Below are 217,687 nucleotides of genomic sequence, written 5' to 3'. Positions count from 1 at the left end.
GGTCTTCCTCCTGCTGATCGCCATCGAGTTCGCGTACGGCCTCGCGAAAGGCCGCAACACCTACCGGCTGGACGACGCGATCTCGAGCATCGCGCTCGGCATGCTGAGCGAAGTGACCAAGGTGTTCACGCTGCTCCTGCGCGTGGGCATCTACGCCGCCGTGTTCGAGACGCTCGCCCTGTGGCGCAACGACGGCTTCTGGATGGCGTGGTACGGCTGGGTGCTGGCGCTGGTCTTCTACGACTTCTGCTACTACTGGCTGCACCGCCTGGGGCACGAGAGCGCGGTCCTGTGGGCGGCGCACGTGGTGCATCACCAGAGCCAGGACTACAACCTGTCCACTGCGCTGCGGCAGACGAGTTCCGGCGCGCTGCTCGGGTGGGTCTTCTACGTGCCGATGGCGCTCGCCGGCGTGCCGCCGCTGGTGTTCGGCATCGTCGCGATGGTCGACCTGCTGTACCAGTTCTGGGTGCACACCGAGCACGTGCCCAAGCTCGGGTGGTTCGACCGCGTGTTCGTCTCGCCCTCGAACCACCGCGTGCACCACGCCGTGAACGACCGCTACCTCGACCGCAACTATGGCGGCATCCTGATCGTGTGGGATCGCATCTTCGGCAGCTTCGAGGAGGAAAGCGAGAAGTGCATCTACGGCACGCGCTCCCCGCTGCAAAGCTGGGACCCGCTGTGGGCCAACGCCGAGGTCTATTGGGCGCTGATGAAAGACAGCTGGCATGCGAAGAGCTGGGCCGACAAGCTGCGTGTGTGGATCAAGCCGCCGGGCTGGCGGCCCGCCGACGTCGCCGAGCGCTTCCCGAAGCCGGCCTTCGACATCGCAAAGGTGACGCGCTACGAACCCCAGATGACGAAGCAGATGGCGGGATTCGCGGCGATCCAGTTCACCGCCATGCTGTTCGGCGCCACGGCCTTCCTGTGGAATGCCGAGGGCATGCCCCTGCCTCATGCCGCCGTGTGGGTGGGCGTGTTCGCGCTGTCGCTGTGGGCGCTGGCCGCGGCCATGCAGGGCCGCATCGCGATGGTCGAGGTGCTGCTCCTGGAGGCCGCAGCGCTGGCGACGGCGACCGCTGCGGTCGGCATGACGGACCTGCACCGCTGGCTCAAGCCGCTGGTGATGGTGATCGCCATCGGCTTCGTGCTGCATCGTGGGCGCGTGCAGTGGCTGCTGGTGGGCGCGCTGGTGTTCTCGCTCGTCGGCGACGTGCTGCTGCCGGGGCGTTTCATCCCCGGGCTCGTAGCCTTCCTCATCGCGCACCTTTGCTACATCGCCCTGTTCCGCCGGGATGCACCGTGGTTCGCGAGCCGCAAGGCGCTTGCGGGGACGCTGGCCGCGGCGGTCGTGATGTACGCGATCCTCTTCCCGCACCTGCCGCCGGTGCTGAAGGTCGCCGTCGCGGCCTATGCGCTCGTCATCGCATCCATGGCCGCACAGGCCATCGGCCGCGCCTCGGTTCTGCGGGACCAGCACGCAGCCGGCGTCGCCATCGGCGCGGTCGTGTTCATGCTCAGCGACTCGATCCTCGCGATCAACAAGTTCGCGGTGCGCATCCCGATGCAGGAGTTCTGGGTGCTGGCGACCTACTACGCGGCGCAAGTGCTGATCGTGCACAACGCGCGCGCCCACGCGCCGGTGGCTCAGTCGCCGAACAGCTCGCCGGCGCTTTTCGGGGGCGCCACCCCCAGGTGACGGAACGCCGCCAGCGTGGCCACGCGGCCGCGCGGCGTGCGCTGGAGGTAGCCTTGCTGGATCAGGTAGGGCTCGATCACGTCCTCGATGGTATCGCGCTCCTCGCCGATGGAAGCCGCGATGTTGTCCAGCCCCACCGGCCCGCCGTCGAAGCGATGGATCACCGCCTCGAGCAGCTTGCGGTCCATCACGTCGAAGCCTTGCGGGTCCACGTCGAGCATGGCCAGCGCCTTGTGCGCGATGTCCTTGTCGATCTTGCCGCTCCCCTTGACGTCGGCGTAGTCCCGCACGCGGCGCAGCAGGCGGTTGGCGATGCGCGGCGTGCCGCGTGAGCGCTGCGCGATTTCGGTGCTGCCCTGGTCATCGATCGGCGCGTCGAGCAGCTTGGCGCTGCGCCGGACGATGCGCGTCAGCTCCTCGGGCGTGTAGAACTCCAGCCGCGCCACGATGCCGAAGCGGTCGCGCAGCGGGTTGGTGAGCATGCCCGCACGCGTGGTCGCGCCGACCAGCGTGAAAGGCTGCAGGTCGAGCTTGATCGAGCGCGCCGCGGGGCCCTCGCCGATCATGATGTCGATCTGGTAGTCCTCCAGCGCGGGGTAGAGGATTTCCTCGACGACCGGCGACAGGCGGTGGATCTCGTCGATGAAGAGGACGTCGTTCTTCTCGAGGTTGGTGAGCAGCGCCGCCAGGTCCTTCGGCTTTTCGAGCACCGGGCCCGAGGTCTGGCGCAGGTTCACGCCGAGCTCGTGCGCAATGATGTGCGACAGCGTCGTCTTGCCCAGGCCCGGCGGGCCGAAGAGCAGCACGTGGTCCAGCGCCTCGCCGCGCTTCTTCGCGGCGCCGATGAAGATTTCCAGCTGCTCGCGCGTCTTGGCCTGGCCGACGTATTCGGCCAGCAGCTTGGGACGCAGCGCGCGCTCGATCGCCTCCTCGTTCGGCGAGGCGGGCGCGGCCGACACGACACGCTTGTCCGGCGCGGGCGCGAAGTCGTCGGTCTGGATGGTCATTTGGTCAGCGCCTTCAGCGCCTGCTTGATGCCTTCGCTCACGCCCACGTCCTTGGGCAGCGACTTGAGCGATGCGGCCGCTTCCTTGTCGCTGTAGCCGAGCGCGACCAATGCCTGCAGGATGTCCGCCTGCGCGTCGCTGGTCGCCACGGCGTTCGCGGCCCCGAGGTCCGCGCCGATCTTGCCCTTGAGCTCGAGCAGCAGGCGCTCCGCGGTCTTCTTGCCGATGCCCGGCACCTTGACCAGCCGCGCGGAGTCCTGCGCCGTCACCGCCTGCGCGATGTCGGCCACGCTCAGGCCCGACAGCACCGCCAGCGCCGTGCGCGGGCCGACGCCCGAGATCTTGATCAGCTGGCGGAAGGCTTCGCGCTCGCCGCCGGAGGCAAAGCCGTAGAGGATCTGCGCGTCCTCGCGCACGACGAAGTGGGTGAGCAGCGACACCTTCTCGCCGACGCCGGGCAGGTTGTAGAAGGTGCTCATCGGCACGTCGACTTCGTAGCCGACGCCGTTGCAGTCCACCAGCACCTGCGGCGGGTTCTTGTCCGTGAGCAGCCCCGTCAATTTGCCTATCATGCGGCTTCCAGCTTCCTCTTCGCAGGATTATCACCGCTTGATCCTCAAACACCAGTTCTCGCCCGCCAGCAACACGCGCCTGGCCAACCTCTGCGGGCCTACCGACGAACACCTGCGCACGATCGAGGAGGCACTGGCCGTGCGCATCCAGCACCGCGCCGACCAGTTCCGCATCGAAGGCGCCAAGCCCAAGGCGCAGCGCGCGCTCGAAATCCTGGAGGCGATGTACGAGATGGCGGGCCGGCCCATCGCCGCCGACAAGGTGCAATTGATGGTGGCCAGCGAGATGCCGCTGGACGAGGACGCCGAAGGCGCGCAGGTGCTGCACACGCGCCGCACCGACCTGAAGGCGCGCACGCCCAACCAGAGCGTGTACCTGGACAACATCGCCAACCACGACATCACCTTCGGCATCGGCCCGGCGGGTACCGGCAAGACTTACCTCGCGGTTGCGTGCGCGGTCGACGCGCTGGAGCGCAGCAGCGTGCAGCGCATCGTCCTCACGCGCCCGGCGGTGGAGGCGGGCGAGAAGCTCGGCTTCCTGCCGGGCGACCTGTCGCAGAAGGTCGACCCCTACCTGCGCCCGCTGTACGACGCGCTGTACGACCTGATGGGGTTCGAGCGCGTGACCAAGGCCTTCGAGCGCAGCGCGCTGGAGATCGCGCCGCTGGCCTTCATGCGGGGCCGCACGCTGAACAACGCCTTCGTGATCCTGGACGAGGCGCAGAACACCACGCCCGAGCAGATGAAGATGTTCCTGACGCGCATCGGCTTCGGCAGCAAGTGCGTGGTGACGGGCGACATCAGCCAGATCGACCTGCCCAAGGGCAGCCTGTCGGGGCTGGTCGACGCCGAGCGCGTCCTGCGCCGCGTGAAGGGCATCGCGCACACCTATTTCACCAGCGCGGACGTGGTGCGCCACCCGCTGGTCGCGCGCATCGTCGACGCCTACGACGCCGACCGGAAGAAATAGCATGCCGCAGGGCCGCTCGCTCGACTTCACGCTGCAGTTCGGGCACTTCGACGACGTGGCGGCGCACCGCCGCGTGCTCACGCCGGCCAACGTGCGCAAGTGGGTGGGGATGGCGCTGGACCATGCCGGCGAGATCGCGGTGCGCATCGTCGGCGAGGAAGAGGGCCGCGGCCTGAACAAGCAGTTTCGGCGCAAGGACTACGCCACCAACGTTCTCACGTTCGATTACGCGCGCCAGCCCATGGTGATGGCCGACATCGTGCTGTGCGGCCCGGTGGTTCAGCGAGAGGCGCTCGCACAGGGCAAGTCGCTGAAGGACCACTACGCGCACCTGCTGGTGCACGGCACGCTGCACGCGCAGGGCTACGAGCACGAAACCGGCGAGCGCGAGGCGCTGGAGATGGAAGCGCTGGAGATCCTGCTGCTGGGCGCGCTGGGCGTGCCCAACCCGTACTAGGCCACGCGCATCGGGATGGTCACCGGGCCGTCGTTGACCAGGTGCACCTTCATGTCGGCGGCGAATTCGCCCGTGGCGACGACCGGGTGCGCGGCCCGTGCCTGCTGCACGAAGTACTCGTAGAGACGGCGGCCCTCGTCGGGCGGCGCGGCGTTGGTGAAGCTCGGGCGGTTGCCGCCCGTCGTGTCCGCAGCCAGCGTGAACTGGCTGACCACCAGCAGCCCGCCGCCGGTGTCCTGCACGCTGCGGTTCATCTTGCCGGCCTCATCGCTGAAGATGCGCAGCTTCAGCACCTTGGCAAGCAACTTGTCGGCCTGGGCTTCCGCGTCGCCGCGCTCGGCGCACACCAGCACCAGCAGGCCGGCGCCGATCTCGCCGATCGTCAGTCCCGCGACGTCGACACGGGCTTGCGCCACGCGCTGGACCAGGGCGATCAAATGAGGTCCTCCTCGTCGGCGCTGTGCGTCTCGACGTTGGTCGGCAGCAGCTGGATCGTGGCGCGCAGGCCCGGCACCGCACTCATCAGTGCCTGTTCGACCGACGCGCGAACAGCCGCCGCGCGCCCGAGCGTCCAGCTCGCAGGCATGTGCATGTGCAGGTCCACGAAGCGCCGCTGCCCCGAGCGCCGGCTGGAGATGTGGTCGAAGCGGATGGTCGGGTGCTTGAACGTCTCCAGCGTGCGGGTGATCTCGTCGAGCACCTCGGGCTCGAGCGCCTCGTCCATCAGGCCCTGCGACGACTTCCACATCAGCGCCACGCCTTCGCGCAGGATGTTCAGCGCCACACCGATGGCCACCGCCGGGTCGAGCCATTGCCAGCCCGTGGCTGCGACCAACGCGACACCGACGATGACGCCGACCGAGGTCCACACGTCCGTGATGAGGTGCCGGGCGTCGCCTTCCAGCGCGATGGAGCGGTGCTGCCGCCCCGACTGCAGCATCACCCACGCGAGCACACCGTTGAGCACCGAGCTGACCACGGAAAGCGCCAGGCCCATGCCCACGGCTTCCAGCGGCTGCGGGTGGAACAGGCGCTGCACCGCCGCCCACAGGATGCCTGCGGCCGCGAGGAAGATGCACAACCCTTCGAAGCCCGACGAGAAGTACTCGGCCTTGGTGTGGCCGTAGGGATGGTCGGCATCGGCGGGGCGCCGCGCGATCGTCACCATCAACAGGCCGAACGCGGCGCTGGCCAGGTTGACGAGCGACTCCATCGCGTCGGACAGCAGGCCGACCGACTGCGTCACCCACCAGGCCAGGGTCTTGAGCGCGATGGTGACGAGCGCCACGATGATGGAGACGCGCAGCAGGAACTGCGGCGACAGCGTGCGGGCCGACGTGGCGATGGACATGGGGCGATTCTCGCGGATAGCATGCGTGGCTCAACCTCCAGGAGACAAGAAATGAGACAAGCCCTGATGCTGGCGGCCGTGGCCGCCCTCGCCGCCTGCACGACGCAGTCGCAGGCGCCCGCGCCCGCCGCCGCGCCCGCGGCGCCCGTGTCGGCGCTCAAGCGCGAGATGGTCGGCCGCGCCGACGTGTCGGTGCCCGGCCGCGAGGCGGTGATCGCGCGCGTGGAAGTCGCCCCCGGCGGCAAGGCGGGCCGCCACACCCATCCCGGCGACGAGATCAGCTACATCCTCGAAGGCGAGTCGCTGCTGCTCATCGACGGCCAGCCGCCGCGCCGCGTGAAGGCCGGCGAGTCGTTCGTGATCCCGGCGGGCGTGGTGCACGACGCGCACAACGACAGCGGCAAGCCGGTAAAGCTGGTCGGCGTGTACGTGGTGGAAAAGGGCAAGCCGCTGGCGACGCCGGCGCCCTGAGCCTCAGTGCGGGCGGCCGGGAAAGACGAGCAGCGCGGGCTCGACCTGCGCGAGGGCGAGGAAATCCCGGTCGTTGTGCACGAGCAGCGCGCCGTGCTCCAGGGCGAGCGCGGCGATGAGGCAGTCGCTGGGTTTGCGGATGGTGAGGCCCTTGCGGCGTGCGCGGCGATAGAGGTCGGCCGCGATTTCGAACGTCGAAAGCTCGCGGGGCTCCAGGATCAGCATGCCCCAGAAACGCTCGCGCCACTTCTCGAAGTCCTTGTCGCTGCCGAAGCCCTGGAGGACCTCCTGGACGATGACGCCGGTAGTCGCGAGCTCGTCGCTGTCGTTGCGGCCGGCCAGGAACCGGGTCGCGTCGCTCGCGGTGGCGCGCACGGTGTCGATCCAGACGGAAGAGTCCACCAGCAGCATCAGCGCTTCCGCCGTTTCGGCGGCACCACGGGTGCAACCTTGTAGGTGGCCGTTCCCTGTTCGACACGGTACTTGCCCGGCGGCTCGCCGGCTTCTCCCTTGGGGTCGTAGTCCGGCCAGAGGGCGTCCGGCCCGCTCAAGCCCCACATGTCGCTGAACCGTGTTCTCCTGGAGCGCGCCACCAGCTCGCGCAGCGCGCGGTCGACGACCTCACGCTTGGTCTTGGCGCCAGTGACCTGCATCGCCTGCGCGACGAGGTCTTCATCAATATCGATGTTGGTCAACATGACATGAATTATACATGTGATGTACAAGCAGCGCAAGCTCGACAATCGGGCGATGCGATCGCTCTTCCTGACCTGCCTGCTCCTGTGCGCCTCCGCCCAGGCGCAAGTTCCTCCCGCCGCATCCGAAATTGCGGCTTACGGCGGCCTCCATGCCGCGGCGCACAGGGGCGACGTCGAGGCCATTCGCCGCATTCGCGGACAAGGAGCCGACGTGAACGGGCGCGATGGGTACGGACGTACGCCGCTCCATGTCGCCACGTTCGCGAAACAGCGCGAGGCGATCCGCGCCCTCGCGCAAGCCGGCGCGAACCTCGGGCAGCTCGAGAACGATCGCTACGACGCCGTGACCATCGCCTCCGTCGCGAACGACGAAGACACGCTGCGCCTGCTGCTCTCGCTCGGCGCCAGCGCCAAGCTGGTCACCAGCCGCTACGACGGCACCGCGCTCATCGCGGCCGCGCACCTGGGCCACGCCGGCGTGGTCAAGCAATTGATCGCCGCCGGCGCGCCGCTGGACCACGTGAACAACCTGCACTGGACGGCCGTGATCGAGTCCATCGTCCTCGGCGACGGCGGCGCGCGCCACCAGGAGACGCTGAAGTCGCTGATCGACGCGAAGGCCAACCTGCAGCTCGCCGACCGCACGGGCGCGACGCCGCTGCAGCTCGCGCGCTCGCGCGGCTACACGGCGATGGTGCAGATGCTGGAGAAGGCCGGCGCGCGCTAGGCCAGCGTCACGCGCGCGAACTTGCGCTTGCCGACCTGCACGACGTAGGTGCCGGCGTTCAGCTTCAGCGCCTTGTCGCTGACGGCGCTGGAATCCACGCGCACGCCGCCGCCGTCGATCAGGCGGTTGGCCTCGCTGGTGGACGGCGCCAGGTTCGCCTGCTTCAGCAGTTGCGCAATGCCCAGCGGCGCGCCCGAAAGCTTCACGTCGGGGATGTCGTCGGGAATGCCCCCCTTGCTGCGGTTCGCGAAGTCCTGCTCCGCCGCGTCCGCCGCCTGCGCCGAATGGAAGCGCGTGGTGATTTCTTTCGCGAGCATCACCTTCGCGTCCTTCGGGTTGCGCCCGCCGCCGACTTCGGCTTTCAGCTTCGCGATCTCGGCCTCGCTGCGGAAGGACAACAGCGTGAACCACTTCCACATCAACTCGTCGGAGATCGAGAGCACCTTCGCGAACATCGTGTTCGCGTCCTCCGTGATGCCGATGTAGTTGTTCTTGCTCTTCGACATCTTCTCGACGCCGTCCAGGCCCTCGAGCAAAGGCATGGTGAGGATGCACTGCGGCTCCTGCCCGTACTCGGCCTGCAGGTGGCGGCCCATGAGCAGGTTGAACTTCTGATCGGTGCCGCCCAGCTCCAGGTCGCTCTTGAGCGCGACCGAGTCGTAGCCCTGCATCAGCGGGTAGAGGAACTCGTGGATGGAGATCGGCGTGCCGGCCTTGTAACGCTGGTCGAAGTCGTTGCGCTCCATCATGCGGGCCACCGTGTACTTGGCCGCCAGCTGGATCATCCCGCGCGCGCCGAGCGGGTCGCTCCACTCGCTGTTGTAACGAAGTTCGGTCTTCGCCGGGTCCAGCACCTTGAAGGCCTGCGCCTTGTACGTCTCCGCGTTGGCCTCGATCTGCTCGCGCGACAGCGGCGGGCGCGTGGTGTTGCGGCCCGACGGGTCGCCGATCATGGTGGTGAAGTCGCCGATCAGGAAGATCACCGTGTGCCCCAGGTCCTGCAGCTGGCGCATCTTGTTCAGGACCACGGTGTGGCCCACGTGGATGTCCGGCGCCGTGGGGTCCAGCCCCAGCTTGATGCGAAGCGGCACGCGGGTGGCCTCCGACTTCGCGAGCTTGCGTAGCCAGTCTTCCTGCGGGATCAGTTCCTCCACCCCGCGCAGGCTCACGCCCATCGCCTCGCGGACCCGGTCCGTCACCGGGAATTGTGTAACAAGCTCTTGATTCATAACGTTTTTCTGCTGGACCGGACGAGCTACGCCGGTATACTGCGCCAGCCCGAATGGATGACGTCGATTCTAGTTGTCGGCGTCCCACCCGCCCCGGCCGCACCCCGCTTGACCCGCGTGCGCGCCGCCTGCCCCGGGCCGCAGGAGAAGGCAGCCCCACACAGGACGCGATGTTGATGAACGGTTTCGCCGCCGCTTGCGAACGATTGCTGTCCCGACTGGGGCATGCGCTCGAACACCATCCCCGGCAGGCGACGGCTGCCATCGCGGCCTTCCTGCTGTGCGGCGGCGGCGCCGCATTCGGCGTCGCCACGCTGGACCCGTCCCCCGAACACATCGTCGTGCGCCAGGTGCTCGAAGAGGTCGCGCCGCTCGCGATCGACGCGCAGCTGGCCGCGCTCGAGAACCACGACCTGAACCTGTTCCGCTCCGACGCCACGCGCGCCAGCGAAAGCGTCGAGGCCCTGCTCGCGCGCCTGGGCGTCGACGATGCGGCGGCCGCTTCGTTCCTGCGCCGCGAGCCGACCTTCCGCCGCCAGCTCATGGGCCGTAGCGGCCGCTCGGTGACCGTCGAGACGAACGAGCGCCGCGAGCTGGTCAAGCTCACCGCGCGCTGGGTGCCCGATACCGGCGGCAGCTTCACGCGCCTGGTCGTCGACCGTGCGGCCGGCGGCGTCTTCGTCTCTCACGTCGAGACGGCGCCGCTGGTCGCCAGCGTGCGCCTGGGCAGCGCCGTCGTGCGCACGTCGCTCTTCGGCGCCGCCGACGACGCGCACGTGCCCGACGCCGTGGTCACGCAGATGGTGGAGATCTTCTCGAGCGAGATCGACTTCCACCGCGACCTGCGCATGGGCGACCGCTTCGACGTGGTGTACGAAACGCTGGAAGCCGACGGCGAGCCCGTGCGCACCGGCCGCATCCTGTCCGTCGAGTTCATCAACGCCGGCACCCGGTACAACGCGCTGTGGTTCCAGGCCGCGGGCCGCAAGGGCGCGTACTTCACGCTCGACGGCAAGAGCCTGACCACGTCGTACCTGGCCGCGCCGCTGGAGTTCTCGCGCGTGTCCAGCGGCTTCGCCACGCGCTTCCATCCCATCCAGCACCAGTGGAAGGCGCACCTGGGCGTCGACTACGCGGCGCGCATCGGCACCCCCGTGCGCACGGTGGGCGAAGGCACGGTCGAATTCGCCGGCGTGCAGAACGGCTTCGGCAACGTGGTGATCGTCAAGCACGGCAACCTGGACCAGACCCTCTACGCGCACCTGAGCCGCGTCGCCGTGCGCGCCGGCCAGGCCGTGACGCAGGGCCAGACCATCGGCAGCGTCGGCCAGACGGGCTGGGCCACCGGCCCGCACCTGCACTTCGAGTTCCGCGTGAACGGCGTGCACCAGAACCCCACGCTCATGGCCAAGCGCGCCGAAGCGACCACGCTCTCGGCCGAGCTGCGCCCCGACTTCGACCGGCTTGCGCGCTCCATGCGCCTGCAGCTGGCCGCCGCCGCGCGCGAAGTGCAGCTCGCCGGCAACTGATCGCGGCTAACATCCGCGGCATGACCGCGGAGCTCTACATCGGCCTCATGTCCGGCACGTCGCTCGACGGCGTCGACGGCGTGCTGGCGGATTTCGGCGACGGCAAGCTCCAGGTGCTCGCGCACGCGGGCACGCCCTTCGCGCCGGCGCTGCGTGACGAGTTGCTCGCACTGAATTCACCCGGGAGCAACGAGCTGCATCGTGGCGCGCTCGCGGCGAACGCGGTGATGCGCGCCTATGCGGACGTGGTCAAACGCCTGCTGCCGAAGTCGGGACAGGTCACCGCCATCGGCGCGCACGGGCAGACCGTGCGCCACCGCCCGCAGGAATTCGACGGCACCGGCTACACCACGCAGCTGTGCAACGGCGCGCTGCTCGCCGAGCTCACCGGCATCGACGTCGTGTGCGACTTCCGCTCGCGCGACGTCGCGGCCGGCGGCCAGGGCGCGCCGCTCGCACCTTTCTTCCACCGTGCGATGTTCGCGAAGCAAGGGGAGACCATCGGCGTTCTGAACATCGGCGGCATCTCCAACCTGAGCGTGCTCCAGGCCGACGGCACGGTGCTGGGATTCGATTGCGGGCCGGGCAATGCGCTGATGGATGCATGGGCGCAGACGCATACGCAGCAGGCTTTCGACGAAGACGGCAAGTGGGCAGCGGCCGGCCAGGTCATCGAGCCGCTGCTGGAGCGGATGCTGGCCGAGCCCTACTTCGCGAAGCAGCCGCCGAAAAGCACGGGCCGCGACCTGTTCAACACGCAGTGGTTGAGTGCGCACGTGCCTTCTTCTGCGCAGAAGGCGGTCGATGTCCAGGCCACGCTCGCCGAGCTCACGGCATCCGCCATTGCGAACGACGCCAGCCGCTACGACTTGACGCGCCTGATCGTCTGCGGCGGTGGCGCCTTGAACGGCCACCTGATGCAGCGGCTCCAGGCGAAATTGCCGGGCCTGCCAGTGGAGTCCAGCGAAGCCGCCGGCCTGCCCCCGCTGCAGGTCGAAGCCACCGCCTTCGCCTGGCTCGCCCGCCAGTGCGTGCGCCGCGAAAAGCTGGAGCTCAAAAGCACAACGGGCGCACTAGGCGCCCGCGTGTTGGGTGCGGTATATCCGGCTTAGGTCGAGAAGCTCGAGCCGCAGCCGCAGGTGCTGGTGGCGTTCGGGTTCTTGATGACGAACTGGGCGCCCTGCAGGTCTTCCTTGTAGTCGATCTCGGCGCCGACCAGGTACTGGTAGCTCATCGAATCGATCAGCAGCGACACGCCGTTCTTCTGCATCACGGTGTCGTCGTCGTTCTGGATCTCGTCGAAGGTGAAGCCGTACTGGAAGCCCGAGCAGCCGCCGCCCTGCACGAAGACGCGCAGCTTCAGCTCGGGGTTGCCTTCCTCGGCGATGAGGTCGGCCACCTTGGCCGCGGCGCTGTCGGTGAAGACCAGCGGGGCGGGCATGTCGGTTTGGGCGGATTCGGCTACTGCACTCATGGGGGCTCCGGTGTTGGCGTACGAACGCCTGCTGCCCCAATAGTACAGCAGGCTAGTCGGGATTTCAGGTCAGGCGGCGGTTGTCGCCAGCTTCAGTAAGGGCTTTTCGCCGGCCGCCGCCTCCAGCGGCTTGAGCGTGCCCGCGATCACCGCGCCCTGGTGCATCTCCAGCACGCGGTAGTGGACGTCCCCTTCGATCCGCGCGCGGGGCTGGAGTTCCAGCAGTTCGCGCGCGTGGACGGGGCCCTTCACGGTGCCGTTGATGATCACGTGGTCCGCCGAGACCTCCCCGTGCACGGAGGCCTGCTCGGAGATCACCAGCATGCTGTTGGTTTCGGTGTCGGCCGTGACGTTGCCGGCGATCTCGCCGTCCACGCGCAGGCCGTCGGTGAACTTCAGGTGGCCGTCGATGCGGGTGCCTTGCGCGATGAGGCTCTTGATGGGCGGGGGTGCCTTCTTGCCGAACATGTGTCTCTTCCTTCGCGAAAGTGGCCCTAAAGCGGGATGCTCTGCACGGCGCGGGTCACCGCGCCTTCCACCACCTTGGCGGAAACGTTTTTTACCACGGCCTGCTGAGGCAGGTCGACCATGCCTTCGACGCGGCGGTACTGGCGGAAGCGCAGGTCACCGACCGGCACGTCCATCATCCAGGGCTTGCCGCCCAGCGTGCCGGCCAGCTTGACCTCGAGCTTGCCGCGGAACTCGGCGGCGTTCTTCACCGGCTGGATGAGCAGCACCTGCCACCTCAACTGCGTGCCCGCCAGCACCTCGGCCTGCAGGCCGCGGATGGCGACGGCCTCGCTGCCGCTGGCGGGGAGGAGCTTCTCGAAGAAGCCGAGGTCGTCGCGCAGCTGGCGGTTCTCGGCTTCCAATGTCTTGATCGTGGCGGCGAGGCGGTCCTGCGCCGCCTTCTCGGCCGTGAGCAGGCTGGCCGACGTGTTCACCACCGACTGTGCCTTGTCGCGCTCGAAGCGCAGCTTCTCGGCGTCGGCACGCAGCCTCAGCAGTTCTTCCTTGGCGCCGCTGTCCAGGCCCGCGATGCTCTTGCCGAACTCGAAGGCCCACAGCGCAATGGCCGCGCAGAACCCCAGCATGATCGCGGCCACCGCCCAGCGCAGCGGCCACGGCAGGGCGCTGCGCACGGCCATGCGGGGCGCACTGATGGTGAGGCGGCGGCGGAGGAGCTTGAATCGCATCCCAACGGGTACAGCTGAGTCTTTGGCTCAACCATACCGCCAACAAAAAAGCCGCAGCAAGAGGACTTGCGCGGCTTTTTGTTGGCAGCTGTAAGCGGTTTAGCGCTTCGAGAACTGCTTGCGGCGGCGTGCGGAGTGCAGGCCGACCTTCTTGCGTTCCACTTCGCGCGCATCGCGCGTCACGAAGCCGGCTTGCGACAGCACGGGCTTGAGGGCCGCGTCCCAGTCGATCAGCGCGCGCGTGATGCCGTGGCGCACGGCGCCGGCCTGGCCGGATTCCCCGCCGCCGTGCACGTTGCACTGGATGTCGAACGTCTCGGCGTTGTTCGTCAGCATCAGCGGCTGCTTGGCGATCATGATCGACGTCTGGCGGCCGAAGAACTCGGCGATGTCCTTGCCGTTGACCGTGATCTTGCCGGAGCCCTTCTTCAGGAAGACACGGGCCACGCTCGACTTGCGGCGGCCGGTGCCGTTGTTCCATTCACCAATCATGCTGCGATCTCCAGGGGCTTCGGTTGCTGCGCGGTGTGCGGATGCTCGGCGCCGCCGTAGACCTTCAGCTTCTTGATCATGGCGTAGCCCAGCGGGCCCTTGGGGAGCATGCCCTTGACGGCCTTCTCCAGCGCGCGGCCGGGGTGCTTGGCCTGCATGTCGCGGAAGTTGGTCTCGCGGATGCCGCCCGGGTAGCCGGTGTGGCGGTAGTACTTCTTGTCGAGCTCCTTCGCGCCGGTGACGCGGAGCTTGGAAGCGTTGATGACGACGATGAAGTCGCCGGTGTCGACGTGAGGCGTGTAAATGGCCTTGTGCTTGCCGCGCAAACGGAGGGCAGCTTCGCTGGCAACCCGTCCGAGCACCTTGTCGGTGGCGTCAATCACAAACCACTCGTGCGTCACGTCAGCGGGTTTTGCGCTGAACGTAGGCATGTCAAAAAAACTCGAGTTGGTTTGCGCGTCCTTTTCCGCGGTCGGTGTCCTTCTTGTGAGGACCTCTTAGGCGGGAGTCTGGCTCCGTCGCGGGACGCAAAAAGCGCTACGGAGCCGGCGATTATACGGAAAATCAAGGACTTAGGCCTAGCCGCTACCATCCCGGGCATGTACAGCTACCGCCACGCCTTCCACGCCGGCAACCACGCCGACGTCCTGAAGCACACGATGCTGGTGGCGATCCTGCGCCACCTGGCCCTCAAGGACACCCCGCTGGTGGCCGTGGACACCCATGCCGGGGCCGGCCTGTACCGCTTGGACGGGGAGTATGCGGGCACTTCGGGCGAGGCCCAGGACGGGATTCTCAAGCTGGCGCCTGCTTTGCGCGCTCTCGAAAATGTAGCGCCGGCCCTGGCCGACTACGTCTCCGTGGTGGCCAGCTTCAACAAGAAAGGCCAATGGAAGGTCTACCCGGGCTCCCCCTTCGTGGTCCACGAACTGCTGCGGGAAGGCGGCCGCGACCGGCTGAAGCTGTTCGAGATGCACCCCACCGACGCCAAGGCCCTCGCCGGCCACGTGGCCCAGATGGAGGCCGGGCGCGAGGTGGCGGTGGCCCGCACCGACGGTTTCGAGTCGCTCAAGGCCTTCCTGCCCCCGCCGTCGCGCCGGGCCCTGGTGCTGATCGACCCCAGCTACGAGATCAAGAGCGACTACGCCAAGGTCACGGCCTGCATCCAGGACTGCCTCAAGCGCTTCCCCACCGGCGTGTACGTCGTCTGGTACCCGATCATCCCGCGGCCCGAAGCGCACGAGCTGCCGCGGCGCCTGAAGACCATCACCAACAACGCCGGCAAGCCGTGGCTGCACGCCACCTTGTCGATCGGGCACGTGGCGCACCAGCCGGGCGAAGGCAACCAGCCCCAGGGCCTCACGGCCAGCGGCATGTTCGTCGTCAACCCGCCGCACACGCTCAAGCCCGCGATGCAGGCGGCGCTGCCGCAGATGGTCGACATCCTCGGCCGCGGCCGCGGCAAGGGGCACGTGCTCGAGAGCTCGTGATGCAGCGCTGGCACCTCGCGCAGGTCAACGTCGCCTATGCGCTGGGCGACCAGGACGACCCGGTGATGGCGGAGTTCATCGCGCAGCTCGACGAGATCAACCAGCTGGCCGAGCGCAGCCCCGGGTTCGTGTGGCGCTACGTCTCCGACAGCCGCGACCCGGCCCAGCGCGAGCTCGCCGACCCGCGCGTGCTGTTCAACATGAGCGTGTGGGACAGCGTGGAATCGCTGCACGCCTACGCGTACAAGACGGCGCACGCCAAGGTGTTCGCCGCGCGCAAGAAGTGGTTCGGCGACTGGAAGCAGTACGTCGGCGGGCTGCCGGAGCTGGGCGACGGCGTGCCGTTCCTGGCGCTGTGGTGGATTGCCGCCGGCGACGTGCCCACGCCGCAGCAAGGCCTGGAGCGCTTGAAGCTACTGGGCGCGAAGGGCCCGCATCCGCAGGCCTTCACGTTCAAGCAGATGTTCACGCCGCAAGGCGAAGCGGTCGAACGTTGAAGACCTTCGTGAAGCGCGGCGACGCCGCGGTGCTGCGCGCCGAAGCCGAAGGCCTGCTCATGCTCGCCATGACCAACACGATCCGCGTCCCGCGCGTCTTCGAGCTGCACGAGGACAGGCTCGTCCTGGAATGGCTGGACTTCGCGCAGCCGGACGCCGGTTTCGGCGAGCGCTTCGGCCGTGCGCTCGCGGCGCTGCACGCGATCCCGTTCGACGAGCCCTTTGGCTGGCTCGCCGACAACTTCATCGGCGCGACGCCGCAGGTCAACACGCGCAGCGAGGACTGGCCGACGTTCTGGCGCGAATCACGCCTGCATCCGATGCTCGCGCGCCTGCGCGATCCCGAGTTGGCGAAGGCCGTGGGTGCGGCGATCGACGCGATACCGTCGCTGTTCCAAGACGGCTACGAACCGCGCGCGAGCCTGATCCACGGCGACCTCTGGTCCGGCAACTGGGGCATGCTCGCCGACGGCACACCGGTCATCTACGACCCTTGCGTGTCCTATTCGGATGCCGAGGCGGACGTCGCGATGATGGAGCTGTTCGGCTCCCCGCCGACGGGCTTCCGGCAAGGCTACGGTTCACCGCAAGCGGGCTACGCGCGCCGCAAGCACCTGTACCAGCTGTACCACCTGCTCAACCACGCCGTGCTGTTCGGCGGCGGCTACCGGCAGCAGTCACTGCGCTGTGCCGAGGCGCTTGCAGATCTCCAGCGTCGCGGCTGACTGGTTCATCGTGTAGAAGTGGAAGCAGCCGGCGCCGCCGGCGCGCAGCTTCTCGCACAGCGCCGTGACCACGTCCAGGCCGAAGGCCTTGATCGACTTCGTGTCGTCGCCGAAGCCTTCGAGCCGCAGGCGGATCCAGCGCGGAATCTCCGCGCCGCAGGCGTCGGAAAAGCGCATCAGCTGCGACGAGTTCGTGATCGGCATGATGCCCGGCACGACCGCGATCTCCAGGCCGGCTTTCTGCACCTCGTCGACGAAACGGAAATACGCGTCGGCGTTGAAGAAGTACTGCGTGATCGCCGTGTTGGCGCCCGCGCGCACCTTCGTCGCGAAGGCCTTCATGTCCGACTCGGCCGAGCGTGCCTGCGGATGCACCTCGGGATAGCACGCCACGTCGATCTTGAACTTGTCGCCCGTCTCGTTCCGGATGAAGGCGATGAGGTCGCTGGCGTAGGTGAACTCGCCGCCGGTGCCGTAGCCGCTGGGCAGGTCGCCGCGCAGCGCGACCAGGCGCTTGACGCCCATGGCATCGAGCAGGCCCAGCGCCTCGCGCACCTTTTCCTTCGTCGCGCCGATGCACGACAGGTGCGACGCCGCATCGACGCCTTCCATCAGGATTTCGGACACGGTGTCGAAGGTGCCTTGCTGCGTCGAGCCGCCCGCGCCGTAGGTGACGGAGCAGAACTCGGGCTGCAGCGCATAGAGCTGCTGGCGCGCCGCGCGCAGCTTCGCCGCGCCTTCGGGCGTCTTGGGCGGGAAGAATTCGAGGCTGAGGGGAAGGGTCATTGGCAATGGATGAAAAATTCGCGGTTGCCGTCACCGCCGGCGATGGGACTCTCGAACCAGCCTTTCACGGCGAAGCCGGCCTGGCGGCAGGCGTCGCGCAGGCGCTGTTCGACGACCGCGTAGAGCGACGGGTCCGTGACGATGCCGCCCTTGCCCAGCTGGCCCGGCTGCAACTCGAATTGCGGCTTGACGAGCATGAGCAGGTCGCCGCCCGCTTTCAGCAGCGCGCGCAGCGCGGGGATGACGAGCGTGAGCGAGATGAACGAGAGGTCGCCCACGACCACGTCGAAGTCGCCGCCGACGCGCGCTGCGGAGAGCTCGCGGGCATTGAGCTTCTCGATGGCCGTGACGCGCGGGTCCTCGCGCAGGCTCTCGTGCAACTGCCCATGGCCGACGTCCACGCCCGTCACGCGCGCCGCGCCGTGACGCAGCAGGCAGTCGGTGAAGCCGCCGGTGGACTGGCCGACGTCCAGGCACGCCTTGCCGCGCACGTCCACGCCCGATTGCGCCAGGGCGCCTTCGAGCTTGAGCCCGCCGCGCGAGACGTAGCGCGCCTCGGCGTCATCGAGCAATTCGACTTCGGCCTGCATCGGGATCTCGTCACCGTTCTTGGCGACGTCCTTCCAGCCGCCCGGCGCGCGCCAGCGCACGCCCGACGCGATCAGGCGCTGGGCCTGCGACCGCGTCGCGGCAAGGCCGCGTTCGACGAGCAACTGGTCCGCGCGCACGCAGTGCCTCAGTAGCGGTAGGTGTCGGGCTTGTACGGGCCCTGCTTTTGCACGCCGATGTAGTCGGCCTGCGCCTGCGTCAGCTCCGTGAGCTGCGCGCCCAGCTTGGACAGCTGCAGGCGTGCCACCTTCTCGTCCAGGTGCTTGGGCAGCACGTACACCTGGCCGACCTGGTAGTCGTTCGGGCGGGTGAACAGCTCGATCTGCGCCAGCGTCTGGTTGGCGAACGACGAGGACATCACGTAGCTGGGGTGGCCCGTGCCGCAGCCCAGGTTCACCAGGCGGCCCTTGGCCAGCAGGATGATGCGCTTGCCGTCCTCGAAGATCACGTGGTCGACCTGCGGCTTGATCTCGTCCCACTTGCACTTGGCTTCGAGCGACGCGACGTCGATCTCGTTGTCGAAGTGGCCGATGTTGCAGACGATGGCCTGGTCCTTCATCTTCGCCATGTGGGCGTAGGTGATGACGTCGCGGTTGCCGGTGGCGGTCACGAAGATGTCGGCCTTGTCGGCGGCGTAGTCCATGGTGACCACGCGGTAGCCTTCCATCGCGGCCTGCAGCGCGTTGATGGGGTCGATCTCGGTCACCCACACCTGCGCCGACAGCGCACGCAGCGCCTGCGCCGAGCCCTTGCCCACGTCGCCGTAGCCGCACACCAGCGCGACCTTGCCGGCGACCATCACGTCGGTGGCGCGCTTGATGCCGTCCACCAGCGACTCGCGGCAGCCGTAGAGGTTGTCGAACTTGCTCTTGGTGACCGAGTCGTTGACGTTGATGGCGCGGAACTTCAGGAGGCCCTTGTTCGCCATGTCGATCAGCCGGTGCACGCCGGTGGTCGTCTCCTCGGTGACGCCGATGATCTCCTTGGCCTTGCGCGAGTACCAGCTCGGGTCTTCCTTGAGCTTCTTGCGGATCGCGGCGTAGAGGATGCGCTCCTCCTCGCTGGAATGCGTGTCGATCAGCGACAGGTCGGACTCGCAGCGCTGGCCCAGGTGCATCAGCAGCGTGGCGTCGCCGCCGTCGTCCAGGATCATGTTCGGGCCTTCATGCTCCGAACCCTTGGCGCCGAAATCGAAGATGCGGTGCGTGTAGTCCCAGTAGTCTTCGAGCGACTCGCCCTTGATCGCGAACACCGGCGTGCCGCTGGCGGCGATGGCGGCCGCGGCGTGGTCCTGCGTCGAGAAGATGTTGCACGAGGCCCAGCGCACCTGCGCGCCCAGCGCCTGCAGCGTCTCGATCAGCACGGCCGTCTGGATGGTCATGTGCAGCGAGCCCGTGATGCGCGCGCCCTTGAGCGGCTGGCTCTTCGCGAATTCCTGGCGGATGGCCATCAGGCCGGGCATCTCCGTCTCGGCGATGCGGATTTCCTTGCGGCCCCAGTCGGCCAGCTTGGCGTCGGCGATCGCGCAATCCTGCGCGGCGTTGGTCTTGAGTACGGCGTTCATTCGTGGCTCCTGTTCGTGTCGAGGACCACTGCCGGGCTGCGCGGGAATAAAAAAACTCACCGCACCGGACAGTGGGGTGAGCGTCGTTGCGCGGCGCAAGTGCCGCTGGCCGAGCCTGACACCCGTTCGGGTGGTGCAACGCTCCTCGGATGGCCCGCATTTTATAGGATAGTCGGCCATGCCCGCCACACCCGCCACCTCGCCACCGATCGAGCCCATGCTGGCCAAGATCGCCGATGAGCTTCCGAAGGGGGAAGGGTTCCTCTTCGAGCCCAAATGGGACGGCTTCCGGGCCATCGTCTTCCGCAACGGCGACGAGTGCTTCATCCAGAGCCGCGACTCGCGGCCCCTGAACCGCTACTTCCCCGAGCTCGAGCGCGCGTGCATCGAGCGCCTGCCCAGGGGCTGCGTGATCGACGGCGAGATCGTGGTGGCCGGCCCGCAGGGCCTGGACTTCGATGCGCTCCAGCAGCGCCTGCATCCCGCGGCCTCGCGCGTCGCGCGGCTCGCGCAGGCCACGCCGGCATCTTTCGTCGCCTTCGACCTGCTCGCGGCCGGCGGGCGCTCGACGATGCAGCTGCCGCAGTCGGAGCGGCGCGCGCGCCTGGAAAGCCTGCTCAAGACCGTGAAGCCGCCGGTGCACCTGACACCGGTGACGAAGGACCGGGCCGTCGCGCAGGACTGGCTCGAACGCTTCGAAGGCGCGGGCCTCGACGGCGTGATCGCCAAGCCCGAGACGGCCACCTACCAGCCGGGCAAGCGCGCGATGTTCAAGATCAAGCACGCGCGCACCGCCGATTGCGTGGTCGCCGGCTTCCGCTGGTACCGCGACACCGACGACGCCGTCGGTTCCCTGTTGCTCGGTCTGTACAACGACGCGGGCGTGCTGCAGCACGTGGGCGTGACGTCGGCTTTCACGATGGCGATGCGCCGCGAGCTGGTCGAGGAGCTCGCGCCGTTGCGCAAGGACGCCCTGAAGGACCATCCCTGGGCCGGCTGGGCCGAGGCGACGGGCGACGACGCCAATCGCATGCCGGGCGCGCAGAGCCGCTGGAGCGCGGGCAAGGACCTGACGTGGGAGCCGCTGCGCCCCGAGCGGGTGGTGGAAGTGAAGTACGACCACCTGCAGGGCGACCGATTCCGCCATGCCGCGGTGTTCCTGCGCTGGCGGCCCGACAAGCCGCCGCAGGAGTGCCGCTACGACCAGCTGGAGGTGGTGACGCCCTTCGAGCTGGCGAAGGTGTTCAAGGGCAAGGCCTAGCTGCGGTGCCGGCGGCGCTGCGGCGTCTTCGGCGCTTCGGGCACCGGGCAGCCCTTGTCGATGTTCTCGAGCGCGCCGGACAGGCCGGTCAGTTCCAGCTCGTGGCGCATCGTGCCTTGCGCGGTGGCGGCGTCGATGCGCACCTTGTAGCTGCGCGAGAGCTTGGCGAAATCCTCGCCGGTGAAGGCGATCGCCTGCAGTTCCTTCTCGGCGGACGACAGGGGTCGCAGCGCGCCGGGCGCCTGGCCGTCGAAGCCGAAGGCGACGCCGCTCACTTCCTCGACGGTCTTGATGATCAGCGTGTCCTTGCTCAGCTGGACGTGCCGGTTGGCGCGGTAGAAGCCCGTGCATCCGACGACCTTGCCGCTGTCGCGCACCGAGCGCACCACGAACCAGGGGCCGCTGCGGAACACCGGCTGGTTGGGGCGCTCGGCCGGCTGCGCGAAGACACAGGTGGTCGCAGCGAAGGCTAGGAGGGCCAGGCCATGTCTCATGGCCGCGGATACTAGCTCCAAGCGGCGCCGCCGGCACTAGGGCAGCCACCGAGGGCAAAATAGGGGCTGTCCCACACCGGCCGCCCCGCGCGGCCCGCGGAGTTCCCCCTTGTCAGCCTCCCCGTACGCCGCCGAAGTCCGGCGCCGCCGCACCTTTGCCATCATCTCGCACCCGGATGCGGGCAAGACCACGCTCACCGAGAAGCTGCTGCTGTTCTCGGGCGCGATCCAGATCGCCGGCTCGGTCAAGGCGCGCAAGGCCTCGCGCCACGCCACCTCCGACTGGATGGAGATCGAGAAGCAGCGGGGCATCTCGGTCGCCTCGTCGGTGATGCAGATGCTCTACCGCGACCACGTGGTCAACTTGCTCGACACGCCGGGCCACAAGGACTTCTCGGAAGACACCTACCGCGTGCTCACCGCCGTCGACTCGGCCCTGATGGTGATCGACGCGGCCAACGGCGTGGAGGCGCAGACGCGGCGGCTGATCGAGGTGTGCCGCCAACGCGACACGCCCATCATCACCTTCGTCAACAAGATGGACCGCGAGGTGCGCGAGCCGCTGGACATCCTCGACGAGGTGGAGCGCGAACTGGGCATGCCCTGCGTGCCCATGACCTGGCCCGTCGGCAAGGGCAAAGGCTTCGGCGGCATCATGAACCTGCGCACGCAGGCGATGACGGTGTTCGAGTCGGGCAGCGAGCGCCGCCCGCAGGACTTCGAGACCATCGCCCTGTCGGACACGGCCCGGCTGAAGGAGCGCTTCGGCTCCGAGTACGACCACGCCGCGGAAAGCATGGAGCTGGCCGCCGGCGCCTCGCCCGAGTGGGACCACGAAGCGTTCCTGAACGCGAAGCAAACGCCGGTGTTCTTCGGCTCGGCCGTGAACAACTTCGGCGTGATGGAGGTGCTCGACGCACTGGTGGACATCGCGCCGCACCCGCGCCCGCGCCTGAGCCAGCTGGTCGTGAACAAGCAGCTGCAGGAAAAGACCATCCAGCCCGATGAAGCCAACTTCGCCGGCGTCGTCTTCAAGGTGCAGGCCAACATGGACGCCAACCACCGCGACCGCATCGCCTTTGTCCGCATGGCCTCGGGCCGGTACGCGCCCGGCATGAAGCTCAAGGTGCAGCGCACGGCCAAGGAACTGCGGCCGACCTCCGTCGTCACCTTCCTGTCGCAGCGGCGCGAGGCGGTGGACGAGGCCTACGCCGGCGACATCATCGGCTTCACCACGCACGGCGGCGTGCAGCTGGGCGACACCATCACCGACGGCGCCAACCTGCAGTTCACCGGCCTGCCCTTCTTCGCGCCCGAGCTGTTCCAGACCGTGATCCTGAAGAACCCGCTGCGCACCAAGCAGCTGCAGCAGGGCCTGGCGCAACTGGGCGAGGAAGGCGCGATCCAGGTCTTCCGTCCGCAGATCGGCGGTCCGATGCTGCTCGGTGCGGTCGGCCAGCTGCAGTTCGAAGTGGTGCAGCACCGCCTGAAGACCGAGTACGACGCCGACATCCGCCTGGAAGGCTGCCAGTACACCGGTGCGCGCTGGATCACGGCCGATAGCGACGCGGAGCTCAAGGAGTTCATGAACGCGTACCCGCAGCGCATGGCGCTCGACGCGGCCGACGCGCTGGCCTTCCTGTGCACCTCGCCCTACGACGTGCGGCTGGCGCAGGAGCGCTTCCCGAAGATCCACTTCCACCCGCTGCGCGAACACGCGGGCCTGAGCCTGCAGCGTGCGAATGGTTGAACTGCAAGCCGAGTCGTTCGCCGGCCAGCGCATAGCCGGTGTCTTCACCGACATCGACGACACGCTGACCACCGAAGGCGCGATCACCGCCGATGCGCTGCCGGCGCTGGCGCAGCTGCGCGCCGCAGGCGTCCACGTCATCCCCATCACGGGGCGGCCCGTCGGCTGGAGCGAGCCCTTCGCGCGCGACTGGCCGGTCGACGCCATCGTCGCCGAGAACGGCGCGGTGGCGGTGCTCGCCGACGGCCGCAAGATCTACCAGCAAACCGCCGCCGAGCGCGCCGCGAACTTCGCGCGCATGCAGCAGGTGGCGGCGCGCGTGCTGCGCGAGGTGCCGGGCTCGCAGCTCGCGCGGGACAGTGCCGGCCGCGAGACCGACATCGCCATCGACCACAGCGAGTTCGTGCACCTGCCGCAGGAGCGGATCGACCAGGCCGTCGCGATCATGCGCAGCGAAGGCATGCAGGCCACGGTGAGCTCCATCCATATCAACGGCTGGTACGGTGCGCACGACAAGTGGGTGGGCGCGCGCTGGATCGCGCGCGAGCTGCTGGGCGTCGACCTCGACGCTGCCATCGCGCACTGGGTCTACGTCGGCGACTCCACCAACGACGTGCTGATGTTCGAGCGCTTCCCGCTGTCGGTGGGCGTGGCCAACATCCGCCGCTTCGCCGCGCAGCTCACGCACGCGCCGCGCTGGGTCACGCCGTCGGAACGAGGTGCAGGTTTTGCGGAAGCGGCGCACGCGATCCTTCGCGCGCGTTGAACCGGCCCCAAACCGCATCGAGGAAGGCGTGCATGATGCGCCCGTACTCCGGGTGCTCGCACCAGCCCCACTCGGGATGGAACTGGAAGCCCCACGCGAACTGCGTCGGGTCGTGCCAGCGGAAGGCCTCGACGAGGCCGCATTCGGCATGCGCCTCGGGCACGAGGCCCGCGCCGAGGCGGTTGATGCCTTGCGAATGCAGGGAGCTGACGCCGAAGCGCGCCTTGCCGGCGATGCGTTCGAGCTCGCCGCCGGGAACGACATCGATGCCGTGGCGCTCGCCGTACTGCTGGTCCAGCGTCTCCTCCGCGTCCTCCCAGTGTGTCGTGCCGCCCGCGCGCTGCCGCAGCGACTGGTGCAGGCTGCCGCCGAGCGCGACGTTGAAGTCGTGCGCGCCGCGGCACACGCCGAGGAGGGGCACGCCCAGGGCCAGCGCCTGGCGCACCAGGGGCTGGGCGACGGCGTCGCGGTCGAGGTCGTAGCACGGCACGTCGGCTTCTTCCGGTTCGCCGTACAGGCTCGGGTGCACGTGCGTCGCGGAGCCGCCGAGGAACACGCCGTCCACGCCTTCCAGCAGCGCCGGGATGCGCTCGGGTGCTACCCCGGGGAAGGTGGCGGGCTGCAGGCCCATGTTGAGCAACGTGCGCGTGCCGGCCTCGTCCATCACCGTGTACATCTGCGGCTTGCCGTGCTCGTTGCCGAGCGTGCGGTGGCTCGCCACCACCCAGACCACCGGGACCCGCGCCACGCTCAACAGGCTTCCTCCCGGCGCTGGCGGTGCTCCACGCACGCCTGCGCGAAGGCTTCCAGCGTGCGGTGGTAGAAGGGGTTCTGCTCGTGGTGCCACTCGGGGTGCCATTGCACGCCGAAAGCGAAAGCGGGCGAGCCGTCGACGCGCACGCCCTCGATGAGGCCGTCGGGCGCGAAGGCCTCGGCCACCAGGTTCTGCCCCAGGCGCTTGATGCCCTGGCCGTGCAGCGAATTGACCTTGGCCTTGGTGCCGCCGGCCCACAGCGCGAACGCGCTGCCCGGCAGCAGCTCGACGTCGTGGCGCTCGGCGAACTGCACCTCGAGCGGCTCGTCGTCGGGCTCGCGGTGGTCCATCATGCCTTCCTCGGTGTGCAGCCGCTGGTACAGCGAGCCGCCGAGGGCCACGTTCATCTCCTGCAGGCCGCGGCACACGCCGAAGACCGGCACGCCGGTGGCGATCGCCGCCGGCACCAGCGCCATCGTCAGCGCATCGCGGCGGGGGTCGAGCAGGTCGGTCTCCAGCGCGGTGGCTTCGTAGCGCGTCGCGTCGACGTTCGACGGCGAACCCGTCAGCAGCACGCCGTCGACCAGCGCCAGCAGCTCGGGCACGTCGCCGGCGCCGGCCATGGGGTACAGCACCGGCTGCATGCCGATCTTGCAGACGGCTTGCGCGTAGCGGTCCGCCAGCACGGTGTAGCCACCGGGATCGTCGATGTCGAGGTTGCGGTGGCAGGCCGGCAACCAGACGAGCGGGCGTTGTGCAGCCATGTGGAAATGGTGCCCGGCCGTACCCGTGGCGGGCCGCCGGGGCCGGCGGCAATTCGCGTCGGACGCTGCTGACGGGCGTGGCTCTGCGGCGGGTGCCTCAGCCGCGCGCCTGGGCGAAGCCTTCGAGGACGTTCACGGTGTTGACGCCGACTTCCGCCACCGCGTAACCACCCTCGAAGACGAACAGCGTCGGCAGGCCCGCGGCGGCGATGTCGGCGCCGACGTGGCGGTAGTCGTCGGTTTGCAGCCGGAAGCCCGAGATCGGGTCCTGCTCGAACGTGTCCACGCCGAGCGACACGACCAGCGCCTCCGCGCCGAACTGCGCGATGCCGATCAGCGCATGCGCGAGCGCGCCGCGCCAGGGGACGAATCCCGTCCCGCGCGCCAGCGGCAGGTTGAGGTTCATGCCCAGGCCCTCGCCCTCGCCGCGTTCGTCGGCGTAGCCCAGGTAGTACGGGTATTCGGTGCGCGGGTCGCCGTGGATGCTGGCGAAGAACACGTCGCCGCGGCCGTAGAAGATCGCCTGCGTGCCGTTGCCGTGGTGGTAGTCGACGTCGAGCACCGCCACGCGCTTCGCGCCGCCGTCGATGAGCGCCTGCGCCGCCACCGCCGCGTTGTTGACGAAGCAGTAGCCGCCGAAGAAATCGACGCCCGCGTGGTGGCCCGGCGGCCGCGACAGCGCGAAGGCGGCGTGCTCGCCGCTTGCGATGCACTTGGCACCGGCGATCGCGCAAGCGGCGCCGCCGCGCGCCGCGGCCCAGCTGCCCGCCGTCAGCGGCGTGCCCGCGTCGAACGAGAACAGCCCCATGCGCGCATGGAAGCTCTCGGGCGTGACGTCGCTGCGGAAGGTGCGGATCGGCCAGTAGGACGGGATGGCGTCGCGCTGCGCGTTCGCGGGGTCCAGCGCCACCCACTCGTCCCACGCGCCCGCGAGGAAGTCGAGGTACCGCGCCGAATGCACGCGCATCAGCGCTTCGAGCGGTGCGGGCGGCGGCACCTCGAGCGGGCCGATCGCGCGCCGCTCCAGCTCGGCCCGCACGAAGTCGACGCGGTCCGGGACTTCGAAGCACGGCACCATCTCGCCGCGGAACATCTCGTGGCGGCCGCGGTGCAGCGCGTGGTCGGCGTTGAAGTAGGTGCGCATGCCCCTATTGTCGGCAGCCTCTCGTCAACGCGCCAGCACCGGCGCCAGCGCCTTGCCGGTGTGCGTGCCCTTGGCCACCAGCTGCTCCGGCGTGCCGGCCGCGACCACGCGCCCGCCGGCGCCGCCACCCTCGGGGCCCAGGTCGATCACCCAGTCGGCCTCGGCGACGATGTCCAGGTCGTGCTCGATGACGATGACGCTGTGGCCGCCGTCGACCAGCCGGTGCAGCACGCGCGCGAGCTTCTCGACGTCGGCCATGTGCAGGCCCACCGTCGGTTCGTCCAGCACGTAGAGCGTGTGCGGCGCCTTCTGGCCGCGGCGCGTGACGTCGTCACGCACCTTCGACAGCTCCGTCACCAGCTTGATGCGCTGCGCCTCGCCGCCCGACAGCGTCGGCGACGGCTGGCCGAGGGTGAGGTAGCCGAGCCCGACGTCCTTGAGCAACTGCAGCGGATGGCTGATGTTGGGCATGGACGCGAAGAACGCCACCGCCTCGTCCACCTCCATACGCAGCACGTCGCCGATGTTCTTGCCGCGCCAGGTGACGGCCAGCGTTTCGGGGTTGAAGCGCGCGCCATGGCACGACTCGCACGGCACCTTCACGTCGGGCAGGAAGCTCATGGCGATGGTGCGCATGCCCTGGCCTTCGCAGGTCGGGCAGCGGCCTTCGCCGGTGTTGAAGGAGAAGCGGCCCGGCCCGTAGCCGCGCGCCTTCGCCTCCAGCGTGTCGGCGAACAGGCGCCGGATCGTGTCCCAGAAACCGATGTAGGTCGCGGGGCAGGAGCGCGGCGTCTTGCCGATGGGTGTCTGGTCCACTTCGAGCACGCGGTCGATGGCCTGGTAGCCCTCCAGCGACTTGGCGCCGGTCCACGCAGGACGCTTGCCGCGCTCGTCGGCTTCGCGGCCGGCCTTGGTCGAGCGCTGCTGCACGGCCGCCTGCACATTGGCCAGCAGCACGTCGCGCGCCAGCGTCGACTTGCCCGAGCCCGACACGCCCGTCACCGCGACCAGGCGCTGCAGCGGCACGTCGACGTCGATGCCCTGCAGGTTGTGCATGTCGGCGCCGCCCAGCGACAGCGCGCGCTCCAGCACTGTCGCGCGCCGCGGCTTGACCGGGTGCTTCATCGCATGCAGCAGGTACTTGCCGGTGACGGACTCTTCCACTTGCGACAGGTCGTGCGCCGAGCCTTCGGCGACGACGCGGCCGCCGCGCTTGCCGGCGCTGGGCCCGATGTCGATGATGTGGTCGGCGCGGCGGATCGTGTCCTCGTCGTGTTCGACGACGACGAGCGTGTTGCCCTTGTCGCCCAGCTTGTGCAGGGCATCGAGCAGGATCTGGTTGTCGCGCGCATGCAGGCCGATGGTCGGCTCGTCGAGCACGTAGCACACGCCCTGCAGGTTGGAGCCGAGCTGCGCCGCCAGGCGGATGCGCTGCGCCTCGCCGCCCGAGAGCGTGGGTGCGCCGCGGTCCAGCGTGAGGTAGCCCAGGCCCACCTCCTCGAGGAACTCCAGCCGCGACTTGATCTCGGGGATCAGGTCGCGCGCGATGCCCTTCTCGCGCTCGGTCATCACGCCCTTCAGCTCCAGGCTCTCGATCCAGCGGCGCACGTCCACGACCGACAGCGCGGCGATCTCGGCGATGCCGGCGCGGTCGAACTTGACGTTACGCGCCTGCAGGTTCAGTCGCGAGCCGTGGCACGACGGGCAGGCTTCGTCCACCACGTCCTCCACCTCCGGCTCGGCAAAGGTCTGTTCGCGGCCCTTGTCGTCGGCGTCGGTGAGCGTGTCGTCGAAGGCCTTGCGCTGCTCGCGCGTGAGCTTCACGCCGGTGCCCACGCAATCGGGGCACCAGCCGTGCTTGCTGTTGTACGAGAACAGCCGCGGATCGAGCTCCGGGTAGCTGGTGGCGCACACCGGACAGGCGCGCTTGACCGAGTACACCTCGACCTTGCCGATGTGGTGGTGGCGCCCCAGCCCCTGCAGCATTGCGCCTTTGAGGCCGTCCAGCGGCGCCAGCACGTGCAGCACGCCCTTGCCGTGCTCGAGCGCCTCCGCCAGCTTGGCGCGCAGCAGCGGCTCATTGGCGGCCGTGATGTCCAGGTCGCACACCGGCAGCTCGATGGTGTGTTCCTTGAAGCGGTCGATGCGCGGGAAGCCCGTGGTCGGCAGGAAGTTGCCGTCCACGCGCAGGTGCGTGTAGCCGCGCGGCCGCGCCCAGTCGGCCAGCTCCGTGTACACGCCCTTGCGGTTGACCACCAGCGGCGCCATCAGGCCGATGTGCTGGCCCTTGTACTTGCGCAGGATCTGCGCGGCGATCGAATCGGCGGTCTGCGGCCGCACCTCCGCGCCCTCGTTGACGCAATGCTGCACGCCCAGCTTGACGTACAGCAGGCGCAGGAAGTGCCACACCTCGGTGGTGGTGCCGACGGTGGACTTGCGCCCGCCGCGTGACAGGCGCTGCTCGATCGCCACCGTCGGCGGGATGCCGTAGACCGCGTCGACCTCCGGCCGCCCCGCCGGCTGCACGATGCTGCGCGCGTACGCGTTGAGCGACTCCAGGTAGCGCCGCTGCCCCTCGTTGAACAGGATGTCGAACGCCAGCGTCGACTTGCCCGAACCGGACACCCCCGTGATCACGCTGAACTTGTTGTGCGGGATCGCGACCGTGAGGTTCTGGAGGTTGTGCTCCTTCGCGTTGACGATCCGGATGTTGGGGTCCGATTCCGGTTTCTTCGTCGTCACAGCGTAAGTGGCGGCGGTCTCGAACACGCCCAGCGTGCCGTCGTAGTCGCGCAGCGCCTTGGCGGTGTGCGAAGTCGCATGGGCGCGCACTTCTTCGGGCGAGCCTTCCGCAACGACCACGCCGCCGGCATCGCCGCCTTCCGGGCCGAGGTCCACCAACCAGTCGGCGGCGCGGATGACGTCGAGGTTGTGCTCGATGATCACGATGGAATTGCCCGCGTCGAGCAGCTTGCGCAACGCGCGCATGAGTTTGGCGATGTCGTCGAAATGCAGCCCGGTCGTCGGCTCGTCGAACAGGAACAGCACGCCCCGCGTCGCGGTGGGCTGGCGGCTGCCGGTGGCGGCCTTGGCCGCCTGCGCGAGGAACCCCGCGAGCTTCAGGCGCTGCGACTCGCCGCCCGACAGCGTGGGCACCGGTTGCCCGAGCTTCACGTACTCCAGGCCCACGTCGACGATGGGCTGCAGCGCGCGGATCACGTCGCGGTCGTTGGCGAACAGCGCCGCCGCCTCGCTCACCGTGAGCTCCAGCACGTCGGCCACGTTCATGACGCGCCGCCGCTCCGCCCCGGCCGCCTGGCGCTCGATGGTCACCTCGAGGATCTCGGGCCGGTAGCGCTTGCCGTCGCAATCGGGGCAGCGCAGGTACACGTCCGACAGGAACTGCATCTCGACGTGCTCGAAGCCCGAACCGCCGCAGGTGGGGCAACGCCCGTCGCCCGAGTTGAACGAGAACTTGGCCGCCGTGTAGCCGCGCTGCTTCGCCAGCGGCGCGGTGGCGAAGATCTCGCGGATCGTGTCCCAGGCGCCGACGTAGCTCACGGGATTCGAGCGCGCGGTCTTGCCGATGGGCGACTGGTCGACGAACACGACGTCGCTCAAATGGTCGGCGCCGAGCAGGCGGTCGTGCTCGCCCGGCGTTTCCGTCGCCTTGCCGAAATGGCGCATCAGCGCCGGCGCGAGGATGTCCTGGATCAGCGTCGACTTGCCCGAACCCGACACGCCCGTCACGCACACCAGGCGCTGCAGCGGGAACTCGACGCTGATGTTCTTCAGGTTGTGCTCGCGCGCGCCTTCGAGGATCAGGCGCGGCGTGGCGTCCGTCACCGCGCGCTTGAAGCCCATGCCGACGTGCTTGCGCGCACCCAGGTAGGCGCCGGTCAGCGTGTCGGCGTGGCGCAGTTCGTTCACCGTGCCGTCGAACACGATGTTGCCGCCGCGCTCGCCGGGGCCCGGCCCCATGTCGATCACGCGGTCGGCCGCGACCATCACCGCCGGGTCGTGCTCGACCACCACCAGCGTGTTGCCCGCGTCGCGCAGGCGCTTCATCGCCTCGGTGATGCGGTTCATGTCGCGCGGGTGCAGACCGATGGACGGTTCGTCCAGCACGAACAGCGTGTTCACCAGCGACGTGCCGAGCGCCGTGGTGAGGTTGATGCGCTGCACCTCGCCGCCGGACAGTGTGCGGCTCTGCCGGTCGAGCGTGAGGTAACCGATGCCCACGTCCACCAGGTAGCGCAGGCGCGTGGTGATCTCGTCGAACAGCAGCTTGAGCGCCTGCAGGTCGCCCGAGCCGGCATGCGCGGCCTCCTGCTGAGGCTCGACGCGGTCGAAGAACCGGCGCAGCCGGTCGATGGGCATGAGCATCAGGTCGTGCAGGCACAGGCCCGGCAGCGCCTCGAGCTGCTCGCGCGACCACTGCACGCCCGCCGGCATGAAACGCCGCGAGGGCTCCATCACCGCGTCCGCGTCCTCCTTGGTGCCCAGGCGCCACAGCAGCGACTCGAGCTTCAGGCGCGCGCCGCCGCAGGTGTCGCACGGCGTGTAGCTGCGGTACTTGGACAGCAGCACGCGGATGTGCATCTTGTACGCCTTGCTCTCCAGGTACTGGAAGAAGCGCCGGATGCCGTACCACTGCTTGTTCCAGTTGCCCTCCTTGTAGTTGGGCGCGCCGTCGATCACCCACTTCTTCTGTTCGGGCGTGAGCTTGTACCAGGGCGTGTCGCGCGGGATGCCGGCCGTCTCGGCGTGGCGCATCAAATCGTCCTGCGCCTCGGACCAGGCCGGCGTCTGGATCGTCTTGATCGCGCCGGCGCGCAGCGTGAGCTTGTCGTTGGGGATCACCAGGCCCCAATCCACGCCGATGACGCGGCCGAAGCCGCGGCACACCTCGCACGCGCCGACCGGCGAGTTGAACGAGAACATCGACGGGATCGGGTCGGCGTAGCGGATGTCGCTGTCGGGGCAATGCAGGCCGGTGGAGAACTTCCAGGCCTCGTATTCGTCCTCCGCCTTCTGCACGTAGACCGACAGGCGCCCCGCGCCGCGCTTGAGCGCGACCTCGATGGCCTCGATGGCGCGGATGCGCTCGGTGTCCTGGATGCGGAAGCGGTCGGCGATCACGTCCAGCACCTTGCGCGGGCCGGTGACGGTGGCCACCTCGCGCTGCGCGTGCACGCGCGTGAAGCCGCTGGCCGCGAGCCACTGCTCGACCTCCTCGGCGCTGGTGTTGCCGGGCAGTTCCACGGGAAAGGTGAAGACCAGGCGCGGGTCCTCGCCCCGGGTGCGCGCCATCAGCTCGTCGTAGATCGTGTCCGGCGAATCGTGGCGCACCGGCAGCGCGGTCTGCCGGTCGAACAGCTGCGCCGCCCGCGCGAACAAGAGCTTGAGGTGGTCGTTCAGCTCCGTCATCGTGCCGACGGTGGAGCGCGACGAGCGCACCGGATTGGTCTGGTCGATGGCGATGGCGGGCGGCACGCCCTCCACGCGGTCGACCGCGGGCTTGTCCATGCGGTCGAGGAACTGGCGCGCGTACGCCGAGAACGTCTCGACGTAGCGGCGCTGGCCTTCGGCGTACAGCGTGTCGAACACGAGGCTGGACTTGCCCGACCCGCTGGGGCCGGTGACGACCGTGAGTTCCCCCGTCTTCAGGTCGACGTCGAGGTTCTTGAGGTTGTGCTGGCGGGCGCCGCGGATGCGGATCACTCCCTGGGTCATACGTGGGGTTCTTTCTGCAGGAGGCCGAACATTCTAGGGACGTCGGTGCGCCAGCTTCTGTCATGTGGTCTTCCGCGCCGGAATTGGTTACAACGCGGGGATGCCCAGGCTTCTTGCCGCCGCCTGCTGCGCGGCCTTCCTGCACGCGCCTTCGATGGCGCAGGAAGCTTTGGCCGTGACTTCGTACACGCCCACGCAATTCAGCGACATCCTGGATGGCCGGTTCCGCCAGTCGCCCGTGGCGCTGGCCGGCAAGCTGTTCGTCCCGCCGGGGATCGCGCCGCCCCTGCCGGCCGTGGTCGTGATGCACGGTAGCGGCGGCATCCGCGCGGGCGACCACGACGTGGTGCAGGCCTTGCTGCAGGCCGGGATCGCCGCGCTGCTCCTGGACAGCTTCGGCGGCCGCGGCCTGTCGTCCACCGGCGCCGACCAGGGACGCCTGTCCACGGCGGCCACGGCGATCGACGGCTTCGCCGCCCTGCTCGCGCTGCGGGCGCGGCCCGACATCGACCCGCAGCGCATCGGCATCGCCGGTTTCTCGCGCGGCGGCATCGCCGCGATCTTCACGCAGCAGGCACCGCTGCGCGACGCGGCGCTGGGCGCGGCACCCGGCTACCGGGCGCACGCCGCGCTCTACCCGAGCTGCGCGGCGCAATGGGAGCAGGTCGTTCCCGCGGCTTCGCCCATCCTTTTCCTCCTCGGCGAGAAGGACGACCTCTCGCCCGCCGCGAAATGCGTGGCGTACGCGGATCGCATCCGGCAGGCGGGCGGCCGCGCGCAGGCCATCGTCTACCCGGGTGCGTCGCACCAGTTCCTCGAGCCCGGCCCGGAGTGGCGCGGCCGCACGCAGAACTACGCGGCCTGCGACTACGTGATCCGCCCCGGCGGCGAGATGGTCTACGCGAAGACCGGCTTGGTCGCCGGCGCCGACTGGGCCGCGTTCGCGCACCAGGTGTTTCGCGATTGCGGCAAGTGGGGCTTCACGCACGGCGGCACACGCGACAGCCGCGAGCAGGCGCTGCGCGACCTCACGGACTTCTTTCGCGCGCAGCTCGCACGCTGAACGCCATGTTGTGGGTTCCCACAACGTAGAACCCACAACGTAGAAGCCACACGCACAAGGACGAAAGCACTCCTAGACTTTCCTGACGAAATCCTGAAGGAGACAGCATGGAAGCGAAGCGTCGTTGGAAGCAGGCCCTGCTGGTTGCCGCACTCGCATGCGGCTACGCGCAGGCGCAGATCGTGGTCGGGCAGACGGCCGGATTCACGGGCCCCGTCGCGGCGGGGGTGAAGGAAACCACGGACGGCGCCCGCCTGTGGTTCGATGCGGTGAACGCGAAGGGCGGCGTCAACGGCCAGCCGGTCGAACTCGTTTCGCTCGACGACCAGTTCGACCCGAAGCTGGCCGCCGAGAACGCGCGCAAGCTCGCCGCGGACGGCCGGGTCCTCGCGCTGTTCCTCACGCGCGGCACGCCGCACACGCAGGCCGTGATGCCGGTGCTGGAGGCCAACCGCATCGCGCTGGTCGGCCCCTCGACCGGTGCCATGGCGCTGCACCAGCCCGTGCACAAATACGTGTTCAACGTGCGCTCGTCCTACCAGCGGGAAGCCGAGAAGGCGGTGGAGCACCTGCACACGCAGGGCATCCAGCGCATCGCCGTCGTGCACGCCGACGATTCCTTCGGCGCCGACGCGCTGGCCGGCGCCAGCCGCGGCTTCGAGCGCACGAAGCTCAAGGCCACCGCCGTGATCAAGGCCGATCGCAACCAGCCGGACTACGCGCAGATCGTTCCCGTGCTGGTCGGCCGCGAGACGCAGGCCGTGATCTGGGTCGGCTCGGCGAAGGCGGTGGCCGACGGCGTGCGCGCGCTGCGTGCGGCCAAGTCGGCCGCGCACGTCGTCACGCTGTCGAACAACGCGTCCTCGGGTTTCATCAAGGCGCTGGGCGACAACGCGCGCGGCGTGATCGTCACGCAGGTGTTCCCCTCGGAACGCTCCATCGCCTTCCCGATGGTCAAGGAAGCCCAGGAGCTGGCGAAGGCCAAGGGCGTGCAACTTTCTCCCGCGATGCTGGAAGGCTATGCCGCCGCGAAGGTGCTGGTGGAGGCGCTGCGCCGCAGCGGCAAGAACCCCACGCGCGAAAAGCTGGTGGCCACGCTCGATGGCATGAAGCCATACAACCTGGGCGGGCTGGAAGTCGGCTACACGGCGGGCAACCACACCGGGCTGGACTTCGCCGACCTGTCGATCATCGGGCTGGACGGGCGTTTCGTCCGTTGAACCGGAGCCGGCCGTGCCCTCCTGGACCCACTGGTTGAGCAGCCTCACCGGCACCGCCGCGCCGGTCGAGCTGGCCAGCACGCCCTGCGACGTCGCCGCGCTGCGCGAGCACATCCTCGCGCTGCTGCACGACTGCGACGGCGCGGACTGCGAACACCTGCGCACGCGCCTGCAGCGCGCCCGCACCGCCTCCGACCTGTGGAACGCGCGCTCCGACCTGTTCTCCGTGGTCGCGCACCGCCACTGCGAATGGCAAGCCGCCCAGCGCGTCAATGCCCTGGCGCCCCTGTTCGCGGGAACGGTGGCCGACCGCCTGCTGCGCCCGCTGCCCGGCTACTCGGCCGCGGAGTAACAGCCGGACACCTTCCAGCAAGAGTCGACATCTTCTGACACGCGGCGTGTCGGCGCGGCGCGAGAGTGCGTTCCTTCGCAGTCGGAAGGAGCGAGCCATGACCAACCCGTCCCGGCGCCACGCCGCCGCCCACCGCCCGGCCCTGAGGCCCGCGCCCGGCCTGCGCGCCTATGAGGTGGACCCCGCGGTGCAGGTGATCGAAGGCAACGACGAGGACGACTGGGCGCTGTGGGAGGACTCGGTGCAGCAGCTCGACAGCGGCTTCCTGCCGATCGACCCGTTCGACAGCGTCGGCCGCCGCGACGGCTGACGGCGCGCCTCAGGCCGCCTGGCGGCCTTTTTCGGACTTCGCGAGCAGGGTGCGCGCTTCCTTCTCGTGCACCTTCACTTCGTCCAGCTGCGCCTGCAGGTCCGCCATCTGGTCTTCCAGCTGCTTGCGGTGCTGCGCCAGCACCGCGAGGAACTTCTTCAGCTGCGGCCCGGTGTCGCGCGGGCTGTCGTACATGTCGATGATCTCTTTCGCCTCGGTGAGCGAAAGCCCCAGGCGCTTGGCGCGCAGCGTGAGCTTCAGGCGCGTGCGGTCGCGCGCGCTGTAGACGCGGTTGCGCCCGCCGGGGCCGGTGCGTTGCGGCTGCAGCAGCCCCATGTCCTCGTAGAAGCGCATCGCGCGCGTCGTGAGGTCGAATTCCTTCGCCAGGTCGCTGATCGTGTAGGTGGGGGTGGCCATGGGTGCTGTATGCCGCGCGACAGCTTGCGGGCCGGCGCGCCGCCTAGAATGCCTCACATCTGACGTTTACGTCAACGTCAACCTGAACGATCCCCCGATGAACGCCCTCGAAGCCCGCCTGGAGTACCCGTTTGGCGACACCCTGCCCGCGCCGGGCACGACGCTCGAGGTCGCGCCGGGCGTGCGCTGGATCCGCATGGCGCTGCCCTTCGCGCTGGACCACATCAACCTGTGGCTGCTGCGGGACGAGATCGACGGCCGCGCCGGCTGGACCGTGGTCGACTGCTGCATCAGCCGCGAGGAAGCGCAGGCGCAGTGGGAAGAGGTGTTCGCGACGCAGCTCGAAGGCCTGCCCATCCTGCGCGTGATCGTCACGCACATGCACCCCGACCACATCGGCCTGGCCTGGTGGCTGTGCGAGCGCTGGAACGCGCCGCTGTGGATCAGCGCCACCGATTTCAACGCGGCGCGCCTGGCCTCGCAGTCGACCACGGGCTTCGGCGGCGCCGCAGCCGCGGATTTCTTCGCGTCGCACGGCCTCACGGACCCGGAGTCGCTGGAGAAGATTCGCGCCCGCGCCAGCTACTACCCCGGGATGGTGCCGAAGGTGCCGCCGCGCTTTCGCCGCCTGCAGGACGGCGACCGCGTCGCCATCGGCGGGCGCACCTGGCGCTGCATCTCCGGCTACGGCCACGCGCCGGAACACATCTCGCTGTTCTGCGAGGAACTGCAGGTGCTCATCTCGGGCGACATGCTGCTGCCCCGCATCTCGACCAACGTGAGCGTGTACGACGTCGAGCCCGAGTCGGACCCGCTGCGCCTGTTCCTGGCGTCCATCGACCGCTTCGACGCACTGCCCGAAGGCACGCTGGCGCTGCCCTCGCACGGCAAGCCCTTCCGCGGCATCCACGAGCGCGTGAAGCAGCTGCACGACCACCACGACGAGCGGCTGGCCGAAGTGGTCGAGGCGTGCTCGGCCGGCGCGAAGTCGGCCGCCGATGTCCTGCCGGTGCTGTTCAAGCGCGCCCTCGACCTGCACCAGACGACCTTCGCGATGGGCGAATCGGTGGCGCACCTGCACGCGCTGTGGCACGAGGGACGCCTCGCGCGCGCCCGCGACGCCGACGGCGTCTGGCGCTTTCAGAGCGTGAAGTAGAAGGTGGTGCCCGCGCCGGGCTGCGACTGCGCCCACACGCGCCCCTGGTGCAGCGTGACGATGCGCCGCACGGTGGCCAGCCCGATGCCCGTGCCGGGGAACTCGCTTTCCTTGTGCAGGCGGTGGAAAGCGGTGAAGAGCTTGTCGGCATAGGCCATGTCGAAGCCCACGCCGTTGTCGCGCACGTAGAACGCGCCGTCGGCGCTGCGGCCCACGTCGATGCGCGGCTGCGCCACCGCCGCGGTGAACTTCCAGGCGTTGCCGACCAGGTTCTCGATCGCCGCGCGCAACAGCCGTTCGTCGCCGCGCGCGACCAGGCCGTCCTGCACGTGCAGTTCCACCTTGCGCTGCGGGTCTTGCAGCTGCAGGTTCTCCGCCGTCTCGCGCGCCAGCGCACCGAGGTCGACGTCGGCCCACTCCAGCGGCGCGCGCGTGAAGCGCGACAGCTGCAGCAGCGCTTCGATGAGCTCCTCCATCTTGCGCACCCCGGCCTGGATGCGCCCGAAGTAATGCAGCGTGCGCTCGTCGCCGCCGGGCTCCAGCTTGGCCTCCAGCGCGCGCGCGAAGCCGCCGATCGCGCCCAGCGGCGCGCGCAGGTCGTGCGACACCGAATACGAGAAGGCCTCGAGCTCCTGGTTGGCCGCGCGCAGCTGCGCCGTGCGTTCGGCGATGCGCGATTCCAGGCCGGCGTTCAGCTCGCGCACCTCGTCGAGCAGGCGCGCGTTCTCCAGCGCGATCGCCTTGCGCTCGGTCACGTCCTGCACCACGCCGCCGAACCACACGGGCTCGCCCGAGGCGTCGCGGCGGGCCTCGGCGATCTCGTGCATCCAGGCCACCGAGCCGTCCGGCCGCACGATGCGGTACTCGAGGTTCATCACCTTGCCGTCACGCAGCGCCTGGTCGCGCGCCGGCTTGAACAGCGCGCGGTCGTCGGCATGCACCAGCAGCTCGAACGCCTGCAGGTCATGGCCGAAGGACTCGGGTGCGATGCCGTACAGCGCGTACACCTCGTCGGACCACCACAGCCGGCCGGTGCGCAGGTCCAGCTCCCAGTTGCCCACGCGCCCCACGCGCTGCGAGTCGGTCAGCTTGCGCTGCGCCTCCTGCAGCCGCGCGAGGTGCGCCGCCTGCTCGGCCTCCAGCCGTTGCAGCTGCGTGACGTCGCTGAACACCACGAGCCCGCCGGGCACGTCGCCCTGCATGCGGTGCCAGGTGCACTGGACCAGCCGGCCTTCGGGCACCAGCGCATTGCGCACGAACAGCAGCGCCTGCCCTTCGCCTTCGCCCAGCGCCGCGCGCACCAGCGGCAGGTCGTCGGCGCGGTAGGGCGTGCGGTCGCCCGGGTAGTGGATGCCGAAGTGCCCGGGCCACAGCTCGGGCAGCACCGGCGCATCCGACAGCGGCAGGATGCGCCCAGCCGCGGCGTTGTGCAGCAGGAACTTGCCTTCGCGCGTCACGGCGATCAGGCCCTCCTGCATGCTGTTGAGCACCTGGTCGAGCACCGCGTAGGCGCCGCGGCTGCGGCCGAGCTCCGCTTCCAGGTCGGCCTGCCGCATCTGCAGGGAGTCGGCCATCAGGTTGAACGCCGCGCCCAGGCGCGCGAATTCGTCGCGCCGCCCGGCCAGCAGCACGGGCACGCGCGCGTCCAGGCGCCCCTGCTCGATGCGCCGCGCCGCGCCGAGGATCTGCTTGGCGGGCTTCACGATCATCCGCCCGCCGATCCACCACACCGCCAGCATCGCCAGCGCCATGACGGTGGCCAGCACGAGGAATTCCTCGCGGCCGCGCTCCCACGTCGCGCGCTTCGCAGCCTCGGCGGGAAGGCCCACCCGCACCACGAATCCCTGGTCGCCGACCCGTTTCGTGGGCGCCAGGGCGTACAGCCGCATCTCGCCGGCCCTGTCGGGGCCTTCGCCGGAAAAGGGCTGCATCGTGCGCGCCGCCTGCAGCAGCTCCTCGTGCACGGCCGCGCGCAGCAGTTCGCCGTATGCGGGGAACTGCATCAGGATGTGCCCGTGCCGGTCCGCCACCGTGACCCGCGCCCCAGCGGGGAGCTCGGCTGCGCCCAGTTCACGCGATGCCCGCGGCAGGTCGAGCGAGGCGAACACGACGCCCACGACCGCGCCCTGCTCCAGCACCGGCATCGCGAAGGGCAGCGCGGGTTGGTTGACGATGCGCCCGACGATCGGCTCGCCGATGACGAAGCGCCGATGCGCCAGCGCCTGGTTGAAATAGTCGCGGTCGCGCGCGGAAGGCGTGCCGCGCGAGCCGAGTGCGTGGCAGAGCACCTGGCCTTCGGTGTCGATCAGGCCGATGTTGCTGTACACCGGGTAGCGGTCGCGCAGCGACTCGAAATAGGCCTGGCAGCGGGCGCGGTCCAGGGCCCGCATTTCCGGCATCTGCGCGATGGCCCCGAGCAACTGCTCCACCGTGTCGACGATGCGCTCCTGGTTCGCGGCCAGCAGCGAAGCGGAAAACCGCAACTGCGAGCGCGCCAGTTCCATGGACGCCTGCGTGTCGCGCATCGCGCCCCAGAGGTGCACGCCCAGCAGCGGCAGCAGCGCCGCGGTCATGACGACCAGCAGGCGCGCGCGCAAGCTCAGTGTGACTTGCATCCTTCCTCCCCGATGCGGGCCAGTGTAGCCCGGCTCACCAGGACGGCAGCGCCTCGTCCTTCAGCTGGCCGCGCAGGTGCTCGTAGTCGGGCACCACGCTGGCCACCGTGTCCCAGAACTTCGGGCTGTGGTCCATGACGCGAAGGTGGCTCAGCTCGTGCGCCACGACGTAGTCGATCACCGGCAGGCGGAAGTGCACCAGGCGCCAGTTCAGGCGGATGGTGCCGTCCGAATGCGCGGTGCCCCAGCGCGTGCCGGCGTTCGACAGCGCGAGCTTCTTCCAGCGCACGCGCAGCAGCGGCGCGTAGTGGTCGAGCCGCTCGGTGAAGAGCGTGTGCGCCCGGCGCATCAGCCAGGCCTGCACCGCGTCGCGCACCTGCGAAGGCTCGGCCTGCTGCGGCAGCCCGACGCGCAGGCGCCGCGGTGGCAGCCCGGCGTCGCTTTCGAGCACGGCGCCGGAGGCGCGCGGGTCCAGCACCAGCTCGACCTCCTCGCCGAGGAACGGGAAGCGCGCGCCGTCGCGCCATTCGATGCGCGCCGATTCGATGCGGCGCTGGCGCTCGTGCACCTCGCCCAGCTTCTTCAGGATCCACGGCGTCTTGCTGCGCACCGCGGTGTCCACCTCGTAGAGCGGCACCCAGCGCGGCGCGCTCACCGTCAGCCCTTCGGGGCCGACCATGAAGCCGATGTTGCGGCGGCGCGAGCGCTTGAACTCGAAGGCCACGACGGAATCGCCCAGCACCGCCTCGCGGTTGGCGCGCGGGTGGCGGAACGACGCCGGGTGCAGCACTTCGTCCAGGCGCGGTTCGGGCGTGGTCGCCGCGACCAGGGGCTTGTCCTCGCGCGGCTTGCGCGGGGCCTCGCGCTTCGGCTGTGCGTCGGCCGGGGCAGCGGGAACCGCGTCGAAGAAATCCAGGGTGAGCTGCAACAGCCGGTGCATGGCGAGGGAGTTTAGCGGCGACCCGCTACGGGATCGATAGCGCGATGGGACTAACCCGACGGGGCTGATGCGTGGATGCGACTAGACGCGGACGTCTTCGGTGTAGGCCTCGGGGTCCAGCTCGCGCATCTGCCCTTCGATCCAGGCCTGCACCTCGCGGATCAGGTCGTCGGGGTCGCGGCCCTGGCTGGGAATGGGCTTGCCGATCACCACGTCGACCACGCCGGGGCGCTTGACGAAGGCCTTGCGCGGCCACACCCGGGCGGAATTGACGGCAATGGGGATGACGGGCGCGCCCGTCTCCACCGCCAGGCGCGTGCCGCCGTGCTTGTACACGCCCACCTGCCCGCGCGGGATGCGCGTGCCTTCGGGGAACATGATGATCCAGATGCCGCGCGCCAGCAGGCCCTTGCCCTGCGCCACGACCTTGGAGAAGGCCTGCGCGCGCTGGCTGCGGTCGATGTGGATCATGTCCAGCCGCGCCATCGCCCAGCCGAAGAAGGGAATGTAGAGCAGCTCGCGCTTGAAGACGTAGGCCAGCGGGTGCGGCATGAGCACCGGCATCAGGAAGGTCTCGAGCGTGGACTGGTGCTTGACGAGCAGGATGGCCGGGCTGGTCTGCCCCACCGGCAGGTTCTCGTAGCCGGTCACACGCCAGCGCACGCCGCAGATCAGCTGCAGGCCGCGCATGGCCAACCACAGCCAGCCCTGCGCCAGGCGGTACATCGTCACGCCGTCCACGAAAAGCGAGGCGGTCACCATCATGATCCCCCAGGGGATCACGGTCACCAGCATCCACACGCCGTGGACGAGGGAGCGCAGGGCGGACAGGAACAGCATCGTCAGGCCGGCTTGGCCCCCCCGTGGCGCGTGGTGATCAGCCAGTCGGCGAAGGCGGCGAGGTCCTCGTGCGTGCGCGTGCCGGCCGGGTACTCCGGCGGCAGCGGCAGGCCCTTGAGCGCCGCGCCCTTGCCGGTGAGCACCAGGTGCGGCTCGCAGCCGGCAGCCGAGCCGGCCTGCAGGTCGCGCAGGCCGTCGCCGACGACGGGCACGCCCTTGAGGTCCACGCCGAAGCGCTCGGCGATCTGCTCGAAGAGCCCCGGCTGCGGCTTGCGGCAGCGGCAGCCTTCGTCGGGCGTGTGCGGGCAGTAGAACACCGCGTCGATGCGGCCGCCCTGCGCCGACAGCATCTTGTGCATCTTGGCGTGCATGGCGTTGAGCGAGGCGACGTCGAAGAGGCCGCGGCCCAGGCCCGACTGGTTCGATGCGATCACCGCATGCCAGCCGGCGTGGTTCAGGCGCGCGATCGCTTCCAGCGCGCCGGGCAGCGGCTGCCACTCCTCCGGCGACTTGATGTACTCGTCGCTGTCGGCGTTGATGGTGCCGTCGCGGTCGAGGATGACGAGTTTCATGCGGCCAGCTTCGAGAGGTCGGCGACGCGGTTCATCGCGCCGTGCAGGGTGGCGAGCAGGCCGAGGCGGTTGGCGCGCAGCTGCGCGTCGTCCGCGTTGACCATCACGTCGTCGAAGAAGGTGTCGACCGGGGTGCGCAGCGCGGCCAGCGTCTGCAGCGACGCCTGGTGGTCGCCGGACTGGAACTGCGCGTCGGCGCGCGGCGTGATGTCCTTCATCGCGGCGAAAAGCGCCTGCTCGGCGCTTTCCTTCAGCAGCGATTCGTTCACGCGCGCCTGCACGCCGCCCTCGGCCTTCTTCAGGATGTTGCCGATGCGCTTGTTGGCCGCGGCGAGCGCGGGCGCTTCCGGCAGCGAAGCAAAGGCGCGCACGGCCGCGAGGCGCTTGGCCACGTCGCCCAGGCGCTGCGGCTGCAGCGCCAGCACCGCTTCGACTTCCTGCGCGCTGTAGCCCTGCTCGCGCAACTGGCCCGCCAGGCGTTCGTAGATGAAGGTCGTGAGCTGCTGCGCGGTCTGGTCGGTGGCTTGCGGGAACAGGCCCAGCGCTTCCTTCACGAGCGCGCCCAGGTCCAGCTTCAGGTCCCTTTCCATCAGCATGCGCACGATGCCCAGCGCGTGGCGGCGCAGCGCGAAGGGGTCCTTGTCGCCGGTGGGCAGCTGCCCGATGGCGAAGAGGCCCGCGAGCGTCTCGAGCTTGTCGGCCAGCGCGACCACGATGCCGACGTCGTTGCGCGGCAGCGTGTCGCCGGCAAAGCGCGGCTTGTAGTGGTCCTCGATCGCGTCGGCGATTTCCGCGCCCAGGCCGTCGTGCAGCGCGTAGTAGCGGCCCATGGTGCCCTGCAGCTCGGGGAACTCGCCCACCATGTCGGTGAGCAGGTCGGCCTTGGCGAGTTCGGCGGCGCGGTCGGCGTGCTGCGCCAGCGCATCGCTGCCCAGCTGCGCGCCGATCACCTTCGCGATCGCGCGCACGCGCTCGATGCGCTCGCCTTGCGTGCCGAGCTTGTTGTGGTACACGACCTTGCCCAGGCCGGCCACGCGCGCGGCGAGCGGCTTCTTGCGGTCCTGGTCGAAGAAGAACTTGGCGTCGGCCAGGCGCGGGCGCACCACGCGCTCGTTGCCGCCGGTGACGGCGCTCGCGTCCTGCGGGCGGATGTTGCTCACCACGAGGAACTTGTTCGTGAGCTTGCCCTGGGCGTCCAGCAGCGGGAAGTACTTCTGGTTGGCCTTCATCGTGAGGATGAGGCACTCCTGCGGCACGCCCAGGAACTCGCGCTCGAATTCGCAGGTGAGCACATTGGGGCGCTCGACGAGGGCGGTGACTTCGTCGAGCAGCGCGTCGTCGTCGACCGGCTTGGCGCCCCCGCCGACTTTTTGCGCGGCCGCTTCGAGCTGCTTGGCGATCTCGGCGCGGCGCTTGTCGAAGGAGGCGATGACCCGGCCCTCTTCCAGCATCTGCGACTCATAAGCGTCCGCATTGCCAATGGGAAGCGGTGCCTTGGTGCTCTCGAAGCGGTGGCCTTCGGTCTGGTTGCCGGCCTTCAGGCCGAGCGCAGTCACGGGCACGACCTGGTCGCCATGCAGCGCGACGAGCCGGTGCGCGGGGCGCACGAACTTCACGTCGCTCCAGCCGTCGGCCAGCTGGTAGGTCATCACCTTCGGGATCGGCAGCTTGGCGATCGCTTCGCCCAGCGCCTTCTGCAGCCCTTCGGCCAACGTGGCGCCCTTGGCCGTGCTTTCGTAGAAGAGTGCTTCGGCCTTGCCGTCCATCGCGCGCTTCAGGCCGGCAGCAGCGGATGCGTCCGCGCCCAGCGACTGCAGCTTCTTGACGAGCGCGGGCGTGGGCTGGCCGTTCGCGTCGAGGCCCACGCTCACCGGCATGAGTTTCTGCGACAGCGGCTTGTCGGCGCCTTGTGCAGCAACTGCCGTCACGTGCGCCCCGAGGCGTCGCGGCGAAGCGAAGGCCGTCACCTTCGATTCGGCGGTCGCGAGGCCCTGGGCCTTGAGCTGTTCGAGCAGGGTGCCCGAGAACGCCTCGCCCAGCTTCTTCAGCGCCTTGGGCGGCAACTCCTCGACGAAGAGTTCCACCAGCAGGTTTTTCTTCGTCATGCCGCTTCCTTCTTCGGCATCTGCGCCACCCACTCCTTCGGCGCCATCGGGAAGCCCAGGCGTTCGCGGCTGTCGTAATAGCTTTGCGCGACGGCCCGCGCCAGATTGCGGATGCGGCCGATGTAGGCCGCGCGTTCCGTCACGCTGATCGCGCCGCGCGCATCCAGCAGGTTGAAGCTGTGCGCCGCCTTGAGCACCTGCTCGTAGGCGGGCAGCGCGAGCTGCTGTTCCATCAGGTACTTCGCCTGCTTCTCGTGCGCCGCGAAGGCCTGGAACAGGAAGTCGGCGTCGCTGTGCTCGAAGTTGTAGGCCGACTGCTCGACCTCGTTCTGCTTGTAGACGTCGCCGTACGACATCGTGTCGGTCCACTTCAGGTCGTACACGTTCTCCACGCCCTGCAGGTACATCGCCAGGCGCTCCAGGCCGTAGGTGATCTCGCCCGTGATCGGCTTGCAGTCGAGCCCGCCCACCTGCTGGAAGTAGGTGAACTGCGTGACCTCCATGCCGTTGAGCCACACTTCCCAACCGAGACCCCACGCGCCGAGCGTCGGGTTCTCCCAATCGTCCTCGACGAAACGGATGTCGTTCTTCTTCAGGTCGAAGCCCAGCGCTGCGAGCGAGCCGAGGTAGAGCTCGAGGATGTTCGCGGGCGCGGGCTTGAGCACCACCTGGTACTGGTAGTAATGCTGCAGGCGGTTGGGGTTCTCGCCGTAGCGGCCGTCCTTGGGGCGGCGGCTGGGCTGCACGTACGCGGCCTTCCACGGCTCGGGGCCCAGCGCGCGCAGGAAGGTGGCGGTGTGCGACGTGCCCGCGCCCACCTCCATGTCGTAGGGCTGCAGGAGCGCGCAGCCCTTCCCGTCCCAGTAGGACTGGAGCTTCAGGATGATCTGCTGGAACGTCAACATCGAGGAAAGGCCGGGGGAAACCGCTGATTTTACGGGCGGGCTTCCTCGCGCCTGCGCCACACGCCCGCGGCCGCCGCCGCGAGGCCCAGCAGCCACAGCGGCAAGAGCCCGAAACGCGCGAGCCACGACACATAGGGTGTGGTCGTCGTGCGCCCCTCGACGTCGCCCGCGAGCACGCCGCGCGTGAGCCGCGGCAGCTGCTGCGTGACGGCGCCGCGGTGGTCGACGATGGCCGTGGCGCCGGTGTTGGTGGCGCGGATCACGGGCCGGTCGAATTCGATCGCGCGCATGCGGCTGATCGCGAGATGCTGGTCGATCGCGACGGAATCGCCGAACCACGCGATGTTGCTCATGTTCACGAAGATGGTCGGGGCCTGCGCCGCGTCGGCGAAGCGCGCCGCCAGCTCCTCGCCGAACAGGTCCTCGTAGCAGATGTTGGGCGCCAGGCGCTCGCCGGCCCACGCGAAGGCGGGCTGCGCCAGCGCGCCGCGGTTGAAGTCGCCCAGCGGGATGTTCATCAGGCGCGTGAACCACTTGAACAGCGGCGGGATGAACTCGCCGAAGGGCACCAGGTGGTGCTTGTCGAAGCGGTATTGCGGCGCGCCGGGTGCGAAGCCCAGCACCGAGTTGGAATAGCCTTCCTCGAAGCTGCCCAGGGGAATGCCGACCAGCGCCGCCTGCGAGCCTTGCGCGAAGCGCTTGGCCATCGCGTCGAGGTAGCCCTCGGGCAACTGTTTCGGCAACAGCGGGATCGCGGTTTCGGGCGTGACGACCAGCGGTGCGGTGGCCGCGTTGAGCTGCTCGCCATACCACTGCAGCGCGGCGGGGATGCCCTTGCCGCCCTCGAACTTCTCGTCCTGCGGGATGTTGCCCTGGAGCAGTGCGACGGCGAGCTTCTTGTTGCCCGGCGCGGTATCACCGGGGCGGGCGACGAAGTTGCAAGCCGCGAGCAAGGCGGTCGCGGCGCCGACGACGATCCACGAGCGCCACGACGTGCGGATCGAGGGCTGCACCAGCGCGGCGAGCCAGTACGCGAGGAACGCGGCAACCGCCGCGATGCCGTACACGCCAATGAAAGGCGCCAGCGCCGCAAGCGGCCCGTCGACGTGCGCATAGCCGCTGGCGCCCCACGGGAAGCCCGTGAACACCGTACCGCGCAGGAGCTCCGCCAATAGCCACGCGCCCGCGAACGCCAGGCTTTGCAGCAGCGGGTGGCGCGGGCGCGCGAGCCGCAGCACGGCGCCGGCCAGCACGTAGTCGAGCGCGAGGAAACCCGCCAGCAGCAGCACTGCGGCGGCCGCCAGCGGCGACGCGAGCCCGCCGTACACGTGCATGGAGATGAACAGCCACCAGAAAGTGCCCGAAAGCCAGGCCGTCGCGAAGATCCACGCGAGGACGGCGGCGCGGCGCCACGTCTGCGCGTGCTGCACGACGCCGGCCAGCACGGCGAGCGAGAGCAGTTGCAGCCACCACTGCGGCTGGCCGTTCCACGGCGCGGCGATGGACGCGGCTTGCGCGAGCCCCGCCAGCAGCGCGGCGATGAAGGGAACGAAGCGCACTAGCCCGAGGCGTCTTCGGTGCTGGCCGGCGACACCTTGAACCAGCGCACCGCGCCGCCCTTGGTGTGCAGCACCACGAAGTTCAGGCCCGCCAGCTCGATGTGCTCGCCGCGGCGCGGCACGTGCCCCATCTCGTGCGCGATCAGGCCGCCGATGGTGTCGAAGGCCTGCGCCTCGTCGCTGGGGTTGATGGGGACGCCGAAGGCCTCGGCCACGCGCTCGGGCGAGGTGTCGCCGCTCACGCGGTAGGTGCGGTCGGCCAGGCCGAAGATGTCGCCCTCGTCCTCGGCGATGTCGAACTCGTCCTCGATCTCGCCGACGATCTGCTCCAGCACGTCCTCGATGGTGACAAGGCCGGCCACGCGGCCGAACTCGTCGATGACGACGGCGAGGTGGTTGCGGTTGCCACGGAACTCGCGCAGCAGGTCGTTGAGGCCCTTGCTCTCGGGAATGAAGGACGCGGGGCGGAGCAGCGCGCGGATGTTGAGCTCGGGCGCGCGCTGCAGCTTGAGCAGGTCCTTGGCCAGCAGGATGCCGATGATGTTCTCGCGCTCGCCCTCGTACACGGGAAAGCGCGAGTGCGCCGTGTCGATCACTTCCTGCATCAGCACGTCCATCGGCGAGTCGATGTTGATCAGGTCCATGCGCGGCGCGGGGACCATCACGTCGCCGGCGGTGAGCTCCGCCATGCGGATCACGCCCTCGAGCATCACGCGCGACTCGGGACCGATGATGTCGTTGTCCTCGGCGTCGGCGAGCGTCTCGATCAGCTCGGCCTTGGAATCGGGTCCGGGGTGGATGAACTCCGCGATCTTCTGGAAGAAGGTGCGCTTGTCTTCCTTGCTGTCGGAAGGTCGCGCCGGATGCGGGTCGGACACAGCTGGGCGTGCAGGACGTGCGGTCGTTGGGGGACCGATAGGATAGCCCAAAGGCTTCTCCGCCCCGTGACAGGCGGTGCGGTGCCCGGCTCAGCTGCCGGACTTGTGGCGGCCGTCGCGCACGCCCTGGCGCACTTCCTGCACGCCGGACAGGAACGACCAGAAGCGCTGTGCCTGCTGCTTGAGGCGGTAGTCGGTCTGCGCGACCTGCTCCTCCACCATCTCCGCGATGCGCGTGTCGAAGGTGGCGGGCGGCAGCTTCAGGTAGGCGTCGGCTTCCGAGCCCATGTGCTGCACTTCCGCGCCGGCCTTGCGCGCGATGTGCAGCATGGCGCGGTTTTCCGACAGCGCGTGCACGAAGAGCATGTCCACGCCTTCGTTGCGCGCGTGCATGACGGCGCGTTCGAACAGCCGCTGGCCGAAGCCCTTGCCGCGCGCCTTGCGCAGCACGGACACGCCGAACTCGGCGCACGACTGCATCTCGGGGTCCTGCGAGTACGCGAGGTGCGCCATCGCGATCAGCTCCAGCTTGCGGTTGTAGATGCCGAAGATGTCGTCGCGGTCGAAGTCGATCTTGTCCACGTATGCGTCAATGTGCTCGTCGCGCGCGGCGTAGCCGAAGCGGAGGTAGCGGTCCTCCGGCTCCAGGGCTTTCAGGTGGTCTGCGATGCGTTGCCGGTGCCCGGGGCCGAGGGACCGGATGGGCACGACGACGAGGGGCGACTGGACGGTGGGTTGGTCAGTCATGCCCCCAATGTACGGGTTTCCCCTAGGGAGGCAAGTCCACAGGGTCGATTCGGCTGAGCAGCAGGTACTACTACGTAGGCGAGTGCCCACTAAAGCGGGAGCGCCGTTGTGGCCTTGACGCGGTCGAGCACGAAGCTGGTCTTGCAGTCCTGGACCGAGGGGTGGCGCAGCAGCGTTTCCATCATGAAGCGGCTGTAGTGGGCCATGTCCGTGACGACCACGCGCAACAGGTAGTCCATGTCGCCGGTGAGCGCCACGCACTCCACCACCTCGGGCCAGGTCTGTACCGCGCCGCGGAACAGGTCCATCGGGTTGCGCTTGTGCGTCTCGCTGTGCTTTTCCAGGCGCACGTTGAGGTAGGCCGTGAGCCCCAGCCCCACCGACTCGGGCGGCACCAGCGCGACGTAGCGCGCGATCACGCCGGCATCCTCCAGCCGCTTGACCCGCCGCAGCACGGCGCTGGCCGACAGGCCGACCTGCCCACCGATCACATCGTAGGTTTGCCGGCCATCGGCCTGCAGCAGGCGCAGGATCGCCTTGTCGAGCTTGTCCAATGTTTCAGCTGCGGCCATGACGCAGGATTATTGCGTTAACCCGCACCTTTGCGCCTCCGGACGACCAAAAAATGAGGGCCTGCCGTTCTACAGTGGCGCATGGAAAAGACAACCACTTGGGACAACCCCATGGGAACCGCCGGCTTCGAGTTCATCGAGTACGCCGCGCCGGACCCCAAGGCGATGGGCGAGCTCTTCGAGCGCATGGGCTTCAAGGCCATCGCGCGCCACCGGCACAAGAACGTCATCCTGTACCGCCAGGGCGGCATCAACTTCATCATCAACGCCGAGCCCGACTCGTTCGCGCAGCGCTTTGCGCGCCTGCACGGGCCGAGCATCTGCGCCATCGCCTTCCGCGTGCACGACGCCAAGGCCGCGCACGAGCGCGCGATCTCGCTCGGCGCGTGGGGCTACGCGGGCCAGGCCGGCCCGGGCGAATTGAACATCCCCGCCATCAAGGGCATCGGCGATTCCATCATCTACTTCATCGACCGCTGGCGCGGCAAGAACGGCGCGAAGGACGGCGACATCGGCAACATCGGCTTCTACGACGTCGACTTCGAGCCGCTGCCCGGCATCGACTCGCGCGAGGCGCTCAACCCGCGCGGCTACGGCCTGACCTACATCGACCACCTCACGCACAACGTGCACCGCGGCCGCATGAAGGAGTGGAGCGACTTCTACGAGCGCCTGTTCAACTTCCGCGAGGTGCGCTACTTCGACATCGAGGGCCAGGCCACCGGCGTGAAGAGCAAGGCCATGACCAGCCCCTGCGGGATGATCCGCATCCCGATCAACGAGGAAGGCAACGAGACCTCGGGGCAGATCCAGGAATACCTGGACCGCTACCACGGCGAGGGCATCCAGCACATCGCGCTGGGCTCGGACAACCTCTACGACACCGTCGATGCGCTGCAGCTAGCAGGCGTGAAGCTGCTGGACACGAGCGACACGTACTACGAGCTGCTGCCCAGGCGCATCCCGAAGCTCGCGGAAGACGTCGAGGCGCTGAAGCAGCGCAACATCCTCGTGGACGGCACGCCCGGCGAGCTGCTGCTGCAGATCTTCTCGGAGAACCAGCTGGGCCCGATCTTCTTCGAGTTCATCCAGCGCAAGGGCAACGAGGGCTTCGGCGAAGGCAACTTCAAGGCGCTGTTCGAGACGATGGAACTCGACCAGATGCGCCGCGGCGTGCTGCCCGCGAAGGCAGGCGAACCAGCAGCGTGAACTCGCGCAGGCCGTAGCCCTGCACGACCTCGACACCGGCGCCGAATTCGCCGGCGCAGAACGCGGCCCACGTCGCCGGGCGCGTGCGGTACAGGCCTTCGAGCGGCTCGACGCCGGGCCGCGGCGGCAGGATGAAGTTGACGGCGAAGGCGCGGCGGCTGGCGCGCGCCAGCTCGCGCAGCGTGTCCTTCACGTACCCGCGCCACACGCGCGGCGAAAACCCGAGCTGCACGTTGAACACGCCGCTGGCGACCGAGTAGTCCGCCACGCGCGGCAGCGTGGCCGACACATGGAATGCCGCATGGCGGTCCTGCTGGCGCGCCGCCGCGATCATGCGCGGCGAAACGTCGACGCCCAGGTAATCGACCGGCCCGGGAAGGCGGCTGCGCACGAACGGCAGCAGCGCCCCGTACCCGCACCCCAGGTCGTTGAGCGAAAACGCACCGCGAGCGCGCACCACCTTCAGCAGCTGCACGAATCGCAGCTGCTGCGTGGGCTCGCAGGTCCAATCCACGCCCCAGGGCGTGGCGCCGTGCTCGCGCACCCTCTCTTCGTAGTAGGCCGCGACGGCGCCCCACGCGGCATCGTTCCGCAACGTCATCTTCTCCACTTACACTCGTGTTTCATTTTGCAACGAGGAGCGGGACGTGGGCTATTTCATGAAGCACAACGACATCCTGATCGGCAGCATGCTCGATCAGCTGAACCTGCGGTTCGCGCCGCCGCAGGGCCGGGAGAAGACGTACGGGGGCATCGAGGAGATGGCCGCCCTGCAGAAGGAATTCGTGATCTTCAAGAAGGGCCGTCCCTTCGCCACCAGCGTGGCGGTGCTGAACCTCGCCGCGTACAACAACGACGCCAAGAACCACTGGCACGACCTGCTGGGCAACCTGGAGCGCCACAAGTCCAACCGCGGCAAGCTCAACGGCGACGAAGCCATCGTCGATGCGCTGGTGAAGAACCTCGCCGCCAAGAAGCCGATGCCCGTGTACTTCACGTCGCACGACATGCGCGCCGGCGGTGCCGACGCGAAGAAGGTGCTCATCACCGAGAAGGGGCGCCCGGTCTTCTACATCGAGCGTGACTACCTCGTCATCTCGCTGCCGATGAAGCCCTGGGACGGCGAGGAGCCGGCCCAGGCGAAGGCCGCGAAGAAGGCGGCCAAGCCCGCGAAGGCCAAGAAGAAGAAATAAGCCGCCACCGCGGCGCGAGCGCAGGGGCCCGGCGGCCTGACGCCGGGCCGGCCTGCGCTTCTTTTTTGATACCCTCGTTCCTCCACCCGCAGCATCCCCGAGGAAGGCAAGAGCATGGAAGACTGGACGTCCGGTTACGTCGCCGAGATCGGCTACACGTACGGCTACTACCGGGAACTCAATCCAGTCGCCGCGCGCTTCGCGCTGATGGTGGCGGGGCTGGTGCCGCCGAAGTTCGAGAACGCGTGCGAACTGGGCTTCGGCCAGGGCGTGAGCGTCAACATGCACGCGGCCGCCGGCCCCGCGCGCTGGTGGGGCACGGACTTCAACCCCGGCCAGGCCGCCTTCGCGCAATCGCTGGCGCAGGCCTCGGGCTCGCAGGCGGTGCTCTCCGACGACGCCTTCGAGGAGTTCTGCGTCCGCACCGACCTGCCCGACATGGACTACATCGGGCTGCACGGCATCTGGAGCTGGATCAACGACGCCAACCGGAAGGTCATCGTCGACTTCGTGCGCCGCAAGCTGAAGGTGGGCGGCGTGTTCTACGTCAGCTACAACACGCAGCCCGGCTGGTCCGCGGCGGCGCCGCTGCGCGAGCTGTTCACCGACCACGCCGAGACGCTGGGCGCGCCCGGGCAGGGCATCGTCGCGCGCGTCGATGCCGCGCTGGCCTTCACCGAGCGGCTGATGGCCACCAACCCGCGCTACCTGCAGGCCAACCCGCAGGTGACCGAGCGGCTCAAACGCATCACCTCGCAGGACCGCCACTACCTCGCGCACGAGTACTTCAACCGCGACTGGGAGCCGATGTCCTTCGCGAAGATCGCCAAGTGGCTCGCGCCGGCGAAGCTCACCTTCGCCTGCTCGGGCGATTTCCTCGACCACGTCGACTCACTGCATTTCACGCCCGAGCAGCTGGCCCTGCTCAACGAGATCCCCGACCCGCGCTTCCGCCAGTCGGTGCGCGACTTCTGCCTCAACGCGCAGTTCCGGCGCGACTACTGGGTGCGCGGCCCGCGCCCGCTCGCCGGCGCCGCCCACCGCGAGGCCATCGACGAGCAGTGGGTGGTCCTGAGCAAGAACGCGGCGGACATCTCGCTGAAGCTCGGCGAAGCGAAACTCAACGAGGCGATCTACAAGCCGCTGATCGAGGAGATGGCCGACGGCAAGCCCAAGCGGGTGGGCGACCTGGCGCGCGCGCTGGTGCCCAAGGGCGTGCAACTGCCGCACCTGATCCAGGCCCTGGTGGTCCTGGGCGGCAAGTCGGACCTGCAGCCCGCGCAGGTGCCCACGGAAGCGATCCGGCGCACGTCCACCGCGCTGAACCGGCACCTGATGAACCTGTCGCGCAACGAGGCGACGGTGCAGTTCCTCGCCAGCCCGGTGACGGGCGGCGCGTTCCCCGTGCCGCGCTTCGACCAGATCTTCCTCGCGGCGATCACCGAAGGCGTGGATTCGGTGGACGGCTGGGCGCGCCATGCGTACCAGGAAATCTCGCGCCACGGCCAGCAGCTGCTGAAGGAAGGCAAGCCGCTCACGACGGAGAAGGAAGCCGTCGCGCACCTGCGCGACATGGCCAATGAATTCGGGACCCGGCGCCTGCTGGTCTACAAGGGCCTGGGCCTGGCCTGACGCTTACTTCTTGGCGGGCTCGGGATGCGCGGTCGTTTCGACGCCGTGCTTCTCACCGCCCATGTCGATGTTGTCGGCCTTGCTGACGACGAAGATGGCGAACGCGGCGAACGCCACGAAGCCGACGGCCAGTTTCCACATGATGTTGTCTCCGGGGTGTGCTGTCCGGCGGATTCTGGGCGGCCGCCCTTGCGGGCGGCTTACGCCGGTGCTCAGCCGGGCAGCAGGACGTGGTCCACCACGTGGATGACCCCGTTGGACTGGTAGACGTCGGACGTCGTCACGACGGCGCCGTGGCCTTTCGCGTCCTCGATCACGACGTCGCTGCCGCGCAGCGTCGCGGTGAGGGTCCCGCCGCTGGCCGTCTTCAGCATGGCGCGGCCGCCGCCGGCGCGGATCTGCTGCGCGAGCGCCGCCGCGTCGATGCGCCCCGGCACGACGTGGTAGGTCAGCACCTTCACCAGCATCGGCTTGTTCTCGGGCTTCAGCAGGGTGTCCACGGTGCCGGCCGGCAGCTGCGAGAACGCGCCGTTGGTCGGCGCGAACACGGTGTACGGCCCGGGGCCCTTGAGCGTGTCGACGAGGCCCGCGGCCTTCACGGCGGCGACCAGCGTCGTGTGGTCCTTCGAGTTGACCGCGTTGTCGACGATGTCCTTCGACGGGTACATGGGCGCGCCGCCCACCATCTTGGTTTGCGTCATCGGGTCCGGCGACGACATGCCGCCGGCCATGCCCATGTGGCCGCAGGCGGAAAGCGCCAGCGCGAGGCCGGCGAGCGCGAAAGAGGTCTTGCGTTGCATGTGCTGTGTGCTCCTGGAAGGGCGAGATGGCCCTTCACCAGTACGCAGCGCGTGCGCCGCCGGATTCGGCTCAGGTGGTGGGCACGAGCGCGCCCTTGAACAGCACCGGGCCCGTGGGGCCCTTGTCGCCCGCCACCCCGCCCTTGGGCTCCAGGCTGATCGCCAGCGCGGGAACTTCGCGCACCTGGCCTTCGGCGGCCGTGAGCTTCACCGTCGCACCCTGCGGCAGCACCCCCAGCGATCGCGGCGCGCTGCCCGGCGGCAGCGCCCACAGCTGCAGCGATTTCTCCGCGCCTTCGTCGAAGCCGCCGACGCGCTTGAGCGTGAGCGTGCCGTGCTTGGGGTCGAAGGTCACGAGCATCGCCGGCGCCGCGCGCTCGTCGGCCAGCATCGCGACGTAGCGGATGTCGGGCGCGGCCTGCAAACGCAGCACCAGCGAGATGGCGACGGCGAGCGCCGCCACCGAGGCGAAGGCGCCGGCCAGCGCGAACCCGCGCCATGGCGTGGTGCGCGCGGCGCCTTGCCGCTGCGCGCGCTCGCGGTCGAGCTGCAGGCGGATGCGCTTCCACACATTGGGGCTGGGCTCCTCGCCCGGTTGCAGTTCGGTCATGGCGGCCAGTCGCTCCTGCCAGGCAATGGCGAGTGCGCGCAGCGTCGGGCTGCGGCGCGCCTGCGCTTCGAAGCGGCGGCGCGCGCCGCCGCGCAAGGTGCCCAGGCCGTAGGCGGCGGCCAGGCGGTCGGCGAGTTCGGGATGGCGCATCAGGTCCATGGCCGCCCCTTCACGCGTAGCGCGCCATGCAGCCGCGCAGCTGCTCGATGCCGCGGCGGATCCAGGTCTTGACGGTGCCCAGCGGCAGCTTCAGCTGCGCCGCGAGCTCGCCGTGCGACAGGTCGCGCAGGTAGGCAAGGCTCAGCACCTCGCGCTGGCGCGCCTCGAGCTTGCGCAGGCATTCGTGCAGCGCCCACGCCTGCTCGCTCGCCTGCGCCGTGTCCATGGGGCTTTCGCCGCCGTCGGGCAGGGTGTCGCTCAGCGCTCCCTCCAGCGGTTGCGCGGTGTCCAGCCGCTCGGCCTGGCGCCGGCGCAGGAAATCGAGCGCGCGGCTGCGCACGATCACGCCCAGCCATGCCAGCGGCGGCGACAACGACTGGCGGTAGTTCGCCGCGATGCGCCACACGTTCAGGTAGGCCTCCTGCAGGATGTCTTCGGCCCATTCGCGGTTGCCGGCCACGCGCAACGCGACGCCGTACAGGCGCCGGGAGGTCAGTTCGTAGAGGCGCCGGAAGGCATCCTCGCGCGCGGCGAGCGGGCGCGCGCCATCCGCGATGCAGGCCAGCAGCCCGATGAGCACACCGTCGAGTTCGTCGTCCATGAAGCTCCTACGCAGCAGCCGCCGAACCGGATTCAAACCGGGCCGGTGGGAGCCGGTTATTTGTTGACGCGGGCGACGGCCGCCGGGATCGCGCCCACGCCCTGCCACTGGGGCGAGTCGAACCATACGTCGCCTTCCAGCCAGGCGCGCAGCATCGGGAGCGCATCGACGCCCCAGAACACCTGGCCGTCCACGACCAGGGTGGGCACGCCGAACGCGCCGCCCGCGAGCGCATCGTCGGTGTTGGCCTTCAGCTGCGCCTTGACGTCGTCGGCGCCGGGATCGCGCTTGGGGGCCAGTTGCGCCTTCAGCGTTTCGATGCGCGCGGAATCGGCCGCATCGGCCCCGCCGCGCCACACATGGCGAAACACGGTCTCGGCCACGTAGCGGTTGATCGCGCCGCCTTCGCCGCAGGCCACCGCCAGGCGCAGCAGCGCGAGCGGGTTGAACGGGTGCGCCGCCGGCATGTCCAGCGGGATGCCGTGCGTGCGCGCGAACCACTGCACCTGCCGGTAGGTCCACTCGCGCTTGCCGCGGATCTCCGCCGGGCCCAATTGCCCATGCGCTTTCAGGAACGCGGCGAACAGCACGGGCCGGTACTCCACCTCGTACGAGCAGCCCTGCAGCGCCTGCGGCAGCCGCTCGAAGGCGAGGTACGCATACGGCGAGATGAAGTCCAGGTAGAACGTGATGCGCTTCATGCGGCTTCCTCCTCGATGCGTTTGGCCAGCAGCGCCCACACCTCGCGCTTCTCGCCGTCGCCCATGCGGCCCCAGGCCGCGACCTCGTCGAGCGTGCGCAGGCAGCCCAGGCACAGCTCGCCGCGCGCATCCATGCGGCACACCGAGATGCAGGGCGAAGGCACGTCCTCGCCGGTGCCCGCGGCCACGATGCGCGCGCGCTGGGCCAGCAGCTCGCGCGGCGACATCAGGGCGCGGGCTCCTGCACCACGTCGGCGACGGGCGCGCCGGTCAGGCGCTCGAGATCCTGCGGCCGGAGCTTGAACACGCCGTGCGGATGGCCCGCCGCCGCCCAGATCTCCTCGAAGCGGAACAGCTCGCGGTCGATGAGCGTCACCGGCGGCGACGCATGCGCGATCGGCGACACGCCGCCGATGGAGTAACCGGTCTTGGCCTTGACGAAGTCGGCGTCGGCGCGGCCGGTCTTGCCGACGATGGCATCGACTTTCTTCTCGTCGACGCGCCGGTCGCCCGACGTGATGACCAGCACTGCCGCATCGTCCGCCTTGCGGCGGAAGATGATGCTCTTGGCGATCTGCCCGACGCGGATGCCCAGCGCGTCGGCGGCCTGCTGCGCGGTGCGCGCCGCGTCGTCCAGCATCACCGGCGTGTGCGGATGGCCGTTGTCCTGCAAGGCGCGCGCCACGCGCTGCACGCTCTCCGGAAGTTGCGCGTCTCCCATCAGCCCGCCCGCTTGTTCAGGATGGCCGTGGCCGCGCGCGAGTTCGGCTTGCGCTGCAGGTGGTCGCTGATGTACTTGCCCGCGTCGATCAACTTGTCGAGGTCGATGCCGGTCTCGATACCCAGGCCGTGCAACATGTAGACCACGTCCTCGGTCGCCACGTTGCCGGTCGCGCCCTTGGCGTACGGGCAGCCGCCGAGACCCGCGCACGAGGTGTCGAACTGCCAAATGCCCATCTCGAGGCACGCCATGGTGTTGGCCAGCGCCTGGCCGTAGGTGTCGTGGAAATGGCCCGACACGTCGTCGATGGCGTAGTGCTTCAGTGCCGCTTCCATCGCGCGCTGGACCTTCAGCGGTGTCCCCACGCCGATGGTATCGGCCACGCCCACGTGCTGCACGCCGATCTCCTTCATCAGCCGGGCCACCAGTTCGACACGCTCGGGCGCAATCTCGCCTTCGTAGGGGCAGCCGACCGCGGTGGAGATCGCACCACGCACGTGGATGTTCTTCGCTCGCGCCGCCTCGACCACCGGCGCGAAGCGCTCGATCGACTCCGCGATCGAGCAATTGATGTTCTTCTGGCTGAAGGCTTCGCTCGCGGCGCCGAACACCACGATCTCGTCGGGCTTGGACTCGACGGCGGCCTCGAAGCCCTTCATGTTGGGCGTGAGCACCGAGTAGCGAACGCCGGGCTTGCGCCGGATGCCGGCCATCACCTGCGCGTTGTCGGCCATCTGCGGCACCCACTTGGGCGAGACGAAGCTGGTGACCTCGATCTCCTTCAGGCCGGCGTCCTGCAGCAGGTGCACCAGCTGCACCTTGACCTCGGTGGGCACCGGCTGCTTTTCGTTCTGCAAGCCGTCGCGCGGGCCCACGTCGACGAGCTTGGCCTTGCTGGGGAGCTTCATGGCGTCAGTATCCTCTGTTGCGGTCGACCACGCCGGCAATGGGTTCTCCGCGCTCCAGGGCGAGGATCTTGCCGGCGATCTGCGCCACGCTCTCGTCGCGCAGCGTGCGCGCCGAGGTGTGCGGGGTGATCGTCACCTTCGGGTGCTTCCAGAACGGATGGCCTTCGGGCAGCGGCTCGGTGCGGAAGACATCCAGCGTCGCGCCCGCCAGGTGGCCGTCGTCCAGCAGCGCGACGAGGTCCTCCTCGACCAGGTGCGCGCCGCGCGCCACGTTGATCACGTAGGACTGCGGCATGAGCCGGCCGAGCGTGCGGCGGTTCATGATGCCTTCAGTCTCGGGCGTCAGGGGCAGCAGGCACACCAGCACGCGCGTGCCGGCGAGGAACTCGTCGAACTGCTCCGCGCCCGCGAAGCAGCGCATGCCCGGCACCTGCCTGGGCGTGCGGCTCCAGCCGCGCAACGGGAATTCGAAATGCGCGACGGCTTCGGCGACGCGCTGCCCCAGCACGCCCAGGCCCATGATGCCGACCGGGAACTCCTCGCGCCGGCGCGGCTTGCGGAAGGACCAGGTGCCTTGCGCGACGTCGCGCTCGTACACGTCCAGCTCGCGGAAGTAGCGGATCACCGCGTGGCACACGAACTCCGCCATCTGCACGGCCATGCCGCCGTCGTCGATGCGCACGATCACCGCCTGCGGCGGCGTCCGCATCTCGAGCAGCGCGTCGACACCCGCGCCCATGTTCATGATGGCCTTCAGGCGCGGCTGCTCGTCGAAGAGCTGCTGCGGCGGGCGCCACACCACCGCGTAGTCGGCGGGCGCGGCGCCCGGCTGCCACTCCTGGACCTGCGCCTGCGGCAAGGCAACGCGAAAGGCCTCCAGCCAGGGCTGGACCTTGGTCTGCGTGGCACTGAAGACGATGCGCATGGAAGACGCTGGATCCCGGCCTACGCCGGGATGGCACTCAGTCGCAGAAGTTCTGCTCCTTCGGCCACCTGGTCCCCCGGCGCGTACAGCAATTCCTGCACTGTGCCGTCGGCCGGCGCGGCGATGGTGTGCTCCATCTTCATCGCCTCCATCACCGCCAGGGGCTGGCCCTTGCTCACCTTGTCGCCGGCTTTCACCGCAAAGGAGATCACCTTGCCCGGCATGGGCGCGGTGAGGCGGCCGACGTCGGCCGCGCCTTCGCCCGCGTGCGCGAGCAGGTCGAGCGCGAGGATCGAGGCCGCGCCGCGCGGCGTGAAGACATGGTCCATCTCGCCGCTTGCGTACACCGACGCGGTGAAGCGCTCACCGGCGAAGTGGACGTCGATCGCCTCGCCCTGCCGCTCGAACGACAGCGCGCCGGAGACATTGCCGACCGTGAGCGCCAGCGCGCCGTCGTGCAGGTAGGCCAGCGTCGCGGCGGCATGCTCGCCGCCGAACTCGAATTCGAAGCGGCGCGACGCGACGCCGTGCGAGCGCCAGCCGTCGCGGCGGCTGAACGGGTCCCGGCCCTCGCCCGCGCGCTCGGCGACGAGCGCCTGCGCGATCGCGGCGGCCGCGGCCTGCGCCAGCGAGACCGGCTGCTGGTGGAACAGCACCGCCGCCTCGCGCTGGATCAGCGCGGTGTCCAGGTCGGCCTGCGCGAACGAGCGGCTCTTCACCACGTGCCGCAGGAACTGCACGTTGGTCGCCACGCCGACGATGTGGGTGCGCGCCAATGCCTCGTCCAGCCGCGCCAGCGCCTGCTCGCGCGTGTCGCCATGCACGATCAGCTTGGCGATCATCGAGTCGTAGAACGGCGAGACCGCATCGCCTTCGCCGAAGCCGGTGTCCAGGCGCACGGCCCCGCGCTCGAAGGCGACGTGTTGCGGCCAGCGCGCGACCTCCAGCCGCCCCGTGGCCGGCAGGAAGTTGTTGTCGGGGTTCTCGGCGCAGATGCGCGCCTCGATCGCGTGGCCGCGGATCGCCAGCTGCTCCTGTTTCAGCGGCAGTGGCTGGCCGGCCGCGACGCGCAATTGCCATTCGACGAGGTCCAAGCCCGTGATCGCCTCGGTGACGGGGTGCTCGACCTGCAGGCGCGTGTTCATCTCCATGAAGAAGAAGTTCATCTCGCCCTTGCCGCGCTGCTCGACGATGAACTCCACGGTCCCCGCCCCGACGTACTTGACCGCGCGCGCCGCGGCCACGGCCGCATTGCCCATCTGCTCGCGCATCGCCTGCGTCATGCCGGGCGCGGGCGCTTCCTCCAGCACCTTCTGGTGGCGGCGCTGCACCGAGCAGTCGCGCTCGAACAGGTAGACGTAGTTGCCCTGCGTGTCGCCGAACACCTGGATCTCGATGTGGCGCGGGCGCTGCACGTACTTCTCGACCAGCACGGCGTCGTCGCCGAAGCTGTTGGTGGCCTCGCGCTTGCACGACTGCAGCGCGGCGAGGAAGTCCTCGGCCTTGTCGACCGCGCGCATGCCCTTGCCGCCGCCGCCGGCGCTGGCCTTGATCAGCACGGGGTAGCCGATGCGGTCGGCTTCCTTCTGCAGCAGCGCCGGGTCCTGCGCCGCGCCGTGGTAGCCCGGCACCAGCGGCACGCCGGCCTTTTCCATCAGCTGCTTCGATTCCGCCTTCAGGCCCATCGCCTGGATGGCGGAGGCCGGCGGGCCGATGAAGACCAGCCCCGCATTGGCGCAGGCCTGCGCGAACTCCTCGTTCTCCGACAGGAAGCCGTAGCCCGGGTGGATCGCCTGTGCGCCGGTCGCTTTCGCCGCATCGATGATGCGCTCCCAGCGCAGGTAGCTGTCCTTGGGCGCGCTGCCGCCGATGTGCACGGCTTCGTCGCAGGCGGCCACGTGCTTGGCGTTGGCGTCGGCGTCCGAGTAGACGGCGACCGTGCGGATGGCCATGCGCCGCGCCGTCGCCGCCACGCGGCACGCGATCTCGCCTCTATTTGCGATCAGGATCTTGTTGAACATACGAGAGCTTCGGCGCATGGCCGGAGAAGAAGTCGACGAGCCTGCGCGCGACCAGGCGCAGGAACTTGAACAGCAGGGCGAGCAGCAGGATCGCCAGCGCGATCGACAGCAGCAGCACGAAGGCGAAAGCGACCGGATGCGTCGCCGACAGCCACAGCATGAAGACGACGAGGCCGTCCTCCAGCAGCGACACGCCGAGGTTGGAGAAGGGCTCGGGCGAGGTATTGACCGCCGCGCGCGTGGTGAGCTTGGTCACGTGGCTGGTGGCCGCGAGGCTGCCCCCGAGGATCGCGGCGATCCATCCCATCGCGGGCCCGTCGGCGCCGAGCGCGCCCGCCGCCAGCGCCGCACCGGCCGGGATGCGGATCACCGTGTGCACCATGTCCCACAGCGTGTCGACGTAGGGGATCTTGTCGGCGAAGAACTCGATGAAGCACATGAAGCCGCTGGCCGCGAGCACGCCCGGGTGCTCCAGCACCTTCAGGCCCTGCGGCAGGTCGATGAGGCCGAAGTGGCCGGCCAGGCCGGTGAGCAGCACGACTGCGTACAGGCGGATGCCGCTGGCCCAGCCCAGCGCCGCGGCCAGTGCCAGCAGTTGCGGCGTGTCGATCAGGTGGCCCATGACGGCTTGCGCTTGCCCAGGAAGGACTGGATGCCTTCGCGGCCTTCGTCGCTCACGCGGATGTCGGCGATGCCCTTGACCGTGCGCTCGACCAGCACGTGGTCGATCTCGCGGTCGGCGACGTCGTGCACCAGCTCCTTGCACGCCTTCACCGCTGCGGGGCCGGCGGCGACGAGCGCTTGCGCGATCTCGCTCACCTTCGCGTCGAGCTCCCCGGCCTTCACGACCTCGTGCACGAAGCCGATGCGCAGCGCTTCGCCGGCGTCGAAGCGCTCGGCCGTGAGGAAGTAGCGGTGCGCCGCGCGCGGCCCCATCGCGCGGATCACGTAGGGGCTGATGGTCGCGGGTATCAGGCCCAGCTTCACCTCGCTCAGGCAGTAGTTCGCGGTGTCCACCGAGATGGCGATGTCGCACGCGGCCACCAGGCCCATGCCGCCCGCGTAGGTGTCGCCCTGCACGCGCGCGATGGTCGGCTTGGGGCACCGGTAGATCACGCGCAGCATGTTGGCCAGCGCCTTGGCGTCGTCGAGGTTCTCCTCGTAGGAGTAGCTCGCCATGCGCTTCATCCAGTTGAGGTCGGCGCCGGCGCAGAAGGCCGCGCCGTTGGCCGCGAGCACGATGCAACGCACCTCGCGCCGCTCGCCGTATTCGGCGAAGACGCCGGACAGCTCCCCGATCACCTCGTCGTTGAACGCGTTGCGCACGTCGGGGCGGTTGAGCGTGACCGTCGCCACGCCCGCGTCGAATGCCAATTGCAGGTGTTTCATTGCGCGACTTTTCCTTCCGGCCAGACGACCTTGTCGTCCACAGAGTACAGCTTGCACTCGCCCTTGTGTTGCCGCGCGCAGTTGTCCAGCGCGCGCTGCAGCGGGTCGCCGTCGCCGTTGGCCCAGCCCCAGGCGCCCTGCTCCGAGATCGCGAAGGCGCGCGGCATCTCACGGCCGAGGTAGCTCTTGTAGCCCTCGCGTCCGGACTCCTTCACGTGCGGCAGCTTCGTTTCGTCGAGCACCGACGCGAAGTTGGTGGCGGGCGGCGCCGGCGTGGCCGGCTTCGCGGCGAACTTGACGGCCACGGCCGTGGTCTCGAAGGGCAGGCCCACCTGCTGCAGGAACTTCGTCACTTCCGGTTCCCAGATCTTCGCGCCGGCCTGCGAATTGAAGAGCCCGTGCGCGTCGGTGCCGAAGCTGCCGAAGGCCACCAGCCGCATGTTGGCGCCGCCGGCCTTGTACTTGTCGGCCATCGCCTGCCAGGTCGGCACGTCCCAGTAGCTGTCGTTGTCGCCGTAGAACCAGAGCGAAGGCAGCGTCGTTTCTTTCGCGTAGTCGCCGGCGCCGTTGGCCAGTTGCTCCTTCCACTGGAAACAGCCTTCCTGCCGCAGCCCGCCCGCGAAGTTCACCAGGCCCTTCACGCCGGGATACTTCAGCGCGCCGAACGCCAGCGTGGTCCAGCCGCCGTGCGACTGGCCCACCACCAGCAGCTGGTCCTTGATGGCCCAAGGCTGCTCGCGCACCCAGTCGAGTGCGGCCTTCACGTCCTCGGCCTGCAGGCGGCCGTTGGACTCGACGTGGCAGCCCGCGATGTACGAGCCGCCGGATTTCGAGAAGCCCTGCCGCATGGGCACGACCACCGCGTAGCCGCGCTGCAGGAAGTAGCGCGCGGCGCGCCCCGGGCGGTAGCGTCCCTGGAAGCGCGGGTTGCCGTCGGCCTTGCCGTGGTTGATGACGACCACCGGGAACGGCCCGTCGCCCTCGGGCTTGTACAGCGTCGTCTCGAGATCGATGGTGAACAGGGCCCCCTTCTTGGGGATGGTCACCACCGACTCGTTCAGCAGGTTGTCCAGCTGCAACGTCTGCGCATGCAGCGGCGCGATGAACAGGGCGAGCAGCAGGGCGAACAGGGCACGCATCGTCAGGTCCTCCGTCAGTAGCGCTTGGCCACTTCCTCCAGCATCACTTCGGTCGCGCCGCCGCCGATGGCCAGGACGCGCGCATCGCGCCACAGCCGCTCGATCGCCGTTTCGCGGATGTAGCCCATGCCGCCGTGGAACTGCTGGCAGGCCTGCACGACCTCGTTCACCAGCTCGCCCGTCAGCGCCTTGAGCATGGAGACGTCCTGCACGATGTCGTGGCCCTGCGTGACGCGCCAGGCGCAGTGGTACATGAACTGGCGTGCGGCGCGCGTCTTGGCATCGAGCATGGAGATGCGCTGGCGGATCGTCTGCTGGTCCCACAGCGGCCCGCCGAAGGCCGTGCGCTGGCGCACGTAGTCCAGCGTGAGCTGCAGCGCGCGCTGGCAATGCCCCACCGCCATCGCGGCCAGCGCGATGCGCTCGGTCTGGAAGTTCTTCATCACCGAGTAGAAGCCCTTGCCCTCCTCGCCCAGCAGGTTGTCCGCCGGGATGCGCACGTTGTCGAAGACGAGTTCGGCCGTGTCGGACGACAGCCAGCCGGTCTTCTTCAGCGCGCGGCCCACGGTGAAGCCCGGCGTGCCCTTCTCGACGATGAACATCGACATCTCGCGCTTGCCCGCCCCGGTCTTCGCCGCGACGAAGTACAGGTTGGCGTGCACGCCGTTGGTGATGAACATCTTGGTGCCGTTGAGCACCCACTCGTTGCCGTCGCGCTTCGCCGTCGTGCGGATGCCGGAGACGTCGGAGCCTGCGCCCGGCTCGGTGATCGCGACCGCCGTGACCAGCTCGCCGGCGATCACCCGCTTCAGGTACTTCTCCTTCTGCGCCGCGCTGCCCGCGTGGTGCAGGTGCGGGCTCGCCATGTCGGTGTGGACCAGCACGGTGATGATGAAGCCGGCATAGGTCGATTGCGAGAGCGCCTCGGCGAAGACCAGGTTGGTCAGCGCGTCGGCCTCGGCGCCGCCGTATTGCGATTCGTACATCAGCCCGAACAGGCCCGCCTCGCCCATGCGCTTGAGCACCTCGCGCGGCACATGGCCCTGCTCTTCCCACGCGTCGGCGTGCGGCTCGACCTCGCGCGCGATGAACTTCGCGACCTGCTCGCGCAGCAGCTCGTGGTCGTGGGTGAGGTAGATGCTGTCCATCACATGCGGAACACGCCGAACTTGGGCTCGCCGATCGGCGCGTTCATGGCGGCCGACAGGCCCAGCGCCAGCACGCGGCGCGTGTCGGCCGGGTCGATCACGCCGTCGTCCCACAGGCGCGCGCTGGCGTAATAGGGATGCGACTGGAAGGCGAACTGGTCCAGCAGCGGCTGCTTGAACGCGGCTTCTTCTTCCGCGCTCCACTTGCCGCCCTTGCCTTCGATGCCGTCGCGCTTGACCGTGGCCAGCACGCTGGCCGCCTGCTCGCCGCCCATGACCGAGATGCGCGCGTTCGGCCACATCCACAGGAAGCGCGGCGAGTACGCGCGGCCGCACATGCCGTAGTTGCCGGCGCCGAAGCTGCCGCCGATGATCACGGTGAATTTCGGCACGCTGGCGGTGGCCACCGCCGTCACCATCTTCGCGCCGTGGCGCGCGATGCCTTCGTTCTCGTACTTGCGGCCCACCATGAAGCCGGTGATGTTCTGCAGGAACACCAGCGGGATCTTGCGCTGGCAGCACAGCTCGATGAAGTGCGCACCCTTCTGCGCGCTTTCGGAGAACAGGATCCCGTTGTTCGCGATGATGCCCACCGGCATGCCCTCGATGTGCGCGAAGCCGCACACCAGCGTCGTGCCGAAGCGCGCCTTGAACTCGTGCATCTCGCTGCCGTCGACCATGCGCGCGATCACCTCGCGCACGTCCCAGGGCTTGCGCGTGTCCTGCGGCACCACGCCGTAGATCTCCTTCGGGTCGTACTTCGGCGGCTTCGGCTCGCGCACGTCGGCCGGCCACTGCTTGCGCGCATCGAGCGTCGCCACGGCTTGCCGCGCCAGCGCCAGCGCGTGCATGTCGTTCTGCGCCAGGTGGTCGGCCACGCCCGACAGGCGCGTGTGCGCATCGCCGCCGCCCAGGTCCTCGGCCGAGACGATTTCGCCGGTGGCCGCCTTCACCAGCGGCGGGCCGCCCAGGAAGATGGTGCCCTGGTTCTTGACGATGATGGTCTCGTCGCTCATCGCCGGCACGTACGCGCCGCCCGCGGTGCACGAGCCCATCACCACGGCGATCTGCGCGATGCCTTGCGCGGAGAGATTCGCCTGGTTGTAGAAGATGCGGCCGAAGTGGTCGCGGTCGGGGAACACCTCGTCCTGGTTCGGCAGGTTGGCGCCGCCCGAGTCGACGAGGTAGATGCACGGCAGGCGGTTCTGCGCGGCGATCTCCTGCGCGCGCAGGTGCTTCTTCACCGTCATCGGGTAGTAGGTGCCGCCCTTCACCGTGGCGTCGTTGCACACGATCATGCATTCGACGCCCGACACGCGGCCGATGCCCGTGATCACGCCCGCCGAGGGCGCGTCGCCGTTGTACATGTCGTGCGCGGCCAGCGGCGCGATCTCCAGGAAAGGCGTGCCCGGGTCGAGCAGCATCTGCACGCGGTCGCGCGGCAAGAGCTTGCCGCGCGCGGTGTGCTTGGCGCGCGCCGCCTCGCCGCCGCCGGCCGCCGCCTTGGCCACCTGCGCCGCCAGGTCTTCCACCAGCGCCCGCATGGCCTGGGCGTTGGACTGGAATTCCGCAGACCGCGGGTTGAGCTGGCTCTCGAGGATGGGCATGGTCGTCTCCTCGCACGATGGTAGCGCCGCGGGCCGTCACCGGAGGGTATCCGGCAGGTTGCAAATCGTGCCAGCTACACTGGGGCCTGCCATGGCCACCGCCGTCCCCACCGCCGCCACCCCGATGGCCTTCGCCCGCGTGATGGCGCAGGCAATGGCTCGCGGCGGCGTGAACCCGGCCGAGGCCCTGCGGGCGGCACAGATCACGCCAGCGCAGCTGGCCAAAGCCGATGCGCGGATCACCTCCCTGCAGATGGAGCTACTGTCGGGCGCGGCGATGCAGGCGCTGGACGACGAAGCGCTGGGCGCCTTCGGCCGCAAGCTGCCCTGGGGCAGCTACGGGATGCTGGCGCGCGCCTCGCTCAGCTCGCCCAACCTCGGCGTCGCGATCAAGCGCTGGTGCCGCCACCATGGGCTCATCGCGGCGGACATCCGCATCGGCCTGCAGCAGCAGGGCGACACAGCCGTGATCGCCATCGAGGAGCTCGCCAACCTGGCGCGCCACGGCGCCGGCGCGCGGGAGTTCTGCCTGGTGCACGTGCTGCGCAACATCCATGGCCTGGCGTGCTGGTATGTCGACTCGCGCATCCCGCTGGCCGCCGCGCGCTTCCCGTTCCCGCAGCCGCCGCATGCCGACGCGTACCGCCACATGTTCCCGGGCGGGCGCATCGAGTTCGACGCGCAGCAGGCGCTGGTCGCCTTCGACGCGCGCTACCTGGCGCTGCCGCTGCGCCGCGACGAGAAGGCGCTGCGCCAGATGCTCAAGCGCGCCCTGCCGCTCACGGTGCTGCAGTACCGGCGCGACCGCCTGCTGGTCGAGCAGGTGCGGCAGGTACTCGTCTCGCACGCGGAGCAGGCGCACAGCGCGGCGCACATCGCGCGCCTGCTGCACGTGTCGCCGCGCACCTTGCATCGCCAGCTGAAAGACGAGGGCGCGAGCCTGCAGCAACTGAAGGACGAGACCCGGCGCGAGCGCGCCAGCGACCTGCTGTTCCGCACCGAAAAGCCGGTGAAGCAGGTCGCGGCGGCCGTGGGCTTCCGCAACGAAAAGAGCTTCATCCGGGCGTTCCGCCAATGGACCGGGACGTCGCCGGCGGAGTTCCGCGGCCAACGCTGAGGCACGGGCCCCGGTGCCGCGCCGCCCGCCGATAGCGCGCGGCGTGGGCCGACGACCCGGCAACCTCTCCCATTCCTACAGCCGGGGCAGGGCCCCGGACGCACCATGCCTCCAAGTGCAACGTTTGTCGGATTGCACGCCCAACGGAGTCAAATCCATGAAGTTCGCCCTTCTCTGCGCCGCGGCCCTGCTGGCCGCACCCGCCCTGGCCGACGAGCTGGTGGCCAGCAACGGGCAGGACTCGGTCCGGCTTTCGGACAAGCCCTGCACGAGCGAGCCGGTGCTGCAGCGCCTCACGCCGAAGTTCCGCGAGCTCATGCGTGACGCCAATGCGGTGGTCAACGGCCAGCCCTTCCGGGCGTGCTGGATCGTCGACGGCGACTCCGCCCACCTGCTCTACGAAGACGGGGACCAGGGCCTGATCCCCCTCACCGACTTCCGCCAGCCGAAGCGCGCCTGATCAGCGCGTGAAGAACACGTACTGCGCGGCGTAGGGCACGCGCACGGTCTCGCCGGCGTTCTGCGTCGAGCACGCCTGGGCCGGCGCCGACCCGCCGACCGTCTCCAGCCGCTGGATGCTGGTGACGTTGCCGAAGGTGCCTTGCGGCGCCGCCGGCCGCGCCTTCAGCAGCAGCCACGGGATCGAATCGGGCGACTTCGCCGGCGCGCGGCCCGCGACCTGCGCCATCACCTTGCTGCCATCCAGCGCTTCCCAGGTCGGGCCGCCGTAGTGGCGGCCGGCGCGCTGGCCGGCGCTGTCGTAGAGATCGGCCTCGGGCCCGACGAAGCCCCATTCATGCTGCACGGGGTTGTCGCGCGACTGGCGGCACTGGTACACCTGCACGCCCGCGGCGTTGAGCGTGAGCGACACGCGCTCCGCCGAGCTGGGCTGCAGGACCTGGCGCGACTCGGCGCAGGCGCCGAGGGCGAGTGCGGTGGAGGCCGCGATGACGAACGATTTCATGCGCGCTCTCCTCAATCCACGGTGACGACGACTTCGAGGTACTCGGCCGGCACCACCAGCGACGAGGGGCCGCCGACGTTGTTCTTCTCGAGCAGCTCGATGAGCGCGCGGTGCATCTTGGCCTTGCCGGCCTCGTCCAGGGCCGCGAATGCCTTGTGCGTCGGGCCGTAGTAGTCGCGGAACACTTGCACCCAGTGCTCGGCGGACTGGTAGCGGAAGTTGAAGATGCGCCGCGCCATGCGGATCGTGCCTTCGCCGCCGAACAGCTCCTCGATGCGCGCCTCGTCGCCCCATTGCATCGGCGACTTCAGGCCCGCGGGCGGGGGCACGAAGGAGCCCACCACCTTGAACAGGTCGCCCAGGAAGCCTTGCGGCGTCCAGCTGGCCAGGCCGATGCGGCCGCCGCGGCGCACGACGCGCAGGAGCTCCGCGGCGCAGCGCGGCGCGTCGGGTGCGAACATCACGCCGTAGGTGGACAGCGCCACGTCGAAGCTCGAGTCCTCGAAGGGCAATTGCTCGGCGTCGGCGGTGCGGAAGGTGACTTCCAGGCCTTCGGCGGCGGCGCGCGCGGCGCCCTTCTTCAGCAGCTCAGGCACGTAGTCGGTGGACGTGACTTGCGCGAAGCGGCGCGCGGCGGCCAGCGTGGCGTTGCCGTTGCCGGCCGCGACGTCGAGCACGCGCTCGCCGGCGCGCACGTCGGCGGCTTCGGCCAGCGTCTCGCCGACGATCTGCAGCGTCGTGCCGATGACGGCGAAGTCGCCGCTGGCCCAGGTGGCCTGCTGCTTCTGCTTGATGGCGCCGAAATCGGTGCCGGGGGCCGTGGTGGTGGTGGTGGTCATGGTGGGTGTGTCTTCAACAGTTGGGGGAAAGGGCGCGCCCCGGCAGCACCGCGGTGCGCGCGAAACGCGAGTGGGGTTTCAGGAACTGGCGGATGCGCTCGTTGACGTGGTGCGCGTGCGTGATCGGGCCCATGTGGCCCAGGCCAGGCATCTCCTCGTGCTCGGCCAGCGGCAGCGTCGCGCGCAGCAGCTGCGCGATGCGCCGCGCGACGTTGGTCGTGCGGCTGCCCGAGAGGAACAGCATCGGCATCGCCATGTGCGCGAGCGCATCACGCGCGAAGGGCTCGCCGAACAGCGCGTCGAAATGGCGCACGACGCTGGGCATGCGCAGCTCGACGACCTGCTGCTGCTTGGCCGGCATCGCGTTCCACGTGCCGGCGCCGGACCAGAAGTCGACGAACAGGCGCGCGGCGTGGCCGGGGTGGCCGGCCTCGACGCGCTCGCGCATGCCGGCGGCGACGCGCTGCACCACGAGCATGTGCTCGGGGTGGGCCGCGTCGTCGGCCAGTATGCGGAACAGCACCGGCTCGTACGCGACGACCCCGTGCACCAGGCGCGGGTGCATGCAAGCGAGCTTGAGCGCCACGGCGCCGCCGTACGAGTGGCCGATCACGTGCGCACCGCCCGTCAGCTCCAGCAGCGGCACGGCCAGCGCGGCGTCGTCCGCCAGCGTCATGCGGCGCTGGTGCGGCCAGTCCGGGCGCAGGCCGTGGCCGTGGAACTCGACCGCCAGCACGCGGAAGTCGCGCCGCAGCATCTCCACGAGGTCCGTCCACTGGCGGGGCGAACTCGCGCTGGAATGCAGCAGCACGACCGTCGGCCGGTCGGCGGCGGGCGGCAGCACGTCGCTCATTGGCCGACGTGTTCCGCGATCGGGCCGAGGGCCTTGAGCACGCGCTGCAGCTGCTCGGGCGTGGTGAGCGCCTGCAGCACCTCGCCGTAGCGCGCATCCTGCGCGCCGCTCAGGATGTACTGCCAGCGGTAGGCCTTGAGCACCGTGTCGCGGATGTCCTTCTCCTGCGCCGCGGTGAACTTGCGTCCGGCGTTGGCGATGAAGTAGTCCGCATCGGCTCCGGCCTGGGCCTGGCAGATGCCGTCGACCGCGCCCACCAGCTCGATCAGCTCGTCGACGCCGCGGTCGCGGCCGGCGGGGCTGGTCATGGCGTGCACGCGGCGCCACTCGAGCTCGTCGAGGATGGCGTGCTGCGACTCTTCCTTCCAGTGGAACAGGAACACGTCCTTCCACAGCGGCGAGAGCTCGGCGTCGGGGTCGATGCTGGAGCGGTAGTGCGACTGCGAGAAGATCTCGATGTCCAGCGTCAGGGCCATGATGGCCCAGTCGCCCTTGCCCAGCACGACCTTCGCGACTTCGTTCGGCTCGGGCAGGAAGGTGTAGCCCGCCGGCATGCCCGCGGTCATCATCGCGTCGAGGCGGCGGAACAGCTCCTGGTGCTTCAGCTCCTCGTCGGTCAGGCGCACCAGCGCCTCGAACGCGACCTGGTCGCCCAGCGAGTGGTCGCGCGACAGCTCCGCGGTCTTGGCGCCGATGAAGCGCTCGACCAGCGCGAACATGTTCGCGTAGGTGCGGCCCTGCACCTGCGACAGCAGGCGCTTCTCGGCGGGCGACAGGAACGTCAGGGCCTGCACCTTCGACAGGCCGTCGGGCAGGAACTTGCGGCCGTAGTCGAATTCGCGGCCGCGGATCACGTCGCGGTCGATGTCCCAGCGCACGCGCTTGGACGCTTCGATGGCCTTGGCATAACGGGACGCCGCGGGGGTCGCGGCGCGATCGGTAACGGTGGCTTCCATGGGGGATGTCCTCGGGTTGGGAAGTGGAAGCCGCACTGTGCGAGGGGGTGCGTTGCACGGGCGTTCCACGCCTTCCGGGTCATCCCGGGCGCAGGCCGGGATCCAGTGGCTTTGGGCCCGGCTTGCGGCGCTAGTGCGCGCGCAGCGAAGCGATCAGCGGCGCGTGCGCGAGCGGCGTTTCGACGCCGATGCGCTGGGCGAGCTCGGTGAAGCTCAGTTTCGGCTTCGGCGGCGCGAAGGGGATGCGCCAGCGGTTCACCATGGTGTCGATGCGCAGGCGGTCGAGCGCGGTCGCCACCTCGTGCGCAGCGGCGTAGCCCAAGGCCGTCACCGCTTCCTGCCCCAGGCCCTGCGCCTGCAGCAGTTCGCTGAAGCACAGGATCGCTTCGAGCTGCACCGAGGGCTGGGCGATGGCGTTGGCGATCTCGCTGCCACGCTGCAGCTCGCTGCGCGCCAGCGCGATCTCGCCGGCGCGGATCGAGATGCGCGCCCGGTGCAGCCAGATGACCGCTTCGATCCAGCGGTAGCCGCCGGCCTGCGCCAGCTCCAGCGCGATCGCCGAATTGGCTTGCGCGGCGGCGAGGTCGCCAGCGATCAGGTCGCACTCCACCAGGTTGGTCAGTGCGTACACGCGCGTGGCCACGAAGCCGTGGCGGTCGCACAGCGCCAGCGCCTCCTTCAGGTGGCCGCGCCCCGCCTGGTGGTTGCCCTGGTCGTTGAGCAGCGAGGCCAGGTTGTTCAGGCACAGCGCCTCTTCGGCGTAGGAGCCGCTGGCGCGGAACTGCTCCAGCGCCCGCAGCGACATCTCGATGGACTTGTCGAAGCGGCCGATGCGCTTTTCGACGAGGGCCAAGTGGTCCAGCATGACGGCCTGCAGGCGCGTTTCCGTCGGTGGCGTCAGGCGCAGCGCTTCGCGGTAGGCGCGGCCCGCCTCCCCGTACTGGCCCTGGCGCAGGTTCAGGCTGCCCGTGAGCTGCATGCACGCCACGCGCAGGATCCAGTCGCGGCGGCCGCGCAGCAGGCCCAGCGCCGCTTCGATCTGTGCGAACGCTTCCGCGTAGCGGTCCATGCGGTATTCGAGCTGGGCCAAGGCGATGCGCAGCGATGCCACGTTCGCGACCGGCGGGCCGGCATCCACGGCTGCGCGCAAGATGGCCGCACCGTCGCGCACCCGCGCCTTGTGTTCGCAGAAACTGCGCAGCGCCGCCACGCTTTCCTCGACGCCCTGTGCGTCGCCATGCGCCACCGACCATTGCCAGGCCACGCGGCAGTTCTCGAACTCGGCGTCGATGCGCAAGAGCGCATCGCGATCGCCCGGCTGCGCGGCGGGCTTGAGCTGGTGCAACAGGTCGTGGAAGTAGCGCGCATGCCGCGCCTCCACCTCGCCGCGCAGGCCTTCGTCCAGGCGCAGCGCCGACAGCTGCTGGATCAGCGGGTGCTGCGCCAGGCGCTGGCCGTCGCGGCGCAGCAGCGACTTGTCCACCAGCGACGCCAGCACGGGCAGCGACGCGTGCGCCACTCGCTGCGCGGCGTCGACGCTGAAACCGCCGCGGAACACCGACAAGCGCGCCAGCGCGCCGCGCTCGGCCTCGCCCAGCAGCGCCCACGAATGCTCGAACACGATCTCCATGCTGCCGTGGCGCTCGGGCCGCGCCGGGTCTTGCGTGCGCAGCAGTTGCGTGCCGTCGCGCAGCTCGCGCGCGATGGCGTCGCACGGCAGCACGCGCGCCCACGTGGCGGCCAGCTCCAGCGCCAGCGGCAGGCCTTGCACCTCCCGGCAGATGGCGATGATGGCGTCGGCGTGCGCGGCGGGCGCGAGCTCGGGGTCCATGCGCTGCGCGCTGCGCACGAACAGGCGCGCGGCGTCGAACGCCTCGAGCCGGTCGCGGTCTTCCGGGTCGGGGCAGGGCAGGCCCTCCAGCGGCAGCGACCATTCGCTCGGCAGCCCGAGCCGCACGCGCGAGGTCACGACGAACTGCACCTGCGGGCATTCGGCGATGAGCTGCTGCAGGCCCGGCGAGGCCAGCGCCACGTGCTCGAAGTTGTCCAGCACCAGCAGCATCTCGCGCCCGCGCAGGTGCTCGATGACGCGCGCCAGCGGCTCGCCGGTGGTCGCGGGCACGCCCAGCACGCGCGCGATCTCGCCCGGCACTTCGCTGGCGAAAGCGACGCGGTCCAGCGCGACGAAGGCGGTGCCGTCGGCGTAGCGCCCGCCGAACTCCTGCTGCACGCGCCGCGCCAGCCGCGTCTTGCCGACGCCGCCGGGCCCGACGATGCACAGCAGGCGGCAGTCGCCCTCGGCCAGCGTGTCGCCGATGCGGCGCAGCTCGGTGGTGCGGCCGATGAAGCTCTCGTCGGCGACAACGCGCGGCGCAGGCGCGGCCGCGCGCGGCTTGCCTTCGGCCAGCGCATCGTTCAGGGCCTGCAGGTCGGCACCGGGCACCAAGCCGTAGCCGTCCGCCAAGCGCTGCGCGAAGTCCGCGAAGGCGCGCTGCGCGGCGGCGACCTGACCCGATTCCGCGAGGCGGCGCATGTGTGCACGCACCGCGTCCTCGTCGATGGGATCGGCCTCGAGCATGCGCGCGGTGATCTCCAGCGCTTCGGCGGCGCCGATGTCCGCAGCCTCCAGGCGTGCGACGGCCGCCGCGCGCCAAGCCGAGCGCAGCCGCTCGCGCTGGAAGCCGAGCCATGCCGACCAGGCCTCGCCCTCGTCGTCGAAGCCGGCGAGGAAATCGGTGGCTCGGAAGGCCAGCGCTTCGGCCGTGCGGCCTTCGCGCAGGGCGGCCTCGAAGCGCGCGACGTCGGTGTCCACCTCCAGGCGCAAGGCGTTGCCTTCGCTTTCGAGCGGCGCGCGCCACGGCAGCGCGTCCATGCGGAACAGCGTCTTGCGCAGGTTGGCCAGCGCGAGTTTCGACGCCACGCCCGGCCAGAACAGCGCGGCCAGTTCGGCGCGGCCGACCCAGGCGCGTTTCATCGCCAGGTACACCAGCAGCTGGTGGCGGCGCTCGAAATCGAGGTCGAACGAGCGCCCCTCCGCCTCCACGCGCGGACGGCCGAACAGGTGCAGTTCGAGGGCCATGTCTGCGGCAAATTATGCGAGGGCGGCGAAAACCCTCGAATCTTTCACGGATCAAGGACCTCCGGTAACCAGCGTGCCTCAGCCTTTCATGCGGTCACGCTTGTAAGCACAGCGGTGCGGCTCAGAATGCGGGCCCTTCGAATCCATGAGGTACGCATTGACGAAGCTGTACGCGTCACTGGCCCTGGGCCTTCTCGCCGCCGCCTGCGGTGGCGGGGGCGGATCGGCCCCCATCGCCACGGAAAACGCGAGCGCGCCGGCGCCCGTCGCCGCCGCGCCCGCCGCCGCACCGCCGGCCGACAGCACGATCGATTGCCCGATGTTCCCGGCCAGCGCGATCTTCAACACGCGCATCGACGACACCGCGCGCTTTCCGGTGCACGCGGACAACGCGGCGTGGCAGGAACTCGTGGGGCGCGCGACGCCGTTCACGGCGAACTGGGGCACCAGCAGCAATCCCTCCGACCTGCAGGACTACTGGGGCATGCCGTTCAACGTCGTCGATGCCGCGGCCACGCAGTGGCCGCTGGTGTCCTTCGACTACGCGGCCTCGGGACTCGTCTTCGAGGCGAGCTATCCCGCGCAAAGCGATTGCGCGTCGTCCGCGGACGGCAGCGGTGTGGTGCGCGGCTGCACGCAGGTGCCGGCGTCGCAGCGGCGCTTTCCGTTCCCCTCGGGCACGACGCTGGCCGAAGGCGGCGACTGCGGCGGCCCCAGCGGCTGCGGCGACCGCCATGTGCTGGTCGTCGACAAGGCCGCATGCCGCCTGTGGGAAGCGTTCTATGCGCACCGCATCGCGGGCCAGTGGTACGCCGTGGCGACGGCGTCGTGGGACCTGCGATCGAACGCGATGCGGCCGGACGGCTGGGGCGCGGCCGATGCCGCCGGCCTGCCGATCACCCCGCTGCTGGCGAAGGCGAATGAAGCGGCGAGCGGCGAGATCCGCCACGCGCTGCGCGTGACCTTCCGCGACGCGGCGCTGTCGCTGCAGCACGTGTGGCCGGCGCGTTTCGCCGCGGGCTCCGACAACCCGGGTGCGATCCCCTTCGGTTCGTTGTTGCGCCTGCGCGCGGATTTCGCGATCCCCGACGCGTGGTCGCCGCAGGCGAAGGCGGTCGCGCGCGCGGCGCAGCGCTACGGCCTGTACGTCGCCGACAACGGCGCCGACCTCCATGTGCAGGGCGCGCCCGACAGCGCCTGGGACCCCGCCGTGTGGCAACAGCTGCGAAGCATCACGATGGCCGACATGGAGTTCGTCGACACGGGCGCGATCACGCGGGATGCGCGCTTCGCCAAGGATTCGCTGCAAGCGGGTTGGTGACACAACTTGCAGATGGTGACGAGCCGCTGCGGCGCGCGCGTGCAGAGAATGCGCCATGGATGAGCTTGCACTGCGACGGATCAGGCTCCTGTGTTCGATCACTGCGCTTCTCGCGCTGAACGGCTGCGGCGGCGGTGGCTCGGGCGCCGCGCCGGTGTCCCAGGCGCCGGGCCCGGCGCCCGCGCCGTCACCATCACCTCCCCCGCCTGCGCCCGCGCCCGCGCCGGCACCCGCACCTGCACCGGCGCCGTCGGCCGGCGTGCCCATGATCGGCGACTGCGCGATGTTCCCGGCGGCGGCCGTGTTCAACACGCGCATCGACGATGCCGTGCGCTTCCCGCCGCACGAGAGCAGCGCGGCGTGGGTCTCCAGCATCGGCGGCGGCACGCGCTTCCACGCCGACTGGGGACGCACCGAAGATCCCGCGCAAGCGGCGACCTACTGGGGCATCCCGTACAACAGCATCCTCGCCACGCAGACCGATTGGCCGGTGGTCGGCTTCGACTTCGCCGCATCGGGCGTGAGCAGCGACAGCGGCTGGCCCGACGAAAGCGATTGCGCGGTGGCGAGCGGCAGCGGCTTCTCGCTCACGCGCGATTGCAGCGCGGTGCCCGCGAACCAGCGGCGCTTTCCTTTCCCTTCCGTCAACGCGAAGACCGAGGGCGGCAGCTGCAACGACCCCAACAGCTGCGGCGACCACCATGTGCTGGTGGTGGAGCAAGGCAGCTGCCGCCTGTGGGAGAGCTATTTCGCCTATCGCCTGTCGGGCAACTGGTATGCGCTGTCCACATCGGCGTGGGACCTGAAGTCGCTGTCCTTGCGGCCGTCGACGTGGACTTCGGGTGACGCGGCGGGCCTGCCGATCACGCCGCTGCTGGCGCGGGCGGCCGAAGCATCGTCGGGCAGCGTGAACCACGCGCTGCGCGTCACGTTCCGCGACGGCGTGCTGGCACGCTCCTTCACCTGGCCCGCGCGCCACTCCGCCGGCGGCGACACGCCGGGCGGCATCCCTTTCGGCTCCCTGCTGCGCCTGAAGGCCGACTTCGTGATCCCGTCCACCTGGACGACGCAGGCCAAGGCCCTGGCCACCGCGATGAAGCAGTACGGCCTGTACGTCTCGGACATCGGCTCGAATTTCTACGTGCAGGGCGACCCCAGCGCGCAATGGGACGACGCCACTATCTCGCAGCTGCAGACGCTCACCATGGGCAACATGGAATTCGTCGACCTGCGCGCGATCACCAGCGACCCGCGCTGGTCGGCCGATTCGATGGCGGCGAGCTGGTGAGCTAGACCGGCTCGATCGGCGCTTCTTCCGAGGCGCGGTCCAGGAGCGCCATCGTTTCCGCATCGAGCTTGAGGTCCGCCGCGCGCGCGATCTCGTGCACCTGCTCCACGGTGCTCGCGCTGGCGATGGGCGCCGTGATGCCCGGCTGCGCCATCACCCACGCGATGGCGATGCGCGCTTGCGGCGCGCCGGTGCGCTGGGCCGCTTCGTCGAGCGCCGCGAGGATCTTCAGGCCGCGCTCGTTCAGGTACTTCTTCGTCGTGCTCGCGCCGCGCGCGCTCTTCGCCGCGTCTTCGGGCGTGCGGTACTTGCCCGAGAGGAAGCCCGCGGCCAGCGCGTAGAAGCTGAACACGCCGATTTCCTCCTTCACGCACAGCGGCTGCAGGTCGCGCTCGAACACCGCGCGGTCGTACAGGTTGTACAGCGGCTGCAGCGATTCGTAGCGCGGCACCTTCAGCTTCCTGCTCACGTCCAGCGCCTGTGCCAGCCGCGCCGCGCTGTAGTTGGACGCGCCGATGGCGCGCACCTTGCCGGCCTCGGCCAGGCGCGCAAAGGCTTCCAGCGTCTCTTCCAGCGGCGTCGCTTCGTCGTCCTTGTGGGCCTGGTACAGGTCGATGCGCTCGACCTGCAGGCGGCGCAGCGAGTCGTCGACGGCTTGCCGGATCCACTTCGCCGACAGGCCGCCCTTGCCTTCGCCCATCTCGAAGCCGACCTTGGTGGCGATGACGACGCGGTCGCGCTTGCGCGACTGCGCCAGCCACTTGCCGATCACCGTTTCCGACTCGCCGCCGCTGTGGCCCTGCGCCCAGCGCGAGTAGACGTCGGCGGTGTCGATGAAGTTGAAGCCCGCGTCGACCCAGGCGTCGAGGATCGAAAACGAGGTGCGTTCGTCGGCGGTCCAGCCGAAGACGTTGCCGCCCAGGCAGATGGGCGAGACCCAGAGGCCGGAGCGGCCGAGCATTCGAGGTGTCATCCGCGCATTCTGGCGCGCAAAAGAAAGGCCCCAGACATCGGGGCCAAACAGCGTCCGCGCGGGGCGCGCGGAGGCTCGGAGGGGGCGCCGGGGCCAGCCCGGCGTGCAGCCAGTATGCGCCAGCTCATCCGTTCGTGTGTAGGACAAAGCCTCGTCTTTCGCCGACGCCGCCTCTGGGCGGGTGCCTACGCCTGCCTCAGCGGCCCCGTGCCCCAATCGCCACATGGACCCGATGACGGCCGGTGCGCCCTGCGCCGGCCCCTGCACCCTCCTGGTCACCTTGGTCGGCTTCGACCCCGCGCCCGCCCGGCGCCTAGCCGCCCTGCTCGATGACTGCTCCGCCCTCGGCGCGCGCTGGCGCGTCGGCGGCCCGGGCACGTCGGACCTGTGGATCGTCGACGGCGAGAAGGCGCGCGGCCTCGGGCACGGCCTGGTCGAAGTCGGCGGGGCGCACCCGGTGCAACTGCGGCCCGCCGACATGCCGCACCCGGTCGCTTTCACCGAGCCGCTGCACGAGAGCATCTCCACCGGGCACCATTTCGACCCGGCGTCGATGAACGGGCTGAACGTGCTGCTCACGCAGCTGGCGCGCTGGCTGTCGCCGCGCCTCGTGCAGCAGGCCCTCGTGGCGCACCTCATCGCCAACGGCGCGAGCTTCACGCGCTCGAACGTCATCGAGGTGCGGCAGGGCCAGCGCCTGCTGGCGCTGGTGGACTTCGCGGGCGACACCGCGGTGGCGGCCGACGCGACACCGGCGGACCTGCGCGGCGCCGACTGGGTGCTGCGCGAGCGCGGCGCCGCGTTCGCCCCGCCGGGCTTCCGTTCCGCCAGCACCGAGCAGGTGCTGTGGCATTTCGCGAACCGCAGCGACGCACCGCCGCCGCTGCCCGGGCGCTACACGCGCCTGCCGATCCACTTGCGCCGCGTGCCCGCGCTGCCCGTGCGCGAGCTGAGCGACCGCCAGCTGCAGCTGGTGCGCGAGCTCGCGTACGGACCGCACACGTTCGTCGAACTCGCGCAGCGCACGGGCGCCGGCCCGAGCGCGCTGCGGCGCGACCTCGCAGCGCTGTACCTGGTCGGCGCAATCACCTGCGACCCGGGGCGCTCGCGCGCGACGCGCGACCGGCGGCGCACGGCGTCGTTCACGCAGGAAGAGCTGTCCTTCATCGGCGCGCGGCCTTCGACGCTGGATGAGCTGACGGCGCCGGGCTTTGCCCGCCCGACCGTCTCGGCGTAGGCGCGCTCCGACAGGCCGGCGAGGCCACCGGCGACACAGGCTCAGCGGTTGCCCGTGTCCCAATGCCCGCATGAGCCTGCTGTGGTCCTCGAAGCGGCTGACCGTCGTTTCGCCTTCCCAACCCGTCCTCCTCGTCGCGCTGCTGGGCTTCGACCCCGGCGAGACGCTGGCGCTGGAATCGCAATTCGCCGAGTGCACGGCGCTGTCGGCGCAGTGGCGCGTGGGCGCGCCCGAGCGCGCGGACCTGTGGATCGTCAACGGGCGCACCGTCGCCGTCGGCGAGGACGAGACGCTCGCGACCGAGGGCTTGCGCTTCCGCCCCGAAGAGGCGCGCCGCCCGGTCGCCTTCGCCGAGCCGGTGCCGGCCATGCTGGATGCGCGCTTCCGCTTCGACTTCCACGCCCCCGAGTCCCTGGCCGCCATGCTGGCTGCCCTGGCGCCGTGGCTGTCGCCGCGCGTGGTGCAGCAGGCGCTCATCGGGCACCTCATCGCGAACGCCGCGCACTTCACGCGGTCGACCGTGATCCATGTCGAGGAGCACGGGCGCCTGCTCGCGGTCGTCAATTTCAGCGGCGATACCGGCGTGGCGACCGATGCGACGCCGGCGGCGATCCGGCGCGCCGACTGGCTGCTCAGGCCGCCCAGTGCGGGCTTCGTGCCGTCGATCTTCCATGCCGCGCCCACGGAGGAGGTGCTGTGGCGCTTCGCCACGCGCGCCGAGGGTGTCGACGTGCTGCCCGCGCGCTACCGGCGGCTGCCGATCTACCTGCGGCGTGCGCCGCGCCTGCCGCCCGAGGAACTCACGCCGGACCAGGCGGCGATCGTCGACGAGATCGCGGACGAATGCCGCACCTGGCGGCAGCTGTCGGCGCGCCTGGGATGCACCGACCGCGAACTCCGACGCGACCTCGGCGCGCTGTACCTCGTCGGCGCGATCACGTGCGATCCCTCGCGGTCGCTCACGACGTCGCCCGGCCTGCTCGCGCCGCGTCACGCGGTGGCGGCCGAGCCTTCGACCAACGGCTCGTCGGCCTTCGCCGGCGCGCCGCTGCTAGCGCCCGCAGCGACCGGCGAAGCCGCGCGCCTTCCCTAGAAGATGCTTTCCTTCACGAACAGGACGTCGCCGGCCATGATCGTGTCGGTGAGCTTGGGCGAGAGCTGCTGCGTCTGCCCCTCGGCGGTTTTGCGCGTGATCTGAAGCCGGCTGTTGCTGCCGCGCGGCGTGATGCCGCCGCCGGCGGCGATGGCCTGCATCACCGTCATGCCGGGCTCGATGCGGTAGTAGCCGGGCTTCTGCGCCTCGCCGTAGATGTAGTACACGGGCGCCTTGGACACGTAGATCGTGTCGCCGGGCTGCACGAGGACGTCCTCGGCGTTCTTGCCCGCGTAGAGCGCGCGCGTGTCCACCGTCTTGCGGAACGGCTTCTTGTTGCGCACGCCGGTGACCACCACGACGTCGTCGCCTTGCGGCGTGATGCCGCCGGCGGCCGCGACCATGTCGCTGACGCGCGCGTTCATCGCCTCCAGCGGGAAACGGCCGGGCTTCTGCACCTGGCCCAGAACGGCCACCTGGCTGCCGCGCACCTGCGTGACGTTGATGTTGACCTGCGGCGCGCGCAGGATCTTGTTGGCCTTCAGCGCCGCGGCGATGCGCGACTCGGCATCGGGCACCGTCAGGCCGCCGATGTTGATGCGCCCGACCAGCGGGTAGTTGATGACGCCGCTTTCGGAGACGCGCGCCTCCAGCGTGAGGTCGGGGCTCTGGTAGACCTGGACCTTGATCGAGTCGCCGGGCCCGAGGCGGTAGTCGGCGAGGCGCTCCTGCGCGTACGAGACGGCGGATGCGGCGGTGAGCGTGGCCAGCGCGGCCAGGCGGACGAGTGTGCTCTTCATGCGTTCACTTCTCCCATGTCGGTTGAGCGTGCACGCATCGTCGCCCCGCCGGCGGGGGCCGCGCCATGGCTCCTTGGCACTACGCCGCGAGGGGCCGTTTTGTCAGCGCATCAGCCGAAATGGGGCGCGTATTTCTGGCGCAGCTCACGCTTGAGCAGCTTGCCGCTCGGGTTCTTGGGCAGCGTCTCGGTGAAGACGACAGCCTTGGGGACCTTGAAGCCCGCCATGTTCTTCGCGCAATGCGCGAGGACCTCCTCTTCCGTGAGCTGCTGCCCCTGCTTGAGCACGACCACCGCCGCGACCGCCTCGACCCACTTCGGGTGCGGCAGGCCCACCACCGCCACTTCGCTCACCGCCGGCAGGCGGTAGATCATCTCTTCCACTTCGCGGCTGGCGACGTTCTCGCCGCCGCTCTTGATCATGTCCTTCTTGCGGTCGACGACCGTGATGTAGCCCTCGTCGTCGACCGTCGCGAGGTCGCCGCTGTGGAACCAGCCGCCGGCGAACGCGGCCCTGGTCTTTTCCTCGTCGTTGTAATAGCCCAGCATGAGGTGCGGGCTGCGGTGCACGATCTCGCCGACCTCGCCGGGCTTCACGTCGTCCATCGCATCGTCGACGACGCGCGTCTGCACGTTGATGCAGGGCCGGCCGCACGAGCCGGGCTTGCGCAGCTGCTCGTGCGGCGGCAGCAGCGTGGCCAGCGGCGCGATCTCCGTCTGGCCGTACAGGTTCCAGAAGCCGACGTCGGGCAGGCGACGCGCCAGCTCCTTGAGCACTTCGACCGGCATGATGGATGCACCGTAATAGCCCTTGCGCAGCGTCGACAGGTCCGTGGTGTCGAACAGCGGCGAGCGCAGCAGCGCGATCCACACCGTCGGCGGCGCGAAGAAGCTCGAGATGCAGTGCTGCGCCATCAGCGGCAGCAGGTTGTCGGGCGTCGGCTTGGCCGTGATGACGCCGGTGGCGCCGACGAAGATCGCGGGCCCGAGGAAGACGTCCAGCTGCGCGCAGTGGTACAGCGGCAGCGCATGCAGCAGCACGTCGTCGGCGTGGATCTGCGCGTCGATGGCGCACGCGGCGTACTGCCAGATCACCGCATCGTGCGTGAGCATCGCGCCCTTCGGCATGGACTCGGTGCCGCTGGTGTAGACGATCTGCGCCAGGTCGGTGCTGGCGAGCTGCGGCGATTCCGGCGCGGGCCCGCTGGTGGCGGCGAGCTCGTCGAAGGAGATCATGCCGGCCACCGGCTGCGACGGGTCCTCCGAGGGCAGCCACACGAAGTCCTTCACCTGCGTGTCGAGCTTCGCGGCCGCGCGCGCGAGTTCGGCCAGGCCTGAATCGGTGGCGAGCATAGTCGCCTTCGCGTGCCGCAGGATGTACGCCACCTCCTCGGCCTTGAGCATGAAGTTGATCGGCACCAGCACGGCGCCCAGGCGCGCAAGCGCGAATCGCAGCGCCGCGAAGGCGTGCGAGTTGCGCGCCAGCACCGCCACCCGGCTGGCGTAGCCCACACCATGCTGCGCCAGGCCGGCGGCGACGCGGTCGACCACGGCGTCGGATTCGGCGAAGGTCCAGTGCGTGCCACCGCACACAAGCCCCGGCTTGGCGGGCAGGCGCTGCGCGGTGCGGCGCAGCAGGTCGGCGATCGTCTGGCGGCGGATGGCGTTGTCCATGGGTTCTCCTCGCGGGCAGGCAGTATCCCCGAGCCGGGCGGCGCCGCGCAATGCCGGCATGCCGCTCACAGGAATGTCCTGCACGTGGCGCAGCGGCCTCCTGCTCATCCCATGACATCCCGGCCATGCGGCCGAGGTTCGGCGGCGCGTTAATGGTCCGGCCGGTGACGCCGGACAGGAGCAACGCACATGACCACCACGATCGCCGGCAGCTCGGGCTCCGACACCCTCACCGCCCTGGCCGAAGGCAGCCGCATCAGCGCGGGCGCCGGCGACGACATCCTCGTGGGCGGCAGCGGCAGCGACACGCTCAATGGCGACGCCGGCGACGACGCCTTCATCTACAACATCAGCCAGAACGCCGGCAGCAGCGACGTGTACACCGGCGGCGCCGGCATCGACTCGCTCCTGATTCAGTTCACGCTGGCGCAGTGGCTGGACATCGTCAACCAGCAGCAGGTGGCCGCCTACCTCGCGCACCTGGCAAAGGTGACGCAAGCGCAGACGGGCCAGGTGTCCAACGGCATCGCGAGCGACTTCACGTTCCGCTTCGGCACGTCGACGCTGAAGGTGCAATCGATGGAGTCGCTGCGCATCACCGTCGACGGCGCCGTGATCGACCCCGCCAACGCGTTCGTCTTCGCAACCGCGGATTCGGCTTCGGCGGTGGAGGACGGAGGCGCAGTCGCCATCAACGTCCTCGCCAACGACTCGGTCGCCGACCTCGTCAAGGACCTCAAGGTGGTGTCGGCGCCCACGCACGGCACGGCCACGCTGGTCAAGCCCGACGCCGCAAACCCGGCCTCGTGGCGCTTCGACTACCAGGCCGACAACGCGCACTACCAGTACCTGGCCGCCGGCGAGACGGCCACGGACACGTTCACGTACCAGGTCACGGACGCCAACGACGATTTCGCCACGGCCACCGTGACCGTCACGATCACGGGGACCAACGACCAGCCGACGATCAGCGCGGCCACGGCCAGCGGCGCCGTCACCGAGGATGCCGCGAACCCGAACCTGGCGGCGAGCGGGACGGTGGCGTTCGACGACAAGGACCTGTCCGATGTGCACACCGTGAAGGTGACCGTGCGCGCCGACAACGCATGGGGCGGCATCGTGACCGCGGGCGTGACCACGGCGGCCACCGGGGCAGCGGGCGGGGTCGTGACGTGGAGCTACAGCGTGCCCAACGCCAACACGCAGGCGCTGGGCGAGGGGCAGAAGGCAACGGAATACTTCGACGTCGTCATTTCCGACGCGCACGGCGGCTCTGTCACGCAGACCCTCAGCGTCGTCGTCACCGGCGTCAACGACCCGGCCGTGCTGTCCGCGGACGTCCGCGACCTCACGGAGGGCGACACCGCGGCCGCCCTGGGGAGCTCGGGCACGCTGACCGTGGCAGACATCGACGGCGACGACACGTTCCAGGCGCAACCCGCGAGCGCGGGCAAGTACGGCACTTTCGCCATCGATGCGGGCGGGGCGTGGACGTACACGGCGAGTTCGGCGCACGACGAATTCGTGGCCGGCGCCACCTACACCGACACGTTTGCCGTGAAGTCCGCGGACGGGACTGCGACGAGCGTGACGGTCAACATGCTCGGGACGAACGACGCAGCCGTGCTGTCTTCCGATACGAAGAACCTCACCGAGGCGGACACGGCGGCGGCGCTCGGCACCAGCGGAACGCTGACAATCACCGACGTCGATAGCGCCGAAACGTTCAAGGCCCAGGCAGGCACCGCTGGTAAGTACGGCACCTTCGCGATCGACGCAGCCGGCGCATGGTCCTTCGCCTCCAGCTCGGCGCACGACGAGTTCGTCGCCGGCACGACGTACACCGACACATTCGCGGTCGAGTCGGCAGATGGGACCGCGACGAGCGTCACGGTCAACATGCTCGGCACGAACGATGCAGCCGTGCTGTCTTCCGATACGAAGAATCTGACGGAGTCCGACACGGCACTGGGCACGGGCGGCGCGTTGACGATCACGGACGTCGACAGCCCGGAGACCTTCAAGGCCCAGGCGGGCACGGCAGGCAAGTACGGAGCGTTCGCGATCGATGCAGCGGGCGCATGGACCTTCACGGCCAGCTCCGCGCATGACGAGTTCGTGGCCGGCACGACCTACACCGATACGTTCGCAGTCGAGTCAGCAGATGGGACGGCCACGAGCGTGACGGTCAACATGCTCGGCACGAACGATGCAGCCGTGCTGTCTTCCGATACGAAGAACCTCACCGAGGCGAACACGGCCGCGGCGCTCGGCGCCAGCGGGACCCTGACCATCACGGACGTCGATAGCGCCGAAACGTTCAAGGCCCAGGCGGGCACGGCAGGCAAGTACGGAGCGTTCGCGATCGATGCAGCGGGCGCATGGACCTACACGGCCAGCTCCGCGCATGACGAGTTCGTGGTCGGCACGACCTACACCGACACGTTCGCAGTCGAATCGGCAGATGGGACTGCGACAAGCATCACGATCAACATCCTGGGTACGAACGACGCCGCCGTCCTTTCGTCGGACACGAAGAACCTGACGGAGGCCGACACGGCGGCAGCCATCGGCACAAGCGGCACGCTCACCGTGACCGACGCCGACAGCGCGGCAACGTTCGCGGCGCAAGCAGGGAGCGCGGGCAAATATGGCACGTTCGCCATCGACGCCGCCGGCGCCTGGACCTACGCCGCCAGCTCGGCGCACGACGAATTCGTCGCCGGCACGACGTACAGCGACGCCTTCGCCGTCTCGTCGGCAGACGGGACCACCAGCACCGTCACCATCAACATCGCCGGCACCAACGACGCGGCGGTGCTGTCCGCCGACGTGCGCAACCTCACCGAGGGCAACACGCCGGCCGCCCTCAGCACGGCGGGCACCTTGACCATCTCGGACGTGGACAGTGCGCAGACCTTCGTGACGCAGGGCGCGAGCGCGGGCACGTACGGCACGTTCGCCGTCGACGCAGCCGGCGCGTGGACGTACACCGCCTCGACGGCCCACGACGAGTTCATCGCGGGGACGACCTACACGGACTCGTTCATCGTGGCCGCCGCAGACGGCATGGCGACGTCGGTGACGATCCACATGCTGGGAACGGCCGAGACCCCGGTCGGCCCGACTGGAGGCGCGGACCGTGTCATCACGAACGTCGGGCTGGGCACCGCCTTCACCGTGCCGGAGTGGGCGCTGCTGGCCAACGACACGCTCACCGCCGGCGGGACGCTGGACGTCGCGGGCGTGAGCGCGGCCACGGGCCTGACTGCCACGCACCTGGCCGGCACCGGCAGCAACGGCACGGTGACGGTGACGGACGCGGCGCCCGCGGGCGGCTCGTTCAGCTACACGCCGACCGACGGCACCGGCAACGGCGCGCCGACGGCGGTCGCCGTGACCCAGGGCACCTTGTCCGGCACGAGCGGCAGCGACATCCTGGTTTCCGGCAGCGGGGGATCGACGCTCAACGGCGGCGCGGGCAACGACATCCTGCTGGGCGGGTCCGGCAACGACACCTACATCTTCGGCCTGGGGGACGGCAACGACAGCATCAGCGATGGCGGCGGCGGCAACGACGCGCTGCAGGTCGCCACGACGGCGCCGACCGACAGCCTTTCTCTCGGCACGCTCGGCTTCGAACAGGTGGGAAACGACCTCGTCGTGAAGGCGGGCGGCACGGAAATCGTCATCAAGGACCACTACTCGACGGGCACCATCGAGAGCGTGACTTTCACCAACGGCGGCACGTACCAGGGTTACGCGATCGGCACCACGGCCTACCGGATCGGCACGACGCTCGGCGGCACCGGGCAGGAGGACGTCATCGCCTCGTCGGTGCTCGGCCAGGCGCTGACCGGCGGGAACGGCAACGACATGCTGTTCGGCAACGGCGGCGCCGACACGATCAACGGCGGCACCGGGGACGACCTGGTCGTGGCCGGCGACGGCGCGGACCGCCTGCTCGGCGCGGCGGGCAACGACTTCCTCGTCGGCGGCACCGGGTCGGACACCTTCGTGTTCAACACGGCGCCCGGCGCCGCGGCCAACGTCGACCGGCTGCGCGACTTCGACGCCAACGGCGCCGATCGCATCGAGCTGTCCGCGGGGACGTACGGCGGCATCGCGCTGGGCGCGGTGCTCGCGGCCGCCGATTTCGCATCGGTGGCCAGCGGCACGGGCGCCGGCGCCGCCGTGGGCGGGGCGGTGAACATCGTGTTCGATGCCAACGGGGACCTCTACTACGACAGCGACGGGGGCAGCGCCGCGAACCGCACGCTCATCGCCAAGGTCACGCTGGTGGGCGGCACTTTCGACAACGCGGACTTCGTGGTCGTGGCCTGACGCCGCCACGACTGCGAATTCGACTAGGCCGCGCGGCCTTCCCGCAAGGTCTCGCCCAGGCTTTCCAGCTGCTCGTCCATGAACTGCTCCTCGCCCTGCAGCGCGCCGCAGGCGTCCAGCGCCGCCTCCAGGCGTTTCATCGCCTCGTCGTGCGCCTCGATCGCCTTCGGGATGCCGGGCAGGCCGGTGTGGCCGGCGCGCACGGCGGCGGCCAGGTCGCCGACCTTCACGCTCCACTGCTTCTCGAAGAATTCCATCTCGGCGCGCACCTGCTCGAGCAGCGCGCTGCGGCGGTCGAGGATGGCCTGGCCGCGCACGCCGATGTCGCGCACCAGCGCGCTGATCGACTGCAGTCGCTTGAAGTCCTGCGTGTAGGCCTGCGCCTGTTCGGCGAGCGTGGCGAGCTGGCGGTCGGCGGCCCCGCCCTTGCGCTGCCCGTTGATGTCCTCGCACATCTGCTGCAGCCACGTCACGCCCTGGTCCAGTTCGGCCGCCAGCTCCTTGCATTCGAGGTCGAGCTCGACGAACACGCGCCGCGCCGCCTGGTTGTGGTCCTTGAAGCTGGCCGCGAGCGCGAGGGCCTGCGCCTTTGCGCCGCCGACGCTGCCGTCCATGCGGTCGACCGCCGCGGCGAAGCGCTGGAACGCCGGCTTGTGCCGCCCCAGCATGCGCTGCAGCCAGCCCGTGCGCAGCTCGGCGAAATGCAGTTCGCGCCCGCCCGAGTACAGCGCCTGCAGCGACCGCGCGAGTTCCGAGTTGTCCCAGGAGAAGATCTGGCCTTCCAGCCGCGCGCGCAGCTGTTCGAGCTTGCGCACCTGCGTGGACTGCACGTCGCCGAGCAGCTCGCGGATCCACGCCGCCAGGACCGGCGCGGGTTGCCGGCCCTCTGGGCCCCCGCCACCTTCGCTGTCAATCCCCTGCATCCTTGCCTTGCTCCGAGTCTTGTTGTTGTTGCGAATGCGATCAGTGTTTCGAGCCGGGCTCCAGCGGTTGCGGCACCGTGGGCATGTCGAACTGCGGCCGCCGCGGGCGCGACGGCGCCGGCGTCGTGGGCGGCTGGAACGTGCTGGTCATGCTGCTGGGCCAGTCTTCCTGCGCCGCGGCGCCTTTCGCGGGCCGCGCCGGCCCGGCCTTGGCCGGGTCGGTCGTGAGGCTGCCGCCGAAGTACAGAGCGGCCAGCGCCTGCGACACCGCGGCTTCGCTCAGGCCGGTGGTGGCCACCAGCGATTCGATCGTGTGCGGGCCGGTGGACAGCGCCGAGATGAGCAGCAGGTGCTCCTCGCGCACCATGCGCTGCGGCACGTTGGGCATGCGGCGCCAGTAGATGGTCGCGGTGCGATAGCGGGAAGGCAGCAGCTCGCCGCCATTGCGCATCACGTAGTTCCACATCACGTGCGCGATCGTCGTGCGGCGGAAGTGCGACGGCACCGTGCTGGCCGCGGGCGGGCGGGCCGCCCAGTCGGCTTCGGCGACTTCGTGCGGCGTCGCGTCGGGCGCGAAACCCAGATCGCCCGTCACGCCGACGATGGCGACCAGCTTGCCGTGCGCGTTCAGGTGGTAGTAGGGCGACGCCAGGTCGTGGCGGCGGTCGGCAATCGCTGAGGCGAGCGTGAGGTCCACGGCCGTGTCAAGCAGCTGCGCCTCGAACTGGTTGAAGACGTCGGCCACCTGGTCGACCTTGTGCGGGTCGAAGGCCAGCGGCGGCGTGAAGTAGCCGTTGTTGAACGGCAGCGTGAACGCCGTCGGCCGGTCCATCTCCTTCAGGTTCATGAGCGTCGCCGGCTTGCCCGGCTCGGCCGAGGGGATGCGGACCATGTTGCCGCGCTGGGGCTGCGCGTTCTCGCCGTTGATCCACAAGGCGTCGGCCTCCATGAACGGCCAGCGCTCCCACTGCAGGTTGAGGTTGCGCGTCTTGAGCAGGTTGCGCAGCTGCCGCTCGTCGGCGAAGCCGACGAGACCCATGCGCATGACCGGAACGCTCATCTTGTTTGTAACCTCACTGATACAGATAGTAACGAGTAGCGACGCCCTCGGACCGCTTTCGATGCGTATTGCCCGTGAACTACTGCACGAAACCACGTAAAACGGGCGCCCCGCGGGGCGCCCGTGTCGCGATCCGGTTACAAATCGGGCGCGCCGGCGTCAGCCCGCCATGCTCATCAGATAGCGCTCCATCACCTGCAGTTCCGCGTCGCTGGGCGCACCGCGGCCGGTGATCACGCCGAAGACGTTCCCGCCGAAGCCCTGCTGCGGATAGAACATGGAGAAGCCCCAGCCGATCATCATCTGGTCGAACGCGCTGCGCTCGATCAGCGTCGAGCCCGTCGCGGCGGGCGCCGAATCGACGCGCAGGCGCTGCGCACCGACGTTGCTGGCGAAGGTGAGCACCGACGGCGCGCCGGCCGCGAGCGCGTTGTTGGCGGTGAGCGTGACGGTGTTGCCCGAGTAGTCGGTCAAGGTGGCGCGCGGGCGGCCCCCGGCGATCATCAGCTGCGAGGCGGCGCGCGTGTAGGCGTTGGACGCCTGGAACACCAGGCCGTCCTGCGGCGCGTTGAGGCTCACCGCCGCCAGCACGAAGTGCGCGTCGCCCACCGTGTAAGGCACCACGTTCTTCGGGTTGGGCTGCATCACGTCGATGGGGGCGCTCTTGCGGCACCAGAAGCCCGACGTCGCCCAGCCCGTGTGGTCGGTCGCGCGCTTGCCGTTGATCACGCGCATCACGGCGGGCGGCATGTTGGCGAGCGACGCGCTGTCGGTGTTCATCCAGTTGAGCATCTCCATCGCGTTGCCGGCGCTGGAGCCCCAGCCCGAGTCGGCGATGGCGCGCACCGGCTGGCCGGCCTGCGCGAGCGAGCCGCCGCCGAGGTAGTCGGTGTAGCCGTCGGCCATCTCCCACTTGCACGCCGCGTACTTGGCGACGATGGCGCGCGCCGCTTCGGCGAGGTTGGTGGCCGAATAGGCCACCGGGTCGGCCAGCGAATACACCTTGCGCGGCGGCGGCGCATTGAGCCCGCCGGACACGGCGTACGACAGCGTGGTGATGCGGTCGGCCGCCGGCGTGAAGGTGTAGGTGGCCTGCGGGTTCGCGCCGGCCGGCAGCGTGATGCTGGAGGCGCTGAGCGTGCCGCCGTTGTTGGAGCTGATGGATACGGTCACGGGGCTCGCGACATAGCCGCGCGCATAGACGGTGATCGTCACCGGCGTGCCGGCCAGCGCGTAGCCCGGGCCGTCGTCGAACACCGTGGCGCTGCGCACGTTGGCCGTGCGCTTGAGCACGCCGGACGCCGCCGGTTCGATGGTGCGGTTCTGGTGCCAGCCGGGCACGAAGTGCATGGGGCTGTTGTGCAGCGGCCAGTGGCTGCCGCCGTTCCACGGGTAGATCTCCACGCCGTTGCTGCGTGCGTAGTCGGTGAGGCGCTGGAACATCTCCTGCCAGCGCGGGTCGTCGATCGGCATGCCCGTCTCGCCCAGCGCGAGCTTCATGCCGCGCGGCGCGGCGAAGTCCACCGCGCTCTTCAGGCGCAGCCAGCCGGTGTCGGCGTTGATCGGCACGTTGCCCACGCCCACGCTGGCGCCGCGCGACAGCTCCACGTCGTAGTCGAAGCGCTGCCCCGTGGAGAACGCGTCGAGGTACATGTGCACGTCGTAGATGATGTTCGTGCCCTGGATCGGCCACGCCGGGTTGTTGGTGCCCAGCGTGAAGGCGGCGCTCCAGTAGTTGCTGTCCAGGTAGATCGGCGTCGCCGGGTCGATGGCGCGGATCGCGTCGATCGCGGCCTTGGCGAACGTCGGCCAGATGTTCAGGTCCTGCACGCCGTCGGCGCCGCTTTCGACGGTGCTGCCCGGCGAGGGCATGTTGTACGGCTCGTTGATCAGGCCGTAGCCGCCGAAGCCCGGGTGGTCCTTCCACAGGCGCGCGGCGCGCGTCCAGAAGTCGGTGAAGTGCGCGGGGCGCAGCGTCGCGCCGGGCGCGGTGGCCATGATGCGGGTGATGACCTGCGAGGAGTCGCTGGTGTACGGGTAGATGCCGGCCACCGACGGACGCACGAGCCCGCGCACGGAGCCGTCGGCCTGGTACACGAAGTCGACGTAGCGGCAGTAGTTGTGCAGGTCGATCCAGCACTTGATGCCGGCCTGCGCATGCGCATCGAGCACGCTCGTGATGTACGACTGGTAGGTGGCGTTGAATTCGCCGGGGTTGCCGACGATGGCGCGCGTCGCCGTGTTGATGTTGGTGTCGAACAGCACCGGCTGCAGCATCTCCCACTGGATCGGCAGGCGGTTCATGTTGTAGCCGTTGGCCGCGAGCCATTGCACGTCGGCGCGGCGCGGCACGGCCCAGTCGATGTTCACCTGCGTGCCCTGGCCGTAGCGCAGGTTGCCCATCGCGGCCTGCATGCCCGCGAGGTTGGCACCCATGCGCAGCGCACCGGGCGGCGCGGGCGTGGGAGCAGGAGCCGGCGCAGGCGTGGGGGCCGGCGCGGGTGCGGGAACGGGCGCCGGTGCGGGCGCAGGGCCCGGGGCGGGTGCCGGCGCGGGAGCCGGTGCAGGTGCCGGCGCGGGCGCCGGCCCGGCCGCAACCGGCGCGGGCGCTTCGCCCCCGCCGCCGCCGCCGCCGCAACCCGTGACCGCCACCGCGATCGCGCTCGCCGTGGCCTTGTTGAAATCCCGCCGCCTCAATTTCATGCGATACCCCGTGAATGCCGCCCGAGCTGGCAGCCGCGGCAGTATCGAATGCAGAGGTTGCGCCGTGGCGTGACGCTAGCTCCAAAGAGCGGAACTCGCGGCGCGCGACTACAAGCGCCGTCGGAGCGCGACTACAACGCGCTCAATCCAGGGTTTGCCGGTAACGCTTGAGCGCTACGGCGGCGGCCACCGCCATGAAGAGCACCATGGGCCACAGCTCGGGCCACAGCTCCACCAGCGAGTTGCCCTTGAGCATGATGCCGCGCACGATGCGCAGGAAGTGCGTGAGCGGGAGCACCTCGCCCAGCGCCTGCGCCCACTCGGGCATGCCGCGGAACGGGAACATGAACCCGGACAGCAGCATGCTCGGCAGGAAGAAGAAGAACGTCATCTGCATGGCCTGCAGCTGGTTGCGCGCGAGCGTGGAGAAGGTGAAGCCAACGCCCAGGTTGGCCACGATGAACACGCCGATCATCGCCATCAGCAGCACGAAGCTGCCTTCCAGCGGCACGTGGAAGAGCAGCGCGGCCGCGCCGAGGATCACGCCCAGCTGCACGTAGCCGAGCACGACGTACGGCAGGATCTTGCCCACCATCACCTCCGACGGCCGCACCGGCGTGGCCAGCAGGTTCTCGAGCGTGCCGCGTTCGCGCTCCCGGGTCATCGCCAGGCCCGTGAGCATCACCATCGTCATGGTGAGGATGGTGCCGATCAGCCCCGGCACGATGTTGTAGCGCGACAGGCCCTCGGGGTTGTAGCGCTTGTGCACGACGACTTCGAAGGGCCCGGGCTTTTCCGCGAGGCGCTGCAGCGGGCCGGTGAGCTGGCGCTCCAGCGCGCGGTCCGTCGCCGCCGCGAGCGCGGCCAGCGCATTGCCCGACGCCGACGGGTCGGTCGCATCGACGGCCACCAGCATCTGCGGGCGCTCGCCGCGCACGATGCGGCGCGAGAACTGCGGCGGGATCACCACGAGGAACTGCACGCGCCCTTCTTCCAGCATGCGCTCCGCCTCGCCTTCGTCGACGCCCGCGTGCACGATGCGGAAGTAGCCGGTGTTCTGCAGCGTCGCGACGACGCTGGCCGCCATCGGGCCGCTGTCGGCGGCGACCAGCGCGGTGGGCAGGCCCTTGGGGTCGGTGTTGATCGCGTAGCCGAACAGCACCAGCTGCAGGATGGGCACGCCCACCGCCATGGCGAAGGTCAGGCGGTCGCGCATCATCTGCTGGAATTCCTTGAGGAACACCGCCGCCATGCGCGCGAAGGAAAAGCGCGTCACGGCGCCTCCGCCGCGAAGTTGTCGTGCGCGCGGGCGATGAGGGCGATGAAGGCGTCCTCCAGGTTGCCGTCCGTCACGCCCGCCTGCCGCAGCACTTCCTGTTCGTTGCCGCGCGCGAGCACGTGGCCGTAGGCGATGTACACCAGCTCGTCGCAGCGCTGCGCCTCGTCCATGTAGTGCGTCGACACCAGCACCGTCATGCCGTCCTCGTGCGCGAGCTGGTGGATGTGGTCCCAGAACTCACGCCGCGCCTTGGGGTCGACGCCCGCCGTGGGTTCGTCCAGCAGCAGCAGCTTTGGTGCGTGGATCAGGCAGCCCGCGAGTGCGAGGCGCTGCTTCCACCCGCCCGACAACGCGCCGGCCAGCTGGTCCTGACGCTCGACGAGGCCCAGCCGGTTGAGCGCGGCGTCGACGGCCTTCGTGCGATCCGGCACCTCGAACAGGCGCGCGATGAAGTCCAGGTTCTCGCGGATCGACAGGTCCTCGTACCAGCCGAACTTCTGCGTCATGTAGCCGGCCTGGCGCTTGATCTGCCGCGCGTCGCGGATGATGTCCAGCCCGAGGCACGTGCCCTCGCCCGCATCGGGCTTGAGCAGGCCGCACAGCATGCGGATGGTGGTCGTCTTGCCGCTGCCGTTGGGGCCGAGGAAGCCGCAGATGGTGCCGGCGCGCACCTGCAGGTCGACGTGGTCGACCACCGTGCGCGTGCCGTACTTCTTGGTCAGCCCGCGCACGTCGATCGCGAGATCGCTCATGGCAGGACGACCGACAGCGGCTGGCCGGGCCGCAGCTTTGCGGCGTCCTGCGGCGCGGGCTTCGCCTCCACCAGGAACACCAGCTTGGCGCGCTGCTCGTTCGAGTAGATCACCGGCGGCGTGAACTCGGGCTTGGTGGAGATGAACGTGATGCGCGCGGCAATGGGCGCGCCGCAGCCGTCGCAGCGCAGCCGCACCTCCTTGCCCAGCGCGACTTGCGGCAACTGCGGCTCGGGCACGTAGAAGCGCGCTTTCACGTTGGCCGCGGGCAGCAGGGACACCACGGGCTGGCCCGCGTTCACGAACTCGCCGGGGCGGAAGAAGGTATCGGCCACCTGCGCGTCGACGGGCGCGGACTGCTGCTTCTGCCGGGCGCGCCAGTCGGCCTGGCTCGCGGCCGCGCGCGCGGCATTCGCCTGCGCATCGGCGGCCAGGCGCTCGTCGCTGCGCGCGGGCAGGCGCGCCACGTCCACCACCGACGCCAGCTCCGCGACGCGCGCCTGCGCCTGCTGCAGCGCGTGCTCGGCCTCGTCGACCTGCGCGCGCGCGATGAAACCCTTGGCCATCAGCTCGCGCTTGCGCGTGACGTCGTGGCGCGCGAGCTCGGCCTGCGCCCTCGCCTGCGCAAGCTGCGCCTGGTTCACCGCCACCTCCGGCTCGCGCTTGCCCTTGTCCGTGTCGGCGGCCTGGTACTGCGCGGCGGCCACGCGCGCATTGGCTTCCTCGCGCGCGGCGCGTTCGGCCTCGTCCTCCAGCGCGAAGAGCGGCTTGCCCTTCGCCACGGCCTCGCCGGCTTTCACGTGCAGGGCCGACAGCGTGCCCGCCAGCGGCGCGGCGACGTACACGTAGTCGGCGTCGGCATAGCCGGACCACGCACCGTCGGTCTTGGCACCGCAGGCGGCGAGCAGGACTGCGCAGATCGTCAGAGCGACGCCCCTCATGGGCGGATTATGGCCGCGCGCTCAGGCTTCCTCCCGCTCCTGGGCGCGCTCGTTCTTGCGCGCGCCGCGCACGTTCATCAGCGCCAGCACCACCTGCAGGGCGATCAGCGCCCAGGCGGCGTCGTGCAAGCCCCACGCCACCCACAGCACGTTGCTGGCGAGGAACACCCAGAACCCCACCTTGCGCCGGCCCGCGTGCGTCGAGGCGACGAGCCACGCCGCGAGCACGCTCGCGACCATCGCGGGCCATTGCAGCCACGCCACCCATTCAGCTGAAAAGTCCATCCCCGGACCCTAGCGCAGTGGCGGGGGCCCGGCCGTAGGACGGCATAAGCTTCTGCCGGATCGGGAATGAGGGCGCTGGGATAATCCGGGGTTCGCCCACCGAAGCACCATGAGCGCCTTCAACGAAGAAAAAGTCCTGGACGTCCACCACTGGACGGACCGCCTGTTCACCTTCAAGACCACGCGCGACCCCGCGCTGCGGTTCTCCAACGGCCATTTCACGATGATCGGCCTGAAGGTCAACAACAAGCCGCTGCTGCGCGCCTACTCCATCGTCAGCGCCAACTACGAGGACCACCTCGAGTTCCTGTCGATCAAGGTGCCCGACGGCCCGCTGACCTCGCGCCTGCAGCACGTCAAGGCCGGCGACATGATCATCGTGGGCCGCAAGCCGACGGGCACGCTGCTCATCGACTACCTGCTGCCGGGCAAGCGCCTGTTCCTGCTGTCCACGGGCACGGGCCTGGCGCCCTTCATGAGCATCGTGCGCGACCCCGACACCTACAACAAGTTCGAGCAGATCGTGCTGGTGCACGGCGTGCGCCAGAAGGACGAGCTGGCCTACCACGACCTGCTGGTGGAACACCTGCCCTCGCACGAGTTCCTCGGCGAGATGGTGCGCAACCAGCTGATCTACTACCCGACTGTCACGCGGGAGGCGTACAAGAACATGGGCCGCGTCACCGAGCTGCTGGAGACCGGCAAGATCTTCGAAGACCTGAAGCTGCCCGGCCTGGACCCGGCCGAGGACCGCGTGATGATCTGCGGCAGCCCCGGCATGCTCAAGGACCTGAAGCACATGCTCGAGGGACGCGGCTTCAACGAGGGCAACACCTCGCGGCCGGGCGACTTCGTGATCGAACGCGCTTTCGCCGAGCAGTAAGTCAGGCGACCAGCGCCGGCAAGTCCGCCATCCGCGTGAAGACGAGCGCAGCGCCCGCGGCGCGCAGCGCATCGGGCGCGTCATGGCCCGCCTCGGGCGGGCTGTAGCCGAACACCGTGGCGCCGGCGGCAACGCCCGCGGTCACGCCCGTGATGGTGTCTTCCACGACGAGGCAACGAGCCGGATCGACGCCGACGGACTTCGCCGCCACCAGGTAGACATCGGGTGCGGGTTTCGAACGCGGCAGGTCATGCCCGCTGAACACGCGGCCTTCGAAGTAGGGCAGCAGGCCGCACTTCTCCAGCTGCATCAGCACCTTCGGCAGGTCGGCGCCCGAGCCGCAGGCAATGCGGCCGTCGAACAAGCGGTGCAGTTCCTTCACCGCGTCGAGCGCGCCGGCGATGGCCTGCACCTCGGCCATCAGGCGCACGTTGCGCCGCTCGCGGAAGCGCACCATCCACTCCTCGGTGAGCGGCTGTCCCGTCTTCGCTTCGATCAGCGCACGTTCGTCCTTCACCGCCTTGCCGACGAACAGGCGCATGCACTCCTCGGGCGACAGCTGCCAGCCGAGCTCGCCGAGCATCTCGCGCAGCGTGCCGTTGGTGATGCGCTCGCTGTCGACGAGCACGCCGTCGCAGTCGAACAGGACGGCGCCGAACCTCACCGGACGTCCCCATCGACGTAGTACCAGCGCCCGCCTTCCTTCACGAAGCGCGAGCGCTCGTGCAGGCGCTGCGCGCGGCCGCCGCCGCTGCGGAAGCGCGCGACGAATTCGACTTCGGCGTGCGTGTCGTCGACCACGCGGTGGTCCTTCACGTCCAGGCCCAGCCACTTCGTTGCGGGATCGAGTTCGAGCGCCGCCGGGCGCGTCGAGGGATGCCAGGTGTCGAGCAGCCACTGGCGGTCCAGCGCCGCGTAGGCGTCGTAGCGCGAGCGCATCAGCGCCGGCGCGTCAGCGGGCCAGGGCCGGGTCAACCGGGTGCGCCGCGGCGATGGCGCGCGCTGCGACGGGCACGAGCTGCGCGACCACCGCCTGCTCGTGGTCGGTGGGCACGCGCGGCTCGAAGAAATAGCTGCCGAAGGTGCCCAGCACGCGGCCGCGGTCGTCCTTGATCGGCATGCTCCAGGCGCCGCGGAATCCCAGTGCGATGGGCAGGTGCTTCAGCTCGGCCCAGCGGCTGTCGTCCAGGAAGTCGCGCGTGACGACGACGTTCCCCGTGGCCGCGGCCGAGGCGCAGGTGCCCAGGTCCGGGTGGGGCTTGAGCCGGTCGATCGCGTCGAGGTAATCGGCCGGCAGGTTCGGCGAGGCGCCGTTGCGCAGCAGGCCTTCGCGATCGAGCAGCAGGATGGAGGCCACGATGTTGCGGTGGCACAGCTCCTCCGCGCTGCTCGCGAGGTACGCCAGCACCCGCTGCAGGGGCACCTGCTCCTCGATCATGCGCAGGGCACGGGTGCGGGCGGCGGACAACGGCATGGCCGGATTCTAGAGCTCGTCCAGCCCATCCATTCAGAGCGCGCGCGTGATGATGATCTTCTGCACGTCCGACGTGCCTTCGTAGATCTGGCACACGCGCACGTCGCGCCAGATGCGCTCGACCGGGAAGTCGTTGACGTAGCCGTAGCCGCCCAGCGTCTGGATGGCGGCGCTGCACACCTGCTCCGCGGTTTCGCTGGCGAACAGCTTGGCCATGGCGGCTTCCTTCAGGCACGGCTTGCCGGCGTCGCGCAGCGTCGCGGCATGCCAGATCAGCTGGCGGGCGGCCTCGAGCTTCGTGGCGCACTCGGCCAGCCGAAAGCCGACGGCCTGGTGGTTGAAGATCGCGGTGCCGAAACTCTGGCGCTCCTTCGCGTAGTCGATGGCAACCTCCAGCGCGCTGCGCGCCATGCCGACCGATTGCGCGGCGATGCCGATGCGCCCGCCTTCCAGCGCCGACAGCGCGATCTTGTAGCCCTCGCCCTCCTCGCCGATCAGGTTCTCGGCGGGGATGCGGCAGTTCTCCAGCGTGATCTGCGCGGTGTCGCTCGAATGCTGGCCGATCTTCTCTTCCAGCCGCGACACGATGTAGCCGGGGGTGTCCGTCGGCACCAGGAAAGCGCTCATGCCGCGCTTGCCCGCGCCCTTGTCGGTGACGGCGATCACCACCGCCAGGTGGCCGTTCTTGCCGCTGGTGATGAACTGCTTGACGCCGTTGATCGCGTAGCCGCCGCCTTCGCGCGTGGCCGTCGTCTTCAGGCCCGACGCGTCGCTGCCCACGTGCGGCTCGGTCAGGCAGAACACGCCGAGCATCTCGCCCTGCGCCAGGCGCGTGAGCCACTTCTTCTTCTGCGCGTCGTTGCCGTAGCGCATGAGGATGGCGTTGACCGGGCAGTTGGTGACGCTGATGGCGGTGGAGGTGCCGCCGTCGCCGGCCGCGATCTCCTCCAGCACCAGCGCGAGGGTCAGGTAGTCCAGGCCCGCGCCGCCGTATTCCTCGGGCACGCAGATGCCGTAGGCGCCCAGTTGCGCAAGGCCCCGGTGCGCCTCGCGCGGGAAGGTGCGTTCACGGTCCCACGCGGGCGCGTTCGGCCACAGCTGTTCGCGCGCGAACGCGCGAACGGCGTCGCGCACCATCTCCTGGTCCTGCGACAGGAGCATCGCTTACAGCAGTTCGACCGCGACCGCGGTGCCTTCGCCGCCGCCGATGCACAGCGTGGCGATGCCGCGCTTGCCGCCGCGCGCCTTCAGCGCGTGGATCAGCGTGACCATGATGCGCGCGCCGGATGCGCCGATCGGGTGGCCCAGCGCGCAGGCGCCGCCGTTGACGTTGACGATGTCGTGCGGGAGCTTGAGTTCCTCCATCAGCGCCATCGGCACCACGGCGAAGGCCTCGTTGACTTCCCACAGGTCCACGTCGCTCGCCTTCCAGCCGATCTTGCCGAGCAGCTTCTGCGTCGCGCCCACGGGGGCCGTGGTGAACCAATTGGGCTCCTGCGCGTGCGTGGCGTGGCCGACGATGCGCGCGATGGCCTTGCCGCCCAGGCGCGACGCGGTCGATTCCTTCATCAGCACCAGCGCGGCGGCGCCGTCGTTGATCGACGAGGACGACGCGGCGGTGATCGTGCCGTCCTTCTTGAACGCGGGCTTGAGCTGCGGGATCTTGTCCAGCTTGACCTTGCCCGGGCCTTCGTCGATGGACACCACGCGCTCGCCGGCGCGGTCCTTGACGATGACGGGCGTGATCTCGGCGGCGAACGCGCCCGACTCGGTGGCCTTCTTCGCGCGCATCACCGATGCGGTGGCGAAGGCGTCCTGCGCCTCGCGCGTGAACTTGTACTTGGCGGCGCAGTCCTCGCCGAAGGTGCCCATGGCGCGGCCCGGCTCGTAAGCGTCCTCCAGGCCGTCCAGCATCATGTGGTCGAAGACCTTGTCGTGGCCCATGCGGTAGCCGCCGCGGCCCTTGAGCAGCAGGTAGGGCGCGTTGGTCATGCTCTCCATGCCGCCGGCGACCATGATCTCGTGCGTGCCGGCCAGCAGCATGTCGTGCGCGAACATCGCGGCCTTCATGCCCGAGCCGCACATCTTCGACAGCGTGACGGCGCCCGTGCTCTTGGGCAGGCCGGCCTTGAACAGCGCCTGGCGCGCGGGCGCCTGGCCCTGGCCCGCCATCAGGCAGTTGCCGAACAGCACTTCGCCGACGGCGTCGCCGGAAACGCCAGCGCGTTCGACGGCGGCCTTGATCGCGGCGCCGCCGAGGTCATGGGCGGCCAGCGCGGTGAAGTCGCCCTGGAAGGCGCCCATCGGCGTGCGTGCCGCGCCCGTGATGACGATGGAATCGGACATGGTGATCTCCTTTCAGATCGGTTCGGTCAGGGGTTCCGCGCTGCGCTGCGCCGGCGACAGCTTGCGGATGAATCGCTTGTCTCTCTCGTAGGGGAAGACGTCGTGGACATGGCCCGCGACGATGCGCTCCTTGCGCGAATTCCAGAACGCCGGGTCCAGCAGGTCGGCGTGGTGCTTCATGAACACCTCGCGCACCGCCGGGTTGCCCAGCAGGAAGGGCTCGAAGGTCTCGGGGAACACGTCGTGCCGGTTCACCGGGTACCAGACCTCGCCCGACATCTCCTCTTCTTCCGTGCGCGCCTGCGGCACCTTGCGGAAGTTGCACTCGGTGAGGTATTCGATCTCGTCGTAGTCGTAGAAGACGACCTTGCCGTTGCGCGTGACGCCGAAGTTCTTCCACAGCATGTCGCCGGGGAAGATGTTGGCCGCCACCAGGTCCTTGATGGCGTTGCCGTACTCGACCACCGCCGACTCGATCTGCTGCTGCGCCTGCACGGCGTGCGGGCTGCCCGCCTCCGCCACCTGCAGCGTGTCGAACGCCTCCTGCAGGTAGATGTTCAGCGGGATCATGCGGCGCTCGATGTACAGGTGCTTGATGATCACCTCCTCGGCGCCGTCGCCGTCGCGGTCGCCGATCTCCAGCAGCGAGGGGCAGAACTTCTTCAGCTCCTCGATCAGGTCGTCCTCGAAGCGGTCGCGCGAGAACGCCACGTCGCTGTATTCCAGCGTGTCGGCCATGCGGCCCACGCGGTCGTGCTGCTTGACCAGCAGGTACTTGCCCTTGATCTGCTCGCGCGTGGTGTCCTTGGGCGGCGGGTACCAGTCCTTGATCACCTTGAAGACGTAGGGAAACGAAGGCAGGTCGAACACGAGCATCACCATGCCCTTGATGCCGGGCGCGATGCGGAACTTGTCCGACGAATGCTTCAGGTGGTAGAGGAAGTCGCGGTAGAAGAGGGTCTTGCCCTGCTTGGCCAGGCCGAGCGCGTTGTAGATCTCGTTGCGCGGCTTGCGCGGCATGAGCGAGCGCAGGAACTGCACGTACGCCGCCGGGATCTCCATGTCCACCATGAAGTACGCGCGGGCGAAGGAGAACAGGCCCTGCAGGTCGTCCTCGCCGAACAGGCACGCGTCGATGAACAGCTTGCCCTGCTTGTTGTGCAGGATGGGCAGCGCGAACGGCACCTCGTTGAAGCCGTTGATCAGCTTGCCGACGACGTAGGCGCCCTTGTTGCGGAAGAACAGCGACGACAGCACCTGCACCTGGAAGTTGGCGCGCAACTTGACCTGCGCCAGGCGGCCGCTGAAGGCCTCGAGCACGAATTGCGCGTCGCGCGGCAGGTCGTCGAACTCCCGCAGCAACTGGAAGTTGTCGATGATGCGAACGATGGTTTCGTGCAGCGTTTCGCGCGTGGGGTAGTACGAGCGGTAGGTCGGCATCGCCGCCGGCTCGTCGTTCTCGATGAACTCGGTGCTGACCGCCGGGCGCACGAAGATGAAGTCGTTGTGAAAGTGCGTGCGGTGCAGGATCTTCGTCGTGACCGAGTTGAAGAAGGTCTCGGCGCACTCGGGCTGGTGGTGGTCGACCAGCAGGCCGATGAAGTGCAATTTGACCTGCTGCCAGACTTCCATCGGCTGCTCGCCGGCCTTGAATTCCTTCTCGAGCCGCGCCGTGGCTTCGCGCACGCGCAGGTCGTAGAACTGGATGCGCTCGCGCTGGGCGCGCTGCTGGCCGTGCCAGTCGGCCGTCTCGAAGCGGTGCTTGGCGCGCGCCGACTCCTGGCGGAACAGGCGGTAGTGGCGGTTGAAGCCGTCCAGCATGGCCTTGGCGATGTCGTAGGCCAGCGGCGAATCGAGGCGCTGGGGGAACATCGGCATGGCGCGCTTCCGGGCCCTAGCGGCGGTCGGCCGTGATGCCTTCGATGGCCGCGCGGTAGGCCGGCTCGATCGAGTCGGCGCCGTCCACCGTGATGTGCAGGTCGTGCAGCAAGCCGTCGTGCACGCCGTAGGCCCAGCCGTGCACGGTGACCTTCTGGCCCTTGGCCCAGGCGTCGGTCATCACGGTGCTGACGCACACGTTGACCACCTGCTCGATGACGTTGAGTTCGACCAGCGCGTCCAGCCGCTTGTCGGGCGCGGTGTTCTCCAGCAGGCCGCGGTGGCGGTCGCGCACGTCGGAGATGTGGCGGATCCAGTTGTCGGCCAGGCCCACGCGCCGGTTCTCCAGCGCCGCCTGCACGCCGCCGCAACCGTAGTGGCCCACCACCATGATGTGCTCGACCTTCAGCATGTCCACGGCGAACTGGATGGTGGACAGCGCGTTGAGGTCGGAGTGCACGACCACGTTGGCGACGTTGCGGTGGACGAAGACCTCGCCGGGGTCCAGCCCCGTGATCTGGTTGGCGGGCACGCGGCTGTCGGAGCAGCCGATCCACATGTACTTGGGCGCCTGCTGCTTGGTCAGCGACGCGAAGAAGCCGGGGCGTTCGCGCTCCATCTGCGCCGCCCAGGCGCGGTTGTGGGCGAAGAGGTCGGCGAGCGAAGCCATGGGCATATTGTGGAGGTTCGGTCGAATTGTCGCTGGTACGTGGGCTTACCTACATCGTCTCGGCGAACAGCTCGCGGCCGATCAGCATGCGGCGGATCTCGCTGGTGCCGGCGCCGATCTCATAGAGCTTGGCGTCGCGCCACAGGCGCCCCAGCGGGTACTCGTTGATGTAGCCGTTGCCGCCGAACACCTGGATGCCCTCGCCGGCCATCCACGTCGCCTTTTCGGCGCACCACAGGATGACCGAGGCGCAGTCCTTGCGCACCTGGCGCACGTGCTCGGCGCCCAGCATGTCGAGGTTCTTGCCGACGGTGTAGAGGAACGCGCGGCCGGCCTGCAGCACGGTGTACATGTCGGCGACCTTGCCCTGGATGAGCTGGAACTCGCCGATCGACTGGCCGAACTGCTTGCGGTCGTGGATGTAGGGCACCACGTTGTCCATCACGGCCTGCATGATCCCGACGGGCCCGGCGGCGAGCACCGCGCGCTCGTAGTCCAGGCCGGACATCAGCACCTTCGCGCCGCCGTTCAGCGTGCCCAGCACGTTTTCCGCGGGCACCTCGACGTCCTGGAACACCATCTCGCCGGTGTGCGAGCCGCGCATGCCCAGCTTGTCCAGCTTCTGCGCCGTGGAGAAACCCTTCATGCCCTTCTCGACGATGAAGGCCGTGACGCCGCGCGCACCGAGTTCCGGCTCCGTCTTCGCATAGACCACCATCGTGTCGGCATCGGGGCCGTTGGTGATCCACATCTTGGTGCCGTTCAGCACGTAGTAGCCGCCCTTGTCGACGGCCTTCAATTTCATCGAGATGACGTCGCTGCCCGCGCCGGGCTCGCTCATGGCGAGCGCGCCGACGTGCTCGCCGGAGATCAGCTTGGGCAGGTACTTCTTCTTCTGCGCCTCGTTGCCGTTGCGCTTGATCTGGTTGACGCACAGGTTGGAGTGCGCGCCGTACGACAGGCCGATGCCCGCCGATGCGCGCGAGATCTCCTCCATCGCCACCATGTGCGCCAGGTAGCCCATGCCGGCGCCGCCGTAGGCCTCGGGCACGGTGATGCCCAGCACGCCGAGCTCGCCCATCTTGGGCCACAGGTCCATGGGGAACTGGTCGCTGCGGTCGGCCTCGGCCGCGCGCGGCGCGATCTCGGCCTGCGCGAACTCGCGCACCGCGTCGCGCAAGGCGTCGATGTCCTCGCCGAGCTGGAAGTTCAGGCCGGGCAGGTCGTTCATGTTCTGTCTCCTAGTGCTTGACGTCGTCGCGGCCGAAGACGCTCATCTCGGTCGCGGTCATGGTGGCGATGAGTTTCTCGCGGCCCTCGTCGATGGCGAAGGCCCTGCCCTCGACGACGGTGATCGTACGCCCGGGCTTGGTCACCACGCCTTCCATGCGGAACAGCTGGCCCTTGCCCGGCGCGAGCAGGTTGATCTTGTATTCGATGGTCAGCACCGCCGCGTCGTGCGGCATGAGCGTGAAGGCCGCGTAGCCGCAGGCCGAGTCCAGCGCCGTGGCGATCATCCCCGCGTGCAGGAAGCCGTGCTGCTGCGTGAGCGCCTGCGCGTACGGCAGCTCGATCACCACGCGGCCGGGGTCGATCACCGACAGGAAGGCGCCGATGGTCTGCATCGCCGCCTGGCGCTCGAAGCTCGCACGCACGCGCTGCTCATACTGCGGGTCCTTCGGGGTGAACGCGGCTTCGGCCATGGCGGCTCCTGGGGAATTGACGTTTACGTAAACGTCAATTATGCCCGGGGACGGCGGGCAAGCCAAGAATTCCCGCCGGAGGCAACGAAGCGGCCGTCACGGGGGATCGCCGCTGCCCGGCAGTCGTTGTGTTGCTCTACAGTGCGGGACTTTGCCTTTCGGACCCGCCCTCATCGTGACCCGGACCTTCCGCCCGTTCATCGCCCTCGCCTGTCTCTGCGCTTCGCTGCTCGCCTGTGGTGGCGGCAGCACAGGCGAGCCTGTCGAGGCCGCCGCGCCGACGCAGCTGACGCTGCTCGCCGGCAGCACGGGCGGGCCGGGCGACCTCGATGGCGACGCATCCGTCGCGCGCCTGGGGTCGCCGTTTGAGCTTGACGTCGACGCGCAGGGCAACGTCCTCGTGCGCGACGGGGCCATGTTCCGGATGATCAGCCCCTCCGGCGCCATCTCGACGATCGGCGGGCCCGCCGAAGTGCCGCCCGGCTTCCGCGCGATCACCGACCCCCAGGGCAACACCTACGAAGCCGGCTACTGCGTCGTGTGGAAGGTCACGCCATCGTTCGAGCGCACCGCCTTCGCCGGCACGAACAGCGAATGCGGCATGGAGGACGGGCCGCGCGGGCAAGGCCGGCTGACCCAGGTCATGAGCATGGCGACGGACCGCAAGGGGACAATCTACGTCGTCGACCTGTACGTGACGCCCGGCTACTTCGAAGACATGCCGCCGCGTTCCGTGCGCGTGCGCAAGATCGCGGCGGACGGCACGATCACCACGCTGGCCGGAGGTTTCGGCTTCGACGCGGTCGACGGCCAGGGGCTGGATGCGCGCTTCTCGGGCCCCGGCACCCTGGCCGCCGACGGGTTGGGCAACCTGTACATCGTTGACTTGGGCATTCGCCGCATCGATGCGGCGCGGAACGTGACCACCTTGCACCTGGGCGGCGTGCTGCCCGAGAACGTCCTGGTCAACGACATCGCGGCGGACGCGGCGGGCAACCTGTACATCGCGGATGCGCTCGGAGGCGTCGTGAGCGTCGTTCTGCCCGGCACCGGGACGGCGGTCGTGCTGGGCGGCCAACCGACGGAGGCCGTGCGCCGCGACGGCCAGGGCGCCGCCGCGCGTTTCGAGTCGGTCGCATGGTCCGCCCTCGACAACAACGGCGACGTCCTCGTGCCCTCGTTCGGCAACGGTGGCCTGGTGATGCGCCGCGTCACGCCCGACGGCGGGGTGACGAGCGAGTTCTACCCGGCCACCGTGCCTGCCGTGAGCGGCTTCAGCTCGTCGATGGCCGGATACGCGTTCGACCGGGCTCGCGGCATCCACTACCTGGCGATCGCCCCGAAGTGGAGCTGCGACGTGTGCGTCGAAGGCGGCGGCGCGATCTGGCGTGTTGCGGCCGACGGGTCGCTGGCCGAGTTCGCGGGCGAGACGGGTGCGATCGGGAATGCGGACGGGCAAGGCACGGCGGCGCGATTCGGGCGCTCGCTGGTCGGGCCCGTGCTCGACGCCGCCGGCAACCTGTACGTGGTCGACGACAACGGGGTGAGAAAGATCACGCCCGGCGGCGTGGTTTCGACCGTCGCACCACAGGTGATCTCGGCGGAGGGCGGCTGGATCCACGCAGCAGGGATGGGGCTGGCCGCCGACGCGGCCGGCAACGTCTACATGCTCGGCATGGACCATGTGCTGCGCAAGGTGACGCCGCAAGGGCAGGTCTCGGTGCTGGCGGGTGCTCCCGGCCCCGCGGCGCACGCCGACGGCGTCGGGGCGGCCGCGCGCTTCGGCGACGCGTTCTCCGGCTACCAGATGGCGACGGATCCTGCGGGCAACATCTACGTGGGCGAACAGGGCGCATGCAACGCGCTGACCTCCACCGGCGTGGTCTGCGCAGGAGCGATCCGCAAGGTGGCTCCCGACGGGACCGTCACCACCATCGCGGGCAGCCTGGACAAGACGGCCATCGTCCTCGGCCCGCTGCCGGGGCGCCTGTACGCCCCGGCGTCGCTGCTGTGGACACCCGGCGGGCTCGTCGTCGGCAGCGGTTGGTCCTTGCTGAAGATCCGGTAGGTGCGTCAGGGCTTGCGGCGGTACAACCCGTCGAACGCCGTCTTCCACGCACCGTCGGGGACCGCGGTTTCCCAGTGCTGCCGCACCGTGCCGTCGGCGTTGGGCGTCCACGTGATGCGGTGCTTCACCGGCCGGCCTTCGTCGACACCGGCCCCCTGCAAGACCATCGCGCTTCCTTCGAGACGGCCTTCAAGCAGCAGCAGCGTTCCCGCGTTGTCCACCCACGTCTGGTGCCACACCTTGCGGTCGACGTCCCAGGCGTTGAGGCTTTCGCCCGCATAGCCGCGCTCGGTGGTGTAGCGCTCGTGCACGACGCAGCCACCGTATTCGCGCGTGATGACGTTGGTGCCGGCCACTTTGCCGGCCGGGCCGAACACGGTCCACTCGCCCAGCCAGAAGTCGAACTGGCGCCATTCGGGCGCCTCGCACGGCGCGGCCGATGCCGCACCCACGGCGAGCGAAGCAACGAGGGGAAGGAAACGGTGCATGCGGGGCACTCTAGCCACCGCCGCCGCCGGCCCGCTATCAGGAAATTGCTCGCGGCTGCGCGCGCCACTGGCTCGGCGTGAGGCCGAACTCGCGGCGGAAGGCGTAGCTGAAGTGGCTGTGGCTGCTGAAGCCATGCGCGAGTGCGACCTGTGTCAGGTCGCTGCCGCCCTCGCTCAGCGCCTCGAGCGCGGCGCGCAGCCGCAGCAGCGTGAGCTGGCGATGCAAGGTGCGCCCCATCGCGGCGCGGAACGAGCGGCACAGGTGGAAAGGCGACACACCGAGCCCGCGCGACAGCGAGTCGAGCGTGTGTGCGTCCTGCCAGGACGCCGCGAGTTCGCGCGCAGCGGCTTCGGCGACCTCGCGCGAGCCCCGCGACGGCGTCGCGCGCGCGCTGCCGGCGGCGCGCGCACCGGCCGCCACCGTGTCGTGCCATAGCGCGACGACGGCCTCTTCCGCCGCCAACGTGTCGATGGCGCCCGACCGGATTCGCAGCAGCAGCGAACGCTGCCGCGCGTACAGCGTCGCCTCGACCGGTGCGTGCGCGAAGCGCAGCGGCGCGTCGTCGTCGGTGCCGGCGTGGCGGTCCACGCTGGCCGCGATCTCGCGGGCGGTGTCGGGATCGACGGCCCACCAGTCGCAGCGGTCGCCGTCGGGATGGACCGCTTCGCGCGTGTAGCGCTGCCCGCGGTTGTAGACCGTGGCCAGCCGCGCATCGGCGACGAAGCCGCTGCGGCCCGCGTGCCGGATCACCGCCGACGTGCGCGGGAAGGCCACGAGGTGGCGCTCGATGGGCCCGCTGTCGGCGAAGAGCGGGTGCGTGCGCGGGCAGCGCCACTCGCCAACCGTCACGCGCGCCGACTGGAAGACGATGCGGTCGGGATGGAGGGGCGCGACGCTCATTTCATTCCTCGTTGCGCTTGATCGGCAGCGGCACCGCCTGCGCCGGGTCCGCCGCCCCATGCGAAAACAGGTCGACCGCCGGCAACTTCACCAGCGCCATCGCCTCGTCGATCGAGCCATTGAGCCACGTGTCCCAGTCCTTGCGCTCGATCGGGATCACGCTGCGCTTGTCCTGCTCGTCGGGCGGCAGCGCGGGGTCGGGCTTGTGCATCAGCGACAGCAGCGGGTGGTCGTCGCAGTTCTGCGTGAGCATGGTGTAGCTCACCACGATCTCGCCCGACGCCGGGTCGGTCCATTCGTTCCAGATGCCCGCGAGCGCCCACGCCTCGCCGTCCTTGCGCGCGAAGCGCCACCAGATGTTCCTGCCCGTGCCCCAGTACGGTTCGTCGTAGTCGGCGGCGGGGATCAGGCAGCGCTGGCCGCGCGCCCACGGGGCCTTGAAGCTCGGTGCCGTCGCCACCGTCTCGATGCGGCAGTTGTTGGTGCTGATCGGCTTGCCCAGCTTGCCGGTGGGCCGGCGCGTTTTCGAGAACCAGGGGATCAGCCCCCACTGGCCGATGTCCAAGCCCTGGCGGTGGATGAACGGCCCGTTCTGCCAGGGCCCGATGCCGTTGGTGTTGTACGCATCGGGCTCGCGCTCCTTGATCAGCGTGAAGCCGAACACGTCGCGCACGTAGGTGACGCTGGCGGGGCGGTAGCGGTTGCACATGGTCGTCAGTCGTCCAGGAAGCCGCCCTTGTAGAAACTCCACGCCGTGCCGTCATGCAGGTAGAAGAAGCCGTCGCCGCACGCGTCCTTGCCCGGGAAGTAATCGCGATAGGCCTTGGGCACGAGCCGGGCGAGCTGCTCGTCGTCGAGCTCGTCGAACTCCTCGGGCGTGATGGGGCGGCCTACGCGCAGGTTGCGGGAAATCATTTGAGCAGCGCCACGGCGGCGGAGAAGGTCAGGAAGGCGGCGGCGGTCGTGATCATGATGATGCGCGCGATGCGGCCCGAATCGGCGCCGAAGCGCTCGGCGAGGATGGCGACGTTGCTCGCCGAAGGCAGCGCCGCCACCAGCACCATCACCGTCAGGGCGTCGGGGCGCAGTGGCACGCCCAGCGCGATGGCGGCATGGCCCGCGCCCCACACCAGCAGCGGGTGCACCAGCAGCTTGATGAAGACGATGGGCACGTAGTCGCGCGGCGGCATCGGCGCGTGCTCGTGGAGCGCGGCGATGTACTGCGAACGCGCCAGCACCGCGCCGATCGTGAAGAGCGCGACGGGCGATGCGGCATCGCCCAGCAGGCGCACGGTGTCGTCGATCGGCTTCCACGGCACGAAGCCGGTGGCCGATGCCGCGCCGCCCAGCACGATCGCCCAGGGCATGGGGTTCATCGCCGCGCCCATCAGCGCGTTCTTGGCGGCCTTGCTCGCCCCGTGCTCGTCGGCGCCGTCCAGGCGCGACAGCGCGATGCACAGCGAGCTGGTGACGAGGATGTCGATGAGGATGGTGAGCACGGCGGGGCCCGCGGCCGTCGCGCCCAGCAGCGCGATCAAAAGCGGCACGCCCATGAAGCCGGTGTTGGGGAAGGCGGCCACCAGCGCGCCCAGCGATGCGTCGTTCCAGCCGATGCGTTCGTTGCGGCTGGTCGCGATGGTCAGCCCCACCATGACGAGCGCGCACACCAGGTACACCGACGACGCGCCCACGTCCACCAGCTGGGCGAAGGGCGTGCTCGCGCCGAAGCGGTAGAGCATGCACGGCAGCGCGAAATACAGCACGAACGTGTTCAGGCCGGGAATGGCGTCCAGCGGCAGCCAGCGCTTGCGCGCGGCGACGTAGCCGCACAGCACGAGGGCGAAGAACGGAAAGGTGACGCGCAGGATGTCAAGCACGCCCGTATTTTCTTCGCAACTGGCCCCGGGCATTGCGCATCGTGCGAATCGCGCCGCTTATCATTCGCCGCCCGCTGTCCCTTTCCACGCATTTCCCCCTCGATGTCCGGCCTGAACCTTGCCCAGCAGGAAGCTGTGAACTACCTGCACGGGCCTTGCCTGGTGCTGGCCGGCGCCGGCTCGGGCAAGACGCGCGTGATCACGCACAAGGTCGCGCGGCTGATCGCCGCGGGCCTGGAAGCCAAGCGCATCGCGGCCATCACCTTCACCAACAAGGCCGCCGCGGAGATGCGCGAGCGCGCGAAGCAGCTGGTCGGCAAGGGCGCGAGCGAGGTGATGATCTGCACCTTCCACGCGCTGGGCGTGCGCATGCTGCGCCAGGACGGCGCGGCGCTCGGCTTGAAGCCACAGTTTTCCATCCTCGATTCTGACGACGTCACCTCGATCCTGAAGGACGCGGGCGGCAGCACCGACGCCGCCACGGCGCGACAGTGGCAGTGGGCGATCTCGCTGTGGAAGAACATGGGCCTGAACGCCGCTCAAGCGGAGGCGCAGGCGGCCGACGACAACGAGCGCATCACCGCGCGCATCATGGCGCGCTACGAGGAGCGCCTCATCGCCTACCAGGGCGTGGACTTCGACGACCTGATCGGCCTGCCGCTGAAGCTGCTGCAGCAGCATGCCGACGTGCGCGAGAAGTGGCAGGCGCAGCTGGGCCACGTGCTGGTCGACGAGTACCAGGACACCAACGCAACGCAGTACGAGCTGCTCAAGCTGCTGGTCGGCGAGCGCGCGCGCTTCACCGCCGTGGGTGACGACGACCAGTCGATCTACGGCTGGCGCGGCGCCACGCTCGACAACCTGAAGAAGCTGCCGCTGGACTTCCCGCAGCTGAAGGTGATCAAGCTGGAGCAGAACTACCGCTCCACCTCGGCCATCCTGCGCGCGGCCAACAACGTGATCGGGCCGAACCCGAAGCTGTTCCCCAAGACGCTGTTCTCCGAACTCGGCGAGGGCGAGCCGGTGCGCATCGTCGATGCGGACAACGAGGCCCACGAAGCCGAGCGCGTCGTCGCGCGCATCCAGTCCATTCGCGAGAACGGCCAGGGCAAGGACTGGAAGGACTTCTCGGTGCTCTACCGCGCCAACCACATGGCCAAGGTGTTCGAGCAGGCCTTCCGCAAGGCGCAGATCCCGTACAAGGTGTCGGGCGGCCAGTCCTTCTTCGACCGCGCCGAGATCAAGGACCTGTGCGCGTGGCTGCGCCTGATCGTCAACAACGACGACGACCCGGCGTTCCTGCGCGCGGTGACTGCGCCCAAGCGCGGCATCGGCCACCAGACGCTCACCAGCCTGGGCGTGTTCGCGGGCCAGTACAAGCTGTCGCTGTTCGGCGCGCTGTTCTCGCCGTCGCTGGCTTCGGCCATCTCGTCGCGCTCGGTCGGTGGCCTGCACGAGTTCGGCCGCTACATCAACGACCTGGAGTTCCGCGCGCGCCACACGCAGGGCGCGGAGGATGCGCGCACCTTCCTCGTCGACTGGCTCAAGGACATCGATTACGAGAAGCACCTGTACGAGGGCGAGGACAGCGAGAAGCTCGCCGCCGCGCGCTGGACCAACGTGATGGAGTTCATCGACTGGATGGCGCAGCGCTGCGGCGGCCAGATCGACGACGCCGGCGGCGTCACCATGGCCAGCAGCAAAAAGTCGCTGATGGAAGTGGCGCAGACGATCTCGCTGCTGTCCACCATCAACGAGCGCGAGCAGGAGCAGAACGTGGTGACGCTCTCCACCTTGCACGCCGCCAAGGGCCTGGAGTGGCCGCACGTGATGCTGGTCGGCGTGAACGAGGGCCTGCTGCCCTTCAAGCTGGACGACGACGGCGGCGCGAAAGGCCAGGCCAACGAAGGCATCCTGCAGCGCCTGCAGGAAGAGCGGCGCCTGATGTACGTGGGCATCACGCGCGCGCAGCGCTCGCTGGCCGTGAGCTGGACGCGCAAGCGCAAGAAGGGCCGCGACACGATCGCCGCGCAGCCCAGCCGCTTCATCGCCGAGATGTCGCTGGAGAAAGCCACCACGAAGGAAGACCCGCGCGAGAAGCTGAAGGCGCTGCGCGCCGAGTTCGCACGCAAGGCGCAGGAAAGCGCGGCGGCCGCGGGCGGCGCATGAAGCCCGCGCTGGGTGCGCTGGTGCTCGCCGCGTCGGCGCGGGTGCTCGCATGCCCTGCGGCCGCGGATGTCGCGCAGGCCGATTTGCTCGGCACCTGGCACGCGCAGGTCGACGGCGGGCCGGCCGTGTCGCTCACGCTCCAGAAACATCCCGAGTTCGCGGAAACGGTGCGCGGCTTCGTCGAACGCGACGGCCGCCGCATCGCGGTGGCGGGCGACGTCGACGACGGCGAATTCACGCTGGAGGAATCCGACGACGGCCGGCGCATCAGCGCGACATGGCTCGGCGACGTCGTCGAAGGCTCGTGCGGCCGCGAGATCCGCGGCCGGTGGCAAGCCGAAGGGACACTCGTCGAGCGCCCCTTCGTGCTGCGCAAGCGCCCTTAGCGGCTGGCGCCGGCCTCGCCGGACATCGAACCCGAGGCGCTGGCCGACAGGCCCGAGTTCGCGCTCGCGCTGCCGCTGGCGTTGCCAGCCGCACTGCCGTTGGCGTTCGCGCTCGAACCGCCGGCGTTCGTGGACACCGCCTTCGTGATCGAGCTGCCGACGCCGTAGCGGCCGTCGCCGCCCGCCGCGCCGCCGAGCGGGCGCGAAGTCGTGGCAGTGGAATTCGCCTGGCCCTGGCCCTGGCCTTGTGCAGCACCGGTGACGGCGGAAGCACCCTTCGCCGCGCTGGCGGCGCCTTGCGCGGACGAAGCGGTGTTCGCCGTCGCATCGGTCGCGCCGCGCACGGTGTCGAGCGGGCGCACCACCGGCGCCGTGATGCCGCCGTTGAGCGCGCCGCCCAGGCTGCCGCCGATGTTGCCGGCAAGGCCGCCACCACCGCCGCCGAGCAGGCCGGCTTGCGCCGGGACGGCGATCAGGCACGCGGCCGAGACGGCGGCCAGCGAAACGGCCGCATGCGCGAGGTATCGACGCTGGAACTTCATCATGGAAATCTCCTGTACACGGGAGCGGACCATCCGATCCCCGTACCCCGACAACGAGCCTGGTCGGCGCTTCCATCCGCCGCGTGTGTAACGCTGCGTTGTGGATGAGTCAGTGCGCGGGCAGCCGGCCCGGTGACACGCGCGCGCCTTCGCCCACCAGGCCGAAGCCGTACACGGGATCGCGCCCGCGCTCGCCCAGGTCGATCGCGGTCGCCGCCAGGCGCGCGATCACGGCGGCCGCCGCTTGCGGGTCGGGCTCGTTCAAGGCATCGGCGAGCAGGCCCGCGACAAACGGGGCGGCAAACGACGTGCCGCGCGCGCTCGTGTAGCCCCAGCCGCGGCGCGCCGCGCCGATCTCGGCGCCGGGCGCCGCGAACATCACCTGCGGGCCCTGCGCCGCTTCGGGCAGCACGCGGCGCGCCGGCGTCACGCCGGTCACGCCGACGACACCGGGATAGCTCGCGGGATACAGCGGCGGCGCGGCGGGCCCATCGTTGCCGACCGCGGCGACGACGACATGCCCGCGCTTGACCAGCGCCGCCACCGCGCGTTCGAGCAGCCGGTTGGCGGGGCCGACGAGGCTCACGTTCACCACGGCGACGCGCTCGCGCGCCATCCATGCGAGGGCGCGTGCGACATCTTCCGCGGCGCCGCCCGCCGGTTCGCCGCAGTACACGTCGGCGGCGTGCAAGGTCGCCGCGGGCTGCACGCCGCGAAACGGCCCGTCGTTGCCCACGAGGATGGAGGCGATCGCCGTGCCGTGCTCGCTGGCGACTGTCTTGCCGTCGCAGCCCCAGCGCTGGATGCTCGCGGCGTGCAAGGCGGGATGCGCGGCGTCGACACCGGCATCGATGAGGCCGACGCGCCGCGCACCGGCGGTGCCGGCCGGCACCGCGCCCGCATCGCCGCTGGGCGTGTAGAGGTGGTTGAAGTCCACCGCCGCCTGCGCGTCGAGTGCGCGCAGCTGCTGCGCGGCGGCAGCGGTCGGCAAGCCCGGCGGCGGGCGCAGCACCACCTCCCGCACGTCGAGCTCCGCGAGGTTCTCTTCGCGCAGCACGACGAAACCTTGCGCGCGAGCCGCCTGCACCGCGGCGGCCGATGGCGACAGCCACAGCAGCTCGGCGCGGCGGATCGGCTCGCCCGCGGGATCGGCTTCGATGCGCTGCGGGTTGCGGGCGATCAGGTCGCGCGTGAGCGTGGCGCGCAGGTCCTGCAGCGGCACCAGCTGCTGCACCGGCTGCGGCAGCTGCGGGATCGTCGGCCGCGGCAGGCCCGGCACGCCGATGCCGCCGGGCAGCCGCACCTGCGCGTGCGCGGCGCTTGCCAAGACGCACGCCAGCGCGCCGGCGGCGCAACGCCGGATCCATGGATGAGCTGCACGCGCGATGTTCATGGGCCTTGGGAGGATAACGAACGGGACGTGGAAGAAAATCCCCGCGCCAGCCGTTGTCCCCATGTCGATGCCCGATTCCGCCCCGGACGTTCGCGAACAGCTCGCGGCGCTGCTGCCGCGCCTGCGCCGCTTCGGGCGGGCGCTCGCGCGCAACCGGGAGGACGGCGACGACCTGGTGCAGGTGGCGCTCGAGAAGGCGCTGGCCCGCACCGACCAGTGGACGCCTGGGACGCGTCTGGACAGCTGGATGTTCCGGATCATGCAGAACGCCTGGATCGACGAAGTGCGCGCACGGCAGCGCCGCGGCGAGACCTTCGTGGACGAGGAGGAAGCCGAACGCGCGGGCGCCGCCATCGGCGACTCGCAGGTGGACGCGGTCGCCGTGCGCAAGGCGGTCGCGCAATTGAGCGACGAACACCGCGCCGTCGTGGCCCTGGTGCTGGTCGAGGGGCTGTCTTACGAGGAAGCTGCGGCCGTGCTGGAAGTGCCGGTGGGCACGCTCACGAGCCGCCTGTCGCGTGCTCGCGAGGCGCTCAAGGCGATGCTGGGAGATGCGCCATGACGATGTCGGACGAAGACCTGCGCCGGCGCGTGGCCGCCGCGTACGACGACGTGCTGGACGAGCCGGTGCCGGGGCGCCTGTCCGCCATGTTGGCGGCGCCGAAGGTCGTGGACCTCGCCGCGCAGCGCGAGAAGCGCCGCTTCATGCGGCTCACCTGGGCGCAGCTCGGCGGCATGGCCGCGGCCGTGCTGGTCGGCATCGGCCTGGGCTGGCAGTTCGCACCGCGCGACGGCGAGGCGCTGGTGGCCGAACGCAATGGCCACCTGGTGGCGGCATCGACGCTGGCACGCGCGCTCGACACGCAACTCGCGGCCGATTCTGGCGACGTCGCCGTGCAACTCACGTTCGTCGACCAGGGCGGGCGCTTCTGCCGCACCTTCGCCGCGCGGCAGCTCGCCGGGCTGACGTGCCGCGAGGACGGGCAGTGGTCGGTGGTCGCGACGGCGCGCACCGAAGCCGCAACCGGCGCTGGCATGCGGCAAGCGGCCAGCGCGCTGCCGCGTCCCGTGCTCGACGCGGTCGACGCGCGCATCGCGGGACCCGCGCTCGACGCGGCGAAGGAAAAGCAGGCGCGCGACGCCGGCTGGTCGCGCTGATCAGGCGCGGCCGCGCGCGCCGCGGCTGGGCGTGCGGACCGTGCGGCGTGCGCCGCGCTGCGGCCCCAGCTGCGCGTGCTCCACGGCGACGACTTCCCCGGTGACGGGATCGATCGTCGCTGCCCGCGAGGCCAGCCCGCGCGCCGCCTCGGCGAGCTGCTGCGCCTCGTGCAGGAGGTCTTCGACGTGTTCGTGCTCGCGCTTGAGCAGCAGCACGCCCACGCCGATGTCCAGCCGCACCTCCAGCGGCGAGCCGTCGTGCCCGGTGACCTGCATGGGCTTGCGCAACGCCGAGGCCACGCGCAGGCCCAGGGTGCGCACCGCCGCCGGTGAGCGGATCGTCTCCATCACCGCGATGAAGCAGCGTTCCCAGTAGCGCCCCACCGGGTTCACCAGCCCCACCTGGTGCTGCATGCGCTGCGCCAGGTGGACGTACACCTCGTTCAGGCCGGACACGCCCGCCACCAGGCGCACGCGCTCCGGCTCGAACACCAGCACCGCCAGCACGGCGCCCTCGCGGCGCGTTCGGCGGCGGCGCTGCTGCGCGCGCAGCAGGCGCCGCACCAGCGGCATGCCCGCCGGCAGCTTGGTCACCGGGTCGTACTCCGAGTGCACCTCCTGCGCGTTGCGCACGCGCCGCGCATGCTGGTTGCGCTGCCACAGCGCAAAGCCCGTGACGGCGACGCAGATGGCCGAGCCCGCGGCGATCAGCGCCTGCCACACCATCGGCACCGGCGTGCCGAGCGCGATCGCGTACAGGCCGCTGACGGAGCCGATCATGAAGCCCGAACCGATGGCGATACCGAGCGCCAGCGAGTCGCCGAGCAGCCATGCGCGCAGGCCCATCCAGGTGACCAGCACGGTGTTGAAGATGACCAGGCCCGCCGCGGCCGGCAGCTGGTGCTCGCGCCGCAGCAGGAACAGCGCCGCCACCGCCAGTACCGGCACCAGCGTGCCGCTGGCCAGCAGCGCCCCGTCCATCAGGCGGTCGCGGTGGCGCGCGCCGAACCACTGGCGAATGAACAGGTCGCCGAGCAGCACGCACAGGGGGCCGACCAGGACCTTGGCCAGCCGCACCCCCGGCGCCCACGAGGCCGGCAGCAGTGCCCCGGCGATGCCGCTCATGAGGACGACGAAGGCCAGCGCCGCGGCGTTGTAGACGGTGCCGTGCAGCGCCGCCACGTGGCGCACCATCAGGTAGTCGGCCAGGCCGGTCAGCACCACCAGCGCGATGGCGCCGGACGCGGCGCTCCACAGGGCCAGTTCGGTGGGCTGCATACCTGCCGTGGACGATGACAGAAAAGCTGTTGGCGCGCTACCGGGTTGATTCTTTCAGCTGACATGCCTAGCATGCGGTCAGTCCACCGGGAGCCGCCATGAACCTTGCCCGCGCCGCCGGCGCCGCCTTGCTGGTGCTGGCACCGGCCCTGGCCGAAGCGGCCAGCCCGTTCGACGGCTTCTGGATGAAGGTCAACGCCGACAAGTCGCTCGATCCGGGCTCGCAGGTGGAATTCCGCGTCGAGAAGAACATCCTGTCCATGGCCACGCCGCAGGGCCAGGGCTACCGCGCCAAGCTCGATGGCACCGATTCACCGGTGGCCAACGACACCGCCACCACCAGCGTCTCGGTCAAGCTCGAAGGCCGCAACGTGATGGTGGAAACCGCCAAGCTCAATGGCAAGGCGTGGCTGGTGACCACGATGGAGGTCGAGGCAGACGGCAAGACCGCGAAGGTGTCGTGGAAGAACCTGCGCAACAACTCCAGCGGCAGCTACGTGATGTCGAAGCAGTAGCGCTCAGTCCAGCCCGAGCCGAGCCACCAGCGCCGCGAAGCGCGCGTCGCCGCGCACCGGGTCCCAGCGCGGGTCCACCGCCAGGTACGCCATCCACCCCGAACGCGTGCGCCACGCCGCCTCGAGCGCGGCAAACGCGGCGTCGGCTTCGCCCAGCGCCGCCAGGATCACCGCCGCCTCGTAGGCGTAGCGCTGCTGCGTATCGGCCGCCTCGCTGAATTCGCGCAGCACCGCGCGCGCCGCGCGTTTGTCGCCCGTCGCCGCGTAGACATAGCCCAGGCCGGCGCGCATCACCGCATTGCCACGGCTGCGCTGCGCCGCGCTGCGCAGTTCGTCGACCGCCTGGTCGCCGCGGCCGCACATCACGCAGGCCATGCCGCGGAAGAAGGGCGGCCACTGGTCGGTGTCGTCCAGGTGTTCGGTGCGGTCGGCCTGCTCGATCGCCGCTGCCGCATCGCGCGCGAGCCAGTGGTGCCAGGCCATGTGCACGTTGATGATCACGTCGTCCGGCTGCAGCGCAAGCGCGCGCTGCCCGGCCGCCAGGCCTTCCTGCCAGCGCCGCTGCGCCACCAGCAGGTGCGCGTGCCAGTGGTGCGCGTGCGCGTAGGCCGGGTCGAGCTCGAGCGCGCGCGTGAACTGCGCCGACGCGGCGCGCCAGTCCCAGCCGTGGTGCGCCGTGGCATAGGCGAGCGAGGTGTGCGCCGCCGCGCAGCAAGGGTCGAGTTGCAAAGCGCGCTGGGCCGCCGCCTGCGCTTTCGGGAAAGCCTCGCCGCTGGCAAGCGCGCCCGACTCCCACGACCCCAGCGTGTTGTAGACGTCGGCCAGCGCCGCGTGGCCCGGCGCGAAATCCGGCGCGAGCTGCACCGCTTCCTCGAGGCAAGTGAGTGCCTTCAGCGATTCGCGCGGCCGGCGGTTCCAGTGGAAGCGCCCGCGCAGGTAGGCGGCGCGCGCGGCCGGATCGCCCGGTGTCGACGCCGCCGCGCCGCCGGGGCCGGGCAGGTCGTCGCCGCTGCCGGCTTCGCCCGCCAGGCGCAGGCGCATCGCCGCGAGCCACGTTTCCCAGTCCTCGCCGACGTTCTGCAGGTTCAGTGCCGCCAGGAATTCGCCCGGTGACGGCGCCGAGGGCGCGTCCCGCACTTGCGCGAGCCGTTCGACCGCGTCGCAGGCCAGGTGCGCGGGCGCCACGCGCAGCGCGTGCTGGCCCACGCCTTCGACGGTGGCCTCGCCCAGTTCGCGGCGCAGGAAGGCCAGGGCCTGGCGCAGGTTGGCCGACGCCTGCGCGGGCGCCTTGTCGGGCCAGAAGGTGGCGAGCAGGCGTTCGCGCGAACACGCGCCGCGCTCGCTTTCGATCGCCAGGAAGGCCAGCAGCGCGAGCCGCCGCGGTTGCGCCAGCAGGGCGTCGATGCGCGTGCCGTCGGCGCGCCGCGCGTCGACGCCGCCCAGCAGCTGCAGCCGGATCACGCCGGGATCACGCCCGCCGGGAACCATGCGAACCCGCACCCAACCACCAAGGAGAGCATCGTGTCATCTTGCCATATGCCTGCGCTGGCCCTGGCCGCCGCACTGTCCCTCGCAACCCCCGCCTTCGCCTGGCCCGCCCAGGATGCGCCCACGCCGTCGGCGCAAGGCGCCGCGAACGTGCACCTGTGGCACGCCGCGGCGCGCGACGCGATCGCGCGCACGAAGCCGAACCAGCAGGCGGCGCTGCGCGTGCTCGCGTACCTGTCGCTCGCGCAGCACGAGACCGCGCAGCAACTCGCGGCGACGGACGAAGCCGCGTGGTCCGCAGCTTTCGACCGCGTCTCCGCCGACGTGCTGGCGGGCCTCTTGCCCTCGCAGGCCGGCGTGTGGCAAGGCCTCGCGGCATCGCTGGCCGCGGCGCGCGGCGGCGACGAGCGCCACGCCGATGCCCTCGCGGTGGCTGCCGCTTCGGCGCAACGCATCCTCTCGCGCGCCGCGTCCGATGGCTTCGACGCCGCGTGGACAGGCCGCGCGCCGGACGCCGCGACGGCGTGGAAAAGCCAGTTGCAGCCGGCGCGGCCGCCGCACCTGCCGCAATTGGGCGACATGAAGACCGTGTGGCTGGCCAACGCTGCCGCCGTGCAGTCGCCCGCGCCGCCGCAACCCGGCAGCGCTGCATTCGACGCCGCCTTGGCGGAGGTGCGCAGCCGCGCCGGTTCCGGCGCCGGCCTGGCGCGCGCCAAGCGCTGGGAGATGACCGGCGGCTCGCTGGTGGCCGGCTTCTGGGACGAGACCGCGCTCGAACTGGCGCGGCGCGAGGGCCTCCCGGGCCCGCAAATGGCGCGCGCGGCGGCGTTGTCGCTCGGCGCGACGCTGGACGCCAACATCGTGTGCCACCGCGTGAAGTACACGCACTGGGTGGCGCGGCCCTCGCAGGCCGATCCCTCCATACGGCCGCTGGTCGGGCTGCCCAACCACCCGTCCTACCCGAGCAACCATTCGTGCGATTCGACCGCAGCGGCCGCCGTGCTCGGCGCGCTCTTCCCGCGCCACCAGGCGGCGCTCGATGCGATGGCGCGCGAGGCCGGCGAATCCCGCATCGACGGCGGCATCCACTACCGCTTCGACGTCGAGGCCGGCGAAGCGATCGGGCGGGCGGCGGCACAGGCGGCCCTGCGCCGCGCTGCAAACTCGGTGGCGGGCCAATGAGCGCGGCCGACTACCCGCTGCTGCGCGACGCCGCGGAGCACGAACGGCTCGATGCGCAGGCGCGCTTCTGGTCGGCCGACGCGCACGCGCTCTTCGCCGAGGCCGGCGTCGAGCGCGGCTGGCGGGTCGCCGACCTGGGCAGCGGCACGCTGCACGTGGCCGAGGCGCTCAGCGAACACGTGGGCGCCGGCGGCCGCGTGGTGGCGCTGGACAGCGACCGCGACCTCGTGCGGCGCAACGCCGCCGCCGCCCATGCGCTGCGGCGCGCCGACGTGCGCATCGAGCACGGTGACGCCTACGCCACCGGTTGGCCCGCCGACTCGTTCGACGCCGCGCACGCGCGCTTCCTCGCCGCGCCCGCGGGCCGCCTGCCCGGGCTGGTCGCCGAGATGCGGCGCATCGTGCGTCCCGGCGGCTGCGTGATGCTGCAGGAGCCCGACGCCAACACCTGGTCGCTGCCGGGCGCGTCACGCGAATGGCTGCGCCTGCGCGAGTGGATCCGCAAGGGCTTCGCGCTGCGCCGCGGCGACTTCGATGCGGGCCGCGCGCTGCTCGGGGCGCTGGCCGACGAGGGCTTCGAGGCGCTGGGCCGCCGCTGCGTCGTGCGCACACTGCCGGCGGACCACCCTTATGCCGCCCTGCCCTTCGCCTTCGCGCGCCAGCTGGCGCCGCTGTGGCTGCGCGAAGGCATCGTCGGGGCCACCGAGCTGGAGGCGGTGCTGGCGAAAGTGCGCGCGGGGCTGGCGGCCGGCGGCATCGCGCAGACCTTCACCCTGGTGCAGGCCTGGGGCCGGCGCCCCGTCACAGGTTGAAGTCGTACTCCACCGTGATGGGCGCGTGGTCGGAGAAGCGCTCGGTCTTGTAGATCGATTCCTGCCGCGCGAGCTGAGCCACCGGCGGCGTGGCCAGGTGGTAGTCCAGGCGCCAGCCCACGTTCTTCGCATACGCCTGGCCGCGGTTGCTCCACCACGTGTAGCACTCCTCGGTGGTCTCGGGCTTGAGGTGCCGGTACACGTCCACGAGGCCCGTCTCCGACAGGATCTTCGTCATCCACGCGCGCTCCTCCGGCAGGAAGCCGCTGTTCTTGCGGTTGCCCTTCCAGTTCTTCAGGTCGCGCTCGCTGTGGGCGATGTTGACGTCGCCGCACAGGATGAAGTCGCGGCCCTGCTTCAGCCGCACGAGGTGCGGGTCGAACGCGTCGAGGAAGCGGAACTTGGCCTGCTGCCGCTCCTCGCCCGAGGAGCCGCTGGGGAAGTAGCAGCTGATCACCGAGAACTTGCGCGCCGGCGTGTCGAAGCGCAGCTCCACGTAGCGGCCCTCGGCGTCGAACTCGCCCGAGCCGAAGCCGACGATGACGTCGCTGGGCGCGTGCTTCGTGTAGACCGCCACGCCCGAATAGCCCTTCTTCTGCGCGAAATGGAAGTGGCCCTTCAGGCCCGCCATCTCCTCGAACCTGCCCTCGACGTCCTCGGCCTGCGCCTTGACCTCCTGCAGGCAAATACAATCCGGTCGGGTCTTCGCGATCCACGCTTCCACCCCCTTGGTGGCGGCCGAGCGGATGCCGTTGGCGTTGAGGCTGGTGAGTTTGAACAAGGATTTGCCCATGGCGAGTGCTGATACGGGCCGCGACGCGCTGGCCCAGGATTTCGTCCAGTTCGCCGTCGACGCAGGCGTGCTGCGCTTCGGCGAGTTCAAGACCAAGGCCGGGCGCCTCTCGCCCTATTTCTTCAACGCCGGCCTGTTCGACGACGGCGCCAAGGCGGGCCGGCTGGCGCAATTCTATGCACGCCGCATCCTGGCCTCGGGCATCGGGTTCGACATGCTGTTCGGCCCGGCCTACAAGGGCATCCCGCTGGCCACCGCGGTGGCCATCGAGATGGCCCGCCTGGGGCGCAACGTGCCCTTTGCCTACAACCGCAAGGAAGCCAAGGACCACGGCGAAGGCGGCACGCTGGTGGGCGCACCGGTCAGGGGCCGGGTGCTGATCGTGGACGACGTGATCACCGACGGCGGCGCGAAGCGCGAAGCCCGTGAAATCGTGATCGCGGCGGGAGGCACCCCCGTCGCCGTGGCGATCGCGATGGATCGCCAGGAAAAGGCCACGGAAGGTGGCAGGGATGCGGACTACAGCGGCGTGCAATACGTCGAGCGCCAGCTCGGCCTTGCGGTTTGCTCGATTGCGCGGCTGGACGATTTGCTCCAGTATCTCGCGCAGCACGCGGACGGCGCGCTGGGGTCGTACCACCAGCAGGTGCTCGCCTACCGCGAGCGCTACGGCGTCTCATAGGCAGTTCAAGCGGGGCGAGGTCGGGATGCGCGGCTGGTTGGGAAGTTTCATCGCCGCCGCCATATGGGCGGGTTCGCTGCCCGGGGCCTGGGCCCAGGGCGGCATCTACACGTGCGTCGACGCCAAGGGCCGGCGCCTGACGTCCGACCGCCCCATCATCGATTGCATCGACCGCGAGCAGAACGAGCTCAGCCCCAGCGGCAAGGTCCTGCGCAAGATCGGCCCCTCGATGACGGCCGAGGAGCGCGCCGCCGAGGAGGAAAAGCAGCGCAAGGCCCTCGAGGAGAAGGCGCGCATCGAGGAGGAAAAGCGCCGTGACCGCGCCCTGCTCTCGCGCTTCCCGGACCGCGCCGCCCACGACAAGGAACGCAACATCGCGCTGGGGGTGGTGGACGAGGTGATCAAGGCCGCCCTGCGCCGCGTGTCCGAGCTGCAGTGGCAGCGCAAGAAGCTCGACGCGGAGCTGGAGTTCTACAAGGGCGACGTCCAGCAGGCGCCGGTGAACGTGAAGCGGCAGATCGAGGGCAACGAGCAGCAGGTGGCGGCGCAAAAGCGCTTCATCGCCAACCAGGAAGAAGAGAAGAAGCGCATCAACGCGCGCTTCGACGAGGAAGCCGTGCGCCTCAAGCCCCTGTGGGCGCAGCATGCGGTGCCGACGGCCGCGCGGTCCGCTTCGGCGCCCGCGCCCGCCGCGAAGAAGTGAGAAGCGTCATCCCGGCGCAGGCCGGGATCCAGTGGCTTACCCGAGTTTGCGCTTCAGCAGCTCGTTGACCTGCTGCGGGTTGGCCTTGCCCTTGCTGGCCTTCATCACCTGGCCCACCAGCGCGTTGAAGGCCTTGTCCTTGCCCGCCTTGTACTGCGCGACGTTGTCGGCGTTGGCGGCGACCACTTCCTCGACGATCTTCTCCAGCGCGCCGGAGTCGTTCATCTGCTTGAGGCCCTTGGCTTCGATGACGGCGTCGACGTCATTGCCCTCGCCCGACCACAGCGCCTCGAACACCTGCCGGGCGGCATTGTTGGAGATCGTGCCGTCCGAAATCCGGCCGATGAGCAGGGCCAGCGTCGCGGCGCCCACCGGGCCGGACTCAATGGCCCGGTCTTCCGCATTGAGCTTGCGCGAGACCTCGCCCATCACCCAGTTGCTGGCGATCTTCGGCTGCTTCGACAGCTTCGCCGCTTCCTCGAAATACGCGGCCATGGCCTTCGACGAAGTGAGCGTCGTCGCGTCGTACTCGGGCAGGCCGTACTCGGCGACGAAGCGCGCCGCCATCGTGCGCGGCAGTTCGGCCATCTGCGACTTCACGCGCTCGACCCACTCGTTCGCCACCACCAGCGGCGGCAGGTCCGGGTCGGGGAAGTAGCGGTAGTCGGCCGCGTCTTCCTTGGTGCGCATCGCGCGCGTCTCGCCCGTGTCGGGGTCGAACAGCACCGTCGCCTGCTCGATGGCGTGGCCGTCTTCCAGCTGCTCGATCTGCCAGCGCACCTCGAAATCGATGGCCTGCTGCATGAACTTGAAGCTGTTCAGGTTCTTGATCTCGCGCCGCGTGCCGAAGGGCTGGCCGGGCTTGCGCACGGACACGTTGGCGTCGCAGCGGAAGCTGCCTTCCTGCATGTTGCCGTCGCAGATGCCGATCCAGGTGACGATCTTGTGCAGTTCCTTTGCGTACGCCACCGCTTCGGCGGACGAGCGCATGTCGGGCTCGGTCACGATCTCCAGCAGCGGCGTGCCGGCGCGGTTCAGGTCGATGCCCGACTGGCCGGCGAAGTCCTCGTGCAGCGACTTGCCGGCGTCTTCCTCGAGGTGCGCGCGCACCAGGCGCACGGACTTCTTCTCGTCGCCGAGGAAGAACTCGACCACGCCGCCTTGCACGACGGGAATCTCGTACTGCGAGATCTGGTAGCCCTTGGGCAGGTCCGGATAGAAATAGTTCTTGCGCGCGAAGATGGAGCGCGGTGCGATCTTCGCGTTGACGGCGAGGCCGAAGGCGATGGCGCGTTCCACCGCGCCCTTGTTCATCACCGGCAGCGTGCCGGGCAGCGCGACGTCCACCGGCGCCGTCTGCGTGTTGGGCTCGGCGCCGAACGCCGTGGGCGCGCGCGAGAAGATCTTCGACTGCGTCGACAGCTGCGCATGTGTCTCGAAGCCGATCACGACTTCCCAGCCGCGGACCAGGGGCGCGTTCATTGCACACCCCCCGGCTCGCGCGTGTGGAAGTCGGTCGCCTGCTGGAAGCGGTGCGCCGCGTTGAGCAACCGGCTTTCGCCGAAGTAGTTGCCCAGCAGCTGCAGCCCCACGGGCATGCCGCCCTCGCCGAAGCCGCAGGGGATGCTCATGCCGGGCAGCCCCGCGAGCGAGCCGGGCAGCGTGTAGAAGTCGGCCAGGTAATCGGCCAGCGGGTCCTTGGCGTGGTCGCCCAGGTGCCAGGCGACGGTCGGCGCCACGGGGCCCGCGATGACGTCGCACTGCTTGAACGCGTTCTGGAAGTCGTCGGCGATCATGCGCCGCACCTTCTGCGCCTGCAGGTAGTAGGCGTCGTAGTAGCCGTGCGAGAGCACGTAGGTGCCGATCATGATGCGGCGCTTGACCTCGTCGCCGAAGCCCTCAGCGCGCGTCTTCTTGTACATGTCGAGCAGGTCCGCGTACTTCGCGGCGCGGTGGCCGAACTTCACGCCGTCGAAGCGCGAGAGGTTCGACGACGCTTCGGCCGGCGCGATGATGTAGTACACGGGGATGCCCAGCTCCGCGCGCGGCAGCGAGACCTCCACCACCTTCGCCCCGAGCTTCGTGTATTCCTTCAGCGCGCCCTCGATGGCCGCGCGCACGTCGGCGGCCAGGCCTTCGCCGAAGAATTCCTTCGGCACGCCGATGCGCAGGCCTTCGATGGAGCCGTCCAGCGACTTCGTGAAGTCCTCCGCCGGCACGTCGAGCGAGGTGGAGTCGCGGTCCGGGTCGGGCCCGCAGATGGCCGACAGCAGCAGCGCGCAGTCCTCGGCCGAGCGCGCCATCGGCCCGGCCTGGTCCAGCGACGAGGCGAAGGCGATCATCCCGTAGCGCGAGGCGCGGCCGTACGTGGGCTTGATGCCGGTGATGCCGCAGAAGGACGCGGGCTGGCGGATGGAGCCGCCGGTGTCGGTGCCGGTCGCGGCTGGCGCCAGGCGCGCCGCGACCACCGCGGCGCTGCCGCCCGAGGAACCACCCGGTATGCGTGACGCATCCCATGGGTTCTTCACGGGCTGGTACGCCGAGTTCTCGTTGGACGAGCCCATGGCGAACTCGTCGCAATTGAGCTTGCCCAGCGTCACGCAGCCGGCTTCGGCCAGGCGCGCCACCACCGTCGCATCGAAGGGCGAGCGGTAGCCCTCCAGCATCTTCGAGCCGGCGGTGCTGGGGAAGTCCTTCGTGACGAAGATGTCCTTGTGGGCGATGGGCACGCCGAGCAGGCGCGCCGCGTCGCCCTTGGCGAGGCGCTCGTCCGCGGCGCGGGCCTGGGCCAATGTCACGCCTTCGTCGACCGCGAGGTACGCGCCCAGCGATTCGTATTGCCTGCCGCGCGCAAGGAAATGTTTCGCCGCCTCGGTGGCCGAGACCTTCTTTTCGCGCAGGTGCGCCGCGAGCTGCGCGACGCCGAGCTCGTGCAGCGCGCTCATTCGATCACCTTCGGCACCAGGAACAGCCCGCGCTCCACGGCCGGCGCGCTGCGCTGGTTGCCCTCGCGCTGGTTGCCCTCGCTGGCCACGTCCTCGCGCAGGCGCAACTGCACGTCCTGCACGGTGGCGACGGGGTGCGGCAGCGGCTCGACGCCGGCGGTGTCGACGGCCTTCATCTTCTCGACGATGTCGAAGAAGCCGTTGATCTGCGACTGCATGAGCGCAGCCTCTTCGGGCTTGAGTTCCAGGCGCGCGAGGTGGGCGATGCGGGCGATGTCTTGGGGGCTCAGCGCCATGGTGTAACGGGAAAAAATCAGGCCCTCGAAGGGCCGGTTCTCACAGGGGGATCGGGTATTATCCCGCCTTTGGAGAAACGGCCGCTCAAGCGGCCGATTTCATAGAGAAAAAGAGGATTTCTCAATGTTCGGAGCCTTCCGTCGGTACATTTCGACCGACCTCGCCATCGACCTCGGCACGGCCAACACCCTGATCTACGTCCGAGACAAGGGCATCGTGCTCGACGAACCGTCGGTGGTCGCGATCCGGCACGAAGGCGGCCCCCAGGGCAAGAAGACCATCCAGGCCGTGGGCCACGAGGCCAAGGCCATGCTGGGCAAGGTGCCCGGCAACATCGAGGCCATCCGCCCGATGAAGGACGGCGTCATCGCCGACTTCACGGTGACGGAGCAGATGCTCAAGCAGTTCATCAAGATGGTCCACCCCCGGTCCATCCTGCGCCCAAGCCCCCGCATCATCATCTGCGTGCCCTGCGGCTCCACCCAGGTGGAGCGCCGCGCCATCCGCGAGTCGGCGCTGGGCGCCGGCGCCTCGGAGGTCTACCTGATCGAGGAGCCCATGGCCGCCGCGATCGGCGCCGGCCTGCCGGTGTCGGAAGCCTCCGGCTCCATGGTCGTGGACATCGGCGGCGGTACGACCGAAGTCGGCGTCATCTCCCTGGGCGGCATGGTCTACAAGGGCAGCGTGCGCGTGGGCGGCGACAAGTTCGACGAGGCCATCATCAGCTACATCCGCCGCAACTACGGCATGCTGATCGGCGAGCCGACGGCGGAAAGCATCAAGAAGACCATCGGCTCGGCCTTCCCGGGCAGCGAGGTCAAGGAAATCGAGGTCAAGGGCCGCAACCTGTCGGAAGGCGTGCCGCGCTCGTTCACCATCTCGTCCAACGAGATCCTGGAAGCGCTGACCGACCCGCTCAACAACATCGTCTCGGCCGTGAAGAACGCGCTGGAGAGCACACCGCCCGAGCTGGGGGCCGACATCGCCGAGCGCGGGATGATGCTGACCGGCGGCGGCGCCCTGCTGCGCGACCTGGACCGCCTGCTGGCTGAGGAGACGGGCCTGCCCGTGCTGGTGGCCGAGGACCCGCTGACCTGCGTCGTGCGCGGCTGCGGCATCGCCCTGGAGCGCATGGAGCGCCTCGGCTCCATCTTCACCAGCGAATAGCGAGCGCCCACAATAGGGCCTGCAGCAGTTCGCAGCCCCTTCCACCATGCCACTGGGCACCCTCGACCGGACCCCGCCGCCCTTCTTCAAGCAGGGACCGTCGGCGCTGTCCAAGCTGATGGTGTTCTCGGCCATCGCCCTGTTCCTGATGGTGGCCGACACGCGGTTCAAGCTGTCGCAGCCGCTGCGCGCCGGCGTGGCCACGGTGCTCTACCCCTTGCAATGGCTGGCCCTGCGCCCCGTGCTGGCGGCGCGCTGGACCGCCGAGTACTTCGAGTCGCGCGCCAGCGCCCAGGCCAATGAAGAGCAGGCGCGCGTCAAGCTCGCCCAGCAATCGCTGCGCGCCAACCAGGTCGAGCAGCTGCTGATCGAGAACGACCGCCTGCGCAAGCTGCTGGCGCTGCGCGAGCGCGTCACCGTCGGCTCGGTGCCGGCCGAGGTGCTGTACGACGCCGCCGATCCCTACACGCGCAAGGTCATCATCGACAAGGGCTACGCGCAGGGCGTGGAGGCCGGCGCGCCGGTGATCGACGAATCCGGCGTGCTCGGCCAGGTCACGCGCGTGATGCCGCTGGTGTCCGAGGTCACGCTGGTCACCGACCGCGACCATGCGATCCCGGTTCTCAACGCCCGCACCGGCGCGCGCAGCGTCGCGTTCGGCGACCCGACCTCCAGCACCGGCCAGTTGGAGCTGCGCTTCATGGCCGGCAACGCCGACGTGCAGCCGGGCGACCTGCTCACCACCAGCGGCGTCGACGGCGTGTACCCGCCGGGCCTGCCGGTGGCGAAGGTCGCGAAGGTCGAGCGCCGCGCCGATTCGGGCTTCGCGCAGATCACGTGCGTGCCACAGGCGCTGGTGGACGGCGCGCGGCACGTGATGGTGCTGGCGAACCCCAGCCAGCAGCTGCCGGTGCGCCCGCCCGCCGACGACACGCCCCAGCTCGCGCCGAGGAAGGAAAAAGGGCCGCCCGGCCTGCGCGGCGGCCCGGCCAAGGACGCGAAAGAGAAAGGGCCCGCGCCATGATCATGCGCCCGGGCCAGCCGCTGCTGCTGCCGGCCAACCCCCTGTTCATCTGGGGCTCGCTGCTGGCCGCGCTCATGCTGAACATGCTGCCCATCGGCCGCACGCCGTGGATGCCGGACTTCCTCGCGCTGGTGGTCGTGTTCTGGGCCGTGCACCAGCCGCTGCGCGTGGGCGTCGGCGCCGCCTTCATGTTCGGCCTGGCGATGGACGTGCACCAGTCGGCGCTGCTCGGGCAGCACGCGCTCGCCTACACCGCGCTGTCGTTCTTCGCGATCACCATCCACCGCCGCCTGCTGTGGTTCACGGTGCCGTCGCAGGCCGTGCAGGTGTTCCCGCTGTTCGCGGCCGCGCACGCCATCGAGCTCACCATCCGCCTCATCGCCGGCGGCATGTTCCCCGGCTGGGCCATCGTGCTCGCGCCCTTCCTCGAAGCGATGCTGTGGCCGGTGGCCAGCGTGATGCTGCTGGCGCCGCAGCGCCGCGCGCCGGACCCCGACGAGAACCGCCCGCTGTAGCCGTGCCATGACCGAGCTCAGAAACGTCGAAGCCGACCTGTCGAAGTTCCGGCTGCGCGTGTTCGCGGCGAGCCTCGTCGTGGTCCTGTGCTTCACGCTGCTGGGCGTGCGCCTGGCGTGGCTGCAGATCTGGCGCCACGGCGAGCTGCTCGAAGCGGCGGAGGCGAACCGCACGGCCGTCGTGCCGATCGTTCCCAACCGCGGGCTGATCACCGACCGCAACGGCATCATCCTGGCGACCAACTACTCGGCCTACACGCTGGAGATCCAGCCGCAGCGCATCCGCATCCCGCTGGACAAGGTGATCGACGAACTGGCCAAGGTGATCGACGTGCAGCCGCGCGACAAGCGCCGCTTCAAGAAGCTGCTGGAAGAGAACAAGACGGTCGAGTCGCTGCCGATCCGCACCAAGCTCACCGACGAGGAAGTGGCGCGCTTCGCCGCGAACAGCTGGCGCTTCCCGGGCGTGGAGATCAAGGCGCGCCTGTTCCGCAACTACCCGTGGGGCGAACTCGCGAGCCACCTGATCGGCTACATCGGCCGCGTGAACCAGGCCGAGAAGGGCGCGATGGAGGAATGGCCCGAGGCACAGCAGGCCAACTACCGCGGCACGGAGTACATCGGCAAGCTGGGCATCGAGCAAAGCTACGAGGAGCAGCTGCACGGGCTGACGGGCGTCGAGCACGTGGAGACCTCCGCCGGCGGCCGCGCCATCCGCAAGCTGCGCAGCCATGCCGCGACGCCGGGCAGCACGGTGACGCTGTCGGTGGACATCAAGCTGCAGCGCCTGGTGGAAGACCTGTACGGCGACCGCCGCGGCGCCTTCGTCGCGCTGGACCCGAAGACCGGCGAGATCCTCGCCTTCGTGAGCAAGCCCACCTTCGACCCCAACCTCTTCGTCGACGGCATCGACACCGAGAACTGGACGGCGCTGAACGAATCGATCGACAAGCCGCTGCTCAATCGCGCGCTGCGCGGCACCTACCCGCCGGGCTCGACCTACAAGCCTTACATGGCGCTGGCGGCGCTGGAGACCGGCAAGCGCAACCCGCAGCAGGCGATCTCCGACCCGGGCTACTTCTGGTTCGGCGGCCACAAGTTCCGCGACGACAAGGAAGGCGGCCACGGCTCGGTGGACATGTACAAGTCCATCGTGCAGTCGTGCGACACCTACTACTACATCCTGGCCAACGACATGGGCGTGGACCTGATGTACGAGCAGATGCACAAGTTCGGCTTCGGCGACATCACCGGCATCGACATCCAGGGCGAATCCAAGGGCCTGCTCCCCTCCACGCGCTGGAAGCGCGCGGCGTACGCGAAGAATCCCGCCAACCAGAAGTGGTTCGCCGGCGAGACCATCTCGCTGGGCATCGGCCAGGGCTACAACAACTTCACCATCCTGCAGATGGCCTCGGCCATGGCCACCATCGCCAACGACGGCGTCAAGATGAAGCCGCACCTGGTGCAGAAGGTGGTCGACGTCGTGACCAAGCAGCAGCTGCACTCGGCCGTGCACCAGGCGATGGGCGAGCGCATCGCGAAGGCCGAGAACATCGAGACCATCAAGAAGGCGCTGGTGGGCGTGAACATCGAAGGCACGTCGGCGCGCGCCTTCCAGGGCGCGGGCTACACCAGCGGCGGCAAGACCGGCACCGCGCAGGTGGTGACGATCGCGCAGGGCGCCAAGTACAACGCCTCGCAGATGGAGGAGCGTCACCGCGACCACGCGCTGTACATCGCCTACGCGCCGGCCGAGGACCCGAAGATCGCCATCGCGATGATCGTGGAGAACGCCGGCTTCGGCGCGCAGAACGCCGCGCCCATCGCGCGCCGCGCCTTCGACTACTACCTGATGGGCCAGTACCCGGGCGAGGAAGACATCGCGCTGGTCAAGAAGGGCCAGGCCACCACGCCGGTGGGCAAGCCGCGCGCCGCCGCCGAATTCGCGTGGCCCCCGACGCAGGGCACCACGTCCGCCGCCGCGAGCGTGGGCGCCGCTTCGGCCCCGTCGTCGCCCTGAGGCCGCGCGCCTACTGCAGGCCCTGCGCGAAGCGCACGAGCTGCCACGCGCGGTACGGCTCGGGCATGTCGAGCATGGCCGAGATCGCCTCGGTGAGCATGTCGCACACGTCGGTGGCAGGCACGTCCTCGAGCTCCCCGGAGTTCAGCTCGCGCAGTTGCGCCGGCGTGAACTTCGAGCGCACGCGCTCACGGATCGTCAGGGCGTAGACCTTCGCCGCCATGCCGGCCTGCCCGGCGTCGATGCGGCGCACGTCGGGAAAGCGCGAGAGCTCCGCCTCGGCGGCTTCCTGGTACAGGCGCGTGACCGCTTCGAGCGTGGCGAGCGGCGCCTTCACCAGGTAGGCCAGCTCCATGTCGTCGATCTCGCGCGGGGCCACCTTGCCGCGCAGCACCGCCGTGCACTGCTTGGCGCCCGCGCTGCGCGCCACCGCGATGATGTGCTCCACCAGCTCGGCCTGCCGCTGCTCGGGCAGGCGCGCGACCCCCTTGGACTGGAGCATCATCATCGCCTCGGCGCCGAGGCGGCGGAAGTCGGCCTTCGGGTCGGCCTTGAGCATGGGCAGCATGATGGCCGCCATGTAGGCCGGCATCGCTTCGTGCCGCATCACGGCGCGCAGCATCGGGCGGCGGATGGCCAGCTGCTCGGCGCTCCACGGCGCGCGCTGCAGCAGCACCGCGTCCAGTTGCGCATCGGTGGCATAGCGGTCCTCGATCAGCGCGCGGAACAGGCTCGCGAGCTCGCGCTCGGTGGGGACTTGCGCGTGGACGGTCGAGACGAGGCCCAGCAGGGCGGCCAGCAGCCAGCCGAAGATCCGTGTGCGCATGGGAGTGCCCCCTCCTCTCGTCGAGAGGCCATGATACGCGTTCAGGTCGAATGCGAGAGCAGCCAGCTGCCCACTTCGTCGGGCATGCGCCGCACGTGCCCGGGCAGGTGTCCATCCGGGAAACCCACGTGCCCGCCGTGCGCGGGCTGCCACAGCGTCACGCAAGCCCCGACCTCGCCGTCACCCGGCAGGCAGGCCGCAGGCACGAACGGATCGTTGCGCGCGTTGAGCACCAGCGCCGGGATGCGGATGCGGCGCAGCTGCGGCTTGGCCGACGCGCGGGCGTAGTAGTCGTCGGCTGTGGTGAAGCCGTGCAGCGGCGCGGTGAAGACGTCGTCGAATTCGTAGAGGGTGCGCGCCGCCGCGAGCCGCTCGCGGTCGAACAGCCCCGGGTGCTGCCCCAGCTTCTCCAGCGCCTTGGGCTTCATCGTGCGCAGGAACATCGTGGTGTACACGAGGCGGTTGAAGCCTTGCCCGATGGCGACCGAACCGGCGGCGAGGTCGATCGGCGAGCACACCGACGCCACCGCCTGCGTGTACCGCGAAGCGCCCTCGCCCGCTTCGGCCGCCCAGCGCATGAGGGCGTTGCCGCCGAGCGAGATGCCCACCGCGACGATGGGCCCGGCGTGGTGCTCGCGAAAACGCGCCAGCATCCAGCCGACCTCCTCGAAGTCGCCCGAGTGGTACGCGCGCGGCGCGAGGTTCAGCTCGCCGCTGCAGCCGCGGAAGTGCGGGATGGCGAAGGCGATGCCGCGCTCGGCGCAGAAATCCGCGAAGGCCTCGGCGTAGTGGCTGCGCGAGGAGCCCTCCAGGCCGTGGAACATCACGAGCAGCGTGTCGCTGCGCGGCGGTGAGTCGAGCCAGTCGACGTCGACGAAATCGCCGTCGGGCGTGCTCCAGCGTTCACGCCGGTAGTGCGGATGCGAGCCGAAGACGCGCTTGGCGTACAGGGCCGGCCAGATCGTCTGCAGGTTGCCGCCCGGCAGCCACCACGGCGCGCGGTAGTCGCGCATCAATGCAGCACTTGCGGCGAGCCCGAGACTTCCTGGATCTCGCTGGCGGTGCCGGGGCTCGCGTGGTGCGCGACCAGCCGCCAGCCCTGCGCGGTCTTGTGGTAGACGTTGGTGGCGATCACCCACGCCTGCGCGGGGCCGTCGGGGCCGAGCACCTCGACCTTCTCGAGCACGTTGTGCACGGCGCTGGCCATGCCCTGGGTCTTGCGCAGCTGCTGCGGCCAGGCGCGGATGCTGCCATTGGCGAACATGGCCTCGAAGGTGGCGCGGATGGCGACCGGCCCGACGACGCGGGGGCCGCCCGGGTGGATGCAGATGATCTCGTCCTCGTCGGCCCAGCAGGCCATGAGCTTGTCGATGTCGCCGCTTTGCAACGCGTCGTAGAACGCCGCTTCGATCTCGTCGGCGTCGCCGTCGAGGTTCGCGGCCTGCAGCTTGCTCTTGCGGGGCATGGTCGGGTCAGGGGGTGGAGGGGATTTTGCCATCCAGCCATGCCGCGACCGCGGCGCCCACGTCGCCCTGCGCGGCCTGCCACACCGTCTCGCTGGCGGCGACGTGGATGCCGGGCGGCGCGAGCCGCAGCGCGTGGGCGACGAACTGCGCGACCTTCACGGCGCGCACGGGCTGTTCGCTGCTGGGCACCATGTACTTGCCGACGGCCAGCATGCCGTGCGCGATGCGCTGCAGGACGTTGCGGTGCGCCGCCGCCTGCGGCGCCTGCGCGGAGCGGACGATGAGCAGGCGGTCGAACGCGAGCATCGCGATGGCGTGCTCATCCAGGTCGGCCAGGCCGCGCTTGAGCGCTTCGGGCAAGCGCATCTGCGTGTGCGGCAGCACGATCGCGAGCGTCGTGACGCCGCCGGCGCGCAGCCAGCGCGCGAGCGGCAGCAGCTCGCCCGCCTGCGGCGTCCACAGCGCGCGCTCGCGCTGGTAGAACAGGCGCGGCGGCTCGAACATCACCACGGCCGCGTCCGCCGCGAGCACGGGCCAATCACCGGGCGGGCCGTCGCCGACGACGTGCGTGCCGACGCCGCGCAGCCCCGCCGTGATGGGCTCGCGGGCCAGCACCTGGACGTCGCGGTACAGCTGCAGGCCGGCCACGAGGCGCAGGACCTCGTTGCCCAGCGCCCCCGTCGCGCCGGCCACGACGAGCCGGTCTTGAAAGGAAGGGCTGCGCATCCATCTATGCTACCGTTCGCATCCCCTCCGAAAGGCACGACGTATGAAGCGCTGGCTTGCGGTCCTCCTCTCCTTCTTCGCCGCCCTGTCCCTGTCCGGCTGCGGCTACAACGACTTCCAGAAACTCGACGAGCAGACCAAGGCCGCGTGGAGCGAGGTGCTGAACCAGTACCAGCGCCGCGCCGACCTGGTGCCCAACCTCGTGGCCACGGTCAAGGGCGAGGCAAACTTCGAGCAGGAAACGCTGACCAAGGTGATCGAGGCGCGCGCGCGTGCGACGCAGGTGCAGGTTACGCCCGAGATGCTGAACAACGCCGAGGCGATGAAGAAGTTCCAGCAGGCGCAGGGCGAACTCTCCAGCGCGCTCAGCCGGCTGCTCGTCGTGTCCGAGCGCTACCCCGACCTGAAGGCCAACCAGTCCTTCCGCGACCTGCGCGTGCAGCTGGAAGGCACGGAAAACCGCATCACCGTGGCACGCAACCGGTACATCCAGGCGGTGCAGGAGTACAACGTGCTCGCGCGCAGCTTCCCGACCAACCTCACCGCGATGGTCTTCCACTACGAGCCCAAGGCGAGCTTCACCGTGGAAAACGAAGCGCAGGTGAGCAAGCCGCCGCAGGTGGACTTCGGCACCAAGAAGTAGCGCGATGCGCGTTCTCGCGCTGGTCCTCGCCTTCTTCCTCGGCAGTGCGTTCGCCCAGAACGTGCAGCCGGTGCCGCCGCTGGCGGCGCACGTCAACGACCCCGCCGGCGCGCTCGACCCGATCCAGGCCAAGGGGCTGGAAGACAAGCTCGCGGCGTTCGAGAAGGCCAAGGGCACGCAGATCGCCGTGCTCGTCGTCGCGAGCACGCTGCCCGAGGACGACGCCAGCTACGCCAACCGCGTCGCCAACGCCTGGAAGATCGGGCGCAAGGGCGTGGGCGACGGCATCCTCGTCGTCGTCGCCAAAAACGACCGCAAGGTGCGCATCGAGGTGGCGAAGGCGCTCGAGGGCGCGGTGCCCGACCTCGCGGCCAAGCGCATCATCGACGAGGCCATGGTGCCGAAATTCCGCAGCGGCGATTACGCCGGCGGGCTGCAGGCCGGCGTGGACCAGCTGATCGCACGCATCAACGGCGAGGCCCTGCCCGCGCCCAAGCCGCGCACCGAACGCTCCATCATCCCCGGCTTCCTCGACGTCAACTGGTTCGACCTCGCCATCTTCCTCTTCGTCGGCGTTCCTATCGTGGGCGGCATCCTGCGCGGGATCTTCGGCCGCCCGCTCGGCGCGATGTTCACGGGTGTCGGCGCCGGCGCGGCGGCGCTCTTCGCGACGTCCAGCATGTTCGTCGCGGCGGTCGCCGCCTTCATCGGGCTCGCCTACACCTTGCTGGGCGGCTTCGGCTTCCTGTCGTCGCCCACGCGCGGTAGCCGTGGCGGCGGGCCGTGGATCGGTGGCGGCGGTTTCGGTGGCGGCGGTGGCGGCGGCTGGAGCGGCGGTGGGGGCGGGGGCGGCTTCAGCTCCGGCGGCGGTGGCGACTTTGGGGGCGGCGGCGCCTCGGGGAACTGGTGATGGGCTGGACGCAACGCATCGCACGCCTGCTGCGCCACCGCCTGCGCGACGAGCGCGACACGCGCCGGGCCATCCCGCGGCAACTGGTCGAGCGATTGACGCAACGCGTGGCCGACAGCGAGCGGCGCCACACCGGCGAGATCCGCATCTGCGTCGAGGCGAGCCTGCCCACGAGCTACGTGCTGCGCGACGCCACGCCGCGCGAGCGCGCCGTCGCCATGTTCGGCAAGCTGCGCGTGTGGGACACCGAAGCCAACAACGGCGTGCTGGTCTACCTGCTGCTGGTCGAGCACGCCATCGAGATCGTCGCCGACCGCGGCCTGACCGCGCGCGTGCCCGAGGGTGAGTGGCAGCGCATCGTCGACGCGATGCGTGCGGCGTTCCAGGCGCGCCGCTACGAGGAAGGCCTGCAGCAGGCACTCGACGCGGTCACCGCGCTGCTCGTGCAGCACTTCCCGGCCGCGAGCGGCGCCCCCAACCCGAACGAGCTGCCCGACGAGCCGTCACTGAACTGACTGCGCGCGCAGCCAGCGCTCGAGCGTGGCGAGCACGTGCTGCTGCTCCTGCGCGTCGAGCTCATGCCCCTTGGCAATGCCATGCCACTTGGCCAGGCAGCCGCGGCAGCAGCACGCCGTGGCGTGCTGCGCGACGAACACCGGGTGGCCCTTCCACGGCGTCTGCTTGCCGTCGTTGGCGGGGTGCGCGGGCGCGAGGCGCTGCGCGATGAAATCGCGCGCATGCGCCATCACGGTGTCCAGGCCCTTGTCGCGCAGGTACTGCGCGTCGCGCGGCCCGAGTTTCTGCGACGCGCGGAAACGCGATTGCGCCAGCCGCGCGAACAGCCCGTCCAGGTCCGTCACTCGTGCGCTCCGCCGCCGGGCTCGAGCAGGACGATGTTCATGTGGCGCACGTCGAATCGATCGGGAGGTGTGCGAACCAGAATAGCTTCCGAAGCGTTGGAATGCGTCCGCGTACACTTTGTTTCCGCGAACCCCATCACACCCGATGAACATCGATGTCGAGTCCCTGGAACGCGCGACGGTGTCCGCCGTCGCGCCCCTAGCCGTTGAAGAGTGCGGCGGATGGCTGCTGGCCTTCGACGGCGGAACCGTCAACCGCGCACGCAGCGCGGTGCCGCTGTCGCACGAATCGGTGGATGCGAGCGTGGTGCCGGCAATCTTCTCGCGCTACCGCGAGCGCGGCGTGATGCCCAACTTCCGCATCGCGCAGAAGGCGGCCATGGGCGCCGTGGAGAGCGAACTCGCGCGCCTTCGGCTGCTGCCGCTGCAGCCCACGCAGGTCCTGGTCGCGCGAGCCGGCGATGTCGCCGCGTCCGCCGATGCTGCCGGCGTCGAGATCGCGGCGACGCCGGACGATGCATGGGCGCAGGTGTTCCTCGGCGAGGGCTTCGATCCCGCCGACGGCGCGAGCCGCGTCGCCACGCTCAAGCGCGCGCAGGGCTCGCGCTTCGCCTCGATCCGCGAAGATGGGCGCGTCGTCGCCGGCGGCGTGCTGGCGATGTCGCACGGCTGGGCGAGCGTGCACGGCATGCGCACGGCGCTGTCGCACCGCCGCCGCGGACTGGCGACGCGGGTGCTCGCTGCGTTCGCGCGCGAAGCGCTGGGGCATGGCTACGAGCGCATGGCGCTGCAGGTCGAAGTCGCGAACGACGCCGCCACGCGCGTGTACACGCGCTGCGGGTTCGCGCACGCGTGGACCTACGCGTACTGGCGAGAGCAATAAAAAAGCCCCGCCGAAGCGGGGCCCGAGAGCGCTGGTTTTTAGCGCGTTCTTATTTCTTGCGGATGAAGCGGCGGGCCGCGGCGATCTCCGCCGCCATGATCGCGAGCTCCGACTGGATGCGCGCGACGTCCACTTCGCTCTTGGCGTTCTTCAGGGCTTCCTCGGCCTGCTGCTTGGCCGTGGCCGCCTTCTGCTCGTCCAGGTCCTTGCCGCGGATGGCGGTGTCGGACAGCACGGTGACCTTGTTCGGCTGCACTTCCAGGATGCCGCCGGCGACGAAGATGAACTCCTCGCTGCCGTCGGCCTTCTCGATGCGCACCGAGCCGGGCTTCACGCGCGTGATCAGCGGCGTGTGGCGCGGGTAGATGCCGAGCTCGCCGGCTTCGCCGGGCAGCGCGACGAAGCGCGCCTCGCCCGAGAAGATCTGCTCCTCGGCACTCACCACGTCGACGTGGATGGTGTGCGGCGTGTCGGCCATGGCTTAGGCCGCCAGCTTCTTGGCCTTCTCGAAGGCCTCGTCGATGGTGCCGACCATGTAGAACGCCTGCTCGGGCAGGTGGTCGCACTCGCCGGCCACGATCATCTTGAAGCCGCGGATCGTCTCGGCCAGCGGCACGTACTTGCCGGGCGTGCCCGTGAACACTTCGGCCACGTGGAAGGGCTGCGACAGGAAGCGCTGGATCTTGCGCGCGCGCGCAACCGCCAGCTTGTCTTCCGGCGACAGTTCGTCCATGCCCAGGATCGCGATGATGTCGCGCAGTTCGCGGTAGCGCTGCAGCGTTTGCTGCACCGAGCGCGTCGTCGTGTAGTGGTCTTCGCCGACGACGTTGGGGTCGACCTGGCGCGACGTCGAGTCGAGCGGGTCCACCGCGGGGTAGATGCCCAGCGAAGCGATGTCACGCGAGAGCACGACCGTGGCGTCCAAGTGAGCGAAGGTCGTTGCGGGCGACGGGTCGGTCAGGTCGTCCGCAGGCACGTACACGGCCTGGATCGACGTGATCGAGCCGACCTTGGTCGACGTGATGCGCTCCTGCAGGCGGCCCATTTCCTCGGCCAGCGTCGGCTGGTAGCCCACGGCGGAAGGCATGCGGCCCAGCAGCGCGGACACTTCCGTGCCGGCGAGCGTGTAGCGGTAGATGTTGTCCACGAAGAACAGCACGTCGCGGCCTTCGTCGCGGAAGGATTCGGCGATCGTCAGGCCCGTCAGCGCCACGCGCAGGCGGTTGCCCGGGGGCTCGTTCATCTGGCCGTACACCATGGCCACTTTCGACTCGCCCAGGTTGTCGAGGTTCACGACGCCCGAGTCCGCCATCTCGTGATAGAAGTCGTTGCCCTCGCGGGTGCGCTCACCCACGCCGGCAAACACCGACAGGCCCGAGTGCGCCTTGGCGATGTTGTTGATCAGTTCCATCATGTTCACGGTCTTGCCGACGCCGGCGCCGCCGAACAGGCCGACCTTGCCGCCCTTGGAGAACGGGCACATCAGGTCGATCACCTTGATGCCGGTTTCCAGCAGCTCTTGCGACGGCGACAGCTCGTCGTACGCGGGCGCCTTGCGGTGGATGGATGCGGTGAGCGTCTGGTCGACGGGGCCGCGCTCGTCGATCGGGTTGCCGAGCACGTCCATGATGCGGCCGAGGGTCGCCTTGCCGACCGGCACGGTGATCGCAGCGCCGGTGTTGTACACGATACCGCCGCGGCGCAGGCCTTCGGACGAGCCGAGGGCAATGGTGCGGACCACGCCGTCACCGAGCTGCTGCTGCACCTCGAGGGTCAGCGCGGAGCCTTCCATCTTCAGGGCGTCGTAGACCTTCGGCATCTGGTCGCGCGCGAACTCCACGTCCACGACGGCGCCGATGCACTGAACGATTTTTCCGTTTGCTTGAGCCATTTGATTCGCTCCAATATTTAAACCGCTGCCGCCCCGCCCACGATCTCCGAAAGCTCTTTCGTGATCGCGGCCTGGCGCGTCTTGTTGTAGACCAGCTTGAGTTCGCTGATGAGATTGCCCGCGTTGTCGGTGGCGGCCTTCATGGCCACCATGCGAGCGGACTGCTCGGAAGCCATGTTCTCGGCCACCGCCTGGTACACCAGCGCCTCGACGTAGCGCACCAGCAGCTCGTCGATCACGCTTTGCGCGTCGGGCTCGTAGATGTAGTCCCAGCCGTGCTCGCCGCTCTCCTTGGTATCGGCGCGCATCTGCTCCGCCGACAGCGGCAGCAGCGGCTCGACCACCGGCTCCTGCTTCATCGTGTTGATGAATTTCGTGTAGCACAGGTAGACGGCCGACAGCTTGCCCTGCGCGTACTGGTCCAGCAGCACCTTCACCGGACCGATCAGGCGGTCCAGGTGCGGCGTGTCGCCCAGTTGCGTGACCTGCGAGACCACGGGCGCGCCGATGCGGTTGAGGAAGCCCAGGCCCTTGGAGCCGATGGCGACCATCTGGGCCTGCTTGCCCTGGCCTTGCAGTTCCTTCAGCTTCGCCGTGACGGCGCGCAACACGTTGGTGTTGAGGCCGCCGCACAGGCCCTTGTCGGTCGTCACCACGATGAAGCCGACCTGGCTCGACTCGTTCACCTTCATGAACGCGTGCGTGTACTCCGGGTTGGCCTGGCCGAGGTTGGACGCGATGTTGCGCACCTTGTCGCTGTACGGGCGCGCATGGCGCATCCGGTCCTGCGCCTTGCGCATCTTGGACGCCGCGACCATTTCCATGGCCTTGGTGATCTTCTTGGTGTTCTCCACCGACTTGATCTTCGTCCGGATTTCCTTGCCTGCAGCCATTGCGTTCCCCTGGCCTTAGGCGAAGGACTTCTTGAACGCTTCGATGGCGGCGGTCAGCTCGGCTTCCGCGTCGATGCACAGCTTCTTGAAGGACTTCTTGTCCTCCGGGTCGCTGTCCTTGGCGGGCTTGTTGTCCCACTTGGCGCCGTTCTTCTCGATCTTCTCGAGCAACGGTGCGTGCTTGTCGCGCAGGTACTGGTGCAGGCCGTGCTCGAACGGCAGGACCTTCTTGACGTCCACGTCGTCCAGGTAGCCCTTGTTCACCGCGAACAGCGTCGCGCCCATCAGCGAGATCGGCAGCGGCGAGTACTGGGGCTGCTTGAGCAGCTCGGTCACGCGCTGGCCGCGGTCCAGCTGCTTGCGCGTGGCGGCGTCCAGGTCGGAGGCGAACTGCGCGAAGGCCGCGAGTTCGCGGTACTGCGCCAGGTCGGTACGGATGCCGCCGGACAGGTTCTTGATCCAGTTGGTCTGCGCCGCCGAGCCCACGCGCGACACGGAGATACCGGCGTTGATGGCGGGGCGGATGCCGGCGTTGAAGAGTGCCGTCTCCAGGAAGATCTGGCCGTCGGTGATCGAGATCACGTTGGTCGGCACGAACGCGGACACGTCGCCGGCCTGCGTCTCGATGATCGGCAGCGCGGTGAGCGAACCGGTCTTGCCCTTGACGGCGCCCTTGGTGAACTTCTCGACGTAGTCGGCGTTCACGCGCGCGGCGCGCTCCAGCAGGCGCGAGTGGAGATAGAACACGTCGCCGGGGTAGGCTTCGCGGCCCGGCGGGCGGCGCAGCAGCAGCGAGACCTGGCGGTAGGCGACGGCCTGCTTGGACAGGTCGTCATAGATGATCAGCGCGTCCTGGCCGCGGTCGCGGAAGTACTCGCCCATCGTGCAGCCCGAGTAGGCCGAGATGTACTGCATGGCGGCCGATTCGGAAGCCGACGCGGCCACGACGATGGTGTATTCCATCGCGCCGTGCTGCTCGAGGGCGCGCACGATGTTCTTGATCGTGGACGCCTTCTGCCCGATGGCGACGTACACGCAGGTCATGTTCTGACCCTTCTGGTTGATGATCGTGTCGACCGCCACCGTCGACTTGCCGGTCTGGCGGTCGCCGATGATCAGCTCGCGCTGGCCGCGGCCGATCGGCACCATGGAGTCGATCGACTTCAGGCCGGTCTGCACCGGCTGCGACACCGACTGGCGCGCGATCACGCCGGGGGCGACCTTCTCGATCACGTCCGTCATCTTGGCGTTGATCGGGCCCTTGCCGTCGATCGGCTGGCCGAGCGCGTTCACCACGCGGCCCACCAGCTCGGGGCCGACGGGCACCGAGAGGATGTTGCCCGTGCACTTGACGGTGTCGCCTTCGGAGATGTGCTCGTACTCGCCCAGGATCACCGCGCCGACGGAGTCGCGCTCGAGGTTCAGCGCGAGGCCGAACGTGGGCGTGCCGTCCTTGGTGGCGGGGAACTCCAGCATTTCGCCGGCCATCGCCTCGGACAGGCCGTGGATGCGGCAGATGCCGTCGGTCACGGAGATGACCGTGCCCTGGTTGCGGATGTCGGTGCTGGCCGAGAGGCCTTCGATCCGGCTCTTGATCAGTTCGCTGATTTCAGCGGGATTGAGTTGCATGACTCTTTCCTTTGGTTGATTCGTTGGGCGGTGCGGCGATCAAGCCGTCAGCGCGGCTTTCATCTGTTCGAGGCGGGCCTTGACCGAGGTGTCCAGCACCTCGTCGCCGACCACCACGCGGATGCCGCCGATCAGCGACGCATCTTCCTGGACGGTGGCGTTGAGCTTGCGGCCGAAGCGCTTCTCGAGCGCGCCGGTCAGCTGCGCGAGCTGCTCGGCGGAGATCGGGAAGGCGCTGTACACGGTGGCGTCGGAGGCGCCAGACTGCGCGTTCTTCAGCTCGCGCACCTGGCGCGCGATCTCGGGCACGGCGGCGAGGCGGCCGTTGTCGATCACGGTGCGCAGGAAGTTCTGGCCCGCGGGCGGCAGCTGCACGCGCGCGACGTCGGAGACGACGTCGTACACCTGCTGCGGCGTGACCTTCGGGTTGTCGGCGAAGGACAGCAGCTGCGCGTTCGAGGCGACCGACGCCAGCGCGTCGAGCCAGTTCGAGCTGCCGGTCAGGTCCGCCTGCGCGGACTTGTACAGCGCTTCGGCGTAGGGACGGGCGATCGTGGCGAGTTCGGCCATGGCGTGCTCTTTACAGCTCGGTCTTCAGGCGGTTGAGCAGGTCGGCGTGCACGGAGGCGTTGACCTCGCGGCGCAGGATCTGCTCGGCGCCCTTGACGGCCAGCGCGGCGACCTGCTCGCGCAGCTGTTCGCGCGCGCGCACGGTCTGCTGGTCGGCTTCCACCTTCGCGGCGGCAACGATCTTGTTGCCTTCCTCGGTGGCGCGCGACTTGGCATCCTCGACGATGGACTGGGCGCGGCGTTCCGCGTCGGCCAGCATCTGCGCCGTCTCGGCACGCGACTTCGCCAGCTCCTGCTCGACGCGCTTGTCGGCGGCCTGCAGCTCGGCCTTCGCCTTGTCGGCGGCGGCCAGGCCTTCGGCGACCTTCTTCGCACGCTCGTCGAGGGCGTTCGCGATCGGCGGCCAGACGAACGTCTTCACGAAGGCCGCCAGCAGGAAGAAGACGACGATCTGGACGATGAGGGTTGCGGTGATGCTCACGGATTCATCCTTGCCCCCCGCGCACCTTGCGCCGGGGAGAACGTTGGAGAAGAGGTGATTACTTCGCGCCGGCGGCGACCGCGGCGGCGATCTGGCCCAGGAACGGGTTGGCGGTGGCGAACCACAGCGCAATACCCGTGCCGATGATGAAGGCGGCGTCGATCAGGCCGGCCAGCAGGAACATCTTGGTCTGCAGCTCGTTCATCAGCTCGGGCTGGCGGGCCGCCGACTCGAGGTACTTGCTGCCCATGATGCCGATGCCGATGCAGGCGCCGATGGCGCCGAGGCCGATGATCAGGCCGGCGGCGAGTGCGACGAAGCTGATGACTTGCATTTGAGTTCTCCTAAGGGACTGGGGTTGAAAGTGAAGGGGGAATTCTTGGGGATCAGTGGTGATCGTGCGCCTGGCCGATGTAGACGAGCGCCAGCATCATGAACACGAAGGCCTGCAGCGTGATGATCAGGATGTGGAACACCGCCCAGGCCCAGCCCGCGACGATGTGGCCGATGGCCAGGCCGACCGAGCCGCCGATGCCCAGCGAGCCCCAGGCCGCGCCCATCAGCGCGATCAGCAGGAAGATCAGCTCGCCGGCGTACATGTTGCCGAACAGCCGCATGCCGTGCGAGACCGTCTTGGCGACGAACTCGATGATCTGCATGCCGAAGTTGAAGGGGTACAGCGCCCAGTGGTTGCCGAAGGGCGCGGTGAACAGTTCGTGCACCCAGCCGCCCAGGCCCTTGATCTTGACGTTGTAGTACAGGCAGATCAGCAGGATGGAGATCGACAGGCCCATCGTCATCGATAGGTCGGCCGTGGGCACGACGCGCATGTAGGCGTGGTGCGGGTCGTGGCCGGTCCACTCGTGGGCCTTGCCCCACAGCCAGGGCAGTGCGTCCACCGGCAGCAGGTCCATCGCATTCATCAGGAAGATCCAGAGGAACACGGTGAGCGCCAGCGGGGCGACGAACTCGCGGCTCTTGGCGTTGTGCACGATGCCCTTGGCCTGCGTGTCGACCATCTCGACCAGGAACTCCACCGCGGCCTGGAAGCGGCCGGGCACGCCCGAGGTCACGCGCTTGGCGGCGCGCCAGAGCAGGAACACCATCACCACGCCGATCAGCGTCGCGAAGATGAGCGAGTCGTAGTTGAGGACGGTGAAATCGGCGACGGCCTTCGGCGGGTGGTTCTGCCAGAAGGTGAGGTGGTGCAGGATGTACTCACCTGCGGTGGGTCCGTGCGCGGCAGCGGCTTCAGCAGCGTTCTCGGCAGCCATGTGTGTTTCGTCTCTCGCCGTCTATCAAGTTTCTGTTTGCGGGCGGCGCGCCTTCGGCTTGAAGGCCAGCGCCACCCAGTACACCTTCATCGCGAGGACCAGGCCCACCAGCATCGCCGGCCAGCTCAAGTCCACCACGAGCTTCGGACCGGCTGCCAGCAGCGCGATCGTCGAAGCGATCTTGACCATCTCCCACACCATGAAACCGGCCGCGGCCGTGGCCGCGTTCCGGGAAGAAAAACGCGACGTCAGGCCCCGCGCAAAAAGGGCCGCGGGGATCACCACGGCCAGCGCACCGTAACCGGTGGACCACCCAACGTTTTGCTTCCCTGTGATGCCCCAGGCCGCCAAAGCCGCCAGGAGCCCCACGCCAGCTTGCCCCGCCACCACCCACCAGGGGGAAACCGGGGGGTGTTGTTCACGCAGCCGGCGCGCCTGGTCGGCGGTCAGCGGCGTGATCGGGGCGTTTTCCTCCGCTCCCTCGCGATCGTCAGGAGGCCAGGCGCGTGTTGTCATGTTCGGTGCGCCTGCCGGGGGTCCTGAATTTCACAAAGCCTCCCATTATAGGTAGGAACCCGACTGTTCCCTGACTATCCCGGTGCATGCGACGGGGCATGTCCGGCCGCTCCAGTGGTTCTACGTAGGACGCGAAAATGCGGCCATGCACGACCTCATGCGTTTCCTGCACGTCGCCGCCGCCATCTTCTGGATGGGCGGCATGGCCTTCATGGTGCTGGCGCTGCGCCCCGCGCTGGGCCAGGTCGAACCGCCGCTGCGCGTGCGCGTGGTGGCGGAAGTGCTGAGGCGTTTCTTCGCCGTGGTCATGATCAGCATCGCCGTGCTGCTGGTCACCGGGGGCGCGATGATGGCCGGCTCCGCCCGCATGCCGATGGGCTGGTCGGTGATGGCCGTGCTGGGGGTGGTGATGATGCTCGTGTTCGGCCACATCTGGTTCGCGCCGTGGAAGCGCCTGAAGGCGGCGGCGGCACGCGAGGAATGGCCGGTGGCCGGCGCGGCGGCCGGGCAGATCGCGCTGCTGGCCAAGGTCAACCTCGGGCTCGGCTGGTTGGCGATCGCCGCCGTGATGCTGTGGCATTGAGGCCGCTGTGCGGCCTGGCCGCGGGCTGGCTGCTGGCCGGCTGCGCCACGCACGTCAACCCGTACTACGACGCGAGCAAACCGCACCATGCGCCGGACGGTTTCCGCAACAACCACATCGCGCGCGTCAACAAGCCGTTCTCGGACCTGGTGCGCTGGCGCATCGCGGCGATCCGCGACGGCCTGCCGCCGCCCGCGAAGGAGCCCACGCCGACAGCCGCGCCGAACCTCGCGCAGCTGCAGCAGCGCCAGCCCTCGGTCACGTGGATCGGCCATGCGAGCACGCTCGTGCAGTGCGGGGGCCTCAACGTGCTCACCGACCCGGTGTTCAGCGAGCGCGCCTCGCCGCTGGATTTCGTCGGGCCGAAACGAGCCCAGCCGCCGGGCATCGCGCTGGCCGACCTGCCGCCGATCGACGTGGTCGTGATCTCGCACAACCACTACGACCACCTCGACCTGGCCAGCGTGCGCGCACTCAGCGACCGATCGGACGGCCGCACGCTCATCCTCGTGCCGCTGGGCTTGAAGCCCTTCCTCGAACGCGAAGGCGTGCGCAACGTCGCCGAGATGGACTGGTGGGACAGGCGGGTGGTGGGTGGCGTCGAGTTCCACCTGGTACCGGTGCAGCACTGGTCGGCGCGCGGGCTGGGCGACCGCAACCAGACGCTGTGGGGCGGCTGGGCCGTGTTCGCGCCCGACCTGCGCTGGTATTTCTCCGGCGACACGGGCTATTCGCGCGACTTCGCCGACACGCGCGCCCGGCTCGCGGCGAAAGCCCGGGACGGCGTGCTGTTCGACGTCGCACTGCTCGCCATCGGCGCCTACGAACCGCGCTGGTTCATGACGGAGCAGCACATGAACCCCGCCGAGGCGGTGCAGGCCCACAAGGACCTGGGCGCGCGCCGCAGCGTGGGCATCCATTGGGGCACGTTCTCGCTCACCGACGAGCCGCTGGACGCGCCGCCGCGCGACCTGGCCGCCGCTCGCCGCGCCATGGGCGTGGCGGATGAGGACTTCTTCGTGGTGAAGATCGGCGAAACAAGGACAATCGCACCATGAGCGCGCAACTCCCCGACCTGCCCTGCTACCTCAATGGCGAATTCACGACGCTGCCCAACGCCAAGGTGAGCGTGATGGACCGCGGCTTCATCTTCGGCGACGGCATCTACGAAGTCGTGCCCGCCTACAACGGCCGCCCGTTCCGCTTCGACGAGCACCTGGCGCGCCTGGAGCGCAGCCTGAAGGAGCTGCGCATCCCCAACCCGATGACGAAGGCGCAGTGGCGCGAGCTCGTCGTCGAGTTGCTGAACCGCTACGCGGCCTCGCAAGGCAAGCCCGCGGCCGAGACGACGCAGATGGTGTACCTGCAGATCTCGCGCGGCGTGGCGATGCGCGACCACGCGATGATCCCGGGCCTGGAGCCGACGGTGTTCGCGATGAGCAACCGCCTGTACATCTACACGCCCGAGGAGCGCGCGAAAGGCGCGGCCTGCATCACCGCCGACGACTTCCGCTGGAAGAAGGCGCACATCAAGAGCACCAGCCTGGCCGGCGCCGTGGTGTCGCGCCAGATGAGCGCCGACGTGGGCGCGCTGGAAACCATCATGTTCCGCGACGGGTTCCTGAGCGAAGCCTCGTCGTCGAACGTGTGGGTCGTCAAGGGCGGCAAGGTGCTGGGCGTGCCCAAGGACAACCTCGTGCTCGAAGGCATCCGCTTCGGGCTGCTGGAAACGCTGTGCCGCGACGCGGGGGTGCCGTTCGAGCTGCGCCGCATCAGCCGCGAGGAGGTGCTGGCCGCCGACGAGATCCTCCTGAGCTCCGCCACCAAGGAAGTGATGGCCGTGTCCATGCTGGACGGCCGGCCCGTTGGAAATGGCCGGCCCGGCCCTATCTACGAGAAGCTGTACGCCGGCTACCAGCGGGCGAAGCAAGCTTCCTGACGATGAAACAGCTCACCACCCCCGACAAGTCGCTCATCGAGTACCCCTCGCGCTTTCCCATCAAGGTCATGGGCGCGAAGGTGGACGGGTTCGTCCACGCCGTGACGCAGATCGCCAGGCAGTTCGACCCCTCGTTCGACGCCTCGACCATCGAGCTGCGCGACAGCAAGGCCGGCAATTACCTGGGCATCACGATCACCATCACGGCCACCAGCCGCGAGCAGCTCGACGAGCTGTACCGCACGCTCTCGACCCACCCGATGGTGAAGGTCGTGCTCTGATGCGCGGGGTCGTGCGCGGGCGCGTTGCGTACGAGCCCACGTACGAGGCCATGCGCGACTTCACCGCGGCGCGCACCGCGGACACCGACGACGAACTGTGGCTGTGCGAGCACCCGCCGGTGTTCACCCAGGGCCTGGCCGGCAAGCCGGAGCACGTGCACGACGCCGGCGGCATCCCGGTGGTCGCCACCAACCGCGGCGGCCAGGTCACGTACCACGGGCCCGGCCAGGTGGTCGCCTACCCCTTGGTCGACCTGCAGCGGGCCGGCTACTACGTCAAGGAATACGTCTTTCGCATCGAGGAGGCGGTGATCCGCACCCTGATGCATTTCGGCGTGACGGGGCACCGCGTGCGCGGCGCGCCGGGCATCTACGTGAAGCTCGACGACCCCCGGGGGCACGCGCGGATCGACCCCCAGCCCGGCCCTGACCAGTTCCAGGGCCTGGGCAAGATCGCCGCCCTGGGCATCAAGATCAGCCGCCACAGCACCTACCACGGGGTGGCCCTGAACGTGGCCATGGACCTGGAACCCTTCTCGCGGATCGACCCCTGCGGCTATGCCGGGCTGGAAACCGTCGATCTTTCTACAATCGGGGTCTCCACCACCTGGGAAGAAGCGGCGCGCGTCCTGGGCCAGCAGCTGGCCGCACGCCTCGCGCCCTGAAAGTTTCCGATGAGCAGCAAGGAAGTCGTCCGCGAAGTGCAATCGCTCGAGACCTACGACGCGTCCGCCAAGCAGAAGGCGGCCGCGAAGCTCTCGCGCATCCCGGTGAAGGTGGAGCAGCACGAGATCCTGCGCAAGCCCGACTGGATCCGCGTGCGCGCCGGCTCCGCCAACACCCGCTTCTACGAGATCAAGCAGATCCTGCGCGAGGCGAACCTGAACACCGTGTGCGAGGAAGCCTCCTGCCCCAACATCGGCGAGTGCTTCGGCAAGGGCACGGCCACGTTCATGATCATGGGCGACAAGTGCACGCGGCGCTGCCCGTTCTGCGACGTCGGCCACGGCCGTCCCGACCCGCTGGACGTGAACGAACCCGAGAACCTCGCGAAGACCATCGCCAAGCTGAAGCTGAAGTACGTGGTGATCACCAGCGTGGACCGCGACGACCTGCGCGACGGCGGCGCCGGCCATTTCGTCGAGTGCATCCGCCGCACGCGCGAGCTTTCGCCCGGAACCACCATCGAGGTGCTGGTGCCCGACTTCCGCGGCCGCGACGACCGCGCGCTGGAGATCCTGAAGGCCGCGCCGCCAGACGTGATGAACCACAACCTCGAGACGATCCCGCGCCTGTACAAGGAAGCGCGCCCCGGCTCGGACTACAAGTTCAGCCTGAACCTGCTCAAGAAGTTCAAGGCCCTCTTCCCGCACATCCCGACCAAGAGCGGCCTGATGGTGGGCCTGGGCGAAACCGACGAGGAAATCCTCGAGGTGATGCGCGACATGCGCGAGCACCACATCGACATGCTGACCATCGGCCAGTACCTCGCGCCTTCCACGTCGCACCTGCCGGTGCGCCGCTACGTGCACCCGGACCAGTTCAAGGCGTTCGAGGCGAAGGCCCGGGAGATGGGCTTCTCGCACGCCGCGGTCGGCGCGATGGTGCGCAGCTCGTACCACGCCGACCAGCAGGCTCACGCCGCCGGCGTGGCCTGACGGCTTGCACGCGAACCTCTACGCGCTGGGCGCAATCGCGCTGTGGGCGTCGCTTGCGGCGCTTGGCGTGTCGCTCGCCCATGTGCCGCCTTTCCTGCTCACCGGCCTGGCGCTGGTGATCGGCAGCGTGCCCGCGTGGGCGCACGTGCGCGACTGGCGCATCCCGCTGGCGACGCTGGCGCTGGGCATCTACGGCCTGTTCGCCTACCACTTCCTGCTGTTCATGGCGCTGCGCCACGCGCCGGCGGTCGAGGCCAACCTCGTCAACTACCTGTGGCCGCTCCTGATCGTGGTGCTGGCGCCGGTGATCCTGCGGGGCTTCACGCTGCACACGCGCCACGTGCTGGCGGCACTGGCTGGCTTCGCCGGCGCGGCCATCGCGATCCTCGGCGGCGGCACGTCGGGCGGCGGCTGGTCGTGGGGCTATGTCGCCGCGCTCGCCGCGGCCTTCATCTGGTCGACGTACTCGCTGATGACGCGCCGTGTCGCGCCGTTCTCCACCGCCGCGATCGGCCTGTTCGGGCTCGTGTCGGGCCTGCTCGCGCTGGCGTGCCACGCCTTGTTCGAGCCCTCGGTTCATTTGAATACCGGCGACTGGGTGCGCATCGTCATCGCCGGCCTCGGCCCGCTGGGCGCGGCGTTCTTCCTGTGGGACAAGGCGCTGAAGCTGGGCGACCCGCGCCAGATCGGCATCCTCAGCTACATCACGCCCTTCGCGTCGACGCTGCTGCTGATGCTGGTGACGGGCCGCACGCCCACGTGGAGCATCGCGGCGTCGGCGGCGTTGATCATCGGCGCGGCCTTCGTGGGCACGCGCGAGCCTCAGGCCGACAAGAGCGCGGCCGGGTCCTCGGCGTCGACGACCTGAGCAGCCCAGGGCGCGAGGCGCACCGCGTCGGCGCGCAGGATCTCCTGCTTCACCGCGAGGATCTGCGCCGGGTGCATGGAGAAGCTGCGCAGGCCCAGGCCCAGCAGCAGGCGCGTCATCGCCGTATCGCCCGCCATTTCGCCGCACACGCTCACGCCCTTGCCCTGCCGGTTGCACTCGGCGATCGTCTCCGCGACCAAGCGCAGCACCGCCGGGTGCAGGGGGTCGTACAGGTGCGCGACCGACTCGTCGGCGCGGTCGATGGCCAGCGTGTACTGGATCAGGTCGTTGGTGCCCAGCGAGAGGAAGTCGAAGTACTTCAGGAAGATCTTCAGCGTCAGCGCCGCCGCCGGGATCTCGATCATCGCGCCCAGCTTCACGGGCCCGTAGGGAATGCCGCGGTTGTCCAGCTCCGCTTTCGCGTAGTCGATCAGCGAGATCGTCTGGCGGATCTCGCTGGCGTGCGCCAGCATCGGGATCAGCATGTTCACCTGGCCGTGCGCGGCGGCACGCAGGATGGCGCGCAGCTGCGTGAGGAACATCGCCGGGTCGGCCAGGCTCCAGCGAATGGCGCGCAGGCCCAGCGCCGGGTTCAGGTGTGCCTCGTCGCGCACCGATTCGTCGATGGGCTTGTCGGCGCCGACGTCGATGGTGCGGATGGTGACCGGCAGGCCTTCCATGCCCTTGACCGCGCGCACGTACGCGTCGTACTGCTCGTCCTCGTCGGGCAGGTCGCCGCGCCGGCCCATGAAGAGGAACTCGCTGCGGAACAGGCCCACGCCCACGGCGCCTGCCTTCAACGCCGCCGGCGCGTCCTCGGGCAGCTCGATGTTGGCGAGCAGCTCGACCTTCTGGCCGTCCATGGTGATCGCCGGTGTGTGCCGCAGGCGCTGCAGGCGGCCGCGCTCGAGCTCGCCCTGCCGCTGCTTGAAGCCGTACTCGGCCAGGATGATCGGCGAGGGGTCGACGATCATCACGCCGGAGTCGCCGTCGATGATCACCCAGTCGTCCTGGCGCACCAGCTGCGAGGCGCTGCGCGCGCCGACCACCGCCGGGATGTCCATGCTGCGCGCGACGATGGCCGTGTGCGAGTTGCGCCCGCCCACGTCGGTGACGAAACCGGCGAACACGCTCTGCTTGAACTGCAGCATGTCGGCCGGCGACAGGTCGTGCGCCAGCAGCACCAGCGGCACGTCCATGCTGTCGTCCAGCAGCAGGTCCTGCTGCGTCTTGCGCTTCGACGGCGGCGGCGCCACGGGCGACGGCACGCCCTTCATGTAGCGCAGGATGCGTTCGGCCACCTGCTCGAGGTCGGCCTTGCGCTCGCGCAGGTACTGGTCCTCCATCTCGTCGAACTGGCGCGACAGCACCTCGAGCTGCGTCGTCAGGGCCCATTCGGCGTTGTAGGAGCGCTCGGTGATCCAGTGCTTGACGCCGGAGATCAGCTCCTCGTCCTGCAGCAGCATCAGGTGCACGTCCAGCAGGGCCGTGAGCTCGTGCGGCGCCTCCTTGGGCCCCATCTGCGCGATGGATGCCTGCAGGCGGTGGATCTCGTCGACCACCGCGTTGCGGCCGACGCGGATGCGCTCGATCTCGGCCTCGGCCTGCTGCGGCTCGATGAAGTAGTGCGCCACGTCCACGCGGCTGGAAGCCATCAGCACGGCGCGCCCGATCGCGACGCCGCGCGAGACCGCCAGGCCGTGGACCGAGAAGGTCATTCGCCTTCCCCGAACTTGTCGGCGATCAGCGCGACGATCGCTTCCATCGCCTCCTGCTCGCGCTCGCCGATCGTCTCGACCTCGACCTCGCTGCCGATGCCCGCGGCCAGCATCATCACGCCCATGATGCTCTTGGCGTTGACGCGCCGGTCTCCCCGACTGATCCAGACCTCGCAGGGGTAGCCGGCGGCCAGCTTGGTGAGCTTGGCCGACGCGCGGGCATGCAGGCCCAGCTTATTGCTGATGGTCGCGGTGGTCTTGCTCATTGCTGCGGCGGTGTTGGTTCTGCGGCGCCGTGATCGCCACCTGCATCACGCCCTGCGTGCCGCCGATGACGGCGCGCGAGACCAGGGCGTCGAGCGGCTCGCCGCGGTAGCTCACGGCGCGCAGCAGCATCGGCAGGTTCACGCCGGTGATGAGGCGCGACTTCACGCCGTCCACCAGCTTCTGCGCGACGTTGCTCGGCGTGGCCCCGAAAATGTCGGTGAGCACGAGCACGCCCTGCACGCCCGGCAGGCGCGAGAGCTGGTCCATCGCGATGCGCGCCATGGCCAGGGTCTCCTCCGGCGGCAGGTTGGGCTGCACGTCGATCGCCGACAGCTGCTGGCCGCAGTCGGGGAAGACGTGCAGCGCGCATTGCCGCAGCGCGTGCGCGAGCGGTGCGTGGGCGATGATGAGGATGGCGTTCACTCGCTTCGATTATCCCTTGCGCCGCAAAAACCAGCCGTAGCCGAAGGCGCAGGTGGCGAGGAATGCGGCCATCGCGCCACGGTAGGCGGCGACGGGGTCCCAGCCCATCGCGCCGAACGCATCGACGAGCAGGCCGATGCCCCATTGAACCGTGAACACGCCGGCGAAGATCACGAGGTTGTAGGCCGAGAGCGCCCGGCCCGCGAGCGCCGGCGGGAAGGCCATGCCGACGGCCGGCTGCGCGAGCGAAACAAAGGTGCTCGTCACGCAGAACAGCGCCCAGGCCCATGCGCCCGCGTGGGGCCCCGCGACCACGATGCCGGCCAGCATGGCGAGGCTCAGCGGCACGCCGCCGGCGATCAGGCGGTCGGTGGTGAAGCCGCGCCGCTGCAGCCAAGGGTTGGCCAGGCCCCAGCTCCAGAAGGTGGCCAGCATGCAGACGTTGACCAGGAACAGCCCGCGCGCGGCGTCCGCCGGGTCCTGCCCGACCACGCGCACCAGCCACGGCCCGGCCCACAGCGACTGGATGGCGATCATGCCGCCGTAGTTGAAGAAGCCGATGGGCACCATGCGGCGGAAGTAGGCGTGGCGCCAGACCTGCGCGTAGCTCGGCGGCGCGTCGCCCGCGTGCCCGCCCGCGTCCCAGTGCGGCGAGAGGAAGGCGATCGCGATGCTGGCCACCGCGATGCCCGCCGCGACGATCCAGAAGATCGGCCGCCAGCCCACCAGCGGCATCAGCCATTGCACCGGCAGCGTCGAGGCCACCATGCCCAGCGAGCCCGTCATCAGCATCCACGAGTTGGCGCGCAGCTGCGCCGCCGGCTCGAGCCAGTGGCGGTAGCCGGTGAGCGGCGCCATCAGGCAGGCGCTGACGCCGACGCCGCACAGGATGCGCGCGACCAGCAGGCCCGTGAAGCCGCCCGCCAGCGAGAAGGCCACGCAGCCCGCGATGGCGACCAGCATGAAGCCAAGCATCACCTTTTGCGGGCCGTGGCGATCCAGCCAGGTGCCCAGCGGCAGCTGCGTGGCGGCGAAGCCGAGGAAGAAGCCGCCGGCGAGCAGGCCGAGCTCCTGCGCGCTGAGCGAGAACTCCTGCGTGAGCGTGGGCGAGAGCGTCGCGGTGATCGCGCGCAGCACCGCCGAGAAGAAGTATGCGAAGGCGAACGCGAGGAAGACGAGGACCGCGCGCCGCGGCGTGAGCACGCTCATTCGAAGCGCAGCCCGGCGAAGAAGGGCTCGGTCATCTCGCCCTTCAGCTGCGGCGCGAACACCACGGCCTGGAACACCGCGCTGCCGCGCGCGAAGTAGGCGGACTGGCTCTGGAGCGCGCTGCCGTCGGCCCGCTGCCCCGCGGCGCGCACCTGCTGCGACTGGGGCAGGGCCAGCGCGCCGCGCGGGACGAACGCGGCTTCCGTTTCGACGCGGCCATGCGAGGTCGCGAGGCTGGCCTGCTTCCACTGCGCCATCGCACCCGCGAGATCGGCGGGCGAGCCCACGTCGGCCCACAGCACCGCGTACGAAGCGCCGCCGGCCTCGCAGCCCACGGCGTGGACGAGCAGCTCGCGCTCGCGCGTGAAGGCCATCTTGCGCTCGGCCTTGTCGGGCTTGCAGGGGAAGCTGGCGTGCAGGGCCGCCGGTTCGACCGTGATCTCGCGCCAGTTGAACGTGGGCGTGCAGGCCGCCGCGGCCAGCAGCGCCGCCGCAGGGAATACGCGGGGCATGGGGCGATTATGGTTTGGCCGAAAATGCGTGGCATGAACTCCCTCGCCGGCATCCGCGTCCTGGACCTCTCCCGCGTGCTCGCCGGGCCCTGGTGCACGCAGACGCTGGCGGACCTGGGCGCCGACGTCATCAAGATCGAACGGCCGGGCAGCGGCGACGACACGCGCGGCTGGGGCCCGCCCTTCCTGCAGGACGGCGAGGGGCGCGACACGCACGAGGCGGCGTACTACCTCGGCTGCAACCGCAACAAGCGCTCCGTCACCTGCGACATCGCGACGGGCGAAGGCCAGGCGCTGGTGCGCGAGCTGGCGCAGCATTGCGACGTGCTGGTGGAAAACTTCAAGGTCGGTGACCTCAAGCGCTACGGCCTGGGCTACGACGACATCCGCGCGCTCAACCCGCGGCTGGTCTACTGCAGCATCACCGGCTTCGGCCAGGACGGGCCCTACAGCAGCCGCGCGGGCTACGACTACATCGTGCAAGGCATGGGCGGGCTGATGAGCATCACCGGGGAGCGCGACGACCTGGGCGGTGGGCCGCAGAAAGTCGGCGTGGCCGTGGCGGACCTGTTCACCGGCATGTACGCGACGGTTGCGATCCTCGCGGCCCTGCGCCACGCGGAGAAGACGGGTGAAGGCCAGCGCGTGGACATGGCATTGCTCGACACGCAGGTGGCGATGCTCGCCAACCTCGGCGCCAACTACCTGGTCAGCGGGAACGTCCCCGGCCGCGCCGGCAATGCGCACCAGAACATCGTGCCGTACCAGGTGTTCGAGACCGCGCCGGGCGCGCATGGCCGCGACTTCCTCATCCTCGCCGTGGGCAACGACTCGCAGTTCGCGAAGTTCTGCGAAGCGGCGCGGCGGCCGGAACTCGCGGCGGACCCGCGCTTCGCGAAGAACCAGGAGCGCGTGCGCAACCGCGGCGTGCTCGTTCCCATCCTCGAGGACGTGATGCGCTCGCGCACGAAAGCCGACTGGCTGGCCACGCTCGAGGCCGCCAAGGTGCCATGCGGGCCGATCAACACGCTCGACGAAGTCTTCGCCGATCCGCAGGTGAACCACCGCGGCATGGTGGACACATGGCGGCACCCGCTGCGCGAAGGCGTGCGGCTGGTGGCCAGCCCCATCCAGATGAGTGGCACGCCCGTGCGCACCGACCGCCCGCCGCCGCTTTTGGGGCAGCACACCGCGGAGGTCCTGCGCGAGGTGCTCGGTTGGGACGACGCGCGCATCGCGGCCGCCCGCAAGCAGGGCACGGCCTGAAACGCCGCGCATGACCTTGCGCAAACGGCGGCCTTGGGGCCGCCCGTAAAATCGCGGCATGTCCCGCCCCGCGCTCATCGCAGGAGTCACCGCAGCGGCCGTCGCCGCGGGCGCCGCCTTCTACGTCGCCGGTTCGAACGAATCGGCGCCCGCGGCCACCTACGTCCTGCTCGACGGCTCGAAGAAGAGCACCCCCGACCTCAAGGGCCGCGTGACGCTGGTGAATTTCTGGGCCACCAGCTGCGTGACCTGCGTCGCCGAGATGCCGAAGATGGTGGCCACGTACGACAAGTACCACGGCAAGGGCTACGACATGCTGGCGGTGGCCATGAGCTACGACCCACCCAGCTACGTCGTCAATTACACGCAGACGCGCAAGCTGCCCTTCCAGGTGGCGATCGACAACACCGGCGCGGTCGCGAAGGCCTGGGGCGACGTGCAGCTGACGCCCACGACCTTCCTGCTGAACAAGCGCGGCGAGATCGTCAAGCGCTACGTCGGCGAGCCCAACTTCGCCGAACTGCACCAGCTGATCGAGAAGCTCCTCGCCGAGGGCTGAACGCCTTCGGGCGGTTTACTCGGGGTAGGCCTCCACGCCGATCGAGAGCTTCACCTCGTCGGAGATCGCCGGCACGCCGAATTTCAGGCCGAAGTCCGTGCGCTTGATGCTGCCTTCCAGGTCGGCGCCGCACATGGGTTTTTTCGAAAACGGGTTCGGGCCGCACTTGAACAAGGTGACCCGCAGCTTCACGGGGCGCGTCACACCCACCATCGTCAGGTTGCCCTCCACGCTTTCCAGGGCTTCGCCGCTGAAGGTCAGCTTGGTGGACTTGAAGGTGATCTCCGGGAACTCGGCGACATTGAAGAAGTCCGCCGAGCGCAGGTGCTCGTCGCGCGAACGCGGGCCGTAGTTGCGCGCCGCGAAGCTGCCCGGCTCGTGCTTGGCATCGCCCGTGTTCACCGTGGCTGCCTTGATCCGGATGTCGACGCTGCCGGTCTTCTCCGCGACGTCGAGGACGACGCGGCCGTTCATCTCCTCGAAGCGGCCGTGGATGGTGCTCATGCCGAAGTGGCCGATCGCGAAGTTCGGGAACGAGTGCACGGGGTCGACGTTGTAGGTGACGGGCGCGGCCAGCACAGGCAGCGGGGCCAGCAGCGACAGCAGGACTTTCGGCAGGGTCTTCATCAGCGGTCTCCTTGTTGGAATGGGATTACAGGGGGCGATACCAGGCCAGTGCGACGGCGGCAAGCGCCGGCACCAGCGAGAGGGGAAAGGCGAGTGATGCGCGCCAGCGCGCGCCAGCGGGCGTGGCCAGCATTGCGGCCGGCGCCACGGCAAGCAGCGGGATCAGGACGTACCAGGGCAGTTCGGCGGTCATCACGGCGGCGACTCCCACCAGCGAAGCCGCGACGGTGGCGGGCAGGGAGACGCTGCGGCCGTCGGGCGCCGGCCGCCCGCGCAATGCCTGCACGCACAGCGTGGCCGCAGCCGCGGAGCCCGCGGCGAGGCCCGAGACGCCCAGCAGGGCCGAGGCGCCCAGGATCGCCACGACGCCGGTGCCGAATCCCAGGGCCGCTGCGGCAGCAGCACCGCGCACGGGGTCGGCGGACACCCTCAGGGTCGCCGCGGCCTGCCATGCGACGTAGGCCGCGATGACAAGCCCGGCACCGGCGGCGGCTGCAAGCTCCTTCTGCGCGAGCAAGCGCCAGAGGACCCACGCGCTCGAGGCCGCGAGCACGGCGACGACCAGGATACGCGCCGAACGCGTCCGGACCTGCTCGACCAGCACGCACAGCGCCAACGATGCGACCGCCACGAGGGCGAGCCGGCGAGTCGATGGCAGGGATTCAAGCGACCAGCCGATCGCCAGCGTCGCGCACGCGGCAAAGCCCGCGACCTGGGCCAGGGCGAGCCAGCGCGTGCGGGCGAGCGGTGCCGCAACCGCGAGCGCGGCGATGAACGGCAGGATGCCGCCCTGGACCGCGGGGTGTCCCAACCAATCCTGCAAAGGCCGCCTATTGGTTCGTGTACGCGTCGTGGCAGTTCACGCAGGCCTTGTCGGCCGCGCGCCACGCGGCTTTCACCGCGTCGAGGTTGCCCGTGCGGGCCGCGGCCTGCAGCTTCAGCACCTCGGCCTGCATCTGGTCGGCGAGCTCACGGAACTTGGGCAGCTCGCTCCAGAGCACCGGCTTGGCGTCGGTGCGGCCGACGCCGTTGGTCTCGGGAGCGAACGCGATCCACGGCAGCCGCGACATGGCGACGACCACGTCCGCATGCTCCTGCGCCACCTTCGCGTCGAACGGCACGCGGTCCTTGGCCATCGCGCCCAGGCGCGTGTAAAAACTGGTGCCCATGACGTTCATGACGCTCTGGCGGTACTTCACCGCGTCCTCGGGCTTGCGGAACTGCGCATGCGCCGGCAGCGCTGCCAGCATGGCCAGGGCAATCAGTGCACACTTCATGGCAACGGGCCTCCTGGCGCAAGTCTGGCCCGCCGACCGCGATCCGGCATTGGGGAACGTCCGTACATTCGCGATGGAATAAAGCCATGGAAGCCGCAACAACCCTCCGCACCAAGGTCTGGGACCTGCCCACGCGGGTGTTCCACTGGCTGCTCGCTGCATGCGCCGTAGGCCTGCTCGTGACCGGCAAGATGAAGGGCGACGCACTGGAGTGGCATGCCCGCATCGGCTACTGCGTCGGCGCGCTGCTGCTCTTTCGCCTGGTGTGGGGCTTCGTCGGCGGACGCTGGTCGCGCTTCGCGGCCTTCGCGCCTTCGCCGGCGCGCGCATGGGCCTACCTGCGCGGCGCGCACGCCGACGCGCCGGGACACAACCCGCTTGGCGCCTTCTCGGTCTACGCCTTGCTGCTGTTCTTCGCGTTGCAGGTGGCCAGCGGCCTGTTCTCCGCCACCAAGGAGGACTTCGCGGCGCCGCTGTCGGTGCTGGTGTCGAACGACACGGTGCGTTTCATGACCGGCTACCACAAGCGCGTCGGCCAGGTCGTGCTGATCGTGCTGGTGTCGTTGCACCTGATCGCCGTCCTCTATTACCTGGCGCGCGGCCGAAACCTCGTCGCCGCCATGGTGCACGGGGAGCAGGCGGGACCGGGCGAGCCTTCGCGCGACGATGCCCGGTCGCGCTGGCTGGCGGTCGCGCTGCTGAGCTTGTGCTCACTTGTGATGTATTGTGTCGTGAAGCTTGGGGGCTGAGCGAGCTGTTGCATCTGGCTTGCACGGCCGGGCACGGACGCTACACTGAAGGGCCCAGAGTTTCCGTGGCACGCGCTTGGACACCCCGCAGATACCGCTCGCCGAGCTCATCTCCCCGACCCACCCCCAAGACCTCGACGCCGTGCGCTCGCTCATCCGCGAGTACGCGCAATCGCTGGGCGTGGACCTCTGCTTCCAGTCCCTCGACGAGGAGCTCGCCGCCCTGCCGGGCGAGTACGCCGCGCCGCGCGGAGCGCTGTACATGGCCGCGATCGACGGCAAGCCCGCCGGCTGCGTCGCGCTGCGCCCGCTGGACAGCGCGGACTACCCGAACGCCGCCGAGATGAAGCGCCTGTACGTGCGCGACCACTATCGCGGCAGCGGCTTGGGCCGCGAGCTCGCGCAGGCCGCGCTCGACGCGGCGCTGGAGGCCGGCTACAGCTGCGTGCTGCTGGATACGCTGGACGACATGGAAGCGGCGCGCGGGCTGTACGAGGACCTCGGCTTCCGCGAGATCCCGCCGTACTACCACAACCCCATCCCGGGGGCGCACTACCTCAAGGCGGACCTGGAGGCGGCGCCGCGCACGCAGCGCCGCACCGGCCGCATCTCGGGCTTCAGCCCTTTAGCTGCGACAGCATCGTCCCTGCGTCGCTGACCTCGAACTTGCCGGGCGCCTCGACGTTGAGCGAGGCGACCTTGCCGTCCTTCACCAGCATCGAATAGCGCGCGCTGCGGATGCCCATGCCGCGGCCCGTGAGGTCGAGCGTCAGGCCCGCCGCCTTGGCGAAGTCGGCGCTGCCGTCGGCCAGCATGCGCACCTTGCCCGCCGTCTTCTGGTCGCGCGCCCACGCGCCCATCACGAACGCGTCGTTCACCGACAGGCACCAGATCTCGTCGACGCCGGCCTTCTGCAGCTCGCCGGCCTTCTCGACGAAGCCGGGCACGTGCTTGGCCGAGCAAGTGGGCGTGAAAGCGCCGGGCAACGCGAACAGGGCGATGGTCTTGCCCTTGCTGGCCTCGGCCACGTTCACGGGGTTCGGGCCGATCGAGCAGCCGTTGCCTTCGACTTCGGAAAACTCCTGCAGCGTCACTGCGGGGAGCGGGTCACCGACCTTGATCATCACTTGCCTCCGGAAAAAGAGAAACGGCCCACATTGTGGGCCGTTCCGGCGATGCTTGCAGCGCCGAAACGCCAAAGGGCGTTTCGGATCGGATGCCGGGAGGGGTTTAGACCTCGGCAGCCTTCTCGACGAGGCGGGTCGCCACCCAGTTCTTCGTCTTGGAGATCGGGCGGCTTTCCTCGATCTCGACGATGTCGCCGAGGTGGAATTCACCCTTCTCGTCGTGCGCGTGGTACTTGCTCGACTTGGCGACGATCTTGCCGTAGAGCGCGTGCTTGACGCGGCGCTCGACGAGCACGGTGACGGTCTTGTTGCGCTTGTCGCTCACGACCTTGCCGACCAGGGTGCGCTTGAGGGAAGTCTTTTCAGCCATTGTTCTCATCCTTCCTTACTTCGCAGCCTTCTGCTCGCCCTGCTTCTGGGCGAGGATGGTCTTCGCACGCGCGATGTCGCGGCGGGTGTGGCGCAGCGTCGCGGTGTTCGTGAGTTGTTGCGTGGCCTTCTGCATGCGCAGGCCGAAGTGGGCCTTCTGCAGGTCCGACACTTCCTTGGCGAGCTCGGTCACGTCCTTCTGGCGCAGTTCAGCAGTTTTCATTTTTCCAATTCCTCCTGCTTACGCGCCGATCTGGCGGGCGACGAACGCGGTGCGAAGCGGCAGCTTCGCGGCGGCCAGGCGGAACGCCTCGCGCGCGAGTTCCTCGGTCACGCCGACGATCTCGAACACGACCTTGCCCGGCTGGATCTCGGCCACGTAGTACTCGGGGTTGCCCTTGCCGTTGCCCATCCGCACTTCGGCGGGCTTCTGGGAGATCGGCTTGTCGGGGAACACACGGATCCAGATGCGGCCGCCGCGCTTGACGTGGCGGGAGATCGCGCGGCGCGCGGCTTCGATCTGGCGGGCCGTCAGGCGGCCACGGTCCGTGCACTTGAGGCCGAAGTCACCGAAGGCCACCGAGTTGCCCCGGGTGGCGATGCCGGTGTTGCGGCCCTTCTGTTCCTTGCGGAACTTGCGGCGTGCGGGTTGCAGCATGTTTACTCTCCTTTACCGTCTGCCGGCGTGGCGGCAGGCGCGGCAGTCTTGCGGACGCGCTTAACGGTGGTTTTCGGCGCGTCGGGCGCGCCTCCAGTGGTTGCTTCGGCGGGCTTGTCGCTGCCGTCGCTCGGTGCGGCGGTCGTCGCGCCTGCAGTTGCCGGCGTGCGGCGGGTGGACGGGCCACGGCGATCGCCGCCGGGGCCGCCACGGCGGTCGCCGTCACGGCGCGGGCCGCGCGGGCCGCGGCGCTCTTCGCCTTCCGGACGCGGGGTGGCGTCCAGGTTCGGCGCGTCGCGCATGCCCAGCGTGTCGCCCTTGTAGACCCACACCTTGACGCCGATGACGCCGTAGGTGGTCTTGGCTTCGCTGAAACCGTAGTCGATGTCGGCGCGCAGCGTGTGGAGCGGCACGCGGCCTTCGCGGTACCACTCGGTGCGCGCGATCTCGATGCCGTTCAGGCGGCCGGCGGACATGATCTTGATGCCCTGCGCGCCCAGGCGCATCGCGTTCTGCATCGCGCGCTTCATCGCGCGGCGGAACATGATGCGCTTCTCGAGCTGCTGGGTGATCGAGTCGGCGATCAGCTGGGCATCGACTTCGGGCTTGCGCACTTCCTCGATGTTGACCGCGACCGGCACGCCCAGGCGCTTGGCGAGTTCCTTCTTCAGGTTCTCGATGTCCTCGCCCTTCTTGCCGATCACGACGCCCGGACGCGCCGAGAAGATCGTGATGCGGGCGTTCTTGGCGGGGCGCTCGATGAGCACGCGCGAGACCGCCGCGTTCTTCAGCTTGGCCTTCAGGAATTCGCGGACCTTGATGTCCTCGGCCAGCATGCCGGCGAAGTCGCGGTTGTTCGCGTACCAGCGGCTGGCCCAGTTGCGGCTGACCGCGAGGCGGAAGCCGGTCGGATGGATTTTCTGTCCCATATCTTCTGCCTTAGTTGCCGACCGTCACGTACACGTGGCACGTGGGCTTGCTGATGCGGTTGCCGCGGCCCTTGGCCCGCGCGGTGAAGCGCTTGAGCGTGGTGCCTTGCTCGACGTGGATCGTCTTGACCTTCAGCTCGTCGATGTCGGCGCCGTCGTTGTGCTCGGCGTTCGCGATCGCGGACTCCAGCACCTTGCGCACGATCAGCGCGCCCTTCTTGGGCGAGAACTGCAGGATGTTCAGGGCCTGGTCGACCTTCTTGCCGCGGACCATGTCGGCCACCAGCCGACCCTTGTCGACGGAGAGGCGGACGCCGCGGAGGACTGCACGGGTTTCCATGTTTCGTGTCCTTTACTTCTTGACGACCTTCTTGTCGGCCGGGTGACCCTTGAAGGTCCGCGTGAGCGCGAATTCGCCCAGCTTGTGGCCGACCATCTGGTCGGTGATGTAGACCGGCACGTGCTGCTTGCCGTTGTGCACGGCGATCGTCAGCCCGATGAAATCGGGCGAGATCATGGAGCGGCGCGACCAGGTCTTGATCGGCTTCTTGTCCTTCGCGGACGTGGCCTTGTCGACCTTCGCCTGCAGGTGGTGGTCGACGAAGGGACCTTTCTTGAGGGAGCGAGTCATCTCTTAATGTCCCTTCTTCACTTCTTGCGGCGCGAGACGATGAACGTCTGCGTGCGCTTGTTGTTGCGGGTGCGGTAGCCCTTCGTGAGGTTGCCCCACGGGTCCACCGGGTGGCGGCCTTCGCCGGTCTTGCCTTCGCCGCCGCCGTGCGGGTGGTCCACCGGGTTCATCACGACGCCGCGCACCGTCGGGCGGATGCCCATGTGGCGCTTGACGCCGGCCTTGCCGATCTGGCGCAGGCTGTGTTCCTCGTTCGAGACCTCGCCGATCGTGGCGCGGCACTCGATGTGGATCTTGCGCACTTCGCCCGAGCGCATGCGCACCTGGGCGTACGTGCCTTCGCGCGCCAGCAGCGTCGCCGAGGCGCCCGCGGAACGCGCGATCTGCGCGCCGCCGCCCGGCTTCAGCTCGATGCAGTGGATCGTCGAGCCGACGGGGATGTTGCGCACCGGCAGGGTGTTGCCCGCGCGGATCGGCGCCTCGGAACCGGACATCAGCGTCTGGCCGACTTCAACGCCACGCGGGGCGATGATGTAGCGGCGCTCGCCGTCGGCGTAGACCACCAGGGCCAGGTGCGCCGTGCGGTTCGGGTCGTACTCGATGCGCTCGACCTTGGCGGCGATGCCGTCCTTGTTGCGGCGGAAGTCGACGACGCGGTAGTGGTGGCGATGCCCGCCGCCCTTGTGGCGCGTCGTGATGTGGCCGTTGTTGTTGCGGCCCGACTTCTGGTGCTGCGGTTCCAGCAGCGGCGCGTAGCCTTCACCCTTGTGCAGGTGCCCGCGCGAGATCTTGACCATGCCCCGTTGGCCGGGGGTGGTCGGTTTCATCTTGATGACGGCCATGTTACGCAGCCTCCCCGGACAGGTTCAGCTCTTGACCTTCCTTCAGCGTCACGTAGGCCTTGCGAACGTGGTCGCGGCGGCCCACCGAGCGGCCGAAGCGCTTGGTCTTGCCCTTGATGTTGACGACGGAGACGCCCTTGACCTCGACCTTGAACATCAGTTCGACGGCCGCCTTGATCTCGGGCTTGGTGGCATCCTGCAGCACCTTGAAGGTGACCGAGTTGCTCTTCTCGGCGACGGACGTGGCCTTCTCGGACACGATCGGCGCGACGAGCACCTGCATCAGCCGGCCTTCGTCGAACTTGCGTTCAGCGGGAGTGGGATTGACGCGGCTCATGCGAACATCTCCTTGAGCTGGTCGATGGCGGCCTTGGTGACGAGCACCTTCTTGTAGTGCACCAGCGACAGCGGGTCGGCGTAACGCGGCTCGACGACGAGCACGTTGGCCAGGTTGCGCGACGCCAGGTACAGGTTCTCGTCGACCTCGTCGGCGATCACCAGCACGGAGTCAAGGTTCATCGCCTTGAAGCGCTGCGCGAGTTGCTTGGTCTTGGGCGAATCGACCTTGATCGAATCGACCACCGCCAGCCGGCCTTCGCGGGCCAGCTGCGAGAAGATGGACGCCATGCCGGCGCGGTACATCTTCTTGTTGATCTTCTGGGTGAAGTTCTCGTCCGGGCTGTTCGGGAAGATGCGTCCGCCGCCACGCCACAGCGGGGACGACGTCATGCCGGCGCGCGCGCGGCCGGTGCCCTTCTGCTTGAACGGCTTCTTGGTCGAGTGCTTGACCTCTTGGCGGTCCTTCTGCTTGCGCGTGCCCTGGCGGGCGTTCGCCTGGAAGGCGACGACGACCTGGTGCACCAGGTCCTCGTTGTATTCGCGGCCGAACACGGTCTCGGGAGCGTCGATCTTCGACGCGGCCTGGCCCTGCTCGTTCAGGAGTTCGAGTTGCATGGTTACTTCGCTCCCTTCGCGGCGCCGGCGGGCTTCGCCTTGACGGCGGGACGCACGGTGACGAAGCCGCCCTTCGAGCCGGGCACGGCGCCGCGGATCAGCAGCAGGCTGCGCTCGGCGTCGACGCGCACGACGTCGAGGTTCTGGGTGGTGACGGTCTCGTCGCCCATGTGGCCGGTCATGCGCTTGCCCGGGAACACGCGGCCCGGGTCCTGCGCCATGCCGATCGAGCCGGGCACGTTGTGCGAACGGCTGTTGCCGTGCGAGGCGCGCTGCGAGGACATGTTGTGGCGCTTGATCGTGCCGGCGTAGCCCTTGCCGATCGAGGTGCCTTGCACGTCGACCTTCTGGCCCGCGGCGAAGAGGTCGGCGACGGGCACGGTGGCGCCGGCGGCGTACTTCGCGGCCGTATCGGCCGTCACGCGGAATTCCTGGATGATTTCGCCGGCTTCGACGCCGGCCTTGGCGAGGTGGCCCGCCATCGGCTTGGAAACGCGCGAGGCGCGGCGCTTGCCGAACGTGACCTGCAGGGCCACGTAGCCGTCCGTGTCCTGGGACTTGACCTGGGTGACGCGGTTGCCCGACACATCCACCACCGTGACCGGGACTGCGTCCCCGTCATCGGTGAACAGGCGCATCATGCCCACCTTGCGGCCCAAGAGACCCAATTGGGTGCTCAGACTCATGTTGTTGCTCCGTTACTTGCGCCGCGGCCGCTGCAATTGGCTTCCGCGTTGGACGCTTCCTTCATCCGAAGAATCGGGAAACGGCGACAAGAAGGTTGATAAAAAACTCCACCCGTACTTCGGGCGAAGTCCGCGATTATAGCCTTCCCCGGGAAAGCCTGCAAAGGCTGGAGGCCGGGCATCTGCAAGAATCCCGGCCTGCCACAAGCAAACCGTAGGAGTACCTCCCGTGAGACCCACCCGAGCGGCCGCCGCCTGCGCCCTGTTCGCCACCCTGTCCATCCCCTTCCTCCCCGCCCTCGCCGCCCCGGCGCCCGTCGGGGCCTCCGGCGTCCTGACGGGCACGCCTGCCCAGTTCCTGGAAGGCTGCCGGGCCGACATGGCCCAGGCCAAGGCCGGGATGGCCGCCCTGAAGCTGCTCAAGGCCGCCCCGGCCGGTGTCCTGGAGGCCTACGACAAGGCCCAGTGGCACCTGTCGGCCGCTAATGCCCGCGCCAGCCTCGGCCATGAAACCCACCCGGACAAGGCCATGCGGGAAGCCGCAGAGACCTGCGACCAGGAAACCCAGGAGCTGGGCACCGAGTTCTCGCTGGACCGCGGCATCTACGACGCCCTGGCGGCGATCGACGCCAAGGCCCTGGATGCGGCCGGGCGCTACTACGTGGAGCGCACGCTGCTGGGCTTCCGCCTGGCGGGCGTGGACCGAGACGAGGCCACCCGCAACCGCGTCAAGCAGATCGAGGGCGACCTGGTGAAGCTGAGCCAGGAATTCGCGCGAAACATCCGCGAAAGCGTGCTGAGGATGGAGGTCGATCCCGCCGACCTCGAGGGCCTGCCCGAGGACTACGTGAAGGCCCATAAGCCGAACGCGGCCGGCAAGGTGGTCCTGACCACCGACAGCCCCGACTACGTGCCGTTCATGTCGTATGCCAGGCGCGGCGCGGTGCGCGAGGCCTACTGGAAGCTGTACCGCACCCGCGCCTACCCGAAGAACATCGCGGTGCTGGAGCAGATCCTGGCCAAGCGCCACGAGAAGGCCACGCTGCTGGGCTTCAGGAACTGGGCCGACTACATCACCGCCGACAAGATGATCGAGAGCGGCACCAAGGCCGGTGAGTTCATCGAGAAGATCTCCACCGCGGCGGATGCGCGCTCCAGACGCGACTACGCCGATCTGCTGGCGCGCAAGCAGAAGGACGAGCCGGCGGCCGCCGCTCTCAATCCCTGGGACACCGGCTACCTCACCGACCGCATCAAGTCGGAGAAGTTCGGCGTCGATGCGCGCGAGGTGCGCCCGTACTTCCAATACGAGAACGTCAAGAACGCGGTGCTCGCCACCACCGGCAAGCTGTTCGGCATCCGCTACCAGCGCGTGGCGAACGCCAAGGTCTGGGCGCCGGAGGTCGAGGCCTACGACGTGTTCGACGGCTCGCGCCTGCTCGGGCGCATCTACCTGGACATGCACCCGCGCGCCAACAAGTACAAGCACTATGCGCAGTTCACGCTGGTGCCCGGCAAGGCCGACGTGGCGCTGCCCGAGGGCGTGCTGGTCTGCAACTTCCCCCAGCCCAAGGACGGTGACCCGGGGCTGATGCAGCACAACGACGTCGTCACCTTCTTCCACGAATTCGGCCACCTGGTGCACCACGTCCTCGCGGGCCAGCAACGCTGGTCGGGCGCGGGCGTGGAGTGGGACTTCGTCGAAGCCCCGTCGCAGATGCTGGAGGAGTGGGCGCGCGATCCGAAGACCCTGCAGTCCTTCGCCATCCACTACCAGACGAAGCAGCCGATCCCGCTGGCGCTGGCGCAGAAGCTGAAGGACGCCGAGGAGTTCGGCAACGGCCTGTTCGTGCGGCAGCAGATGTCGCTGGCGGCCATCAGCCTGGGCCTGCACAACCGCGACCCGAAGGGCCTGGACACCACGCTGTTCACCGCGCAGCAGCAGGAGAAGTACACGCCCTTCAAGTACGTGCCCGGCACCCACTTCCAGACGGCCTTCGGCCACCTCGACGGCTATTCGGCGATCTACTACACCTACATGTGGTCGCTGGTGATCGCCAAGGACATGTACAGCGCGTTCACCGCGCAGGGCGACATCATGAAGCCCGACGCAGCGATGAAGTACCGCAAGTACGTGTTGGAAGCGACGGGCACGAAGCCGGCCGCGAACCTGGTCTCGGACTTCCTGGGGCGGCCGTACGGCTTCCAGGCGTACGAGGACTGGCTGAACGGCAAGCGCTGAAGTTTCGACGCAATGAAAAAGCCGCCCGAGGGCGGCTTTTGTTTTTCCAGCGGCAGCGCTTACTGCAGCTTGATCTCGACGTCGACGCCGGCCGGCAAGTCGAGCTTCATCAGCGCGTCCACCGTCTTGTCCGTGGGGTCGACGATGTCCATCAGGCGCTGGTGCGTGCGGATCTCGAACTGGTCGCGCGAGCTCTTGTTCACGTGCGGCGAGCGCAGGATGTCGAAGCGCTTCATGCGCGTCGGCAGGGGCACGGGGCCCTTGACGATGGCGCCGGTGCGCTTGGCCGTGTCGACGATCTCGGCGGCGGACTGGTCGATCAGCTTGTAGTCGAACGCCTTGAGGCGGATGCGGATTTTCTGTTGCGTGGCCATGTCTTACTCCATGATCTTCGCAACGACGCCGGCGCCGACGGTCTTGCCACCTTCGCGGATGGCAAAGCGCAGGCCCTCTTCCATGGCGATCGGGGCGATCAGCTTGACGGTGATCGTCACGTTGTCGCCAGGCATCACCATCTCCTTGTCCTTGGGCAGCTCGATGGCGCCCGTCACGTCCGTCGTGCGGAAGTAGAACTGGGGACGGTAGTTGTTGAAGAACGGCGTGTGGCGGCCGCCTTCGTCCTTGGAGAGCACGTAGATCTCGGCCGTGAAGTGCGTGTGCGGCTTGATGGAGCCGGGCTTGCACAGCACCTGGCCGCGCTCGACTTCCTCGCGCTTCGTGCCGCGCAGCAGGATACCGACGTTGTCGCCCGCCTGGCCCTGGTCCAGCAGCTTGCGGAACATCTCAACGCCCGTGCAGGTGGTCTTGAGCGTCGCCTTCAGGCCCACGATCTCGATTTCCTCGCCGACCTTGATCACGCCGCGCTCGACGCGGCCCGTCACCACCGTGCCGCGGCCGGAGATGGAGAAGACGTCTTCCACCGGCATCAGGAACGCACCGTCAATGGCGCGCTCGGGCGTGGGGATGTAGCTGTCCAGCGCATCGGCCAGCTTCATGATGGCTTGCTCGCCCAGCTCGCCCTTGTCGCCTTCCATGGCGAGTTTGGCCGAGCCCTTGACGATGGGCGTGTCGTCACCGGGGAACTCGTACTTGGACAGGAGTTCGCGAACTTCCATCTCCACCAGCTCCAGCAGCTCGGCGTCATCGACCATGTCGCACTTGTTCATGAACACGATGATGTAGGGCACGCCCACCTGGCGGGCCAGCAGGATGTGCTCGCGCGTCTGGGGCATGGGGCCGTCGGCGGCCGAGACCACCAGGATGGCGCCATCCATCTGGGCGGCGCCGGTGATCATGTTCTTCACATAGTCGGCGTGGCCGGGGCAGTCAACGTGCGCGTAGTGGCGCTTGGACGTCTCGTACTCCACGTGCGCCGTATTGATCGTGATGCCGCGCGCCTTTTCTTCCGGGGCCGCATCGATCTGGTCGTAGGCCTTGGCTTCGCCGCCGAACTTGGCCGCCAGCACCGAAGTGATCGCCGCCGTCAGCGTCGTCTTGCCATGGTCCACGTGGCCGATCGTGCCCACGTTCACGTGCGGCTTGGTCCGCTCAAACTTGCCTTTTGCCATTTGATATCTCCAAAAAGAGCAATGCCCGTGTATAGGTTTTAGGTCTGCATCACCTTGCTGGTTCCCCCACCGCGGGCAATGGGGGGCAGGTGATCGCAGACCGTTGGATTTACTTCGTGCGCGCCGAGATGATGGCCTCGGCCACGTTCTTCGGAGCTTCGGCGTAGTGCTTGAACTCCATCGTGTACGTGGCGCGGCCCTGCGACATCGAGCGCAGCGTCGTCGAGTAGCCGAACATCTCCGACAGCGGCACTTCGGCCTTGATGATCTTGCCGCCGCCGGGCATGTCGTCCATGCCCTGCACCATGCCGCGGCGGGACGACAGGTCGCCCATCACGTTGCCGGCGTAGTCCTCGGGCGTCTCGACTTCCACGGCCATCATCGGCTCGAGGATGACGGGGCTGGCCTTCTTGGCGGCTTCCTTAAAGCCGAAGATGGCGGCCATCTTGAACGCGTTTTCGTTCGAGTCCACCTCGTGGTAGGAGCCGAAGGTCAGCGTGACCTTCACGTCCACCACCGGGTAGCCCGCCATCACGCCGGTGTTGAGCGCTTCGTTCACGCCCTTCTCGACCGCCGGGATGAATTCGCGCGGCACCACGCCGCCCTTGATCGCGTCGACGAACTCGAAGCCCTTGCCGGACTCCTGCGGCTCGACCGTGAAGACGACGTGGCCGTACTGGCCCTTGCCGCCCGACTGGCGCACGAACTTGCCTTCGACGTCGGTGACCTTCTTGCGGATGGTCTCGCGGTACGCGACCTGCGGCTTGCCCACGTTGGCTTCCACGCCGAACTCGCGCTTCATGCGGTCGACGATGATTTCCAGGTGCAGTTCGCCCATGCCGGCGATGATGGTCTGGCCCGATTCCTCGTCGGTCTTGACGCGGAACGACGGGTCTTCGGCGGCCAGGCGCGACAGGGCCACGCCCATCTTCTCCTGGTCGGCCTTGGTCTTGGGTTCCACGGCCTGCGCGATGACGGGCTCGGGGAACACCATGCGCTCGAGCATGACGATCGAGGCCGGGTCGCACAGCGTTTCGCCGGTGGTGACGTCCTTCAGGCCCACGCAGGCGGCGATGTCACCGGCGCGGATCTCCTCGATTTCCTGGCGATTATTGGCGTGCATCTGCACGATACGGCCGATGCGCTCCTTCTTGCCGCGGATCGGGTTGTAGACGCTGTCGCCCTTGGACAGCACGCCCGAGTACACGCGCACGAACGTGAGCTGGCCGACGAACGGGTCCGTCATCAGCTTGAACGCCAGCGCCGAGAACTTCTCGTTGTCGTCGGCCTTGCGGGTGACTTCCTTCTCGTCCTCGTCCGTGCCCTTGACCGGGGGGATGTCCACCGGCGAAGGCATGAGCTCGATCACGGCGTCCAGCATGCGCTGCACGCCCTTGTTCTTGAAGGCCGTGCCGCACAGCATCGGCTGGATCTCGCCGGCGATCGTGCGCGTGCGCAGGCCCAGCGTGATCTCGGTTTCGGTCAGGTCGCCTTCCTCGAGGTACTTGTTCATCAGTTCCTCGTTGGCTTCGGCGGCCGCCTCGACCATCTTCTCGCGCCATTCCTTCGCGGACTCGACCAGGTCGGCCGGGATTTCCTCGAAGGTGAACTTCATGCCCTGGGACGCTTCGTCCCAGTAGATGGCCTTCATCTTGCGCAGGTCGACCACGCCGGTGAAGTTTTCCTCGGCGCCGATCGGGATCACGATGGGCACCGGGTTCGCCTTCAGGCGCGCCTTCATCTGCTCGTAGACCTTGAAGAAGTTCGCGCCGGTGCGGTCCATCTTGTTGACGAACGCCAGGCGCGGCACGCGGTACTTGTTGGCCTGGCGCCAGACCGTCTCGGACTGCGGCTGCACGCCGCCCACGGCGCAGTACACCATGCAGGCGCCGTCCAGCACGCGCATGGAACGCTCCACCTCGATGGTGAAGTCCACGTGGCCGGGGGTGTCGATGATGTTGATGCGATGCTCGGGAAAGGACATGTCCATGCCCTTCCAGAAGCAGGTGGTGGCAGCCGAGGTGATCGTGATGCCGCGCTCCTGCTCCTGCTCCATCCAGTCCATGGTCGCGGCGCCGTCGTGCACTTCACCGATCTTGTGGTTAACGCCGGTGTAGTAGAGGATGCGTTCCGTGGTCGTGGTCTTGCCGGCGTCGATGTGCGCCGAGATACCGATGTTCCGGTACCGTTCGATGGGCGTTTTGCGGGCCATGTTCATTCTTTCTTTTCAATGGGCAAGGGCCCGCTCTCGGCGGGCCCGCACCTCGGATATGGGGACGGGTCTTAGAAGCGGAAGTGGCTGAAGGCCTTGTTCGCCTCGGCCATGCGGTGCACTTCGTCGCGCTTCTTCATCGCGCCGCCACGGCCTTCCGTGGCTTCCATCAGTTCGTTGGCCAGGCGCAGGGCCATGGACTTCTCGCCGCGCTTCTTGGCGGCTTCCTTCAGCCAGCGCATGGACAGCGCCAGGCGGCGGATCGGGCGCACTTCCACGGGCACCTGGTAGTTCGCGCCACCGACGCGGCGCGACTTCACTTCGACCATCGGCTTCACGTTGTTGATGGCCATCGTGAAGGCCTCGACCGGGTCCTTGCCCGGGTTCTTCTTCTCGATCTGCTCGAGGGCACCGTAGACGATGCGCTCGGCGATCGCCTTCTTGCCGCCTTGCATGATGACGTTCATGAACTTGGCGAGCTCGACATTGCCGTACTTGGGATCCGGCAGGATTTCACGCTTGGGGACTTCGCGACGACGCGGCATTTCAATTCACCTTTCAAATTGCTTCAGCTGGCCCTCGAGGGGCCCAGGGAGCCAATCGGCTTCCCGCTTACTCGACCCGAAGCACTATTGCTTTTTGGGGTCACTACGCTTGGTTCGCCTGCCGAGGCGACCAGGCACCGACAAAACGAAAACTTCTTAGGCCTTCTTCGGGCGCTTGGCGCCGTACTTCGAGCGGGACTGCTTGCGGTCCTTGACGCCTTGCAGGTCAAGCGAGCCGCGCACGATGTGGTAACGCACGCCGGGCAGGTCCTTCACGCGGCCGCCGCGCACGAGCACCACCGAGTGCTCCTGCAGGTTGTGGCCTTCGCCGCCGATGTACGAGATGACCTCGAAACCGTTGGTCAGGCGCACCTTGGCGACCTTGCGAAGGGCCGAGTTCGGCTTCTTCGGCGTCGTCGTGTACACACGGGTGCACACGCCCCGACGCTGGGGGCTGTTCTGCATCGCGGGCGACTTGGATTTGGTCTTCTCGACCTCCCGCCCCTGACGCACGAGTTGGTTGATGGTTGGCATTAAAAAATGTCCCTAGACAAGCGTGAAATGGGATTCCCAATGGGAAAAGTTCCCCGCCCCAATTGCGGGAAAGCCCACGAGTATATCCGGGAAGGGCAAACCCTGCCTAGATGGCCGGGGTCATTTCACCCAAAGGCGGACCGAATCCCAGGCCCGGCTCAAGATGCCGGCCTGCTCCACCCCTTCCAGCGCCACCAGGGGCACTTCCATCAGGGGCTGGTCGCCGGAAGACACCTTGAGCACGGCCACCTGCTGGCCTTTCGCCAGGGGCGCCAGCAGCGGGTCGGGGCGGGCCACCTGGGTCTTGATCCGCGCCGAGGTGCCCGCCGGCACCGCCAGCACGATGGGCTGCGCGCGCCCCAGCTTGGCCGTCTTCTGGGTGCCCTTCCAGACCTCGGGCGTGACCACCGCCTGGTTGGCGTCGAAGAGCTTGACGCCCTCGTAGGCGGTGTAGCCCCAGTTCAGCAGCTTCTGGGCCTCATTGGCGCGGGCGGTCTCGCTGGACGCACCCAGCACGATGGCCAGCAGGCGGCGGCCTTGCAGGTTGGGGAAGTCGCGCTTGGCGGTGGCGATCAGGCAGTAGCCGGCGGCTTCCGTGTGGCCGGTCTTCAGGCCGTCCACCGTCGGGTCGCGGAACAGCAGCATGTTCCGGTTGGTGTCGTTGGCCGTCGGCGTGCCTTCGTAGCGGTATTTCCGGATGGAGTAGTAATGCAGGTACTCCGGGAAGTCCTGCAGGATGCGCGTGGCGAGGATCGACAGGTCGCGCGCCGTCGTGGTGTGCCCTGCGGTGGTCAGGCCTTCCGGGTTGCGGTACGCGGTGTTCTTCATGCCCAGTGTCTTGGCCTGCTGGTTCATGAGTTCGACGAAGTGTTCGACGGTGCCGCCCACGCCTTCGGCCAGCGCGATCGTGGCGTCGTTGCCCGACTGCACGATCATCCCCTTGATCAGGTCGTCCACCGGCACCGTCATCTTCGGGTCGATGAACATCGTCGAACCGCCGATCTTCCAGGCCCGCACGCTCACGGGCAGGCGCTGCTCCAGCGTGATCTTCCTGGCGCGCAGCGCGTCGAACACCAAGTACTGCGTCATGAGCTTGGTGAGCGACGCCGGCTCGACCGGCGAATCGATGTCGCGCCCGGCCAGCACCTGGTTGGCGCTGACGTCGACCAGGAGGTAGCTGCGCGCCGCGATCTCGGGCGGCTGGGGCGTCTGCGCCCAAGCGGCGATGCAGGCGAAAGCGAGGACGGGCGCGAGGAGCGCCTTCAGGAATCGGTTCATGGTGTTGGTTACGAACGCAGGTGGCGAACCACGAGGCTCTTCAGGAGGGGCAATTGTCCGTGAAAGAAGTGCCCGCCACCGGGCACAACGGTAACGGGGAGTTGCTGCGGCCGCGCCCAGTCCATCACCGACGCGAGCGGCACCGTGTCGTCTTCCTCGCCATGGACCACGAGCGTGCGGTCGTGCGCTTCCGCCGGGAGCGTGGCGACCGTGAAGCGCGAGGCCGCCGTGCCGACCAGCACGATCTTTTCCGGCGTGCGCTCGGCCCACAGCCGCGCGACGGCGCCCGCGGCGACGAAGGAACCGAACGAGAAGCCCGCCAGCGCCAGCGGCCCCGGCGGCGCTTCCTGCGCCACGATGTGCAGCAGGTCGTCGAGTTCGCCGCGCCCTTCGTCGTGCGCACCTTCGGACGCGCCGACGCCGCGGAAGTTGAAGCGCAGCGAGCGCCAGCCGCTTTGCACGAAGGCACGCGCGAGCGTCTGCACGACCTTGTTCTCCATCGTCCCCGCAAAGAGCGGGTGGGGATGCGCGATGACGGCGGTGCCGTGCGGCGGCGCGCCTTCGCCGGGCTCGTCGGCCAGCATCTCGATCGCGCCGGCGGGGCCTGCGATCGTGAAGCGCCGGGTGCGCAGGTTCATCGGCCCAGGTGCAGCGGCGTGAGCAGGCGCTGCACGACGCGGCCGTTCTTCAGGTGCGATTCGACGATCTCGTCGATGTCGGACTCGTCGACGTAGGTGTACCAGACCGCCTCGGGGTAGACCACCGCGATCGGGCCGCCCTGGCAGCGGTTCATGCAGCCGGCCTGGTTGACGCGCACGCCGCCCGGCCCGGCCAGGCCCGCCTCCTTCACCTTCGCCTTGCAGCGGTCCAGCGCGGCGCGCGCGCCGTGCGGCGCGCAGGAGGCTTCGCCCTTGTCTCGCTCGTTCAGGCAGAAGAAGACATGGTGCTTGTAGTAGGAAGGCGCGCTGTCGGTCATCGTTCGATTTTATTTTGCGCGTCCGATCGCGAGACGCGCACCAGCACATAGGCCAGCGTGACGTAAGGCCACACCCATCCCAGCCACTGCGCGACGCCGTGGAAGCGGATGAAGCGTCCCTGCTCCCAGGCCTGCAGCGTGTGCGTGAAGTACGCGCTGGCGGGCGCCTGGTTCAACAGGCTCAGGTGCAGCATCAGCGCCAGCAGCACCAGCGCCGCGCAGGCCCGCCGCGGCACCGGGAGGAAAGCCAGCGCCAGCAGCAGCGCCGCGGCGACGCCGATCTGCACCGGCAGGCTCAGCCAGGCCCAGGCATGCACCGGCCCCCAGCTCATCGCAGCCGAAAGCGCCGTCGCGGCCAGCCCGACGAAGATGATCCCGACGCCGAACACCGCGCGCTGCGCGATCGAGCGCATCACCGAATACGCCAGCAGGCACGGGATCAGCGCGCCGAGCGTGACGCACAGCAGCTCCGCGCCCGGCACCAGCGGCTGCAGCTCGACGTCGCGCACGGGCAGCCATTCGAGGAAAGGCGTGTCGGCCAGCCATTCGCCCAGCGCCGCTTCCAGCCGCTCCAGCACCTGGCCCAGCCCGAAGGGCACCGACGCCGGAAAGAGGAGCGCGAAAGGCCACAGGATGATGAGCACGATCGCCCCGCGCGCTTCCTCGACGAACCAGCGGCCGCGCACGCGGCCCCAGCGGTCGATCGCGCCGCTCATCACCAGCATCACGGCCACGCCGGCGCCGGCGAGCGCGCCCAGGGTGTTGAGCGCGAAGTCGACATTGGAAGGAACGCGCGAGGGCAGGTAGCTTTGCAGCGCTTCCATCGCGAAGGACAGCACGGCCGAAGAGGCGGTGGCGATGCCGACGGCCACGAGCTTGCTGGCCGGCGCGAAGCTCGGGTTGCCGCGCCTGAGGAAACTCAGCGCCAGCAGGAAACCGAGCGGCATGTAGCCGCCGCAGTTCGCCGCGAAGTCGAACGCGGTCCAGTAGCGCGGCCACGGGCTCCACAGGAAGGCCCAGGGCTCGATGCCCTGGTCGCGCCAGCCCGTGAACGGGTACAGGCTGGCATAGACGATGAGCGCGACGTAGGCCTGGGACAGTGGCCATGCGGAAGTCTTGCGCATGCCGCGGTCAGAAGGGTTTGACCACGGCCAGCACGACCGCCGCCAGCAGCAGCAGCACGGGCAGCTCGTTGAACCAGCGGAACCAGACGTGGCCGCGCGCGAACGAGCCGGCTTCGATCCCGCGCAGGATTTGCGCGCACACGGCGTGGTAGCCGACCGTCAGCGTCACCACCGCGAGCTTGGCGTGCAACCATCCGGCGCCGCGCCCGATGCCGTAGCCGAGCCAGAGCCACAGCCCGAGCGCCAGCGCCGGCACCGCCAGCATCGTCGTGAACCGCAGCAGCTTGCGCGCCATCAGCAGCAGCCGGGCGCGCTCGGCGTCCGAGCCGGCGGGCACCATGGCCAGGTTGACGAAGATGCGCGGCAGGTAGAACAGGCCCGCGAACCAGCTCGCCACGAAAACGATGTGCAGCGCCTTGACCCAGAGCATGGCGGCGAGTGTATGTGCAGGCATCCAGCCCGCGCAGGCAAAAAAAAGCCCCGGCCAAATGCCGGGGCGTGCAAGCCTTTTTGCTGTCACACATTAAGGCACCCGCTCAGGGAGGAAAAGCGGGGAGCGCCGAAGCGCCCAGCCGTAATCTACCAAAGCGGGTCCCCCCTTTCAAGCTGCACTGCGGAGCATGCTACCGATGCAGGGGGCGCATCGGTCCGTGGGGGCCGACGCATCGCCGGCACGGTCCCGACACCGCTTGGAGCACAATTTCCGCATGCAGCCCCATGCCCCCTTCCCCCAAGGCCGGCCCCGCCGCCTGCGCCGCGACGCGTTCACGCGCGACCTGGTGCGCGAAAGCCGCCTGAGCGCGCACGACCTGATCTACCCGGTGTTCGTGCTTGACGGCCGCAACGAACGCCAGGCCGTGGCCTCGATGCCCGGCGTCGAGCGGATGACGGTGGATTTGCTGCTGCCGGTCGCGGAGCAATGCCTGTCGCTCGGCATCCCGGCGCTCGCCCTGTTCCCGGTGATCGATGCGCAGCTGAAGACACCCGACGGCCGCGAGGCCCTGAATGCGAAGGGCCTGGTGCCGCGCGCGGTGCGCGAGCTGAAGTCGCGCTTCCCCGAACTCGGCGTGATGACCGACGTCGCGCTCGACCCTTTCACCAGCCACGGCCAGGACGGCCTGCTCGACGAAACCGGCTACATCGTGAACGACGACACGGTGGAGTTGCTGGTGCGGCAGGCGCTGGTGCAGGCCGAGGCCGGCGTGGACATCGTCGCGCCTTCGGACATGATGGACGGGCGCATCGGCGCGATCCGCCGCGCCCTGGAGGACAAGGGCCACATCCACACGCGCATCATGGCGTACAGCGCCAAGTACGCGAGCGCCTTCTACGGCCCCTTCCGCGACGCGGTGGGCTCGGCCGCCAACCTGGGCAAGTCCAACAAGAAGGTCTACCAGATGGACCCGGGCAACAGCGACGAGGCGTTGCGCGAAGTCGCGATGGACATCGCCGAAGGCGCCGACATGGTGATGGTCAAGCCCGGCATGCCTTACCTGGACATCGTGCGGCGCGTGAAGGACGAGTTCCGCGTGCCCACCTTCGCGTACCAGGTGAGCGGCGAGTACGCGATGCTGCAGGCGGCGGCGAAGAACGGCTGGCTCGACGGCGAGGCCGTGATGATGGAAAGCCTGCTCGCGTTCAAGCGCGCCGGCGCCGACGGCGTGCTCACCTACTTCGCGCTGGAAGCCGCGCGGGTGCTGCGCCGCTGACGCGATGCACATCGTCGAATTCACCGGCGGCACGCTGCGCTTCCTCGACCAGCCGCCGGCGCACGCGCCCGCGTCGGGGTTCGTGTGGATCTACCTCGAACGCGAGGAGCTCGAGCAGGACACGGCCGCGCTGCAGCGTGCGGCGCAGGCCCTGGGCGGCTCGCCCATCCTCGACCTGCACCTGCAGGACCTGGGCAACCGCGCGCATCCCTCCGACTACGACTACACCTCGGTTTACGACCGCGTGATCTTCCGGCGCCTCGCCACCGAAGCGGAGGTGCGCGCCGAGACCGCGAACGCGCCGCTGCCGGACCACGGCGTGCTGCACGCCTTCGCCGGCATCCGCTCGCGCGCCGTCGGCTTCGTGGTGTTCGACCGCCTGCTGATCACCGTGCACCCCGCGGGCTGCTACACGGCCGAGACCTTCATGCGCCGCTTCCTCGGCGATGCGGTGCAGACGGAGGGCATCGCCGTCACCGCCCGCACGCGCTTGCCCGCGAGCCCCTCGGACCTGATGCTGCGCATGGTCAACGTGATGGTCGACAGCTACCTGGAACTGCGCAAGCAGCTCAACGCCGAGCTCGACGCCTGGCAGGACGAGCTGCTGGCGCCGAAATCGCGCGGCACCGACTGGCGCGCGTTCATGACGGCGCGTGCGGCGCTGCACACGCTCGAGGACCTGTGCGAAGGCCAGAACGACGCCATGCAGGAGTGGCTGGACACCATGCGCGAGCAGCCCACGCCCGGCATGCCGCAGGCCGAGCGCGATTCGCTCTTGGCCCGCGCCCGCGACGTGATCGAGCACGTGCAGCGGGTGCTGCACCACGTGCGCCGCATGGAACAGGGCGCCGAGACCGCCGTGCAGATCCACTTCTCGGCGCTGTCGCATCGCACGAACGAGATCATGCGCGTGCTCACGGCGCTCACGGCGGTGTTCCTGCCACTGAACTTCATCACCGGCTTCTTCGGCATGAACTTCGAGTTCCTGCCGCTGATCCACTCGGACAAGGCGATGTGGGTCATGCTCGCGCTGATGCTGGCGATCGCCCTCACTGTGGTCGGCGTGTTCTGGCGCAAGCGCTACCTCGCGCGCACGCGCTGACGCCGGCGATGACGCCGCCCTGCTTCGTGGGCACCGCCGGCTGGAGCCTGCCGCGCGACGTGCAGGACGCCTTCCCGGATGAGGGCTCGCACCTGCAGCGCTATGCGCAGCGTTTCAGCGCCTGCGAGATCAACTCCTCCTTCCACCGCCTGCACCGCGCCGCCGTGTGGCAACGCTGGGCCGACAGCGTCCCGGACGGGTTCCGCTTCAGCGCGAAGCTGCCCAAGGCGGTCACGCACGAGAAACGTCTCGTGGATACCGACTGCGACATCGACGCCTTCCTCGAACAGGCCGCGCCGCTGGGCGGCAAGCTCGCCTGCCTGCTGGTGCAGCTGCCGCCCAGCCTCGCCTTCGACGAACGCACCGCCGCCGCTTTCCTGGGCGAGTTGCGCACGCGCTGGGACGGCAGCGTGGCGCTGGAGCCGCGCCATGCCAGCTGGTTCGGCGCCGCCGCCGATGCGCTGCTCGCCGCGCACCGCGTCGCGCGCGTGCTGGCCGACCCCGTGCGTTTCGCGGCCGCCGTGGCGCCCGGCGGCTGGCCGCAGCTCGTCTACGTGCGCCTGCACGGCTCGCCGCGCATGTACTACTCGTCCTACGAGGCGCCGGTGCTGCACGCGCTGGCGCATCGCATCGCGATGGAATTGCGCGCCGGGCGCGAGCTGTGGTGCATCTTCGACAACACGGCGGCGAGCGCCGCGGCCCATAATGCCCTCGCGCTGCAAGCCGCGCTGGCGCGGGAGTTCGCATGACCCACCACCATCCGCCGCACCGGGGCCGCGAGGCCCAGGTCAACTACCGCAAGGGCGCCACCGGCGCCGACGTCACGCGCGAGAACATCGAGGCCATGCGGCGCCTGGAGGAAGCGCAGATGGCGAGCCGCACCACCGCCGACCGCATCGCGTCGGCGATCGCACGCTTCTGCGGCAGCATGACCTTCGTCTGGATCCACGTCGTGCTGTTCGCGGCGTGGATCGGCTACAACGCGCTGCCCTGGTTCCACGCCTTCGATCCCTATCCCTTCACCTTCCTCACGCTGGTGGTGTCGCTGGAGGCGATCTTCCTGTCGACCTTCATCCTGATCAGCCAGAACTACGAGCTGCGGATCACCGAGCGGCGCAACCAGCTGGACCTGCAGATCAACCTGCTGGCCGAGCAGGAGAACACCAAGATGCTGCAGGTGCTCGAGCAGATCGCCAAGAAGGTGGGCGCCAGCGTCGACGACGACCCGCAGATCCGCGCGCTGGAGGAAGCCACGCGCCCCGAGGCGCTCGTCAAGCAGATCGAGGAAGCCTACGGCGAACGCCGCAAGGATTCCTGAGCGCGGTTCACTTCACGCCGAACAGCTGCGCGCCGTTGTCCCACGCGATGCGGCGCGCGACCTCGGGGGGCAGCTCGCCCAGCCACGCGCGGTAGCCGCGCATCAGGTCCTCGTAGCTTTCCCAGCGCCCGTTCACCCAGGTGTCCGAGCCGATCACGAAGCGGTCGGGGTACTTGAGCATCAGCGCGCGCCAGTCGGCGCACAGCTTCGCGGCGTCGCAGGTCAGGCCCGGGCGGTAGGAAAGCTCCCCCATCAGCAGCGGGTACTTTGCGAGCAGTTGCTCGACCCGCGCTGCCGCAGGCCCCGAGATGCCGGTGTGCGCCCAGATGACCCGCGCCTTCTGCCCCCTGGACGGCGTGTGCGCCATGAGCAGGTCGATCGCCGTGTCGTCCACGTGCGCGAGCACGGCCAAGTTCTTCTCCTCGGCCAGCTGCATCAGCTTCCTCGCCACCGGCCCGTTGGCGTTCGCGCTGTCGTACAGGTGGAACTCGCCGATGCCACGGAAGGGCCCTGCAGCCGTGCCACGCGCCAGTTCCGACTGGACCATCGCGTAGATCGACTCGTCGCGGAACCAGTTGTCGTAATCGGCGCGGTTGCGGTACAGGCGCACGAAGGGCACCACGGTGACGCCCGCCTGCTTCACCAGCGGCGAGGCCGCCAGCGCGTGCGTGCCGTCGTTGGGGCGCGAATTCGCGACGATGGCGCGCACGCCGCTGCGCTGCATCCGGCCCACCGCATCGGGGATGGGATGCGGTCCTTGCGCGGCCTCGACGTTGTAGTGCAGGTGCGCGTCGAAAAGCGGCCCCGCGTAGTCGGCCGCGTGCGCCGCGCACGCGAGCATGAACACCGCGGCGGCAAGCGGGCGCATCGTCAGCCCACGTGCTTGCGGAAGAACGCCAGCGTGCGCTCGCGCGCCACCTTGGCGGCCTCGGCGTTGTAGGAGCCGCGCTGGTCGCAGTTGAACCCGTGGTTCGCGTGGTACACGTGCACCTCGACTTCCGGGTGCGCCTTCTTGAACGCCTCGACGCTGTCCAGCGGGATCCAGTGGTCCTGGTCGCCGAAGTGCGCCATCACCGGGCACTTGGGTTGGCGCGCCACTTCCTCGGGTGTCGTGACGCCGCCGCCGTAGTACGGCGCCGCGGCGGCCAGGCCGTCGAGCGTGCAGGCGGAACGCCAGGTGAGCAGCCCACCCCAGCAGTAGCCCACGATGCCGACCTTGCCGGCCTGCGCCGCATGGTCGATGGCCGCCTGGATGTCGGCGAGCACGCCGGGCGCGGGCAAGGCCTCGACCGCCATCTTCAGCGCGAAACCGTTCTTCATGTCGTCCTCGCCGTACCCGAGTTCGACGCCGGGCTTGACCCGGTGGAAGGTCGAGGGCGCGACGACGAAGTAGCCGTCCTTCGCGTAGCCGTCGGCCACCGAGCGGATGTGCGAGTTGACCCCGAAGATTTCCTGCAGCACCACCACGCCGCCGCGCGCCTGGCCCGAGGGTTGGGCGACGTACGCCGGGAAAGTGAAGCCGTCGGAGGAACGCAGGTCGGTGAATGAGCCCATCGGGGTGTCTCCTGGTGATGCGGAAAAGGAAGCCGCGTAGCTTGGCGCAGGGGTGCGGGCGCCGTCAACCCGCCACTTTTGCTGTAATGGCGGTTCACACCCGAGGAGAGTAGTGGTGCAGAACATCCTGCTGGTGACCGGCGGCAGCCGCGGCATAGGCGCCGCCACCGCGAAGCTCGCGGCGCAACGCGGCTACGCCGTGGCGGTGAACTACGCGAGCCGGCGCGACGCCGCCGACGAGGTCGTGCGCGCCATCGAGGCCGGCGGCGGCCGCGCCATCGCCGTGCCCGGCGACGTCGCGAAGGAGAGCGACATCCTCGCCATGTTCGAAACGGTCGACCGCCAGCTCGGGCGCCTCACCGCGCTGGTCAACAACGCCGGTGTCGTGGACCGCGCGCAGCGCGTGGACGAGATGGACCTGGCACGCCTGAAGCGCATGTTCGACATCAACGTGCTCGGCTCCATCCTGTGCGCGCGCGAGGCCGTGAAGCGGATGAGCACGAAGCACGGCGGCGCGGGCGGCGCACTCGTCAACGTCTCCAGCGCAGCGTCGCGCCTGGGGGCGCCGGGCCAGTACGTCGATTACGCGGCGGCCAAGGGCGCGATCGATTCGTTCACGCTCGGCCTGGCGAAGGAAGTCGCCGCCGAGGGCATCCGCGTCAACGCCGTGCGCCCGGGGCTGATCGAAACCGACATCCACGCCTCGGGCGGCATCCCCGACCGCGTCAAGCAGCTGCAGCACCAGGTGCCGATGCAGCGCGGCGGCTCGGCCGAGGAAGTGGCCGAGTCCATCCTGTGGCTGCTGTCGCCCGAAGCGAGCTACGTCACCATGTCGCTGCTGGAAGTTTCCGGAGGACGCTGAAGATGAGCACGATCAAGTACTACTGGGAAGACCTCGAGCCCGGCTCGGTGCGCGAGCTGGGCAGCGTCACGGTGAGCGCCGAGGAGATCAAGGAGTTCGCCGAACAGTTCGACCCGCAGCCCTTCCATGTCGACGAGGCGGCCGGCCGACGCTCGATCTTCGGCAACCTGTGCGCGAGCGGCTGGCACACCTGCGCGCTGGCGATGAAGCTCACGGTGGAGAACTTCCTGCGCGATTCGGCCAGCATGGGTTCGCCGGGGCTGGAGAACCTGCGCTGGCTCAAGCCGGTATACCCGGGCGACACGCTGACGCTCAAGCACACGATCCTCGAATCGCGCCCGCTGCGCAAGCGCCTGGACACCGGGCTCGTGCGCTCGGCCTGGGAGATGGCCAACCAGAACGGCGAGACGGTGCTGCAGATGGAAGGCTACGGCATGTTCCGGCGCCGCCACCCCGGCACCCCCGAGGCCTGATGGACTTCATCAAGCCGCTCGTCACGCTGCTGGCGGTGGTCAACCCGCTGGCCATCGTGCCCTTCTTCATCCACTACACGCAGGGCTTCACGCGCGAGCAGCGCCGCCGCACGGTCGTCACGGCGTCTTTCACCGCCTTCCTCGTGATCGCGGTGAGCGCACTCATCGGCCTGCAGCTGCTGGACTTCTTCGGCATCTCGCTGGCGAGCTTCCAGGTGGGCGGCGGCATGCTGCTGCTCACGAGCGCCATCAACATGCTCAACGCCCAGCCGGCCGAGGCCAAGCCGCAGGCGCGCGAGATGGAGGAAGGCGCCGAGAAGGCGGCGATGGGCGCGAGCATCGCGGTGGTGCCGCTCACGATCCCGCTGCTGACGGGGCCCGCGACGATGTCCACGGTGGTGATCTACGCCGAGCGCGCCCACACCTTCTGGCAGCTGATGGCGCTGGTGAGCTACGGCGTGGTGATCGGCGTGGCGACCTTCATCTGCTTCGCGCTCGCCGAGCCCATCGCGCGCGTGCTCGGCAAGACCGGCATCCGCGTGATGACGCGGATCATGGGCCTGATGCTCGCGGCTTTGGCGGTCGAGGTGATGGCCGTCGGCCTGCTCAAGCTGTTTCCGGGCCTGGGCCGCTAGGCTTTTGCTGCTGCAGCACCTTCACCAGCTTGCTGCTGGTGTTGCGCAGGCGTTGCGCCAGCAGCTGCGTCAGCTTGACCAGCAGCTTCGCGCCCACCGCCGGGTGCTTCTCGATCAGGCGGGTCACGGCGCCGCGCGTGAGCACCGCGGCCTCGACCTCGCTCAAGGCGCGGCAGCTGGCGTAGCGCGGCTCGCCGTCGAGCATGGACATCTCGCCGATCACCGCGCCTTCCTTGATCACCGCCAGGCGCGTCACCGTGGCCTCGGCCTCCTCGGTTTCGCCGACGGGGCGCTTGCCCACGTCCACGGTGCCCGACAGCAGCATCATCATCCAGTCGCTCGCCTCGCCTTCGGCGATCAGCAGCTGGCCCGGGCGCGCGCGCACCAGCAGCATGTTGGCGCCGAGCAGGTCCGCCTCCTCCGCCGTGAAGTCGCGCAGGATGGGCGAGACCTGCAGCAGGCCTTCGCGCTGCGACAGGTGCTCGCACACGCCGATGATCTGCAGGCCGCGGCCGCGCAGGTGCGGGGCGAGGGTGGCGTCTTCGACCATGGCGTTCAGCGCGGCTGGGCCAGCCAAAGCGCGATCTCCTGCGCCGCCGCGTCGGTGGCGGCCGTGAGCGCCCGCACGCCGCCCGGCGCATCGGCGCTGGGCGCAGCCTGCCGCTGCACGAACACGCGCTGGCCGAGCAGGCGCTCGCCGGCGGACGTGTTCTCCATCAGCGTGACCCGCAGGCGCACCACGCCCCAGCTTTGCGTCGGCGAATCGAAGACATGCGAAAACTCCTCGAGGTCGACGCGCAGCGTCGGCGGCATCGCACCGCCCGAACGCGCGAGCGCGGCGCTCTCGCTCGCGTCGAGCACCGCGCGCTCGCGGCCCAGCACCTCGCGCAGGCGCTGGCGCACCAGGCGCGGCGGCGGCGCGGCCCAGCGCGCCTGCGCGTACGGCAGCAACTGGTGGCCGTTCGCATAGCCCAGGCGGTACAGGAGTGACGAGCCTTCGAGCGAACCGGCGGCTTCCAGGTCCGCCAGCACGATCGCGCTCTGGCGCGCGCCCGCCGGCGCCGGCGCGAGGCTGACGACGCCGAAGTCGTACAGGGTCGCGCGCACCGGCTTGTCCGGCGCCAGCGAGGAACACGCGGCCAACGATGCGGCGAATGCGAGGACGGCCAGGCGTGCCCTCATTTCGCACCCCCGGGCGGCGTGAAGCCGGGCTCGCCGGGCCCGGGCGGTGTCGGCCCGTTGCCGTAGATGAGCGACTGCGGGTTGTCGCCGATGTTGCCGGCGGTGCGTCCGAGCAGGCGCACGGCGCGGCCGGTCTCCTCGGTCACGCGGTTGATGCGCGGCAGCGTCGCCGAGTTGAAGGAGTCGGCCGCATGCGACAGCGCCTGCGTGCCTTCGGCCAGCCGGTCGATCGGGCCGTCGGGCGCGTTGATGCGCTTGGCCGTCCGCCCGAATTCGTCGGAGCTGGTGCGCACCGACTGCAGCGTGGTCTTGGCCTCGGCCAGTGCGGGGTCCAGCTTCGTCTGCACGGTGCTGTCCAGGCGCGTCGACAGCTGCGACAGGTTCGCCGCCGCGGTGCCGATGTTGTCCAGCGCGCTGGCCACGCGTTTCTGGTTCGGGTCGGCGAGCAGCTGGTTGACCTTGGCCAGGGCCTTGTCCGCCTGGTCCAGGAGCGCCTCGCCTTTTTCGGTGAGCTTCTGCAGCAGCCCGGGCCGCAGCGGGATGCGCGGCGCGTTCCCGCCCTCGGCCTTGAGCTTGGGCGCCGGCTGGCCCTCGTCGTCCAGTTGCACGAAGGCCAGGCCCGTCACGCCCTGGTAGCCGAGCGTCGCGAACGTGTTCTTGGTGACGGGCGCGTCGCGGTCGACCTCGAGCTTGATGAGCACGTTTCCCTGCGCCTTCGGGTCGAAGCCGATGTTGTCGACCTTGCCGACGTCCACGCCCCGGTAGCGCACGGCCGCCTGTGGCTGCAGGCCGCTGATGGATTCGCGCGTGGAGATCTCGTAGGCGTCGCGCACGCCGGTGTCGCGCGTGAGCCAGCCGGCGAGCACCAGCACGATCACCACGACCGCCACCACGAAGAGGCCGGCCGCCATCGCATGTGCCTTGTTTTCCATATCGGTTCCTTTTTACACCGCGAAGGGGTATTCGCGCAGCAGCTCCATCGCGCGCTGCCCGCGTTCGCCGAGGAAGAAGTCGTGGATGAACGGGTGCTGGAACGCGATCACCTCCTTCGGCGGGGCGGCGATGATCACGCGTTTCTCGGCCAGCACGGCGATGCGGGTGGACAGCTCGAACAGCGTGTCCAGGTCGTGCGTGACCATGATCACCGTGAGCTGCATCTCGCGGTGCATGGAGCGCAGCAGCGTCACGAAGCCATCGGAGCTTTCCGGGTCCAGCCCGGCCGTGGGCTCGTCCAGCAGCAGCAGGGGCGGGTCCATGATCAGCGCCCGCGCCAGCGCCGCGCGCTTGACCATGCCGCCCGACAGGTCGGACGGCATCTTGTCGGCGTCCTCCGGCTTCAGGCCCACCATCTGCAGCTTGACCAGCGCGGCTTCGCGCACCAGCGCCGGCGGCAGGCCCTTGAGCTCGCGCAGCGGGAAGGCGATGTTCTCCAGCACGGTGAAGGCGGAGAACAGCGCGCCATGCTGGAAGAGCATGCCGATGCGGCTGGCCGCGCCGCGCCGGCCGACGTTCTGCGCCGGCTCGCCCATCACGTGGATGTCGCCGCGCGTGGGCGTCTCCAGCCCGAGGATCTGCCGCAGCAGCACCGTCTTGCCGGTGCCCGAGCCGCCCACGATCGAGAGCACTTCGCCGCGGTGCACGGTGAGGTCCAGGTCCTGGTGCACGACGAAGCGCCGCTCGGGCGTGTCGAACTCGGTCCACAGCTTGCGGATCTCGACGACCGGCTCGTCCATCAGAACCCCACGTCCTTGAAGAGGATGGCGAAGAGGGCATCCACCAGGATCACCACCGTGATCGCGGTGACGACCGATGCAGTCGTGCCCTCGCCCAGGCTCTGCGTGTTGGGCTTCACACGCAGGCCGAAATGGCAGCCGATCAGCGCGATGAGGATGCCGAACACGACCGACTTCGACAGCGCCAGCCCTAGGTTGCCGATGTCCACTGCCTCGGGCAGGGCGTTGATGAAGAAGCGCGGCGTGATGCCCAGCGACAGGTCGGCGGCGAACATCCCGCCGATGAGGCCGCAGATCGTGGTCCACGTGCTGATGAGCGGCATCACGATGGCCAGCGCCATGGCGCGCGGCATCACCAGGCGGTAGCTGTGCGAGATGCCCATGACGCTCATCGCGTCGAGTTCGTCGGTGACGCGCATCGCGCCGATCTGCGCGGTGATCGCCGAGCCCGACCTGCCCGCGATCAGGATCGCCGCCAGCATGGGCCCCAGCTCGCGCACCAGCCCCAGGCCCATGATGTTCACGATGTAGGCGTTGGCGCCGAACTGGCGCAACTGCACCGCGGTGAGGTAGGCGAGCACCACGCCGATCAGCGAGCCGACCAGCGCCGTGATCGGCAGCGCTGTCGCGCCGATGCGGTAGATGTGGCCGGAGAGGTCGCGCCAAGGCCCCTGGTGCGGGGCGCGCGCGAGCTGCAGCAGGTTCAGCGCCAGCATGCCGAGCAGCCGCACGAACTCCTTGAAGTGGTTGCCGGCGCGCAGCAACGCGCCGCCGAACGCCAGGTACAGGTCCATCAGCGTCGCCGTGCGCCGCGGCGGGGGCTGCACCGTGAAGCGGGCGACGCGCTCGAACACCGCGCGTTGCACGGGCAGCACGTCGACGTGGTCGGGCCAGCGCTGGCCCCAGTGGTCCCACAGCAGCTGCGCACCCACATGGTCGAGCTGCGCCTCGGTCAGGCTCCAGGCGCCGCCGCCGGACGCGCCCAGGCTCGCCTGCAGGGCGCGCAGCACGTGGCGGCGCGCCAGTTGCGGCGCCGTCCAGCGCCCGAGCACGCGCACACGCGGGCCGTCGGGCGCGGCCTGCGGCTCGATCCGGGGCATCTCCTCGCGCATGAGGACGCATCCTAACGGCAGGTGCAGCGCGGCGGTATAAAGCCGGACAAGGCTTCGAGGAGGCGCCGTGGGCGAGACATCGACACCGGAGTTGGGCGTGCAGGTGCGCGCGGGCGTGCTGTGGCTCACGGTCCAGCGCGAGGAGCGGCGCAATTCGCTCAGCCATGGCGTGCTGGCGGCGATGGCCGAAGCGATCGCGCACGCCGGGGACGACCGGTCCCTACGCGCCATCGTCGTCACCGGCGCCGGCAGCAAGGCCTTTTGCGCGGGCGCCGACCTGCAGGCGGCCAAGACCTTCACGGCCGATTACTCCGAGCCCTACGGGCACCTGGCCCGTCTGCTGCGCGCCGCGCGCGCCTGCAACCTGCCGCTCATCGCGCGCGTGAACGGCGCTTGCATGGCGGGCGGCATGGGCCTGCTGGCCATGTGCGACCTGGCGGTGGCGGCGCCGCATGCGGTGTTCGGCCTGCCCGAGGTGAAGGTGGGCGTGTTCCCGGCGCAGGTTCTGTCGGTGCTGCAAAGGGTGCTGCCGCCGCGCCGCCTGGCAGAGCTGTGCATCACGGGCGAGCCCATCACGTCCCAGCAGGCGCTGGACTGGGGGCTGGTCAACCACGTCGACGAGGACCTGGACGGGCGGCTCGAATGGCTGCTCGCGCGCATCGTCGACAAGTCGCCGGCCGCGATCCGGCGCGGCCTGTACACGATGAAGCGCATCGAGGCGATGTCGTTCGAGGAATCGATGTCGTTCACCGAGAGCCAGATCGCGCTGCTCACGCTGACCGAAGACGCCAAGGAAGGGCAGCAGGCGTTCCAGCAGAAGCGGCCGCCGAACTGGAGCGGCCGGTGACGCGCACGGTGCGCATCGGCGGCGCCTCGGGCTTCTGGGGCGATAGCAGCGTGGGCGCACCGCAGCTGGTGACACGCGGCAAGGTGGACTACCTCGTCTTCGACTACCTGGCCGAGCTGACGATGTCGATCCTGGCCGCCGCGAAAGGCAAGGACCCGGCGCTGGGCTACGCCACCGATTTCGTCACGGTGACGATGAAGGCGATCTTGCGCGAGGTGGTGGCACGCGGCATCCGCGTCATCAGCAACGCCGGCGGCGTCAACCCGCGCGCGTGCGCGGAAGCCCTGGCGGCGCTGGCGCGCGAGCAAGGCGTGGACCTGCGCATCGCGGTCGTCGAAGGCGACGACGTGATGCCGCAGCTGGAAGCGCTGCGCGGCGCCGTTCCCGGCATGCCCGCGAAGGTGCTGACTGCCAACGCCTACTTGGGTGCGCTTCCGATTCGCGCGGCGCTCGACGCCGGCGCGCAGGTGGTCATCACCGGCCGCTGCGTCGACAGCGCGGTGACGCTCGGTGCGCTGATGCACGAATACCGCTGGGCAGCGGACGACTGGGACCGGCTCGCGCAAGGCAGCCTCGCCGGCCACATCCTCGAGTGCGGCTGCCAGGCCACCGGCGGCCTGCACACCGATTGGGAAGACGTGCCGGACTGGCCGCACATCGGCTACCCGGTGGTCGAGTGCAGCGAGGACGGCTCCTTCGTCGTGACCAAACCGGAAGGCACGGGCGGCCTGGTCAGCGTGGCCACGGTGGCCGAGCAGATGCTCTATGAGATCGGCGACCCGCGGCGCTACCTGCTGCCCGACGTGACCTGCGACTTCAGCGCGGTGACGATGCAGCAGCTCGGCGAGCAGCGGGTGCAGGTGCAAGGCGCGCGCGGCCTCGCGCCGGGGCCGCAGTACAAGGTGACCTCGACGTACATGGAAGGCTTCCGCTGCTCGGCGCAGCTGACGATCGTCGGCTTCGACGCGGCGCGCAAGGCACGGCGCACGGCCGAGGCGATCCTGGCGCGCACGCGCGAGATCTTCGCGCAGCACGGCCTGGCCGACTACACGCGCACGCACGTCGAGACATTGGGCTCGGAGCAGGCGAACTATGGCCCGCATGCGGCCGCCGCCGGCGTGCGCGAGGCGGTGATGCGCGTGGCCGTCATGCATCCGCAGAAGGCGGCGCTCGAGATCTTCGCGCGCGAGATCGCACCGGCGGGCACCTCGTGGTCGCCGGGCACGACCGGCGCCGACGGGCGACCCAAGCCGGCGCCCTCGATCCGGCAGTTCGCGTTCCTCGTCGACAAGCAGCGGCTGCGGCCGGTCGTGGTCATCGACGGACAGACGAAGGCAGTGGACGTGCCCGCCGGCCAGCCGCCGGTGCCGCCCGCCGCCCATCCGGCTGCGCAAAGCCACCCGCCGGCCAACGACACCGTCGAAGTCCCGCTCGTGCGCGCCGCGTGGGCGCGCAGCGGCGACAAGGGCGACACCTCCAACATCGGCGTGATCGCGCGCCGGCCGGAGTGGCTGCCGCACCTGCGCACGCAACTGACCGAGGCGCGCGTGCGCGAATGGCTGGCCCACCTGGTGCGGGGCGAAGTGACGCGCTACGAAGTGCCGGGCATCCACGCGCTGAACTTCGTCTGCACGCAGGCGCTGGACGGCGGCGGCATGGCGTCCCTGCGCGGCGACCCGCTGGGCAAGGGCATGGCGCAAATCCTCTTGGCCCTGCCGGTGCAGGTGCCTCGCGCCTGGGGCCTCGGCTGAGCCGGCCCGGACGCAGTATCCTTTTCGGTTCGACCCCCAGCATTCCAAGGCAGGCACCATGAACGCACCCGACAAGGCCGCGCAATCCGCGGGCATCGCTTCGATCGACCACTGGATCTCGGGGCGCCGCGTCGCCGGGCGCAGCGGCCGCGCCTCCGACGTCTTCAATCCCGCGACGGGCACGGTGACCGGCCGCGTCGCGCTGGGGAACGCGGCCGAGGTCGATGCGGCCGTCGCGAGCGCCCGGGCCGCCTTCCCGGCCTGGGCCGACACGCCGCCGATCCGCCGCGCGCGCGTGATGTTCAAGTTCCTCGAACTCCTGAACAAGCACCGCGACGAGCTCGCGCGCGCCATCACCGCCGAGCACGGCAAGGTCTTCACCGACGCGCAGGGCGAGGTGACGCGGGGCATCGACATCGTGGAATTCGCCTGCGGCATCCCGCAGCTGCTCAAGGGCCAGTACACCGACCAGGTCTCCACCGGCATCGACAACTGGACGATGCGCCAGCCGCTGGGCGTGGTCGCGGGCATCACGCCTTTCAACTTCCCGGTGATGGTGCCGATGTGGATGTACCCGGTGGCCATCGCCGCCGGCAACGCCTTCATCCTCAAGCCCAGCCCACTGGACCCGACGCCCTCGCTCATGATGGGCGAGTTGATGAAGGAAGCGGGCCTGCCCGACGGCATCTTCAACGTCGTGCAAGGTGACAAGGAAGCCGTCGACGCGCTGCTGGAGCATCCCGACGTGCGCGCCCTGTCCTTCGTCGGCTCCACGGCCATCGCGCAGAAGATCTACGAGACCGGCGCGCGCCACGGCAAGCGCGTGCAGGCTCTGGGCGGCGCCAAGAACCACATGGTCGTCATGCCCGACGCCGACATGGACCAGGCCGTCGACGCGCTGATCGGCTCGGCCTTCGGCTCGGCCGGCGAGCGCTGCATGGCGATCTCGGTCGGCGTGCTGGTCGGCGACGCGGCGGACAAGGTCATGGCCAAGCTCACCGAGCGCACGCGCGAGCTGAAGGTGAAGAACGGCACCGAGCTCGACGCCGAGATGGGGCCCATCGTCACCCACGTCGCGCACCAGCGCATCACCGGCTACATCGCGCAAGGCGAGACCGAGGGCGCGAAGCTGGTCGTCGACGGCCGCAAGTTCCAGGCGGCGAAGGCGGGCGCAGGCTGCGACAACGGCTTCTGGATCGGCGGCACGCTGTTCGACAACGTCAAGCCGGACATGAAGATCTACAAGGAAGAGATCTTCGGCCCGGTGCTGGGATGCGTGCGCGTGAAGGACCTGGCCGAGGCGGTGGAGCTGATCAACGCGCACGAGTACGGCAACGGCGTCTCGTGCTTCACGCGCGACGGTAACGTGGCGCGCGAGTTCTCGCGGCGCGTGCAGGTGGGCATGGTCGGCATCAACGTGCCGATCCCGGTGCCCATGGCCTGGCACGGCTTCGGCGGCTGGAAGAAGAGCCTGTTCGGCGACATGCACGCCTACGGCGAGGAAGGCGTGCGCTTCTACACCAAGCAGAAGTCGATCATGCAGCGCTGGCCCGAGTCGATCGGCAAGGGGGCCGAGTTCGTGATGCCCACCGCCAAGTGAGCGCACCCGACTTCGACTACGTCATCGTCGGCGCGGGCACCGCGGGCTGCCTGCTGGCCAACCGCCTGTCGGCCGACAAGACCAAGCGCGTGCTCCTGATCGAGGCGGGGCGGCGCGACGACTACCACTGGATCCACATCCCGGTGGGCTACCTGTACTGCATCGGCAACCCGCGCACGGACTGGCTGTACAAGACCGAGAGCGATCCGGGGCTGAATGGGCGCGCGCTGAAGTACCCGCGCGGCAAGGCGCTGGGCGGCTCGTCCAGCATCAACGGCATGATCTACATGCGCGGCCAGTCGCGCGACTACGACGGCTGGGCGCGCATGACCGGCGACGCGAGCTGGGGCTGGGACAACGCGCTGCCCTACTTCAAGAAACACGAGGACTACTACCAGGGTGCCGACGAGGTGCACGGTGCCGGCGGCGAATGGCGCGTGGAGCGGCAGCGCCTGCGCTGGGACATCCTCGATGCGTTCGCGCAAGCAGCGCAGCAGGCCGGCATCCCGCACTCGACCGACTTCAACCGCGGCAACAACGAAGGCGTCGGCTACTTCCAGGTGAACCAGAAGGACGGCTGGCGCTGGAACACCGCGAAGGCCTTCCTGCGCCCGACCTGCTACGGCCGCCCCAACTTCGAGATGTGGACGGGCGCCCACGTCGTGCGGCTGAAGACCGAGAAGAACGGCGACGGTTCGCTGCGCTGCGCCGGAGCGCTGGTGTGGGACGGGCAGCAGCTGGTCAACGTCGCGGCCAGGCACGAGATGATCCTGGCCGCCGGCAGCATCGGCTCGCCGCAGATCCTGCAGCTGTCGGGCATCGGCCCCGCCGAGCTGCTGCGCCAGCACGCGATCCCCCTCGTGCACGAGCTGCCCGGCGTCGGCGAGAACCTGCAGGACCATTTGCAGATCCGCGCGGTGTTCAAGGTGAAGGGCGTGACCACGCTCAACACGCTGGCGAACTCGTTGTGGGGCAAGTTGAAGATCGGCGCGGAGTACGCGATGTTCCGCAGCGGCCCCATGAGCATGGCGCCGTCGCAGCTGGGTGCGTTCACGCGCAGCGCACCGCAGTTCGAGTGGCCCAACATCGAGTACCACGTGCAGCCGCTGTCGCTCGACGCCTTCGGCGAGCCGCTGCACCCCTTCCCCGCGTTCACGGCGAGCGTGTGCAACCTGAACCCGACCAGCCGCGGCACGGTGCGCATCCGCAGCAACAAGTTCGAGGACGCGCCGCTGATCCGCCCCAACTACCTGTCGACGCCGGAAGACCGGCAGGTGGCCGCCGATTCGCTGCGCGTCACGCGCCGCATCTGCGCGCAGCCGGCGCTGGCGAAGTACGCGCCCGAGGAATGGCGGCCGGGCCTGCAGTACCAAAGCGACGAGGAGCTGGCCAAGCTGGCCGGCGACATCGCCACCACCATCTTCCACCCGGTGGGCACCACGAAGATGGGCGCGGACGGCGATGCGATGGCCGTGCTCGATTCGAAGCTGCGCGTGCGCGGCATCGCGAAGCTGCGCGTGGTCGATGCCGGCGCGATGCCGACGATCACCAGCGGCAACACCAACTCGCCGACGCTCATGATGGCCGAGAAGGCCGCCGAGTGGATCGCGCAGGACGCGCGCTAGAAGGTCCGCGAAAGCGTCAGCGCGACGTCGTCGATGGCCAGGCGCGGCTGGAACACCGTGCCGGCGACGGCCCCCGAGCGATGGATGGCCACGACCCCGCTGGCCGATTGCCGCGAGCGCCGCCAGTCGAGCGCGAGCGACCAGTTGGATGCCAGCGCCGCCGTCGCGCCCAGCGACAGGTCGCTGCGCCGCCCACCGCGAAACGACGAGGGGTCGAACAGCCCGCCGTAGTCGATGTGCAGGCGGTGCGCGATGCTCGTGCGCCATGCGGCGCGCGGCGCGAGCTGCCAGCCTGCGGCCTGCCACGCCGGGCCGGTCCAACCCACACCGGCCAACCACAACACGGACGTCTCGCGCAAGCCGGCGGCGGCCGTGGTGGCGGCGATGTCGCGGCGGAACCAGAGCGCATCGAGTGATACCCAGGCCTCGCCCCACGCACGCGGCTGCAGCGGCCGCCAGCGCAGGCCCGTTTCGGCTTCGGTGTGGCGCGAGGCGGTGGCGAGCAGCCCGCCGGCCTGTGTGCGCCCGTCGTAGTCGAGGCGGCCGTGCGCGAACGCTGCAGACCACTCGATGCGGCCCAGCGGCGCCGTGACGCGCAAGCGCGCGAGCGGCCCGCTTTCCTTCAACAGACGCGCGCCGGCCGCATCGCGCTCGACGAGCACACGATGCGTGGCCGTGGCTTCCCACCGCCACGCGTCGGGCGCGTCGGCCAGCACCTCAGCGCAGGCCGGACAGCTCGGCCGTCGTGGACGTGACCGTCGTCTCGAAGGTGCCGTCGCCGTTGGCGTCGACCTGGATCGCCACCGTGCCGTTGGCGGCGATCGTCGCCACGAGCTGCGAATTGTTCGCGCCCACCACCTTGACGACACCGGCAGTGGCCAGGCGCGTGCTGGCGCTCCACACCAGCGGGGTCGGCGTGGTGATCGTGTACTTGACCGTCGCGTTGCCCAGGCGGGTGCTGTCGGTCTCGATCGTGGCGGACAGCGTGCCCGTGAACGTGCTGCCATTCACCGTGAGCGTCTGCGTGTAGTTGCGCATGGTGTTAGTGCGCGTCGTGCCCGAGATCGTCTGGCGCGTCGACATCGCCGTGCCGCTGGCGCTGAGCGTTTCGGAGGTGAGGCTGTTCGCCGTCCAGTCCAGCCGCACGTCGCCGTTGGCCACCGTCGTCACGCCGCCGGCCTGCACGCTCAGGTTCGTGACGGTGACGTTCATGACCACGTGGAAAGGCAGGGCGTCGGTGATGGAGCCGCTCGCGATGGTGACGGCGAGCTGGCCGTTCACGACTTCCGTCTGGCCGCCGACGCTCTCGGCGCAGTTGCTGGCGCTGATGCTCAGCGTGTCGCCGGCACCGATGCCGTTGGGGCTGGCGACGTTGCCGCTGATGGTCATCGTGCCGCCCTGCGAGCAGGCGAGGGTTTCGCTGATCGAGATGCCCACCGGCAAGCGCGCACCGGCGGCGGAAGTCGCCGCGTGCTTCACGATGGCGGCGAGTTGCTGCAGCTGGGTGGCGCCTGCTGCGGCATCCACCTGCACGCCGATGGGCAGCGCAGCGCCGCTGGTGGCCGAGGTGTTCTGCGCGCTGTCGACCGCATTGGCGGCCACGGGCTTGGCGTTGCTTTCGGTGATGGCCACCGATTGCGGGCCGGAACCCACGCCGCCGGAGCCGCCCCCGGCACTGCCACCGCCGCCTCCGCAGGCGGCAAGGACGAAGACGCCGGCGAGGGCGAATGAACGCAAGGCGAAGGTCATGGGAATCCCCTGTGTGTGTCGACTGCACCCGTTGCGGGCGCGGGGATTTTAGCGCCTGGGGCCTAGCGGATGCCCCCGACGTAACGGGGCCCGTCCGGCTGCTCCTGCGCTCGCTCGTGCAGCGCCTGCACCAGCGGCACCTTCGGCGGCGGGCCCTTCTGCAGCACCGCCTGCTCGAGCTTGCCGGCCCATTCGTCCAGGTCGGCGTGGCCGTCTTCCGTGGCGTGCGCGCGCGCGAAGCGCACGATCTCGGCCGCGTACTCCAGGTTCGAAGCCATCCATTCGGTGTCCGTCACGCGGCCGGTCTTGCGCCTGAGCAGCACGTGCAGGTGGGCGGCGATGGCGATTTTCTGGCTGACGAGCATGGCAGGGCTCCCTTCCGTTGGCTAGGAGGTGATGCGTTCGCGGTGCTGCGAGATGTCCAGGCCCACCTGCTCGGCGTTTTCCTCCACGCGCAGGCCGACGATGAACTTCGTCACCAGGAGCAGCACGGCCGTCATGATCCCGCTGTAGAAGAGCACGGCCAGCGCGTCGATGGTCTGCACCAGCAAGTTGCCCTGCGCACCGGAGACGCCCTTGTTCGCGAGCAGGCCGGTCATCAGGCAGCCGACGATGCCGCCGACGCCATGCACGCCGAAGACGTCGAGGGAGTCGTCGGCACGCAGCAGGCGCTTGAGCGCGGTTGCACCCCAGTAGCACGCGATGCCCGCGACGCCGCCGATGAGCAGAGCCGAGGCCGGCGTGACGAAGCCCGATGCCGGCGTGATCGCAACGAGCCCGGCCACCAGGCCGGAGCACAGGCCGAGCAGCGAGGGGCGGCTGCGCACAACCCATTCGGCCAGCATCCACGCGATGGCGCCTGCGGCCGCTGCGATGTGCGTCACGGCCATCGCGAGGCCCGCGCGCCCGTCGGAGGCCACCGCGGAGCCGGCGTTGAAGCCGAACCAGCCGACCCACAGCAGGCCGGCGCCCGCCATCGTCAGGCCGAGGTTGAAGGGCTCGAAGGCCTCGCGCCCGTAGCCGCGCCGCGGGCCCAGAAAATACGCGCAGACCAGGCCGGAGACACCGGCGTTGATGTGCACGACCGAGCCGCCGGCGAAGTCGAGCGCACCAAGCTGCGCGAGCCAGCCGCCCGGCTCCCACACCCAGTGCGCGATGGGCGCGTAGACGAACAGCGACCACAGGCCGGTGAACCACAGCATGGCCGAGAACTTCATACGCTCGACGAAGGAGCCGACCACCAGCGCCGCGGTGATGATGGCGAAGGTGAGCTGGAACATCGCGTACACCGACTCGGGAATGTTGGGCGCGATGTGGCTGGCCATCACCTTGCCCTCCTTGTAGTAGTCCAGGCCCGCGAACCACAGGCGGCTGCCGTTGCCGATGAAGGGCGAGCCGGGCGTGAACGCCCACGAGTAGCCGACGGCAAACCACAGCAGGCTCACCAGCGAGGCGATGGCGACCACGCACGCCATCGTGTTGATCACGCTCTTCTTGCGCACCATGCCGGCGTAGAAGAAGGCGATGCCCGGCAGCGTCATCAGCAGCACGAGTGCCGTCGACGTCATCATCCAGGCCGTGTCGGCGGCGTTGATGGATTCATGCGGCACGAGCGAGGGCCGGGTGATGGGCGCCGGCGCGGGCGTCGCCGAAGCCGCCGCTGCGGGCGCGGGCGCGACGGCCGCGACCGTCGGCGCGGCGGGCGCCGGCAAGGGCATCGTGCCCGATGCGGCGGCGGCGATCGCGGCTTCGGGGTTCAGGGTTGCGGAAGCCGCGGCAGCCGCCGGCGACTGCGCGCCAACGGGCAGCGCGACCATCAATGCGGCCGCCGCAACGAGGGCGGCGAAAAGGCGCGGGGCGGTGTGCACTTCGGTTCCTTCGTGGATTCCCAACGCCGGTGCCGTGCATCAACCGTGCCAGATCGTACGCATACTTACGATTCGCACCATCGCGGCACGCGCATGCCGCAATCCGGGGCGGGAAAGTCCCGATGCACCCGCGCAGTGCGGCCCCTACAGTGAGGCACTCGCAGCGGGCACCGGGACGTGGCCGCGAGGGCGAGGGACCGAGGAGACAACCCCAGAACACGACGAGATCATGCAAGGCATCCCCAGGGGATGCCCTTCCACAAGGCGCCGCTCAGCGGCGCCTTTTTGTTTTTCTGCGCCGCTCGCCTGCCGCCTTTTTGTTTTGTGGCTGAGCTCGGCGCTGCCCATAATCGTGCGATGGACGACATCGTTCGCCAGGCCATTGCCAAGTGGCCCAACGTGCCGAACTGCTGGGGCTGGCTCGGGCTGGACGCGCGCGGCAACTGGTACATGCGCGACGACCGTACGCAGGCCGCCGGCCCTTTCCCTCAGGCCAAGGGGTCGGTCCTGCGGCACGAGAAGCTCATCGACTTCATTCACCGCAACTACGAGCCAGATGACCAGGGGCGCTGGTTCTTCCAGAACGGCCCGCAGCGCGTCTACGTCGAGCTCGAGGCCACGCCGCTGGTGTTCCGCATCGGCGCGGGCCGTGCCGTTGCCGCGCACACCGGGCGAAGCGCCACCGTGAAGGGCGTCATCGTCGACGAGGGCGGCCACGTGTACCTGGACACCGACATCGGCTTCGGCATCGTGCACACGCTGGACATGGAAGCCGCGGCCGACGCGATCGAGTCGGGTGCGTGGCGCACGCAGCAGGCCGCTGCCGCCGAGCTGCCGGAGCGCTTCCACTTCGTGCGCCACCCGGCCGCGGCGCGCGCGGACGCCTGAAAGCAGGAAGCCGGCACAAGGCCGGCTTCGTTGCGGGGTGCGCTGCGCTTACTTCGCCGCGTTCACCATGTACTGCACGGCCGCGCGAATGTCGGCGTCGCTGGCGCTGGCGCCGCCCTTGGGCGGCATGGCGCCCTTGCCCTTGATCGCCGCCTGCACCAGCTGGTCGAGCCCCGTCTTGATGCGCGGCGCCCACGCGGCCTTGTCGCCGAACTTCGGGGCGCCCGCGATGCCGGCCGCGTGGCAGGTGGCGCAGGTTTGCTTGTACAGCGCTTCGCCGACGTTCGCGCCGGCGCCGGCAGCAGCGGTTTGCTGTGCCGCCGGAGCGGGCGTGGCCGCAGCGGGCGCGGCGGCGGCGGTCGTTGCGGCCACGGGTGCAGCAGCGGAGGCGGCATTGGCCGTTGCGGCGGCCGGGCGCTGCGGCTCGGCGAACTTCGCGCCGGCCTGGTTGGCCATGTAGGCGACGGCGCGCGCGATCTCGGTGTCGTCGAAATCGCCGCCCGATTGCGCGGGCATGCCGCCCTTGCCCTTCAGCGCCGATTGCACCAGCGTGTCGAAGCCCTTGGCGATGCGCGGGCCCCAGGCGCCGGCATCGCCGACCTTGGGCGCGCCGGCCGCGCCGGTGGCGTGGCAGGCCGCGCACTGGGCCTTGAAGACTTCCTCGCCCGCCTTCAGGGGCCGGTTGGCGTCGCGGATTTCCACGGCGCCGACCTTGCGGATGCGCTCGGCGACGCCGCGGTCGAGGTCCTGCGCCGTCACGCCGCCCAGGGCGTGCGCCTCGGCCTGCGTGCTGCCGGACGGCTTGTTCTCGGACACCACGTACAGCACCAGGCCGATGATGATGAACACCGGGACGACGAAAGAGGCGATGACCGTGACGAGCAGCTGCTTGGGGGTCTTGATGGGGCCGGTGTGGCCCTCGAGTGCGTGTTCTTCGTTCAACGCGTTATCGGTCATGGCGTCCTCGGTGGGGCGTTTCTTCGGGATCAACATTCGATTATATCGGCCGGGGCCAGCGCCTCCTGGCGGGCGCCGGGCGTGCCCCCGGCATCGCGGATAATGTGTCCTGCACGTCCACACGCGGCTGTAGCTCAGTGGATAGAGTATTGGCCTCCGAAGCCAAGGGTCGTGGGTTCGATCCCCGCCAGCCGCGCCATCCGTCCCTCCCCGCTGCTCAAGCGCTGAAAACCGCGCGTCGTCCTACATCGGCGCGCGCGCGGCTGCGCCACAGTGCCCCGCAGGAGACACGGCACGCATGGACCTGCAGCAACCCACCTCGACCTGGGACGGCCGCGAAAGGCGACGCGCCACCGACCGCACCTTCCTCGCCCAGCAGCTGCCGCGCAAGACGGTCGCCATGGTGCTGGCGGGCGGGCGCGGCTCGCGCCTGCACGACCTGACCGACCGGCGCGCCAAGCCCGGCGTCTACTTCGGCGGCAAGTTCCGCATCATCGATTTCGTCCTGTCCAACTGCGTCAACTCGGGCATCCGGCGCATCGGCGTGCTCACGCAGTACAAGTCGCACTCGCTCTTGCGCCACCTGCAGCGCGGCTGGAACTTCCTGCGCGGCGAGGCCAACGAGTTCATCGACCTGCTGCCCGCGCAGCAGCGCGTGGACGAATCGATGTGGTACCGCGGCACGTCGGACGCGATCTACCAGAGCATCGACATCATCAAGTCCTACGAGCCCGAGTACATCCTGGTGCTGGCCGGCGACCACATCTACAAGATGGACTACTCCCTCATGCTGCTGGACCACGTGACCAGCGGCAGCCGCTGCACCGTCGGCTGCGTCGAGGTGCCGCGCATGGAAGGCACCGCGCTGGGCGTGATGGCGATCGACGACCGGCGCCGGATCACGGCCTTCCTCGAGAAGCCCCAGGACCCGCCCGGCATGCCCGGCAAGCCCGACCGCGCGCTGGGCAGCATGGGCATCTACGCCTTCGATGCCGACTACCTGTACCACCTGCTCGAGGAAGACGCGGCCGACGCGGCGTCCGAGCACGACTTCGGCAAGAACGTGATCCCGCGCGTGGTGCGCGAAGGCGGCGCGCTGGCGCACCCGCTCGCGATGTCGAGCGTGCCCTACAACCAGCCCTACGAGCCGTACTGGCGCGACGTCGGCACCATCGACGCCTTCTGGTCCGCCAACCTGGACCTCGCGTCGAACATCCCGACGCTGAACCTCTACGACCGCGACTGGCCGATCTGGACCTACCAGGAGCAGCTGCCGCCGGCGAAGTTCGTGCCGGACGAGACCGGACGCCACGGCGTGACGGCCAACGTGATCATCTCCGGCGGCTGCGTCGTCGAAGGCTCGGACATCACGGAGTCGGTGCTGTTCTCCAGCGTGCGCGTGCACTCGTGCTGCACGATCCGGCAGGCGGTGATCATGCCGGGCTGCCAGATCGGGCGCGGCGCGCGCCTGTCGAAGGTGGTGATCGACCGCGGCTGCACGATCCCCGACGGGCTGGTGGTCGGCGAGGACGGCGACGAGGACGCGCGGCGCTTCCACCGCAGCGACACCGGCGTCGTCCTGATCACCAAGGAAATGCTGGGGACGGTCTAGGGCCGGCCTACTCGCCGTCCCAGTAGTCGAGCGCCTGCGCGGGGCGCGTCAGGTGCCGCACGCGCGCGTCGCCCTCGCCGAACGCGCCGATCTTGCCCGAGTCGGGGTATTCGCAGACCTCCGCCGGCATCATGGTGCTCACGGAGATGTACGCGAGGTCTTCGCCCGAGTCGTTGACGATCTGGTGCGCCGTCTCCGGGCCGCCGGTGGGACAGCAGATGAAGTCGCCCGCGCGGATCTTGCGCGTCTCGGTGCCGTAGCGCAGCAGGCCGCTGCCGCGCACGATGAAGAACATCTCCTCCTCGGCGCGGTGGCTGTGGAAGGGGCAGCCGGCCTTGCCGGGCGGCAGCACGTCGTAGGAGTAGCCCAGGTCCTTCGCGCCGACCCTGGGGCCGATGCGCGCGGCGCGGGTTTCGAACTTGTCGCCGTGCTTCAGGACTTCCAGCTTCAGTTCGTCGATGTTGACGACGCGGTCGTTGATGGCCATGGATGTTCTCCTCGAGGCCGGATGATCGCGCAAATGAAAACGCCTCCTTGTCAGGAGGCGTTGTTTTGGCTTGCCCCAAACAAACGAGGCCCCAAAGGGCCTCGTTGAAAGTGGTTGCGCGGGCAAGATTTGAACTTGCGACCTTTGGGTTATGAGCCCAACGAGCTACCAGACTGCTCCACCGCGCGTCAGAACTGTGAATTATACGGTCAGGAAGAGGCCTGCTCGCCCGTGTTGTCATTCTCCTGCGGCTCGGGACGGTCCACGAGCTCGACGAGCGCCATCGGCGCGTTGTCGCCGACGCGGAAGCCCATCTTCAGGATGCGCGTGTAGCCGCCCGGGCGCGCCTTGTAGCGCGGGCCCAGCTCGTCGAACAGCTTCGTGACGTTGTCGCGGTTGCGCAGGCGATCGAAGGCCAGGCGCTTGTTGGCGAGCGTCGGCTCCTTGCCGAGCGTGAGCATCGGCTCGACGACACGGCGCAGTTCCTTCGCCTTCGGCACGGTGGTCTTGATCACCTCGTGCTCGATCAGCGAGTTCATCATGTTGCGCAGCATCGCGAGGCGGTGCTCGCTGGTGCGGTTCAGTTTACGGAGTCCGTGTCCGTGGCGCATGGTGTGTTCCTTTCCTTATCTAAAAGCCAGCCGTATCAGGTACTGGCAGTTCACCATCGATCGATTAACGCTTGTCCAGACCCGCGGGCGGCCACGACTCGAGCTTCATGCCGAGCGTGAGGCCGCGCGAGGCCAGGACTTCCTTGATTTCGTTGAGCGACTTGCGGCCCAGGTTCGGGGTCTTGAGCAACTCGTTCTCGGTGCGCTGGATCAGGTCACCGATGTAGTAGATGTTCTCGGCCTTCAGGCAGTTGGCCGAACGCACCGTCAGCTCGAGCTCGTCGACCGGGCGCAGCAGGATCGGGTCGAACTGCTGCGAGCTGCGCTGCACCGGCTGGTCGAAGGCGGCGAGTTCGCTGCCCTCGAGCTGCGCGAACACCGCGAGCTGTTCGACGAGGATCTTGGCGGAAGCGCGCACGGCGTCTTCGGCCGTGATCGCGCCGTTGGTTTCGATTTCGACAACCAGCTTGTCCAGGTCGGTGCGCTGCTCGACACGGGCGCTTTCGACCGTGTAGCTCACGCGCTTGACCGGCGAGAACGAGGCGTCGAGGACGATGCGGCCAATGGACTTGGTCGGCTCGTCGGCGTAGCGGCGCATCGTACCCGGCACGTAGCCGCGGCCCTTCTCGACCTTGATCTGCATGTCGATCTTGCCGCCTTGCGACAGGTGGGCGATGACATGGTCGGGGTTGATGATCTCGACGTCGTGCGGCGTCTGGATGTCGGCGGCTGTGACGACGCCTTCGCCGTCCTTGCGCAGCGACAGGGTGACCTCATCGCGGTTGTGGAGCTTGAACACCACGCCCTTGAGGTTCAGCAGGATCGACACGACGTCTTCCTGGACGCCGTCGATCGACGAGTACTCGTGCAGCACGCCAGCGATCGTCACCTCGGTGGCTGCGTAACCCACCATCGACGACAGCAGCACGCGGCGCAGCGCGTTGCCGAGCGTGTGGCCGTAGCCGCGCTCGAAGGGCTCCAGCGTGACCTTGGCGCGGTTCACGCCGAGCTGCTCGACGTTGATGGACTTGGGTTTCAGCAGGTTCGTTTGCATTCAGGACTTCCTCTCAATACCCCCGGCTCGTTACACCGGTAAGGCTGGTGAAGCGCCCCGCGCGCGGTGCCCCACGCGCAGGGAACGGGAAACTTCGAACTTGGGGCCGCTTGTGGCGGCCACAAGGCTGCGCCTTAGCGCGAATACAGTTCGACGATCAGCGATTCGTTGATGTCGGCGCCGAATTCGTCGCGGTCCGGCACCTTCTTGAACGTGCCTTCCGCCTTGTCGGCATTGACGTCCACCCAGCCGGGGATGCCGACCTGCTGGGCCAGCTGCAGCGCTTCGACCACGCGGTTCTGCTTCTTGGACTTTTCGCGCACCGCCACCACGTCGCCGGCCTTGACCTGGTACGACGGGATGTTCACGGCCTGGCCGTTCACGGTGATGGCCTTGTGCGACACCAGCTGGCGCGCTTCGGCGCGCGTGGAGGCGAAGCCCATGCGGTACACGACGTTGTCCAGGCGCGTCTCCAGGATGGTCAGCAGGTGCGTGCCCGAGTTGCCCTTGCGGCGCGAGGCTTCCTCGAAGTAGCGGCGGAACTGGCGCTCCAGCACGCCGTACATGCGCTTGACCTTCTGCTTCTCGCGCAGCTGCAGGCCGAAGTCGGACGTGCGCTGGCCGGAGGTGCGGCCGTGCTGGCCGGGCTTGGAATCGAACTTCGCCTTGTCGCTGATGGAGCGGCGGGCGCTCTTCAGGAACAGGTCGGTGCCTTCACGGCGAGAGAGTTTGGCCTTGGGGCCGAGGTAACGTGCCACTTTCTTTCCTTTGCTGTCTATCTTCCCCGGCCTTCTTGCCGGGGGAGCCGCCTAGCGCATGCACTCGGGCGGCGGTGGGCTTGGTTGAGGTCGATCTTTAGATGCGACGACGCTTCTGCGGGCGGCAGCCGTTGTGCGGGACCGGCGTCACGTCGCTGATCGACGTGATGCGGATGCCCAGCGCGGCGAGCGCACGCACCGACGACTCGCGACCCGGGCCGGGGCCCTTGATCTCGACGTCGAGGTTCTTGATGCCCTGCTCCATGGCGGCGCGGCCGGCCTGCTCCGACGCGACCTGCGCGGCGAAGGGCGTGGACTTGCGCGAACCCTTGAAGCCCTGGCCGCCGGACGAAGCCCACGAGAGGGCGTTGCCCTGGCGGTCGGTGATCGTGATGATCGTGTTGTTGAAGGACGCGTGCACGTGGCAGACGCCGTCGGACACGTTCTTGCGGACCTTCTTGCGCACACGCTGCGCGGCGTTGGAGACGGGAGGCTTGGCCATTGTCTTTAACTCACTCTCTTATTTCTTCAGCGACTGCGCGGCGCGGCGCGGGCCCTTGCGGGTGCGGGCGTTGGTGCGCGTGCGCTGGCCACGGACCGGCAGGCCGCGGCGGTGACGGAAGCCGCGGTAGCAGCCGATGTCCATCAGGCGCTTGATGGCCATCGTGTTCTCGCGGCGCAGGTCGCCCTCGATCGTGAAGCGCGCGATCGCGTCGCGGATCTTCTCGAGGTCGCTGTCCGACAGGTCCTTGACCTTCTTCGAGTAGGCGATGCCCGTCGCCTCGCAGATTTCGCGGGCGCGCGAGCGGCCAATGCCGAAGATCGCCGTCAGGCCGATTTCGGCGTGCTGGTGCGGCGGGATGTTGATACCGGCGATACGTGCCATGTCTATCTATCCTCTAAAAACTCAATCAGCCTTGGCGCTGCTTGTGGCGCGGATCCGTGCAGATCACGCGGACGATGCCCTTGCGGCGGATGATCTTGCAGTTGCGGCAGATCTTCTTGACGGAAGCCGAAACTCTCATGTTCGTTTCTCCTAACTCTCTCGTTCGCCTTACTTGGCGCGGAAAACAATTCGTGCCCGCGACAGGTCGTAGGGCGTCAATTCAACGGTGACCTTGTCACCCGGAAGGATCCGGATGTAGTGCATCCGCATCTTTCCCGAAATATGTCCGAGCACGATGTGCCCGTTTTCCAGCTTCACGCGAAACGTCGCGTTCGGCAGGTTCTCGACCACTTCACCCTGCATCTGGATGACATCGTCTTTCGCCATGTCAACCGCCCAGGGACGTCTTGAAATTTGCTTTCTTCAATAGCGATTCGTACTGCTGGCTCATCAGGTAGTTCTGCACCTGCGCCATGAAGTCCATCGTCACCACGACGATGATCAGCAGGGACGTTCCGCCGAAGTAGAAAGGCACGTTGTATTTCAGGATCAGGAACTCCGGCAGCAGGCAGACGAACGTGATGTACACGGCGCCGGCGAGCGTGAGGCGGACCAGGATCTTGTCGATGTAGCGCGCGGTCTGCTCGCCCGGGCGGATGCCCGGGATGAACGCACCGCTCTTCTTCAGGTTGTCGGCGGTCTCGCGGCTGTTGAACACGAGCGCCGTGTAGAAGAAGCAGAAGAACACGATCGCGCTGGCGTACAGCATGACGTAGATCGGCTGGCCCGGCGTCAGCGACGCCGCGATGTCCTTGAGCCAGCGCAGGCTGTCGCCCGTGGCGAACCAGCTCACCACCGTGGTGGGCAGCAGGATGATCGACGACGCGAAGATCGGCGGGATCACGCCGGCCATGTTCAGCTTCAGCGGCAGGTGCGACGACTGGCCGCCGTAGACCTTGTTGCCCACCTGGCGCCGCGCGTAGTTGACCAATATCTTGCGCTGGCCGCGCTCGACGAACACCACGAACCACGTCACCAGGGCGACCAGCGCCACGATGAAGATCGCCACCAGGATGCTCATCGCACCGGTGCGCACCAGCTCCAGCAGGCCGCCGATCGCGTTGGGCAGGCCCGCGGCGATGCCGGCGAAGATCAGGATCGAGATGCCGTTGCCCAGCCCGCGCTCGGTGATCTGCTCGCCCAGCCACATCAGGAACATCGTGCCGGCCGTCAGGCTCACCATTGCCGTCAGGCGGAAGCCGAAGCCGGGGTTGTTCACCAGGCCGGCGGAGCCTTCCAGCGCGAGGGCGATGCCCATCGACTGGAACAGCGCCAGGCCCAGCGTGCCGTAACGCGTGTACTGCGTGATCTTGCGGCGGCCGGCTTCGCCCTCTTTCTTCAGCTGCTCGAACGCAGGCACCACGTACGTGAGCAGCTGCATGATGATCGAGGCCGAGATGTAGGGCATGATGCCCAGCGCGAAGACGGTGAAGCGCGACAGCGCGCCGCCGGAGAACATGTTGAACAGCGACAGGATCCCGCCCTGCTGGCCCTTGAACAGCTGCGCGAGCTGGTCGGGGTTGATGCCGGGCACGGGAATGTGCGCGCCGATGCGGTAGACGATCAGCGCGAGCAAAAGGAAGACCAGACGGCGACGCAGGTCGCCGTACTTGCCGGTCTTCGCGATTTGTGCAGCGCTAGTTGCCACGACTTCCTTCGGTCACTTCTGTCTTGTTCGGCCGTTACTCGGCGATCGTGCCGCCGGCTGCCTCGATGGCTGCCTTGGCGCCCGCGGTGGCAAGGATGCCCTTGAGCGCGACCTTCTTGGTCAGCTCGCCGGACTTGATCACCTTGACGTTCTTCACCAGCTCGCCGACGAGGCCGGCTTGCTTGAGCGTCAGCAGGTCGACTTCCGCCGCGCCGAGGCGCTCGAGCGCCGCCAGCGTGATCTCACCGTTGAACTTGGCCGACTGCGACTTGAAGCCGCGCTTGGGCAGGCGGCGCTGCAGCGGCATCTGGCCGCCTTCGAAGCCGACCTTGTGGAAGCCGCCGGAGCGGGACTTCTGGCCCTTGTGGCCGCGACCGGCCGTCTTGCCCAGGCCCGAGCCGATGCCGCGGCCGACGCGGCGGCGGTCCTTGCGCGAGCCCTGCGCGGGCTTGAGGTTGTTCAGTTCCATGATCAGAGCACCTTCACCAGGTAATCGATCTTGTTGATCATCCCGCGCACGGCGGGGGTGTCCTGCAGCTCGCTCACGCTATTGAGCTTGCGCAGGCCGAGGCCGCGCACGGTGGCGCGGTGGTCCGCCTTGCAGCCGATCGGGCTGCGCACCAGCTGGACCTTCACGGTGGCTTGTTGTTGCTTGGTGGCCATCTCTGTTGCTCCGATCAGGCGAAGATCTCTTCGACCGACTTGCCGCGCTTGGCCGCCACTTCCGACGGGGTCGTGGAGTTCTTCAGCGCGTCGAACGTGGCGCGGACCATGTTGTAGGGGTTCGTGGAACCGTGGCTCTTGGCCACGATGTCCGTGATGCCCATGACTTCGAAGACCGCTCGCATCGGGCCGCCGGCGATGATGCCCGTGCCCTTGGGGGCGGGCGACATCATCACGCGGGCCGCGCCGTGCTGGCCGAACACCGTGTGGTGCAGCGAGCCGTTCTTGAGCGACACCTTGGTCATGTTGCGGCGGGCTTCTTCCATCGCCTTCTGCACGGCGGCGGGCACTTCCTTGGACTTGCCCTTGCCCATGCCGACGCGGCCGTCGCCGTCGCCGACCACGGTGAGCGCGGCGAAGCCGAGGATGCGGCCGCCCTTCACCACCTTGGTCACGCGGTTGACCGCGATCATCTTCTCGCGCAGGCCGTCTTCGGGACCGTCACCCTGCGTCTTGGCTTGAACTCGTGCCATGTTGCGAATCCTTTAGAACTGGAGGCCGGCGGCGCGCGCGGCATCGGCCAGCGCCTTGACGCGGCCGTGGTACGCGAAACCCGCGCGGTCGAAGGCAACCTTCTCGACGCCGGCGGCCTTGGCGCGCTCGGCGATCAGCTTGCCGACCTGCTCGGCCGCTGCCTTGTTGGCGCCCTTGCCCGCGCCGCCCAGCGACTTGCGCAGGTCGGCTTGCGAGGTGGAGGCGGAGGCCAGCACCTTCGAGCCGTCCTCGGAGATCACCTGCGCGTAGATGTGCAGGTTCGTGCGGTTGACCGTCAGGCGGGCCACACCCTGCGTCGCGATGCGGATGCGGGTCTGGCGCGCGCGGCGCTGACGTTGCTCTTTCTTGTTCAACATCGTCATCGCTCCTTATTTCTTCTTCGTTTCCTTGAGCGTGATCTTCTCGTCCGCGTAGCGGATGCCCTTGCCCTTGTAGGGCTCGGGCGGGCGCACGGCGCGGATCTCCGCGGCGAGCTGGCCGACGCGCTGGCGGTCGGCCCCCTTGATCACGATCTCGGTGGGAACCGGCGTGGCCACCGTGATGCCCTTGGGCATCTCGACGTTCACCGGGTGCGAATAGCCGACGGTGAGCGCGAGCTTCGCGCCCTGGGCCTGGGCCTTGTAGCCCACGCCGACCAGCGTCAGCTTCTTCTCGAAGCCCTTGGTCACGCCCAGCACCATGTTGTTCACCAGCTGGCGCATGGTGCCGCTCATGGCGTTGGCTTCGCGCGATTCGTTGGCCGGCTCGAACGACAGCTTGCCGTCCTTGCTCGACACCTTGACCAGCGCGTTCTGCGCGAGGGCCAGCTGGCCGCCGGCGCCCTTGACGCTGATCTGGTCGTCCTTGACCTGCACGTCGACGCCCTGGGGGACGGCGACCGGCATTTTTCCGATGCGGGACATTTCCGTTCCTTCCTTAGGCGACGTAGCAGAGGACTTCGCCGCCGACGCCGGTAGCGCGCGCCTTGCGGTCGGTCATCACACCCTGCGGCGTGGTCACGATCGCAACGCCCAGGCCGTTCTGCACCTGGGGAATGTCGTTGCGGCCCTTGTAGATGCGCAGGCCGGGACGGCTCACGCGCTCGATGCGCTCGATGACCGGGCGGCCGGCGTAGTACTTGAGCGAGATTTCGAGTTCGCTCTTGTTGCCGTCCTTCTTGACCTGGAAACCGTCGATGTAGCCCTCGTCCTTCAGGACCTGGGCGATCGCGACCTTGATGTTCGAAGCCGGCACGCTCACGGTGGCCTTGGCCACCATCTGGGCGTTGCGGATGCGGGTCAGCAGGTCGGCAATGGGATCACTCATGCTCATGGAATCTCTCCTCGCCTTACCAGCTGGCCTTGATCACGCCGGGGATGTCGCCCGAGAAGGCCATCTCGCGGATCTTGTTGCGGGCCAGCCCGAACTGGCGGAACGTGCCGCGCGGGCGGCCCGTGATGCCGCAGCGGTTGCGCTGGCGGGTGGGGTTTGCGTTGCGGGGCAGCTTCTGGAGCGCCAGGCGCGCGGCGGCGCGCTCCTCGTCGCTCTTCTTCGCATCGCCGGCAGTCGCCTTCAGGTCCGCGTATTTCTTCGCGTACTTGGCAGCGAGCTTGTCGCGCTTGAGTTCACGTTGGATCAAAGCAGTCTTAGCCACGATGCGCCCTTATTGCTTGAACGGGAAACGGAAGCCCGCGAGGAGGGCCTTGCACTCCTCGTCGTTCTTGGCCGTGGTGGTGATCGAGATGTTCAGGCCGCGGATGGCGTCGACCTTGTCGTACTCGATTTCCGGGAAGATGATCTGTTCCTTGACGCCGATGTTGTAGTTGCCACGGCCGTCGAACGCGCGGGCGGAGATGCCGCGGAAGTCGCGCACGCGCGGCAGGGCCACGGTGACGAAACGGTCCAGGAACTCCCACATGTGCTGGCCGCGCAGCGTGACCATCGTGCCGATGGCCTGGCCTTCGCGGATCTTGAAGCCGGCGATGGCCTTCTTGGCCTTGGTCACGACGGGCTTCTGGCCGGCGATCTTGGTCAGGTCGCCCACGGCGTGCTCCATGACCTTCTTGTCGGCGACGGCCTCGCTCACGCCCATGTTCAGCGTGATCTTCGTCAGGCGCGGCACCTGCATCGGCGACTTGTAGCCGAACTTCTTGGTCAGCTCGGGCACGACCTTGTCGCGGTAGTGCTGCTGCAGGCGCGCCGGGCCGGCGGGCTTGCTCGCTTGCTCTTGCGCTTGCTCTTTCTTTGCCATGGTCATGCCACCTTGATGTCGTCGCCGTTGGACTTGAACACGCGCTTGCGCGTGCCGTCCTTCTCGAGCTGGATGCCGACGCGGTCGGCCTTGCCCGTGGCGGGGTTGAAGATCGCCACGTTCGACTGGTGGATGGGCATGGCCTTCTCCACGATGCCGCCGGTGGTGCCCTTCATGGGATTCGGCTTGGTGTGCTTCTTGACGAGGTTGATGCCCTCGACGACGACGCGCTCGTCGTCCTTGCGCAGGACCACCTTGCCGCGCTTGCCCTTGTCGCGGCCCGCGATCACGATGACTTCGTCGCCCTTGCGGATCTTGTTCATGTTCCGGGCTCCTTAGAGGACTTCGGGAGCGAGCGACACGATCTTCATGAAGCGCTCGGTACGCAGTTCACGCGTCACGGGCCCGAAGATGCGGGTGCCGATGGGCTCCAGCTTGTTGTTGAGCAGGACGGCGGCGTTGCCGTCGAACTTGATCAGCGAGCCATCCGCGCGGCGGATGCCCTTGGCGGTGCGGACCACCACGGCGCTGTAGACCTCGCCCTTCTTGACGCGGCCGCGCGGCGCAGCTTCCTTGATGCTGACCTTGATGATGTCGCCGACGCTGGCGTAGCGACGCTTGGAACCACCGAGCACCTTGATGCAAAGAACGGACTTCGCACCCGTGTTGTCGGCGACTTCGAGCCGAGATTCAGTCTGGATCATTTCAAATATTCCCAACTTGCACCCGAAGCCCTTGCGGGTGGATCGGATCAGTCTTGGGCCCGCCGTCATCGCCTTTGCAGGGCGAATCCGTCTGGGGCAGAAAGCACAAAAGGCCTTACGGCCTAATGCACGGAGCCCGCGATTATTGCAGAACGCGGATGGGGTGTCAAACGGGTCCTACAAGCCGGGGAGCTCAAGGTACCCTTTGGCGAGCGCCTGGAACTCGGCCGTGCGGGGATCGGCCCCCGTTTCCTCGCGCAGGATCTCCCCGGCGGTGGGCGCCAGGGAGGCCGCCAGCCGGGCATCGAGGAACAGCAGGCGCGACCGCCGGGCCAGCACGTCCTCGACCGTCCGCGCGAACTCGTGGCGGGCCGCGAACCGCACCATGCCCTCCGTCAGGCCGGGGGCGAGCTCGCGCCGGGCGCCGGGCATTTCCAGCACCTCGCCGGCCTCGCTGCCATATGTATGCAGGCCCTGTGGCTCGCAGATCGGCGGGACGTCGGCCCCCGGCAAGGGCGCGCCGATCAATCTCAAGTTGGTGGTCACTCCCGCCGAAGTCCTTGCCAGGAGGCCCTTGCTCATGCACTTGGCCAGTACGTCCTCGGCCATGGCGCGGTAGGTGGTCCACTTGCCCCCCGTCACCGTCACCAGGCCGGCCCGGCTGACGAGCACCGTGTGTTCCCGGCTCAGGGCCTTGGTGTCCTCGCCGTCCTCCCCCTGGGGCTTGACCAGGGGACGCAGCCCGACCCAGACGCTGCGGATGTCCTCGCGCTTCGGCGGCCGGGCCAGGTAGCGGCCCGCCTCCGACAGGATGAACGCCAGTTCCTGCGCGAAGGGCTGGGGCTCGCGCGGCAGGTCGTGGCGCGGCGTGTCGGTCGTGCCCAGGATGACCTTCCCGAGCCACGGCACCCCGAACAGCACCCGCCCGTCGGCGGTCTTGGGAACCATCAGGGCGTGGCGGCCGGGCAGGAACTCGCGGTCGACGACGACGTGCACGCCCTGGCTGGGCGCGACCATGGGCCGCACCGGCCGGTGGATGGCCTCGCCGTCCTGCTGGCGGAATTCGTCGACCCACACGCCCGCAGCGTTGATCACGCAGGACGCGCGCACCGCGAAGGTCCGGCCGCTTTCCTGGTCGCGGCATTCGAAACCGGCCACCTTGCCGCCCTCGTGGTGCAGGCGCGTCGCGGCGCAGTAGTTCACCAGCAGCGCCCCGCGCGTCGCCGCGGTGCGCGCCAGCGCCACCGCCAGCCGCGCGTCGTCGAACTGGCCATCCCAGTACTTGATGCCGCCCTTGAGGCCCTGCGAGCGCGCGGTGGGCAGCAGGTGCAGGACCTCGGCGGGCCGCATCATGATTTCGGTCGCGCCCAGGCCGGCCTTGCCGGCGAGCAGGTCGTAGGCCTTCAGGCCCGCCGAATACAAGGCCATGTCGGCGTAGCTGTAAGCCGGCACGACGAAGGCCAGCGGCTGCGCGATGTGCGGCGCATTGGCCAGCAGCGTCGTGCGTTCGTGCAGGGCCTCCCGCACCAGCGCGATGTTGCCCTGCGCCAGGTAGCGCACGCCGCCGTGCACGAGCTTGGTGGCGCGCGAGGACGTGCCCTTGGCGAAATCGTGCGACTCGACCAGCACGACCGAATAGCCGCGCGCCGCGGCGTCCAGCGCCACGCCCAGGCCCGTCGCGCCGCCGCCGATGATCGCGATGTCCCACCGCCGGTCCCGGCCCAGTTCCTTCAGCAATCCGGTGCGATCCATCCGCGCATTCTGCGCGAGCCGAAGCTAGACTCGGCTCATGGGTTCCAGCAATGCGCAGCGCTGCATCGCCTTCATCGGCGGCGGCAACATGGCCGGCGCCATCATCGGCGGGCTGGTGCGCCGGGGCATGGCCGCTGCGGACATCGAGGTCGTCGAGCCTTTCGCGCAAGCGCGCGAGAAGCTGCGCGCCGACCACGGCGTCGCGGCGAAGGAAAGCGCGACCGACGCGCTGGGCCGCGCGGGCCTCGTGCTGTGGGCCGTCAAGCCGCAGACCTTCCACGACGCCGCGCTCGCGGCCGGGCCCATCACGCGTGGCGCCCTGCACCTGAGTGTCGCCGCGGGCATCCGTTCGGATTCCATCGCGAAGTGGATAGGCACCGAGCGCATCGTGCGCGCCATGCCCAACACGCCGGCGCTCGTGGGCCAGGGCATGACCGCCTTGTTCGCGCGGCCTGCCGTGGCCGCGCAGGACAAGCAGTGGGTCGAGGACGTCATCGCGACCACCGGCGAATTCCTCTGGGTCGGCGCGGAACAGGACCTCGACGCCGTCACCGCCCTTTCCGGCTCGGGGCCCGCCTATGTCTTCTTCTACCTCGAGGCCATGACGCAGGCCGGCGTCGAGATGGGCCTGCCGCGCGAGCAGGCGTACCGGCTGGCGGTGGGCACATTCGCCGGAGCTTCGGCGCTGGCCAAGGCCTCCGACGAGCCGCCCGAGGTGCTGCGCCAGCGCGTCACATCCAAGGGCGGCACCACCTACGCCGCGATCACGTCGATGGAACAGGACGACATGAAGGCGCGCTTCGTGAAGGCGCTGCACGCCGCGCGCCGGCGTGCGCAAGAGCTCGGCGACGAATTCGCCGCATAGAAACAGGGTCGCCGCGATGAACCTTCGCCCCATTGCCTACGTGCTGGCCGCCACCAACCACGGCACCATGATCGTGAACCGCAACGACCACTACGAGCCGCGGCCCGACGCCACCCTTGGCGTCGGCGCGCAGCTGCTGTGGAATTCCGCCTTCGACCCCGAGGAGGTGGAACTGGCGCTGGGGCTCCTGGGCCTTCGCAGGGCGAACTTCGGTGACGGCGTCGTGGCCATCGACGGCGGCGCCAACGTCGGCGTGCACACGATCGAGTGGGCCCGGCACATGCACGGCTGGGGCCGGGTGATCGCGTTCGAGGCGCAGGAACCTGTCTTCTACGCGCTCGCGGGCAACGTCGCCCTGAACAATTGCTGGAATGCCACGGCGCGCTGGTGCGCCCTGGGGGAGGCCGAGGGCTTCATCGACGTGCCCGAGCCGGATTACCTGCGTCCCGGCACGTTCGGCAGCCTGGAACTGCGGCGGCGCGAGCGCACGCAATTCATCGGCCAGGACGTCTCCTACGATCCCGAGGACTGCGTGAAGACGCCGATGGTCAGCATCGATTCGCTGGCGCTGGAGCGGCTGGACTTCATCAAGCTCGACGTCGAGGGCATGGAGGTGGACGTCCTGCGCGGTGCCGCCGCAACGCTGGCGCGCTGCAAGCCGATCGTGCTGGCCGAGATGATCAAGGCGGACCGCAAGGACCTCATCGCCTGCCTGGAAGATGCGGGCTACGAGGTGATCACCGAAGGCCTGGACATCAACCTCATGGCCTTCCATCGCAGCGACCCGTCACGCCGGCAGATTCACCGCGTCGAATAGCCCAGCACGACACCGGCAAACACCGTGAAGCCCAGCCAGTGGTTGAGGCGGAAGGCCTTGAAGCAGCCCTCGCGCGAGCGGTCGCGGATCAAGGTGTAGTGCCACACCGCCTGCGCGGCGGCCGCGAAGAGCGCGAGCGCCAGCGCCAGCGCAGGGATGCGGGGCGCGAGCGCGGCGCCCCACACCAGCAAGTAGAGCGCATAGGACAGCATCACCACCGCGACATCGGCGCGGCCCAGCGTGATCGCCGAGGTCTTCATGCCGATGCGCAGGTCGTCGTCGCGGTCGACCATCGCGTACTCGGTGTCGTAAGCCAGCACCCAGAACAGGTTGCCCAGGAGCAGCACCCACGCCACCAGCGGCACGCGCGACTGCACCGCCGCGAAAGCCATCGGGATGCCGAAGCTGAAGGCCACGCCCAGCACCGCCTGCGGCATGGTCACGAAGCGCTTGGCGAAAGGGTAGGCCAGCGCGATCGCCAGCGCGGCGAAGGACCACGCGATCGCGGTCTCGTTCGTCGTCAGCACCAGGCCGAATGCCAGCAACGCCAGCAACGCGCCCAGGAGCAGCGCCTCCTTCACCGACACCGCGCCGCGCGTGACCGGCCGCTGGGCCGTGCGCTTGACGTGGCGGTCGAAGTCGCGGTCGGCCACGTCGTTCACGCAGCAGCCGGCGCTGCGCATCAGGATCGTGCCCAGCGTGAACACCGCCAGCAGGTGCCAGCCCGGAAAGCCGTGCGACGCGATCCACAGCGCCGACAGCGTGGGCCATAGCAGCAGCAGCCAGCCCGCCGGGCGGTCCCAGCGGACGAGGTCCAGGTAGAGGGCGAGCTTGTCGCGGATCACAGGCCGAGCTTGCACAAGTCCAGCTTGCCGCCGCGCATCGGCGGGCACCAGTAGTACGAGCCGTTGACGGGCTTGCTGATGCGGAACATCGCATCGACGATGCCGTCGTCGTGGCCGGCCATGCGCCGCATCTGCGCCTCGAACGCGGCGAAGGACTTGCCGAAGGCGACGAACTGCAACCCCGCCTGCATGTTCATCAGCCACGGCATCGAGCGGCGCAGCACGAAGGCTTCGGGCTCGAAGCTTTCCTGCGCCGTGCGCTTCACGTGCGCCCATTCGGGGGCATCGTCCAGCTCCTCGTTGGTGGCGCGGTCGCGGCCGAAGTGGTGGTTGGCGAGCTCGTCGGTCAATTGCTCGAAGGCGTCGAGGTCGTGCAGCCACTGCTGCACGGCGACGAAGCTCGAGCCGTCTGGCGCGAAGGCCGCTTCGAGCGCGGCCTCGCCCTCCGGGTTCTCGGTTCCGTCCTCGTAGCCCGTGATGTCGCGCCCGTGCGTGCCGCTCCACGAATGGCGGAAGGCATCGACCACGTGGCGCACCGCGAACACGGGCGCCAGCGCCTTCTGGACCTTGCGCGTGGCATGCAGCAGGTCGCCGAGGTCCTCGCCACGAATCCAGCACCACAGCGTGCCCGGCGTGGCCGGGACCTTCACGCCCTCGCGCGAGAAGTCCGGGAACTCGTGCAGCCCGTCGACGCGCGCGCCCAGCGCCGCGACGAGGGAAGGCCCCAGGCCCACGACCACGTCGCTGCCGTTGGCCAGCGGCGACAAGCGGGTGAGGGCCTCCTTGATCGCGGGTGCGCTCGCGCCCCCTTCGGCGATGACGAAGTTCACGTAGCGTGCGACGGGAGGCACCGCCTCGAGGATGCCGGGTTGGAACAGCGTGTCGGTCATGGTCAGGACAGTCGTTTGACGCCGGGCAGCTCGCACGCGTAGATCGCGTTGCGCAGCGCCGCGATCGCCTCGTAGCGCGTGAAGCTGCGGCGCCAGGCGAGCACGACGCGCCGCGTGGGCGGGTCGCCATCGAAAGGGATGTACTTGACGAAGGCCTGATCGTCCTTGCGGCGCTTGGGCTTGGGGTCCAGCGCGTCCTTCGGCACCGACAGCCGCGGCACCAGCGTGACGCCCATGCCCGCGGCCACCATGTGCTTGATGGTCTCCAGGGACGAGCCTTCGAAACTCTTGCGGATGCCCTCGGCGTCGCTGGAAAAGCGCGCGAACTCCGGGCACACCTCCAGCACGTGGTCGCGGAAGCAGTGGCCCGTGCCCAACAGGAGCATGGTCTCGGCTTTCAGCTCCTCGGCCGTCACGGTGCTGCGCGCGGCCAGCGCGTGGTTGCTGGGCACCGCCGCCATGAAGGGCTCGTCGTACAGCTGCGCGATGGCCAGGCCGGTGTCGGGGAAGGGCTCGGCCATGACGGCGCAGTCGATCTCGCCGGTGCGCAGCATCTCCAGCAGCTTCACCGTGAAGTTCTCCTGCAGCATGAGCGGCATCTGCGGCGTGCGCGCGATGGCCTGGCGCACGAGGTCGGGCAGCAGGTAGGGGCCGATGGTGTAGATCACGCCCAGGCGCAGCGGGCCGGCCAGCGGGTCCTTGCCGCGCTTGGCGATCTCCTTGATCGAGGCGGCCTGCTCCAGAACGCTCTGCGCCTGGCGCACGATCTCCTCGCCCAGCGGCGTCACCGTGACCTCGTTGGCGCTGCGCTCGAACAGCTTCACTTCGAGCTCATCCTCGAGCTTCTTGATCGCCACCGACAGCGTGGGCTGCGACACGAAGCAGGCTTCGGCGGCCTTGCCGAAATGCTTTTCCCGCGCGACCGCCACGATGTATTTGAGCTCGGTCAGCGTCATGGTGTTCAGGCCTTGAGGAACTCCGATTTTCCACCCAACCAGCGCGCCGTGTGGCGCCGCGCCAATTCGGGGTGCTCGTCGAGCATGCGCGGCGCGAGTTCGCGCGCCCAATCGAGCAGCGCCGTGTCCGTCTGCAGGTCCGCGAACCGCAGCAGGGGTGCGCCCGATTGCCGCGATCCGAGGAACTCGCCGGGGCCGCGGATCTCGAGGTCGCGCCGCGCAATCTCGAAGCCATCGGCGGTGTCCATCATGGCCTTGAGGCGGGCGCGCGCCGTCTCGCCGACCTTGCCACTCTCGCCCGGGGAGTACATGAGGATGCAGGCCGAGGCCGCGGCGCCGCGCCCGACGCGGCCGCGCAACTGGTGCAGCTGCGACAGGCCGAAGCGCTCGGCGTGTTCGATCACCATCAGCGACGCGTTGGGAACGTCCACGCCGACTTCGATCACAGTGGTCGACACCAGCACGCCCATCTGCCCGCCGACGAACAACTGCATCACGGCTTTCTTCTCCGCGACCGGCATGCGCGAGTGCAGGAGGCCGACCATCACGCCGGGGAGGGCTTCGCTCAGCGCCGCGTGCGTGGCCGTGGCATTGGTGAGGTCCAGTGCCTCGCTCTCCTCGATCAGCGGGCACACCCAGTAGACCTGCCGCCCCTGCGCGACCTGCGCGCGGATGCGTTCGACCACTTCGTCGCGGCGCGAGTCGGCGATCAACTTCGTGACCACCGGCGTGCGCCCCGGGGGCAACTCGTCGATGGTCGAAACGTCGAGGTCGGCGTAATAGCTCATGGCCAACGTGCGCGGGATGGGTGTCGCCGACATCATGAGCATGTGGGGCTCCTGGCCCTCTTCGTGCATCTTCTGCCGCAGCGCGAGCCGCTGCGCGACGCCGAAGCGGTGCTGCTCGTCGATGACGGCGAGCGCGAGTTTCTGGAACTGCACGTGCTCCTGGATGACGGCGTGCGTGCCGACCACGAGCGCCGCCTCGCCGCTGGCCACCAAGGCGAGCATCTCCGTGCGTTCCTTCTTGCGCTGGCTGCCGGTGAGCCACGCGACGCGCAGGCCTTGGGGCGCGAGAAGCGGCTCAAGCCAGCCGATCAACTTGCGGAAGTGCTGCTCGGCGAGGATTTCGGTCGGCGCCATCAGCGCGCATTGGCGTCCGGCGTCGATGGCGATCGCCGCCGCCAGCGCCGCGACCACCGTCTTACCCGAGCCGACATCGCCCTGCAGCAGGCGGTGCATCGGCACCTCGCGCGCGAGGTCGGACGCGATCTCTTCGCCGACGCGGCGCTGCGCGCGCGTGAGCTGGAACGGCAAGGCCGCCAGCAATTGCTCGTGCAGGCCGCCCGCGCGCGTGGTGAGCGCCGGCGAGCGCAGCGCATCGCGTTCGCGCTTGCTTTCCTGCTGCGACAGCTGTTGCGCCAGCAACTCCTCCGCTTTCAGGCGCTGCCACGCGGGATGGCTGCGATCTTCCAGGGTCGCCAGCGACACGTCCGGCGTGGGGTGGTGCAGGAACTGCAAGGCCTCGCGCAGGGGCCACACGAGCGGCTTCAGCGCCTCCGTGATGCCCGGCGGAAAGGTGTCCGACAGGTCCGCGCGCGCCACGCCGCTTTGCACCGCCTTGCGCAGGTAGGCCTGCGGCAGGCCGGCGACCGTCGGGTACACGGGCGTCAGCGCCGTCGGCAGGTCGCCGGCCGCAGGCTTGAACGAGGGATGGACCATCTGCCAGCCGAGGAACCCGCCCTTGAGCTCGCCGCGCAGGCGCAGCTTCGTGCCCACCGCCAGCGCCTTCTGCTGGGACGGGTAGAAGGAGAAGAAGCGCAGCACGCAGGTGTCCGTGCCGTCGTCCACCGTGACCATCAACTGCCGGCGCGGACGGTAGACGACCTCGCAGGCCGTCACCACCGCCTCGATCTGCGCTGTGTCGCCCTCGCGCGCGTCGCGCAGCTGGGTGACACGTGTTTCGTCCTCGTAGCGCAATGGCAAGTGCAACGCCAGGTCGATGTCGCGCGCGAGCCCCAGCTTGGCCAGGGCTTTCTGCGGTCCGGTCGCGGCGGCGGCAGCGGGCATGGGACAATTCTGCCTCCTCAACTTCGCACGGGTCCGTCCGGCCCTGAAGACGATGCGTCAGCACACCTTGGGCGACTTCGATTTCGCCCTGCCTCCCGAACTCATCGCCCAGCACCCTGCGACCGAACGCAGCGGTTCGCGGCTGCTTGATGGCACCGGTGAAGCATTCGTCGATCGATCGTTCCGCGACCTGCCTTCCCTGCTGCGAAGCGACGACCTGATGGTCTTCAACGACACGCAGGTGGTGAAGGCGCGCCTCTTCGGCGAGAAGCCGACCGGCGGCAAGCTCGAACTGCTGGTCGAGCGTGTCACCGGGCCGCGCGAGGTCGTGGCGCACATGAAGGTGAGCAAGAAACCGCCGCCGGGCACCGTCCTCGCGATGCAGGGCGGCTACACGGCGCGCCTGGAAGGCCGCTGGCCCGATGACGACGGCGCCCTCTTCCGCTTCTCGTTCAGCGACGACCCCTCTGCGCTGATGGAGCGCCACGGCCATGTGCCGTTGCCGCCCTACATCGAACACGCCGACACCGCGGACGACGTGCAGCGTTACCAGACGGTGTTCGCGAAGAACCCGGGCGCCGTGGCCGCGCCAACGGCCGCCCTGCATTTCGACGAAGCGGTGCTGGCGGCGCTGGACGCGCGCGGCGTGCAGCGCGCGAGCGTCACATTGCACGTGGGCGCGGGCACGTTCCAGCCGGTCAAGACCGAGAACATCGCCGAGCACCGCATGCACAGCGAGTGGTACTCGATCCCACCGGAAACGATCGCGGCCATCGAAGCCACGCGTGCACGGGGCGGCCGTGTGCTGGCGGTCGGCACGACCACCGTGCGCACGCTCGAATCGTGGGCGCAGACGGGCCAGGCCGGCGGCGACACCGCGATCTTCATCACGCCGGGCTTCGCGTTCCGCGTCGTCGACCTCCTGGTCACCAATTTCCACCTGCCGAAGTCGACGCTGCTGATGCTGGTGAGCGCTTTCGCAGGCCACGAGCGCATCATGCAGCTCTATGCACACGCCGTGCAGGCGCGTTATCGTTTCTTCAGTTATGGCGACGCGATGCTGCTCGCACGATCATGTTGAACTTCGAACTGCTGAAGACCGACGGCCGCGCGCGCCGCGGCCGCCTCACGCTCAACCACGGCGTGGTCGAGACGCCGATCTTCATGCCCGTGGGCACCTACGGCACGGTCAAGGGCGTCACCCCGCGCTCGCTCGAGGAGATGGGCGCGCAGATCATCCTGGGCAACACCTTCCACCTGTGGATGCGGCCGGGCCTGGACGTCGTGAAGCACTTCGGCGGCTTGCACGAGTTCGAGCGCTGGGACAAGCCGATCCTTACGGACTCGGGCGGCTTCCAGGTGTGGTCGCTGGGCGAGATGCGCAAGATCAGCGAGGAAGGCGTGAAGTTCGCCTCGCCGGTCAACGGGGACCGGCTGTTCCTCACGCCGGAAATCTCGATGCAGATCCAGACCGTGCTGGACAGCGACATCGTCATGCAGTTCGACGAGTGCACGCCCTACGAGACCAAGGGCCACATCACGACCGAGGCAGAAGCGCGCTTCTCGATGGAACTGAGCCTGCGCTGGGCGAAGCGGTGCCAAGGCGAATTCGAAAAGCTCGGCAACCGCAACGCCCTCTTCGGCATCGTGCAGGGCGGCATGTTCGAGCACCTGCGCGAGGAATCCCTGGCTCAGCTCGTCGAGATGGATTTCCCCGGCTACGCGGTCGGTGGCGTGAGCGTCGGCGAGCCGAAGGAAGACATGTTGCGCATCCTCGCGCACACGCCGCATCGCCTGCCGGCGAACAAGCCGCGCTACCTGATGGGTGTGGGGACGCCCGAGGACATCGTCGAAGGCGTCACCAACGGCGTGGACATGTTCGACTGCGTCATGCCCACGCGCAACGCGCGCAACGGCCACCTGTTCACGCGCTTCGGCGACCTGAAGATCCGCAACGCGCGCCACCGCAGCGACGAGCGCCCCATCGACGAGACCTGCACCTGCTACGC

Annotated in this window: 237 protein-coding genes, 2 tRNA genes, 2 pseudogenes and 1 riboswitch (2 of these 242 cut by a window edge); of the genes and pseudogenes, 77 read left to right on the top strand and 164 right to left on the bottom strand. The window is 69.1% G+C overall.

Features of this window, described 5'->3' with window-relative positions:
• Positions 1–1,702: the 3' portion of a lysoplasmalogenase family protein gene (locus tag WG903_RS06030; protein WP_340073328.1), read on the top strand. The gene continues 35 nt to the left of window position 1, outside the view; only the last 1,702 of its 1,737 coding nucleotides appear in the window; its start codon lies off the left edge, out of view; the stop codon is at positions 1,700–1,702.
• Here the strand turns inward: WG903_RS06030 and ruvB are convergent.
• Together ruvB and ruvA are read right to left on the bottom strand one after the other, a co-directional pair.
• On the bottom strand, positions 1,651–2,709 hold the full coding sequence (ruvB, locus tag WG903_RS06025; protein ID WP_340073327.1) for a Holliday junction branch migration DNA helicase RuvB: 1,059 nt from the start codon (positions 2,707–2,709) through the stop codon (positions 1,651–1,653). The two genes, WG903_RS06030 and ruvB, sit on opposite strands and share 52 nt — an antisense overlap.
• A complete protein-coding gene (gene ruvA / locus WG903_RS06020; RefSeq protein WP_340073325.1) occupies positions 2,706–3,281 on the bottom strand; it encodes a Holliday junction branch migration protein RuvA in 576 nt (191 codons plus the stop codon). Before ruvA ends, ruvB begins: the two co-directional genes overlap by 4 nt.
• A 37-nt stretch (positions 3,282–3,318) precedes the next feature.
• Between ruvA and WG903_RS06015 the strand changes: the two genes are divergently transcribed.
• Both WG903_RS06015 and ybeY read left to right on the top strand, forming a co-directional pair.
• Entirely contained in the window at positions 3,319–4,254 is a 936-nt protein-coding gene (locus tag WG903_RS06015; protein WP_340073324.1) for a PhoH family protein, read from the top strand.
• A 1-nt stretch (position 4,255) separates the two neighbouring features.
• Positions 4,256–4,711: an rRNA maturation RNase YbeY gene (gene ybeY / locus WG903_RS06010; RefSeq protein WP_340073322.1), complete on the top strand. Its 456-nt coding sequence runs from the start codon at positions 4,256–4,258 to the stop codon at positions 4,709–4,711.
• Here the strand turns inward: ybeY and dtd are convergent.
• Both dtd and WG903_RS06000 read right to left on the bottom strand, forming a co-directional pair.
• Positions 4,708–5,148 (bottom strand): D-aminoacyl-tRNA deacylase, encoded by a 441-nt coding sequence (dtd, locus tag WG903_RS06005; RefSeq protein WP_340073321.1) that lies wholly within the window; start codon positions 5,146–5,148, stop codon positions 4,708–4,710. The two genes, ybeY and dtd, sit on opposite strands and share 4 nt — an antisense overlap.
• Complete coding sequence (locus tag WG903_RS06000; RefSeq protein ID WP_340073319.1) at positions 5,145–6,062, bottom strand: cation diffusion facilitator family transporter; 918 nt, start codon at positions 6,060–6,062, stop codon at positions 5,145–5,147. The genes dtd and WG903_RS06000 overlap by 4 nt, the downstream gene beginning before the upstream one ends.
• Positions 6,063–6,113: 51 nt before the next feature.
• Here WG903_RS06000 and WG903_RS05995 point away from each other — a divergent pair, with 51 nt between their 5' ends.
• Positions 6,114–6,533, top strand: coding sequence for a cupin domain-containing protein (locus WG903_RS05995; RefSeq protein ID WP_340073318.1), 420 nt, complete (start codon positions 6,114–6,116; stop codon positions 6,531–6,533).
• A 3-nt stretch (positions 6,534–6,536) separates the two neighbouring features.
• Here WG903_RS05995 and vapC read toward each other — a convergent pair whose 3' ends face one another.
• Positions 6,537–6,944 carry a type II toxin-antitoxin system VapC family toxin gene (vapC, locus tag WG903_RS05990; protein ID WP_340073317.1) on the bottom strand — a complete coding sequence of 136 codons (408 nt, stop codon included), beginning with the start codon at positions 6,942–6,944 and terminating at the stop codon, positions 6,537–6,539.
• A complete protein-coding gene (locus WG903_RS05985; RefSeq protein WP_340073316.1) occupies positions 6,944–7,231 on the bottom strand; it encodes a type II toxin-antitoxin system VapB family antitoxin in 288 nt (95 codons plus the stop codon). Before WG903_RS05985 ends, vapC begins: the two co-directional genes overlap by 1 nt.
• Positions 7,232–7,283: 52 nt before the next feature.
• Between WG903_RS05985 and WG903_RS05980 the strand changes: the two genes are divergently transcribed.
• Positions 7,284–7,958 carry an ankyrin repeat domain-containing protein gene (locus tag WG903_RS05980; protein ID WP_340073315.1) on the top strand — a complete coding sequence of 225 codons (675 nt, stop codon included), beginning with the start codon at positions 7,284–7,286 and terminating at the stop codon, positions 7,956–7,958.
• Here WG903_RS05980 and tyrS read toward each other — a convergent pair.
• Positions 7,955–9,187 (bottom strand): tyrosine--tRNA ligase, encoded by a 1,233-nt coding sequence (tyrS, locus tag WG903_RS05975; RefSeq protein ID WP_340073314.1) that lies wholly within the window; start codon positions 9,185–9,187, stop codon positions 7,955–7,957. The genes WG903_RS05980 and tyrS overlap by 4 nt on opposite strands.
• 173 nt (positions 9,188–9,360) lie before the next feature.
• Between tyrS and WG903_RS05970 the strand changes: the two genes are divergently transcribed.
• Both WG903_RS05970 and WG903_RS05965 read left to right on the top strand, forming a co-directional pair.
• A complete protein-coding gene (locus WG903_RS05970; protein WP_445263623.1) occupies positions 9,361–10,716 on the top strand; it encodes a M23 family metallopeptidase in 1,356 nt (451 codons plus the stop codon).
• Between the two features lie 20 nt (positions 10,717–10,736).
• Positions 10,737–11,828: an anhydro-N-acetylmuramic acid kinase gene (locus tag WG903_RS05965; RefSeq protein ID WP_340073312.1), complete on the top strand. Its 1,092-nt coding sequence runs from the start codon at positions 10,737–10,739 to the stop codon at positions 11,826–11,828.
• Here WG903_RS05965 and erpA read toward each other — a convergent pair.
• The 5 genes from erpA to rplM form a co-directional block, all read right to left on the bottom strand.
• A complete protein-coding gene (gene erpA, locus WG903_RS05960) occupies positions 11,825–12,190 on the bottom strand; it encodes an iron-sulfur cluster insertion protein ErpA (protein WP_340073311.1) in 366 nt (121 codons plus the stop codon). The genes WG903_RS05965 and erpA overlap by 4 nt on opposite strands.
• 69 nt (positions 12,191–12,259) lie before the next feature.
• Positions 12,260–12,658, bottom strand: coding sequence for a bactofilin family protein (locus tag WG903_RS05955; protein ID WP_340073309.1), 399 nt, complete (start codon positions 12,656–12,658; stop codon positions 12,260–12,262).
• A 26-nt stretch (positions 12,659–12,684) separates the two neighbouring features.
• Positions 12,685–13,386, bottom strand: coding sequence for a DUF6776 family protein (locus tag WG903_RS05950; protein WP_340073308.1), 702 nt, complete (start codon positions 13,384–13,386; stop codon positions 12,685–12,687).
• A gap of 99 nt (positions 13,387–13,485) precedes the next feature.
• Complete coding sequence (rpsI, locus tag WG903_RS05945; RefSeq protein ID WP_340073307.1) at positions 13,486–13,878, bottom strand: 30S ribosomal protein S9; 393 nt, start codon at positions 13,876–13,878, stop codon at positions 13,486–13,488.
• Positions 13,875–14,309 (bottom strand): 50S ribosomal protein L13, encoded by a 435-nt coding sequence (gene rplM / locus WG903_RS05940; RefSeq protein WP_340073306.1) that lies wholly within the window; start codon positions 14,307–14,309, stop codon positions 13,875–13,877. Before rplM ends, rpsI begins: the two co-directional genes overlap by 4 nt.
• Positions 14,310–14,477: 168 nt before the next feature.
• Between rplM and WG903_RS05935 the strand changes: the two genes are divergently transcribed.
• From WG903_RS05935 to WG903_RS05925, 3 genes are read left to right on the top strand one after another with little or no spacing between them, the layout of a single operon-like run.
• Positions 14,478–15,368, top strand: a complete 891-nt coding sequence (locus WG903_RS05935) for a 23S rRNA (adenine(2030)-N(6))-methyltransferase RlmJ (RefSeq protein ID WP_340073304.1) — start codon at positions 14,478–14,480, stop codon at positions 15,366–15,368.
• Positions 15,368–15,865: a DUF3291 domain-containing protein gene (locus WG903_RS05930; protein WP_340073303.1), complete on the top strand. Its 498-nt coding sequence runs from the start codon at positions 15,368–15,370 to the stop codon at positions 15,863–15,865. Before WG903_RS05935 ends, WG903_RS05930 begins: the two co-directional genes overlap by 1 nt.
• Complete coding sequence (locus WG903_RS05925; protein WP_340073301.1) at positions 15,862–16,590, top strand: fructosamine kinase family protein; 729 nt, start codon at positions 15,862–15,864, stop codon at positions 16,588–16,590. The genes WG903_RS05930 and WG903_RS05925 overlap by 4 nt, the downstream gene beginning before the upstream one ends.
• Here the strand turns inward: WG903_RS05925 and metF are convergent.
• Genes metF through ahcY form a run of 3 tightly spaced genes read right to left on the bottom strand, consistent with a single transcriptional unit; the run spans position 16,543 to position 19,549 of the window.
• Complete coding sequence (gene metF, locus WG903_RS05920) at positions 16,543–17,376, bottom strand: methylenetetrahydrofolate reductase [NAD(P)H] (protein ID WP_340073300.1); 834 nt, start codon at positions 17,374–17,376, stop codon at positions 16,543–16,545. The two genes, WG903_RS05925 and metF, sit on opposite strands and share 48 nt — an antisense overlap.
• Complete coding sequence (locus WG903_RS05915) at positions 17,373–18,104, bottom strand: TlyA family RNA methyltransferase (RefSeq protein WP_340073299.1); 732 nt, start codon at positions 18,102–18,104, stop codon at positions 17,373–17,375. The genes metF and WG903_RS05915 overlap by 4 nt, the downstream gene beginning before the upstream one ends.
• 8 nt (positions 18,105–18,112) lie before the next feature.
• Complete coding sequence (gene ahcY / locus WG903_RS05910) at positions 18,113–19,549, bottom strand: adenosylhomocysteinase (RefSeq protein ID WP_340073298.1); 1,437 nt, start codon at positions 19,547–19,549, stop codon at positions 18,113–18,115.
• 71 nt (positions 19,550–19,620) lie between these two features.
• A riboswitch (S-adenosyl-L-homocysteine riboswitch) is annotated at positions 19,621–19,702 on the bottom strand.
• Positions 19,703–19,727: 25 nt separating this feature from the next.
• Between ahcY and WG903_RS05905 the strand changes: the two genes are divergently transcribed.
• Positions 19,728–20,810 carry an ATP-dependent DNA ligase gene (locus WG903_RS05905; protein WP_340073296.1) on the top strand — a complete coding sequence of 361 codons (1,083 nt, stop codon included), beginning with the start codon at positions 19,728–19,730 and terminating at the stop codon, positions 20,808–20,810.
• On the opposite strand, the gene WG903_RS05900 is transcribed toward WG903_RS05905, so the two are convergent.
• Positions 20,807–21,304 (bottom strand): hypothetical protein, encoded by a 498-nt coding sequence (locus WG903_RS05900; protein WP_340073295.1) that lies wholly within the window; start codon positions 21,302–21,304, stop codon positions 20,807–20,809. The two genes, WG903_RS05905 and WG903_RS05900, sit on opposite strands and share 4 nt — an antisense overlap.
• A gap of 109 nt (positions 21,305–21,413) precedes the next feature.
• On the opposite strand from WG903_RS05900, the gene WG903_RS05895 reads away from it, so the two are divergent.
• Both WG903_RS05895 and WG903_RS05890 read left to right on the top strand, forming a co-directional pair.
• Positions 21,414–23,054: a peptide chain release factor 3 gene (locus tag WG903_RS05895; RefSeq protein WP_340073294.1), complete on the top strand. Its 1,641-nt coding sequence runs from the start codon at positions 21,414–21,416 to the stop codon at positions 23,052–23,054.
• Entirely contained in the window at positions 23,047–23,820 is a 774-nt protein-coding gene (locus tag WG903_RS05890) for an HAD family hydrolase (RefSeq protein WP_340073293.1), read from the top strand. Before WG903_RS05895 ends, WG903_RS05890 begins: the two co-directional genes overlap by 8 nt.
• Here the strand turns inward: WG903_RS05890 and WG903_RS05885 are convergent.
• The 4 genes from WG903_RS05885 to uvrA form a co-directional block, all read right to left on the bottom strand.
• Positions 23,756–24,568, bottom strand: coding sequence for a gamma-glutamyl-gamma-aminobutyrate hydrolase family protein (locus tag WG903_RS05885; RefSeq protein WP_340078201.1), 813 nt, complete (start codon positions 24,566–24,568; stop codon positions 23,756–23,758). The genes WG903_RS05890 and WG903_RS05885 overlap by 65 nt on opposite strands.
• 2 nt (positions 24,569–24,570) lie before the next feature.
• Positions 24,571–25,338, bottom strand: a complete 768-nt coding sequence (locus tag WG903_RS05880) for a gamma-glutamyl-gamma-aminobutyrate hydrolase family protein (protein ID WP_340073292.1) — start codon at positions 25,336–25,338, stop codon at positions 24,571–24,573.
• Between the two features lie 97 nt (positions 25,339–25,435).
• Positions 25,436–26,482: a histone deacetylase family protein gene (locus tag WG903_RS05875; RefSeq protein ID WP_340073291.1), complete on the bottom strand. Its 1,047-nt coding sequence runs from the start codon at positions 26,480–26,482 to the stop codon at positions 25,436–25,438.
• A gap of 24 nt (positions 26,483–26,506) precedes the next feature.
• Positions 26,507–32,218 (bottom strand): excinuclease ABC subunit UvrA, encoded by a 5,712-nt coding sequence (gene uvrA / locus WG903_RS05870; RefSeq protein ID WP_340073290.1) that lies wholly within the window; start codon positions 32,216–32,218, stop codon positions 26,507–26,509.
• Between the two features lie 100 nt (positions 32,219–32,318).
• On the opposite strand from uvrA, the gene WG903_RS05865 reads away from it, so the two are divergent.
• From WG903_RS05865 to WG903_RS05850, 4 genes are all read left to right on the top strand, one after another.
• Positions 32,319–33,281 carry a dienelactone hydrolase family protein gene (locus WG903_RS05865; protein ID WP_340073289.1) on the top strand — a complete coding sequence of 321 codons (963 nt, stop codon included), beginning with the start codon at positions 32,319–32,321 and terminating at the stop codon, positions 33,279–33,281.
• A 107-nt stretch (positions 33,282–33,388) separates the two neighbouring features.
• Positions 33,389–34,501: an ABC transporter substrate-binding protein gene (locus WG903_RS05860; RefSeq protein ID WP_340073288.1), complete on the top strand. Its 1,113-nt coding sequence runs from the start codon at positions 33,389–33,391 to the stop codon at positions 34,499–34,501.
• A 13-nt stretch (positions 34,502–34,514) separates the two neighbouring features.
• A complete protein-coding gene (locus tag WG903_RS05855) occupies positions 34,515–34,853 on the top strand; it encodes a hypothetical protein (RefSeq protein ID WP_340073286.1) in 339 nt (112 codons plus the stop codon).
• A gap of 97 nt (positions 34,854–34,950) precedes the next feature.
• Positions 34,951–35,163 (top strand): hypothetical protein, encoded by a 213-nt coding sequence (locus tag WG903_RS05850; RefSeq protein ID WP_340073285.1) that lies wholly within the window; start codon positions 34,951–34,953, stop codon positions 35,161–35,163.
• Between the two features lie 9 nt (positions 35,164–35,172).
• On the opposite strand, the gene WG903_RS05845 is transcribed toward WG903_RS05850, so the two are convergent.
• Positions 35,173–35,580, bottom strand: coding sequence for a MerR family transcriptional regulator (locus WG903_RS05845; RefSeq protein WP_340073284.1), 408 nt, complete (start codon positions 35,578–35,580; stop codon positions 35,173–35,175).
• A gap of 97 nt (positions 35,581–35,677) precedes the next feature.
• Between WG903_RS05845 and WG903_RS05840 the strand changes: the two genes are divergently transcribed.
• The gene (locus WG903_RS05840; RefSeq protein WP_340073283.1) at positions 35,678–36,736 is read left to right on the top strand and encodes an MBL fold metallo-hydrolase; all 1,059 of its coding nucleotides are present in this window, start codon (positions 35,678–35,680) and stop codon (positions 36,734–36,736) included.
• On the opposite strand, the gene WG903_RS05835 is transcribed toward WG903_RS05840, so the two are convergent.
• The 10 genes from WG903_RS05835 to WG903_RS05790 form a co-directional block, all read right to left on the bottom strand.
• Positions 36,721–39,351: an ATP-binding protein gene (locus WG903_RS05835; RefSeq protein WP_340073282.1), complete on the bottom strand. Its 2,631-nt coding sequence runs from the start codon at positions 39,349–39,351 to the stop codon at positions 36,721–36,723. The genes WG903_RS05840 and WG903_RS05835 overlap by 16 nt on opposite strands.
• Positions 39,352–39,385: 34 nt before the next feature.
• Positions 39,386–40,291, bottom strand: coding sequence for a M48 family metallopeptidase (locus WG903_RS05830; RefSeq protein WP_340073280.1), 906 nt, complete (start codon positions 40,289–40,291; stop codon positions 39,386–39,388).
• Between the two features lie 81 nt (positions 40,292–40,372).
• Entirely contained in the window at positions 40,373–41,122 is a 750-nt protein-coding gene (locus WG903_RS05825) for a lysophospholipid acyltransferase family protein (protein ID WP_340078200.1), read from the bottom strand.
• Between the two features lie 11 nt (positions 41,123–41,133).
• A complete protein-coding gene (gene gmhB, locus WG903_RS05820) occupies positions 41,134–41,703 on the bottom strand; it encodes a D-glycero-beta-D-manno-heptose 1,7-bisphosphate 7-phosphatase (protein ID WP_340073278.1) in 570 nt (189 codons plus the stop codon).
• Positions 41,700–43,808: a glycine--tRNA ligase subunit beta gene (gene glyS / locus WG903_RS05815; RefSeq protein ID WP_340073277.1), complete on the bottom strand. Its 2,109-nt coding sequence runs from the start codon at positions 43,806–43,808 to the stop codon at positions 41,700–41,702. Before glyS ends, gmhB begins: the two co-directional genes overlap by 4 nt.
• On the bottom strand, positions 43,805–44,713 hold the full coding sequence (gene glyQ, locus WG903_RS05810) for a glycine--tRNA ligase subunit alpha (RefSeq protein ID WP_340073276.1): 909 nt from the start codon (positions 44,711–44,713) through the stop codon (positions 43,805–43,807). The genes glyS and glyQ overlap by 4 nt, the downstream gene beginning before the upstream one ends.
• A 29-nt stretch (positions 44,714–44,742) precedes the next feature.
• Complete coding sequence (lnt, locus tag WG903_RS05805; protein ID WP_340073275.1) at positions 44,743–46,272, bottom strand: apolipoprotein N-acyltransferase; 1,530 nt, start codon at positions 46,270–46,272, stop codon at positions 44,743–44,745.
• On the bottom strand, positions 46,272–47,150 hold the full coding sequence (locus WG903_RS05800) for an HlyC/CorC family transporter (protein WP_340073274.1): 879 nt from the start codon (positions 47,148–47,150) through the stop codon (positions 46,272–46,274). The genes lnt and WG903_RS05800 overlap by 1 nt, the downstream gene beginning before the upstream one ends.
• Positions 47,151–47,240: 90 nt before the next feature.
• Complete coding sequence (locus tag WG903_RS05795) at positions 47,241–47,897, bottom strand: GNAT family N-acetyltransferase (protein ID WP_340073273.1); 657 nt, start codon at positions 47,895–47,897, stop codon at positions 47,241–47,243.
• Positions 47,898–47,986: 89 nt separating this feature from the next.
• Entirely contained in the window at positions 47,987–48,469 is a 483-nt protein-coding gene (locus WG903_RS05790; protein ID WP_340073272.1) for an Lrp/AsnC family transcriptional regulator, read from the bottom strand.
• Positions 48,470–48,550: 81 nt separating this feature from the next.
• Here WG903_RS05790 and hppD point away from each other — a divergent pair, with 81 nt between their 5' ends.
• Positions 48,551–49,678, top strand: a complete 1,128-nt coding sequence (gene hppD / locus WG903_RS05785; RefSeq protein ID WP_340073270.1) for a 4-hydroxyphenylpyruvate dioxygenase — start codon at positions 48,551–48,553, stop codon at positions 49,676–49,678.
• Here the strand turns inward: hppD and WG903_RS05780 are convergent.
• Positions 49,596–50,279 (bottom strand): class I SAM-dependent methyltransferase, encoded by a 684-nt coding sequence (locus WG903_RS05780; protein WP_340073269.1) that lies wholly within the window; start codon positions 50,277–50,279, stop codon positions 49,596–49,598. The two genes, hppD and WG903_RS05780, sit on opposite strands and share 83 nt — an antisense overlap.
• A 46-nt stretch (positions 50,280–50,325) precedes the next feature.
• On the opposite strand from WG903_RS05780, the gene WG903_RS05775 reads away from it, so the two are divergent.
• On the top strand, positions 50,326–50,871 hold the full coding sequence (locus WG903_RS05775; protein WP_340073267.1) for a hypothetical protein: 546 nt from the start codon (positions 50,326–50,328) through the stop codon (positions 50,869–50,871).
• A 114-nt stretch (positions 50,872–50,985) separates the two neighbouring features.
• Entirely contained in the window at positions 50,986–52,503 is a 1,518-nt protein-coding gene (locus WG903_RS05770; RefSeq protein ID WP_340073266.1) for a methyltransferase regulatory domain-containing protein, read from the top strand.
• Positions 52,504–52,506: 3 nt separating this feature from the next.
• Here WG903_RS05770 and WG903_RS05765 read toward each other — a convergent pair whose 3' ends face one another.
• The 15 genes from WG903_RS05765 to WG903_RS05695 form a co-directional block, all read right to left on the bottom strand.
• Positions 52,507–52,644: a hypothetical protein gene (locus WG903_RS05765; protein ID WP_340073265.1), complete on the bottom strand. Its 138-nt coding sequence runs from the start codon at positions 52,642–52,644 to the stop codon at positions 52,507–52,509.
• A 71-nt stretch (positions 52,645–52,715) separates the two neighbouring features.
• Entirely contained in the window at positions 52,716–53,303 is a 588-nt protein-coding gene (locus WG903_RS05760) for a fasciclin domain-containing protein (RefSeq protein ID WP_340073264.1), read from the bottom strand.
• Positions 53,304–53,373: 70 nt separating this feature from the next.
• Positions 53,374–54,072, bottom strand: coding sequence for an anti-sigma factor (locus WG903_RS05755; protein ID WP_340073263.1), 699 nt, complete (start codon positions 54,070–54,072; stop codon positions 53,374–53,376).
• A gap of 10 nt (positions 54,073–54,082) precedes the next feature.
• Positions 54,083–54,673: an RNA polymerase sigma factor gene (locus WG903_RS05750; RefSeq protein WP_340073262.1), complete on the bottom strand. Its 591-nt coding sequence runs from the start codon at positions 54,671–54,673 to the stop codon at positions 54,083–54,085.
• Between the two features lie 56 nt (positions 54,674–54,729).
• Complete coding sequence (locus WG903_RS05745) at positions 54,730–55,374, bottom strand: 2-hydroxychromene-2-carboxylate isomerase (RefSeq protein ID WP_340073261.1); 645 nt, start codon at positions 55,372–55,374, stop codon at positions 54,730–54,732.
• Positions 55,371–55,601: a DUF1289 domain-containing protein gene (locus WG903_RS05740; protein WP_340073260.1), complete on the bottom strand. Its 231-nt coding sequence runs from the start codon at positions 55,599–55,601 to the stop codon at positions 55,371–55,373. The genes WG903_RS05745 and WG903_RS05740 overlap by 4 nt, the downstream gene beginning before the upstream one ends.
• Positions 55,601–56,095 carry a YbaK/EbsC family protein gene (locus tag WG903_RS05735; RefSeq protein WP_340073259.1) on the bottom strand — a complete coding sequence of 165 codons (495 nt, stop codon included), beginning with the start codon at positions 56,093–56,095 and terminating at the stop codon, positions 55,601–55,603. Before WG903_RS05735 ends, WG903_RS05740 begins: the two co-directional genes overlap by 1 nt.
• Entirely contained in the window at positions 56,095–57,003 is a 909-nt protein-coding gene (locus tag WG903_RS05730) for a hydroxymethylglutaryl-CoA lyase (protein ID WP_340073258.1), read from the bottom strand. The genes WG903_RS05735 and WG903_RS05730 overlap by 1 nt, the downstream gene beginning before the upstream one ends.
• A gap of 4 nt (positions 57,004–57,007) precedes the next feature.
• Positions 57,008–57,928, bottom strand: a complete 921-nt coding sequence (locus WG903_RS05725; RefSeq protein ID WP_340073257.1) for a 2-hydroxyacid dehydrogenase — start codon at positions 57,926–57,928, stop codon at positions 57,008–57,010.
• Between the two features lie 20 nt (positions 57,929–57,948).
• Entirely contained in the window at positions 57,949–59,949 is a 2,001-nt protein-coding gene (locus WG903_RS05720) for an acetyl/propionyl/methylcrotonyl-CoA carboxylase subunit alpha (protein WP_340073256.1), read from the bottom strand.
• Positions 59,921–60,571 carry a DUF4126 domain-containing protein gene (locus tag WG903_RS05715; protein WP_340073255.1) on the bottom strand — a complete coding sequence of 217 codons (651 nt, stop codon included), beginning with the start codon at positions 60,569–60,571 and terminating at the stop codon, positions 59,921–59,923. The genes WG903_RS05720 and WG903_RS05715 overlap by 29 nt, the downstream gene beginning before the upstream one ends.
• A complete protein-coding gene (locus tag WG903_RS05710; RefSeq protein ID WP_340073254.1) occupies positions 60,559–61,338 on the bottom strand; it encodes an enoyl-CoA hydratase/isomerase family protein in 780 nt (259 codons plus the stop codon). Before WG903_RS05710 ends, WG903_RS05715 begins: the two co-directional genes overlap by 13 nt.
• The gene (locus WG903_RS05705; protein ID WP_340073253.1) at positions 61,335–62,477 is read right to left on the bottom strand and encodes a dienelactone hydrolase family protein; all 1,143 of its coding nucleotides are present in this window, start codon (positions 62,475–62,477) and stop codon (positions 61,335–61,337) included. Before WG903_RS05705 ends, WG903_RS05710 begins: the two co-directional genes overlap by 4 nt.
• Before the next feature lie 14 nt (positions 62,478–62,491).
• A complete protein-coding gene (locus tag WG903_RS05700; protein ID WP_340073252.1) occupies positions 62,492–63,625 on the bottom strand; it encodes an acyl-CoA dehydrogenase family protein in 1,134 nt (377 codons plus the stop codon).
• A complete protein-coding gene (locus WG903_RS05695; protein WP_340073251.1) occupies positions 63,625–65,232 on the bottom strand; it encodes a carboxyl transferase domain-containing protein in 1,608 nt (535 codons plus the stop codon). The genes WG903_RS05700 and WG903_RS05695 overlap by 1 nt, the downstream gene beginning before the upstream one ends.
• A gap of 91 nt (positions 65,233–65,323) precedes the next feature.
• On the opposite strand from WG903_RS05695, the gene WG903_RS05690 reads away from it, so the two are divergent.
• Positions 65,324–66,349: an AraC family transcriptional regulator gene (locus WG903_RS05690; protein WP_340073250.1), complete on the top strand. Its 1,026-nt coding sequence runs from the start codon at positions 65,324–65,326 to the stop codon at positions 66,347–66,349.
• Positions 66,350–66,506: 157 nt separating this feature from the next.
• Positions 66,507–66,809, top strand: a complete 303-nt coding sequence (locus tag WG903_RS05685; protein ID WP_340073249.1) for a hypothetical protein — start codon at positions 66,507–66,509, stop codon at positions 66,807–66,809.
• Here WG903_RS05685 and WG903_RS05680 read toward each other — a convergent pair whose 3' ends face one another.
• The 5 genes from WG903_RS05680 to WG903_RS05660 form a co-directional block, all read right to left on the bottom strand.
• Positions 66,810–67,313 (bottom strand): DUF3455 domain-containing protein, encoded by a 504-nt coding sequence (locus WG903_RS05680; RefSeq protein WP_340073248.1) that lies wholly within the window; start codon positions 67,311–67,313, stop codon positions 66,810–66,812.
• Between the two features lie 11 nt (positions 67,314–67,324).
• Positions 67,325–68,152 (bottom strand): class I SAM-dependent methyltransferase, encoded by an 828-nt coding sequence (locus tag WG903_RS05675; RefSeq protein ID WP_340073247.1) that lies wholly within the window; start codon positions 68,150–68,152, stop codon positions 67,325–67,327.
• 13 nt (positions 68,153–68,165) lie between these two features.
• Positions 68,166–69,005, bottom strand: a complete 840-nt coding sequence (locus WG903_RS05670) for an alpha/beta fold hydrolase (protein WP_340073246.1) — start codon at positions 69,003–69,005, stop codon at positions 68,166–68,168.
• Positions 69,002–69,961 (bottom strand): hypothetical protein, encoded by a 960-nt coding sequence (locus WG903_RS05665; RefSeq protein WP_340073245.1) that lies wholly within the window; start codon positions 69,959–69,961, stop codon positions 69,002–69,004. The genes WG903_RS05670 and WG903_RS05665 overlap by 4 nt, the downstream gene beginning before the upstream one ends.
• 130 nt (positions 69,962–70,091) lie before the next feature.
• Positions 70,092–73,040 (bottom strand): ATP-binding protein, encoded by a 2,949-nt coding sequence (locus tag WG903_RS05660; RefSeq protein ID WP_340073244.1) that lies wholly within the window; start codon positions 73,038–73,040, stop codon positions 70,092–70,094.
• A 157-nt stretch (positions 73,041–73,197) separates the two neighbouring features.
• Between WG903_RS05660 and WG903_RS05655 the strand changes: the two genes are divergently transcribed.
• Positions 73,198–74,361 (top strand): hypothetical protein, encoded by a 1,164-nt coding sequence (locus WG903_RS05655; RefSeq protein WP_340073243.1) that lies wholly within the window; start codon positions 73,198–73,200, stop codon positions 74,359–74,361.
• Positions 74,362–74,416: 55 nt separating this feature from the next.
• The gene (locus WG903_RS05650; RefSeq protein ID WP_340073242.1) at positions 74,417–75,649 is read left to right on the top strand and encodes a hypothetical protein; all 1,233 of its coding nucleotides are present in this window, start codon (positions 74,417–74,419) and stop codon (positions 75,647–75,649) included.
• A gap of 1 nt (position 75,650) precedes the next feature.
• Here WG903_RS05650 and WG903_RS05645 read toward each other — a convergent pair whose 3' ends face one another.
• Positions 75,651–76,622, bottom strand: a complete 972-nt coding sequence (locus tag WG903_RS05645; RefSeq protein WP_340073241.1) for an aldo/keto reductase — start codon at positions 76,620–76,622, stop codon at positions 75,651–75,653.
• A 223-nt stretch (positions 76,623–76,845) separates the two neighbouring features.
• Between WG903_RS05645 and WG903_RS05640 the strand changes: the two genes are divergently transcribed.
• Both WG903_RS05640 and WG903_RS05635 read left to right on the top strand, forming a co-directional pair.
• Positions 76,846–77,859 (top strand): hypothetical protein, encoded by a 1,014-nt coding sequence (locus tag WG903_RS05640; RefSeq protein WP_340073240.1) that lies wholly within the window; start codon positions 76,846–76,848, stop codon positions 77,857–77,859.
• A gap of 70 nt (positions 77,860–77,929) precedes the next feature.
• Positions 77,930–78,952 carry a hypothetical protein gene (locus WG903_RS05635; RefSeq protein ID WP_340073239.1) on the top strand — a complete coding sequence of 341 codons (1,023 nt, stop codon included), beginning with the start codon at positions 77,930–77,932 and terminating at the stop codon, positions 78,950–78,952.
• On the opposite strand, the gene epsE is transcribed toward WG903_RS05635, so the two are convergent.
• Together epsE and WG903_RS05625 are read right to left on the bottom strand one after the other, a co-directional pair.
• A complete protein-coding gene (gene epsE / locus WG903_RS05630) occupies positions 78,949–79,752 on the bottom strand; it encodes a polysaccharide export protein EpsE (RefSeq protein ID WP_340073238.1) in 804 nt (267 codons plus the stop codon). The two genes, WG903_RS05635 and epsE, sit on opposite strands and share 4 nt — an antisense overlap.
• A gap of 110 nt (positions 79,753–79,862) precedes the next feature.
• Positions 79,863–81,425 (bottom strand): fatty acyl-CoA synthetase, encoded by a 1,563-nt coding sequence (locus tag WG903_RS05625; RefSeq protein ID WP_340073237.1) that lies wholly within the window; start codon positions 81,423–81,425, stop codon positions 79,863–79,865.
• A gap of 189 nt (positions 81,426–81,614) precedes the next feature.
• Here WG903_RS05625 and WG903_RS05620 point away from each other — a divergent pair, with 189 nt between their 5' ends.
• Positions 81,615–85,769: a beta strand repeat-containing protein gene (locus tag WG903_RS05620; protein ID WP_340073236.1), complete on the top strand. Its 4,155-nt coding sequence runs from the start codon at positions 81,615–81,617 to the stop codon at positions 85,767–85,769.
• Between the two features lie 23 nt (positions 85,770–85,792).
• Here WG903_RS05620 and WG903_RS05615 read toward each other — a convergent pair whose 3' ends face one another.
• The 7 genes and pseudogenes from WG903_RS05615 to WG903_RS05585 form a co-directional block, all read right to left on the bottom strand.
• The gene (locus WG903_RS05615) at positions 85,793–86,692 is read right to left on the bottom strand and encodes a hypothetical protein (protein WP_340073235.1); all 900 of its coding nucleotides are present in this window, start codon (positions 86,690–86,692) and stop codon (positions 85,793–85,795) included.
• A gap of 40 nt (positions 86,693–86,732) precedes the next feature.
• Positions 86,733–87,752, bottom strand: a complete 1,020-nt coding sequence (locus WG903_RS05610) for a hypothetical protein (RefSeq protein WP_340073234.1) — start codon at positions 87,750–87,752, stop codon at positions 86,733–86,735.
• A gap of 159 nt (positions 87,753–87,911) precedes the next feature.
• Entirely contained in the window at positions 87,912–90,455 is a 2,544-nt protein-coding gene (locus WG903_RS05605; protein WP_340073233.1) for a cellulase family glycosylhydrolase, read from the bottom strand.
• 142 nt (positions 90,456–90,597) lie between these two features.
• Complete coding sequence (locus WG903_RS05600; protein WP_340078199.1) at positions 90,598–91,707, bottom strand: ABC transporter permease; 1,110 nt, start codon at positions 91,705–91,707, stop codon at positions 90,598–90,600.
• Between the two features lie 83 nt (positions 91,708–91,790).
• A pseudogene (locus tag WG903_RS05595) lies at positions 91,791–92,486 on the bottom strand (ABC transporter ATP-binding protein); the annotation flags it as partial.
• Positions 92,483–93,427, bottom strand: a complete 945-nt coding sequence (locus WG903_RS05590) for an HlyD family secretion protein (RefSeq protein WP_340073231.1) — start codon at positions 93,425–93,427, stop codon at positions 92,483–92,485. The gene WG903_RS05590 and the pseudogene WG903_RS05595, both read right to left, overlap by 4 nt.
• 21 nt (positions 93,428–93,448) lie before the next feature.
• A complete protein-coding gene (locus WG903_RS05585; RefSeq protein ID WP_340073230.1) occupies positions 93,449–93,712 on the bottom strand; it encodes a hypothetical protein in 264 nt (87 codons plus the stop codon).
• Between the two features lie 109 nt (positions 93,713–93,821).
• Here WG903_RS05585 and WG903_RS05580 point away from each other — a divergent pair, with 109 nt between their 5' ends.
• A complete protein-coding gene (locus WG903_RS05580; RefSeq protein WP_340073229.1) occupies positions 93,822–94,595 on the top strand; it encodes a ferredoxin--NADP reductase in 774 nt (257 codons plus the stop codon).
• A gap of 1 nt (position 94,596) precedes the next feature.
• Here the strand turns inward: WG903_RS05580 and WG903_RS05575 are convergent, their stop codons facing one another.
• Genes WG903_RS05575 through WG903_RS05535 form a run of 9 tightly spaced genes read right to left on the bottom strand, consistent with a single transcriptional unit; the run spans position 94,597 to position 102,666 of the window.
• Positions 94,597–95,259 carry an HAD family hydrolase gene (locus WG903_RS05575; protein ID WP_340073228.1) on the bottom strand — a complete coding sequence of 221 codons (663 nt, stop codon included), beginning with the start codon at positions 95,257–95,259 and terminating at the stop codon, positions 94,597–94,599.
• Entirely contained in the window at positions 95,256–95,666 is a 411-nt protein-coding gene (locus WG903_RS05570) for a YchJ family protein (RefSeq protein WP_340078198.1), read from the bottom strand. Before WG903_RS05570 ends, WG903_RS05575 begins: the two co-directional genes overlap by 4 nt.
• Positions 95,548–96,069 carry a GAF domain-containing protein gene (locus WG903_RS05565; RefSeq protein WP_340073227.1) on the bottom strand — a complete coding sequence of 174 codons (522 nt, stop codon included), beginning with the start codon at positions 96,067–96,069 and terminating at the stop codon, positions 95,548–95,550. Before WG903_RS05565 ends, WG903_RS05570 begins: the two co-directional genes overlap by 119 nt.
• 33 nt (positions 96,070–96,102) lie before the next feature.
• On the bottom strand, positions 96,103–97,230 hold the full coding sequence (locus tag WG903_RS05560) for an acyl-CoA dehydrogenase family protein (RefSeq protein WP_340073226.1): 1,128 nt from the start codon (positions 97,228–97,230) through the stop codon (positions 96,103–96,105).
• A 3-nt stretch (positions 97,231–97,233) separates the two neighbouring features.
• On the bottom strand, positions 97,234–98,415 hold the full coding sequence (locus tag WG903_RS05555; protein WP_340073225.1) for an acetyl-CoA C-acyltransferase: 1,182 nt from the start codon (positions 98,413–98,415) through the stop codon (positions 97,234–97,236).
• Positions 98,416–98,427: 12 nt separating this feature from the next.
• Positions 98,428–100,287 (bottom strand): bifunctional isocitrate dehydrogenase kinase/phosphatase, encoded by a 1,860-nt coding sequence (aceK, locus tag WG903_RS05550; RefSeq protein ID WP_340078197.1) that lies wholly within the window; start codon positions 100,285–100,287, stop codon positions 98,428–98,430.
• Positions 100,288–100,309: 22 nt separating this feature from the next.
• Positions 100,310–100,969 carry a carbonate dehydratase gene (gene can / locus WG903_RS05545; RefSeq protein WP_340073224.1) on the bottom strand — a complete coding sequence of 220 codons (660 nt, stop codon included), beginning with the start codon at positions 100,967–100,969 and terminating at the stop codon, positions 100,310–100,312.
• A gap of 43 nt (positions 100,970–101,012) precedes the next feature.
• Entirely contained in the window at positions 101,013–102,194 is a 1,182-nt protein-coding gene (locus WG903_RS05540) for an isovaleryl-CoA dehydrogenase (RefSeq protein ID WP_340073223.1), read from the bottom strand.
• A gap of 10 nt (positions 102,195–102,204) precedes the next feature.
• Positions 102,205–102,666 carry a PaaI family thioesterase gene (locus WG903_RS05535; protein WP_340073222.1) on the bottom strand — a complete coding sequence of 154 codons (462 nt, stop codon included), beginning with the start codon at positions 102,664–102,666 and terminating at the stop codon, positions 102,205–102,207.
• A 175-nt stretch (positions 102,667–102,841) separates the two neighbouring features.
• On the opposite strand from WG903_RS05535, the gene WG903_RS05530 reads away from it, so the two are divergent.
• Complete coding sequence (locus WG903_RS05530; RefSeq protein WP_340073221.1) at positions 102,842–104,734, top strand: hypothetical protein; 1,893 nt, start codon at positions 102,842–102,844, stop codon at positions 104,732–104,734.
• A 5-nt stretch (positions 104,735–104,739) separates the two neighbouring features.
• On the opposite strand, the gene WG903_RS05525 is transcribed toward WG903_RS05530, so the two are convergent.
• The 5 genes from WG903_RS05525 to WG903_RS05505 are packed head-to-tail and all read right to left on the bottom strand — an operon-like array spanning position 104,740 to position 108,000.
• Positions 104,740–105,222 (bottom strand): DUF1579 family protein, encoded by a 483-nt coding sequence (locus tag WG903_RS05525; protein ID WP_340073220.1) that lies wholly within the window; start codon positions 105,220–105,222, stop codon positions 104,740–104,742.
• A 37-nt stretch (positions 105,223–105,259) separates the two neighbouring features.
• On the bottom strand, positions 105,260–106,123 hold the full coding sequence (locus WG903_RS05520) for a helix-turn-helix transcriptional regulator (RefSeq protein WP_340073219.1): 864 nt from the start codon (positions 106,121–106,123) through the stop codon (positions 105,260–105,262).
• Between the two features lies 1 nt (position 106,124).
• A complete protein-coding gene (locus WG903_RS05515; protein ID WP_340073218.1) occupies positions 106,125–106,832 on the bottom strand; it encodes an SOS response-associated peptidase in 708 nt (235 codons plus the stop codon).
• Positions 106,833–106,837: 5 nt separating this feature from the next.
• The gene (locus tag WG903_RS05510) at positions 106,838–107,038 is read right to left on the bottom strand and encodes a hypothetical protein (protein ID WP_340073217.1); all 201 of its coding nucleotides are present in this window, start codon (positions 107,036–107,038) and stop codon (positions 106,838–106,840) included.
• Complete coding sequence (locus WG903_RS05505) at positions 107,035–108,000, bottom strand: AEC family transporter (RefSeq protein ID WP_340073216.1); 966 nt, start codon at positions 107,998–108,000, stop codon at positions 107,035–107,037. The genes WG903_RS05510 and WG903_RS05505 overlap by 4 nt, the downstream gene beginning before the upstream one ends.
• Positions 108,001–108,102: 102 nt before the next feature.
• Here WG903_RS05505 and WG903_RS05500 point away from each other — a divergent pair, with 102 nt between their 5' ends.
• Positions 108,103–110,169: an ATP-dependent helicase gene (locus WG903_RS05500; RefSeq protein WP_340073215.1), complete on the top strand. Its 2,067-nt coding sequence runs from the start codon at positions 108,103–108,105 to the stop codon at positions 110,167–110,169.
• Positions 110,166–110,555 carry a hypothetical protein gene (locus tag WG903_RS05495; protein WP_340073214.1) on the top strand — a complete coding sequence of 130 codons (390 nt, stop codon included), beginning with the start codon at positions 110,166–110,168 and terminating at the stop codon, positions 110,553–110,555. Before WG903_RS05500 ends, WG903_RS05495 begins: the two co-directional genes overlap by 4 nt.
• Here the strand turns inward: WG903_RS05495 and WG903_RS05490 are convergent.
• The gene (locus WG903_RS05490; RefSeq protein ID WP_340073213.1) at positions 110,552–111,100 is read right to left on the bottom strand and encodes a hypothetical protein; all 549 of its coding nucleotides are present in this window, start codon (positions 111,098–111,100) and stop codon (positions 110,552–110,554) included. The two genes, WG903_RS05495 and WG903_RS05490, sit on opposite strands and share 4 nt — an antisense overlap.
• 106 nt (positions 111,101–111,206) lie before the next feature.
• Entirely contained in the window at positions 111,207–112,490 is a 1,284-nt protein-coding gene (locus WG903_RS05485) for a S8 family serine peptidase (RefSeq protein ID WP_340073212.1), read from the bottom strand.
• A 67-nt stretch (positions 112,491–112,557) separates the two neighbouring features.
• On the opposite strand from WG903_RS05485, the gene WG903_RS05480 reads away from it, so the two are divergent.
• On the top strand, positions 112,558–113,052 hold the full coding sequence (locus WG903_RS05480) for an RNA polymerase sigma factor (protein WP_340073211.1): 495 nt from the start codon (positions 112,558–112,560) through the stop codon (positions 113,050–113,052).
• Positions 113,049–113,648 (top strand): hypothetical protein, encoded by a 600-nt coding sequence (locus WG903_RS05475; RefSeq protein WP_340073210.1) that lies wholly within the window; start codon positions 113,049–113,051, stop codon positions 113,646–113,648. The genes WG903_RS05480 and WG903_RS05475 overlap by 4 nt, the downstream gene beginning before the upstream one ends.
• Here WG903_RS05475 and WG903_RS05470 read toward each other — a convergent pair whose 3' ends face one another.
• A complete protein-coding gene (locus WG903_RS05470) occupies positions 113,649–114,926 on the bottom strand; it encodes a 7TM diverse intracellular signaling domain-containing protein (protein WP_340073209.1) in 1,278 nt (425 codons plus the stop codon).
• Between the two features lie 98 nt (positions 114,927–115,024).
• On the opposite strand from WG903_RS05470, the gene WG903_RS05465 reads away from it, so the two are divergent.
• Positions 115,025–115,441, top strand: coding sequence for a hypothetical protein (locus WG903_RS05465; protein WP_340073208.1), 417 nt, complete (start codon positions 115,025–115,027; stop codon positions 115,439–115,441).
• A gap of 3 nt (positions 115,442–115,444) precedes the next feature.
• Here the strand turns inward: WG903_RS05465 and WG903_RS05460 are convergent, their stop codons facing one another.
• On the bottom strand, positions 115,445–116,902 hold the full coding sequence (locus tag WG903_RS05460; protein WP_340073207.1) for a TPR end-of-group domain-containing protein: 1,458 nt from the start codon (positions 116,900–116,902) through the stop codon (positions 115,445–115,447).
• 75 nt (positions 116,903–116,977) lie between these two features.
• Here WG903_RS05460 and WG903_RS05455 point away from each other — a divergent pair, with 75 nt between their 5' ends.
• Both WG903_RS05455 and WG903_RS05450 read left to right on the top strand, forming a co-directional pair.
• On the top strand, positions 116,978–118,111 hold the full coding sequence (locus WG903_RS05455; protein ID WP_340073206.1) for a phosphatase PAP2 family protein: 1,134 nt from the start codon (positions 116,978–116,980) through the stop codon (positions 118,109–118,111).
• Complete coding sequence (locus WG903_RS05450) at positions 118,108–118,923, top strand: class I SAM-dependent methyltransferase (RefSeq protein ID WP_340073205.1); 816 nt, start codon at positions 118,108–118,110, stop codon at positions 118,921–118,923. The genes WG903_RS05455 and WG903_RS05450 overlap by 4 nt, the downstream gene beginning before the upstream one ends.
• On the opposite strand, the gene WG903_RS05445 is transcribed toward WG903_RS05450, so the two are convergent.
• Positions 118,913–119,716: an exodeoxyribonuclease III gene (locus tag WG903_RS05445; protein ID WP_340073204.1), complete on the bottom strand. Its 804-nt coding sequence runs from the start codon at positions 119,714–119,716 to the stop codon at positions 118,913–118,915. The genes WG903_RS05450 and WG903_RS05445 overlap by 11 nt on opposite strands.
• On the opposite strand from WG903_RS05445, the gene pyrE reads away from it, so the two are divergent.
• Positions 119,715–120,398 (top strand): orotate phosphoribosyltransferase, encoded by a 684-nt coding sequence (pyrE, locus tag WG903_RS05440; RefSeq protein ID WP_340073203.1) that lies wholly within the window; start codon positions 119,715–119,717, stop codon positions 120,396–120,398. The two genes, WG903_RS05445 and pyrE, sit on opposite strands and share 2 nt — an antisense overlap.
• A gap of 25 nt (positions 120,399–120,423) precedes the next feature.
• Complete coding sequence (locus WG903_RS05435; protein WP_340073202.1) at positions 120,424–121,101, top strand: DUF4124 domain-containing protein; 678 nt, start codon at positions 120,424–120,426, stop codon at positions 121,099–121,101.
• 36 nt (positions 121,102–121,137) lie between these two features.
• On the opposite strand, the gene gatB is transcribed toward WG903_RS05435, so the two are convergent.
• The 3 genes from gatB to gatC are packed head-to-tail and all read right to left on the bottom strand — an operon-like array spanning position 121,138 to position 124,342.
• On the bottom strand, positions 121,138–122,583 hold the full coding sequence (gene gatB / locus WG903_RS05430; protein ID WP_340073201.1) for an Asp-tRNA(Asn)/Glu-tRNA(Gln) amidotransferase subunit GatB: 1,446 nt from the start codon (positions 122,581–122,583) through the stop codon (positions 121,138–121,140).
• Positions 122,580–124,046: an Asp-tRNA(Asn)/Glu-tRNA(Gln) amidotransferase subunit GatA gene (gene gatA / locus WG903_RS05425; protein WP_340073200.1), complete on the bottom strand. Its 1,467-nt coding sequence runs from the start codon at positions 124,044–124,046 to the stop codon at positions 122,580–122,582. Before gatA ends, gatB begins: the two co-directional genes overlap by 4 nt.
• Complete coding sequence (gene gatC, locus WG903_RS05420) at positions 124,043–124,342, bottom strand: Asp-tRNA(Asn)/Glu-tRNA(Gln) amidotransferase subunit GatC (protein WP_340073199.1); 300 nt, start codon at positions 124,340–124,342, stop codon at positions 124,043–124,045. Before gatC ends, gatA begins: the two co-directional genes overlap by 4 nt.
• Positions 124,343–124,466: 124 nt before the next feature.
• Here gatC and WG903_RS05415 point away from each other — a divergent pair, with 124 nt between their 5' ends.
• Genes WG903_RS05415 through mrdA form a run of 4 tightly spaced genes read left to right on the top strand, consistent with a single transcriptional unit; the run spans position 124,467 to position 129,072 of the window.
• Positions 124,467–125,510: a rod shape-determining protein gene (locus WG903_RS05415; RefSeq protein ID WP_340073198.1), complete on the top strand. Its 1,044-nt coding sequence runs from the start codon at positions 124,467–124,469 to the stop codon at positions 125,508–125,510.
• A 46-nt stretch (positions 125,511–125,556) separates the two neighbouring features.
• Positions 125,557–126,534, top strand: coding sequence for a rod shape-determining protein MreC (mreC, locus tag WG903_RS05410; RefSeq protein WP_340073197.1), 978 nt, complete (start codon positions 125,557–125,559; stop codon positions 126,532–126,534).
• Entirely contained in the window at positions 126,531–127,049 is a 519-nt protein-coding gene (gene mreD, locus WG903_RS05405; RefSeq protein ID WP_340073196.1) for a rod shape-determining protein MreD, read from the top strand. The genes mreC and mreD overlap by 4 nt, the downstream gene beginning before the upstream one ends.
• A gap of 7 nt (positions 127,050–127,056) precedes the next feature.
• A complete protein-coding gene (mrdA, locus tag WG903_RS05400; protein ID WP_340073195.1) occupies positions 127,057–129,072 on the top strand; it encodes a penicillin-binding protein 2 in 2,016 nt (671 codons plus the stop codon).
• Positions 129,073–129,082: 10 nt separating this feature from the next.
• Here mrdA and WG903_RS05395 read toward each other — a convergent pair whose 3' ends face one another.
• The 4 genes from WG903_RS05395 to WG903_RS05380 are packed head-to-tail and all read right to left on the bottom strand — an operon-like array spanning position 129,083 to position 132,090.
• Positions 129,083–129,898, bottom strand: a complete 816-nt coding sequence (locus tag WG903_RS05395; RefSeq protein WP_340073194.1) for a hypothetical protein — start codon at positions 129,896–129,898, stop codon at positions 129,083–129,085.
• A 41-nt stretch (positions 129,899–129,939) separates the two neighbouring features.
• A complete protein-coding gene (locus tag WG903_RS05390; RefSeq protein WP_340073193.1) occupies positions 129,940–130,911 on the bottom strand; it encodes a YheT family hydrolase in 972 nt (323 codons plus the stop codon).
• Positions 130,911–131,363, bottom strand: coding sequence for a YybH family protein (locus WG903_RS05385; RefSeq protein WP_340073192.1), 453 nt, complete (start codon positions 131,361–131,363; stop codon positions 130,911–130,913). The genes WG903_RS05390 and WG903_RS05385 overlap by 1 nt, the downstream gene beginning before the upstream one ends.
• A 7-nt stretch (positions 131,364–131,370) precedes the next feature.
• Positions 131,371–132,090, bottom strand: coding sequence for a hypothetical protein (locus WG903_RS05380; RefSeq protein ID WP_340073191.1), 720 nt, complete (start codon positions 132,088–132,090; stop codon positions 131,371–131,373).
• Positions 132,091–132,133: 43 nt separating this feature from the next.
• On the opposite strand from WG903_RS05380, the gene WG903_RS05375 reads away from it, so the two are divergent.
• From WG903_RS05375 to WG903_RS05365, 3 genes are read left to right on the top strand one after another with little or no spacing between them, the layout of a single operon-like run.
• On the top strand, positions 132,134–132,733 hold the full coding sequence (locus WG903_RS05375; RefSeq protein ID WP_340073190.1) for a LemA family protein: 600 nt from the start codon (positions 132,134–132,136) through the stop codon (positions 132,731–132,733).
• A gap of 4 nt (positions 132,734–132,737) precedes the next feature.
• Positions 132,738–133,643, top strand: coding sequence for a TPM domain-containing protein (locus WG903_RS05370; protein ID WP_340073189.1), 906 nt, complete (start codon positions 132,738–132,740; stop codon positions 133,641–133,643).
• Positions 133,643–134,158: a TPM domain-containing protein gene (locus WG903_RS05365; RefSeq protein WP_340073188.1), complete on the top strand. Its 516-nt coding sequence runs from the start codon at positions 133,643–133,645 to the stop codon at positions 134,156–134,158. The genes WG903_RS05370 and WG903_RS05365 overlap by 1 nt, the downstream gene beginning before the upstream one ends.
• Here WG903_RS05365 and WG903_RS05360 read toward each other — a convergent pair.
• Positions 134,147–134,503 carry a DUF4186 domain-containing protein gene (locus WG903_RS05360; RefSeq protein ID WP_340073187.1) on the bottom strand — a complete coding sequence of 119 codons (357 nt, stop codon included), beginning with the start codon at positions 134,501–134,503 and terminating at the stop codon, positions 134,147–134,149. The two genes, WG903_RS05365 and WG903_RS05360, sit on opposite strands and share 12 nt — an antisense overlap.
• Positions 134,504–134,648: 145 nt before the next feature.
• Here WG903_RS05360 and WG903_RS05355 point away from each other — a divergent pair, with 145 nt between their 5' ends.
• Entirely contained in the window at positions 134,649–135,386 is a 738-nt protein-coding gene (locus WG903_RS05355) for a GNAT family N-acetyltransferase (protein ID WP_340073186.1), read from the top strand.
• Positions 135,387–135,435: 49 nt separating this feature from the next.
• Here WG903_RS05355 and WG903_RS05350 read toward each other — a convergent pair whose 3' ends face one another.
• The 9 genes from WG903_RS05350 to WG903_RS05310 are packed head-to-tail and all read right to left on the bottom strand — an operon-like array spanning position 135,436 to position 142,640.
• Positions 135,436–135,864, bottom strand: a complete 429-nt coding sequence (locus tag WG903_RS05350; RefSeq protein WP_340073185.1) for a F0F1 ATP synthase subunit epsilon — start codon at positions 135,862–135,864, stop codon at positions 135,436–135,438.
• A 3-nt stretch (positions 135,865–135,867) separates the two neighbouring features.
• Positions 135,868–137,277 carry a F0F1 ATP synthase subunit beta gene (gene atpD, locus WG903_RS05345; RefSeq protein WP_340073184.1) on the bottom strand — a complete coding sequence of 470 codons (1,410 nt, stop codon included), beginning with the start codon at positions 137,275–137,277 and terminating at the stop codon, positions 135,868–135,870.
• Between the two features lie 17 nt (positions 137,278–137,294).
• On the bottom strand, positions 137,295–138,170 hold the full coding sequence (gene atpG, locus WG903_RS05340; RefSeq protein WP_340073183.1) for a F0F1 ATP synthase subunit gamma: 876 nt from the start codon (positions 138,168–138,170) through the stop codon (positions 137,295–137,297).
• A 15-nt stretch (positions 138,171–138,185) separates the two neighbouring features.
• The gene (atpA, locus tag WG903_RS05335; RefSeq protein WP_340073182.1) at positions 138,186–139,799 is read right to left on the bottom strand and encodes a F0F1 ATP synthase subunit alpha; all 1,614 of its coding nucleotides are present in this window, start codon (positions 139,797–139,799) and stop codon (positions 138,186–138,188) included.
• 39 nt (positions 139,800–139,838) lie between these two features.
• A complete protein-coding gene (locus tag WG903_RS05330) occupies positions 139,839–140,369 on the bottom strand; it encodes a F0F1 ATP synthase subunit delta (protein ID WP_340073181.1) in 531 nt (176 codons plus the stop codon).
• Between the two features lie 10 nt (positions 140,370–140,379).
• Entirely contained in the window at positions 140,380–140,850 is a 471-nt protein-coding gene (locus WG903_RS05325) for a F0F1 ATP synthase subunit B (RefSeq protein WP_340073180.1), read from the bottom strand.
• A 58-nt stretch (positions 140,851–140,908) separates the two neighbouring features.
• The gene (gene atpE, locus WG903_RS05320) at positions 140,909–141,184 is read right to left on the bottom strand and encodes a F0F1 ATP synthase subunit C (protein WP_340073179.1); all 276 of its coding nucleotides are present in this window, start codon (positions 141,182–141,184) and stop codon (positions 140,909–140,911) included.
• A gap of 52 nt (positions 141,185–141,236) precedes the next feature.
• Positions 141,237–142,124 carry a F0F1 ATP synthase subunit A gene (gene atpB, locus WG903_RS05315; protein WP_340073178.1) on the bottom strand — a complete coding sequence of 296 codons (888 nt, stop codon included), beginning with the start codon at positions 142,122–142,124 and terminating at the stop codon, positions 141,237–141,239.
• Between the two features lie 24 nt (positions 142,125–142,148).
• The gene (locus WG903_RS05310) at positions 142,149–142,640 is read right to left on the bottom strand and encodes an ATP synthase subunit I (RefSeq protein WP_340073177.1); all 492 of its coding nucleotides are present in this window, start codon (positions 142,638–142,640) and stop codon (positions 142,149–142,151) included.
• Between the two features lie 145 nt (positions 142,641–142,785).
• Between WG903_RS05310 and WG903_RS05305 the strand changes: the two genes are divergently transcribed.
• The 7 genes from WG903_RS05305 to WG903_RS05275 are packed head-to-tail and all read left to right on the top strand — an operon-like array spanning position 142,786 to position 147,969.
• The gene (locus WG903_RS05305) at positions 142,786–143,223 is read left to right on the top strand and encodes a CopD family protein (RefSeq protein WP_340073176.1); all 438 of its coding nucleotides are present in this window, start codon (positions 142,786–142,788) and stop codon (positions 143,221–143,223) included.
• Positions 143,214–144,281 carry an MBL fold metallo-hydrolase gene (locus WG903_RS05300; RefSeq protein ID WP_340073175.1) on the top strand — a complete coding sequence of 356 codons (1,068 nt, stop codon included), beginning with the start codon at positions 143,214–143,216 and terminating at the stop codon, positions 144,279–144,281. The genes WG903_RS05305 and WG903_RS05300 overlap by 10 nt, the downstream gene beginning before the upstream one ends.
• Positions 144,278–145,162 carry a D-amino acid aminotransferase gene (locus WG903_RS05295; protein ID WP_340073174.1) on the top strand — a complete coding sequence of 295 codons (885 nt, stop codon included), beginning with the start codon at positions 144,278–144,280 and terminating at the stop codon, positions 145,160–145,162. The genes WG903_RS05300 and WG903_RS05295 overlap by 4 nt, the downstream gene beginning before the upstream one ends.
• Before the next feature lie 2 nt (positions 145,163–145,164).
• Positions 145,165–145,443 (top strand): YbeD family protein, encoded by a 279-nt coding sequence (locus WG903_RS05290; RefSeq protein WP_340073173.1) that lies wholly within the window; start codon positions 145,165–145,167, stop codon positions 145,441–145,443.
• Positions 145,443–146,108, top strand: a complete 666-nt coding sequence (gene lipB, locus WG903_RS05285) for a lipoyl(octanoyl) transferase LipB (RefSeq protein ID WP_340073172.1) — start codon at positions 145,443–145,445, stop codon at positions 146,106–146,108. Before WG903_RS05290 ends, lipB begins: the two co-directional genes overlap by 1 nt.
• 9 nt (positions 146,109–146,117) lie before the next feature.
• The gene (gene lipA, locus WG903_RS05280; protein WP_340073171.1) at positions 146,118–147,101 is read left to right on the top strand and encodes a lipoyl synthase; all 984 of its coding nucleotides are present in this window, start codon (positions 146,118–146,120) and stop codon (positions 147,099–147,101) included.
• A gap of 4 nt (positions 147,102–147,105) precedes the next feature.
• Positions 147,106–147,969: a DMT family transporter gene (locus tag WG903_RS05275; RefSeq protein ID WP_340073170.1), complete on the top strand. Its 864-nt coding sequence runs from the start codon at positions 147,106–147,108 to the stop codon at positions 147,967–147,969.
• Here the strand turns inward: WG903_RS05275 and ptsP are convergent.
• The 5 genes from ptsP to WG903_RS05250 are packed head-to-tail and all read right to left on the bottom strand — an operon-like array spanning position 147,924 to position 152,098.
• The gene (ptsP, locus tag WG903_RS05270) at positions 147,924–149,687 is read right to left on the bottom strand and encodes a phosphoenolpyruvate--protein phosphotransferase (protein WP_340073169.1); all 1,764 of its coding nucleotides are present in this window, start codon (positions 149,685–149,687) and stop codon (positions 147,924–147,926) included. The two genes, WG903_RS05275 and ptsP, sit on opposite strands and share 46 nt — an antisense overlap.
• Positions 149,684–149,953: an HPr family phosphocarrier protein gene (locus tag WG903_RS05265; protein ID WP_340073168.1), complete on the bottom strand. Its 270-nt coding sequence runs from the start codon at positions 149,951–149,953 to the stop codon at positions 149,684–149,686. Before WG903_RS05265 ends, ptsP begins: the two co-directional genes overlap by 4 nt.
• Positions 149,922–150,377, bottom strand: coding sequence for a PTS sugar transporter subunit IIA (locus tag WG903_RS05260; protein ID WP_340073167.1), 456 nt, complete (start codon positions 150,375–150,377; stop codon positions 149,922–149,924). The genes WG903_RS05265 and WG903_RS05260 overlap by 32 nt, the downstream gene beginning before the upstream one ends.
• 9 nt (positions 150,378–150,386) lie before the next feature.
• Entirely contained in the window at positions 150,387–151,586 is a 1,200-nt protein-coding gene (locus tag WG903_RS05255) for an MFS transporter (RefSeq protein WP_340073166.1), read from the bottom strand.
• On the bottom strand, positions 151,583–152,098 hold the full coding sequence (locus WG903_RS05250; RefSeq protein ID WP_340073165.1) for a hypothetical protein: 516 nt from the start codon (positions 152,096–152,098) through the stop codon (positions 151,583–151,585). The genes WG903_RS05255 and WG903_RS05250 overlap by 4 nt, the downstream gene beginning before the upstream one ends.
• A gap of 33 nt (positions 152,099–152,131) precedes the next feature.
• Between WG903_RS05250 and WG903_RS05245 the strand changes: the two genes are divergently transcribed.
• Positions 152,132–153,364: a CaiB/BaiF CoA transferase family protein gene (locus WG903_RS05245; protein ID WP_340073164.1), complete on the top strand. Its 1,233-nt coding sequence runs from the start codon at positions 152,132–152,134 to the stop codon at positions 153,362–153,364.
• Between the two features lie 58 nt (positions 153,365–153,422).
• Positions 153,423–153,923 carry a TlpA family protein disulfide reductase gene (locus tag WG903_RS05240; RefSeq protein WP_340073163.1) on the top strand — a complete coding sequence of 167 codons (501 nt, stop codon included), beginning with the start codon at positions 153,423–153,425 and terminating at the stop codon, positions 153,921–153,923.
• Positions 153,924–153,938: 15 nt separating this feature from the next.
• Here the strand turns inward: WG903_RS05240 and WG903_RS05235 are convergent, their stop codons facing one another.
• From WG903_RS05235 to WG903_RS05225, 3 genes are read right to left on the bottom strand one after another with little or no spacing between them, the layout of a single operon-like run.
• Positions 153,939–154,550, bottom strand: coding sequence for a YceI family protein (locus WG903_RS05235; protein WP_340073162.1), 612 nt, complete (start codon positions 154,548–154,550; stop codon positions 153,939–153,941).
• 25 nt (positions 154,551–154,575) lie between these two features.
• On the bottom strand, positions 154,576–155,373 hold the full coding sequence (locus WG903_RS05230; RefSeq protein ID WP_340073161.1) for a hypothetical protein: 798 nt from the start codon (positions 155,371–155,373) through the stop codon (positions 154,576–154,578).
• A 7-nt stretch (positions 155,374–155,380) separates the two neighbouring features.
• The gene (locus WG903_RS05225) at positions 155,381–155,827 is read right to left on the bottom strand and encodes a c-type cytochrome (RefSeq protein WP_340073160.1); all 447 of its coding nucleotides are present in this window, start codon (positions 155,825–155,827) and stop codon (positions 155,381–155,383) included.
• An 86-nt stretch (positions 155,828–155,913) separates the two neighbouring features.
• On the opposite strand from WG903_RS05225, the gene WG903_RS05220 reads away from it, so the two are divergent.
• Both WG903_RS05220 and WG903_RS05215 read left to right on the top strand, forming a co-directional pair.
• Positions 155,914–156,576 (top strand): cytochrome b/b6 domain-containing protein, encoded by a 663-nt coding sequence (locus tag WG903_RS05220; protein WP_340073159.1) that lies wholly within the window; start codon positions 155,914–155,916, stop codon positions 156,574–156,576.
• Positions 156,577–156,667: 91 nt separating this feature from the next.
• Positions 156,668–157,147: pseudogene (locus WG903_RS05215) on the top strand (GNAT family N-acetyltransferase); the annotation flags it as partial.
• Between the two features lie 46 nt (positions 157,148–157,193).
• On the opposite strand, the gene WG903_RS05210 reads toward WG903_RS05215, so the two are convergent.
• From WG903_RS05210 to rplC, 11 genes are all read right to left on the bottom strand, one after another.
• Positions 157,194–157,700, bottom strand: coding sequence for a peroxiredoxin (locus WG903_RS05210; protein WP_340073158.1), 507 nt, complete (start codon positions 157,698–157,700; stop codon positions 157,194–157,196).
• 106 nt (positions 157,701–157,806) lie between these two features.
• The gene (gene rpsQ / locus WG903_RS05205; RefSeq protein ID WP_340073157.1) at positions 157,807–158,073 is read right to left on the bottom strand and encodes a 30S ribosomal protein S17; all 267 of its coding nucleotides are present in this window, start codon (positions 158,071–158,073) and stop codon (positions 157,807–157,809) included.
• 15 nt (positions 158,074–158,088) lie between these two features.
• Complete coding sequence (rpmC, locus tag WG903_RS05200) at positions 158,089–158,295, bottom strand: 50S ribosomal protein L29 (RefSeq protein ID WP_340073156.1); 207 nt, start codon at positions 158,293–158,295, stop codon at positions 158,089–158,091.
• An 18-nt stretch (positions 158,296–158,313) separates the two neighbouring features.
• Positions 158,314–158,730, bottom strand: coding sequence for a 50S ribosomal protein L16 (gene rplP / locus WG903_RS05195; RefSeq protein ID WP_340073155.1), 417 nt, complete (start codon positions 158,728–158,730; stop codon positions 158,314–158,316).
• Positions 158,731–158,732: 2 nt separating this feature from the next.
• Positions 158,733–159,659: a 30S ribosomal protein S3 gene (gene rpsC, locus WG903_RS05190; protein WP_340073154.1), complete on the bottom strand. Its 927-nt coding sequence runs from the start codon at positions 159,657–159,659 to the stop codon at positions 158,733–158,735.
• A 10-nt stretch (positions 159,660–159,669) separates the two neighbouring features.
• Positions 159,670–159,999: a 50S ribosomal protein L22 gene (gene rplV, locus WG903_RS05185; RefSeq protein WP_340073153.1), complete on the bottom strand. Its 330-nt coding sequence runs from the start codon at positions 159,997–159,999 to the stop codon at positions 159,670–159,672.
• A 12-nt stretch (positions 160,000–160,011) separates the two neighbouring features.
• On the bottom strand, positions 160,012–160,290 hold the full coding sequence (gene rpsS, locus WG903_RS05180) for a 30S ribosomal protein S19 (protein ID WP_340073152.1): 279 nt from the start codon (positions 160,288–160,290) through the stop codon (positions 160,012–160,014).
• A 17-nt stretch (positions 160,291–160,307) separates the two neighbouring features.
• Positions 160,308–161,132 (bottom strand): 50S ribosomal protein L2, encoded by an 825-nt coding sequence (gene rplB, locus WG903_RS05175; RefSeq protein WP_340073151.1) that lies wholly within the window; start codon positions 161,130–161,132, stop codon positions 160,308–160,310.
• A 1-nt stretch (position 161,133) separates the two neighbouring features.
• Positions 161,134–161,469 (bottom strand): 50S ribosomal protein L23, encoded by a 336-nt coding sequence (rplW, locus tag WG903_RS05170; protein ID WP_340073150.1) that lies wholly within the window; start codon positions 161,467–161,469, stop codon positions 161,134–161,136.
• Complete coding sequence (rplD, locus tag WG903_RS05165) at positions 161,466–162,086, bottom strand: 50S ribosomal protein L4 (protein ID WP_340073149.1); 621 nt, start codon at positions 162,084–162,086, stop codon at positions 161,466–161,468. Before rplD ends, rplW begins: the two co-directional genes overlap by 4 nt.
• Before the next feature lie 2 nt (positions 162,087–162,088).
• Positions 162,089–162,772 carry a 50S ribosomal protein L3 gene (rplC, locus tag WG903_RS05160; protein ID WP_340073148.1) on the bottom strand — a complete coding sequence of 228 codons (684 nt, stop codon included), beginning with the start codon at positions 162,770–162,772 and terminating at the stop codon, positions 162,089–162,091.
• A 229-nt stretch (positions 162,773–163,001) separates the two neighbouring features.
• On the opposite strand from rplC, the gene WG903_RS05155 reads away from it, so the two are divergent.
• Positions 163,002–165,014 carry a M3 family metallopeptidase gene (locus WG903_RS05155; RefSeq protein ID WP_340073147.1) on the top strand — a complete coding sequence of 671 codons (2,013 nt, stop codon included), beginning with the start codon at positions 163,002–163,004 and terminating at the stop codon, positions 165,012–165,014.
• A gap of 59 nt (positions 165,015–165,073) precedes the next feature.
• Here WG903_RS05155 and rpsJ read toward each other — a convergent pair whose 3' ends face one another.
• From rpsJ to WG903_RS05105, 10 genes are all read right to left on the bottom strand, one after another.
• Positions 165,074–165,388: a 30S ribosomal protein S10 gene (gene rpsJ / locus WG903_RS05150; RefSeq protein ID WP_027102403.1), complete on the bottom strand. Its 315-nt coding sequence runs from the start codon at positions 165,386–165,388 to the stop codon at positions 165,074–165,076.
• 3 nt (positions 165,389–165,391) lie between these two features.
• Positions 165,392–166,582, bottom strand: a complete 1,191-nt coding sequence (gene tuf / locus WG903_RS05145; RefSeq protein ID WP_340072616.1) for an elongation factor Tu — start codon at positions 166,580–166,582, stop codon at positions 165,392–165,394.
• A gap of 109 nt (positions 166,583–166,691) precedes the next feature.
• The gene (fusA, locus tag WG903_RS05140) at positions 166,692–168,794 is read right to left on the bottom strand and encodes an elongation factor G (protein ID WP_340073146.1); all 2,103 of its coding nucleotides are present in this window, start codon (positions 168,792–168,794) and stop codon (positions 166,692–166,694) included.
• 71 nt (positions 168,795–168,865) lie between these two features.
• Positions 168,866–169,339 (bottom strand): 30S ribosomal protein S7, encoded by a 474-nt coding sequence (gene rpsG, locus WG903_RS05135; protein ID WP_340073145.1) that lies wholly within the window; start codon positions 169,337–169,339, stop codon positions 168,866–168,868.
• Positions 169,340–169,495: 156 nt separating this feature from the next.
• On the bottom strand, positions 169,496–169,873 hold the full coding sequence (gene rpsL, locus WG903_RS05130; protein WP_017759704.1) for a 30S ribosomal protein S12: 378 nt from the start codon (positions 169,871–169,873) through the stop codon (positions 169,496–169,498).
• Positions 169,874–169,993: 120 nt separating this feature from the next.
• Positions 169,994–171,151: a D-alanyl-D-alanine carboxypeptidase family protein gene (locus WG903_RS05125; RefSeq protein WP_340073144.1), complete on the bottom strand. Its 1,158-nt coding sequence runs from the start codon at positions 171,149–171,151 to the stop codon at positions 169,994–169,996.
• Positions 171,152–171,159: 8 nt separating this feature from the next.
• Positions 171,160–171,789, bottom strand: a complete 630-nt coding sequence (locus WG903_RS05120) for an alpha/beta hydrolase (protein ID WP_340073143.1) — start codon at positions 171,787–171,789, stop codon at positions 171,160–171,162.
• Complete coding sequence (locus WG903_RS05115; RefSeq protein ID WP_340073142.1) at positions 171,786–172,127, bottom strand: (2Fe-2S) ferredoxin domain-containing protein; 342 nt, start codon at positions 172,125–172,127, stop codon at positions 171,786–171,788. The genes WG903_RS05120 and WG903_RS05115 overlap by 4 nt, the downstream gene beginning before the upstream one ends.
• The gene (locus WG903_RS05110; protein ID WP_340073141.1) at positions 172,124–173,251 is read right to left on the bottom strand and encodes a VanZ family protein; all 1,128 of its coding nucleotides are present in this window, start codon (positions 173,249–173,251) and stop codon (positions 172,124–172,126) included. The genes WG903_RS05115 and WG903_RS05110 overlap by 4 nt, the downstream gene beginning before the upstream one ends.
• A 7-nt stretch (positions 173,252–173,258) precedes the next feature.
• Positions 173,259–173,681 (bottom strand): CopD family protein, encoded by a 423-nt coding sequence (locus tag WG903_RS05105; RefSeq protein ID WP_340073140.1) that lies wholly within the window; start codon positions 173,679–173,681, stop codon positions 173,259–173,261.
• A 277-nt stretch (positions 173,682–173,958) separates the two neighbouring features.
• On the opposite strand from WG903_RS05105, the gene hemB reads away from it, so the two are divergent.
• Genes hemB through WG903_RS05085 form a run of 4 tightly spaced genes read left to right on the top strand, consistent with a single transcriptional unit; the run spans position 173,959 to position 177,380 of the window.
• The gene (gene hemB, locus WG903_RS05100; protein ID WP_340073139.1) at positions 173,959–174,960 is read left to right on the top strand and encodes a porphobilinogen synthase; all 1,002 of its coding nucleotides are present in this window, start codon (positions 173,959–173,961) and stop codon (positions 174,958–174,960) included.
• A 4-nt stretch (positions 174,961–174,964) separates the two neighbouring features.
• A complete protein-coding gene (locus tag WG903_RS05095) occupies positions 174,965–176,062 on the top strand; it encodes a magnesium transporter CorA family protein (protein ID WP_340073138.1) in 1,098 nt (365 codons plus the stop codon).
• An 8-nt stretch (positions 176,063–176,070) separates the two neighbouring features.
• Positions 176,071–176,811, top strand: a complete 741-nt coding sequence (locus WG903_RS05090) for a DUF72 domain-containing protein (RefSeq protein WP_340073137.1) — start codon at positions 176,071–176,073, stop codon at positions 176,809–176,811.
• Positions 176,808–177,380, top strand: a complete 573-nt coding sequence (locus tag WG903_RS05085) for a DUF1003 domain-containing protein (RefSeq protein WP_340073136.1) — start codon at positions 176,808–176,810, stop codon at positions 177,378–177,380. The genes WG903_RS05090 and WG903_RS05085 overlap by 4 nt, the downstream gene beginning before the upstream one ends.
• Before the next feature lie 7 nt (positions 177,381–177,387).
• Here WG903_RS05085 and WG903_RS05080 read toward each other — a convergent pair whose 3' ends face one another.
• Together WG903_RS05080 and WG903_RS05075 are read right to left on the bottom strand one after the other, a co-directional pair.
• The gene (locus WG903_RS05080; protein WP_340073135.1) at positions 177,388–178,248 is read right to left on the bottom strand and encodes an amidohydrolase; all 861 of its coding nucleotides are present in this window, start codon (positions 178,246–178,248) and stop codon (positions 177,388–177,390) included.
• A gap of 2 nt (positions 178,249–178,250) precedes the next feature.
• The gene (locus WG903_RS05075) at positions 178,251–178,934 is read right to left on the bottom strand and encodes a dienelactone hydrolase family protein (protein ID WP_340073134.1); all 684 of its coding nucleotides are present in this window, start codon (positions 178,932–178,934) and stop codon (positions 178,251–178,253) included.
• A 115-nt stretch (positions 178,935–179,049) separates the two neighbouring features.
• On the opposite strand from WG903_RS05075, the gene WG903_RS05070 reads away from it, so the two are divergent.
• The 3 genes from WG903_RS05070 to WG903_RS05060 are packed head-to-tail and all read left to right on the top strand — an operon-like array spanning position 179,050 to position 180,904.
• The gene (locus WG903_RS05070; RefSeq protein ID WP_340073133.1) at positions 179,050–179,796 is read left to right on the top strand and encodes an SDR family oxidoreductase; all 747 of its coding nucleotides are present in this window, start codon (positions 179,050–179,052) and stop codon (positions 179,794–179,796) included.
• 2 nt (positions 179,797–179,798) lie between these two features.
• On the top strand, positions 179,799–180,269 hold the full coding sequence (locus tag WG903_RS05065) for a MaoC family dehydratase (RefSeq protein WP_340073132.1): 471 nt from the start codon (positions 179,799–179,801) through the stop codon (positions 180,267–180,269).
• Positions 180,269–180,904: a MarC family protein gene (locus WG903_RS05060; RefSeq protein WP_340073131.1), complete on the top strand. Its 636-nt coding sequence runs from the start codon at positions 180,269–180,271 to the stop codon at positions 180,902–180,904. The genes WG903_RS05065 and WG903_RS05060 overlap by 1 nt, the downstream gene beginning before the upstream one ends.
• On the opposite strand, the gene WG903_RS05055 is transcribed toward WG903_RS05060, so the two are convergent.
• Genes WG903_RS05055 through WG903_RS05035 form a run of 5 tightly spaced genes read right to left on the bottom strand, consistent with a single transcriptional unit; the run spans position 180,876 to position 184,931 of the window.
• Positions 180,876–181,481 carry a Crp/Fnr family transcriptional regulator gene (locus WG903_RS05055; RefSeq protein ID WP_340073130.1) on the bottom strand — a complete coding sequence of 202 codons (606 nt, stop codon included), beginning with the start codon at positions 181,479–181,481 and terminating at the stop codon, positions 180,876–180,878. The two genes, WG903_RS05060 and WG903_RS05055, sit on opposite strands and share 29 nt — an antisense overlap.
• Positions 181,460–182,086, bottom strand: coding sequence for an ABC-type transport auxiliary lipoprotein family protein (locus tag WG903_RS05050; RefSeq protein WP_340073129.1), 627 nt, complete (start codon positions 182,084–182,086; stop codon positions 181,460–181,462). The genes WG903_RS05055 and WG903_RS05050 overlap by 22 nt, the downstream gene beginning before the upstream one ends.
• Positions 182,083–183,018, bottom strand: coding sequence for an MlaD family protein (locus tag WG903_RS05045; protein WP_340073128.1), 936 nt, complete (start codon positions 183,016–183,018; stop codon positions 182,083–182,085). Before WG903_RS05045 ends, WG903_RS05050 begins: the two co-directional genes overlap by 4 nt.
• A 12-nt stretch (positions 183,019–183,030) precedes the next feature.
• The gene (locus WG903_RS05040) at positions 183,031–183,819 is read right to left on the bottom strand and encodes an ABC transporter ATP-binding protein (protein ID WP_340073127.1); all 789 of its coding nucleotides are present in this window, start codon (positions 183,817–183,819) and stop codon (positions 183,031–183,033) included.
• Positions 183,819–184,931 carry an MlaE family ABC transporter permease gene (locus WG903_RS05035; RefSeq protein ID WP_340073126.1) on the bottom strand — a complete coding sequence of 371 codons (1,113 nt, stop codon included), beginning with the start codon at positions 184,929–184,931 and terminating at the stop codon, positions 183,819–183,821. The genes WG903_RS05040 and WG903_RS05035 overlap by 1 nt, the downstream gene beginning before the upstream one ends.
• A 67-nt stretch (positions 184,932–184,998) precedes the next feature.
• Between WG903_RS05035 and WG903_RS05030 the strand changes: the two genes are divergently transcribed.
• The 4 genes from WG903_RS05030 to WG903_RS05015 are packed head-to-tail and all read left to right on the top strand — an operon-like array spanning position 184,999 to position 190,754.
• Positions 184,999–185,778, top strand: a complete 780-nt coding sequence (locus WG903_RS05030; protein ID WP_340073125.1) for an enoyl-CoA hydratase-related protein — start codon at positions 184,999–185,001, stop codon at positions 185,776–185,778.
• Positions 185,775–187,529, top strand: a complete 1,755-nt coding sequence (locus WG903_RS05025) for an acyclic terpene utilization AtuA family protein (RefSeq protein WP_340073124.1) — start codon at positions 185,775–185,777, stop codon at positions 187,527–187,529. The genes WG903_RS05030 and WG903_RS05025 overlap by 4 nt, the downstream gene beginning before the upstream one ends.
• 58 nt (positions 187,530–187,587) lie before the next feature.
• The gene (locus WG903_RS05020; protein ID WP_340073123.1) at positions 187,588–189,129 is read left to right on the top strand and encodes a CoA-acylating methylmalonate-semialdehyde dehydrogenase; all 1,542 of its coding nucleotides are present in this window, start codon (positions 187,588–187,590) and stop codon (positions 189,127–189,129) included.
• A complete protein-coding gene (locus tag WG903_RS05015) occupies positions 189,126–190,754 on the top strand; it encodes a GMC family oxidoreductase (protein ID WP_340073122.1) in 1,629 nt (542 codons plus the stop codon). Before WG903_RS05020 ends, WG903_RS05015 begins: the two co-directional genes overlap by 4 nt.
• On the opposite strand, the gene WG903_RS05010 is transcribed toward WG903_RS05015, so the two are convergent.
• From WG903_RS05010 to WG903_RS04995, 4 genes are all read right to left on the bottom strand, one after another.
• Complete coding sequence (locus WG903_RS05010) at positions 190,751–191,470, bottom strand: hypothetical protein (RefSeq protein WP_340073121.1); 720 nt, start codon at positions 191,468–191,470, stop codon at positions 190,751–190,753. The genes WG903_RS05015 and WG903_RS05010 overlap by 4 nt on opposite strands.
• Position 191,471: 1 nt before the next feature.
• Positions 191,472–192,503: a hypothetical protein gene (locus WG903_RS05005; RefSeq protein ID WP_340073120.1), complete on the bottom strand. Its 1,032-nt coding sequence runs from the start codon at positions 192,501–192,503 to the stop codon at positions 191,472–191,474.
• Positions 192,504–192,565: 62 nt separating this feature from the next.
• A complete protein-coding gene (locus tag WG903_RS05000) occupies positions 192,566–192,868 on the bottom strand; it encodes a hypothetical protein (RefSeq protein WP_340073119.1) in 303 nt (100 codons plus the stop codon).
• A gap of 21 nt (positions 192,869–192,889) precedes the next feature.
• Positions 192,890–194,221: an ammonium transporter gene (locus WG903_RS04995; RefSeq protein ID WP_445263622.1), complete on the bottom strand. Its 1,332-nt coding sequence runs from the start codon at positions 194,219–194,221 to the stop codon at positions 192,890–192,892.
• A gap of 507 nt (positions 194,222–194,728) precedes the next feature.
• On the opposite strand from WG903_RS04995, the gene WG903_RS04990 reads away from it, so the two are divergent.
• A complete protein-coding gene (locus tag WG903_RS04990) occupies positions 194,729–195,259 on the top strand; it encodes a DUF2946 family protein (RefSeq protein WP_340073118.1) in 531 nt (176 codons plus the stop codon).
• 48 nt (positions 195,260–195,307) lie between these two features.
• Here the strand turns inward: WG903_RS04990 and WG903_RS04985 are convergent, their stop codons facing one another.
• Positions 195,308–196,252 carry a c-type cytochrome gene (locus tag WG903_RS04985; protein WP_340073117.1) on the bottom strand — a complete coding sequence of 315 codons (945 nt, stop codon included), beginning with the start codon at positions 196,250–196,252 and terminating at the stop codon, positions 195,308–195,310.
• Positions 196,253–196,339: 87 nt separating this feature from the next.
• Here WG903_RS04985 and WG903_RS04980 point away from each other — a divergent pair.
• A tRNA-Arg gene (locus WG903_RS04980) sits at positions 196,340–196,415 on the top strand.
• A 99-nt stretch (positions 196,416–196,514) separates the two neighbouring features.
• Positions 196,515–197,828 carry a glucose-1-phosphate adenylyltransferase gene (glgC, locus tag WG903_RS04975; RefSeq protein ID WP_340073116.1) on the top strand — a complete coding sequence of 438 codons (1,314 nt, stop codon included), beginning with the start codon at positions 196,515–196,517 and terminating at the stop codon, positions 197,826–197,828.
• Positions 197,829–197,835: 7 nt separating this feature from the next.
• Here glgC and WG903_RS04970 read toward each other — a convergent pair whose 3' ends face one another.
• The 21 genes from WG903_RS04970 to WG903_RS04870 all read right to left on the bottom strand — a co-directional run bounded on the left by WG903_RS04970 (position 197,836) and on the right by WG903_RS04870 (position 209,236).
• Positions 197,836–198,315: a cupin domain-containing protein gene (locus tag WG903_RS04970; RefSeq protein WP_340073115.1), complete on the bottom strand. Its 480-nt coding sequence runs from the start codon at positions 198,313–198,315 to the stop codon at positions 197,836–197,838.
• A 111-nt stretch (positions 198,316–198,426) separates the two neighbouring features.
• Positions 198,427–198,503: transfer RNA gene (locus WG903_RS04965), tRNA-Met, on the bottom strand.
• 21 nt (positions 198,504–198,524) lie between these two features.
• A complete protein-coding gene (gene rplQ, locus WG903_RS04960; RefSeq protein ID WP_340073114.1) occupies positions 198,525–198,926 on the bottom strand; it encodes a 50S ribosomal protein L17 in 402 nt (133 codons plus the stop codon).
• A 64-nt stretch (positions 198,927–198,990) separates the two neighbouring features.
• A complete protein-coding gene (locus WG903_RS04955) occupies positions 198,991–199,980 on the bottom strand; it encodes a DNA-directed RNA polymerase subunit alpha (protein WP_340073113.1) in 990 nt (329 codons plus the stop codon).
• 134 nt (positions 199,981–200,114) lie between these two features.
• The gene (gene rpsD / locus WG903_RS04950) at positions 200,115–200,738 is read right to left on the bottom strand and encodes a 30S ribosomal protein S4 (RefSeq protein ID WP_340073112.1); all 624 of its coding nucleotides are present in this window, start codon (positions 200,736–200,738) and stop codon (positions 200,115–200,117) included.
• 97 nt (positions 200,739–200,835) lie between these two features.
• Positions 200,836–201,240: a 30S ribosomal protein S11 gene (gene rpsK / locus WG903_RS04945; RefSeq protein WP_340073111.1), complete on the bottom strand. Its 405-nt coding sequence runs from the start codon at positions 201,238–201,240 to the stop codon at positions 200,836–200,838.
• Positions 201,241–201,258: 18 nt separating this feature from the next.
• Complete coding sequence (gene rpsM, locus WG903_RS04940; RefSeq protein WP_340073110.1) at positions 201,259–201,624, bottom strand: 30S ribosomal protein S13; 366 nt, start codon at positions 201,622–201,624, stop codon at positions 201,259–201,261.
• A gap of 25 nt (positions 201,625–201,649) precedes the next feature.
• Entirely contained in the window at positions 201,650–201,763 is a 114-nt protein-coding gene (gene rpmJ / locus WG903_RS04935) for a 50S ribosomal protein L36 (protein WP_141508387.1), read from the bottom strand.
• A gap of 29 nt (positions 201,764–201,792) precedes the next feature.
• A complete protein-coding gene (gene infA, locus WG903_RS04930; RefSeq protein ID WP_198969230.1) occupies positions 201,793–202,011 on the bottom strand; it encodes a translation initiation factor IF-1 in 219 nt (72 codons plus the stop codon).
• 1 nt (position 202,012) lies between these two features.
• Complete coding sequence (gene secY, locus WG903_RS04925; protein ID WP_340073109.1) at positions 202,013–203,332, bottom strand: preprotein translocase subunit SecY; 1,320 nt, start codon at positions 203,330–203,332, stop codon at positions 202,013–202,015.
• A 34-nt stretch (positions 203,333–203,366) separates the two neighbouring features.
• Positions 203,367–203,801 (bottom strand): 50S ribosomal protein L15, encoded by a 435-nt coding sequence (gene rplO / locus WG903_RS04920; RefSeq protein WP_340073108.1) that lies wholly within the window; start codon positions 203,799–203,801, stop codon positions 203,367–203,369.
• Positions 203,802–203,803: 2 nt separating this feature from the next.
• Entirely contained in the window at positions 203,804–203,995 is a 192-nt protein-coding gene (gene rpmD / locus WG903_RS04915; RefSeq protein ID WP_340073107.1) for a 50S ribosomal protein L30, read from the bottom strand.
• Between the two features lie 14 nt (positions 203,996–204,009).
• Positions 204,010–204,528, bottom strand: a complete 519-nt coding sequence (rpsE, locus tag WG903_RS04910) for a 30S ribosomal protein S5 (protein WP_340073106.1) — start codon at positions 204,526–204,528, stop codon at positions 204,010–204,012.
• Between the two features lie 12 nt (positions 204,529–204,540).
• Positions 204,541–204,906, bottom strand: coding sequence for a 50S ribosomal protein L18 (gene rplR / locus WG903_RS04905; RefSeq protein ID WP_340073105.1), 366 nt, complete (start codon positions 204,904–204,906; stop codon positions 204,541–204,543).
• A 12-nt stretch (positions 204,907–204,918) separates the two neighbouring features.
• Positions 204,919–205,452: a 50S ribosomal protein L6 gene (gene rplF / locus WG903_RS04900; RefSeq protein WP_340073104.1), complete on the bottom strand. Its 534-nt coding sequence runs from the start codon at positions 205,450–205,452 to the stop codon at positions 204,919–204,921.
• Between the two features lie 13 nt (positions 205,453–205,465).
• The gene (gene rpsH, locus WG903_RS04895; RefSeq protein WP_340073103.1) at positions 205,466–205,861 is read right to left on the bottom strand and encodes a 30S ribosomal protein S8; all 396 of its coding nucleotides are present in this window, start codon (positions 205,859–205,861) and stop codon (positions 205,466–205,468) included.
• Positions 205,862–205,877: 16 nt separating this feature from the next.
• Positions 205,878–206,183 (bottom strand): 30S ribosomal protein S14, encoded by a 306-nt coding sequence (rpsN, locus tag WG903_RS04890; RefSeq protein WP_340073102.1) that lies wholly within the window; start codon positions 206,181–206,183, stop codon positions 205,878–205,880.
• 9 nt (positions 206,184–206,192) lie between these two features.
• Positions 206,193–206,780 carry a 50S ribosomal protein L5 gene (rplE, locus tag WG903_RS04885; RefSeq protein WP_340073101.1) on the bottom strand — a complete coding sequence of 196 codons (588 nt, stop codon included), beginning with the start codon at positions 206,778–206,780 and terminating at the stop codon, positions 206,193–206,195.
• Positions 206,781–206,782: 2 nt separating this feature from the next.
• Positions 206,783–207,103: a 50S ribosomal protein L24 gene (gene rplX / locus WG903_RS04880; protein ID WP_340073100.1), complete on the bottom strand. Its 321-nt coding sequence runs from the start codon at positions 207,101–207,103 to the stop codon at positions 206,783–206,785.
• 12 nt (positions 207,104–207,115) lie between these two features.
• A complete protein-coding gene (rplN, locus tag WG903_RS04875) occupies positions 207,116–207,484 on the bottom strand; it encodes a 50S ribosomal protein L14 (protein ID WP_340073099.1) in 369 nt (122 codons plus the stop codon).
• Positions 207,485–207,661: 177 nt separating this feature from the next.
• Positions 207,662–209,236, bottom strand: coding sequence for a glycerol-3-phosphate dehydrogenase/oxidase (locus WG903_RS04870; protein WP_340073098.1), 1,575 nt, complete (start codon positions 209,234–209,236; stop codon positions 207,662–207,664).
• Positions 209,237–209,273: 37 nt separating this feature from the next.
• Between WG903_RS04870 and proC the strand changes: the two genes are divergently transcribed.
• Positions 209,274–210,101, top strand: coding sequence for a pyrroline-5-carboxylate reductase (proC, locus tag WG903_RS04865; protein ID WP_340073097.1), 828 nt, complete (start codon positions 209,274–209,276; stop codon positions 210,099–210,101).
• A gap of 16 nt (positions 210,102–210,117) precedes the next feature.
• On the top strand, positions 210,118–210,918 hold the full coding sequence (locus tag WG903_RS04860; protein WP_340073096.1) for an FkbM family methyltransferase: 801 nt from the start codon (positions 210,118–210,120) through the stop codon (positions 210,916–210,918).
• On the opposite strand, the gene ubiA is transcribed toward WG903_RS04860, so the two are convergent.
• Genes ubiA through recG form a run of 4 tightly spaced genes read right to left on the bottom strand, consistent with a single transcriptional unit; the run spans position 210,903 to position 215,678 of the window.
• Positions 210,903–211,763: a 4-hydroxybenzoate octaprenyltransferase gene (ubiA, locus tag WG903_RS04855; protein WP_340073095.1), complete on the bottom strand. Its 861-nt coding sequence runs from the start codon at positions 211,761–211,763 to the stop codon at positions 210,903–210,905. The two genes, WG903_RS04860 and ubiA, sit on opposite strands and share 16 nt — an antisense overlap.
• Positions 211,760–212,653, bottom strand: a complete 894-nt coding sequence (locus tag WG903_RS04850) for a Dyp-type peroxidase (protein WP_340073094.1) — start codon at positions 212,651–212,653, stop codon at positions 211,760–211,762. The genes ubiA and WG903_RS04850 overlap by 4 nt, the downstream gene beginning before the upstream one ends.
• Positions 212,654–212,655: 2 nt before the next feature.
• On the bottom strand, positions 212,656–213,609 hold the full coding sequence (locus tag WG903_RS04845; protein ID WP_340073093.1) for a LysR substrate-binding domain-containing protein: 954 nt from the start codon (positions 213,607–213,609) through the stop codon (positions 212,656–212,658).
• Positions 213,610–213,614: 5 nt separating this feature from the next.
• Positions 213,615–215,678, bottom strand: a complete 2,064-nt coding sequence (gene recG, locus WG903_RS04840; protein WP_340073092.1) for an ATP-dependent DNA helicase RecG — start codon at positions 215,676–215,678, stop codon at positions 213,615–213,617.
• Between the two features lie 52 nt (positions 215,679–215,730).
• On the opposite strand from recG, the gene queA reads away from it, so the two are divergent.
• Both queA and tgt read left to right on the top strand, forming a co-directional pair.
• Positions 215,731–216,759: a tRNA preQ1(34) S-adenosylmethionine ribosyltransferase-isomerase QueA gene (gene queA, locus WG903_RS04835; protein ID WP_340073091.1), complete on the top strand. Its 1,029-nt coding sequence runs from the start codon at positions 215,731–215,733 to the stop codon at positions 216,757–216,759.
• Positions 216,753–217,687: the 5' portion of a tRNA guanosine(34) transglycosylase Tgt gene (gene tgt, locus WG903_RS04830; RefSeq protein ID WP_340073090.1), read on the top strand. Its footprint extends 196 nt past the window's final position; the window shows 935 of its 1,131 coding nt (coding positions 1–935); its start codon is at positions 216,753–216,755; its stop codon lies off the right edge, out of view. The genes queA and tgt overlap by 7 nt, the downstream gene beginning before the upstream one ends.

The sequence above is a fragment of the Ramlibacter sp. PS4R-6 genome (assembly GCF_037572775.1).
Taxonomy (GTDB): domain Bacteria; phylum Pseudomonadota; class Gammaproteobacteria; order Burkholderiales; family Burkholderiaceae_C; genus Ramlibacter.
Note: the sequence above shows the minus strand (reverse complement) of the source record. Positions and strands in the feature narration are given on the sequence as shown.

Bases quoted from the DNA above. Each gene is read 5' to 3' on its own strand.
- ruvB (WP_340073327.1), bottom strand. From the start codon at position 2,709: ATGACCATCCAGACCGACGACTTCGCGCCCGCGCCGGACAAGCGTGTC.
- ruvA (WP_340073325.1), bottom strand. From the start codon at position 3,281: ATGATAGGCAAATTGACGGGGCTGCTCACGGACAAGAACCCGCCGCAG.
- ybeY (WP_340073322.1), top strand. From the start codon at position 4,256: ATGCCGCAGGGCCGCTCGCTCGACTTCACGCTGCAGTTCGGGCACTTC.
- WG903_RS06000 (WP_340073319.1), bottom strand. From the start codon at position 6,062: ATGTCCATCGCCACGTCGGCCCGCACGCTGTCGCCGCAGTTCCTGCTG.
- WG903_RS05995 (WP_340073318.1), top strand. From the start codon at position 6,114: ATGAGACAAGCCCTGATGCTGGCGGCCGTGGCCGCCCTCGCCGCCTGC.
- vapC (WP_340073317.1), bottom strand. From the start codon at position 6,944: ATGCTGCTGGTGGACTCTTCCGTCTGGATCGACACCGTGCGCGCCACC.
- WG903_RS05985 (WP_340073316.1), bottom strand. From the start codon at position 7,231: ATGTTGACCAACATCGATATTGATGAAGACCTCGTCGCGCAGGCGATG.
- WG903_RS05980 (WP_340073315.1), top strand. From the start codon at position 7,284: ATGCGATCGCTCTTCCTGACCTGCCTGCTCCTGTGCGCCTCCGCCCAG.
- tyrS (WP_340073314.1), bottom strand. From the start codon at position 9,187: ATGAATCAAGAGCTTGTTACACAATTCCCGGTGACGGACCGGGTCCGC.
- WG903_RS05965 (WP_340073312.1), top strand. From the start codon at position 10,737: ATGACCGCGGAGCTCTACATCGGCCTCATGTCCGGCACGTCGCTCGAC.
- erpA (WP_340073311.1), bottom strand. From the start codon at position 12,190: ATGAGTGCAGTAGCCGAATCCGCCCAAACCGACATGCCCGCCCCGCTG.
- WG903_RS05955 (WP_340073309.1), bottom strand. From the start codon at position 12,658: ATGTTCGGCAAGAAGGCACCCCCGCCCATCAAGAGCCTCATCGCGCAA.
- WG903_RS05950 (WP_340073308.1), bottom strand. From the start codon at position 13,386: ATGCGATTCAAGCTCCTCCGCCGCCGCCTCACCATCAGTGCGCCCCGC.
- rpsI (WP_340073307.1), bottom strand. From the start codon at position 13,878: ATGATTGGTGAATGGAACAACGGCACCGGCCGCCGCAAGTCGAGCGTG.
- rplM (WP_340073306.1), bottom strand. From the start codon at position 14,309: ATGCCTACGTTCAGCGCAAAACCCGCTGACGTGACGCACGAGTGGTTT.
- WG903_RS05935 (WP_340073304.1), top strand. From the start codon at position 14,478: ATGTACAGCTACCGCCACGCCTTCCACGCCGGCAACCACGCCGACGTC.
- WG903_RS05930 (WP_340073303.1), top strand. From the start codon at position 15,368: ATGCAGCGCTGGCACCTCGCGCAGGTCAACGTCGCCTATGCGCTGGGC.
- metF (WP_340073300.1), bottom strand. From the start codon at position 17,376: ATGACCCTTCCCCTCAGCCTCGAATTCTTCCCGCCCAAGACGCCCGAA.
- ahcY (WP_340073298.1), bottom strand. From the start codon at position 19,549: ATGAACGCCGTACTCAAGACCAACGCCGCGCAGGATTGCGCGATCGCC.
- WG903_RS05905 (WP_340073296.1), top strand. From the start codon at position 19,728: ATGCCCGCCACACCCGCCACCTCGCCACCGATCGAGCCCATGCTGGCC.
- WG903_RS05900 (WP_340073295.1), bottom strand. From the start codon at position 21,304: ATGAGACATGGCCTGGCCCTCCTAGCCTTCGCTGCGACCACCTGTGTC.
- WG903_RS05890 (WP_340073293.1), top strand. From the start codon at position 23,047: ATGGTTGAACTGCAAGCCGAGTCGTTCGCCGGCCAGCGCATAGCCGGT.
- WG903_RS05880 (WP_340073292.1), bottom strand. From the start codon at position 25,338: ATGGCTGCACAACGCCCGCTCGTCTGGTTGCCGGCCTGCCACCGCAAC.
- WG903_RS05875 (WP_340073291.1), bottom strand. From the start codon at position 26,482: ATGCGCACCTACTTCAACGCCGACCACGCGCTGCACCGCGGCCGCCAC.
- uvrA (WP_340073290.1), bottom strand. From the start codon at position 32,218: ATGACCCAGGGAGTGATCCGCATCCGCGGCGCCCGCCAGCACAACCTC.
- WG903_RS05865 (WP_340073289.1), top strand. From the start codon at position 32,319: ATGCCCAGGCTTCTTGCCGCCGCCTGCTGCGCGGCCTTCCTGCACGCG.
- WG903_RS05860 (WP_340073288.1), top strand. From the start codon at position 33,389: ATGGAAGCGAAGCGTCGTTGGAAGCAGGCCCTGCTGGTTGCCGCACTC.
- WG903_RS05850 (WP_340073285.1), top strand. From the start codon at position 34,951: ATGACCAACCCGTCCCGGCGCCACGCCGCCGCCCACCGCCCGGCCCTG.
- WG903_RS05845 (WP_340073284.1), bottom strand. From the start codon at position 35,580: ATGGCCACCCCCACCTACACGATCAGCGACCTGGCGAAGGAATTCGAC.
- WG903_RS05840 (WP_340073283.1), top strand. From the start codon at position 35,678: ATGAACGCCCTCGAAGCCCGCCTGGAGTACCCGTTTGGCGACACCCTG.
- WG903_RS05835 (WP_340073282.1), bottom strand. From the start codon at position 39,351: ATGCAAGTCACACTGAGCTTGCGCGCGCGCCTGCTGGTCGTCATGACC.
- WG903_RS05830 (WP_340073280.1), bottom strand. From the start codon at position 40,291: ATGCACCGGCTGTTGCAGCTCACCCTGGATTTCTTCGACGCGGTTCCC.
- gmhB (WP_340073278.1), bottom strand. From the start codon at position 41,703: ATGAAACTCGTCATCCTCGACCGCGACGGCACCATCAACGCCGACAGC.
- glyS (WP_340073277.1), bottom strand. From the start codon at position 43,808: ATGACGAAGAAAAACCTGCTGGTGGAACTCTTCGTCGAGGAGTTGCCG.
- glyQ (WP_340073276.1), bottom strand. From the start codon at position 44,713: ATGTTGACGTTCCAGCAGATCATCCTGAAGCTCCAGTCCTACTGGGAC.
- WG903_RS05795 (WP_340073273.1), bottom strand. From the start codon at position 47,897: ATGACTGACCAACCCACCGTCCAGTCGCCCCTCGTCGTCGTGCCCATC.
- WG903_RS05790 (WP_340073272.1), bottom strand. From the start codon at position 48,469: ATGGCCGCAGCTGAAACATTGGACAAGCTCGACAAGGCGATCCTGCGC.
- hppD (WP_340073270.1), top strand. From the start codon at position 48,551: ATGGAAAAGACAACCACTTGGGACAACCCCATGGGAACCGCCGGCTTC.
- WG903_RS05780 (WP_340073269.1), bottom strand. From the start codon at position 50,279: ATGACGTTGCGGAACGATGCCGCGTGGGGCGCCGTCGCGGCCTACTAC.
- WG903_RS05770 (WP_340073266.1), top strand. From the start codon at position 50,986: ATGGAAGACTGGACGTCCGGTTACGTCGCCGAGATCGGCTACACGTAC.
- WG903_RS05765 (WP_340073265.1), bottom strand. From the start codon at position 52,644: ATGTGGAAACTGGCCGTCGGCTTCGTGGCGTTCGCCGCGTTCGCCATC.
- WG903_RS05760 (WP_340073264.1), bottom strand. From the start codon at position 53,303: ATGCAACGCAAGACCTCTTTCGCGCTCGCCGGCCTCGCGCTGGCGCTT.
- WG903_RS05755 (WP_340073263.1), bottom strand. From the start codon at position 54,072: ATGGACCTGATGCGCCATCCCGAACTCGCCGACCGCCTGGCCGCCGCC.
- WG903_RS05750 (WP_340073262.1), bottom strand. From the start codon at position 54,673: ATGGACGACGAACTCGACGGTGTGCTCATCGGGCTGCTGGCCTGCATC.
- WG903_RS05745 (WP_340073261.1), bottom strand. From the start codon at position 55,374: ATGAAGCGCATCACGTTCTACCTGGACTTCATCTCGCCGTATGCGTAC.
- WG903_RS05740 (WP_340073260.1), bottom strand. From the start codon at position 55,601: ATGTCGCCGCGCGAGCTGCTGGCCCAGCGCGCGCGCATCGTGGCCGCG.
- WG903_RS05735 (WP_340073259.1), bottom strand. From the start codon at position 56,095: ATGGGAGACGCGCAACTTCCGGAGAGCGTGCAGCGCGTGGCGCGCGCC.
- WG903_RS05730 (WP_340073258.1), bottom strand. From the start codon at position 57,003: ATGAAGCTCCCCAGCAAGGCCAAGCTCGTCGACGTGGGCCCGCGCGAC.
- WG903_RS05725 (WP_340073257.1), bottom strand. From the start codon at position 57,928: ATGCGCATCGTCTTCAGTGCCACGCAGACCAAGGTCCAGCCCTGGCTG.
- WG903_RS05720 (WP_340073256.1), bottom strand. From the start codon at position 59,949: ATGTTCAACAAGATCCTGATCGCAAATAGAGGCGAGATCGCGTGCCGC.
- WG903_RS05715 (WP_340073255.1), bottom strand. From the start codon at position 60,571: ATGGGCCACCTGATCGACACGCCGCAACTGCTGGCACTGGCCGCGGCG.
- WG903_RS05710 (WP_340073254.1), bottom strand. From the start codon at position 61,338: ATGAAACACCTGCAATTGGCATTCGACGCGGGCGTGGCGACGGTCACG.
- WG903_RS05705 (WP_340073253.1), bottom strand. From the start codon at position 62,477: ATGCGTGCCCTGTTCGCCCTGCTGCTCGCCCTGTTCATCGCGCCGCTG.
- WG903_RS05700 (WP_340073252.1), bottom strand. From the start codon at position 63,625: ATGGACAGCATCTACCTCACCCACGACCACGAGCTGCTGCGCGAGCAG.
- WG903_RS05695 (WP_340073251.1), bottom strand. From the start codon at position 65,232: ATGCCCATCCTCGAGAGCCAGCTCAACCCGCGGTCTGCGGAATTCCAG.
- WG903_RS05690 (WP_340073250.1), top strand. From the start codon at position 65,324: ATGGCCACCGCCGTCCCCACCGCCGCCACCCCGATGGCCTTCGCCCGC.
- WG903_RS05685 (WP_340073249.1), top strand. From the start codon at position 66,507: ATGAAGTTCGCCCTTCTCTGCGCCGCGGCCCTGCTGGCCGCACCCGCC.
- WG903_RS05680 (WP_340073248.1), bottom strand. From the start codon at position 67,313: ATGAAATCGTTCGTCATCGCGGCCTCCACCGCACTCGCCCTCGGCGCC.
- WG903_RS05675 (WP_340073247.1), bottom strand. From the start codon at position 68,152: ATGACCACCACCACCACCACGGCCCCCGGCACCGATTTCGGCGCCATC.
- WG903_RS05670 (WP_340073246.1), bottom strand. From the start codon at position 69,005: ATGAGCGACGTGCTGCCGCCCGCCGCCGACCGGCCGACGGTCGTGCTG.
- WG903_RS05665 (WP_340073245.1), bottom strand. From the start codon at position 69,961: ATGGAAGCCACCGTTACCGATCGCGCCGCGACCCCCGCGGCGTCCCGT.
- WG903_RS05660 (WP_340073244.1), bottom strand. From the start codon at position 73,040: ATGGCCCTCGAACTGCACCTGTTCGGCCGTCCGCGCGTGGAGGCGGAG.
- WG903_RS05650 (WP_340073242.1), top strand. From the start codon at position 74,417: ATGGATGAGCTTGCACTGCGACGGATCAGGCTCCTGTGTTCGATCACT.
- WG903_RS05645 (WP_340073241.1), bottom strand. From the start codon at position 76,622: ATGACACCTCGAATGCTCGGCCGCTCCGGCCTCTGGGTCTCGCCCATC.
- WG903_RS05640 (WP_340073240.1), top strand. From the start codon at position 76,846: ATGGACCCGATGACGGCCGGTGCGCCCTGCGCCGGCCCCTGCACCCTC.
- WG903_RS05635 (WP_340073239.1), top strand. From the start codon at position 77,930: ATGAGCCTGCTGTGGTCCTCGAAGCGGCTGACCGTCGTTTCGCCTTCC.
- epsE (WP_340073238.1), bottom strand. From the start codon at position 79,752: ATGAAGAGCACACTCGTCCGCCTGGCCGCGCTGGCCACGCTCACCGCC.
- WG903_RS05625 (WP_340073237.1), bottom strand. From the start codon at position 81,425: ATGGACAACGCCATCCGCCGCCAGACGATCGCCGACCTGCTGCGCCGC.
- WG903_RS05620 (WP_340073236.1), top strand. From the start codon at position 81,615: ATGACCACCACGATCGCCGGCAGCTCGGGCTCCGACACCCTCACCGCC.
- WG903_RS05615 (WP_340073235.1), bottom strand. From the start codon at position 86,692: ATGCAGGGGATTGACAGCGAAGGTGGCGGGGGCCCAGAGGGCCGGCAA.
- WG903_RS05610 (WP_340073234.1), bottom strand. From the start codon at position 87,752: ATGAGCGTTCCGGTCATGCGCATGGGTCTCGTCGGCTTCGCCGACGAG.
- WG903_RS05605 (WP_340073233.1), bottom strand. From the start codon at position 90,455: ATGAAATTGAGGCGGCGGGATTTCAACAAGGCCACGGCGAGCGCGATC.
- WG903_RS05600 (WP_340078199.1), bottom strand. From the start codon at position 91,707: ATGGCGGCGGTGTTCCTCAAGGAATTCCAGCAGATGATGCGCGACCGC.
- WG903_RS05590 (WP_340073231.1), bottom strand. From the start codon at position 93,427: ATGAGGGGCGTCGCTCTGACGATCTGCGCAGTCCTGCTCGCCGCCTGC.
- WG903_RS05585 (WP_340073230.1), bottom strand. From the start codon at position 93,712: ATGGACTTTTCAGCTGAATGGGTGGCGTGGCTGCAATGGCCCGCGATG.
- WG903_RS05580 (WP_340073229.1), top strand. From the start codon at position 93,822: ATGAGCGCCTTCAACGAAGAAAAAGTCCTGGACGTCCACCACTGGACG.
- WG903_RS05565 (WP_340073227.1), bottom strand. From the start codon at position 96,069: ATGCCGTTGTCCGCCGCCCGCACCCGTGCCCTGCGCATGATCGAGGAG.
- WG903_RS05560 (WP_340073226.1), bottom strand. From the start codon at position 97,230: ATGCTCCTGTCGCAGGACCAGGAGATGGTGCGCGACGCCGTTCGCGCG.
- WG903_RS05555 (WP_340073225.1), bottom strand. From the start codon at position 98,415: ATGTCCGATTCCATCGTCATCACGGGCGCGGCACGCACGCCGATGGGC.
- aceK (WP_340078197.1), bottom strand. From the start codon at position 100,287: ATGTTCCCCCAGCGCCTCGATTCGCCGCTGGCCTACGACATCGCCAAG.
- can (WP_340073224.1), bottom strand. From the start codon at position 100,969: ATGCCCATGGCTTCGCTCGCCGACCTCTTCGCCCACAACCGCGCCTGG.
- WG903_RS05540 (WP_340073223.1), bottom strand. From the start codon at position 102,194: ATGAACGACCTGCCCGGCCTGAACTTCCAGCTCGGCGAGGACATCGAC.
- WG903_RS05535 (WP_340073222.1), bottom strand. From the start codon at position 102,666: ATGGCCGAAGCCGCGTTCACCCCGAAGGACCCGCAGTATGAGCAGCGC.
- WG903_RS05525 (WP_340073220.1), bottom strand. From the start codon at position 105,222: ATGCACCGTTTCCTTCCCCTCGTTGCTTCGCTCGCCGTGGGTGCGGCA.
- WG903_RS05520 (WP_340073219.1), bottom strand. From the start codon at position 106,123: ATGAGCGTCGCGCCCCTCCATCCCGACCGCATCGTCTTCCAGTCGGCG.
- WG903_RS05515 (WP_340073218.1), bottom strand. From the start codon at position 106,832: ATGTGCAACCGCTACCGCCCCGCCAGCGTCACCTACGTGCGCGACGTG.
- WG903_RS05510 (WP_340073217.1), bottom strand. From the start codon at position 107,038: ATGATTTCCCGCAACCTGCGCGTAGGCCGCCCCATCACGCCCGAGGAG.
- WG903_RS05500 (WP_340073215.1), top strand. From the start codon at position 108,103: ATGTCCGGCCTGAACCTTGCCCAGCAGGAAGCTGTGAACTACCTGCAC.
- WG903_RS05495 (WP_340073214.1), top strand. From the start codon at position 110,166: ATGAAGCCCGCGCTGGGTGCGCTGGTGCTCGCCGCGTCGGCGCGGGTG.
- WG903_RS05490 (WP_340073213.1), bottom strand. From the start codon at position 111,100: ATGATGAAGTTCCAGCGTCGATACCTCGCGCATGCGGCCGTTTCGCTG.
- WG903_RS05485 (WP_340073212.1), bottom strand. From the start codon at position 112,490: ATGAACATCGCGCGTGCAGCTCATCCATGGATCCGGCGTTGCGCCGCC.
- WG903_RS05480 (WP_340073211.1), top strand. From the start codon at position 112,558: ATGCCCGATTCCGCCCCGGACGTTCGCGAACAGCTCGCGGCGCTGCTG.
- WG903_RS05475 (WP_340073210.1), top strand. From the start codon at position 113,049: ATGACGATGTCGGACGAAGACCTGCGCCGGCGCGTGGCCGCCGCGTAC.
- WG903_RS05470 (WP_340073209.1), bottom strand. From the start codon at position 114,926: ATGCAGCCCACCGAACTGGCCCTGTGGAGCGCCGCGTCCGGCGCCATC.
- WG903_RS05465 (WP_340073208.1), top strand. From the start codon at position 115,025: ATGAACCTTGCCCGCGCCGCCGGCGCCGCCTTGCTGGTGCTGGCACCG.
- WG903_RS05455 (WP_340073206.1), top strand. From the start codon at position 116,978: ATGCCTGCGCTGGCCCTGGCCGCCGCACTGTCCCTCGCAACCCCCGCC.
- WG903_RS05450 (WP_340073205.1), top strand. From the start codon at position 118,108: ATGAGCGCGGCCGACTACCCGCTGCTGCGCGACGCCGCGGAGCACGAA.
- pyrE (WP_340073203.1), top strand. From the start codon at position 119,715: ATGGCGAGTGCTGATACGGGCCGCGACGCGCTGGCCCAGGATTTCGTC.
- WG903_RS05445 (WP_340073204.1), bottom strand. From the start codon at position 119,716: ATGGGCAAATCCTTGTTCAAACTCACCAGCCTCAACGCCAACGGCATC.
- WG903_RS05435 (WP_340073202.1), top strand. From the start codon at position 120,424: ATGCGCGGCTGGTTGGGAAGTTTCATCGCCGCCGCCATATGGGCGGGT.
- gatB (WP_340073201.1), bottom strand. From the start codon at position 122,583: ATGAACGCGCCCCTGGTCCGCGGCTGGGAAGTCGTGATCGGCTTCGAG.
- gatA (WP_340073200.1), bottom strand. From the start codon at position 124,046: ATGAGCGCGCTGCACGAGCTCGGCGTCGCGCAGCTCGCGGCGCACCTG.
- gatC (WP_340073199.1), bottom strand. From the start codon at position 124,342: ATGGCGCTGAGCCCCCAAGACATCGCCCGCATCGCCCACCTCGCGCGC.
- WG903_RS05415 (WP_340073198.1), top strand. From the start codon at position 124,467: ATGTTCGGAGCCTTCCGTCGGTACATTTCGACCGACCTCGCCATCGAC.
- mreC (WP_340073197.1), top strand. From the start codon at position 125,557: ATGCCACTGGGCACCCTCGACCGGACCCCGCCGCCCTTCTTCAAGCAG.
- mreD (WP_340073196.1), top strand. From the start codon at position 126,531: ATGATCATGCGCCCGGGCCAGCCGCTGCTGCTGCCGGCCAACCCCCTG.
- mrdA (WP_340073195.1), top strand. From the start codon at position 127,057: ATGACCGAGCTCAGAAACGTCGAAGCCGACCTGTCGAAGTTCCGGCTG.
- WG903_RS05395 (WP_340073194.1), bottom strand. From the start codon at position 129,898: ATGCGCACACGGATCTTCGGCTGGCTGCTGGCCGCCCTGCTGGGCCTC.
- WG903_RS05390 (WP_340073193.1), bottom strand. From the start codon at position 130,911: ATGCGCGACTACCGCGCGCCGTGGTGGCTGCCGGGCGGCAACCTGCAG.
- WG903_RS05385 (WP_340073192.1), bottom strand. From the start codon at position 131,363: ATGCCCCGCAAGAGCAAGCTGCAGGCCGCGAACCTCGACGGCGACGCC.
- WG903_RS05380 (WP_340073191.1), bottom strand. From the start codon at position 132,090: ATGCGCAGCCCTTCCTTTCAAGACCGGCTCGTCGTGGCCGGCGCGACG.
- WG903_RS05375 (WP_340073190.1), top strand. From the start codon at position 132,134: ATGAAGCGCTGGCTTGCGGTCCTCCTCTCCTTCTTCGCCGCCCTGTCC.
- WG903_RS05370 (WP_340073189.1), top strand. From the start codon at position 132,738: ATGCGCGTTCTCGCGCTGGTCCTCGCCTTCTTCCTCGGCAGTGCGTTC.
- WG903_RS05365 (WP_340073188.1), top strand. From the start codon at position 133,643: ATGGGCTGGACGCAACGCATCGCACGCCTGCTGCGCCACCGCCTGCGC.
- WG903_RS05355 (WP_340073186.1), top strand. From the start codon at position 134,649: ATGAACATCGATGTCGAGTCCCTGGAACGCGCGACGGTGTCCGCCGTC.
- WG903_RS05350 (WP_340073185.1), bottom strand. From the start codon at position 135,864: ATGGCCGACACGCCGCACACCATCCACGTCGACGTGGTGAGTGCCGAG.
- atpD (WP_340073184.1), bottom strand. From the start codon at position 137,277: ATGGCTCAAGCAAACGGAAAAATCGTTCAGTGCATCGGCGCCGTCGTG.
- atpG (WP_340073183.1), bottom strand. From the start codon at position 138,170: ATGGCTGCAGGCAAGGAAATCCGGACGAAGATCAAGTCGGTGGAGAAC.
- atpA (WP_340073182.1), bottom strand. From the start codon at position 139,799: ATGCAACTCAATCCCGCTGAAATCAGCGAACTGATCAAGAGCCGGATC.
- WG903_RS05330 (WP_340073181.1), bottom strand. From the start codon at position 140,369: ATGGCCGAACTCGCCACGATCGCCCGTCCCTACGCCGAAGCGCTGTAC.
- atpE (WP_340073179.1), bottom strand. From the start codon at position 141,184: ATGCAAGTCATCAGCTTCGTCGCACTCGCCGCCGGCCTGATCATCGGC.
- atpB (WP_340073178.1), bottom strand. From the start codon at position 142,124: ATGGCTGCCGAGAACGCTGCTGAAGCCGCTGCCGCGCACGGACCCACC.
- WG903_RS05310 (WP_340073177.1), bottom strand. From the start codon at position 142,640: ATGACAACACGCGCCTGGCCTCCTGACGATCGCGAGGGAGCGGAGGAA.
- WG903_RS05305 (WP_340073176.1), top strand. From the start codon at position 142,786: ATGCACGACCTCATGCGTTTCCTGCACGTCGCCGCCGCCATCTTCTGG.
- WG903_RS05295 (WP_340073174.1), top strand. From the start codon at position 144,278: ATGAGCGCGCAACTCCCCGACCTGCCCTGCTACCTCAATGGCGAATTC.
- WG903_RS05290 (WP_340073173.1), top strand. From the start codon at position 145,165: ATGAAACAGCTCACCACCCCCGACAAGTCGCTCATCGAGTACCCCTCG.
- lipB (WP_340073172.1), top strand. From the start codon at position 145,443: ATGCGCGGGGTCGTGCGCGGGCGCGTTGCGTACGAGCCCACGTACGAG.
- lipA (WP_340073171.1), top strand. From the start codon at position 146,118: ATGAGCAGCAAGGAAGTCGTCCGCGAAGTGCAATCGCTCGAGACCTAC.
- ptsP (WP_340073169.1), bottom strand. From the start codon at position 149,687: ATGACCTTCTCGGTCCACGGCCTGGCGGTCTCGCGCGGCGTCGCGATC.
- WG903_RS05265 (WP_340073168.1), bottom strand. From the start codon at position 149,953: ATGAGCAAGACCACCGCGACCATCAGCAATAAGCTGGGCCTGCATGCC.
- WG903_RS05255 (WP_340073166.1), bottom strand. From the start codon at position 151,586: ATGAGCGTGCTCACGCCGCGGCGCGCGGTCCTCGTCTTCCTCGCGTTC.
- WG903_RS05250 (WP_340073165.1), bottom strand. From the start codon at position 152,098: ATGCCCCGCGTATTCCCTGCGGCGGCGCTGCTGGCCGCGGCGGCCTGC.
- WG903_RS05245 (WP_340073164.1), top strand. From the start codon at position 152,132: ATGAACTCCCTCGCCGGCATCCGCGTCCTGGACCTCTCCCGCGTGCTC.
- WG903_RS05240 (WP_340073163.1), top strand. From the start codon at position 153,423: ATGTCCCGCCCCGCGCTCATCGCAGGAGTCACCGCAGCGGCCGTCGCC.
- WG903_RS05235 (WP_340073162.1), bottom strand. From the start codon at position 154,550: ATGAAGACCCTGCCGAAAGTCCTGCTGTCGCTGCTGGCCCCGCTGCCT.
- WG903_RS05225 (WP_340073160.1), bottom strand. From the start codon at position 155,827: ATGAAGTGTGCACTGATTGCCCTGGCCATGCTGGCAGCGCTGCCGGCG.
- WG903_RS05220 (WP_340073159.1), top strand. From the start codon at position 155,914: ATGGAAGCCGCAACAACCCTCCGCACCAAGGTCTGGGACCTGCCCACG.
- WG903_RS05210 (WP_340073158.1), bottom strand. From the start codon at position 157,700: ATGATCAAGGTCGGTGACCCGCTCCCCGCAGTGACGCTGCAGGAGTTT.
- rpsQ (WP_340073157.1), bottom strand. From the start codon at position 158,073: ATGGCTGAAAAGACTTCCCTCAAGCGCACCCTGGTCGGCAAGGTCGTG.
- rpmC (WP_340073156.1), bottom strand. From the start codon at position 158,295: ATGAAAACTGCTGAACTGCGCCAGAAGGACGTGACCGAGCTCGCCAAG.
- rplP (WP_340073155.1), bottom strand. From the start codon at position 158,730: ATGCTGCAACCCGCACGCCGCAAGTTCCGCAAGGAACAGAAGGGCCGC.
- rpsC (WP_340073154.1), bottom strand. From the start codon at position 159,659: ATGGGACAGAAAATCCATCCGACCGGCTTCCGCCTCGCGGTCAGCCGC.
- rplV (WP_340073153.1), bottom strand. From the start codon at position 159,999: ATGGAAACCCGTGCAGTCCTCCGCGGCGTCCGCCTCTCCGTCGACAAG.
- rpsS (WP_340073152.1), bottom strand. From the start codon at position 160,290: ATGACTCGCTCCCTCAAGAAAGGTCCCTTCGTCGACCACCACCTGCAG.
- rplB (WP_340073151.1), bottom strand. From the start codon at position 161,132: ATGGCCGTCATCAAGATGAAACCGACCACCCCCGGCCAACGGGGCATG.
- rplW (WP_340073150.1), bottom strand. From the start codon at position 161,469: ATGAGCCGCGTCAATCCCACTCCCGCTGAACGCAAGTTCGACGAAGGC.
- rplD (WP_340073149.1), bottom strand. From the start codon at position 162,086: ATGCAACTCGAACTCCTGAACGAGCAGGGCCAGGCCGCGTCGAAGATC.
- rplC (WP_340073148.1), bottom strand. From the start codon at position 162,772: ATGAGTCTGAGCACCCAATTGGGTCTCTTGGGCCGCAAGGTGGGCATG.
- rpsJ (WP_027102403.1), bottom strand. From the start codon at position 165,388: ATGGCCACGCAACAGAAAATCCGCATCCGCCTCAAGGCGTTCGACTAC.
- tuf (WP_340072616.1), bottom strand. From the start codon at position 166,582: ATGGCAAAAGGCAAGTTTGAGCGGACCAAGCCGCACGTGAACGTGGGC.
- fusA (WP_340073146.1), bottom strand. From the start codon at position 168,794: ATGGCCCGCAAAACGCCCATCGAACGGTACCGGAACATCGGTATCTCG.
- rpsG (WP_340073145.1), bottom strand. From the start codon at position 169,339: ATGCCGCGTCGTCGCGAAGTCCCCAAGCGTGAAATCCTGCCGGATCCC.
- rpsL (WP_017759704.1), bottom strand. From the start codon at position 169,873: ATGCCAACCATCAACCAACTCGTGCGTCAGGGGCGGGAGGTCGAGAAG.
- WG903_RS05125 (WP_340073144.1), bottom strand. From the start codon at position 171,151: ATGAACCGATTCCTGAAGGCGCTCCTCGCGCCCGTCCTCGCTTTCGCC.
- WG903_RS05120 (WP_340073143.1), bottom strand. From the start codon at position 171,789: ATGAACCTGCGCACCCGGCGCTTCACGATCGCAGGCCCCGCCGGCGCG.
- WG903_RS05115 (WP_340073142.1), bottom strand. From the start codon at position 172,127: ATGACCGACAGCGCGCCTTCCTACTACAAGCACCATGTCTTCTTCTGC.
- WG903_RS05110 (WP_340073141.1), bottom strand. From the start codon at position 173,251: ATGCGCAAGACTTCCGCATGGCCACTGTCCCAGGCCTACGTCGCGCTC.
- WG903_RS05105 (WP_340073140.1), bottom strand. From the start codon at position 173,681: ATGCTCTGGGTCAAGGCGCTGCACATCGTTTTCGTGGCGAGCTGGTTC.
- hemB (WP_340073139.1), top strand. From the start codon at position 173,959: ATGCAGCCCCATGCCCCCTTCCCCCAAGGCCGGCCCCGCCGCCTGCGC.
- WG903_RS05095 (WP_340073138.1), top strand. From the start codon at position 174,965: ATGCACATCGTCGAATTCACCGGCGGCACGCTGCGCTTCCTCGACCAG.
- WG903_RS05090 (WP_340073137.1), top strand. From the start codon at position 176,071: ATGACGCCGCCCTGCTTCGTGGGCACCGCCGGCTGGAGCCTGCCGCGC.
- WG903_RS05085 (WP_340073136.1), top strand. From the start codon at position 176,808: ATGACCCACCACCATCCGCCGCACCGGGGCCGCGAGGCCCAGGTCAAC.
- WG903_RS05080 (WP_340073135.1), bottom strand. From the start codon at position 178,248: ATGCGCCCGCTTGCCGCCGCGGTGTTCATGCTCGCGTGCGCGGCGCAC.
- WG903_RS05075 (WP_340073134.1), bottom strand. From the start codon at position 178,934: ATGGGCTCATTCACCGACCTGCGTTCCTCCGACGGCTTCACTTTCCCG.
- WG903_RS05065 (WP_340073132.1), top strand. From the start codon at position 179,799: ATGAGCACGATCAAGTACTACTGGGAAGACCTCGAGCCCGGCTCGGTG.
- WG903_RS05060 (WP_340073131.1), top strand. From the start codon at position 180,269: ATGGACTTCATCAAGCCGCTCGTCACGCTGCTGGCGGTGGTCAACCCG.
- WG903_RS05050 (WP_340073129.1), bottom strand. From the start codon at position 182,086: ATGAGGGCACGCCTGGCCGTCCTCGCATTCGCCGCATCGTTGGCCGCG.
- WG903_RS05045 (WP_340073128.1), bottom strand. From the start codon at position 183,018: ATGGAAAACAAGGCACATGCGATGGCGGCCGGCCTCTTCGTGGTGGCG.
- WG903_RS05040 (WP_340073127.1), bottom strand. From the start codon at position 183,819: ATGGACGAGCCGGTCGTCGAGATCCGCAAGCTGTGGACCGAGTTCGAC.
- WG903_RS05035 (WP_340073126.1), bottom strand. From the start codon at position 184,931: ATGCGCGAGGAGATGCCCCGGATCGAGCCGCAGGCCGCGCCCGACGGC.
- WG903_RS05020 (WP_340073123.1), top strand. From the start codon at position 187,588: ATGAACGCACCCGACAAGGCCGCGCAATCCGCGGGCATCGCTTCGATC.
- WG903_RS05005 (WP_340073120.1), bottom strand. From the start codon at position 192,503: ATGACCTTCGCCTTGCGTTCATTCGCCCTCGCCGGCGTCTTCGTCCTT.
- WG903_RS05000 (WP_340073119.1), bottom strand. From the start codon at position 192,868: ATGCTCGTCAGCCAGAAAATCGCCATCGCCGCCCACCTGCACGTGCTG.
- WG903_RS04995 (WP_445263622.1), bottom strand. From the start codon at position 194,221: ATGCCCTTGCCGGCGCCCGCCGCGCCGACGGTCGCGGCCGTCGCGCCC.
- WG903_RS04990 (WP_340073118.1), top strand. From the start codon at position 194,729: ATGGACGACATCGTTCGCCAGGCCATTGCCAAGTGGCCCAACGTGCCG.
- WG903_RS04985 (WP_340073117.1), bottom strand. From the start codon at position 196,252: ATGTTGATCCCGAAGAAACGCCCCACCGAGGACGCCATGACCGATAAC.
- glgC (WP_340073116.1), top strand. From the start codon at position 196,515: ATGGACCTGCAGCAACCCACCTCGACCTGGGACGGCCGCGAAAGGCGA.
- WG903_RS04970 (WP_340073115.1), bottom strand. From the start codon at position 198,315: ATGGCCATCAACGACCGCGTCGTCAACATCGACGAACTGAAGCTGGAA.
- rplQ (WP_340073114.1), bottom strand. From the start codon at position 198,926: ATGCGCCACGGACACGGACTCCGTAAACTGAACCGCACCAGCGAGCAC.
- WG903_RS04955 (WP_340073113.1), bottom strand. From the start codon at position 199,980: ATGCAAACGAACCTGCTGAAACCCAAGTCCATCAACGTCGAGCAGCTC.
- rpsK (WP_340073111.1), bottom strand. From the start codon at position 201,240: ATGGCCAAGCCTCCCGTCTCCAACGCCGCGCAGCGTGTGCGCAAGAAG.
- rpsM (WP_340073110.1), bottom strand. From the start codon at position 201,624: ATGGCACGTATCGCCGGTATCAACATCCCGCCGCACCAGCACGCCGAA.
- rpmJ (WP_141508387.1), bottom strand. From the start codon at position 201,763: ATGAGAGTTTCGGCTTCCGTCAAGAAGATCTGCCGCAACTGCAAGATC.
- infA (WP_198969230.1), bottom strand. From the start codon at position 202,011: ATGGCGAAAGACGATGTCATCCAGATGCAGGGTGAAGTGGTCGAGAAC.
- rplO (WP_340073108.1), bottom strand. From the start codon at position 203,801: ATGGAACTGAACAACCTCAAGCCCGCGCAGGGCTCGCGCAAGGACCGC.
- rpmD (WP_340073107.1), bottom strand. From the start codon at position 203,995: ATGGCCACCAAGCAACAACAAGCCACCGTGAAGGTCCAGCTGGTGCGC.
- rpsE (WP_340073106.1), bottom strand. From the start codon at position 204,528: ATGGCACGAGTTCAAGCCAAGACGCAGGGTGACGGTCCCGAAGACGGC.
- rplR (WP_340073105.1), bottom strand. From the start codon at position 204,906: ATGTTGAACAAGAAAGAGCAACGTCAGCGCCGCGCGCGCCAGACCCGC.
- rplF (WP_340073104.1), bottom strand. From the start codon at position 205,452: ATGTCCCGCATCGGAAAAATGCCGGTCGCCGTCCCCCAGGGCGTCGAC.
- rpsH (WP_340073103.1), bottom strand. From the start codon at position 205,861: ATGAGCATGAGTGATCCCATTGCCGACCTGCTGACCCGCATCCGCAAC.
- rplE (WP_340073101.1), bottom strand. From the start codon at position 206,780: ATGGCAAAGAAAGAGCAAGCGCAAGAGCAAGCGAGCAAGCCCGCCGGC.
- rplX (WP_340073100.1), bottom strand. From the start codon at position 207,103: ATGAACAAGATCCGCAAGGGCGACGAAGTCATCGTGATCGCGGGCCGC.
- rplN (WP_340073099.1), bottom strand. From the start codon at position 207,484: ATGATCCAGACTGAATCTCGGCTCGAAGTCGCCGACAACACGGGTGCG.
- WG903_RS04870 (WP_340073098.1), bottom strand. From the start codon at position 209,236: ATGGATCGCACCGGATTGCTGAAGGAACTGGGCCGGGACCGGCGGTGG.
- proC (WP_340073097.1), top strand. From the start codon at position 209,274: ATGGGTTCCAGCAATGCGCAGCGCTGCATCGCCTTCATCGGCGGCGGC.
- WG903_RS04860 (WP_340073096.1), top strand. From the start codon at position 210,118: ATGAACCTTCGCCCCATTGCCTACGTGCTGGCCGCCACCAACCACGGC.
- WG903_RS04850 (WP_340073094.1), bottom strand. From the start codon at position 212,653: ATGACCGACACGCTGTTCCAACCCGGCATCCTCGAGGCGGTGCCTCCC.
- WG903_RS04845 (WP_340073093.1), bottom strand. From the start codon at position 213,609: ATGACGCTGACCGAGCTCAAATACATCGTGGCGGTCGCGCGGGAAAAG.
- recG (WP_340073092.1), bottom strand. From the start codon at position 215,678: ATGCCCGCTGCCGCCGCCGCGACCGGACCGCAGAAAGCCCTGGCCAAG.
- queA (WP_340073091.1), top strand. From the start codon at position 215,731: ATGCGTCAGCACACCTTGGGCGACTTCGATTTCGCCCTGCCTCCCGAA.